Origin of the sequence: Limimaricola pyoseonensis, from assembly GCF_900102015.1 — a bacterium.
Taxonomy (GTDB): Bacteria; Pseudomonadota; Alphaproteobacteria; order Rhodobacterales; family Rhodobacteraceae; genus Limimaricola; species Limimaricola pyoseonensis.
Genome location: NZ_FNAT01000002.1, coordinates 551319 through 762880, shown reverse-complemented (window position 1 = coordinate 762880; position 211562 = coordinate 551319). Strand labels below are relative to the sequence as shown.

Annotated in this window: 198 protein-coding genes, 3 tRNA genes and 2 pseudogenes (1 of these 203 only partly in view); 89 read left to right on the top strand and 114 right to left on the bottom strand. The window is 70.3% G+C overall.

Going from position 1 to position 211562, the window contains the following annotated elements; all coding sequences use genetic code 11:
- The 4 genes from BLT43_RS07480 to BLT43_RS07465 form a co-directional block, all read right to left on the bottom strand.
- A partial coding sequence (locus BLT43_RS07480; protein WP_090111472.1) for an NAD(P)(+) transhydrogenase (Re/Si-specific) subunit beta occupies nucleotides 1–1400 on the bottom strand: 1400 nt, incomplete at its 3' end.
- Between the two features lie 12 nt (nucleotides 1401–1412).
- Entirely contained in the window at nucleotides 1413–2984 is a 1572-nt protein-coding gene (locus BLT43_RS07475; RefSeq protein WP_090111470.1) for a Re/Si-specific NAD(P)(+) transhydrogenase subunit alpha, read from the bottom strand.
- A gap of 117 nt (nucleotides 2985–3101) precedes the next feature.
- Nucleotides 3102–3596 carry a methyltransferase family protein gene (locus BLT43_RS07470; protein WP_423222119.1) on the bottom strand — a complete coding sequence of 165 codons (495 nt, stop codon included), beginning with the start codon at nucleotides 3594–3596 and terminating at the stop codon, nucleotides 3102–3104.
- Nucleotides 3597–3603: 7 nt separating this feature from the next.
- A complete protein-coding gene (locus tag BLT43_RS07465) occupies nucleotides 3604–4911 on the bottom strand; it encodes a cytochrome-c peroxidase (protein ID WP_090111466.1) in 1308 nt (435 codons plus the stop codon).
- Between the two features lie 131 nt (nucleotides 4912–5042).
- On the opposite strand from BLT43_RS07465, the gene BLT43_RS07460 reads away from it, so the two are divergent.
- The 3 genes from BLT43_RS07460 to BLT43_RS07450 all read left to right on the top strand — a co-directional run bounded on the left by BLT43_RS07460 (nucleotide 5043) and on the right by BLT43_RS07450 (nucleotide 11196).
- Complete coding sequence (locus tag BLT43_RS07460; RefSeq protein WP_423222118.1) at nucleotides 5043–5717, top strand: hypothetical protein; 675 nt, start codon at nucleotides 5043–5045, stop codon at nucleotides 5715–5717.
- 261 nt (nucleotides 5718–5978) lie between these two features.
- A complete protein-coding gene (locus tag BLT43_RS07455) occupies nucleotides 5979–7802 on the top strand; it encodes a Y-family DNA polymerase (RefSeq protein WP_090111462.1) in 1824 nt (607 codons plus the stop codon).
- Between the two features lie 70 nt (nucleotides 7803–7872).
- Nucleotides 7873–11196, top strand: a complete 3324-nt coding sequence (locus tag BLT43_RS07450; RefSeq protein ID WP_090111460.1) for an error-prone DNA polymerase — start codon at nucleotides 7873–7875, stop codon at nucleotides 11194–11196.
- A 55-nt stretch (nucleotides 11197–11251) separates the two neighbouring features.
- Here the strand turns inward: BLT43_RS07450 and BLT43_RS07445 are convergent, their stop codons facing one another.
- The 4 genes from BLT43_RS07445 to BLT43_RS07430 form a co-directional block, all read right to left on the bottom strand.
- Entirely contained in the window at nucleotides 11252–12034 is a 783-nt protein-coding gene (locus BLT43_RS07445; RefSeq protein ID WP_090111458.1) for a gamma-glutamyl-gamma-aminobutyrate hydrolase family protein, read from the bottom strand.
- 133 nt (nucleotides 12035–12167) lie between these two features.
- On the bottom strand, nucleotides 12168–12596 hold the full coding sequence (locus BLT43_RS07440) for a GlcG/HbpS family heme-binding protein (RefSeq protein ID WP_090111456.1): 429 nt from the start codon (nucleotides 12594–12596) through the stop codon (nucleotides 12168–12170).
- Nucleotides 12596–14764, bottom strand: a complete 2169-nt coding sequence (locus BLT43_RS07435; protein WP_090111454.1) for a malate synthase G — start codon at nucleotides 14762–14764, stop codon at nucleotides 12596–12598. The genes BLT43_RS07440 and BLT43_RS07435 overlap by 1 nt, the downstream gene beginning before the upstream one ends.
- 154 nt (nucleotides 14765–14918) lie before the next feature.
- Nucleotides 14919–15185: a DUF2273 domain-containing protein gene (locus BLT43_RS07430; RefSeq protein ID WP_090111452.1), complete on the bottom strand. Its 267-nt coding sequence runs from the start codon at nucleotides 15183–15185 to the stop codon at nucleotides 14919–14921.
- A gap of 127 nt (nucleotides 15186–15312) precedes the next feature.
- Between BLT43_RS07430 and pepN the strand changes: the two genes are divergently transcribed.
- The 3 genes from pepN (at nucleotide 15313) to BLT43_RS07415 (ending at nucleotide 19532) form a co-directional block, all read left to right on the top strand.
- A complete protein-coding gene (gene pepN, locus BLT43_RS07425) occupies nucleotides 15313–17865 on the top strand; it encodes an aminopeptidase N (protein WP_090111450.1) in 2553 nt (850 codons plus the stop codon).
- 84 nt (nucleotides 17866–17949) lie between these two features.
- Nucleotides 17950–18510, top strand: coding sequence for a type 1 glutamine amidotransferase domain-containing protein (locus BLT43_RS07420; protein ID WP_090111448.1), 561 nt, complete (start codon nucleotides 17950–17952; stop codon nucleotides 18508–18510).
- A gap of 152 nt (nucleotides 18511–18662) precedes the next feature.
- Nucleotides 18663–19532, top strand: a complete 870-nt coding sequence (locus tag BLT43_RS07415; RefSeq protein WP_090111446.1) for a lysophospholipid acyltransferase family protein — start codon at nucleotides 18663–18665, stop codon at nucleotides 19530–19532.
- Here the strand turns inward: BLT43_RS07415 and BLT43_RS07410 are convergent.
- Entirely contained in the window at nucleotides 19529–20134 is a 606-nt protein-coding gene (locus BLT43_RS07410; RefSeq protein ID WP_242652239.1) for a transglycosylase SLT domain-containing protein, read from the bottom strand. The two genes, BLT43_RS07415 and BLT43_RS07410, sit on opposite strands and share 4 nt — an antisense overlap.
- Before the next feature lie 276 nt (nucleotides 20135–20410).
- Nucleotides 20411–21046 (bottom strand): lytic transglycosylase domain-containing protein, encoded by a 636-nt coding sequence (locus BLT43_RS07405; RefSeq protein WP_090111443.1) that lies wholly within the window; start codon nucleotides 21044–21046, stop codon nucleotides 20411–20413.
- 232 nt (nucleotides 21047–21278) lie between these two features.
- Here BLT43_RS07405 and gatB point away from each other — a divergent pair, with 232 nt between their 5' ends.
- The 8 genes from gatB (at nucleotide 21279) to BLT43_RS07365 (ending at nucleotide 29932) form a co-directional block, all read left to right on the top strand.
- Nucleotides 21279–22799, top strand: coding sequence for an Asp-tRNA(Asn)/Glu-tRNA(Gln) amidotransferase subunit GatB (gatB, locus tag BLT43_RS07400; RefSeq protein ID WP_090111441.1), 1521 nt, complete (start codon nucleotides 21279–21281; stop codon nucleotides 22797–22799).
- 19 nt (nucleotides 22800–22818) lie between these two features.
- Nucleotides 22819–23217, top strand: coding sequence for a DUF4177 domain-containing protein (locus BLT43_RS07395; protein WP_090111439.1), 399 nt, complete (start codon nucleotides 22819–22821; stop codon nucleotides 23215–23217).
- Between the two features lie 114 nt (nucleotides 23218–23331).
- A complete protein-coding gene (locus BLT43_RS07390) occupies nucleotides 23332–23967 on the top strand; it encodes a J domain-containing protein (RefSeq protein ID WP_090111437.1) in 636 nt (211 codons plus the stop codon).
- A 135-nt stretch (nucleotides 23968–24102) separates the two neighbouring features.
- Complete coding sequence (gene cobS, locus BLT43_RS07385) at nucleotides 24103–25092, top strand: cobaltochelatase subunit CobS (protein ID WP_090111435.1); 990 nt, start codon at nucleotides 24103–24105, stop codon at nucleotides 25090–25092.
- A 4-nt stretch (nucleotides 25093–25096) separates the two neighbouring features.
- Nucleotides 25097–25792 carry an aspartate/glutamate racemase family protein gene (locus BLT43_RS07380; RefSeq protein ID WP_341349835.1) on the top strand — a complete coding sequence of 232 codons (696 nt, stop codon included), beginning with the start codon at nucleotides 25097–25099 and terminating at the stop codon, nucleotides 25790–25792.
- 83 nt (nucleotides 25793–25875) lie between these two features.
- Nucleotides 25876–27747, top strand: coding sequence for a cobaltochelatase subunit CobT (cobT, locus tag BLT43_RS07375; RefSeq protein ID WP_090111433.1), 1872 nt, complete (start codon nucleotides 25876–25878; stop codon nucleotides 27745–27747).
- Complete coding sequence (locus tag BLT43_RS07370; RefSeq protein WP_090111431.1) at nucleotides 27747–29567, top strand: aminopeptidase P family protein; 1821 nt, start codon at nucleotides 27747–27749, stop codon at nucleotides 29565–29567. Before cobT ends, BLT43_RS07370 begins: the two co-directional genes overlap by 1 nt.
- A gap of 23 nt (nucleotides 29568–29590) precedes the next feature.
- Nucleotides 29591–29932, top strand: a complete 342-nt coding sequence (locus BLT43_RS07365) for a DUF427 domain-containing protein (RefSeq protein WP_090111429.1) — start codon at nucleotides 29591–29593, stop codon at nucleotides 29930–29932.
- 26 nt (nucleotides 29933–29958) lie between these two features.
- Here the strand turns inward: BLT43_RS07365 and BLT43_RS07360 are convergent, their stop codons facing one another.
- Entirely contained in the window at nucleotides 29959–31668 is a 1710-nt protein-coding gene (locus BLT43_RS07360; RefSeq protein ID WP_423222117.1) for a chloride channel protein, read from the bottom strand.
- A gap of 136 nt (nucleotides 31669–31804) precedes the next feature.
- Here BLT43_RS07360 and BLT43_RS07355 point away from each other — a divergent pair, with 136 nt between their 5' ends.
- Together BLT43_RS07355 and BLT43_RS18885 are read left to right on the top strand one after the other, a co-directional pair.
- Nucleotides 31805–33556, top strand: coding sequence for a LuxR C-terminal-related transcriptional regulator (locus tag BLT43_RS07355; protein WP_110559011.1), 1752 nt, complete (start codon nucleotides 31805–31807; stop codon nucleotides 33554–33556).
- A gap of 132 nt (nucleotides 33557–33688) precedes the next feature.
- Entirely contained in the window at nucleotides 33689–33883 is a 195-nt protein-coding gene (locus tag BLT43_RS18885; protein ID WP_131802632.1) for a hypothetical protein, read from the top strand.
- 46 nt (nucleotides 33884–33929) lie between these two features.
- Here the strand turns inward: BLT43_RS18885 and recN are convergent, their stop codons facing one another.
- The 12 genes from recN to BLT43_RS07295 form a co-directional block, all read right to left on the bottom strand.
- Complete coding sequence (gene recN / locus BLT43_RS07350; RefSeq protein ID WP_090111427.1) at nucleotides 33930–35603, bottom strand: DNA repair protein RecN; 1674 nt, start codon at nucleotides 35601–35603, stop codon at nucleotides 33930–33932.
- 38 nt (nucleotides 35604–35641) lie between these two features.
- Entirely contained in the window at nucleotides 35642–36511 is an 870-nt protein-coding gene (locus BLT43_RS07345; protein ID WP_207497426.1) for an outer membrane protein assembly factor BamD, read from the bottom strand.
- Nucleotides 36512–36632: 121 nt separating this feature from the next.
- The gene (lpxC, locus tag BLT43_RS07340; RefSeq protein ID WP_090111422.1) at nucleotides 36633–37559 is read right to left on the bottom strand and encodes a UDP-3-O-acyl-N-acetylglucosamine deacetylase; all 927 of its coding nucleotides are present in this window, start codon (nucleotides 37557–37559) and stop codon (nucleotides 36633–36635) included.
- A 189-nt stretch (nucleotides 37560–37748) separates the two neighbouring features.
- The gene (gene ftsZ / locus BLT43_RS07335) at nucleotides 37749–39467 is read right to left on the bottom strand and encodes a cell division protein FtsZ (protein ID WP_090111420.1); all 1719 of its coding nucleotides are present in this window, start codon (nucleotides 39465–39467) and stop codon (nucleotides 37749–37751) included.
- A gap of 175 nt (nucleotides 39468–39642) precedes the next feature.
- Nucleotides 39643–40971 carry a cell division protein FtsA gene (gene ftsA, locus BLT43_RS07330; protein WP_090111418.1) on the bottom strand — a complete coding sequence of 443 codons (1329 nt, stop codon included), beginning with the start codon at nucleotides 40969–40971 and terminating at the stop codon, nucleotides 39643–39645.
- A 22-nt stretch (nucleotides 40972–40993) separates the two neighbouring features.
- Nucleotides 40994–41884, bottom strand: a complete 891-nt coding sequence (locus BLT43_RS07325) for a cell division protein FtsQ/DivIB (protein WP_090111416.1) — start codon at nucleotides 41882–41884, stop codon at nucleotides 40994–40996.
- Entirely contained in the window at nucleotides 41872–42792 is a 921-nt protein-coding gene (locus tag BLT43_RS07320; RefSeq protein ID WP_090111554.1) for a D-alanine--D-alanine ligase, read from the bottom strand. The genes BLT43_RS07325 and BLT43_RS07320 overlap by 13 nt, the downstream gene beginning before the upstream one ends.
- A gap of 90 nt (nucleotides 42793–42882) precedes the next feature.
- A complete protein-coding gene (murB, locus tag BLT43_RS07315) occupies nucleotides 42883–43815 on the bottom strand; it encodes a UDP-N-acetylmuramate dehydrogenase (protein ID WP_090111414.1) in 933 nt (310 codons plus the stop codon).
- 4 nt (nucleotides 43816–43819) lie between these two features.
- A complete protein-coding gene (locus tag BLT43_RS07310) occupies nucleotides 43820–44080 on the bottom strand; it encodes a DUF2484 family protein (RefSeq protein WP_090111412.1) in 261 nt (86 codons plus the stop codon).
- Nucleotides 44077–45480 (bottom strand): UDP-N-acetylmuramate--L-alanine ligase, encoded by a 1404-nt coding sequence (gene murC, locus BLT43_RS07305; RefSeq protein ID WP_090111553.1) that lies wholly within the window; start codon nucleotides 45478–45480, stop codon nucleotides 44077–44079. The genes BLT43_RS07310 and murC overlap by 4 nt, the downstream gene beginning before the upstream one ends.
- Nucleotides 45481–45497: 17 nt before the next feature.
- Nucleotides 45498–46607 (bottom strand): UDP-N-acetylglucosamine--N-acetylmuramyl-(pentapeptide) pyrophosphoryl-undecaprenol N-acetylglucosamine transferase, encoded by a 1110-nt coding sequence (locus BLT43_RS07300; RefSeq protein WP_090111410.1) that lies wholly within the window; start codon nucleotides 46605–46607, stop codon nucleotides 45498–45500.
- Nucleotides 46607–47773, bottom strand: a complete 1167-nt coding sequence (locus tag BLT43_RS07295; RefSeq protein WP_090111408.1) for a peptidoglycan glycosyltransferase FtsW — start codon at nucleotides 47771–47773, stop codon at nucleotides 46607–46609. The genes BLT43_RS07300 and BLT43_RS07295 overlap by 1 nt, the downstream gene beginning before the upstream one ends.
- 153 nt (nucleotides 47774–47926) lie before the next feature.
- On the opposite strand from BLT43_RS07295, the gene BLT43_RS07290 reads away from it, so the two are divergent.
- Nucleotides 47927–49117, top strand: coding sequence for a BaiN/RdsA family NAD(P)/FAD-dependent oxidoreductase (locus BLT43_RS07290; RefSeq protein ID WP_090111406.1), 1191 nt, complete (start codon nucleotides 47927–47929; stop codon nucleotides 49115–49117).
- Here BLT43_RS07290 and BLT43_RS07285 read toward each other — a convergent pair.
- From BLT43_RS07285 to BLT43_RS07240, 10 genes are all read right to left on the bottom strand, one after another.
- Nucleotides 49114–49491, bottom strand: coding sequence for a hypothetical protein (locus BLT43_RS07285; RefSeq protein WP_131802631.1), 378 nt, complete (start codon nucleotides 49489–49491; stop codon nucleotides 49114–49116). The two genes, BLT43_RS07290 and BLT43_RS07285, sit on opposite strands and share 4 nt — an antisense overlap.
- 81 nt (nucleotides 49492–49572) lie before the next feature.
- The gene (gene murD, locus BLT43_RS07280; protein WP_090111402.1) at nucleotides 49573–50970 is read right to left on the bottom strand and encodes a UDP-N-acetylmuramoyl-L-alanine--D-glutamate ligase; all 1398 of its coding nucleotides are present in this window, start codon (nucleotides 50968–50970) and stop codon (nucleotides 49573–49575) included.
- A 19-nt stretch (nucleotides 50971–50989) separates the two neighbouring features.
- A complete protein-coding gene (gene mraY / locus BLT43_RS07275; RefSeq protein WP_090111400.1) occupies nucleotides 50990–52072 on the bottom strand; it encodes a phospho-N-acetylmuramoyl-pentapeptide-transferase in 1083 nt (360 codons plus the stop codon).
- A 5-nt stretch (nucleotides 52073–52077) separates the two neighbouring features.
- On the bottom strand, nucleotides 52078–53520 hold the full coding sequence (locus BLT43_RS07270) for a UDP-N-acetylmuramoyl-tripeptide--D-alanyl-D-alanine ligase (protein ID WP_090111399.1): 1443 nt from the start codon (nucleotides 53518–53520) through the stop codon (nucleotides 52078–52080).
- Entirely contained in the window at nucleotides 53517–55019 is a 1503-nt protein-coding gene (locus BLT43_RS07265; RefSeq protein ID WP_090111396.1) for a UDP-N-acetylmuramoyl-L-alanyl-D-glutamate--2,6-diaminopimelate ligase, read from the bottom strand. The genes BLT43_RS07270 and BLT43_RS07265 overlap by 4 nt, the downstream gene beginning before the upstream one ends.
- A 14-nt stretch (nucleotides 55020–55033) precedes the next feature.
- A complete protein-coding gene (locus tag BLT43_RS07260) occupies nucleotides 55034–56818 on the bottom strand; it encodes a peptidoglycan D,D-transpeptidase FtsI family protein (protein WP_090111394.1) in 1785 nt (594 codons plus the stop codon).
- Nucleotides 56815–57174: a cell division protein FtsL gene (gene ftsL / locus BLT43_RS07255; protein ID WP_090111392.1), complete on the bottom strand. Its 360-nt coding sequence runs from the start codon at nucleotides 57172–57174 to the stop codon at nucleotides 56815–56817. Before ftsL ends, BLT43_RS07260 begins: the two co-directional genes overlap by 4 nt.
- Nucleotides 57171–58151, bottom strand: coding sequence for a 16S rRNA (cytosine(1402)-N(4))-methyltransferase RsmH (gene rsmH, locus BLT43_RS07250; protein ID WP_090111391.1), 981 nt, complete (start codon nucleotides 58149–58151; stop codon nucleotides 57171–57173). The genes ftsL and rsmH overlap by 4 nt, the downstream gene beginning before the upstream one ends.
- Nucleotides 58152–58154: 3 nt before the next feature.
- The gene (locus BLT43_RS07245; protein WP_207497425.1) at nucleotides 58155–58673 is read right to left on the bottom strand and encodes a division/cell wall cluster transcriptional repressor MraZ; all 519 of its coding nucleotides are present in this window, start codon (nucleotides 58671–58673) and stop codon (nucleotides 58155–58157) included.
- A 696-nt stretch (nucleotides 58674–59369) separates the two neighbouring features.
- Entirely contained in the window at nucleotides 59370–60473 is a 1104-nt protein-coding gene (locus tag BLT43_RS07240) for an Mrp/NBP35 family ATP-binding protein (protein ID WP_090111389.1), read from the bottom strand.
- Between the two features lie 318 nt (nucleotides 60474–60791).
- On the opposite strand from BLT43_RS07240, the gene BLT43_RS07235 reads away from it, so the two are divergent.
- Together BLT43_RS07235 and BLT43_RS07230 are read left to right on the top strand one after the other, a co-directional pair.
- Nucleotides 60792–61001 (top strand): DUF1127 domain-containing protein, encoded by a 210-nt coding sequence (locus tag BLT43_RS07235; RefSeq protein ID WP_090111387.1) that lies wholly within the window; start codon nucleotides 60792–60794, stop codon nucleotides 60999–61001.
- An 800-nt stretch (nucleotides 61002–61801) separates the two neighbouring features.
- Entirely contained in the window at nucleotides 61802–62407 is a 606-nt protein-coding gene (locus BLT43_RS07230) for a LysE family translocator (RefSeq protein ID WP_090111385.1), read from the top strand.
- Between the two features lie 58 nt (nucleotides 62408–62465).
- On the opposite strand, the gene BLT43_RS07225 is transcribed toward BLT43_RS07230, so the two are convergent.
- The 5 genes from BLT43_RS07225 to mgtE all read right to left on the bottom strand — a co-directional run bounded on the left by BLT43_RS07225 (nucleotide 62466) and on the right by mgtE (nucleotide 67985).
- Nucleotides 62466–63215, bottom strand: a complete 750-nt coding sequence (locus tag BLT43_RS07225; protein ID WP_090111383.1) for a YebC/PmpR family DNA-binding transcriptional regulator — start codon at nucleotides 63213–63215, stop codon at nucleotides 62466–62468.
- A gap of 72 nt (nucleotides 63216–63287) precedes the next feature.
- Nucleotides 63288–65066 carry an SLC13 family permease gene (locus BLT43_RS07220; protein WP_090111381.1) on the bottom strand — a complete coding sequence of 593 codons (1779 nt, stop codon included), beginning with the start codon at nucleotides 65064–65066 and terminating at the stop codon, nucleotides 63288–63290.
- 31 nt (nucleotides 65067–65097) lie between these two features.
- Nucleotides 65098–65913, bottom strand: coding sequence for a TIGR00282 family metallophosphoesterase (locus BLT43_RS07215; protein ID WP_090111380.1), 816 nt, complete (start codon nucleotides 65911–65913; stop codon nucleotides 65098–65100).
- 123 nt (nucleotides 65914–66036) lie between these two features.
- Complete coding sequence (locus tag BLT43_RS07210) at nucleotides 66037–66603, bottom strand: 5-formyltetrahydrofolate cyclo-ligase (protein WP_090111378.1); 567 nt, start codon at nucleotides 66601–66603, stop codon at nucleotides 66037–66039.
- Nucleotides 66600–67985, bottom strand: coding sequence for a magnesium transporter (gene mgtE, locus BLT43_RS07205; protein WP_090111376.1), 1386 nt, complete (start codon nucleotides 67983–67985; stop codon nucleotides 66600–66602). Before mgtE ends, BLT43_RS07210 begins: the two co-directional genes overlap by 4 nt.
- Before the next feature lie 113 nt (nucleotides 67986–68098).
- Here mgtE and guaD point away from each other — a divergent pair, with 113 nt between their 5' ends.
- Nucleotides 68099–69394 (top strand): guanine deaminase, encoded by a 1296-nt coding sequence (guaD, locus tag BLT43_RS07200; RefSeq protein ID WP_090111374.1) that lies wholly within the window; start codon nucleotides 68099–68101, stop codon nucleotides 69392–69394.
- A 22-nt stretch (nucleotides 69395–69416) separates the two neighbouring features.
- On the opposite strand, the gene hisN is transcribed toward guaD, so the two are convergent.
- The 3 genes from hisN to BLT43_RS07185 form a co-directional block, all read right to left on the bottom strand.
- Nucleotides 69417–70235 (bottom strand): histidinol-phosphatase, encoded by an 819-nt coding sequence (gene hisN, locus BLT43_RS07195; RefSeq protein ID WP_090111373.1) that lies wholly within the window; start codon nucleotides 70233–70235, stop codon nucleotides 69417–69419.
- A 95-nt stretch (nucleotides 70236–70330) separates the two neighbouring features.
- Entirely contained in the window at nucleotides 70331–70699 is a 369-nt protein-coding gene (locus tag BLT43_RS07190; protein ID WP_090111371.1) for a helix-turn-helix domain-containing protein, read from the bottom strand.
- 352 nt (nucleotides 70700–71051) lie between these two features.
- On the bottom strand, nucleotides 71052–71924 hold the full coding sequence (locus tag BLT43_RS07185) for a LysR family transcriptional regulator (RefSeq protein WP_090111369.1): 873 nt from the start codon (nucleotides 71922–71924) through the stop codon (nucleotides 71052–71054).
- Between the two features lie 161 nt (nucleotides 71925–72085).
- On the opposite strand from BLT43_RS07185, the gene BLT43_RS07180 reads away from it, so the two are divergent.
- Together BLT43_RS07180 and BLT43_RS07175 are read left to right on the top strand one after the other, a co-directional pair.
- The gene (locus BLT43_RS07180) at nucleotides 72086–72304 is read left to right on the top strand and encodes a DUF1127 domain-containing protein (RefSeq protein ID WP_090111367.1); all 219 of its coding nucleotides are present in this window, start codon (nucleotides 72086–72088) and stop codon (nucleotides 72302–72304) included.
- A gap of 108 nt (nucleotides 72305–72412) precedes the next feature.
- A complete protein-coding gene (locus BLT43_RS07175; RefSeq protein WP_090111365.1) occupies nucleotides 72413–73189 on the top strand; it encodes a Bax inhibitor-1/YccA family protein in 777 nt (258 codons plus the stop codon).
- A 57-nt stretch (nucleotides 73190–73246) separates the two neighbouring features.
- Here BLT43_RS07175 and BLT43_RS07170 read toward each other — a convergent pair whose 3' ends face one another.
- The 4 genes from BLT43_RS07170 to BLT43_RS07155 form a co-directional block, all read right to left on the bottom strand.
- Nucleotides 73247–74038, bottom strand: a complete 792-nt coding sequence (locus BLT43_RS07170) for a class I SAM-dependent methyltransferase (RefSeq protein WP_090111363.1) — start codon at nucleotides 74036–74038, stop codon at nucleotides 73247–73249.
- 93 nt (nucleotides 74039–74131) lie between these two features.
- On the bottom strand, nucleotides 74132–74668 hold the full coding sequence (gene phaR, locus BLT43_RS07165) for a polyhydroxyalkanoate synthesis repressor PhaR (RefSeq protein WP_090111361.1): 537 nt from the start codon (nucleotides 74666–74668) through the stop codon (nucleotides 74132–74134).
- A gap of 129 nt (nucleotides 74669–74797) precedes the next feature.
- Nucleotides 74798–75247, bottom strand: coding sequence for a phasin family protein (locus BLT43_RS07160; RefSeq protein ID WP_090111360.1), 450 nt, complete (start codon nucleotides 75245–75247; stop codon nucleotides 74798–74800).
- A 148-nt stretch (nucleotides 75248–75395) separates the two neighbouring features.
- Complete coding sequence (locus BLT43_RS07155) at nucleotides 75396–77240, bottom strand: PHA/PHB synthase family protein (RefSeq protein ID WP_090111358.1); 1845 nt, start codon at nucleotides 77238–77240, stop codon at nucleotides 75396–75398.
- A 117-nt stretch (nucleotides 77241–77357) separates the two neighbouring features.
- On the opposite strand from BLT43_RS07155, the pseudogene phaZ reads away from it, so the two are divergent.
- Nucleotides 77358–78629, top strand: a pseudogene (phaZ, locus tag BLT43_RS07150) (polyhydroxyalkanoate depolymerase); the annotation flags it as partial.
- 303 nt (nucleotides 78630–78932) lie between these two features.
- Here the strand turns inward: phaZ and BLT43_RS07145 are convergent.
- Both BLT43_RS07145 and BLT43_RS07140 read right to left on the bottom strand, forming a co-directional pair.
- On the bottom strand, nucleotides 78933–80111 hold the full coding sequence (locus tag BLT43_RS07145; RefSeq protein WP_090111356.1) for a pyridoxal-phosphate-dependent aminotransferase family protein: 1179 nt from the start codon (nucleotides 80109–80111) through the stop codon (nucleotides 78933–78935).
- Nucleotides 80112–80198: 87 nt separating this feature from the next.
- Entirely contained in the window at nucleotides 80199–80819 is a 621-nt protein-coding gene (locus BLT43_RS07140; protein WP_090111354.1) for a hypothetical protein, read from the bottom strand.
- A 112-nt stretch (nucleotides 80820–80931) separates the two neighbouring features.
- Between BLT43_RS07140 and BLT43_RS07135 the strand changes: the two genes are divergently transcribed.
- From BLT43_RS07135 to ygfZ, 3 genes are read left to right on the top strand one after another with little or no spacing between them, the layout of a single operon-like run.
- Complete coding sequence (locus tag BLT43_RS07135) at nucleotides 80932–81618, top strand: tyrosine-protein phosphatase (RefSeq protein WP_090111551.1); 687 nt, start codon at nucleotides 80932–80934, stop codon at nucleotides 81616–81618.
- Nucleotides 81615–83411, top strand: a complete 1797-nt coding sequence (locus BLT43_RS07130; RefSeq protein WP_090111352.1) for an ABC transporter ATP-binding protein — start codon at nucleotides 81615–81617, stop codon at nucleotides 83409–83411. The genes BLT43_RS07135 and BLT43_RS07130 overlap by 4 nt, the downstream gene beginning before the upstream one ends.
- A 45-nt stretch (nucleotides 83412–83456) precedes the next feature.
- On the top strand, nucleotides 83457–84197 hold the full coding sequence (gene ygfZ / locus BLT43_RS07125; protein WP_090111349.1) for a CAF17-like 4Fe-4S cluster assembly/insertion protein YgfZ: 741 nt from the start codon (nucleotides 83457–83459) through the stop codon (nucleotides 84195–84197).
- A gap of 61 nt (nucleotides 84198–84258) precedes the next feature.
- Here ygfZ and efp read toward each other — a convergent pair whose 3' ends face one another.
- Nucleotides 84259–84822, bottom strand: coding sequence for an elongation factor P (efp, locus tag BLT43_RS07120; RefSeq protein WP_090111348.1), 564 nt, complete (start codon nucleotides 84820–84822; stop codon nucleotides 84259–84261).
- A gap of 228 nt (nucleotides 84823–85050) precedes the next feature.
- On the opposite strand from efp, the gene BLT43_RS07115 reads away from it, so the two are divergent.
- Nucleotides 85051–85374: a DUF6280 family protein gene (locus tag BLT43_RS07115; RefSeq protein WP_090111345.1), complete on the top strand. Its 324-nt coding sequence runs from the start codon at nucleotides 85051–85053 to the stop codon at nucleotides 85372–85374.
- 64 nt (nucleotides 85375–85438) lie between these two features.
- Here the strand turns inward: BLT43_RS07115 and BLT43_RS07110 are convergent, their stop codons facing one another.
- Nucleotides 85439–86008: a cobalamin biosynthesis protein CobQ gene (locus BLT43_RS07110; RefSeq protein ID WP_090111344.1), complete on the bottom strand. Its 570-nt coding sequence runs from the start codon at nucleotides 86006–86008 to the stop codon at nucleotides 85439–85441.
- A gap of 90 nt (nucleotides 86009–86098) precedes the next feature.
- Between BLT43_RS07110 and BLT43_RS07105 the strand changes: the two genes are divergently transcribed.
- Complete coding sequence (locus BLT43_RS07105; protein ID WP_090111343.1) at nucleotides 86099–87550, top strand: cobyric acid synthase; 1452 nt, start codon at nucleotides 86099–86101, stop codon at nucleotides 87548–87550.
- 4 nt (nucleotides 87551–87554) lie between these two features.
- On the opposite strand, the gene BLT43_RS07100 is transcribed toward BLT43_RS07105, so the two are convergent.
- From BLT43_RS07100 to BLT43_RS07090, 3 genes are all read right to left on the bottom strand, one after another.
- A complete protein-coding gene (locus tag BLT43_RS07100) occupies nucleotides 87555–88547 on the bottom strand; it encodes a hypothetical protein (protein WP_090111342.1) in 993 nt (330 codons plus the stop codon).
- A gap of 71 nt (nucleotides 88548–88618) precedes the next feature.
- Nucleotides 88619–89986, bottom strand: coding sequence for a TolC family outer membrane protein (locus tag BLT43_RS07095; RefSeq protein WP_090111550.1), 1368 nt, complete (start codon nucleotides 89984–89986; stop codon nucleotides 88619–88621).
- 44 nt (nucleotides 89987–90030) lie between these two features.
- Entirely contained in the window at nucleotides 90031–90684 is a 654-nt protein-coding gene (locus BLT43_RS07090) for a protein-L-isoaspartate O-methyltransferase family protein (RefSeq protein WP_090111341.1), read from the bottom strand.
- Between the two features lie 196 nt (nucleotides 90685–90880).
- Here BLT43_RS07090 and BLT43_RS07085 point away from each other — a divergent pair, with 196 nt between their 5' ends.
- Together BLT43_RS07085 and BLT43_RS07080 are read left to right on the top strand one after the other, a co-directional pair.
- Nucleotides 90881–91507, top strand: coding sequence for a TetR/AcrR family transcriptional regulator (locus tag BLT43_RS07085; protein WP_090111340.1), 627 nt, complete (start codon nucleotides 90881–90883; stop codon nucleotides 91505–91507).
- Nucleotides 91489–92652 (top strand): isovaleryl-CoA dehydrogenase, encoded by a 1164-nt coding sequence (locus BLT43_RS07080; protein ID WP_090111339.1) that lies wholly within the window; start codon nucleotides 91489–91491, stop codon nucleotides 92650–92652. The genes BLT43_RS07085 and BLT43_RS07080 overlap by 19 nt, the downstream gene beginning before the upstream one ends.
- 107 nt (nucleotides 92653–92759) lie before the next feature.
- Here the strand turns inward: BLT43_RS07080 and BLT43_RS07075 are convergent, their stop codons facing one another.
- From BLT43_RS07075 to BLT43_RS07045, 7 genes are all read right to left on the bottom strand, one after another.
- Nucleotides 92760–93551 (bottom strand): ABC transporter ATP-binding protein, encoded by a 792-nt coding sequence (locus BLT43_RS07075; RefSeq protein WP_090111338.1) that lies wholly within the window; start codon nucleotides 93549–93551, stop codon nucleotides 92760–92762.
- 2 nt (nucleotides 93552–93553) lie between these two features.
- Nucleotides 93554–94804, bottom strand: a complete 1251-nt coding sequence (locus BLT43_RS07070; RefSeq protein ID WP_090111337.1) for an ABC transporter substrate-binding protein — start codon at nucleotides 94802–94804, stop codon at nucleotides 93554–93556.
- A gap of 36 nt (nucleotides 94805–94840) precedes the next feature.
- Entirely contained in the window at nucleotides 94841–95914 is a 1074-nt protein-coding gene (locus tag BLT43_RS07065; RefSeq protein WP_090111336.1) for a branched-chain amino acid ABC transporter permease, read from the bottom strand.
- Between the two features lie 3 nt (nucleotides 95915–95917).
- Nucleotides 95918–96796: a branched-chain amino acid ABC transporter permease gene (locus BLT43_RS07060; RefSeq protein WP_090111335.1), complete on the bottom strand. Its 879-nt coding sequence runs from the start codon at nucleotides 96794–96796 to the stop codon at nucleotides 95918–95920.
- 1 nt (nucleotide 96797) lies between these two features.
- Nucleotides 96798–98756 carry an AMP-dependent synthetase/ligase gene (locus BLT43_RS07055; RefSeq protein ID WP_090111334.1) on the bottom strand — a complete coding sequence of 653 codons (1959 nt, stop codon included), beginning with the start codon at nucleotides 98754–98756 and terminating at the stop codon, nucleotides 96798–96800.
- A complete protein-coding gene (locus BLT43_RS07050; RefSeq protein ID WP_090111333.1) occupies nucleotides 98746–99525 on the bottom strand; it encodes an ABC transporter ATP-binding protein in 780 nt (259 codons plus the stop codon). The genes BLT43_RS07055 and BLT43_RS07050 overlap by 11 nt, the downstream gene beginning before the upstream one ends.
- Nucleotides 99526–99643: 118 nt before the next feature.
- Nucleotides 99644–100879, bottom strand: coding sequence for a phenylacetate--CoA ligase family protein (locus tag BLT43_RS07045; RefSeq protein WP_090111331.1), 1236 nt, complete (start codon nucleotides 100877–100879; stop codon nucleotides 99644–99646).
- Between the two features lie 148 nt (nucleotides 100880–101027).
- Between BLT43_RS07045 and BLT43_RS07040 the strand changes: the two genes are divergently transcribed.
- The 4 genes from BLT43_RS07040 to BLT43_RS07025 all read left to right on the top strand — a co-directional run bounded on the left by BLT43_RS07040 (nucleotide 101028) and on the right by BLT43_RS07025 (nucleotide 105496).
- Nucleotides 101028–102929 carry a hybrid sensor histidine kinase/response regulator gene (locus BLT43_RS07040; RefSeq protein WP_090111328.1) on the top strand — a complete coding sequence of 634 codons (1902 nt, stop codon included), beginning with the start codon at nucleotides 101028–101030 and terminating at the stop codon, nucleotides 102927–102929.
- Nucleotides 102926–103651, top strand: a complete 726-nt coding sequence (locus BLT43_RS07035) for a response regulator transcription factor (protein ID WP_090111326.1) — start codon at nucleotides 102926–102928, stop codon at nucleotides 103649–103651. Before BLT43_RS07040 ends, BLT43_RS07035 begins: the two co-directional genes overlap by 4 nt.
- 59 nt (nucleotides 103652–103710) lie before the next feature.
- Nucleotides 103711–103784 (top strand) — tRNA-Cys (locus tag BLT43_RS07030).
- A 68-nt stretch (nucleotides 103785–103852) separates the two neighbouring features.
- Nucleotides 103853–105496: a glycoside hydrolase family 13 protein gene (locus BLT43_RS07025; protein ID WP_090111324.1), complete on the top strand. Its 1644-nt coding sequence runs from the start codon at nucleotides 103853–103855 to the stop codon at nucleotides 105494–105496.
- Nucleotides 105497–105502: 6 nt separating this feature from the next.
- Here the strand turns inward: BLT43_RS07025 and BLT43_RS07020 are convergent, their stop codons facing one another.
- Nucleotides 105503–106405 carry a LysR substrate-binding domain-containing protein gene (locus tag BLT43_RS07020; protein ID WP_090111549.1) on the bottom strand — a complete coding sequence of 301 codons (903 nt, stop codon included), beginning with the start codon at nucleotides 106403–106405 and terminating at the stop codon, nucleotides 105503–105505.
- Between the two features lie 116 nt (nucleotides 106406–106521).
- Between BLT43_RS07020 and BLT43_RS07015 the strand changes: the two genes are divergently transcribed.
- Entirely contained in the window at nucleotides 106522–107226 is a 705-nt protein-coding gene (locus BLT43_RS07015) for an SDR family oxidoreductase (RefSeq protein WP_090111322.1), read from the top strand.
- Nucleotides 107216–107470, top strand: a complete 255-nt coding sequence (locus BLT43_RS07010) for a DUF6552 family protein (protein WP_090111320.1) — start codon at nucleotides 107216–107218, stop codon at nucleotides 107468–107470. The genes BLT43_RS07015 and BLT43_RS07010 overlap by 11 nt, the downstream gene beginning before the upstream one ends.
- Before the next feature lie 53 nt (nucleotides 107471–107523).
- Here the strand turns inward: BLT43_RS07010 and yghU are convergent, their stop codons facing one another.
- Entirely contained in the window at nucleotides 107524–108393 is an 870-nt protein-coding gene (yghU, locus tag BLT43_RS07005) for a glutathione-dependent disulfide-bond oxidoreductase (protein ID WP_090111318.1), read from the bottom strand.
- A 259-nt stretch (nucleotides 108394–108652) separates the two neighbouring features.
- Between yghU and nhaC the strand changes: the two genes are divergently transcribed.
- Entirely contained in the window at nucleotides 108653–110164 is a 1512-nt protein-coding gene (gene nhaC / locus BLT43_RS07000; protein WP_090111316.1) for a Na+/H+ antiporter NhaC, read from the top strand.
- Nucleotides 110165–110290: 126 nt separating this feature from the next.
- Nucleotides 110291–110560, top strand: a complete 270-nt coding sequence (locus BLT43_RS06995) for a DksA/TraR family C4-type zinc finger protein (protein WP_090111314.1) — start codon at nucleotides 110291–110293, stop codon at nucleotides 110558–110560.
- A gap of 18 nt (nucleotides 110561–110578) precedes the next feature.
- Here the strand turns inward: BLT43_RS06995 and modC are convergent, their stop codons facing one another.
- The 4 genes from modC to BLT43_RS06975 all read right to left on the bottom strand — a co-directional run bounded on the left by modC (nucleotide 110579) and on the right by BLT43_RS06975 (nucleotide 114284).
- Nucleotides 110579–111643 carry a molybdenum ABC transporter ATP-binding protein gene (modC, locus tag BLT43_RS06990; RefSeq protein ID WP_090111547.1) on the bottom strand — a complete coding sequence of 355 codons (1065 nt, stop codon included), beginning with the start codon at nucleotides 111641–111643 and terminating at the stop codon, nucleotides 110579–110581.
- Nucleotides 111640–112332: a molybdate ABC transporter permease subunit gene (gene modB / locus BLT43_RS06985; RefSeq protein WP_090111312.1), complete on the bottom strand. Its 693-nt coding sequence runs from the start codon at nucleotides 112330–112332 to the stop codon at nucleotides 111640–111642. Before modB ends, modC begins: the two co-directional genes overlap by 4 nt.
- Nucleotides 112329–113075, bottom strand: coding sequence for a molybdate ABC transporter substrate-binding protein (gene modA / locus BLT43_RS06980; protein ID WP_090111310.1), 747 nt, complete (start codon nucleotides 113073–113075; stop codon nucleotides 112329–112331). Before modA ends, modB begins: the two co-directional genes overlap by 4 nt.
- Before the next feature lie 84 nt (nucleotides 113076–113159).
- Complete coding sequence (locus tag BLT43_RS06975; RefSeq protein WP_090111546.1) at nucleotides 113160–114284, bottom strand: acetoin utilization protein AcuC; 1125 nt, start codon at nucleotides 114282–114284, stop codon at nucleotides 113160–113162.
- 232 nt (nucleotides 114285–114516) lie between these two features.
- On the opposite strand from BLT43_RS06975, the gene BLT43_RS06970 reads away from it, so the two are divergent.
- From BLT43_RS06970 to arsH, 4 genes are all read left to right on the top strand, one after another.
- Nucleotides 114517–114942, top strand: coding sequence for a DUF1178 family protein (locus BLT43_RS06970; protein ID WP_090111308.1), 426 nt, complete (start codon nucleotides 114517–114519; stop codon nucleotides 114940–114942).
- 67 nt (nucleotides 114943–115009) lie between these two features.
- Nucleotides 115010–116248 carry an aspartate kinase gene (locus BLT43_RS06965; protein WP_090111306.1) on the top strand — a complete coding sequence of 413 codons (1239 nt, stop codon included), beginning with the start codon at nucleotides 115010–115012 and terminating at the stop codon, nucleotides 116246–116248.
- A gap of 44 nt (nucleotides 116249–116292) precedes the next feature.
- Nucleotides 116293–118548: a phosphoenolpyruvate--protein phosphotransferase gene (ptsP, locus tag BLT43_RS06960; protein WP_090111304.1), complete on the top strand. Its 2256-nt coding sequence runs from the start codon at nucleotides 116293–116295 to the stop codon at nucleotides 118546–118548.
- Nucleotides 118549–118613: 65 nt separating this feature from the next.
- The gene (gene arsH / locus BLT43_RS06955; RefSeq protein ID WP_090111302.1) at nucleotides 118614–119321 is read left to right on the top strand and encodes an arsenical resistance protein ArsH; all 708 of its coding nucleotides are present in this window, start codon (nucleotides 118614–118616) and stop codon (nucleotides 119319–119321) included.
- On the opposite strand, the gene BLT43_RS06950 is transcribed toward arsH, so the two are convergent.
- Together BLT43_RS06950 and BLT43_RS06945 are read right to left on the bottom strand one after the other, a co-directional pair.
- Nucleotides 119318–120133, bottom strand: coding sequence for an EcsC family protein (locus BLT43_RS06950; protein WP_090111300.1), 816 nt, complete (start codon nucleotides 120131–120133; stop codon nucleotides 119318–119320). The genes arsH and BLT43_RS06950 overlap by 4 nt on opposite strands.
- Nucleotides 120134–120165: 32 nt before the next feature.
- Entirely contained in the window at nucleotides 120166–120654 is a 489-nt protein-coding gene (locus tag BLT43_RS06945; RefSeq protein ID WP_090111298.1) for a GNAT family N-acetyltransferase, read from the bottom strand.
- Between the two features lie 143 nt (nucleotides 120655–120797).
- Here BLT43_RS06945 and BLT43_RS06940 point away from each other — a divergent pair, with 143 nt between their 5' ends.
- On the top strand, nucleotides 120798–121403 hold the full coding sequence (locus BLT43_RS06940; protein ID WP_090111296.1) for a flavin reductase family protein: 606 nt from the start codon (nucleotides 120798–120800) through the stop codon (nucleotides 121401–121403).
- A gap of 85 nt (nucleotides 121404–121488) precedes the next feature.
- Here BLT43_RS06940 and BLT43_RS06935 read toward each other — a convergent pair whose 3' ends face one another.
- Nucleotides 121489–123081 carry a SulP family inorganic anion transporter gene (locus BLT43_RS06935; protein ID WP_090111295.1) on the bottom strand — a complete coding sequence of 531 codons (1593 nt, stop codon included), beginning with the start codon at nucleotides 123079–123081 and terminating at the stop codon, nucleotides 121489–121491.
- Between the two features lie 244 nt (nucleotides 123082–123325).
- Between BLT43_RS06935 and BLT43_RS06930 the strand changes: the two genes are divergently transcribed.
- Nucleotides 123326–123856 carry an adenine phosphoribosyltransferase gene (locus BLT43_RS06930; RefSeq protein WP_090111293.1) on the top strand — a complete coding sequence of 177 codons (531 nt, stop codon included), beginning with the start codon at nucleotides 123326–123328 and terminating at the stop codon, nucleotides 123854–123856.
- Nucleotides 123857–123916: 60 nt separating this feature from the next.
- Here the strand turns inward: BLT43_RS06930 and BLT43_RS06925 are convergent, their stop codons facing one another.
- The 10 genes from BLT43_RS06925 to coxB all read right to left on the bottom strand — a co-directional run bounded on the left by BLT43_RS06925 (nucleotide 123917) and on the right by coxB (nucleotide 132984).
- Nucleotides 123917–125326: an FAD-binding oxidoreductase gene (locus BLT43_RS06925; RefSeq protein ID WP_090111291.1), complete on the bottom strand. Its 1410-nt coding sequence runs from the start codon at nucleotides 125324–125326 to the stop codon at nucleotides 123917–123919.
- A gap of 10 nt (nucleotides 125327–125336) precedes the next feature.
- The gene (locus tag BLT43_RS06920) at nucleotides 125337–125921 is read right to left on the bottom strand and encodes a GNAT family N-acetyltransferase (RefSeq protein WP_090111290.1); all 585 of its coding nucleotides are present in this window, start codon (nucleotides 125919–125921) and stop codon (nucleotides 125337–125339) included.
- Entirely contained in the window at nucleotides 125921–127186 is a 1266-nt protein-coding gene (locus BLT43_RS06915) for a M16 family metallopeptidase (protein ID WP_090111288.1), read from the bottom strand. Before BLT43_RS06915 ends, BLT43_RS06920 begins: the two co-directional genes overlap by 1 nt.
- The gene (gene thrC, locus BLT43_RS06910; protein ID WP_090111286.1) at nucleotides 127183–128571 is read right to left on the bottom strand and encodes a threonine synthase; all 1389 of its coding nucleotides are present in this window, start codon (nucleotides 128569–128571) and stop codon (nucleotides 127183–127185) included. The genes BLT43_RS06915 and thrC overlap by 4 nt, the downstream gene beginning before the upstream one ends.
- 3 nt (nucleotides 128572–128574) lie before the next feature.
- Nucleotides 128575–129252 (bottom strand): SURF1 family protein, encoded by a 678-nt coding sequence (locus BLT43_RS06905; RefSeq protein WP_090111284.1) that lies wholly within the window; start codon nucleotides 129250–129252, stop codon nucleotides 128575–128577.
- Nucleotides 129253–129343: 91 nt separating this feature from the next.
- Nucleotides 129344–130144: a cytochrome c oxidase subunit 3 gene (locus BLT43_RS06900; protein WP_090111282.1), complete on the bottom strand. Its 801-nt coding sequence runs from the start codon at nucleotides 130142–130144 to the stop codon at nucleotides 129344–129346.
- 25 nt (nucleotides 130145–130169) lie between these two features.
- Nucleotides 130170–130787, bottom strand: a complete 618-nt coding sequence (locus BLT43_RS06895) for a cytochrome c oxidase assembly protein (protein WP_090111280.1) — start codon at nucleotides 130785–130787, stop codon at nucleotides 130170–130172.
- Nucleotides 130784–130984, bottom strand: a complete 201-nt coding sequence (locus BLT43_RS06890; RefSeq protein ID WP_165612556.1) for a hypothetical protein — start codon at nucleotides 130982–130984, stop codon at nucleotides 130784–130786. The genes BLT43_RS06895 and BLT43_RS06890 overlap by 4 nt, the downstream gene beginning before the upstream one ends.
- A gap of 7 nt (nucleotides 130985–130991) precedes the next feature.
- Nucleotides 130992–131960, bottom strand: a complete 969-nt coding sequence (cyoE, locus tag BLT43_RS06885) for a heme o synthase (protein WP_090111278.1) — start codon at nucleotides 131958–131960, stop codon at nucleotides 130992–130994.
- Between the two features lie 172 nt (nucleotides 131961–132132).
- Nucleotides 132133–132984: a cytochrome c oxidase subunit II gene (gene coxB / locus BLT43_RS06880; RefSeq protein WP_090111276.1), complete on the bottom strand. Its 852-nt coding sequence runs from the start codon at nucleotides 132982–132984 to the stop codon at nucleotides 132133–132135.
- 169 nt (nucleotides 132985–133153) lie between these two features.
- Here coxB and tldD point away from each other — a divergent pair, with 169 nt between their 5' ends.
- The 6 genes from tldD (at nucleotide 133154) to BLT43_RS06850 (ending at nucleotide 140410) form a co-directional block, all read left to right on the top strand.
- Nucleotides 133154–134584 carry a metalloprotease TldD gene (tldD, locus tag BLT43_RS06875; RefSeq protein ID WP_090111275.1) on the top strand — a complete coding sequence of 477 codons (1431 nt, stop codon included), beginning with the start codon at nucleotides 133154–133156 and terminating at the stop codon, nucleotides 134582–134584.
- A 78-nt stretch (nucleotides 134585–134662) separates the two neighbouring features.
- Nucleotides 134663–135844, top strand: coding sequence for a DNA-processing protein DprA (gene dprA, locus BLT43_RS06870; protein ID WP_090111273.1), 1182 nt, complete (start codon nucleotides 134663–134665; stop codon nucleotides 135842–135844).
- Between the two features lie 153 nt (nucleotides 135845–135997).
- A complete protein-coding gene (topA, locus tag BLT43_RS06865) occupies nucleotides 135998–138685 on the top strand; it encodes a type I DNA topoisomerase (RefSeq protein ID WP_090111271.1) in 2688 nt (895 codons plus the stop codon).
- 96 nt (nucleotides 138686–138781) lie between these two features.
- Nucleotides 138782–139501, top strand: coding sequence for a CoA transferase subunit A (locus BLT43_RS06860; RefSeq protein ID WP_090111269.1), 720 nt, complete (start codon nucleotides 138782–138784; stop codon nucleotides 139499–139501).
- A 2-nt stretch (nucleotides 139502–139503) separates the two neighbouring features.
- Nucleotides 139504–140130, top strand: coding sequence for a 3-oxoacid CoA-transferase subunit B (locus BLT43_RS06855; protein WP_090111267.1), 627 nt, complete (start codon nucleotides 139504–139506; stop codon nucleotides 140128–140130).
- Nucleotides 140123–140410 carry a GNAT family N-acetyltransferase gene (locus BLT43_RS06850; RefSeq protein ID WP_090111265.1) on the top strand — a complete coding sequence of 96 codons (288 nt, stop codon included), beginning with the start codon at nucleotides 140123–140125 and terminating at the stop codon, nucleotides 140408–140410. The genes BLT43_RS06855 and BLT43_RS06850 overlap by 8 nt, the downstream gene beginning before the upstream one ends.
- 1 nt (nucleotide 140411) lies before the next feature.
- Here BLT43_RS06850 and BLT43_RS06845 read toward each other — a convergent pair whose 3' ends face one another.
- Entirely contained in the window at nucleotides 140412–141272 is an 861-nt protein-coding gene (locus tag BLT43_RS06845; RefSeq protein WP_090111263.1) for a lytic transglycosylase domain-containing protein, read from the bottom strand.
- Between the two features lie 263 nt (nucleotides 141273–141535).
- Here BLT43_RS06845 and BLT43_RS06840 point away from each other — a divergent pair, with 263 nt between their 5' ends.
- From BLT43_RS06840 to BLT43_RS06785, 12 genes are all read left to right on the top strand, one after another.
- Entirely contained in the window at nucleotides 141536–141715 is a 180-nt protein-coding gene (locus tag BLT43_RS06840) for a Flp family type IVb pilin (RefSeq protein ID WP_090111262.1), read from the top strand.
- 190 nt (nucleotides 141716–141905) lie between these two features.
- Nucleotides 141906–142094 (top strand): Flp family type IVb pilin, encoded by a 189-nt coding sequence (locus BLT43_RS06835; protein ID WP_090111260.1) that lies wholly within the window; start codon nucleotides 141906–141908, stop codon nucleotides 142092–142094.
- A 24-nt stretch (nucleotides 142095–142118) separates the two neighbouring features.
- On the top strand, nucleotides 142119–142988 hold the full coding sequence (gene cpaB / locus BLT43_RS06830; RefSeq protein WP_090111257.1) for a Flp pilus assembly protein CpaB: 870 nt from the start codon (nucleotides 142119–142121) through the stop codon (nucleotides 142986–142988).
- 143 nt (nucleotides 142989–143131) lie between these two features.
- Complete coding sequence (locus BLT43_RS06825; protein WP_090111542.1) at nucleotides 143132–144553, top strand: type II and III secretion system protein family protein; 1422 nt, start codon at nucleotides 143132–143134, stop codon at nucleotides 144551–144553.
- A gap of 11 nt (nucleotides 144554–144564) precedes the next feature.
- Nucleotides 144565–145254: an OmpA family protein gene (locus BLT43_RS06820; RefSeq protein WP_090111255.1), complete on the top strand. Its 690-nt coding sequence runs from the start codon at nucleotides 144565–144567 to the stop codon at nucleotides 145252–145254.
- 198 nt (nucleotides 145255–145452) lie between these two features.
- On the top strand, nucleotides 145453–146700 hold the full coding sequence (locus BLT43_RS06815) for a CpaE/TadZ family protein (protein ID WP_090111252.1): 1248 nt from the start codon (nucleotides 145453–145455) through the stop codon (nucleotides 146698–146700).
- 16 nt (nucleotides 146701–146716) lie between these two features.
- Nucleotides 146717–148156, top strand: coding sequence for a TadA family conjugal transfer-associated ATPase (locus BLT43_RS06810; RefSeq protein WP_090111250.1), 1440 nt, complete (start codon nucleotides 146717–146719; stop codon nucleotides 148154–148156).
- A gap of 4 nt (nucleotides 148157–148160) precedes the next feature.
- The gene (locus BLT43_RS06805) at nucleotides 148161–149129 is read left to right on the top strand and encodes a type II secretion system F family protein (RefSeq protein ID WP_090111248.1); all 969 of its coding nucleotides are present in this window, start codon (nucleotides 148161–148163) and stop codon (nucleotides 149127–149129) included.
- A 4-nt stretch (nucleotides 149130–149133) separates the two neighbouring features.
- Nucleotides 149134–150114 (top strand): type II secretion system F family protein, encoded by a 981-nt coding sequence (locus tag BLT43_RS06800; protein ID WP_090111246.1) that lies wholly within the window; start codon nucleotides 149134–149136, stop codon nucleotides 150112–150114.
- A 4-nt stretch (nucleotides 150115–150118) separates the two neighbouring features.
- Nucleotides 150119–150679: a tetratricopeptide repeat protein gene (locus BLT43_RS06795; RefSeq protein ID WP_090111244.1), complete on the top strand. Its 561-nt coding sequence runs from the start codon at nucleotides 150119–150121 to the stop codon at nucleotides 150677–150679.
- A gap of 122 nt (nucleotides 150680–150801) precedes the next feature.
- Nucleotides 150802–151566, top strand: coding sequence for a tetratricopeptide repeat protein (locus BLT43_RS06790; protein WP_423222120.1), 765 nt, complete (start codon nucleotides 150802–150804; stop codon nucleotides 151564–151566).
- A gap of 79 nt (nucleotides 151567–151645) precedes the next feature.
- Nucleotides 151646–152962, top strand: a complete 1317-nt coding sequence (locus BLT43_RS06785) for a P-loop NTPase family protein (RefSeq protein WP_090111240.1) — start codon at nucleotides 151646–151648, stop codon at nucleotides 152960–152962.
- Here the strand turns inward: BLT43_RS06785 and BLT43_RS06780 are convergent.
- Nucleotides 152959–154461, bottom strand: coding sequence for an MDR family MFS transporter (locus BLT43_RS06780; protein WP_090111239.1), 1503 nt, complete (start codon nucleotides 154459–154461; stop codon nucleotides 152959–152961). The genes BLT43_RS06785 and BLT43_RS06780 overlap by 4 nt on opposite strands.
- Nucleotides 154462–154600: 139 nt before the next feature.
- On the opposite strand from BLT43_RS06780, the gene BLT43_RS06775 reads away from it, so the two are divergent.
- From BLT43_RS06775 to pdeM, 3 genes are read left to right on the top strand one after another with little or no spacing between them, the layout of a single operon-like run.
- Nucleotides 154601–155206 (top strand): MarR family winged helix-turn-helix transcriptional regulator, encoded by a 606-nt coding sequence (locus BLT43_RS06775; RefSeq protein WP_090111237.1) that lies wholly within the window; start codon nucleotides 154601–154603, stop codon nucleotides 155204–155206.
- 31 nt (nucleotides 155207–155237) lie between these two features.
- On the top strand, nucleotides 155238–157670 hold the full coding sequence (locus BLT43_RS06770) for a ligase-associated DNA damage response DEXH box helicase (RefSeq protein WP_090111235.1): 2433 nt from the start codon (nucleotides 155238–155240) through the stop codon (nucleotides 157668–157670).
- A gap of 49 nt (nucleotides 157671–157719) precedes the next feature.
- The gene (gene pdeM / locus BLT43_RS06765) at nucleotides 157720–158406 is read left to right on the top strand and encodes a ligase-associated DNA damage response endonuclease PdeM (RefSeq protein WP_090111233.1); all 687 of its coding nucleotides are present in this window, start codon (nucleotides 157720–157722) and stop codon (nucleotides 158404–158406) included.
- A 19-nt stretch (nucleotides 158407–158425) separates the two neighbouring features.
- On the opposite strand, the gene folD is transcribed toward pdeM, so the two are convergent.
- From folD to BLT43_RS06670, 19 genes are all read right to left on the bottom strand, one after another.
- Entirely contained in the window at nucleotides 158426–159319 is an 894-nt protein-coding gene (gene folD, locus BLT43_RS06760) for a bifunctional methylenetetrahydrofolate dehydrogenase/methenyltetrahydrofolate cyclohydrolase FolD (RefSeq protein WP_090111232.1), read from the bottom strand.
- Nucleotides 159316–159621: a chorismate mutase gene (locus tag BLT43_RS06755; protein WP_090111230.1), complete on the bottom strand. Its 306-nt coding sequence runs from the start codon at nucleotides 159619–159621 to the stop codon at nucleotides 159316–159318. Before BLT43_RS06755 ends, folD begins: the two co-directional genes overlap by 4 nt.
- 51 nt (nucleotides 159622–159672) lie before the next feature.
- Nucleotides 159673–161349, bottom strand: a complete 1677-nt coding sequence (locus BLT43_RS06750) for a formate--tetrahydrofolate ligase (RefSeq protein ID WP_090111228.1) — start codon at nucleotides 161347–161349, stop codon at nucleotides 159673–159675.
- A gap of 79 nt (nucleotides 161350–161428) precedes the next feature.
- A complete protein-coding gene (locus tag BLT43_RS06745) occupies nucleotides 161429–162028 on the bottom strand; it encodes an MOSC domain-containing protein (protein ID WP_090111226.1) in 600 nt (199 codons plus the stop codon).
- Nucleotides 162029–162154: 126 nt separating this feature from the next.
- Nucleotides 162155–164074 carry an ATP-dependent zinc metalloprotease FtsH gene (gene ftsH, locus BLT43_RS06740; protein ID WP_090111224.1) on the bottom strand — a complete coding sequence of 640 codons (1920 nt, stop codon included), beginning with the start codon at nucleotides 164072–164074 and terminating at the stop codon, nucleotides 162155–162157.
- Nucleotides 164075–164152: 78 nt separating this feature from the next.
- Complete coding sequence (gene tilS, locus BLT43_RS06735) at nucleotides 164153–165391, bottom strand: tRNA lysidine(34) synthetase TilS (RefSeq protein ID WP_242652237.1); 1239 nt, start codon at nucleotides 165389–165391, stop codon at nucleotides 164153–164155.
- Complete coding sequence (gene ybgF / locus BLT43_RS06730) at nucleotides 165388–166224, bottom strand: tol-pal system protein YbgF (protein WP_090111222.1); 837 nt, start codon at nucleotides 166222–166224, stop codon at nucleotides 165388–165390. Before ybgF ends, tilS begins: the two co-directional genes overlap by 4 nt.
- Nucleotides 166224–166775, bottom strand: coding sequence for a peptidoglycan-associated lipoprotein Pal (pal, locus tag BLT43_RS06725; protein ID WP_090111220.1), 552 nt, complete (start codon nucleotides 166773–166775; stop codon nucleotides 166224–166226). Before pal ends, ybgF begins: the two co-directional genes overlap by 1 nt.
- A 70-nt stretch (nucleotides 166776–166845) precedes the next feature.
- A complete protein-coding gene (gene tolB / locus BLT43_RS06720; RefSeq protein ID WP_207497424.1) occupies nucleotides 166846–168177 on the bottom strand; it encodes a Tol-Pal system beta propeller repeat protein TolB in 1332 nt (443 codons plus the stop codon).
- Between the two features lie 131 nt (nucleotides 168178–168308).
- Nucleotides 168309–169529, bottom strand: coding sequence for a hypothetical protein (locus BLT43_RS06715; protein ID WP_090111537.1), 1221 nt, complete (start codon nucleotides 169527–169529; stop codon nucleotides 168309–168311).
- Nucleotides 169530–169541: 12 nt separating this feature from the next.
- Nucleotides 169542–170042: an ExbD/TolR family protein gene (locus BLT43_RS06710; RefSeq protein WP_090111219.1), complete on the bottom strand. Its 501-nt coding sequence runs from the start codon at nucleotides 170040–170042 to the stop codon at nucleotides 169542–169544.
- 1 nt (nucleotide 170043) lies between these two features.
- Nucleotides 170044–170718 carry a protein TolQ gene (gene tolQ, locus BLT43_RS06705; RefSeq protein ID WP_207497423.1) on the bottom strand — a complete coding sequence of 225 codons (675 nt, stop codon included), beginning with the start codon at nucleotides 170716–170718 and terminating at the stop codon, nucleotides 170044–170046.
- Nucleotides 170719–170940: 222 nt separating this feature from the next.
- Nucleotides 170941–171702 carry a meso-2,3-butanediol dehydrogenase gene (gene budC, locus BLT43_RS06700; protein ID WP_090111215.1) on the bottom strand — a complete coding sequence of 254 codons (762 nt, stop codon included), beginning with the start codon at nucleotides 171700–171702 and terminating at the stop codon, nucleotides 170941–170943.
- Nucleotides 171703–171786: 84 nt separating this feature from the next.
- Entirely contained in the window at nucleotides 171787–172185 is a 399-nt protein-coding gene (gene ybgC, locus BLT43_RS06695) for a tol-pal system-associated acyl-CoA thioesterase (RefSeq protein WP_090111213.1), read from the bottom strand.
- Entirely contained in the window at nucleotides 172182–172802 is a 621-nt protein-coding gene (locus BLT43_RS06690) for a hypothetical protein (RefSeq protein WP_090111211.1), read from the bottom strand. The genes ybgC and BLT43_RS06690 overlap by 4 nt, the downstream gene beginning before the upstream one ends.
- A gap of 68 nt (nucleotides 172803–172870) precedes the next feature.
- On the bottom strand, nucleotides 172871–173905 hold the full coding sequence (ruvB, locus tag BLT43_RS06685; protein ID WP_090111535.1) for a Holliday junction branch migration DNA helicase RuvB: 1035 nt from the start codon (nucleotides 173903–173905) through the stop codon (nucleotides 172871–172873).
- Between the two features lie 44 nt (nucleotides 173906–173949).
- A complete protein-coding gene (gene ruvA / locus BLT43_RS06680) occupies nucleotides 173950–174648 on the bottom strand; it encodes a Holliday junction branch migration protein RuvA (protein ID WP_090111209.1) in 699 nt (232 codons plus the stop codon).
- On the bottom strand, nucleotides 174645–175166 hold the full coding sequence (gene ruvC, locus BLT43_RS06675; protein WP_090111207.1) for a crossover junction endodeoxyribonuclease RuvC: 522 nt from the start codon (nucleotides 175164–175166) through the stop codon (nucleotides 174645–174647). Before ruvC ends, ruvA begins: the two co-directional genes overlap by 4 nt.
- A gap of 145 nt (nucleotides 175167–175311) precedes the next feature.
- A complete protein-coding gene (locus tag BLT43_RS06670) occupies nucleotides 175312–176898 on the bottom strand; it encodes an alpha-amylase family glycosyl hydrolase (protein ID WP_090111205.1) in 1587 nt (528 codons plus the stop codon).
- 98 nt (nucleotides 176899–176996) lie between these two features.
- Between BLT43_RS06670 and BLT43_RS06665 the strand changes: the two genes are divergently transcribed.
- Together BLT43_RS06665 and BLT43_RS06660 are read left to right on the top strand one after the other, a co-directional pair.
- Nucleotides 176997–178058: a substrate-binding domain-containing protein gene (locus tag BLT43_RS06665; protein WP_090111203.1), complete on the top strand. Its 1062-nt coding sequence runs from the start codon at nucleotides 176997–176999 to the stop codon at nucleotides 178056–178058.
- Between the two features lie 87 nt (nucleotides 178059–178145).
- On the top strand, nucleotides 178146–178451 hold the full coding sequence (locus BLT43_RS06660; protein WP_242652236.1) for a DUF1127 domain-containing protein: 306 nt from the start codon (nucleotides 178146–178148) through the stop codon (nucleotides 178449–178451).
- A gap of 145 nt (nucleotides 178452–178596) precedes the next feature.
- On the opposite strand, the gene BLT43_RS06655 is transcribed toward BLT43_RS06660, so the two are convergent.
- The 6 genes from BLT43_RS06655 to BLT43_RS06630 all read right to left on the bottom strand — a co-directional run bounded on the left by BLT43_RS06655 (nucleotide 178597) and on the right by BLT43_RS06630 (nucleotide 183623).
- Nucleotides 178597–179757 carry a sensor histidine kinase gene (locus tag BLT43_RS06655; protein ID WP_090111199.1) on the bottom strand — a complete coding sequence of 387 codons (1161 nt, stop codon included), beginning with the start codon at nucleotides 179755–179757 and terminating at the stop codon, nucleotides 178597–178599.
- Entirely contained in the window at nucleotides 179757–180758 is a 1002-nt protein-coding gene (locus BLT43_RS06650) for an ATP-binding protein (protein ID WP_090111198.1), read from the bottom strand. The genes BLT43_RS06655 and BLT43_RS06650 overlap by 1 nt, the downstream gene beginning before the upstream one ends.
- Entirely contained in the window at nucleotides 180755–181162 is a 408-nt protein-coding gene (locus BLT43_RS06645) for an ATP-binding protein (protein WP_090111196.1), read from the bottom strand. Before BLT43_RS06645 ends, BLT43_RS06650 begins: the two co-directional genes overlap by 4 nt.
- The gene (locus BLT43_RS06640; RefSeq protein ID WP_090111194.1) at nucleotides 181159–181521 is read right to left on the bottom strand and encodes an STAS domain-containing protein; all 363 of its coding nucleotides are present in this window, start codon (nucleotides 181519–181521) and stop codon (nucleotides 181159–181161) included. The genes BLT43_RS06645 and BLT43_RS06640 overlap by 4 nt, the downstream gene beginning before the upstream one ends.
- Nucleotides 181514–182395, bottom strand: coding sequence for an STAS domain-containing protein (locus BLT43_RS06635; RefSeq protein WP_090111192.1), 882 nt, complete (start codon nucleotides 182393–182395; stop codon nucleotides 181514–181516). The genes BLT43_RS06640 and BLT43_RS06635 overlap by 8 nt, the downstream gene beginning before the upstream one ends.
- A 112-nt stretch (nucleotides 182396–182507) precedes the next feature.
- Nucleotides 182508–183623, bottom strand: coding sequence for a helix-turn-helix domain-containing protein (locus tag BLT43_RS06630; protein ID WP_090111190.1), 1116 nt, complete (start codon nucleotides 183621–183623; stop codon nucleotides 182508–182510).
- A gap of 253 nt (nucleotides 183624–183876) precedes the next feature.
- On the opposite strand from BLT43_RS06630, the gene BLT43_RS06625 reads away from it, so the two are divergent.
- The 7 genes from BLT43_RS06625 (at nucleotide 183877) to BLT43_RS06600 (ending at nucleotide 188949) form a co-directional block, all read left to right on the top strand.
- Nucleotides 183877–185097 (top strand): tyrosine-type recombinase/integrase, encoded by a 1221-nt coding sequence (locus BLT43_RS06625; RefSeq protein ID WP_090111188.1) that lies wholly within the window; start codon nucleotides 183877–183879, stop codon nucleotides 185095–185097.
- Complete coding sequence (locus BLT43_RS18880; protein WP_131802630.1) at nucleotides 185097–185801, top strand: hypothetical protein; 705 nt, start codon at nucleotides 185097–185099, stop codon at nucleotides 185799–185801. The genes BLT43_RS06625 and BLT43_RS18880 overlap by 1 nt, the downstream gene beginning before the upstream one ends.
- Before the next feature lie 101 nt (nucleotides 185802–185902).
- Nucleotides 185903–186097, top strand: coding sequence for a helix-turn-helix transcriptional regulator (locus BLT43_RS06620; protein ID WP_090111186.1), 195 nt, complete (start codon nucleotides 185903–185905; stop codon nucleotides 186095–186097).
- A 97-nt stretch (nucleotides 186098–186194) separates the two neighbouring features.
- Nucleotides 186195–186485: a winged helix domain-containing protein gene (locus BLT43_RS19495; RefSeq protein ID WP_090111184.1), complete on the top strand. Its 291-nt coding sequence runs from the start codon at nucleotides 186195–186197 to the stop codon at nucleotides 186483–186485.
- A 126-nt stretch (nucleotides 186486–186611) separates the two neighbouring features.
- The gene (locus BLT43_RS06610) at nucleotides 186612–187127 is read left to right on the top strand and encodes a helix-turn-helix domain-containing protein (protein ID WP_090111182.1); all 516 of its coding nucleotides are present in this window, start codon (nucleotides 186612–186614) and stop codon (nucleotides 187125–187127) included.
- 30 nt (nucleotides 187128–187157) lie between these two features.
- The gene (locus BLT43_RS06605; protein WP_090111180.1) at nucleotides 187158–187682 is read left to right on the top strand and encodes a hypothetical protein; all 525 of its coding nucleotides are present in this window, start codon (nucleotides 187158–187160) and stop codon (nucleotides 187680–187682) included.
- Nucleotides 187683–188499: 817 nt separating this feature from the next.
- The gene (locus BLT43_RS06600; RefSeq protein ID WP_131802629.1) at nucleotides 188500–188949 is read left to right on the top strand and encodes a hypothetical protein; all 450 of its coding nucleotides are present in this window, start codon (nucleotides 188500–188502) and stop codon (nucleotides 188947–188949) included.
- Between the two features lie 811 nt (nucleotides 188950–189760).
- Here the strand turns inward: BLT43_RS06600 and BLT43_RS18875 are convergent.
- Nucleotides 189761–189940, bottom strand: a complete 180-nt coding sequence (locus BLT43_RS18875) for a hypothetical protein (RefSeq protein WP_131802628.1) — start codon at nucleotides 189938–189940, stop codon at nucleotides 189761–189763.
- Nucleotides 189941–190943: 1003 nt separating this feature from the next.
- Nucleotides 190944–191033, bottom strand: a tRNA-Ser gene (locus BLT43_RS06595).
- Nucleotides 191034–191254: 221 nt separating this feature from the next.
- On the opposite strand from BLT43_RS06595, the gene BLT43_RS06590 reads away from it, so the two are divergent.
- From BLT43_RS06590 to BLT43_RS06560, 7 genes are all read left to right on the top strand, one after another.
- On the top strand, nucleotides 191255–192094 hold the full coding sequence (locus BLT43_RS06590; protein WP_242652235.1) for an SPOR domain-containing protein: 840 nt from the start codon (nucleotides 191255–191257) through the stop codon (nucleotides 192092–192094).
- A gap of 76 nt (nucleotides 192095–192170) precedes the next feature.
- Entirely contained in the window at nucleotides 192171–193409 is a 1239-nt protein-coding gene (locus BLT43_RS06585) for a D-alanyl-D-alanine carboxypeptidase family protein (protein ID WP_090111174.1), read from the top strand.
- A gap of 4 nt (nucleotides 193410–193413) precedes the next feature.
- Nucleotides 193414–194046, top strand: coding sequence for a dTMP kinase (gene tmk, locus BLT43_RS06580; protein ID WP_090111173.1), 633 nt, complete (start codon nucleotides 193414–193416; stop codon nucleotides 194044–194046).
- A complete protein-coding gene (locus BLT43_RS06575; protein ID WP_090111171.1) occupies nucleotides 194043–195137 on the top strand; it encodes a DNA polymerase III subunit delta' in 1095 nt (364 codons plus the stop codon). The genes tmk and BLT43_RS06575 overlap by 4 nt, the downstream gene beginning before the upstream one ends.
- Before the next feature lie 7 nt (nucleotides 195138–195144).
- Nucleotides 195145–195963, top strand: a complete 819-nt coding sequence (locus BLT43_RS06570) for a TatD family hydrolase (RefSeq protein WP_090111168.1) — start codon at nucleotides 195145–195147, stop codon at nucleotides 195961–195963.
- Nucleotides 195960–196760: an MBL fold metallo-hydrolase gene (locus BLT43_RS06565; protein WP_090111166.1), complete on the top strand. Its 801-nt coding sequence runs from the start codon at nucleotides 195960–195962 to the stop codon at nucleotides 196758–196760. Before BLT43_RS06570 ends, BLT43_RS06565 begins: the two co-directional genes overlap by 4 nt.
- Before the next feature lie 78 nt (nucleotides 196761–196838).
- Nucleotides 196839–197768 (top strand): AEC family transporter, encoded by a 930-nt coding sequence (locus tag BLT43_RS06560; RefSeq protein WP_090111165.1) that lies wholly within the window; start codon nucleotides 196839–196841, stop codon nucleotides 197766–197768.
- 93 nt (nucleotides 197769–197861) lie between these two features.
- Here the strand turns inward: BLT43_RS06560 and BLT43_RS06555 are convergent.
- The 5 genes and pseudogenes from BLT43_RS06555 to BLT43_RS06535 form a co-directional block, all read right to left on the bottom strand.
- Nucleotides 197862–198707, bottom strand: a pseudogene (locus tag BLT43_RS06555) (ABC transporter permease); the annotation flags it as partial.
- Between the two features lie 13 nt (nucleotides 198708–198720).
- The gene (locus BLT43_RS06550) at nucleotides 198721–200295 is read right to left on the bottom strand and encodes an ABC transporter permease (protein WP_242652234.1); all 1575 of its coding nucleotides are present in this window, start codon (nucleotides 200293–200295) and stop codon (nucleotides 198721–198723) included.
- A gap of 86 nt (nucleotides 200296–200381) precedes the next feature.
- Complete coding sequence (locus BLT43_RS06545; RefSeq protein ID WP_090111161.1) at nucleotides 200382–201506, bottom strand: extracellular solute-binding protein; 1125 nt, start codon at nucleotides 201504–201506, stop codon at nucleotides 200382–200384.
- 115 nt (nucleotides 201507–201621) lie between these two features.
- On the bottom strand, nucleotides 201622–202722 hold the full coding sequence (locus BLT43_RS06540) for an ABC transporter ATP-binding protein (RefSeq protein WP_090111159.1): 1101 nt from the start codon (nucleotides 202720–202722) through the stop codon (nucleotides 201622–201624).
- Between the two features lie 439 nt (nucleotides 202723–203161).
- A tRNA-Leu gene (locus tag BLT43_RS06535) sits at nucleotides 203162–203248 on the bottom strand.
- 162 nt (nucleotides 203249–203410) lie between these two features.
- Between BLT43_RS06535 and lipB the strand changes: the two genes are divergently transcribed.
- From lipB to BLT43_RS19105, 6 genes are all read left to right on the top strand, one after another.
- Entirely contained in the window at nucleotides 203411–204085 is a 675-nt protein-coding gene (lipB, locus tag BLT43_RS06530; RefSeq protein ID WP_090111157.1) for a lipoyl(octanoyl) transferase LipB, read from the top strand.
- A gap of 98 nt (nucleotides 204086–204183) precedes the next feature.
- On the top strand, nucleotides 204184–205239 hold the full coding sequence (locus tag BLT43_RS06525) for a type III polyketide synthase (RefSeq protein ID WP_090111155.1): 1056 nt from the start codon (nucleotides 204184–204186) through the stop codon (nucleotides 205237–205239).
- Nucleotides 205236–205742, top strand: a complete 507-nt coding sequence (locus BLT43_RS06520; RefSeq protein WP_090111153.1) for an isoprenylcysteine carboxyl methyltransferase family protein — start codon at nucleotides 205236–205238, stop codon at nucleotides 205740–205742. Before BLT43_RS06525 ends, BLT43_RS06520 begins: the two co-directional genes overlap by 4 nt.
- Before the next feature lie 192 nt (nucleotides 205743–205934).
- Nucleotides 205935–207638, top strand: coding sequence for a cytochrome c oxidase subunit I (gene ctaD / locus BLT43_RS06515; RefSeq protein WP_090111151.1), 1704 nt, complete (start codon nucleotides 205935–205937; stop codon nucleotides 207636–207638).
- 81 nt (nucleotides 207639–207719) lie between these two features.
- A complete protein-coding gene (locus tag BLT43_RS06510) occupies nucleotides 207720–208223 on the top strand; it encodes a DUF2244 domain-containing protein (protein ID WP_090111149.1) in 504 nt (167 codons plus the stop codon).
- Nucleotides 208224–208318: 95 nt separating this feature from the next.
- Nucleotides 208319–208471, top strand: coding sequence for a hypothetical protein (locus tag BLT43_RS19105; RefSeq protein ID WP_165612555.1), 153 nt, complete (start codon nucleotides 208319–208321; stop codon nucleotides 208469–208471).
- A 147-nt stretch (nucleotides 208472–208618) separates the two neighbouring features.
- Here the strand turns inward: BLT43_RS19105 and BLT43_RS06505 are convergent, their stop codons facing one another.
- Both BLT43_RS06505 and BLT43_RS06500 read right to left on the bottom strand, forming a co-directional pair.
- Complete coding sequence (locus tag BLT43_RS06505; protein ID WP_090111532.1) at nucleotides 208619–208801, bottom strand: DUF3008 family protein; 183 nt, start codon at nucleotides 208799–208801, stop codon at nucleotides 208619–208621.
- An 82-nt stretch (nucleotides 208802–208883) separates the two neighbouring features.
- On the bottom strand, nucleotides 208884–209342 hold the full coding sequence (locus tag BLT43_RS06500; RefSeq protein ID WP_090111148.1) for a GatB/YqeY domain-containing protein: 459 nt from the start codon (nucleotides 209340–209342) through the stop codon (nucleotides 208884–208886).
- Between the two features lie 150 nt (nucleotides 209343–209492).
- On the opposite strand from BLT43_RS06500, the gene carA reads away from it, so the two are divergent.
- Nucleotides 209493–210668, top strand: coding sequence for a glutamine-hydrolyzing carbamoyl-phosphate synthase small subunit (gene carA, locus BLT43_RS06495; protein WP_165612554.1), 1176 nt, complete (start codon nucleotides 209493–209495; stop codon nucleotides 210666–210668).
- A 57-nt stretch (nucleotides 210669–210725) separates the two neighbouring features.
- On the top strand, nucleotides 210726–211562 hold the 5' end (the start) of the coding sequence (locus BLT43_RS06490) for a glycosyltransferase family 2 protein (RefSeq protein ID WP_090111146.1). 882 nt of this gene lie beyond the right edge of the window; 837 of the gene's 1719 nt are visible here — the first part of the coding sequence; it begins with the start codon at nucleotides 210726–210728; its stop codon lies beyond the right edge, outside the window.

The window sequence follows — 211562 nt, the reverse complement described above, 5'->3', positions numbered from 1 at the left end:
TAGCCGGTGCCCTGGCCGCGCTTGGAGACGAAGACCTGCTTGGCCTTCCAGACCTCGAGCACCGGCATGCCGGCGATGGGCGAGTTCGGGTCGTCCTGCGCGGCGGGGTTCACGATGTCGTTCGAGCCGATGACGATGGCGACGTCGGTGGTGGGGAAGTCGTCGTTGATCTCGTCCATCTCGAGCACGATGTCGTAGGGCACCCGCGCCTCCGCGAGCAGCACGTTCATGTGGCCGGGCAGCCGCCCCGCCACCGGGTGGATCGCGAAGCGCACGGTCTTGCCCTGCGCCCTGAGCCGGCGGGTCAGCTCGGAGACCGACTGCTGCGCCTGCGCCACGGCCATGCCGTAGCCCGGCACGATCACCACGCTCTCGGCCTCGTCGAGCGCCTGCGCCACGCCCTCGGCGTCGATCGCCACCTGCTCGCCCTCGACCTCCATCGCGGGTCCCGTGCTGCCGCCGAAGCCGCCGAGGATGACCGAGACGAACTTGCGGTTCATCGCCTTGCACATGATGTAGGACAGGATCGCGCCCGAGGCGCCCACCAGCGCGCCGGTGACGATCAGCAGGTCGTTGCCCAGCGTGAAGCCGATCGCGGCGGCGGCCCAGCCCGAGTAGGAGTTCAGCATCGAGACGACCACCGGCATGTCGGCGCCGCCGATGCCCATGATCAGGTGCCAGCCGATGAAGCCGGCGATGACAGTGACCAGCACCATGGTCCAGATGCCGGCCCCGGTGAGGTAGAGAAGCCCCAGCGCCACGCAGAGCGCCAGTGCCGCGGCGTTGAGCATGTGGCCGCCGGGCAGCTTCTTCGGCTTGCCGTCGACCCGGCCGGCGAGTTTGCCGAAGGCCACCACGGAGCCGGTGAAGGTGACCGCGCCGATGAAGATGCCCAGGGCCACCTCGGCCTTCAGGATCGCGATCTCGGCCGCGTCCTTCAGCGCCAGCTTCTTGCCGAAGCCGGTGAGCTCGCCGAAGAAGCCGCCGCCCGCGGCCTGAAGCTCGTCGGGGTCCAGGAGCGCCAGCGCCGCGCGGTCGAGCCCGAGCCCGGCCAGCGTCGCCTCGATGTCGGCGAGCATGATGTCGGCGTTGAGCCCGATGAACACCGCGGCCAAACCGACGAAGCTGTGCAGCGCCGCCACCAGCTGCGGCATCTCGGTCATCTGCACCCGGCCGGCGACGACCCAGCCGGCGAAGCCGCCGGCGATCACCGCGATCAGGATCAGGAAGAGGTTGTGCACGCCGGGGCCGAACACGGTGGCGGCGACCGCCACCGCCATGCCCGCGATGCCGTACCAGACCGCGCGCTTGGCGCTTTCCTGGTTCGACAAGCCGCCCAGCGACAGGATGAAGAGAATGGCCGCGACGATATAGGCGGCCGAGACGATGCCGATGCTCACGATCCGGCCCCCTTACGACTTGCGGAACATGGCGAGCATCCGGCGCGTGACCAGGAAGCCGCCGACGATGTTGATCGAGGCGATCAGCACCGCGATGAACGAAAGCAGCACCACGAGGAAACTGCCCGAGCCGATCTGCAGGAGCGCGCCGAGGATGACGATGCCCGAGATCGCGTTGGTGACCGCCATCAAGGGCGTGTGCAGCGAGTGGCTGACGTTCCAGATCACCTGGAAGCCGACGAAGCAGGCCAGCGCGAAGACGATGAAGTGGCTCATGAAGCTCGCCGGCGCCACCGCGCCCAAAAGCAGCATCACCGCGCCGCCGGCGGCCAAGAGCGTCACCTGGCTGCGGGTCTGGGCGCGGAAGGCCGCGACCTCCTGGCCGCGCTTTTCCTCGGCCGTCAGCTCGCGCGGCTTCTCCTTCTTCGGCGCCGCGGCGATGGCCGCGGTCCTGGGCTTGGGCGGCGGGTAGGTGATCTCGCCCGCATGGGTGGCAGTGGCGCCGCGGATCACGTCGTCGTCCATGTCGTGGTCGACGACGCCGTCCTTGCCCGGCGTGAGATCAGCCAGCATGTGGCGGATGTTGGTGGCGTAGAGCGTCGAGGACTGCGCCGCCATGCGCGAGGGGAAGTCGGTGTAGCCGACGATGGTGACGCCGCCCTCGGTGACGAACTTGTCGTCCGGCACGGTCAGCTCGCAATTGCCGCCGCGCTCGGCGGCGAGATCGACGATCACCGAGCCGGGCTTCATCGCCTCGACCATGTCCTTCGTCCACAGCACCGGCGCGTCGCGGCCCGGGATCAGCGCGGTGGTGATGACGATGTCGGTCTCGGGCGCGAGCTCGCGGAACTTGGCGAGCTGCTTTTCGCGGAACTCAGGCGAAGACGGCGCGGCGTAGCCGCCCGTCGCCGAGCTGTCCTGCGTGTCCTCGAAGTCGAGGAAGACGAACTCGGCGCCCATGCTCTCGATCTGCTCGGCCACCTCGGGGCGCACGTCGAAGGCCTGCACCTGCGCGCCGAGCGAGGTCGCGGTACCGATCGCGGCGAGGCCCGCCACGCCCGCGCCGATCACCAGCACGCGGGCGGGCGGCACCTTGCCCGCGGCCGTCACCTGCCCGGTGAAGAAGCGGCCGAAATTGTTGCCCGCCTCGATCACCGCGCGGTAGCCGGCGATGTTGGCCATCGACGACAGCGCGTCCATCTTCTGCGCCCGGGAGATGCGCGGCACCATGTCCATCGCGATCACCGTGGCGCCGGCGTCCCTGGCGCGGCCCAGCGCTTCGGCGTTCTGGCCCGGGTAGAAGAAGGAAATGAGCGTCTGGCCCTCGCGCAGGCGGCCCAGCTCGTCCTCCAGCGGCGGCCGCACCTTGGTGACGATCTCCGCCTCGGCCCAGAGCGTCGCGGCATCCGCCACGACGGTGACACCGGCCGCCTCGTAGGCCGCGTCGGTGAACCCCGCCGCCAGGCCCGCCCCCGCCTCGACCAGGCAGTCATGCCCCAGCTTCTGCAAGTCCCGTGCCGAGGCCGGCGTCATCGCCACGCGCGACTCGCCCTCATGGAGTTCCTTCGGTGCCCCGATCCTCACGCGTCATCTCCCTCTGGATCATTCTGCAGTCGCGAAAGGAGTATCGGGGGCCAGAATGTTGCACAAGGTCATCACCGGACGAAATTGACCATGCGTCCCATGCGTGGCGTGCAGGTCTCAAAGCCAGCGGCGGGTGCGGGCCGACCATTCGGCGAAGGCCTGCGGGAACCGCGCGCGCAGCGCCGCCTCCTCGCCACGGATGAAGCGCCGGGTCAGGATCCATGCGAAGAGCGGCACCAGCGGCAGCGCCAGCGGCGCGTCGAGCATCAGCGCGGCCCCGGCCAGCACCAGCGCGTCGCCGAGATAGATCGGGTTGCGCGAGAAGCGGAACGGCCCGTCCGTGACCAGCGCCTCGGGGGTCCGGCGCGGCATGACCGGCGTGCCGCGCGGCAGCATCCGCCGCACCGCCCAGAGCATCAGCCCGACCCCCGCCACGATCAGCGCGAGGCCCACCCACCAGGCAAGACCGGCGAGCGTGCCGAAGCCGAGCCCGGTCGGCTCCAGCCAGGCGACGATCCAGGCGGCGGCCAGGCACAGCGCCAGCCAGGCGGGGGGTATCTCGACCTTCGACATGGCGGCACCCTGCGCCGAAGCCGCGGGCTTGTCACGCAAGGATCGCTCAGGGCATCGGCACTGTCAGGCCGCTCGGCACCGTCTCGGGCACGCCCAGACGGCCCTCGCGCGCCACCGGGTCGGTCAGGCTGCGCAGGAAGGCCGCCAGCGCGGCGATCTCGCCTTCGCCCAGCGCCACGGCCTCGCGCGCGCCGGCCTCGACGATGGCCGCGCTCTCGGCCGGGTCGTCGAGGATGCGCCAGTCGGCGACCGGCAGATCGGGCAGCACCGCCTGCGCCCGGTCGTAGCCCGTGGCCGGGTCGGCGTGATGCGCGACGAACCCCTTGAGCGTCGCATGCGCCCCGGCATGGCCGTAGGGCGCGGTCAGCTCGACATTGCGCAGCGACGGCGTGCGGAAGGCGTGCAGGTCCGCCGGGTCGCCGGTCACCCGGAACCGGCCCTCGTCGCGGGCATGGGTCTCAAAGCGCGCGCCCTTGCCCGGCCCGATCTGCGGCGCGGCCATGGCGTGGAAGCCGTGATCGGTCTGGAACGGGCCGGAATGGCAGGCCGCGCAGCCCGCCTCGCCGTAGAACAGCGCCAGCCCCGCCTCGGCCTGCGCGTCAAGCGGCGTGCCGTCGCGCAGCCGCGCGTCGAAGGGGCTGGTGTCGGAGCGGAACTCGAACTCCATGAAGGCGGCGACGGCGTTGGAGATGTCGGGAAAGCCGATCTCGTCGGGGGCGAGCCCGTAGACCGCCGCGAAGCGTTCGGCATAGCCGGGCTCGGCCGCCACCCGCCGCGCGATCAGGTCCCATGCGCCGCCCGGGCCGGTCAGCATGCCCAGCCGCACCGCCTGCGCGACCTCGTTCTCGCTGTAATGCCCGGCCATCTCGTCGGGGCTGAGCACCGGGAACATGGTCTGCGCCGAGAGCATCGTGTCGAAGCCCGCGACCATGTCGGCGTCGAGCGGCGTGCGCATGCCGCCTGGTGCTGCGGGGTCGATCTCCACCCGGCCGTCATGGAACATCGAGACGTATTCGCGCGCGCCGAGGTTCCACAGCGCCTGGCTATTGCGGGGCACCCGCTGCTCGGGCGGGTTGGCGGGGTCGGCGACGCGCGCGGGCCCCAGCCCGATGCCGCCGTCGCCCAAGGGCAGCGACAACCCGTCCGACGTGCCGAAGGCCGGGTGGTGGCAGGTGGCGCAGGCGACCTCGCGGTTGCCCGAGAGGATCGGGTCGTAGAACAGCAGCTGGCCCAGCTCGGCCGCGGCGCGGTCCACCGGCCGGAAGGCCGCGTCGTCGAGCGGCGCGGGCAGCTCCTGCGCCAGCGCCGTTCCGGCGAGAGCCATGCCCAACATGGCGATCGCTGCCTTCCGCATTGCCGTCTCCCTCTTCCCGGCCGTCAGAATGCCGTGGCGGCCGACGCGTCGCAACGCCGCATACAGCATTTGACGCAACGCCGTTCGCGGACTAGAACAAAAGAAGAACACTGATTTGCAAGAGAGAACCCGTGACGTGGTCCCCGATGGCCTCAAGCCCTGCCCCGGAACCGGCCTCCGCCCTGCCGCGCCGCAGGCCGGAGCTGCGCCAGCCGACGCTGTCCGAGATCTTTCCCGAGACGGCGATGGACGCCGCCGCCCCGGCCTTCGCTCTGGCGCATCTCGATCCGGGCGACGGGCCGGTGCTCTGGGTGCAGGACCGGCTCTCGGCGCGCGAAAGCGGCCGGCCCTTCCCGCCGGGGCTGGGGCGCTGCGAGCTGCTGCATCTGCAGGTCTCGCGGCCGATCGACGTGCTCTGGGCGATGGAGCAGGGTCTGGGCTGCGCCGGGCTCGGCGCGGTGATCGGCGAGGTCTGGGGCAGCGCCCCGGCGCTCGACTTCACCGCGACCAAGCGGCTGGCGCTGCGCTCGGAGGCGCATGGCGTCCCGGCCTGGCTGATCCGCCGCGCCGCGCCGCCCGAACTCAGCGCCGCGCGCGAACGCTGGCGGCTGTCCTCGCTGCCCGCGCGTGCCGAGCCGGACGACGCGCGGGCGCCGGGCGCACCGCTCTGGAGCGCCGAGCTGTTCCGCGCCCGTTGGCGCGCGCCCGGGCGCTGGGTGGCCGGGCATGACCCCGAGAGCGGAGAGCTGGCCCTGGGCCACGCCGTCGGCATGGACGAGGCCGAGGCGCTGCGCGTCACGGCCTGAGCCGCGCGGACGGCCGATGCCGGGCCGGGCGCATCCGGGGCAAGGTGAAGGGAAAGAGGTGGGCGTTTTCCTTCCGTCCGGCGCGCCGGGCGCCGGCGCCTTGCCGTCCCTTCACGTTCCACATGTTTCGCTTTCCGCCGCCCCGCCGCTGCGCGCGCCCGGTCCCGTGGTCTCCTGGGGGGAGCCGCGGGCATCGGGCCGGGGCGTCATGGTGCGTGGCCTCACCGGGCATCGCGCCCCCGAACAGAGCGGACGACGACGATGAAGGGCGGGGACAAGCTGCCCGTCCTCGCCTTTCCCACGCCCCGAAAGACCGGACCCCGGCCCCGCGCCGCCGATCCGCGCCGCCTCGCCCGCGCGGCCGAGGCGCTGCGCGCGGCGACCGCAGCCGCGCCGGAGGCGCAGGCGGCGCCCGCCCGTCCGGCGGTCGAGGCGGAGGAGACCTTCACTCCCGTCGGGATCCCGCGCTGGCGCGCCGGGCCGGATGCGCCGCGCGACCCTGCGCGGCAGGGACGCATGGCCGACCTTGCCGGAGCGGAGGGGCGTGACGGCGCCACCGAACGGCCGCGCCGCCGCATCCTGTCGCTGCACCTGCCGCGCTTCGCCATCGAGCGCTGGCAGACCGCCGCCGCGCGGGCGGGCGAGCCCTGGCCCGAGGACGCGCCGCTGGCGCTGGCGCTGGAAGGCCCGCACGGGCCGGTGATCCACGCGGTGAACGCCGCCGCCGCCATGCAGGGCCTCGCCCCCGGCGCGCGGGTGGTCGACATGCGCGCGCTCTGCCCCGAACTGCGCACCCGCTTCGCCGATCCGCGCGGCGACGCGGCGGCGCGGCGGCGGCTGATGCTCTGGGCCCGGCGCTGGTGCCCCTGGACCGCGACGGACGGCACGGACGGGCTGATCATGGACATCACCGGCTCGGACCACCTCTGGGGCGGCGAGGCCGCGATGCGCGATGAGATCGAGACCCGCCTCGCCACGCTCGGCCTCACCGGCCGGGCCGCCATCGCGCCCACCCGCGGCGCGGCTTGGGCGCTGGCGCGGTTCGCCCCCGCCCATCCCGCCTGCGACGACCCGCTCGCGGCCTGCGGCCCCCTGCCCGTCGCGGCGCTGCGGCTCGAACCCGACACGGTGCTGGCGCTCGACCGGCTCGGCCTTTCGACCATCGGCGCGCTGGCCGAGGTGCCCCGGCTGTCGCTGGCGCGCCGCTTCCGCGCCGGGCCACCCGAGACCGACCCGCTCCTGCGGCTCGACCAGCTTTCGGGCCGCACGCCCGAGCCGGTCGACAGCCCCGACGACCCGCCGCGCTTCGCGGTGCAGGCCCGGCTGCCCGAGCCGGTGATCGACCCGGTGCCGCATATCCCGGCGTTGGCCGAGGAGCTTTGCGCCGGCCTCTCGGCGGCGGGCTTCGGCGCGCGGCGCGTGGTGCTCACGCTCTACCGCACCGATGGCGAGGTGGCGCAGGCACAGGCCGCGACCTCGCAGCCCTCGCGCGACCCCGCCCACCTCGTGCGGCTGTTCGGCGGGCGGCTCGACCGGCTCGACCCCGGCTTCGGCTTCGACCTCGTCACCCTCGCCGCGCTAGTGGCCGAGGCGCTGCCCACCCGCCAGCGCCGGCTCGACGGCGCGGCCGAGGCCGAGGGCGACCTCGCCCGGCTGATCGACCGGCTCGCCGCGCGCTTCGGCGCCCACGCCCTGACCCGGCCCTGGCCCGCGCCGAGCCACATCCCCGAGCGCCAGACCCTCTGGCGCCCCGCTCTGCATGTCCCGTCCCGCCCGTACCCGGCGCGGCCCGACCGGCCGCTGCGCCTCTTCGAGCCGCCCGAGGAGATCCGCGTGCTCTATGCCGTGCCCGAGGGCCCGCCGGCGCAGTTCGTCTGGCGCCGCCAGCGGCTGCGCGTCGCCCGCTTCGCCGGGCCCGAGCGCATCGCACCGGAATGGTGGCGCGACCGGCCCGGCACGCGGCTGCGCGACTACTACCGGATCGAGGATCACACCGGGCGGCGCTTCTGGCTCTATCGCGAGGGGCTTTTGCATGACGGCCGCGGGGCCGAGCCGCGCTGGTTCCTGCACGGGGCCTTCGCATGAACGGGCGCGCGAATGTCGGAGTTTTCCAAAGCTCCGACCCGGTCTTTTGCAAAAGACCGGGGACAAGCTGATGCCGGAGATCGAGAAACCGCCGCGCCGCGAGGTGCCATCGGACGGGGACTTCCCGCCGAACCCGCCCGCGCCTTACGTCGAGCTGGGCCTCGCCACCTGCTTTTCCTTCCTGCGCGGCGCCTCGGACGCGATCGACCTCGCCATGCGGGGATGGCAGCTCGGCTACGACGCGCTCGGCGTGGCCGATCTCGACACGCTGGCGGGCGTGGTGCGGATGCACGTGGCGGCGAAAAAGGTGAACGTCCGGCCGGTGATCGGCTGCCGCCTGACGCTGATCTCGGGCGAGGTTTTCCTCGCCTACCCGACCGACCGCGCCGCCTATGGCCGGCTGTCGCGGCTCCTGTCCAAGGGCAAGATGCGCGACCCGGACGGGGGCTGGCAGAGGAAAGGCGTCTGCCAGCTGACGCTCGACGATCTCGCCGCCCATGCCGAGGGGCTGCAGCTGGTGCTGGTCCCGCCCGAGGACATAGCCGGCCTCGCCGCCGCCCTGCCCTACCTGTCCCGCCGCCTGCCCGGCCTGCGCCACGTCGCGGCGGCCTTCCTGTATCGCGGCCACGACCGCGCCCGGATCAACGCGCTCGACCGCATGGCGCGCGCGGCCGGGCTCGGGCTGATGGCCACGGGCGACGTGCTCTACCACGCGCCCGAGCGCCGGCCACTGCAGGACGTGATGACCTGCATCCGTGAGGGGGTGACGCTGGCCGAGGCGGGCGACCTGCTGCTGCCCAATGCCGAGCGGCACCTGAAATCGCCCGCCGAGATGTGCCGCCTCTTCGCCGAGTGGCCGCAGGCGATCCGCGCCACGCGGGCGATCGCCGATACCTGCCACTTCGACCTCGAGGAGCTGGCCTACGAGTACCCGCGCGAGGTGGTGCCCGAGGGCCGCACCCCGCAGGAGCAACTGGAAAAACTGACATGGGCGGGCGCGGCGGCGCGCTGGCCCGAGGGCACGCCCCCGGCCACCCGCAAGGTGCTGGAAAGGGAGCTCGACCTGATCGGCCGGCTCGACATCGCGCGCTACTTTCTGACGATCCACGACATCATATGTTTCGCGCGCGAAACGGCCCGCCCGCCGATCCTGTGCCAGGGCCGCGGCTCGGCGGCGAACTCGGCGGTCTGCTTCGCGCTCGGCATCACCACCGTCGACCCGGCGCAGCACCAGCTGCTGTTCGAGCGCTTCATCTCGGAGGAGCGCCGCGAGCCGCCCGACATCGACGTCGATTTCGAGCATGAGCGGCGCGAGGAGGTAATCCAGCACATCTACGCCAAGTATGGCCGCGACCGCGCCGGGCTCTGCGCCACGGTGATCCACTACCGGCCCCGCAGCGCGATCCGCGAGGTCGGCAAGGTGATGGGGCTGTCAGAGGACGTCACCGGCGCGCTGGCCAAGACGGTCTGGGGCAGCTGGGGCAAGAGCATCGAGGAGCAGAACGTGCGCGAGGCCGGGCTCGACCCGCGCGACCCGCTCTTGCGCAAGGCGCTGCTGATCGCCGGGCAGATGGTCGGCATGCCCCGGCACCTGAGCCAGCATGTCGGCGGCTTCATCCTGACCGAGCGGCCCCTGACCGAGACCGTGCCCATCGGCAACGGCGCGATGGCCGATCGCAGCTTCATCGAGTGGGACAAGGACGACATCGACGCGCTCGGCATCCTCAAGGTCGACATCCTCGCGCTCGGCATGCTGACCTGCATCCGCAAGTGCCTCGACCTTGTCGCCGCGCATTGGGGGCGGCGCGAGGATCTCGCCTCGGTCCCGCGCGAGGACCCGCGCGTCTTCGACATGCTATGCCGCGCCGACAGCCTCGGCGTGTTCCAGGTCGAGAGCCGGGCGCAGATGAACATGCTGCCGCGGCTACGGCCGCGCTCGTTCTACGACCTCGTCATCCAGGTCGCCATCGTCCGCCCCGGCCCGATCCAGGGCGACATGGTCCACCCCTATCTCCGCCGTCGCGCGGGCGAGGAGGCGGTGGAGTATCCGAGCCCCGGCGCGCCGCACGACCCCGAGGAGCTGAAGTCGATCCTGGGCCGGACGCTGGGCGTGCCGATCTTTCAGGAGCAGGCGATGAAGATCGCGATCGACGCCGCCCGCTTCTCGCCCGCCGAGGCGAACGAGCTCAGGAAGGCCATGGCCACCTTCCGCTCGCGCGGCACGATCGAGCTGCTGCAGGAGAAGATGGTCGGCCGCATGGTGGCGCGCGGCTACGCCGAGGAGTTCGCGCGGCGCTGCTTCGAGCAGATCAAGGGCTTCGGCGAATACGGCTTCCCCGAAAGCCACGCCGCGAGCTTCGCGCATCTCGTCTACGTCTCGTCATGGCTGAAATGCCATTTTCCCGGCGCCTTCGGCGCGGCGCTCTTGAACAGCCAGCCGATGGGCTTCTACGCGCCGGCGCAGATCGTGCGCGACATGCGCGAGCACGGCGTCGAGGTGCGCCCCCCCGACGTGAACCTGTCGGAGTGGGACTGCACGCTCGAGCCCCTCTCCTCGGGCGGCTTCGCGGTGCGGCTGGGGCTGCGGATGGTGACCGGGCTTCAGGCCGAGACGGCGGCGCGGATCGCCGCGGCGCGCGACGCGCCCTTCGAGAGCCCCGAGGATCTCAAGGCCTGCGCCGGGGTGAGTGCCGCGACGGTGCGGCGGCTGGCGGCGGCGGATGCGATGCGCTCGATGTTCCTCGACCGGCGGCAGGCGCTGTGGGAGGCGCGCGCGCTGAAGGACGCGCCCGACCTGCCGCTGTTCCGCGAGGCGCGCGACGAAGGCGCGGAGGTGCCGGTGCCCCTGCCCGCCATGCCGGTCTGCGAGCAGGTGGTGGCCGACTACCAGACGCTGCGGCTGTCGCTGAAGGCGCACCCGATGGCCTTCCTGCGCCGCAGCCTCGAAGCGCAGGGCTATGCCAGCGCCGCCGATCTGAACCGCGCGCGCCCGCGCCAGCGGCTGAAGATCGCCGGGCTGGTGCTGATCCGCCAGCGGCCGGGCAGCGCCAAGGGGGTGTGCTTCGTGACGCTGGAGGACGAGACCGGCGTGGCCAACCTCGTGGTCTGGCCCAAGGTGATGGAGCACTACCGCCGCACGGTGATGCAGGCGCGGCTGCTGGTGGCCGAGGGCTACGTGCAGCGCGACGTGGAGATCGTGCATTTCGTGGCCGAGCGGCTGGAGGACCGCTCGGACGCGCTCAGCCGGCTGGCGCCGGGCGGGCTTGTGCCGCCGCTCAGTCCTGCCGACGCGGTGAAGAACCCGGTGCAGGGCTCGGCCCGTGGCACCGGCGCACCCGCGAACGGCCACCCACGCAACGCGGTGCTGCTGCCGAAGAGCCGGGATTTCCACTGAGGCGCGCCGCGCCATTCACCTGCCCCGGAACGCGCGAACGGCCGGGCGCGCGGCCTCAGGCGCTGCGCCGCGCCTGCGCCACGGGCTGTCTGCGCGCGGCCCAGTCGCGCGCAGCCGCGCCGAAGGCCTCAAACAGCGGCCGCGACACCGGGTCGGCGCCGGCGTTCCACTCGGGATGCCACTGCACCGACATGGTGAAGCCCGGCGCACCCTCGACATAGAGCGCCTCGGGCGTGCCGTCGGGGGCGTGGCCGTCGATCACGATGCGGCGGCCCGGCGTCTTTACCCCCTGCCCGTGCAGCGTGTTGGTCATCACCTCGCGCGCGCCGAACAGGCGGTGGAACGGCCCGTCCTCGGTCAGCGTCACGACATGGCGCAGCGCGAACTTCTCCTCGAGCGTGCCGTCGGGCGGCATGCGGTGGTTGGTCCGCCCCGGCAGGTCGCGGATCTCGGGGTAGAGCGAGCCACCCATCGCGACGTTCACCTCCTGGAACCCCCGGCAGATGCCGAAGAAGGGCTGGCCGCGCTCGACACAGGCGCGCACCAGCGGCAGGGTGATTGCATCGCGCGAGCGGTCGAAGGCGCCATGCGCGGGCGTCTCCTCCTCGCCGTATTCGTCGGGATGCACGTTGGGCCGGCCGCCGGTCAGCAGGAAGCCGTCGCAGGCCTCCAGAAGCTCCTTCACAGAGACCAGCTTGGGGTCGGCCGGGATCACCAGCGGCAGCCCGCCCGAGACCTGCGAGATGGCCGAGGAGTTCATCGCGCCGCCGCCATGGGTGACGTAGTGGCCGTCGATGACGTGGTTGTTGCCGATGATTCCGATGACGGGACGGGTCATGATCGCTCCGATTGCCTCCGACCAGAGATATACACCACCGCCCCGCCTGAAAAGCGTCGCGCGGCCCGGGGAGCCCGGGCCGCGCGCACAATCGCCGTCCATGACGGCACAGGCCCCCCGCAGGGGCCCGCGATCAGGCGTCGCCCTTGAGCCCCGCCGCCGCGATGCCGGCCAGCGCCGCCTCGGCGTCGTTGTCCGAGGTGTCGCCGGTCACGCCGACCGCGCCCAGAACCGTGCCGTCCTCGCCGCGCACGATCACGCCGCCGGGCACCGGGACGACCTTGCCGCCGAAGGCGCCGTTGGCGGCCGTCATGAAGTAGTGCTGCGCCTCGGCGCGCGCCATCTGCGCCGAGCCGGGCATCCCGAGCATCACCGCGCCGTAGGCCTTGCCCTCGGCGATGGCGTAACGGCCGGGGCTCGCCCCGTCCTCGCGCTCGAAGGCGAGCGGGTGTCCGCCCGCGTCGAGCACGATCACCGACATCGGCTTGAGGCCCATGTCATGCGCCTTGGCGAGCGTCTCGCGGATGATGGTGCGGGCGGCGTCGATGTTGAGCTTGGACATCAGGCGTTCTCCAGGTTCTTCAGTTCGAGGCGGCGCTGGTGCAGCACCGGTTCGGTGTAGCCCGAGGGCTGCTTGCGGCCCTCGAAGACGAGGTCGCAGGCGGCCTGGAAGGCGAGGCCGTCGAAATGCGGCGCCATCGGCTTGTAGGACGCATCGCCCTCGTTCTGGCGGTCGACCACCTCGGCCATCTTCTTCATGGCGGCCATCACCTGGTCTTCCGAGACGACGCCGTGATGCAGCCAGTTGGCCAGCGCCTGCGACGAGATCCGGCAGGTGGCGCGGTCCTCCATCAGCCCGACATCGTTGATGTCCGGCACCTTGGAGCAGCCGACGCCCTGGTCGATCCAGCGCACCACGTAGCCGAGGATGCCCTGCGCGTTGTTCTCGATCTCGCGCGTGACCTCGGCCGCGTCGAAGTTGCGGCCGGTGGCCAGCGGGATGGTCAGCAGGTCTTGAAGCGTGCCGCGGGCGCCGCCCTTGGCGATCTCGTCCTGACGGGCCATCACGTCCACGTGGTGGTAATGCGTGGCGTGCAGCGTCGCGGCGGTGGGCGACGGCACCCAGGCGCAGGTCGCGCCCGATTTCGGGTGGCCGATCTTGGCCTCCAGCATGTCGGCCATCCGGTCGGGCATGGCCCACATGCCCTTGCCGATCTGGGCGCGGCCCTTCAGGCCGCAGGCCAGGCCGATATCGACGTTGCGATCCTCGTAGGACTGGATCCAGGCCGAGGATTTCATCTCGCCCTTGGGGATCATCGGGCCGGCTTCCATCGAGGTGTGGATCTCGTCGCCGGTGCGGTCGAGGAAGCCGGTGTTGATGAAGGCCACCCGGTTCTTCGCGGCGCGGATGCATTCCTTGAGGTTGACCGAGGTGCGGCGCTCCTCGTCCATGATGCCGAGCTTGACGGTGTATTGCGGCAGGCCCAGCAGCTTCTCGACCGCCGAGAACATCTCGTCGGAGAGCTTCACCTCGTCGGGGCCGTGCATCTTCGGCTTCACGACATAGACCGAGCCGTGGGTCGAGTTGCGCGGGCCTTCGGTCTTCTTCAGGTCGTGCATGGCGATCAGAACGGTGATCGCCGCGTCCATCAGCCCTTCCGAGATCTCGTGCTCGTCATCCTTGCCGATGATCGCCGGGTTGGTCATCAGGTGGCCGACATTGCGCACCAGCATCAGCGAGCGGCCCTTGACGGTGAAGCTCGACCCGTCCGGCGCGGTGAACGTCTGGTCGTCGGCCATGCGGCGGGTCATCTCCTCGCCGCCCTTCTTGAAGGTCGCCTCGAGCGAGCCCTTCATCAGGCCGAGCCAGTTGCGATAGGCCAGAACCTTGTCCTCGGCGTCGACGCAGGCGACCGAGTCCTCGCAATCCATGATGGTCGAGACCGCGCTCTCGAGCCGGATATCGGAGATGCCGGCCTTGTCCGACTTGCCGATCTGGCTGGACGGGTCGACCACGATCTCGATCAGCAGGCCGTTCTGCTGCAGCAGCACCTGCAGGTCCGCCTTGCCGTCGGTCCTGGAGCCCGCGAACTGCTCGGGGTCCTGCAGCCCGTGCTCGGCGTCGCCCCGGCAGGCCACCAGCGTGCCGCCCTTGACCTCGAGACGCTCGATCTCGGCCCAGGAGATACCGTCGAGCGGCGCGATCTCGTCGAGATGCTTGCGGCCCCAGGCGATCACCTCGGCGCCGCGCGCGTCGTCATAGCCCTTGCCCTCGGGCAGGCTGCCCAGCGCATCGGTGCCGTAGAGCGCGTCGTAGAGGCTGCCCCAGCGGGCGTTGGCGGCGTTCAGCGCGAAGCGGGCATTGGTGATCGGCACCACCAGCTGCGGCCCGGGCGTCGTCGCGATCTCGGGGTCGGTGTTCTCGGTGCCGATCTCGAAATCGCCGCCCTCAGGCACGATGTAGCCGATGCTGTCGAGAAAGCCGCGATACTCGGCCGGGTCGATCTGCTGGCCCTTGCGCTCCAGGTGCCAGGCGTCGATCTCGGCCTGCATCTTGGCGCGCGCGCCCAGCGCCTCGCGGATCCGCGGGCCGAACTCCTGCTCGAGGGCGGCGAAGCCCTTCCAGAACGCCTCCGCGTCGAGGCCCGTGCCCGGAAGCGCCTCGTCCGTGACGAACTCCACCAGTTCGGGGGCCCAAAGCAGCCCGTGCTTGTCGATCCTCTCGGCCATGGCCGTTCCTCCTCGCATTCAGTCGCACATTGGCTAATCCATCGCGAGGGAGCCGGCAACTCGGTCGGGCAGAACGGTACAGGGGCGCGACCCCTCCGGACCGCGCCCCTGCACCGTTTCGCCGCGATGCGGGCCCGGAGGCCCGTGCGCTGTGTCAGTCGGGCGCCACGGCCGGCTGGCCGGGCGTCTCGTCGCCCAGCTGCTCGGGCGCGCCGACGATTTCCGGATCCTCGGTCTCGACCTCCTCGCCGGGCACGGCCTCCACGGTGGCCTCCGCCTCGGGCTCGTTGCCCTGGCCGAAGCCGATGAAGGTCAGCAGAACGATCAGCAGGACGCCGAAGACGGCCACCAGAGCGATGCCGACCAGCGGGCCCTTGTGGCGTTTTTCCTGTTTTTCGACATCGGTATGCGGGGCGGACATGGGCTATCTCCCTCGAATGGGTTGCCGCGCCGACATCTGCGGTCGCGGGCGGGGGCGCGCTTGAAGGCCCCCTGTCGAGGCCCTAACGTCCGGTCCGCCCGGAAGGTTCAGCGAAAGGCCCGCCAGCATGACCCAGCACGACCCCCGCACCGTCTACCTGAAGGACTACCAGCCGCCCGCCTACCTGGTGGACGAGGTGAAGCTGACCTTCCGCCTCGCGCCCGAGACGACGCGGGTGCTGTCGGAGATCCGCTTCCGTCCCAACCCCGACGCCGCCTCGCGCGACTTCTTCCTGCATGGCGAGCAGCTGAAGCTGATCTCGGCCAGCATCGACGGCACGCCGGTCGAGCCCGAGCTTGTCGAGGGCGGGCTGAAGCTCGACGCGCCCGACGCGGCCTTCACCTTCGCCGCCGAGGTCGAGATCGACCCCGAGCACAACACCGCGCTCGAGGGGCTCTACCGCTCGAACGGCATGTACTGCACCCAGTGCGAGGCCGAGGGCTTCCGCAAGATCACCTTCTACCCCGACCGGCCCGACGTGATGGCGCCGTTCCACGTGCGCGTCGAGAGCGACCTGCCGGTGCTTTTGTCGAACGGCAACCCGGGCGAGCGCGGCGACGGCTTCGCCGAGTGGCACGACCCCTGGCCCAAGCCCGCCTATCTCTTCGCGCTGGTGGCTGGCGAACTCGTCGCCCATTCCGACCGCTTCACCACCCGCTCGGGCCGCGAGGTCGAGCTGAACCTCTGGGTGCGCGAGGCCGACATCGACAAATGCGCATTCGGCATGGAGGCGCTGAAGAAGTCGATGCGCTGGGACGAGGAAGTCTATGGCCGCGAATACGATCTCGACGTGTTCAACATCGTCGCGGTCGACGACTTCAACATGGGCGCGATGGAGAACAAGGGGCTGAACATCTTCAACTCCTCCGCCGTGCTGGCCTCGCCCGAGACCGCCACCGACGCCGATTTCGAGCGGATCGAGGCGATCATCGCGCATGAGTACTTCCACAACTGGACCGGCAACCGCATCACCTGCCGCGACTGGTTCCAGCTTTGCCTCAAGGAAGGCCTCACGGTGTTCCGCGACCAGCAGTTCACCGGCGACATGCGCTCCCACGCGGTCAAGCGGATCGACGACGCGATGACCCTGCGCGCGATGCAGTTCCGCGAGGACAACGGCCCGCTCGCCCACCCGGTGCGGCCCGAGAGCTTCGTCGAGATCAACAACTTCTACACCGTCACCGTCTACGAGAAGGGCGCCGAGATCGTCGGCATGCTGCGCCGGCTGGTCGGCGAGGAGGGCTACCGCAAGGCGCTCGACCTCTATTTCGACCGGCATGACGGGCAGGCCGTGACCATCGAGGACTGGCTCAGGGCCTTCGAGGATGCCACCGGGCGCGACCTGTCGCAGTTCGGCCGCTGGTACAGCCAGGCCGGCACGCCGCGCGTGCACGTGACCGAGGACTGGGCCGACGGGCGCTACACGCTGACGCTGCGCCAGGAGACGCCCGCCACCCCCGGCCAGCCCGACAAGGCGCCGCAGGTGATCCCGGTCGCGGTCGGGCTGCTCAACCCCAATGGCGACGAGGTGGTGCCGACCACCGTGCTGGAGCTGACCGAGGCCGAGCAGAGCTTCCATTTCGAGACGCTCTCGGCCCGCCCCGTGCCCTCGCTGCTGCGCGGCTTCTCGGCGCCGGTGATCCTCAAGCGGCAGCAGTCGAAGGAGGAGCGCGCCTTCCTGCTCGCCCATGACACCGACCCGTTCAACAAGTGGGAGGCCGGCCGCGACCTCGCCCGCGACGGGCTGATGGCGATGGTGCTCGACGGCGCGGGGCCCGATGCCGACTACATCGACGCGCTGGGCCGCGGCATCGCCGACGAGGGGCTCGACCCGGCCTTCCGGGCGCAACTTCTCGCGCTGCCCGGCGAGGACGAGTTGGCGCAGGCGATCTTCGAGACCGGCCGCGCGCCCGACCCGACCGCGATCTTCGAGGCGCGCGAGGCGCTGCGCCGGGCGGTGGCCGAGCGGCTGGGCGACGTGCTGGGCCGGCTCTACGAGACGCATCAGATCGATGGCCCCTACAGCCCCGAGGCCGAGGATGCCGGACGCCGGGCGCTGACCAACGCCGCGCTGTCGCTGCTGTCGCTCACCGAGGGCGGCGACCGGGCGCGCGCGCAGTTCCGCGCAGCCGACAACATGACCCAGCAGATCGCCGCGCTCTCGGCGCTGCTGTCGATCGAGGAGGGCGCGGCCGAACTCAAGGCGTTCGAGGACCAGTGGAGCCACGAGCGGCTGGTGATGAACAAGTGGTTCGGCCTGCAGGTAGCGCGCGCCACGCCCGAGCGGGCGGCCGCGACCGCAGAGGCGCTGACCCGGCATTCGGCCTTCGAGTGGAAGAACCCCAACCGCTTCCGCGCGGTGTTCGGGGCGCTTGCGGGCAACGCGGCGGGCTTCCATCACCCGTCGGGTGCGGGCTACCGGCTGCTGGCGGACTGGCTTTTGAAGCTCGACCCGCTGAATCCGCAGACCACCGCCCGGATGACGCAGGCCTTCTCGACCTGGAAGCGCTACGACGAGACCCGGCAGGGCCTGATCCGCGCCGAGCTGGAGCGGATCGCCGGGACCGAGGGGCTGAGCCGCGACACCTCGGAGATGGTCGGGCGGATGCTGGCCGACTGACCGGCCCCGCGGCACTCCGCCGCGGAACGCCATCCCCCTCCTTGCGGTTTGGGCCTCGAACACCCGAACCGCAAGGAGACGGATATGACCGACATCACCGACGCCAAGATCCTGATCATCGCCACCGACGGTTTCGAGAAGTCCGAGCTCGAGGTGCCGCGCGACAAGCTGCGCGAGGCCGGCGCGACCGTGCATGTCGCAAGCCCCGACGGCGACGCGATCAAGAGCTGGGACGAGACCGACTGGGGCCCGAAGGCCGATGTCGACCTGAAGATCTCTGACGCCAAGCTCGACGACTACCACGCGCTGGTGCTGCCGGGCGGCCAGATCAACCCCGACATTCTGCGCACCAAGACCGAGGCGATCAGCCTCGTGAAGGAGTTCACCCGGGCCGGCAAGATCGTCGCCGCGATCTGCCATGGCCCGTGGATGCTGATCGAGGCCGACGTGGTGCGGGGGCGCGAGATGACCTCCTACCCCTCGATCCGCACCGACCTGAAGAACGCCGGCGCGAACGTCGTCGACAAGCAGGTCGCCATCGACAACGGCATCATCACCAGCCGCAATCCCGACGATCTCGACGCCTTCGTGTCGAAGATCATCGAGGAGGTGCGCGAGGGCAAGCATCCGCGCCAGGCCGCGTGACCGACAGGGGCGCGGCGGACCTGCGCCGCGCCCGCCCGGCACCCGGCGGGGTCTTGCCCTTGCCGGGCGCTTCGGGCCGCTACCATTGCCAAAACGGCGGCAATCGAGCAAACGTCACGGAACTGCCGCATGGGAATGGTTCTTAAGATCTCATGAAAGACCGCATAGACCCGCTGATTGCCGAGCGTGCGCCATGGATGTTCCGGCAGTCACCCCTGATCCGCCCTCTGCGCGGTCTTCTCCACCTCGCCCTCTCCTATGACCGCACGGTGTCGATCGGCACGCGCCTGCAGGACGAGCCGACCGCCCGCATCATGGGCGAGATGGGCGACATGCTGGCCAAGCATCTCACCGTGACCGGGCTCGACCACGTGCCGCGCCACGGCCCGGCGCTGATCGTGGCCAACCACCCGACCGGCATCGCCGACGGGATCATGCTCTACCACGTGCTCAAGTCGATCCGGCCGGATCTCTTCATCTATGCCAATGGCGACATCCTGCGGGTGCTGCCGCAGATGGAGGACCTGATCATCCCGGTCGAGTGGCGCAAGGAAAAGCGCAGCCACGCCAAGACCAAGATGACGATGGACCTGACCCGGCAGGCGGTGAAGGACGGGCGTCTCGGCGTCATCTTCCCCTCGGGCCGGCTGGCCAAGCGCCGCGGGCTGCGGCTGCACGAACGGCCCTGGATGCCCTCGGCCGCGATGCTGGCGCGCAAGTTCGACCTGCCGGTCATCCCGGTGAACATCCGCGCCCGCAACTCGGCGCTGTTCTACCTGTTCGACCTGATCCACCCGACGCTGCGCGACATCACCCTGTTCCACGAGATGCTGAACAAGGATCGCCAGCCCTACGTGGTCTCGATCGGCGAGGAGATCTCGCCCGCCTCGCTGCCCGCCTCGTCGGAGGGCGGGATCGAGATGCTGAAGAAGGCGACGCTGGCGCTGGGCGGGCGCGACGCGCCGACGGTGAGCCTCGTGCGCTCGACCCGCCGGCCGATGCTGCTGCGCAGTCGCGCCTAGAGCGCGGCGATCCGCTCCACCACCCGTTCGGGCCGCGCCTTGGGGCGCGGCGAGACCAGCACCGGGCCCAGCGCGCAGTAGCTCTGCTCGCGTGTCCATGCGGCCATCTCGGCCCGCATCGAGGATTTGGTCATCGGACCCCAATCGGCGGCGATCCCGGCGCGGCGGCCGTCCTTCAGCGCCACGGCGCCGTCGCGCGTCACCGTGCGGGCCATGATCCGCGCCGCGCAGGACAGGTTGCGGACCGGGTCGCGCAACGAAGCGCCGTCCTTGGCCATGCAGCCATAGCCGCGCGCGGTGCCGGGCAGGATCTGCAAGAGACCGTGATAGAGCCCGCCGCCGCCCACCGCCTCGGGGCGGTGCCGGCTTTCGTGCCGCGCCAGCGCCGACATCACGCCGACCCAGAAGGCGCGGCGCAGCTTCGGCGGGTTCTGGGCATAGGCCGGGCACCAGTCCGAGATGTCCTGCGGCAAGGTTTCGGCCAGCGGCGCGGCCGGGCCGTTCAGCGCGGCCAGCAGCCCCCGCGTCCACATGCCCGCGCCGGGTCGGTGGTCCCAGCGCGCCTCGGGCAGGAACGGGTCGCGCGCCGGCGGGCGCGGCACGCGCGTAGGCGCGGTGTCCCCGACCGTCCCGACCTTGATGGCCGACCGATCGGAAAAGTCAGAGCTTTCAGTGACTTGGACTGCAGCCGGGCCCGGCGGCTCGGCAGAGACCGCCAGACCCGGCATCACGGCGACGGAACCCCCCAGGAACCATGCCACGAGCATGGGCCGATACCTGCACCGTGCCCCGGACACGATGCAACGCCAAAAGACATGCCTGCCCCGTGGTCGTCGCATCCGGGCCACGGCCTGTGTCGCGCGCGTGACAGCCATGTCTCAGCTCTCGGCCGCGCCGGGCTGGCAGTAGGACTGGCTGCGGGTCCATTGCCGCATCTCCTCGCGCTTGCGCGAGCTGTGGAACGGGCCCCAATCGGCGGCGAGGCCGCGCATCCCGGCCGAAACCGCGTTGTCGCGCAGCACCGTGCGCGCCGCGATCCGCACCGCGCAGGAGAGGTTGGCGACGCCGTCCTGCAGCGCCGAGCCGCTGCCGGCCGCGCAGCCATAGCTGCGCGCGGTGGCCGGCGCGATCTGCACGAGGCCGAACCAGCGACCGCCGCCGCCCACCGCGGCGGGGTTCCAGGTGCTCTCGTGCTTGGCCAGCGCCGAGAACATCCCGGCCCAGAAGGCCGCGCGCTCTTCCTGGCTGGCTTCGGCGTAGCCCGGGCACCAGTCGCCGATGTCGACTGGCACCTCGGTCAGCAGCGGCGCGCCGTGCGAGCGCAGCGCCTTGAGCGTGGCGTCGGTCCATTCAGCGCTTTCGGGGCGGTGGTCCCAGGCCATGACCGGCAGCGGCGGCGGGGCGGTGACGGCGGCTTCGGGTTCGGGGATCTCGGCGCAGGCGGCGGCGAGACCGAGCACGACGAAGGGCAGCACTCGGCGGCGCAGACGCGCGGTCACGGTTTTGGGGAACATGTCTTGTCTCGGTTCGTTGTGGCAGCAACTGGCGCCGATCTGTGCGCCCGCGCGGGGGCCTGTCGAGTCCGCGATGGCCAAGCCCCTGATTTGGGCGGAACCCCGCCCAGCCGCCTGCGGGAAATCCGCCGGTCGAACCGCCCTCCGCCCGCTCATGCCCCTGCCCCGTCACCCTTGAAGGCCGGGCCGTCTGCGCCTAATCAGGCGCCGACAGTTGCAAGGAGAGGCTCAGATGCTGGACCTGACATTCGAGGCCCCCGCCCCCAAGGTGATCCAGGGCGCCAAGGAGGAGTGGGAGCTGGTGATCGGCCTCGAGGTGCATGCCCAGGTCTCGACCCGCGCCAAGCTCTTCTCCGGCGCCTCGACCGAGTTCGGCGCCGAGCCGAACTCAAACGTCGCCTTCGTCGACGCGGGCATGCCCGGCATGCTGCCGGTGATCAACGAGGGCTGCGTGGCGCAGGCGGTGCGCACCGGGCTCGGTCTCAAGGCCGAGATCAACCTGCGCTCGGCCTTCGACCGCAAGAACTACTTCTACCCCGACCTGCCGCAGGGCTACCAGATCAGCCAGCTCTACCACCCGATCGTCGGCGAGGGCGAAGTGATCGTCGAGATGGCGCCGGGCGTCGCCCGCCGCGTCCGGATCGAGCGCATCCATCTCGAGCAGGACGCCGGCAAGTCGATCCACGACATGGACCCGGCGATGTCCTTCGTCGATCTCAACCGCACCGGCGTGGCGCTGATGGAGATCGTCTCGCGCCCCGATATCCGCGGCCCCGAGGAAGCGGCCGCCTATGTCGGCAAGCTGCGCCAGATCATGCGCTATCTCGGCACCTGCGACGGCAACATGCAGAACGGCAACCTGCGCGCCGACGTCAACGTCTCGGTCTGCCGCCCCGGCGACTACGAGAAGTACCAGGAGACGCAGGATTTCGGCCATCTCGGCACGCGCTGCGAGATCAAGAACATGAACTCGATGCGCTTCATCCAACAGGCGATCGAGTTCGAGGCGCGCCGCCAGATCGCGATCCTCGAGGATGGCGGCAGCATCGTGCAGGAAACCCGCCTCTACGACCCCGACAAGGGCGAGACCCGGTCGATGCGCTCCAAGGAAGAGGCGCATGACTACCGCTACTTCCCCGATCCCGACCTGCTGCCCTTGGAGATCGAGCAGGCCTGGGTCGACGACATCAAGGCGCATCTGCCCGAGCTGCCGGACCAGAAGAAGGCCCGCTTCATGGCCGATTTCGGCCTGTCGGACTACGATGCGGGCGTGCTGACGGCCGAGCTCGCCAACGCGATCTACTTCGAGGCGGTGGTCAACCACGTCGAGGCCAAGGATGGCAAGCTCGCCGCGAACTGGGTGATCAACGAGCTGTTCGGCCGGCTCAAGAAGGACGACCTCGGCATCGAGGCGAGCCCGGTGAGCCCGGCGCAGCTGGGCGAGGTCGTGGCGCTGATCTCGAAGGGCGACATCTCGGGCAAGATCGCCAAGGAGCTGTTCGAGATCGTCTACACCGAGGGCGGCGAGCCGGCGAAGATCGTCGAGGAGCGCGGCATGAAGCAGGTCACCGACACCGGCGCCATCGAGGCCGCGGTGGACGAGATCATCGCCGCCAACCCCGCGCAGGTCGAGAAGGCCAAGCAGAACCCGAAGCTCGCGGGCTGGTTCGTGGGCCAGGTGATGAAGGCCACCGGCGGCAAGGCCAACCCGGCGGCGGTGAACCAGATCGTGACCGGCAAGCTCGGCCTCTGAACCGCGAGGGGAACGCGCCATGACCTCCTACGAATACAAGATCGTCCCCGCCCCGCGCCGCGGCCAGAAGGAACGCGGGCTGAAGACGCCCGAGGATCGCTTCGCCCGCACGCTCGAGGCCGCGCTCACCGAGCACGGCGCCAAGGGCTGGGAATACCTGCGCGCCGAGACCCTGCCCTGCGAGGAGCGGCGCGGCCTCGGCCGAAGCAGCACGGTCTATCACAGCGTGCTGGTGTTCCGCCGGCCCCTGCCCGGCGCGGCCGCGACGACGGTGCAGGAGGTGGGCGCCCCGGCGCCCGGCGGGCTCACCGCCAGCCGCGACGCCCGCCCCGCCGCGCCCTCCGGCCCCGGCCCTCGGGCGCGGCAGGACATCCCCGACCGCCCCGCCTCCCCCGCCGGCGGCGACGGCGACGCGTGATCCCGCGCCCCGGCGGTCGGCCGCCGGGGTGGTAAAAATTGCCCCGCAACCCTTCAATCTCTGGCGTCTTGGATTAAACTGCCGCGTCCGACTCGAAAGGATGAGGCAGAGCTCATGGCAAAGAACGACCCCTTCGGCTTCGACATCTCGGTGTCGGCCTCGAAGAAGAAGAACCCGCGCGGACGCCGCGGCATGTCGGGCGCCTTCGATACGTCGACGCGGGTCTGCGACCACCCCGGCTGCGAGGAAGCCGGCAAGTACCGCGCCCCGAAATCGCCTGACGTGCTCGATGATTTCTACTGGTTCTGCAAGGATCACGTGCGCGAGTACAACCTCAAGTGGAACTTCTTCGAAGGCACCACCGAGGCCGAGTACAGCGACCAGGTCGACAAGGACCGCGTCTGGGGCCGCTCCACCAAGCCCTTCGGCAAGCGCAGCGAAGAGCAGCGCGCCTGGGCCCGCCTCGGCGTCGACGACCCCCACCAGGTGCTGGGTGACAACGCGACCCGCAACCCGGGCCGCGAGAAGGCCGGCCGCAAGCTGCCCGCGACCGAGCGCCGCGCCCTCGACATCCTCGACGCCAAGGACAGCTGGTCCAAGGCCGAGATCCGCAAGTCCTACAAGGCGCTGATCAAGGTGCTGCATCCCGACATGAACGGCGGCGACCGCAGCCAGGAAGAGCAGCTCGCCGAGGTGGTCTGGGCCTGGGACCAGATCAAGGACAGCCGCTCCTTCCCCGACAAGAACTGACCGCCCGCGCCGGGGGGCGGGGTCGGCGCGCCCTTCGGCCCGCCCCGGCCCGCCCTTGAACCCCGCCGCCCGATGCTCCATCACTTGCGCGACCGCAAATGAGGGCCCGCGCCCGTCGCACGCGAAAGGATTTCCATGGCCGACGCCAGCACCGAGATGAACGCCCGCCCGACCGAGGAGATCGATGTCCGCGAGGTGTTCGGCATCGACAGCAACATGAAGGTCAAGGGCTTCGCCGAGCGTTCGGACCGGGTGCCGGAGATCGACCCGACCTACAAGTTCGACCCCGACACCACGCTCGCGATCCTCGCCGGCTTCGGCTACAACCGCCGCGTCATGATCCAGGGCTACCACGGCACCGGCAAGTCGACCCATATCGAGCAGGTCGCCGCCCGGCTGAACTGGCCCTGCGTGCGCGTCAACCTCGACAGCCACATCAGCCGCATCGACCTGATCGGCAAGGACGCGATCAAGCTCAAGGACGGCAAGCAGGTCACCGAGTTCGCCGAAGGCATCCTGCCCTGGGCGCTGCGCCACCCCTGCGCCATCGTCTTCGACGAGTACGACGCCGGCCGCGCCGACGTGATGTTCGTGATCCAGCGGGTGCTCGAGACCGACGGCAAGCTGACGCTGATGGACCAGAACCAGGTGCTGACGCCGAACCCCTATTTCCGGCTCTTCGCCACGGCGAACACGGTCGGCCTGGGCGACACCACCGGCCTCTACCACGGCACCCAGCAGATCAACCAGGCACAGATGGACCGCTGGTCGCTGGTCTCGACGCTGAACTATCTCAGCCACGACGCCGAGGCCGCGATCGTGCTGTCGAAGGCGCCGCACTACAACACCGCCGAGGGCCGCCAGACCGTGAGCCAGATGGTCACGGTGGCCGACCTCACCCGCACCGCCTTCATGGCGGGCGACCTCTCGACCGTGATGAGCCCGCGCACCGTGATCAACTGGGCCCAGAACGCCCAGATCTTCCGCGACGTGGGCTACGCCTTCCGGCTGAGCTTCCTCAACAAGTGCGACGAGCTCGAGCGCCAGACCGTGGCCGAGTTCTACCAGCGCTGCTTCGACGAAGAGCTGCCCGAGAGCGCGGTCAGCGCGGCGGCGGCCCGCTGAACCGATGGCCGGGCTGCATATCGGCCTGATCGGCGGCATCGGCCCGGCCGCCACCATCGTCTACTACCAGCGGCTCTGCGACGCCATGCGCGCCCGCGGGGCGCGGCTGGATCTGACGGTGGTGCAGGCCGACATCCACGAGTTGATCGCCAACAACCTCGCCGACCGGCGGCAGGACCAGGCCGAGATCTACGCCCGGCTGATCGAGCGGCTGCAGGCCGCCGGCGCCGACTGCGCCGCGATCACCTCGCTCGGCGGGCATTTCTGCTTTGAGGAAACACGCGCGATCTCCGCCCTGCCCCTCGTCTCGGCGGTCGAGCCGCTCGACGCGCATTTCGCGCGCGAGGGGCTGTCTCGCGTCGGGCTGCTCGGCACCCGCGTGGTGATGCGCACGAGGCTCTACGGCCAGCTCGCCCGCACCGAGGCGGTGGCGCTCGACGACGAGATCGAGGATCTGGGCCAGCTCTACCAGGATCTCGCCGTCGCCGGGGCCTGCGACGACGCGACGCGCGAACGCCTGATCGGCGCGGGGCGGCGCATGGTCGAGGAGATGGGCGCCGAGGCGATCGTCCTCGCCGGAACGGACCTCAACCTCGCCTTCGACGGCCAGGAGCCGGGCTACCGGGTGATCGACGCGCTCGACGTGCATGTGGCGCTGCTGGCCGACCTCGCCTCCGGCGCGCGACCGCTCGACGCCTGACGGGGCGCGGACGCCCGGCCCGGGCGTGCTATGCTCCGCCCCGACCCTTGCCGCCCCCGACCTCAGGTGAAATACCTCTGCCCATGAGCCCAACGTCAGACAACCCCGCCGATCCGTTCAAGAAGGCCCTGACCGAGGCCACCAAGGTCATGGCCGACGACCGCGAGCTGAATGTCAGCTTCAGCGTCGACCCGCCGGGGCTGAGCCACGACTCGGTGCGCCTGCCGCAGATCAGCCGCCGGATGACGCCGGACGAGGTGCTGCTGGCGCGCGGCACCGCCGACGCGCTGGCGCTGCGCCACCGCTACCACGACGCCGCCGTCAACAGCCGCTACCAGCCCGAGGCCGGGATCGCGCGCGACCTCTACGACGCGATGGAGACGGCCCGCGTCGAGGCGGTCGGCGCCAAGCACATGCCTGGCACCGCCAAGAACATCGACGCCAAGATCGGCTCTGAGGCGCGGCGCAAGGGCTACGAGCAGATCCGCGACAAGGCCGACGCGCCGCTCGCGGTGGCCGCGGGCTACCTGATCCGCCACCTCGCCACGGGGCGCGACCTGCCGCGCGGCGCCGACAACGTCATGGATCTGTGGCGCGGCTTCATCGAGGAGATGGGCGGCGACCGGCTCGAGGGGCTGACCGAGGCGCTGCACGACCAGAAGAGCTTCGCCCGCTTCGCGCGCGAGCTGATCCGCGATCTCGGCTACGGCGACCAGCTCGGCGACGACCCCGACATGGAGGACCCCGACCAGGAGGACGAGGCCGCCGAGGAGGAGGAACAGCAGGATCCGGATTCGACCGGCGAGGACGAGCAGGACGAGGACGACACCGACGCCGCGCCCGAGGAGAGCCAGGACCAGCAGCAGGACCAGTCGCAGGCGCAGGTCTCGACCGAGGAGCAGGAGCAGTCCGAGGAGGCCGAGGAACAGGAGATGCCCGAGGGCGAGGCCCCGCAGGACCCGCCGCCCCCGGCCCATTCCGACGCCGACCCGAACTACGCCGTGTTCGACACCCGCCACGACGAGGAGATCGGCGCCGAGGAGCTGGCCGACCCGGCCGAGCTGGAGCGGCTGCGCGCCTATCTCGACCAGCAGCTCGACCCGCTGAAGGGCGCGGTGTCGCGGCTGGCCAACAAGTTGCAGCGCCGCCTGCAGGCGCAGCAGAACCGGTCGTGGGAGTTCGACCGCGAGGAGGGCATCCTTGATGCCGGCCGCCTCGCCCGCGTCGTCGCCAACCCGACCACGCCGCTGAGCTTCAAAGTCGAGAAGGACACCGAGTTCCGCGACACGGTGGTGACGCTGCTTCTGGACAATTCCGGCTCGATGCGCGGCCGGCCGATCTCCATCGCCGCGATCTGCGCCGACGTGCTCGCCCGCACGCTGGAGCGCTGCCAGGTCAAGGTCGAGATCCTCGGCTTCACCACCCGCGCCTGGAAGGGCGGGCAGTCGCGCGAGGATTGGCTGGCGGCGGGCCGCCCGGCGATGCCGGGCCGCCTGAACGACCTGCGCCACATCGTCTACAAGCGCGCCGACGCGCCCTGGCGGCGCACCCGCGACAATCTCGGGCTGATGATGAAGGAGGGGCTGCTGAAGGAGAACATCGACGGCGAGGCGCTGGAATGGGCGCATCGCCGGCTGCTCGGGCGGCGCGAGGCGCGCAAGGTCCTGATGGTGATCTCCGACGGCGCGCCCGTGGATGACAGCACGCTCAGCGTGAACCCCGCCAACTACCTCGAGAAGCACCTGCGCGACGTCATCGCCATGGTCGAGAAGCGCAAGGCGGTCGAGCTGACCGCGATCGGCATCGGCCACGACGTGACGCGCTACTACGACCGCGCGGTGACGATCACCGACGTCGACCAGCTGGCCGGCGCGATGACCGAGCAACTCGCCTCCCTCTTCGACGCCGACCCGCGCAAGCGGGCCCGCGTCCTCGGAATGAACAAGGTCGCCTGATGTACCAGAACTTCGCCACCACCGCCCGCCCCGAACAGGGGCCGCCCCGCCTGGCCAAGCTGCGCGAGCGCATGGCCACGGAGCAGCTCGACGGCTGGATCGTGCCGCGCGGCGACACCTGGCGCGGCGAGAACGTCCGCGCCCGCGACGAGCGGCTCGCCTGGCTCACCGGCTTCACCGGCTCGGCCGGCTTCGCCGCGATCCTCGCCGACAAGGCGGGCGTCTTCATCGACGGCCGCTACAAGATCCAGATCAAGGCCCAGGTCGCGCCCGAGTTCACCGCGGTGGACTGGCCCGGCACCCGGCTCGCCGACTGGTTGGTGGCCAACCTGCCCGAGGGCGGCACGGTGGGCTACGACGCCTGGCTGCACACCCCCGAGGAGATCCGCGAGCTGCACGGCAAGCTGCACCCCAAGGGGATCGGCCTCAAGCCCTGCGACAACCTCGTGGACGCCATCTGGGAGGACCGCCCGGCCCCGCCGCCCGCGCCCTTCATCGCCTGGCCCGACGAGTTCGCCGGCAAGAGCCATGCCGAGAAGCGCGCCGAGATCGCCGCTAGGCTGCGCGAGGCCGGCCAGCGCTGCGCCGTGCTCACCCTGCCCGACTCGATCGCATGGCTTCTCAACATCCGCGGCGACGACGTGCCCTCGACCCCGGTGCCGCTGAGCTTCGCGATCATCGACGACGCCGGCCGCACCGAGCTGTTCTGCCCGAAGGGCAAGGCGGACGAGCTGCGCGAGTATCTCGGCGCGGAGGTCGACGTGCTCGACATCGACGCCTTCCTCGGCGCGCTGGGGCAGCTGCCCGGCCCGGTCCGGGTTGACCCGAACTCCGCGCCGGCGATCGTCGAGACGACGCTGAAGGACTGGGACATCGCCATCGCCGAGGCCGAGGACCCCTGCGTGCTGCCCAAGGCGCGCAAGAACGCGGCCGAGATCGCGGGCGCGCGCGCAGCCCATCTGCGCGACGCCACCGCCGTCTGCCGCTTCCTGCACTGGCTCGACGACGAGGCCGAGAAGCTGGCCTCGGGCGGCCACAAGCTGACCGAGATCGGCGTGGTGAAGGCGCTCGAAGGGTTTCGGCGCGAAACCGGCGAGCTGCGCGGCATCAGCTTCGAGACCATCGCCGGCGCCGGCCCCAACGGCGCGATCACCCATTACCGCGTGACCGAGGACAGCGACCGCGAAGTGAAGCCGGGCGAGCTGCTGCTGGTCGATTCGGGCGGCCAGTATCTCGACGGCACGACCGACATCACCCGCACGATGGCGATCGGCACGCCGCCCGCGGATGCGCGCGAATGCTACACCCGCGTGCTGCAGGGCATGATCGCGCTCAGCCGGGCGCGCTTTCCCAAGGGGCTCGCCGGGCGCGACCTCGACGCGCTGGCGCGCTACCCGCTCTGGCTGGCCGGGCTCGACTACGATCACGGCACCGGCCACGGCGTCGGCGCCTACCTGTCGGTGCATGAAGGCCCGCAGCGCATCTCCAAGGGCGCGGGCACGGTGATCGAGCCGGGCATGATCCTGTCGAACGAGCCGGGCTACTACCGCGAGGGCGCCTTCGGCATCCGCATCGAGAACCTGATCGTCACCCGCGAGGCCCCGGCCCTGCCCGGCGCCGACGACCGCGAGATGCTCGATTTCGAGACGCTGACCTGGGTGCCGATCGACCGCCGGCTTGTCGTCACGGAAATGCTGTCGCGCGCCGAGCTGGACTGGATCGACGCCTACCACGCCGCTACATTCGACAAGATCGGTCCGCGTCTCGACGGCGCGGCGCGGGACTGGCTCGAGGCCGCCTGCGCCCCGCTGCGCGCGTGACCATCCTAGGGAGCAACGAGAACATGAGCGATCACATCACGATCCGCCCCGCCGAGGGGACCTGGGTGGTGCGCGCCGGGGGCGCCGTCCTCGGCGAGAGCAGCCGCGCGCTGGAGCTGATCGAAGGAGACTACCCGCCGGTGATCTACTTCCCGCGCGAGGACATCGCGATGGCCTTCCTCGAGCCGTCGAGCACGCGCTCGCACTGCCCGTGGAAGGGGGATGCGAACTACTTCAACATCATCGCCAAGAGCGGTGCGATCGAGGACGCCGTCTGGTCCTACGAGGCGCCGAAGGCCGGGGTCGAGCAGATCAAGGACTGCCTCGCCTTCTACAAGAACAAGGTCGCGATCGAGCAGGTCTGAGCGCCTGCCCCATCCCGAACGGCGGCCTAGGAATGCTCCTCGGCCGCCATCCGCGACAGCGCCCGGTTCATCGCCCGCAGCGCGTCCACCTGGAACAGCGCCCCCCACAGCTCCGGCTCGGCATCGTCGCGCCCGAAGCGCACCACCGGGATGAAGCTGGCCCCGGTCGCCTCGAACAGCGGCATCGCGTCTTCCAGCGTCGCTCCGGACTGCAGGAACACCCCCTCCTTCATCATCTGCCGCAGCGCCTCTTCGGGCGCGGCCCGCGGCGCGCCGATCGCGCGCATCACCGTCTCGGCCCGGATCGTGCCGAGCAGCCAGGCCTGCGGCCCGGCGGCGAGATGCACGCCGCGCCGCTCGAGCTGGGTGAGGAAGAACGACCGGTGCACCAGCCGCGAGGCCAGCGCCGAGGCGAGCGACACCGCCACCATCACCGCGAGGCCGGTCTGCCAGTCCCCGGTCAGCTCGAACACGATCAGCGTGGTCGAGATCGGCGCGCCGAGCACGGCGGCGGCGACCGCGCCCATGCCCGCCAGCGCGTAGAGCGTGCCCTCGCCCGAGAACTCCGGGGCGAGGCCGGTGGCGATGGTGCCGAAGGCGAGCCCGGTCAGCGCGCCCACCATCAGAGAGGGCGAGAACACGCCGCCGCCCATCCGCCCGGCCATGGTGATCGCCACCGCCGCCACCTTGACCACGACGAAGATCACCGCGAGGTCGAAGGCGATCCGGCCCTGCAGCGCCGCCGAGGTCGTCTCGTAACCGACGCCGATGATGTGCGGGAACCAGATGGCGATCACGCCCAGCATCAGGCCCGTCACCGTCGGGCGCATCCAGCGCGGCCAGCCGAGGCGCGCCTGCACCCGGTTGGCCAGATCGTCGGACCAGAAGATGGCGCGCATCAGCACCACCGCCACGAGGCCGCACAGAAGCCCCAGGAGCAGGAAGGCCGGCAGCTCGACATAGAAGGCGAGGTTGCTCTTCTGCGGCAGCACGAACTCGGTCACGTCGCCCCAGATCAGCCGGCTGAGCACGGTGCCCGCGACCGAGGCGATGACGATCGGCGCGAAGGCGTGCACCGCGAAGTGCCGCAGCACCACCTCGAGCGCGAAGAGCGCCCCGGCGATCGGCGCGTTGAAGCTTGCCGAGACGGCCGCCGCGACGGCGCAGCCCAGCAGGTCGCGCCCGGTGATGCCGTCGGCGCGGATCCAGCCCGAGACATAGGTGGCAAAGACCGAGGCGAGATGCACCACCGGCCCTTCGCGGCCCGTCGAGCCGCCGGTCGAGAGGGTGATCATCGAGGCCAGCGCCGAGACGAGCCCGCGCTTGCGCTCGACCCGCCCCTCGCGCAGCGCCGCGCCCTCGATCACCTCGGCGACCGAACGCACCCGCGCATCCTCGGTGAAGCGGTCGAGCAGCAGCCCGACCGTGAGCCCGCCCAGCGCCGGCACCGCCACCAGCCAGTACCATGGCAGCGAGGCCGCGAAGCTGTGCAGCATCGCCACGTCGTCGGTGTCGTAGAGCATCGCCTGCAGCCATTCGATCCCGGCGCGGAAGGCGATCGCGGCCAGCCCGGCCGCCCCGCCCAGCATCAGGGCGATGAACCAGAACTGGATCTCGCTCGGGCCCTGCTTGCGGATCAGCGCCCAGGCGCTGCGACACTTCGCGCGCCAGCGTGCCGGTGCGGGGATCTTCTCCCGCGATGCAGGCTCCGCCGGGTCCGTCTCGCCTGACAGCATCCTTCTCCGCTCTCCGGTTCTCCGCGGCCTGTTTAGGACAGTTCGGCCGCCGGTTGAAGCGCCGCCGCCAAGCGGGCAGGATAAGGTCAGACCCGCAACCGGCGGGTCGTGCAAATGCGGGACAATGATGACGGAAATGGCGGCGCGTCGCCTGGCGCAGCATCGGGCACAAGAGCGGCACGGCTTTCCGGCATCCGACCCGCTGACCGTGATCGACCGCATCTACGAGGTCGCGATGGATCCCACGCGCTTCGAGGAGATGCTCGACCACTGGGAGGCGGTGATGGGCCCCCTGCGCCGGGCCGGCACCGGGCTGGGCCAGTTCGACGGCCATGTGCAGCGCGCCGACCAGGTGCTGGAACGCGCGCTGGCCGGCGAAGGCGCCGACACGCCCGAGGCGATGCTCGGCCGGCTGGGCCATGCCGCCGCCTTCGCCGTCACGCCCCGTCTCACGGTCAGCCATTGCAACCCGGCCGCGACGCGCGCCTTCGGCATCACGCCCGACGCCCGGATCGGCGACCTCGCGCTGGCCGAGGCCGACACCGTGTCGCTGTCGCGCTGCGTCGAACAGCTCATGGCGGGGCCGGCGGGCGATCCGGTGGTGCTGCGCAACCGCGCGCGGCACAGCGACCGGCTGATCATGTTCCACCTGCGGCTGATCCGGCCGCGCGACGGCGAGGCCTATGTGCTGGCGGTCACCTCCGAGCTGGGCTGGCCCGAGGGGTTCTCGGCGCTGCTGCGCGAGGCCTTCGGCCTGACCCATGCCGAAAGCCAGATCCTGCGGGGGCTCGCCGAGGGGCTCAGCCTGCCCGAGATCGCCGACGGGCGCGGCCGCAGCCTCGCCACCGTGCGCGCCCAGCTCAAGGCGATCCTGAGCAAGACCGAGACCCGCAGCCAGACCGAGCTGGTGCGGCTGACCCTGTCGAGCATGGAGATGGCGCAACCCGGCCTCGCCAAGCGGCCGGCGGAGCGCGATCCCGTCGCGCAGCCCTTCCAGACGCTGAAACTGCCCGACGGGCGGCGCCTCGACTACCTGATCCTCGGCGACCCGGCGGGGCGCGACTGCCTGTACCTGCCGCTCAATCTCGGGCTGGTGCTCTGGCCCGCGCCGGCGGAGGCCGAGGCGCGCCGCCGCGGCCTCAGGATCATCGTTCCGGTGCGCGCGGGCTACGGCCACTCGACCGTGCTGCCGGCCGGCGTGCCCTATCTCGACACCCTGTGCGACGATCTCGTGCGGCTGCTCGACCATCTGGGCTGCGGCCCGCTGCCGGTGCTCAGCATCGGCGACGACAGCCTGCTGGCCATGGCCTTCAACGCCCGGCACCCGGGCCGAATGACAGCGCTGATCGCCTGCGCGGGCGTGCTGCCGCTGCATCGGCCCGAGCAGTACGAGCGGATGCACAAATGGCATCGCTTCATCCTGGCCTCGGCGCGCTACACGCCGCAGCTTCTGCCCTTCATGGTCAAGGCCGGCTTCGCGATGGTCCGCCGGCTCGGCAAGCCCGGCTTCGTCCAGGCGGTCTACGGCCGCAGCGCCGCCGACATCCGCACCTTCGAGATCCCGGAAGTGCGGGAGGCGATGCTGCTCGGCTCGGAAGTCACGGTGAACGACCACCATGCCGCGCAGGACGCCTTCGCACGCGAAATCGTGGCGCATGAGAGCCATGACTGGGAGCCCGCCCTCGCCGCGCTGCGACGGGTGCCGGTGCAGATGCTCAACGGCCTTCAGGATCCGCAGGTGCCGATCGCGACCCTCGAGGAGTTCCGCGACGATCACCCGTGGATCGACTGGCGCATCTTCCCCGATGCCGGGCAGCTTCTGTTCTTCCTGAAATGGCGCGACGTGCTGCCCGAACTGGAGAAACACGCCCGCGCGATAAAATCGTAGACCTTACCTTAATTGGGGTATGACGCCCCCCGGCGATGGGGTTAGGTAAATGACATTGATACGACACATTGTCCCCGCCCTCGGGCGGCGGAGCGGAGAGATTGGCATCGGGCGGAGGTGAGTGGCCGCCTGGTGCAACACTATTTCGCCTACCGGAGGCTGATCCGGCATCTTGGCGACGCGTGCGACGAAGCGATGGCATTCGCTTGTTCTGCACTCGTCGCCATTTTTTTTGCCTCGGCTAATCGGGCCCTGCGCCGCGACGACGACCGTCACGGCGGCGAGCGGCGGCCAAAAGGCGCCGCGTTCTCCCTAGCAAACACATGACGTTACGGAAAGGTTCCGGCTTGAGATACGGCCGCGTGGCGGGCCGTCAGGCGGCGTCGGCCCCCTCGAGCAGCACCTTGGCGGCGCCGCGCGCCGCATCGGTCACGGTGTCGCCCGCCAGCATGCGCGCGATCTCGTCGATCCGCGCGGCCGTGTCGAGCGGCACGACGCGCGAAATGGTGACCTCGCCCTCGTCGCGCCGGCTCACCGCCTTCTCGACCCGCCAGTGATGGCCGCCCAGCGCCGCGACCTGCGGCGAATGGGTGACGACCAGCACCTGCGCACCGTCCGCCAGCCGCGCCAGCCGGCGACCGACGGCATTGGCGGTCGCCCCGCCGAGGCCGCGATCGATCTCGTCGAAGATCAGCGTCAGGCCGGCGCTGTCGCCGGTCAGGCAGACCTTGAGCGCCAGAAGGAAGCGCGACAGCTCACCGCCCGAAGCGATGCGCGACAGCGGGCCGGCCGGCGCGCCGGGGTTGGTCGCGACGCGGAAGGTGACCTCGTCATGCCCCTCCGGACCCGGCTCGGCCGCGGCGAGATCGACCTCGAACACCGCCCGCTCGAGCTTCAACGGCGCCAGTTCGCGCGCCATCGCCAGCGACAGCCGCTCGCCCGCCTCGATGCGCAGCGCGCGCAACGCGCCGGCCGCGGCATCGTAGTCGGCATCCGCCCGGGCCACCGCGGCCTCGAGATCGGCCATGTCGCCCTCGGAGGCATCGAGCGCCTTGAGCCGCTGCCGCAGCCCGTCGGCGAACTCCGCCAGCTCGTCGGGCATGACCTCGTGCTTGCGCGCCAGCCCGCGGATCGCGAAGAGCCGCTCCTCGGCCGCCTCGAGCGAGCGCGGGTCGAACTCCATGCCGTCGAGCGCGTCGCGGATTCCGGTCTCGGCCTCGCCCAGCGCATCGAGCGCGCGGGTGAGCGCCTCGATCGGGCCGTCGAGCCGGCCCTCGGCCGCCTCCACCGCGCCGTCGAGCCAGCGCATCGCGTCGGCCACCAGCCCCTCGGCGCCCTCGCCCGCGATCACCTGATGGGCGCGGGCGATGTCGCCGCGCACCCGCTCGGCGCCCTGCATCCGGCGGCGCAGCGCGTCGAGCTCGGCCTCCTCGCCGGGCTGCGGGTCGAGCGTGTCGAGCTCGGCCACGGCGTGGCGCAGGTATTCCTCCTCGGCCCTGAGGCCGGCGATCTGCTCCTGCGCGCGGGCCAGCATCTTGCGCGCCTCGCGCCGGCCGGCCCAGGCCTGCCGGGTCGCGGCGATGGCGGCCTCGGCCCCGGCGAAGGCGTCGAGCATCGTCCGGTGGCCCTTGGGGTCCAGAAGGCCGCGATCGTCGTGCTGGCCGTGCAGTTCGACCAGGACGTCCGATAGCGCGCGCAGCACCTCGCCCGACACCCGGCGGTCGTTGACCCATGCGGTCTTGCGGCCCGAGACGGTGTTGACGCGGCGCAGGATCAGCTCGTCGCCCGCCTCGATCCCGGCCTCGGCCAGGACGGTGCGCGCGGCGTGGTCCTTCGGCAGGTCGAACACCGCCGTCACCTCGCCCTGATCGGCGCCCTGGCGGACCAGCTCGGCCCGGCCGCGCCAGCCCAGCACGAAGCCGAGGCTGTCGAGCAGGATCGACTTGCCGGCCCCGGTCTCGCCGGTGAGCACGTTCAGCCCGGGCTGGAAGTCGAGCTCCAGCCGGTCGATGATCAGCATGTCCCGGATGTCGAGCGCGCGCAGCATATCAATCCCCCTCGTGGCGGAACGTCATGCCTCCGCGCTCAGATCCATTCGCCCCGCACCATCTGGCGGTAGATCGCGGCCAGCCAGTTGTCGCCGGTCTCGCGCGCCTCCAGCCCCTCGCCGGTCAAGAGCGCGTAGCTGTCCTGGTACCAGTCGGTGCCGCGGTAGTTGTAGCCCAGGATCGCGCCGGCGGTCTGCGCCTCGGCGGTCAGGCCGAGCGACAGGTAGGCCTCGACCAGCCGGTGCAGCGCCTCGGGCGTGTGTGTGGTGGTCTGGAATTCCTCGACCACGACCCGGAACCGGCGCGCCGCGGCGGCGTAATGGCCACGCTTGAGGTAGTAGCGCCCGATCTCCATCTCCTTGCCGGCGAGATGGTCGAAGGCGAGGTCGAACTTCAGCTTGGCCTGGCCGGCATATTCGCTCTCGGGGTAGCCCTCGATCACGCCGCGCAGCGCCTGCAGCGCCTGGAAGGTCAGCCCCTGGTCGCGGCCGACGTCGTCGATCTGGTCGTAATAGCTCAGCGCCAGCAGGTACTGGGCATAGGCCGCGTCCTCGTCGGCCGGGTAGAAGTCGAGATAGCGCTGCGCGCTGGCCCGGCTGTTGGGGTAGTCGCGGTCCTTGTGGTAGGCGAAGGCCTGCATGATCAGCCCGCGCTTGGCCCATTCGGAATAGGGGTAGAGCCGCTCGATCTCGCCGAAATAGAGCGCCGCGTCGTCGGGCTGGTCGTCGGCCAGGCGCTTTTCGCCCTGCTGGAAGATCTCGACCGCCGAGAGCCCCTCGAGCGCGCCGGGCTCGAGCCGGGTGGTGCCGCCGCCGCAGCCCGCCAGAAGACCCAAGGCAAGGACCAGCCCCAGCCCGACCCGTGTTCCGCTGCCTGCCATGCGCCCGCCCTGAATCCTGTCGGTCATCTGCCCATCCCGGGATCGCCGCCCCGTTATCCACCCCCCGTCAGGGGGACCGTCCGGCACCGGGTCTAGCACGAAAAAATCGGGGGCAAAACGGCTTTTCCCGTCCGGCCCGGGCGCGGCGTCAGGCCACCGCGGCGAGGTCGGCCGGCTTCAGCCGGCTGCCCGGCAGAGTGGTGGCGAGGTCGGCATCGACCTCGACCCAACGCCAGGCCTCCGGCGCGGCGAACAGCGCCCGGAGCAGGTGGTTGGTCATGGCATGGCCCGCGCGGCGCCCCTCGTAGCGGCCGATGATCGGCGCGCCGGCGGTGGCGAGGTCGCCCACCGCGTCGAGCATCTTGTGGCGCACCGCCTCGTCGGCATGGCGCAGCCCGCCCGGGCTGAGCACCTGCGCCCCGTCGACGACGACGGCGTTCTCGTAGGTGCCGCCCAGCGCCAGCCCCTGCGACTGCATCGCCTCGACGTCGGAAAGCCGGCAGAAGGTCCGGCTGTCGCACAGCTCGCGCAGGAAAGCGCCGTTGGCCATGTCGAGCACGCGGCGCTGATGGCCGATCGCGGCGTCGGGGAAGTCGATCTCGAAATCGATCTCGAGCCCGCCCGCCTCGCGCGGCAGCAGCCGCGCCGCGGCGGCGCCCTCGACCGCCTCGACCGGGCGCAGCACCTCGATCGCGTAGAGCGGCGCGTCGAGCCGGCGCAGCCCCGCCTCGAGCAGCGCCCGTGCGAAGCCGGCCGAGCTGCCGTCGAGGATCGGCACTTCGGGGCCGTCGATCTCGACCCGCGCGTTGTGGATGCCGCAGCCCGCCAGCGCCGCCATCAGATGCTCGATGGTCGAGACGGTGACGCCGTCGGCGTTGACGAGACGGGTGTTGAGCGGCGAGACGCGGACATGGTCCCACAGCGCCGGCACGACCGGGTCGAGGCCGATCACGTCGCCGCGGCGGAACACGACGCCATGCCCGGCCGGCGCCGGTTTCACGGTCATGCGCACCGGCCGCCCCGAATGGAGCCCTGTGCCGGTAAACCCGACCTGTCTGAGTAGCGTGGTCTGCACGTGCCCGAGTCCGTTATCCGTTCCGGATTTCTTGGAGCCTGACCTAAGCGCTTGGTCAGTCGGTCACAATTCACTCTTTGCGACAGCATGTAACATGTGGCGCGGGCTCCGCATGGGCGATTTTTCGCCGCCCCGAACGACGAGGGGCCGCCCCGAAGGGCGGCCCCGTCGCGTCCCGACGTCGCGGGATCAGTTCGCCTGGCGGCGCAGGAAGGCCGGGATCTCGATGCGCTCCTGCTCGGGATCGGTCTCGCCGTCATCCTGCCAGCTCGGCGCCTGGCGCTGCACGGGCTGCTGCTGCGGCTGCGGCCGCGGCGCCGGCTGTTGCGCCGGCTGCGGCGACTGGGCCCGCTGGCCGCCCTGCGGCGCCTCGCCCTGCCCGGTCATGCGGTTGATCAGCGAGTTGATGCCGAAGCGCGGCTGGCGCTCGGCCTCGGAGGCGGCCTGACCGCGGGCCGGGGCGGCCGGCGCGCGCGGCGCTTCCTGACGCTCGGCAGCGCGGTTCTGGGCCTGGGCCGCGGCGCGCAGGCGCGCCAGCGCCTCGGGGTTGCTGCTGCCCGACTGGCCCGACTGGCCGGCCTGGCCACGCGGGGCGACGAAGCTCTCGGGCGCGGCTTCCTCCTGCTGCGGCTCGCGGCGCGGGGTGTAGGCCGGCGGCGGCAGGTCGTCGCTGCGCTGCTGGACCGGCTCCTCGCGCGGGGTGCGGCGGGTGTCGAAGCCCTGGCGGAACTCGTCCTCTTCCTCGTAGGCCTGCGGCTCGGGCGCGCGCTGCGCCGGCTGCTGCTGGCGCGGCGCCTCGCGCGAGGGCGCGCGGGCGGCGGGCTGCTGGGTCGGCGCCGGGCGCTGCTGCTGCGGCGCGGGCTTGTGCTCCTCGATCGAGGTGCGCTCGCGCAGCGGCTCGCTCATCGAACGGCGCGGCAGCGGGGTGTCCTCCTGCTTGACCAGCGCGTCGATGCCGGTGGCGACGACGGAGACGCGCATCCGGCCTTCCATGCCGGTGTCGAGGGTCGAGCCGACGATGATGTTGGCTTCCGGGTCGACCTTCTCGCGGATCTTGTTCGCCGCCTCGTCCAGCTCGAACAGGGTGAGGTCGTAGCCGCCGGTGATGTTGATGAGCACGCCGCGCGCGCCCTCGAGGCTGATCTCGTCGAGAAGCGGGTTCGCTATCGCCTTCTCGGCCGCCTGCACGGCGCGATCCTCACCATCGGCCTCGCCGGTGCCCATCATCGCCTTGCCCATCTCGTCCATCACCGCGCGCACGTCGGCGAAGTCGAGGTTGATCAGGCCCGGCCGCACCATCAGGTCGGTCACGCCCTTGACGCCCTGGTAGAGCACGTCGTCGGCCAGCGCGAAGGCCTCGGTGAAGGTGGTGTTCTCGTTGGCCAGCCGGAACAGGTTCTGGTTGGGGATGATGATCAGCGTGTCGACCACCTTCTGCAGCGCCTCGACGCCGGCCTCGGCCTGCTTCATCCGCTTGGCGCCCTCGAACTGGAAGGGCTTGGTGACGACGCCGACGGTCAGCACGCCGAGCTCGCGCGCGGCCTGGGCGATGATCGGCGCGGCGCCGGTGCCGGTGCCGCCGCCCATGCCGGCGGTGATGAAGCACATGTGCGCGCCGGCGAGGTGATCGACGATCTCCTCGATCGATTCCTCGGCCGCGGCGGCGCCGACGGTGGCGCGGGCGCCCGCGCCGAGACCCTCGGTGACCTTCACCCCCATCTGGATCTTCGCCTGCGCGCGCGACTGCTGCAGCGCCTGCGCGTCGGTGTTGGCGACCACGAACTCGACCCCGTCGAGTTCCTTCTCGATCATGTTGTTGACCGCGTTTCCGCCAGCGCCGCCGACGCCGAAGACCGTGATCCGGGGCTTGAGGTCTTCATGCCCCGGCAGAGAGAGGTTGAGTGCCATGCTGTCCGCCTGTCCTGAATCTGGCCCGTCCCGCCGGGCTTGTCTGCCACTGTCCGGCCAAACTATCTGCGCGCCGGCGCATCGTCACGGGGAAACTCGGGGGTTTCTACTTATTTTCGCCGCGTTTTCGACCGAGAATCCGCGGCTGCCGTGGCGTTCGGCAGGTTCCCGCGTATCACCAGTTGTCCTTGAGCCATTTTATGGCCCGTTTGAGCGACCGCGCCGGGTAGCGTTCGGCCGGCACGTCGAAGTCCCACCACTCGTCCTGCGGATGGGCGGCGAAGAGGCACAGCCCCACGGCGCCGGCGAAGGCCGGCCCCGTCGCGGCCTGCGGCAGGCCCTGCACCCTGAGCGGGCGGCCCAGCCGCACCTGCTGGCCGAGGATGCGCGTGGCCAGACCGTCGAGGCCGGGGATCTGGCTGCCGCCGCCGGTCAGCACGATCTGCTGGCTCGGCAGGTGCTCGAAGCCGGCCGCGTCGAGCCGCTGGCGCACCTCCTCGAGGATCTCCTCGACCCGCGGGCGCATGATGCCGATCAGCTCGGCCCGGCTGACGGTGCGGCGGTCATGCTCCCAGTCGCCAGTGTCGCCGCCGATCTCGATCATCTCGCGGTCGTCCATGCCGGTGGCGACGACGCCGCCGTAGAAGGTCTTGATCCGCTCGGCGGTGGCCATCGGCACCTGCAGGCCCATCGAGATGTCGGAGGTGACGTGATCGCCGCCCATGCGCACCGAATCGGCATAGATCATGTGCTTGCGGATGAAGACCGAGATGCCGGTCGAGCCGCCGCCCATGTCGATGCAGGCGGCGCCCAGCTCCTGCTCGTCCTCGACCAGCGAGGAGATGCCCGAGACATAGGCCGAGGACGCCAGCCCCGCGACCTCGAGGTCGCAGCGCTTGATGCAGTAGAGCAGGTTCTCGATCGCCGTGGCATCGACCGTCAGCAGGTGCATGTCGGTGGTCAGCCGCTGGCCGATCTGGCCGCGCGGATCGGCGAGGCCGGAGCGATGGTCGAGCGCGAAGTTCACCGGCTGGGCGTGCAGCACCTCGCGGCCATCGCCGTAATCGGGCACCTCGCAGGCCGCGAGCACCCGACCGATGTCGCCGTCGGTCACCTGCCCGGCCTCGACCTCGACCTCGCCGTCGAGCCCGTAGCTGCGCGGCCGCGCGCCCGAGAGCGTGGCGATCACGTGGTCGACCCGGACCCCGGCCATCTTCTGCGCCGCCTGCACCGCGGTGCGGATCGCGCGCTCGGTCTCGGCCATGGCCGAGACCTCGCCGAAGGAGACCCCGCGCGAGCGGGTGGTGGCGGCGCCGATGATCCGGAAGGAGGACTGGCCGGCCATCGAGCCGATGCCCTCGGGCGCCGGCATGTCGCCGTCGAAGCGCAGCACCAGACAGGCGATCTTGGACGTGCCGACATCGAGGATCGCGATCACCCCGCGCTGCATGGCCGCCTTGCGCATGTTCCGCATCGCGCGCTGGGTCTGGTAGAGCTGCCCCATCTTCGTCCCCGCTACACTGTCCCTAGTTGTTGTTCTCGCTGACGCGCCGAAGACGCATCAGGGCCTGCTCGGTCAGCCTTATGGTCGGCCGATCCTCGTTCCTCACATCCACCGCGACGATGTCGCGGGCCAGCATGTCCTGCGCGGCGTCGAGCGCCATGACGCGCTCCAGCGCCGCCACCGGGTTCTCGGCCGGCAGCAGGATGCGCTGGCCGCGGTCGAGCACCAGGTCCCAGCGCCGCTCGCCCATCCGCACCAGCCCGCGCAGCCGGTCGGAGACCGGCTCGGCCGCGGCGAACAGCGCCAGCGCCTCGCCGATCTTCTCGCGCGCGCCGTCGCCGGCGATCAGCGGCAGCTCGGCCCGGGCCGAGCGCTGCGGGATCATCCCGGTCATCACCCCCTCGGCATCCACCAGCCGCAGCCCGTCGACATGACGCCAGACCGCCACCGGCACCCGCTGCGTGACGGCGATGTCGAGCACCCCGCCCGGCCGGACCCGCACCGTGGCATCGGCCACGGCGGTCAGCTCGCGGATGCGCGCCCGGATCTCGACCAGGTCGAGATCGAAGGAGGAGATCGGCATCCGCTCGGGCAGGAAGCGCTGGATCGCGGCGGCGAGCGCCGGGTCGGCGCCCTCGATCTCAACCGCGCCGACCATGAATTCGGGGCGCTGCTCGATCATGCCGCGCAGCCGCTCGTACTGCGCGGCGAAGGCCTTGCGGTTGTCCTCCTGCACGAACCACAGGCCGAGCCCGCCGGCCACCAGCAGCACCGGCAGGCCGAAGCGGACCCCGATGCGGAACAGCGGCGTGAGCATCAGGCGCTGGTAGCGATAGCCCCAGCGCGTCGGCGCGGGATCGCGGCGCATGCCGTATTGCGGCTCGCGCCGGAAGAGGCCGGTCAGCGATCGCATGACGCGTCCTCCACCAGCCAGCGGCACAGCGCCGGGAAGTCGATGCCGAGGCTCGCCGCCTGCTCGGGCGCGAGCGAGGTGGGCGTCATGCCGGGCTGGGTGTTGGTCTCGAGCAGCACCAGACCGGCCGCGCCCTTGTTCTCGTCCCAGCGGAAATCGGTGCGGCTGAGGCCGCGGCAGCCCAGCGCGCGGTGCGCGCGCAGCGCGTAGTCGAGGCAGGCCTCGAAGACCTCGGCCGGCAGGTCGGCGGGCACCACGTGGCGCGAGCCGCCCGCCTTGTACTTGGCGTCGTAGTCGTACCAGCCGTCGGTGACGATGTCGGTCACGGTCAGGGCGCGGTCGCCCATCACCGTGGTGGTGAGCTCGCGCCCCGGCAGGTAGCTTTCGACCATCACGGTCTCGGGCATGTCCTGAGACAGCTGCGGCGGCTGGTTCGCGCCCTCGGGCACGATGTAGATGCCGACGCTCGAGCCCTCGTTGTTGGGCTTCACCACATAGGGCGGCGCCATGACATGCGCGGCCATCACCTCGGCCTTCGAGGCCAGCCGGCTCTCGGCCACCGGCAGGCCGGCGGCGCGGAACACGGCCTTCGAGGCCTCCTTGTCCATGGCGAGCGCCGAGGCCAGCACGCCGGAATGGGTGTAGGGGATGCGCAGCCATTCGAGCAGGCCCTGCACGCAGCCATCCTCGCCGCGCCGGCCATGCAGGGCGTTGAAGACGACGTCGGGGGCATGGGCCTGGAGTTGCGCGGTCAGGTCGAGGCCGGCATCGACCTCGATCACTTCGTATCCCGCCTGCCGCAAGGCCGCCGCGCATTCGCGCCCGGAGGACAGCGAGACCTCGCGCTCCGCCGAGGGTCCGCCCATCAACACGACGACCTTGGGATGTGTCCCGCTCGACATTCCCAGACTGCCCCATTCGCGCGCCGCGTGTCGGCGCGTCATATTGCTTCGGCCCTTCGGGCCACCCCCGTTATCGGGGATCGTCTTGTTCGCTTGTCAGGCGGACGGCGCGCCGACCCGCATGATTTCCCACTCTAGCGTCAGCCCCGAATGCTCGTAAACCCTTTTCCGGACCCGCTCGCCCAGCTCTTCCAGCTCGGCGGCGGTGGCATTTCCGGAATTGGTGAGGAAATTCGGGTGCTTCTCGTTCATCACCGCGCCGCCGAAACGTGCACCGCGCAGGCCGGCATCCTCGATCACCTTCCACGCCTTCAACTCATGCGTGTCGTCCGACTGCCCGGTGGAGGAGAATCCCGCCGGGTTGCGGAAGGTGGAGCCGGCGGTGCGGTCCTTGGTCGGCTGGCTGTCGTCGCGCCGGGCGATCTGGTCGGCCATGCGCGCCTCGAGCGCTGCCGCCTCGCCTTCGGGCGCGTCGAACACCGCCTCGACGATCACCGCGCCCTCGGGCAGGCGGCTCGAGCGGTAGGCCAGCTCCAGCGCGGCGGCGGGCAGCGTCTCGGTGCGGCCGTCGCGATGGATCACGGTGATCTCGCGCAGCGCGTCGGCCACATATGTCCCGTAGCAGCCGGCGTTCATCCGCACCGCCCCGCCGATGGCGCCGGGAATGGTGCGCAGGAAAGTGAGGTCGCGCCCGGCCTGCGCCGCCTTGCGCGCGACATGCGCGTCGAGCGCCGCGGCGCCGGCCGTGACCGTGCCGTCAGCGCCGATCTCGATGCCGTTGAAGCCGCGGCCGAGCCGGATCACCACGCCGCGCACGCCGCCGTCGCGCACGATCAGGTTCGAGCCGACGCCCATCGGGAAGACCGGCACGGCCGGGTCGAGATCGCGCAGGAAGCTCGCGAGATCCTCGCGGTCGGCGGGCTGGAACAGCCAGTCGGCCGGCCCGCCGACCCTGAGCCAGGTCAGGTCTGCCAGCGGCTTGTCCCGCATCAGGCGGCCGCGCACCTCGGGCAAGGCCAGATCCGTCATCGCGTCACTCCGGGGACCGGTCGTCGAAGGGCTGCGCCGCCCGGACCAGCTGCTCGCGCAGCAAGGTGGCGCCCGCCGCCAGCAGCAGCACGCCGGCGACCGGGCCGAGCGAGAAGGTCGCCCACCCCAGCAGCGGCACGCCGGTGAACATCAGCGCCACGCAGCGCAGGCTGCAGCGGCCGCGCGCCGGCAGCATCGCGGCGAGGTTCGCCGCGATCAGCCAAAGGCAGGCCGCGGCCAGCGGCAGCACGTCGACGCCGCTCACGCCCCGGCCTCCAGGTTGGCCGGCAGCGCCTGCGCCCAGGTGCTGATCGTGCCGGCGCCGAGGCAGACCACGATGTCGCCGGGCCGGGCCTCTTCGCGCACCAGCCGGGCCAGTGCCTCCTCGGAGCCGATGGCATGGGCCTGGCGGTGGCCGTGCCGGATCAGCCCGGCGACGAGATCGTCGCGCGAGGCCCCCTCGATCGGCGCCTCGCCCGCGGCGTAGACATCGGCGATGCCGACCACGTCGGCGTCGTTGAAGCAGGTGCAGAAATCCTCGAACAGCGAGGACAGCCGCGAATAGCGGTGCGGCTGGTGCACCGCGATCACCCGCCCCTCGCTGGCCTGGCGCGCGGCGCGCAGCACGGCGGCGATCTCGACCGGGTGGTGGCCGTAATCGTCGATCACCGGGACGCCGTTCCATTCGCCCACCTTGGTGAAGCGGCGGTTCACGCCGCCGAAGGCGGCCAGCGCGGCGCGGATCTCGTCGCGCTTCATGCCCAGATGGCGGGCCACCGCCACCGCGGCGAGCGCGTTCGACACGTTGTGGTCGCCCGGCATCGGCAGGCTGCAGCCCTCGATCACCGCGTCCTCGGCCCTGAGCACGATGTCGAAATGCGCCACGCCCGCCTTGTAGTGCAGGTTCGCGGCCCGCACGTCGGCCTGGGCGTTGAAGCCGAAGGTCACGACCCGGCGGTCGGTGATCCGGCCGACCAGCGCCTGCACCTCCGGGTGGTCGGTGCAGCACACGGCGAGGCCGTAGAAGGGGATGTTCGACACGAAGTCGAGGAAGCCCTGCCGCAGCCCCTCGATCGAGCCCCAGTGATCCATGTGCTCGGGGTCGATGTTGGTGACGATGGCGATGGTCGCGGGCAGGCGGTTGAAGGTGCCGTCGCTCTCGTCGGCCTCGACCACCATCCACTCGCCCTGCCCCATCCGGGCGTTCGAGCCATAGGCGTGGATGATGCCGCCATTGACCACGGTCGGGTCGAAGCGGCCGGCGTCGAGCAGCGTCGCGACCATGGTGGTGGTGGTGGTCTTGCCGTGGGTGCCGCCGACGGCGACGTTGGAGCGCAGCCGCATCAGCTCGGCCAGCATCTCGGCCCGGCGCACCACCGGCAGGCCGCGCCTGCGCGCCTCGTCGAGCTCGGGGTTGCCCGGCTTGATCGCCGAGGAGATCACCACCACCGCGGCGCCGTCGAGGTTCTCGCCGCTCTGCCCGACGAACACCCGCGCGCCGAGCTGTTCGAGCCGCTTGGTGATCTTCGAGGCCTTCAGATCCGAACCCTGGACCGTGTAGCCCTGGTTCAGAAGCACCTCGGCGATCCCCGACATGCCGATACCGCCGATCCCCACGAAGTGGATCGGCCCGACATCGAGCGGCAGTTTGGTCGCTGCGTTCATGGCCCCGGTCCCGTCCATCAGCTTGGTTGTTCCTTTTGTCCGTCCGCCAGTTGCTCCACCAGGCCGGCCAGCCGCTCCGCCGCGTCGGGAATCCCGGTGCGGCGGGCCGCCTGCGCCATCTGCATCGCGCCCTGCCCGTTGCCCAGCACGAGGGCGATCTTCTCGGACAGCGCGTCGACGTGGAATCGTCTTTCAGGGAACATGATCGCCGCGCCGGCTTCGACAAGCCCCCGCGCGTTCGCGGTCTGCTCGTCGCGGATCGCGATCGCCAGCGGCACCAGGATCGAGGGCCGGCCGATCACGCTCAGATCGGCCACGGTCGAGGCGCCGGAGCGGGCGATCACCAGCTGCGCCTCGCTCATCCGCGTCGGCAGGTCGGTGAAGAAGGTCTGCACCTCGGCGTCGATGCCCTCGTCCGCGTAGTAGGTCGAGACCCGCTGCACGTCCTCCTCGCGCGCCTGATGGCTGACCCGCACCAGGCGGCGCAGCTCGGGCGGCAAGTTGGCGATGGCGGGCGGCACCACGTCCGACAGGATCCGCGCACCCTGGCTGCCGCCGATCACCAGCACCGACATCGGGTAGTCGCCGGGCGGGATGTAGGCGGCGCCGGCGCGGTCGAGCACGGCGCGGCGCACCGGGTTGCCGGTGTGCACCGCCTCGACGCCCGCGGGCAGCTCGGTCGGCCAGGTGCCGCAGGCCACGGCGTCGACGCGCTTGGCGAACAGCGCGTTGACCCGGCCCAGCACGCCGTTCTGTTCGTGCAGCATCCGCGGCAGGCCCAGCAGCGTCGCCGCCGCCAGCGCCGGGATCGAGGGGTAGCCGCCGAAGCCCACCACCGCCGCCGGCCGGTCGCGCAGCATCCGTGCCAGCGCCGCGGTCACGCCGCCGCCGATCCGCAGCGGCGCCAGCGCCTTGTCGGTGAGCCCGCCGCGGGCGAAAGTGCCGGCGCCGACCTGCTCGATCTCGACCTCGCGCGGGAAGCCCTGCGTGTAGCGCGCGCCGCGCGCATCGGTGGAGAGCTTGACCCGCCAGCCGCGGGTCAGCATCAGCTCGGCCAGCGCCTGCGCCGGGAACATGTGCCCGCCGGTGCCGCCGGCGGCGATGACGAGAAGGCGCCCCTCCGCCATCAGCGGCCCCGCCGCAGCAGGATGTCGCCGATGCCGCCCTGCGGGCGGGTGCGGGTAAAGGCCAGCAGCATGCCCAGCGCGATGCCGCTCGCGATCACCGAAGAGCCGCCATAGCTGACGAAGGGCAGCGTCATGCCCTTGGCCGGCAGGAGCCGCACCGCCACGCCCATGTTGATGATCGCCTGCACGCCGAAGGCACAGGCGAGGCCGGTGCCGGCGAGGCGGATGAAGATGTCGCGCTCCTTCATCAGCCGCATCAGCGAGCGCACGGTGATGGTGGCGTAGAGCATGATGATCACCAGCACGCAGACCAGCCCGTATTCCTCGGCCGCCACGGCGATGATGAAGTCGGTATGCGCGTCGGGCAGCGACCACTTCACCTGCCCCTCGCCGACGCCGACGCCGAAGAAACCGCCCTCGCGGATGGCGTTGGTGGCGTAGCCGAGCTGGGTGGTGGGGTCGACCTCGGCCGACAGGAAGCCGTCGATGCGGCGGGCGAAGTGCTCGGAGCTGTTGTAGGCCAGCGTGCCGGCCGCGGCGACCGCCCCGGCGAGGCCCAGCAGCAGGAACATCGGCGCGCCGCCGACGAAATACATCACCCCCCAGGAGAACAGCACCAGCGCCGCCTGCCCGAAATCGGGCTGCAGCGCGAGGAACAGCACGATGGTCACCGCCAGCGCGAAGGACCACAGCCGCCCCGGCGGGCCGGAGGGCTCGAGCCCCGCCGCCATGAACCAGGCCGCGACCACCACGAAGCCGGGCTTGAGGAACTCGGACGGCTGCACCGAGGCGAAGCCGAACGAGTACCAGCGCACCGCGCCCTTGCCGAAATCGGTGCCGAAGACCGGCAGCAGCGCCAGCGCCACGAAGGCGCCGAGGAAACCGAGCACAGCGAGCCGGCGCACCAGCTGCGGCGTCATCATCGAGACGCCGAACATCACGCCCAGCGACAGGATCCCGAAGAAGGCCTGCCGGCTGACATAGTAGAAGGGGTCGAGGCCGTTGCGGGCGGCCAGCGGCGGCGAGGCGGCCAGCCCCAGCAGCAGACCGATCGCGAACAGCAGGAGAATGCAGGACATGCTCCAGACGTCGATCGTGCGCCACCAGCGCGGAAGAATCGGGTCAACGGTCCGAACGGGGACCGCCCCATGCACCATTTCGGTCATGAAACTGCTGCCTGATTGCCTCTGCCTTGCCCGCTTGTGCGGGTCTCGTCGCGATACCCTAGCGCGAAAGGTGACGCTTTGCCACAGGAATGACGCGTTGGTCCGACGCCGGATCGGCTTGAGCCCGGGCCGAAAACGCGGCAGGTCGCGGGGATGGACAGGACCACGACCATCGAAACGCTGATCCTCGGCGCCGGCGCGGCGGGGCTCTTCGCCGCCGCCCATGCGGGCGGCGACACGGTGGTGATCGACCACGCCAAGGCCCCGGGCGAGAAGATCCGGATCTCGGGCGGCGGCCGGTGCAACTTCACCAACCTGCGGACCGCGCCGGGAAATTTCCTGGGCGCCAACCCGCATTTCCACAAATCCGCCCTCTCGCGCTACACGCCGTGGGACTTTCTCGACCTCGTCGGGCGGCACGGCATCGCCTGGCATGAGAAGACGCTGGGCCAGCTGTTCTGCGACGGCCGGGCGACGCAGATCGTCGCGATGCTGATGGCCGAGGCCGAGCGCGCCGGCGCCGAGGTCCGGCTGCGCACCGAGCTGGTCGAGATCGCGCGAGACGAATCGGGGTTCCGGGCGGTGATCGAGACCGAGGGCCGGCGGCAGGAGCTGCGGGCGCGGCGCGTCGTGGTCGCGACCGGCGGCAAGTCGATCCCGAAGATGGGCGCGACCGGCCTCGCCTACCGCATCGCGGCGCAGTTCGGCCTGCCGGTGACCGAGACGCGCCCGGGCCTCGTGCCCTTCACCTTCCCCGACCGCTTCGCGCCCCTTTCCGGGGTCTCGCTGCCTGTGCGCGCGACCGCCGGCGGCGCGAGCTTCGACGAGGCGATGCTGTTCACCCATCGCGGCCTGTCCGGCCCGGCGATGCTGCAGGTCTCTTCCTACTGGCACGAGGGCGAGGAGATCGCCGTCGATCTCGCCCCCTCGGGGACGCTGGCGCAGGCTCTGAAGGACGCCAAGCGCCGCGAGGGCCGCAAGGCGCTCAAGACCGTGCTGGCGCAGCAGCTGCCGGCGCGACTGGTCGATCACCTCGCCACCGAGCACGCGCTGTCCGGCAACATCGCCGACCAGTCCGACCGCGCCATCGACGCGCTCTGTGACAGCCTGCGGAACTGGCGGATGACGCCGGCGGGCACCGAGGGCTACCGCACGGCGGAGGTGACGCTGGGCGGGGTGTCGACCGACGCGCTGTCGTCGAAGACGATGGAGGCCAAGGCGGTGCCGGGTCTGCATTTCATCGGCGAATGCGTGGACGTGACCGGCTGGCTCGGCGGCTACAACTTCCAATGGGCCTGGGCTTCGGGTTTCGCCGCCGGGACCGCGATCGCCGGCGCGCGCTAGCCGTTGCCCGGGGCCTCGAAGCGGATCTCGAGCGTGAAGGGCGACATCGGCGCGCGCATCAGCGGCCCGACATGCAGGCGGAACGGCCGGACCCGGTCTTCGCCCCAGCCGACATACATCCGCTGATCGGTGGCGTCCCAGCCGCCGGGGGCGGCGGTGATCATGCCGCGTCCCTCGACCACCACGACCGAGAAGTTCTGCTGCACCGGGATGTCGAGCAGGTAGCAGGCCACCTCGTCGCCCGAGGCCTGCCCCTTCACGTGCCCCACCGTGTAGCCCGCGGGAAACCGCAGCATCTGGCACTGCTGCGCGGCCGCCGGCGCGGCCAGCGTCACCGCAGCCAGAGCGGCCGCCACCATCGATCTTCGAAACATCACTCACCTCCTGCACCGCAACGGAGGCCAGCCTAGCACGCGGCCGGGGTTCGCCCGATCAATCGAAGGGCGTGGTGACGCTCAGAGCCGGGCGCGCACCTCGGCCACGAAATCCTCGCCGCGCTTCTCGAAGTTGTCGTACTGGTCGAAGCTCGCCGCCGCAGGCGCGAGCAGCACCGTGTCGCCCGGCTCGGCCTCTTCCATGGCGCGCGCGACCGCGACGGCCATGGCGCCGCAGATCTCGGCCTCGACACCCGGCAGCTTGAGCGCGAAAGCCTCGGCCTCGCGGCCGATCACGTAGGCCTTGGCAACGTGGGAAAGCTGCGGTGCGAGGCTCGCGAGCCCGCCCTCCTTCTCCAGCCCGCCGCAGATCCAGCGGATGCGCGGGAAGGCGGCGAGCGCCTTGGCGGCGCTATCGACATTGGTGGCCTTGGAGTCGTTGACGAAGGCCACGCCATCCTTCTCGGCCACGCGCTGCGAGCGGTGCGGCAGGCCCGGATAGGAGCGCAGCGCCGCCTCGATGCCACGTGGGCCGAGGCCGAGGCTGCGCGCCACCGCCCATGCGGCGCAGGCGTTCTGGTGATTGTGCGCGCCCGGCAGGCCGGGCACGTCGCGCAGGTCAACCGAGGCGACCTGCCGGCCCTTGCGCCATTCGCTCAGGAAGCCCTTGCGGGCGAAGACGTTCCAGCCCGGCCCCTGCAGCTTGCGCCCCGAGGAGATCGCGATCACCCGGTCGTCCGCGGCGGCCGTGGCGAGCTGGTTGGCGAGGAAGCGGCCCTCGTTCTCGTCGACGCCGATCACCGCGCGGTCGGGCCCGCCCTCGGCGAAGAGCCTACGTTTCGCGGCGAAATAGCCGCCCGGCCCGGCATGGCGGTCGAGATGGTCGGGCGAGAGGTTGGTCAGCACCGCGACGTCGGGCGTGAGCGCGCGCGCAAGCTCGGTCTGGTAGCTCGACAGCTCGAGCACGACCACCTCGCCGTCCTGCGGCGGATCGAGGTCGAGCACGCCGCGGCCGATATTGCCGGCAAGCTGCGCCGGCCGACCGTTCTCGACGAGGATGTGGTGGATCAGCGCCGAGGTGGTCGACTTGCCGTTCGAGCCGGTCACGGCGACAACGCGCGGCAGCGTGTCGAACTCCTCGAAGCCCTCGGCCGCGAAGCTGCGGAAGAACAGGCCGATATCGTTGTCGACCGGCACCCCCGCCTCCCAGGCGGCCTGTATGGCGGCATGCGGCGCGGGGTAGAGATGCGCGATGCCCGGCGAGGTGACGAGCAGCGAGACGCCCTCGTAGGCCGAGGCGCGGGTCAGGTCGCGCAGCTCGATCCCCTCGGCCTCGGCGGCCTCGCGCCCCGAGGGGCCGTCATCCCAGGCGACGACATCCGCGCCGCCCGCCTTCAGCGCCGCCGCCGTGGCCCGGCCCGACCGGCCGAGGCCCAGAACGGCGATGGTCTGTCCCTCATGTCCACGCACCGGGATCATGGTCGTTCTCCGTGAAAACTCAGCGCAGCTTCAGCGTGGCGAGGCCGATCATCGCGAGGATCAGCGAGATGATCCAGAAGCGGATCACGATCTGCGGCTCCGACCAGCCCTTCTTTTCGTAATGGTGGTGCACCGGCGCCATCAGGAAGACCCGGCGCCCCGTGCGCTTGAAGTAGAACACCTGGATGATCACCGACAGCGCCTCGACCACGAAGAGGCCGCCGACTATCGACAGCACGATCTCATGCTTGGTGGCCACCGCGATGGCGCCGAGGCCACCGCCCAGCGCGAGGCTGCCGGTGTCGCCCATGAAGACCGCCGCCGGCGGCGCGTTGTACCACAGGAAGCCCAGCCCGCCGCCGATCAGCCCCATGGTGAAGACGAGGATCTCGCCGGTGTCGGGCACGTAGTGCACGCCCAGATACTCGGTGAAGTCGGTGCGGCCCACCGCGTAGGCGATCACGCCGAAGGCGCCGGCGGCGATCATCACCGGCATGATGGCGAGGCCGTCGAGGCCGTCGGTCAGGTTGACCGCGTTGGCGGCGCCGACGATCACGATCATCGCGAAGGGCACGAAGAGGATACCGAGATTGAGCAACAGCTCGTTGAAGACCGGGAAGGCGAGCTGGTTGGTCAGCGCCTCGGGATGGTGCATCGCCGCCCACCAGCTGGCGAGGCCGGCGATGGTGAAGCCGATCGCGAGGCGGACCTTGCCGGAGACGCCGGCCGTGTTCTGCTTGCGCACCTTGGCGTAGTCGTCGGCGAAGCCGATCAGCGCGAAGCCCAGCGTCACGAACAGCACCATCAGCACGTAGGCGTTGTCGAGCCGGGCCCAGAGCAGGGTCGAGGTCAGCACCGCGCCAACGATCAAAAGCCCGCCCATGGTTGGCGTGCCGGCCTTGGCCATGTGGCCCGCCGGCCCGTCGATCCGGATCGGCTGGCCCTTGCCCTGGGTGCGCCTGAGCACGTCGATCAGCGGCCGCCCGAAGGCGAAGGCGAAGAGCAGCGACGTCAGGAAGGCCCCGCCCGCACGGAACGTGATGTAGCGGAACAGGTTGAACAGGTCGCCGCCGTCGGACAGCAGCGTCAGCAGATAGAGCATGGGCCTCAGGCCTCCTTTTCGCCGGAGCGGGTCCGTTGCCCCAGTTTGCGGATCGCGTCAACGGCGCGGCTGACCCGGCTGCCCTTGGAGCCCTTGACCAGCACGATGTCGCCGGAATCGACCAGCCGGTCGATCTGCGGGACCAGCTCCTCGACGGTTTCGACCCAGCGCCCGCGCCGTTCGGGCGGCAGCGCCTCGTGCAGCGCCCGCATGCGCGGGCCGACGCAATGGACGGTGCGCAGCGCCGCCATCGCTGCGTCCTCGGCCAGCGCGGCGTGCAGCTCGTGCTCGCGCGGGCCCAGCTCCAGCATGTCGCCGAGGATGGCGATGCGGCGGCCGCGATGCACCCGGCCGACGCCGTCGCAGGGCTGCCCGGCGGCCAGCACGGCCAGCGCCGCCGACACCGAGGTCGGGTTGGCGTTGAAGGCGTCGTCGATCAGCTCGAGCGTCTCGCCCTCGCGGGCGGGGTCGATCACCACGGTCTCGCGGGTGCCGCGGCCGGAGGGCGGCGCCCAGCTGGCGAGGTTGCAGATCACCCGGGCGCGGTCGGCGCCCATGGCCTGCGCCGCGGCGATCACGCCGAGCGCGTTGAGCAGGAAATGCCGGCCCTCCGTCGCGATCTTCAGCGCGATCTCGGTGCGCCACAGCCGGGCCTTGCCGACCGTCGCGCCCTCGCGTACATGCGCCTCGCGCAGCCGGTGGTGGTTGCTGACCCCGGCGCCGAAGCCGATGATCCGCGCCTCGCGGGCGCGCGCGGCGGCGCGCAGGATCGGGCTGACCGCCAGATCGCCGTTGATCACCGCGCAGCCGCCGGGCTCGAGCCCCTCGAAGATCGAGGCCTTCTCACGCGCGATGCCCTCGACGTTCTCGAAGGCCTCGAGATGCACCGCCGCGACGGTCGTGATCATCGCCACATGCGGGCGCGCCATGCGCGCCAGCGGCGCGATCTCGCCGGGGTGGTTCATGCCGATCTCGATCACCGCGAACTCGGTGTCGGCCGGCATCCGCGCCAGCGTCAGCGGCACGCCCCAGTGGTTGTTGTAGCTGGCCTCGGCGGCGTGAACGCGGCCCTGCCCCTCGAGCGCGGCGCGCATCATCTCCTTGGTCGAGGTCTTGCCGACCGAGCCGGTGATCGCAACAACCCGCGCCTCGGTGCGCGCGCGCCCGGCGATGCCGAGCCGCTCCAGCGCCGGCAGCACCTCGTCGACGAGCAGAAGCGGCGCGTCTTCGGGAACGTCTTCGGGAATGCGGCTGACAAGTGCTGCAGCCGCGCCCTTCTCCAGCGCCTGCGCGACGAAGTTGTGGCCGTCGCGCGCCGCCTGCAGCGCCACGAAGAGATCGCCGGGCCTGAGCGTGCGGGTGTCGATCGAGACGCCGTCGGCCTGCCAGTCGCGGGTGGCGCGGCCGCCGGTCGCGGAGGCAGCGTCAGAGGCGGTCCAGAGGCTCATGCCCGACCCTCCAGCGCTGCGACGGCGACCGAGGCCTGCTCGGCGTCGTCGAAGGGCAGCACCGCGTCGCGGACGATCTGCCCGGTCTCGTGGCCCTTGCCGCAGATCAGCAGCGCGTCGCCCGGCCCCAGCGCATCGACGCCGCGCAGGATCGCCTCGGCGCGATCGCCGGTCTCGGTGACGCTCTCGGCGCCGCCGACCACGCCGCGCGCGCCGTCCATCACCGCGGCGCGGATGGCGGCGGGGTCCTCGCTGCGCGGGTTGTCGTCGGTGACGATCACCGCGTCGGCGTGATGCGCGGCGGCCGCGCCCATCAGCGGCCGCTTGGTGCGATCACGGTCGCCGCCGGCGCCGACGATGGCGACGATGCGCCCCATCACATGCGGGCGCAGTGCCTTGAGCGCGGTCTCGACCGCGTCGGGGGTGTGGGCGTAGTCGACGAAGACGGTCGCGCCGTTCTCGCGCTGCGCGGCGAGCTGCATCCGGCCGCGGACGGTGGTGAGCTCCGGCAATGCCCGGAACACCATGTCCGGATCCTCGCCCGCCGCGATCACCATGGCCGCCGCGAGAAGCACGTTCTCGGCCTGGAAGCCGCCGACGAGGTCGAGCCGGGTCATCCGCGCCGCGCCCTGCCAGGAAAAGCGCAGCTCCTGGCCGGTGGCATCGAAGCGCTGGTTCAGCAGCCGCAGACGCGCGTCCTCGTGCCGGCCGACGCCGATCACCTCCTGGCCACGCCGGGCGCAGCGCGCCGCGACCTCGCGGCCCTTGGCATCGTCGAGATTGACGGCCGCCGCGCGCTCGTCGGGCAGCACCCGGTCGAACAGCGCCATCTTGGCCTCGAAATAGGCCTCGAAGCTGCCGTGGTAGTCGAGATGGTCCTGGGTGAAGTTGGTGAAGCCCGCCGCCGCCAGAAGCACCCCGTCGAGCCGGTGCTGGTCGAGCCCGTGGCTCGACGCCTCCATCGCGACATGGGTGACGCCGGCGCGCGTGGCCTCGGCCAGCGCCCGGTGCAGCGTGATCGGCTCGGGCGTGGTGTGCTTGAGCGGGTGGGTCCAGGCGCCCTCGATGCCGGTGGTGCCGAGATTGACGGCGCGGCGACCCAGCGCCACCCAGATCTGGCGCGCGAAGGTCGAGACCGAGGTCTTGCCGTTGGTGCCGGTCACGGCGATCACCGTCTCGGGCTGCGGCCCGAACCACAGCGCGGCCGCGCGGGCCAGCGCCTGCCGTGGCTCCTCGGAGAGCACCAGCGCGACCGATGCGCCGTCGAGCGCCGTGGCGGCGATGCGCGCGCCCTCGGCATCGGTCAGGATCGCCGCCGCGCCCTTCTCGATCGCCATGGCGACGAATCCCGCGCCATGCGCCGTGCTGCCGGGCAGCGCCGCGAAGAGATGGCCCTCGCGCACCTCGCGGCTGTCGACCGACAGCCCGCTCAGCCGCGCCTCGCGGCCGCCTTGCGCCGTCAGCCCCAGATCGGCCAGTGAGGCCCTCTTGCCGTTCATGTCGTCCCCGCGGATCAGTTCGCAGCGAGCGATATACCCTGCTCGGGCGCGCCTTCAACCTGCGGCCTGAGACCCAGCAGCGGCGCGGTGCGCCGGATCATCTCGGCCGCGACCGGCACGGCGGTCCAGCCGGCGGTGCGGCGCGGGATCGAGCCGGTGGTCTCGACCGGTTCGTCGAAGGTCACGACGAAGACGTATTTCGGGTCGAGCGCCGGGAACATGCCTGCGAACGTGGCGATCACCTTGTCGTCGTAATAGCCGCCGCCGTTTTCCCTCGGCTTGTCGGCGGTGCCGGTCTTGCCGCCCACCTCGTAGCCCTCGACATCGCCGAGGCTGGCGGTGCCGCGGCTGACCACGGCGCGCAGCATGGCGCGGCTGGCGGCGGCGGTCTCCTCGCTGACCACGCGCTCGCCGGGGCCGCGCGCCGCGTCGTGCAGCAGCGTCGGCGTCACCTTCAGCCCGCCATTGGCGAGCGTGGCGTAGCCGGCGGCCAGATGCAGCGGCGAGACCGAGAGACCGTGGCCGTAGGAGATGGTCATGGTCGAGATCTCGGACCATTGCGCCGGCAGCAGCGGCTTGCCGGTCGGGGCCTCGACCATCTCGACCTCGGTCGGCTCGAGCATGCCGAGCTTGTCGAGGAATTCGCGCTGCTTCTCGGCGCCGAACATCAGCGCGATGCGCGAGGTGCCGATGTTGGAGCTTTCGACGATCACGTCGGTGACCGACAGCTCGGGCCCGTAATCGTGGAAGTCGCGGATCCGGAACCGGCCCCAGGTCATCGGGCCCTTGGTGTCGATCATGGTCGAGGGCTTGACGAGACCCATCTCGAGCCCCTGCGCCACGGTGAAGATCTTGAACACCGAGCCCAGCTCGTAGACGCCCTGCACCATGCGGTTGAAGAGCGGGCTGTCGGCGGGCGAGCCCTGCGTCAGCGGGCGCGGGCGGTTGTTGGGGTCGAAGTCGGGCAGGCTCGCCATGGCGACGATCTCGCCGCTGTCGGCCTCCATCAGCACGGCGGCCGCTCCGCGCGCGTTGAGCAGGTTCATGCCGCCCGCCAGCACCTCCTCGACCGCCGCCTGCACGCTGAGATCGAGCGACAGCTGCAGCGGCGCGCCCTCGTTGGCCGGGTCGCGCAGATAGGCGTCGAATCGCCGCTCGACCCCGGCCACGCCGATCACCTCGGCCGAGGACACGCCTTCGCGGCCGTAGCTCGCGCCGCCGAGGATATGCGCCGCGACCGGGCCGTTGGGGTAGATCCGCATCTCGCGCGGGCCGAACAAGAGGCCCGGATCGCCGATGTCATGCACCGCCTGGCGCTGCTCGGGGCTGATCTGCTTGCGGATCCACAGGAACTTGCGCGGGCCGGTGAAGTCCTCGAGCAGCTCCTCCTCGTCGAGCTCGGGGAAGATCGCCGCGAGCTCGCGCGCCGAGCGCACCGGGTCGACCATCTGCGGCGGCTGGGCGTAGAGCGCGTAGGTGTCGAGATTGGTGGCCAGCACCCGCCCCTTGCGGTCGGTGATGTCGGCCCGCTGGGCGATGATCGGGTTGCCGCCGGCCGTGGCGCGCGGCTCCTCGGCCGGGGCGCCCGCCATCGCGGCCATGCGCAGACCGACCGTGCCGAAGACCAGCGCGAAGGCCGCGCCGAGCACCAGCAGACGCCCCTCGGCGCGCGAACGCGAGCGGTCCCGCGCCTCCTCGTGGCGCAGGCGCAGGTTCTCGCGCTCGATCGCGTCGGGGTTCTCGCCGCGTTCACGGGCCTTGAGGATGCGCGCCAGCGGGCGCAGAGGGCGGCGGATCACAGCGGCTCCTCGTCGGTGTTCATCATCGCGGTCGAGACCTCGACCGGGTTCATGATCGGCGGCAGCATCTCGGGCGGGAAGCCGACCTGCCCGACATGGCCGAAGGCCTCGGGGGTCATCGGCAGGAGCGCGAGCCGGTCGAAGTTCAGGTCGGCGAGGTCGCGCAGGCGGTCGGGACGGTTGAGATAGGCCCATTCGGCGTTGAGCATGCCGAGCCGGGCATGCGCGGCGCCGATCTGGGAGTAGAGCTTGCGCACGTCGCGCAGGCTTTGCTGGGTGCGGTAGTTCTCTTGGTAGGCCCAGAAGCCGAGCCCGACGACGCCGAGCGCCACCAGCACGTAGATCACGCCCCTCATCCGCGTTTCTCCCTCTTGTCCAGTACCGGCATCCCGAGCGCCGCCGGGTCGGCCCGCCCGGCCGGAGCATCGGTGCGCCGCGCCAGCCTGAGCCGGGCCGACCGCGCCCGCGGGTTGGCCGCAAGCTCGGCCTCGTCGGCGGCGACGGCCTTGCGGCCGACCAGCTCGAAGGCCGGCGGCGGCCCCTCGATCTCGGGTGCGAAGCGGTTGGCGCCGCCGGTCGCGCCGGCGCGCAGCTGCATGAAGCGCTTGACCATCCGGTCCTCGACCGAGTGGAAGGTCACGACGCCCAGGAGCCCGCCGGGCTTCAGCGCCCGCTCGGCGGCGGCGAGCCCCTCGTAGAGCTCGTCGTATTCCTCGTTCACCGCGATGCGCAGCGCCTGGAAGCTGCGGGTGGCGGGGTGGCTCTGGCCGGGCTTTTGGCGCGGCAGGCAGGATTTCACGATCTCGGCCAGCTGCAGCGTGGTGGTGACGGGGCGCGCCGCGACGATGGCGCGGGCGATGCGGCGGCTCTGCCGCTCCTCGCCGTAGAGGAACAGGATGCGCGCGAGATGCGCCTCGTCGGCCTCGTTCACCAGATCGGCGGCCGAGGGGCCGGTCTTGCCCATCCGCATGTCGAGCGGCCCGTCCTTCTGGAAGGAAAAGCCCCGCTCGGGCTGGTCGATCTGCATCGAGGAGACGCCGAGGTCGAGCACCACGCCGTCGAGCGGCTCTCCGGCCAGCTCGTCGAGGCGGGAGAACCGGCCCTCGCGCAGGACCAGCCGCGCCCCGTAGTCGGGCGCCCAGGGCTTGGCCATCTCGAACACGCTGGGGTCGCGATCGACGCCGATCACCTTGTCGGCCCCGGCCTCGAGCAGCGCGCGGCTGTAGCCGCCGGCGCCGAAGGTGCCGTCGAGCCAGGTGCCGCGCACCGGCGCCAGCGCCGCGATCAGCGGGCGCAGCAGGACGGAGACATGCGGCTCTTCGGAATTGGACATGGATCAGAGGCCTTCCACGAGGCTGAGCGGGTCGAAGCCCTCGGGCTGGTCGTCGAGCCAGTCGCTGACTTCCTGGCCGACGGTGCTTTCGAAGGTATCGGCCTTCCAGATCTCGAAATAGTCGCCGACGCCGAGGAACAGCACCTCGCCCTGCTCGAGGCCGAGCTTGCGACGCTGGCGGATCGGCATGACGATCCGGCCATCGCGGTCCACCTCGAGCTTCATCGACTGGCCGAGATAGAGCCGGCTGACCATCAGCTTCTGCTTGGAGCCGGCGGGCATGGCCCGGATCTGGGCGGCGATGCGGTCGAATTCCTCGACCGAATAGACCCTGAGATTGTCTTTAAGATGGTCGCCGAACTGCAGGTAAAGCCTGGGAGAAAGCCCTTCGGTCCAGTCCGGGTCGCCGGCCTCGAGCACACGGCGGAAATCGGCCGGGATGGACATGCGCCCTTTCCCGTCGATCTTCTGCGGATACTCTCCGGTGAAGCCCAGCACGAGGTTCCCGAGACCCTTTCCCATGCCCTCCCAGGTCGAAGACCCCATGAACCGAAAACGGCGGACCGAGCTGCTGCCACTGCTCGATCCGCCGCATCGTCCCGTTGCCGGGAAGTCCGATCGCGCGCGCCACCTGGGGGGATGTCTGCTCGCTCGCGCGCCGGATCTCTTGTTAGAAAACAGCGGGTTGCCTGTATGAACCTGCTCTAGTTCTGCCGATGGGGTCTTTGGCGCCCCTGTCCGTCATTACCGCCGCTTCCTTGGCCAAAGGGATGCCATGGGAATTCATGGGAGGCAACATGTTTCATGCCTGAAGCAGCGACGGCGCTTGCGCGCGGGGCGACTCCAGATGCCTGAATCGGCAACCCCAGGAGGATCAGATACAAGGTGATGTGGAGAAGCGCCCAGCACGACCCATATATTGGGCTGCCATGGCTGTGGCCGAAATACTGCGCTTCCAAGTCCGTGTTTCGCGGGCCCTGTGACGCTCTGCCACTTTCTTGCCGCAATTAACCCACGGATGCACGAAAAGATCCACAGATTGTGGATAAAACTGAAGATATCCACAGACAGGCCGACGAATCGTGATCGGGGATTCGCCTTTCCGGCGAAACGACCCGCCGGAAAAGGCGCTCACACGCGACCGCGGCGAGGCGGTCCCATGCAATCCCATGACCGCTCCCATGCGGTCCCAAAGATGGTGGTGGGGCCGTGCCCCGATCAGGCCATGCCGCCGGCGACGAGGCCCTTCGCGATCCGGCGATAGGCGTCCGACATCGGGCCCTCGCCGGCCGCGACCGGGGTGCCGGCATCGCCCGCGAGCCGGGTCTCGAGGTCGATCGGCAGGCTGCCCAGCAGCGGCGCGCCGAGCTTCTCGGCCTCCTTTGCAACGCCGCCATGACCGAAGATGTGCGATTCGTGCCCGCATTCGGGGCAGACGAAGACGGACATGTTCTCGATCAGCCCCAGCACCGGGGTCTTCAGGGTCTTGAACATGTCGATCGCCTTGCGCGCGTCGAGCAGCGCCACGTCCTGCGGCGTCGAGACCACGAGGGCGCCGGTCATATGCGTGCGCTGGCACAATGTCAGCTGCACGTCGCCGGTGCCCGGCGGCAGGTCGATGATCAGCACGTCGAGTTCGCCCCAGGCGACCTGGCCGACGAGCTGCTGCATCGCCCCCATCAGCATCGGCCCGCGCCAGACCACCGCCTTGTCGGGATCGACCATCAGGCCGATCGACATCATGGTGACGCCATGCGCGTGCAGCGGCTCGATGATCTTGCCGTCTGGGGATCCGGGGCGCTTGGACACGCCCATCATCCGCGGCTGGCTGGGGCCATAGATGTCGGCGTCGAGCAGGCCGACCCTGCGGCCTTCGCGCGCGAGCGCCACCGCGAGGTTCGAGGCCACGGTCGACTTGCCGACCCCGCCCTTGCCGGAAGCCACGGCGAGGATGCGGTCGATGCCGGCCACGCGCTGCGGCCCGGTCTGCCCCGGTGCCTGCGGCGTCGGATGCCGGCCGATCTTGAGCGAGGGCGCGTCTCCCTTGGCGCCGGCCGGTGCCGCGGGGGCGGCGGGGCCATGCGCGGTCAGCACGGCGCTGACGCGTTCCACGCCCGGCCGGGCGGCGATCGCGGCCTCGGCCGCGCGGCGCACCGGCTCGAGACCACGCGCCATCTCGGTCGAGGGTGCCTCGATGACGAAGCGGACAGTGCCGCCATCGACCGCGAGCGCCCGGACCATGTCGCGCGAAACCAGATCGCCGCCGTCGGGCAGGCCGATGCGGCGCAGTTCGTCGAGGATGTCGTCGCGGGTCAGGCTCATGGAAACTCCGTCTCACCGGGCGCGTCATGCGTGCGCCGCTCGATTTGCGCGCAAGCCTCTACCTTTGCCGCACAAAGCGCAAGCAGCCGGCATACGCGCGAAATCACCCTAGGTAAGCTCCCGTATTCACAGAACTTTCACCATGCGTTTGCTGCATAGCAGCATTGCCGACGGACGGGATTGTGCATCCGCAGCACGAGCCTATTTTGGATCTCGAAGACGCAATACGGCGCTTCGTGACGACCGGTCCCGCGATCTGGGGACCCAGAGCAAGAGACCGGCCCCCCGACGGGGCCCCGAATGAAAGAGGTATGCATCATGGCATACACGACCGACACCCGCGCCACCGGCTTCGGCCAGCGCATCGCCGAGTTCCGCGCCAGCCTGGCTGACCGGATCGCCCGCCAGAAGATCTATCGCAGCACCTACAACGAGCTGCAGAGCCTGACCGACCGCGATCTCGCCGATCTCGGCATCAGCCGCTCGGCGATCAAGGGCATCGCGATCGAGGCCGCCCAGGCCCGCTGAGTTTTCCGCTTCCCGGCCGGTTCCTCCTCCTCCCTGAACCGGTCGCGAGCCGCGGTCCCGCTCCCTCCTCCTCCCTGGAGCGGTCCGCACCAAGGCGACGGCATCTCCTCCTCCCTGATGCCGTCGCTTTGCCAGATACCGAGATACGGGTCGTCCATCCTCCTCCCTTGGGCGACGCGTAGATCAGACCGGCAGGGTCCTCCTCCTCCCTGACGCTGCCGGTCGCACGAGACGCCGAGGCCCCCTCCTCCTCCCTGGGGCCCGAGCGGATCGATAGCGGCGGGGCTCTCCTCCTCCCTGCCCCGCCGCTCACAGTTTCACGGGATACGGGCCGCCCCTCCTCCTCCCTGGGCGGCGCGTAGATCGGACCGGCAAGGCTCTCCTCCTCCTTGGGCCTGCCGGTCGACCGAGACTCGGGCCGCCCTCCTCCTCCCTGGCGGGCCGGGAATCGCAGCGGCGGGACCACCTCCTCCCCGGTCCCGCCGCTTACAGTTTCAAGGTCGCGCGCCTCTCCTCCTCCCTTGGGGCGCACGGACCAGACCGGCGGGGCCCTCCTCCTCCCTGGCCCCGCCGGTCGATCCAGACACGGATGTCCCTCCTCCTCCCTCGGGGCATTCGTTGCATAGAGCGGCCGGGCTTCCTCCTCCCTGCCCGGTCGCTCGTCCGAGACGGATGCGGTCCTTCCTCCTCCCTTGGGGCCGCAGACCGGACAGACGGCGGCGCCCTCCTCCTCCCCGGGCGTCGCCGTTTCTCGTCTCAGGGGTCTTCCCTTCGCCACCGATCGGTGCAGAGTGCGGCCCATGACCACGCTCGCCATCCTTCCCGCGCTCATGGGCTTTGCCCTCGTCACCCTGTTCACGCCGGGGCCGAACAACCTGATGCTGATGGCCTCGGGCGCCAATTTCGGCCTGCGCCGCAGCGTGCCGCACATGGCCGGCGTGGCGCTGGGCTTCGCCGGCATGGCGGGCCTGGTGGGTCTGGGCCTCGCGCGGGTGTTCGAGATCTGGCCGCTGCTGACGCAGGTGCTGCGATTCGCCAGCGTCGCCTTCCTGCTCTGGCTCGCCTACAAGATCGCGACCGCCGCGCCGAAGGCGGCCGACGCCCCCGAGACCGAGGGCCGGCCGCTCACCTTCCTGCAGGCGGCGGCGTTCCAGTGGGTGAACCCCAAGGCCTGGGCGATGGCGGTGACCGCGACCAGCGCCTACGCGGCGCATCAGGGGCTGTGGGGCGTGGCGCTGGTGGTGACGGTCTTCGCGGTGATGGGCACGCTCTCGGCCGGGCTCTGGACGGTGCTGGGCCAGGGGCTGCGGCGGCTGCTTTCGGCGCCGTGGCGGCTCAGGGCCTTCAACTGGACGATGGCGGCGCTGCTGGTGGCCACGCTCTGGCCGATCCTGAACGCGCTCTGAAACGCGAAACGCCGGGGCGATGCCCCGGCGCTCCAGTTTCCCCATCCGATCGGCAGGATCAGCTTTCGGCGAAGGCCTGCATGACCTCGTCGGAGGCGTCGACATTGGTAGTGACGTTCTGCACGTCGTCGTCGTCCTCGAGCGTCTCCACCAGCTTCATCAGCTTCTGGAACTCCTCGAGCTCGAGCGGCGTGCGGGTCTGCGGCTTCCAGATCAGCTTGGCGGTCTCGCTTTCGCCGAGCGCTTCCTCGAGCGCGGTCGACACCTCGTTGAGATCGGTGTCGGCGCAGTAGATCCAGTGGCCGTCCTCGTCGCTCTCGACATCCTCGGCCCCGGCCTCGATCGCCGCCATCATGACGGTGTCGGCGTCGCCCGCGCTCGCCGGGTAGAAGATCTCGCCCTTGCGATCGAACATGAACGACACCGAGCCGGTCTCGCCGAGATTGCCGCCATGCTTGCCGAAGGTCGAGCGCACGTTCGAGGCGGTGCGGTTGCGGTTGTCGGTCATCGCCTCGACGATCACCGCCACGCCGTTCGGGCCGTAGCCCTCGTAGCGGATCTCGTCATAGCTCTCGGCGTCGCCGCCCTGGCTCTTCTTGATGGCGCGCTCGATCACGTCCTTGGGGACGGATTGCGACTTGGCCTCCTTCACGGCCATGCGCAGGCGCGGGTTCTTCTCGGGGTCGGGGTCGCCCATCTTGGCGGCCACGGTGATCTCCTTGGAGAGCTTGGAGAACAGCTTGGAGCGCGCGGCGTCCTGGCGCCCCTTGCGGTGCTGAATATTCGCCCATTTGGAATGGCCGGCCATGGCGGGGCTCCTGTCGTGAAAAGCGTCGATCCGCGCATCTATATGCCAGCCCCCGTGAGGGGAGCAAGCCGGTCAGAGCGGGAAGAACACCGGGATGACCAGCGCCGCAGTCAGGGCGGTGAGCGCGTTGAGCGGCACGCCGATCTTGAGGAAGTCCGAGAAGCGGTAGCCGCCGGGGCCGTAGACCAGCGTGTTGGTCTGGTAGCCGATCGGCGTGGCGAAGGCCGCCGAGGCGCCGAACATCACCGCCACCACCAAGGGCCGCGGATCGACGCCGAGCGACTGCGCGAGACCGATCGCCACCGGCGTCAGGATCACCGCCACGGCGTTGTTCGAGACGATCTCGGTCAGCGTCGAGGCCAGCGCGTAGACCACCAGCACCAGCGCCCAGGAGGGCAGATCCATCAGGAACGGCGTGAGCCAGCCCACCAGCAGCTCGACCGCGCCGGAGCGGTCGAGCCCCGCCCCGACCGCGAGCATCCCGAAGATCAGCGCCAGCAGCCGCCCGTCGATGAAGGCGAAGGCCTCGTCGGCGTCGATGCAGCGCGTGAGCAGCACGACGCCGACCCCGAGGAAGCTCATCACCGCGATGTTGGCGACGCCCAGCGCCGAGAGCCCGACGATCGCCAGGAGCACGCCGATCACGATCGGCGCGTGGCCGCGGCGATAGGCCCGCTCGGAGGGCTGTGCGACGTTGACGAGGTTCATGTCGGCCGCGAGGCGCTGGATGTCGGCCATCGCGCCCTCGAGCAGCAGCGTGTCGCCGATCCGGACGACCAACTCGTCGATCTGCCGGCCGATGTTGCGGTCGCGGCGGTGCACGGCAAGGGTATAGACCCCGTAGCGGCGGCGCAGGCGCAGATCGCCGAGACGGCGGCCGATCATCTTGCAGTCCGGCGTGATCAGCACCTCGACGGTGGTGGTCTCGACCGCCGAGACCTGATCGACGCGGCGCAGGCTCTTGTTGGCCTGCAGCGACAGAAGCTCGGTCATCGCGGTGCGCAGCACCACGCGATCGCCGACCTGCAGCTGCACGCCCTGCAGGTTGCGCCGCAGCGAGGCGTCGCCGCGGATCACGTCGACCAGACGCACGCCGTCGCGCTTGAACAGCTGCACGTCGGTCACGTCCCGGCCGACGAGGTTGCTCTCGGGCGGGATCACCGCCTCGGTGAAGAAGCGCATCTTCGACTTCTGGTTCAGCAGCCCGGCCATCGAATCGCGGTCGGGCAGCAGGTGCCGGCCGATCAGCCCGAGATAGGTCACCGCCACGGCGGCGAGCACGAGGCCGGCGCCGGTGATCTCGAAGATGCCGAAGGGCTGCATGCCCGAGGCCTGCACCACGCCGTCCACCAGCAGGTTGGTCGAGGTACCGATCAGCGTCAGCATGCCGCCGAAGATCGCGAAGTAGCTCAGCGGGATCAGCAGCTTCGAGGGCTGGTGGCCCATCTGCGCCGAGAGCTTCACGAAGATCGGGATCATCACCACGACGATCGGCGTGTTGTTGATCACCGCCGACATGGCGAGCACGGTGAAGGTGAGCGTGATCAGCGTCGTGCGCGGCCGCTTCTCGACATGCCGCGCCGCCTGCGCCGAGAGCCAGTCCAGACCGCCGGTGCGCACCAGCGCGCCGACCACCACGAACAGCGCCGCGATGGTCCAGGGCGCGGGGTTGGCGAAGATCGAGATGGCGTCCTGCTCGGGCAGGATGCCGAGGATCAGCATCACCAGCGCGCCGGTGATCGCCACCACCTCGACCGGGTAGACCTCGCGCAGGAAGGCCAGGAACATGCCGGCCACGATCACCATGGCGGCGATCGCCTGGTAGTCGGGAGTCAGCGTCAGACCGAACATCGCACGCCCACTCCTTTTCCGGCAGCGCCGCTCAGACCGGCCCGGCGGACGACAGGCGTCCGCCCTGGCGGACCATCTCGACCCGTTTGGCAAGGCCCGTGCGGTCGTCGGTCTCGACATAGAGACCGCACAGCGTGATCTCCTGCATCGCCGGCGTGAAACGCCCGCCCGGCAGGCCGGTGATGAAGCGCCGCATCGGCTCTTCCTTCTGCATGCCGATGACGCTGTCATAGTCGCCGCACATGCCGGCATCGGACTGGAACGCCGTGCCGCGCGGCAGGATCGTCGCGTCGGCGGTGGGCACATGGGTGTGCGTGCCAACCGCCACGCTGGCGCGGCCGTCGCAGAAATGGCCGAGCCCCATCTTCTCGGAGGTGGCCTCACAATGGATGTCGACGAGGCTCGCGGAGACCAGCCCGCCCGGCGGATGCGACTTGAGCACCGGCTCGAGCGCAGAGAACGGGTCGTCATAGGGCCGGCTCATGAAGACCTGGCCCAGCACCTGCGTCACCAGCACCTTGCGACCCTGCGTCGCCTCGAACACCCGCGCGCCGCTGCCGGGCGCGGATTTCGAGTAGTTCAGCGGCCGGATGATGCGCGGCTCGGCCTCGCAATACTGCATCATGTCCTTTTGGTCGAAGGCATGGTCGCCCAGCGTGATGACATCCGCCCCGGCCTCGAGGATCCCCTTGGCGTGCTCGGTCGACAGCCCCCGCCCGCCGGTCGCGTTCTCGGCATTGACCACCACGAAATCGAGCCGCCAGTCGCGGCGCAGGCCCGGCAGCCGTTCGGCCACCGCCTGCCGGCCGCCGCGGCCCATCACGTCACCAAGGAACAGTATTCTCATGCCACCGGGGATAGGGCCCACGTCCCGCGAGGGCAAGCGATGCGTTGCGGCACGTGGGCCACCGGCCCCCGCGAGACACCGGTCCGCATCGGAATCGGGCAGTCGGGCCGCCCGATGCCGTCCTCAGTCCGGCCGGATGATCCCGGCCTCGGTGACGATCAGGTCGAGCCGCTGGTCGGTGCCCTCGACCGGGATCTCCTCGGCCTCCTGCGCGGCGAAGGCGAAGCCCACCGCGATCACCGGCCCGGCGGCGCGCAGCCCTTCCAGCGTGCGGTCGTAGAACCCGCCGCCATAGCCCAGCCTGTGGCCCCGACGGTCGAAGGCCACGAGCGGCACGACCACGATCTCGGGCACCATCCAGTCGCCGTCCACCGGCACATGCGCGCCGAAATGGCCGCGCTCGGTGGTGCAGCCAGGCCGCCATTCGCGGAACCGCAGCGGCTGGCCCGCCCCGTCGATCACCGGCACGCCAACCCGGGAATGCCGGGCCGCGGCCTCCATGGCGGGCAGCGGGTCGATCTCGGTGCGCATCGGCATGTAGCCTGCCACCGGCACGCCCGGCCGTTCGGCCAGCCAGCGGGTCAGGTGGATCGCCTGCGCGCCCGCAGAGCGATGCGCCAGCTCGCGGCGCAGGAAGGCCGCCTCGCGCGCCGCCTTCTTGCGCGCCGCGAGCCCCGTCGCGAGGCTCACAGCAGCACCACGGAGGCAAGGCCGAGGAAGGCGAAGAAGCCCACCACGTCGGTCACCGTCGTCACGAAGGTGCCCGAGGCCAGCGCCGGATCGATGCCGAAGCGGTCGAGCACCACCGGGATCACCACGCCCGAGAGCCCGGCGATCACGAGGTTGATGATCATCGCCGCGGCGATCACCACGCCCAGCATGGGCGAGCCGAACCATATGAGCCCGACGACGCCCATGACGACGGCGAAGGCGATGCCGTTGATCAGCCCCACCGCCGCCTCGCGCCGGATCACCCGCCAGACGTTGGCGGTGGTCAGGTCGCGCGTGGCGATGGCGCGCACCGCGACGGTGAGCGACTGGGTGCCGGCATTGCCGCCCATCGAGGCGACGATCGGCATCAGCACCGCCAGCGCCACCAGCCCGGCGATGGTCTCCTCGAAGATCGAGATCACCAGCGAGGCGATGATCGCGGTGCCGAGGTTCACGGCCAGCCAGGGCAGCCGCTGCTTGGTGGTCTCGCGCACCGAGTCCGACAGCTCGGATTCGACGCCGACGCCGGCGAGGCGCAGGATGTCCTCCTCGTGCTCCTCGTCGAGCACGTTCATCGCGTCGTCGATGGTGATCACGCCGACCAGCCGGTCGTCGTCATCCACCACCGGGGCCGAGATCAGGTGGTACTGGTTGAAGGCATAGGCCACCGCGCCCTCGTCGTCCTCGACGTGGAAGGTCCGGAAGCTGTCCTCGGTGATGTCGCGCAGCTTGGTGGCGCGCGGCTTCGACAGCAGCCGCCCGATCTGCACGTAGCCCACCGGCTTCATCCGCGGGTCGACCAGCACCACGTGGTAGAACTGGTCTGGCAGCCGGTCGGAGCGGCGCAGGAAGTCGATCGCCTCGCCGACGCTCCAATGCTCGGGGACGCGCACCACCTCGACCTGCATCAAGCGGCCCGCGGATTCCTCCGGATAGGCCAGCGCCTTCTCGACCGCGATCCGGTCGGTCGCGGCCAGCGCGTCGAGCACCGCGGCCTGCTGGTCCTCGTCGAGATACTCGACGAGATCGACCACGTCGTCGGATTCGAGCTCGCGCACCGCGTCGGCCAGCTCGGTCGGCGCGAGGCTCTGGATCACCTCCTCGCGCAGGTTGTCGTCGAGCTCGGACAGGATCTCGCCGTCCATCCCGCCCTTCCACAGCGCCAGCAGCGCGCGGCGGTCGCGGGCGTCGATCTGTTCGAGCAGGTCGGCGATGTCGCCCGGGTGCAGTGGGTCGAGAAGCGCGTCGAGCCGCTCGGCGTCGCCCGCCTCGACCGCGTCGAGCACCTCGTCGAACAGCCGCGCCGGCAGGCCGAAATCGTCCTCGTCCTCGGGCGTGTCGATCTCGGTCTGGTCGTCCATGGCGGCCCTCTTCTTCTGTCGCGGACCATAGTGGATGCGCGGCGAACGGCAACCGGAGCGCGGCCGCGCGCGGGCGATTTACCTCTTCCCCCGCCCCTCATATTGTCGCGGCCATGACGAAGACGCTGCATCTGGGCCAGACCCTGCATTTCACCGGCGACCCCTTCCGCGAGGGGCCGTCCGCCGCCACCCATTCGAGCCGCGGCGCGGTGCTGGTCGAGGACGGCCGCGTCGCCGCCACCGGCGAGGCCGACGCGCTGCGCGCCGCGAATCCGCAGGCGGAGGTCGTCGATCACGGCGACGGGCTGATCCTGCCCGGCTTCGTCGACGCCCACATGCACTACCCGCAGACCGCGATGATCGCGAGCTGGGGCAAGCGGCTGATCGACTGGCTGAACAGCTACACCTTCCCCGAGGAAGGCAAGTTCGCCGACCGCGCCTATGCCGACGAGATCGCGGGCCGCACGCTCGACCTGGCGCTGGCGAACGGCACCACGACGCTGACGAGCTTCTGCACGATCCATCCGGGCAGCGTCGACGCCTTCTTCGAGGCCGCCGAGACGCGCGGCATGGCGGCCTTCGCCGGCAAGACCTGCATGGACCGCAACGCGCCCGACTATCTCAGCGACACCGCGCAAAGCGCGCATGACGACAGCGCCGCGCTGATCGGGCGCTGGCACGACAAGGGCCGCGCGCGCTACGTCATCACGCCGCGCTTCTCGCCCACCTCGACGCCCGAACAGCTCGAGGCGCTGGGCGCGCTCTGGGCCGCAAACCCCTCCTGCCTGATGCAGACGCACCTGTCGGAGCAGGTCGACGAGATCGAATGGGTCAAGGGGCTCTACCCGCAGGCGCGCGACTATCTCGACACCTACGAGGCGCATGGCCTGCTGGGCGAGCGCGGGCTCTACGGCCACGCGATCCATCTCGAGCCGCGCGAGGCCGACCGACTGCGCGAGGTCGGCGCGGGCCTCGTGCACTGCCCGACCTCGAACACCTTCATCGGCTCGGGCCTGTTCGACATGGCCGCACGCGTGGCCCAGGGGCAGCGGATCGGGCTCGCCTCCGACACCGGCGGCGGCTCGTCCTTCTCGATGCTGCGGGTGATGGGCGCGGCCTACGAGATCGGCCAGCTGAAGCGCAACCCGATCCACCCGGCCGAGCTTCTGTGGCTCGCGACCGAAGGCTCGGCCAAGGTGCTGCATTCCGAGGGCGAGATCGGGCGGCTGGCGCCGGGCGCGATGGCCGACATGATTGTGCTCGACCTCGCCTCGACCCCCGGCATCGCCCAGCGCTCGGCGCTGGCATCCGACATCTGGGAGGCGCTCTTCCCGACGATCATGATGGGCGACGACCGCGCCATCAGCCGCGTCTACGTGGCCGGCCGCGAGATGACCGCCGGTCGCTGACCGCCTCGCGCGAGGCGGTCCGTCAGGCCACCTCGCGCAGAAGGGCGAGCGCCTCGGCATGGATGGCGCGGTTCGCCGCCGCGAGCACGCGGCCGCCGGCATAGGCCGGGCCGCCCTGCCAGTCGGTGACCACGCCGCCCGCCGCCTCGATCACCGCGATCGGGGCGCAGATGTCGTAGGCATTGAGACCGGCCTCGATCACGAGGTCGATCTGCCCGGCGGCGAGCAGGGCATAGGCGTAGCAATCCATGCCGAACCGGGTGAGGCGCGCCCGCGCCGCGACCGCCTCGAACCCGGCGCGTTCGGCCGGGCTGCCGACCTCGGGGAAGGTGCTCATCAGCACCGCCTCGTCGAGGCCGCGGGGCGCGCGCGTGGTCAGGGCCCGCTCGCCCCGCGGGCCCGACAGCCGGGCCTGGCCCAGGCCGCCCTCGAAGCGTTCCTCGATATAGGGTTGGTCGATCAGGCCGTAGAACGGGCCGTCCTCGTCGCACAGCGCGATCAGCACGCCCCAGGTCGGGGTGCCGCTGATATAGCCGCGCGTGCCATCGATCGGGTCGAGCACCCAGGTCAGGCCGCTGCGGCCGGCCTGCGCGCCGTATTCCTCGCCGACCACGCCGTCATCGGGGCGGCGTTCGGCCAGCACGGCCCGCATCGCCCGCTCGGCGGCCCGGTCGGCCTCCGTCACCGGGTCGAAGCCGGCCTCGTCGGGCGCGGTCTTGTCCTCGGCGGCGAGATCGGCCCTGAAATGCCGCAGCGTTTCGGGGCGCGCGGCGTCGGCCATCGCGTGGGCCGTCGCCACCAGGTCGTGGAGATCGGTTGTCGAAGGAAATTGCCGCGCCATTCCGCCCCTGCCATTCTGGCGGGCCAGCCCCGCCTTCTGCGGGGGGGCGGTAGCGCGCCGGCCGCGGGCCGGTCAAGGCCCCCGCCCTGCCGCGCTCAGGCGGCGTCGCTCAGCACGCGCGCGAGGTCGAACAGGCGGCGGCGCTGCTGCTCGGGGATCGCGTAGTAGCTGCGCAGCAGCTCCAGCGCCTCGCGGTCGGCCATGACGTCGCCGGGCATGTCGCCGGTCTTGGCGGTCGGCTCGGCGGCTTCCATGCCCTCGAAGAAGAACGACACGGGCACGCCCAGCGCGTGGGCGATGTCCCACAGGCGGGAGGCGCTGACGCGGTTCATGCCGGTTTCGTACTTCTGGATCTGCTGGAACTTGATGCCGACCTTCTCCGCCAGCTGCTGCTGCGTGGTGCCGTTCATCCACCGCCGGTGGCGGATGCGTTTGCCGACATGGACGTCAACGGGATGCTTCATCTCCGGTCCTCTTCTTGTTGCTGGCGGATGATGGCCCCATCACCCGCGCTGACGCTGCCCTCACGTGTCTGCCAACCCCGTCCGGCCATGGCGCATGGTCCCGCGCATAGTCCAAACGGATCTTGACCTGCCTACACAGTCAATAAGACACGTTTTGGTTGCACGGGTCATCATACCTTTTAGGCCAAAGATCGGCTGCAAACTCCCATCAACCTGACCAGAAGACCAGAATTCCTGTTCTGGATCAGATATCTGTGAACGGCCGAAATGATCTTGCGCCCCCGATATCGATCACGACCGCGCGACGACGCCCGGTACCCCACTCGCGCACAACTCGCCATGTTCCGCAAGGTCAAGCCGCTTCGCGCGCCGCGATTTCCGCCACCGCACGCCTGATTTCCGCGACGAGAGCCTGCACCAGCTCCGCCTTGCCGGGGTCGCTGTGGTAGAGGTTGATCCGCACCGTGCCGAGATCGGGGAGCGCCCCGCCATGGGCGATGCGCTCGAAGATCTCCGGCTCGGTGCCCTCGATCATGGAATGCACCGCGAGATCGGCGCTGACCGTCGCCTCGACCGTGCGGCTCGAGCTGCTCTCGACCACGTCCTCCCAGCGGATCCCGGCCGCGTCGAGCCGGCGCTGCACGGCCTGCCGAAAGATGCAGCCCGTCTCATGCGCCAGCCGCAGCGGCCTCTGGCGCCAGGCCTGCCCGCCCGGCGCGCCGACCCAGACCAGCCGACGCCGGGCCAGTGTCTCGCCGCCCGGGTCGAGATCGGCCTCGGTGGTCAGGATCACGTCCAGCTCGCCGCGCGCGAACTGGGCCTTGAGCACGCTGGTGAACTCGGAGACCAGCTGCAGCTTTACCTGCGGCCAGCAGGCGGCGAACCGGCGCAGCACCTGCGGGATCGCGGGGTAGACCACGTCATGCGGCACCCCGAGCGTGATCTGGCCCGCATAGGCATGCGTCGACAGCCGCGACAGCGCCTCGTCGTTGAGCGCCAGCATCTCCTGCGCGTAGCCCAGAAGCTGCTCGCCCGAGCGGGTCAGCGTCACGCCGCGCCCGCTCCGGTCCAGCAGAGACAGCCCGAGCGACTCCTCCAGCCGCTTGAGCTGCATCGACACCGCGGACTGGGTCAGGTTCAGCAGGCCGGCGGCGCGGGTGACGCCCCCGGTCTCGGCCACCGTGACGAAGGCCCGCAGCGCCGTCATGTCGAGATTTCTGGCCATAACGAACCTTGATGTTTCATCTCAAGATCATTCGTTATCATGATCGCTCCGTTAGGCGCATGATGCAAGTCGCAAGGGGCCATCCCGGCCCAAGCAGCAAGGGGCCATCCCGGCCCGAGCGGCAAGGGACCCTCCCGCCCCACGCCGCGAAGGAGTGCATCATGACCCAGTTCACCGCGACCGGACCGCACCATGCCGCCGCCCCCCGCCGGGGCCGCTGGCCGCGCCTGCGCGACCTGCTGGCCCTGCGCCGGCAGCGCAATCATCTCGCCCGGCTCGACGACCACCTGCTGAACGATATCGGGCTGACCCGCCATCAGGCGATGATGGAGGCCGAACGCCCCGCATGGGACGTTCCAAGCCATTGGCGGCGCGGCTGAACCACCGCGCACGCGACCTGCCGCCGCACCGCGGCGGCAGGCTTGAAAACGCCCCTCCGATCGCCAATATCGGAACCGACCAGTTCTTATTCCGATCGGGAGGTCTCAATGGCTGAATTCAACACGATCCGCGCAACGGCCGGAGCCCGTTCCGCTCGGATCGACGAAGGGCTGCGCGCCCATATGAACAAGGTCTACGGCACGATGTCCGTGGGCATGCTGATCACCGCTGCCGCCGCCTGGGCGATCTCGGGTCTCGCGACCACGACCGACCCGGCGCTCGCCGCGGCGCAGATCGGCACCGGCAAGTACCTGACCAATTTCGGCGCCGCGATCTACACCTCGCCGCTGCGCTGGCTGATCATGTTCGCGCCGCTGATCTTCGTGTTCGGCTTCTCGGCCGGGATCAACCGCATGTCGGCGGCGACCGCGCAGACCGTGTTCTACGCCTTCGCGGCGGTGATGGGCCTGTCGATCAGCTCGATCTTCCTGGTGTTCACCGGCATGTCGATCGTGCAGGTCTTCCTGATCACGGCGATCGCCTTCGCGGGCCTGTCGCTTTACGGCTACACCACCAAGAAGGATCTGTCGGGCTTCGGCACCTTCCTGATCATGGGCGTGATCGGCCTGATCGTGGCGTCGATCGTGAACATCTTCCTCGCCTCCTCCGCGGTCGCCTTCGCGATCTCGGTGCTGGGCGTGCTGATCTTCGCGGGCCTGACCGCCTACGACACGCAGCAGATCAAGACCGAGTACGTCGCCCATGCCCAGCACGGCGACAGCGAGTGGCTCGGCAAGTCGGCGATCATGGGCGCGCTGCGCCTCTACCTCGACTTCATCAACATGTTCATGTTCCTGCTGCAGCTGTTCGGCAACCGCGAATAAGCGGCGCCGAAAGCGGAAGACAGGCAAGGCCGGCGGCGACGCCGGCCTTTTTCGTGCTCAATCGGGGATCTGGGCCTTCACGCACCAGGCCCGGGCCGGCAGCCGGATCGGCCCGCCATGGTCGAGCCGCTGCGCCAGAGCGCCCCTGAGCCGGGCCCGCGCCTCGTCGTCGAGCCCGTCGAGATAGCGCCGCGCCGTGCTCTGCGCCAGCGTGAAGGGGCGCCAGTACTCCTCGAAATCCTCGTGTTCGCTGATCGTGTCGATGGTCGAGATCGCCGGCTCGATCCCGACAGCCTGGCACAGCCGGGTCAGCCCGGCATGGCTGCAATCGGGGAAGCGCGCCCGCTCGGACAGCGCCGCGGCCGCCGGGTCCAGCTGCGCCGCCGCGCTCCAGAAGACGTCGAGCATGCCCATGCCGCCATCCGGGTAGTCCCAGACGTAGAAGCCCAGGATGCCGCCGGGCCGCAGCACGCGGCGCATCTCGCGCAGGCCCTCTTCCATCGAGGGCAGGAAGTTCAGGAACAGGCCGGCCACCGCCACGTCGCGGCTGCCATCGGCCACCGGCAGCGAGGTCGCGTCGACGGTGTCGATGCACAGGCGGCGATCGTCGAAGCGGTGGCGCGCGTAATCGGTGAAGGTCTCGGAGCTGTCGACCGCCACCACCGAGGCCGGGGCGCAGCGCTCGAGGATCGAGGCGGTCAGGACACCGGTGCCCGAGCCGACATCGATCCAGTCCGCGCCGGCCGGGGCGTGCAGCCAATCGAGGAACCGGTCGGCGACGGGGCGGCTCCAGCGCCCCATGAAGATCTCGTAGGCCTCGCCGCCCTGGCGTGCCGCGCTTGCATCCATGGCCCCACACTCCCCCGCACTCGTTCCGAAGACCAGTCTAGCACGGAACGCGCGACTTCGGACCGGCGGAATCGGGGCGCGTGCCCGGCGGCGCTACTTGCCCATCTTGGCGAGCTTCGACTGCAGCTCGGCGAGCTGGCGCTTGATCTCGTCGAGATCCTCGCCGCCCTCCCGCTCGGGGCCGGAGCTGCCCATCATGCCGCCGGTCATCGCCTTGAAGAAGGCCTGCTGCTGGGCGCGCATCGCCTCGAAGCCGGGCATCTGGCCCATCGGCGAGACCTTGGTCATGTTCTCCATCATCTTCGACTGCCCGTCGCGCAGCATCTCGAAGGAGGCGGCCAGGAACTGCGGCACCACCGAGCTGGCCTGGCTGGTGTAGCTGCGCACGAGGTCGGTCAGCACGTCCACGGGCAGCACGCTCTCGCCGCGGCTCTCATGCTCGGCGATGATCTGCAGCAGGTATTGCCGGGTCAGGTCGTCGCCGGATTTCAGATCGACGATCTGTACCTCGCGGCCCTGCCGGATGAAGGTGGCGATGTCCTCGAGCGTGACGTAGTCGCTGGTCTCGGTGTTGTAGAGCCGGCGGCTGGCATAGCGCTTGATCAGAAGCGGTTTCGCGGTCTCGGCCATGTCAGTTCCCCCTCGGCATGATGCGGCGCAGAAAAAGCCTAGGCCCGCGTTTCGCAAAAAGAAAGGGCGGGCTGCGCGTGGCAGCCCGCCCTTGGGGAACCGGTCGCGAACGACCGGTGGGGAGGACCCTTACTTCGCCGCGGCGGTCGCCTTGCGGGTGGCGGCCTGGGCGTCGGCGCCGGCCTTCTTGGCAGCGGCGGTCATGTCGTCGCTCATCGACTTGCCGGCCGAGAGCATCAGCTCGAGCGTCTCGGTCTGCAGCTTCTTGGCGATCTCGGCGAAGGCGGCCATGTGCTCGGCGGCGCTCTCGGCCGAGGCGGAGGCGAAATCGCCCATCGACTTGGCGTAGTCGGCCGGCTCGGACTTGGCACGGGTCACTTCGCCGAACTTGGCGAGCGTGTCCTGGGTCCATTTCGCCGACAGTTCGGTCGACTTCTGGGCCGCCTCGAGATTGGCGGCGGAGAGCTTCTCGGCCAGCGTCGACTGGGTCTTGAAGACCTCTTCCATGTTCTTGGTGTCGACCGGGAACGCGCCCATCATGTCCTTGAAGATCGCGGTGAAGTCCTGGGAGTTGGCCATCGGATTACCTCTTGCATTGCGCGGTAGCTCGCGGCCCCGCTGATCATCTGATGACCGGAATATGCTCGCTGCACCGCAGCATTTCAAGGATTTTTTCTGCGGTGCAGCAAAAAAACTTCCCTAGGGTAATTTGCCTTGGAAGATCAATCTATTCGGCTGCATCCGCCTGCAGCCGGCCGCCGGTGACGTAGCGCCCCGGGGCGGGACCGAGCGGCGGATGCGCCTTGCTGCCGGGCTGCCGCGCGGGCACCAGCTCGCCCGAGCGGCTCGACAGCCAGTCGATCCAGTGCGGCCACCACGAGCCCTCGTGCTTCTCGGCTCCCGCCTTCCAGTCCTCGGGCGTCGACGCCGCCGCGCCGTTGGTCCAGTAGCCGTATTTCTTCTTCGCCGGCGGGTTCACGATCCCGGCGATATGGCCCGAGCCCGACAGCACGAAGGTCTTGTCCTTCGAGCCCATCTTGTCGATGCCGCGCCAGCTCGCGTCCCAGGCGGCGATGTGGTCGCTCTCGCAGGCGACGGCGAAGATCGGCAGGTCGACGTCGCCCAGCCGCGCCGTGGCCCCGGCCACCTCGAAGCCGTCGCGGGCGAAGCGGTCCTCCTGGCACAGGCCGCGCAGGTACTCGACCGCCATCTTCGCCGGCAGGTTGGTGCCGTCGCCGTTCCAGTAGAGCAGGTCGAAGGCCGGCGGCGTCTGGCCCATCATGTAGCTGCGGATCGCCGGCTGCCAGATCAGGTCGTTGGCGCGCAGGAAAGAGAAGGTCCGCGCCATGTAGAACTTGTCGAGGATGCCGGCGCGGCGCGCCTCGGCCTCGATGCCATCGACGAAATCGTCGTCGAGGAACACGCCGACCTCGCCCTGGTCCGAGAAGTCGGTGAGCGTGGTGAAGAAGGTGGCAGCGTTGACGCTGCGGTCCTTGCGCGACTTCAGCACCGACAGCGTCAGCGCCAGCGTCGTGCCGGCGATGCAGTAGCCCACCGCGTTCACCTTCTTGACGCCGCAGATCTCCTTGGCGGTCTCGATGGCGCGGATGTAGCCGTCCTCGACGTAGTCGGTCATGCCGATCTCGGAATAGGACGGGTCGGGATCGATCCAGCTCACCACGAAGAGCGTGTGGCCCTGCTCGACCACGTGGTTGATCAGGCTGTTCTGCGTCTTCAGGTCGAGGATGTAGAACTTGTTGATCCAGGGCGGGAACAGCACGATCGGCGTCTCGCGCACGTCATCGGTCTGCGGCGCGTACTGGATCAGCTCGAACAGGTGGTTGCGAAACACCACCTCGCCCGGCGTGGTGGCGAGGTTCTCGCCCACGGTGAAGGCATCCTTGTCGGCCAGCGTCACCACGAGGTCGCCCTCGTTCGTCTCGAGATCGCGCACGAGGTTCTCGAGCCCGTCGATCAGGCTCTGCCCCTCGGTCTCGAGCGCGCGCTCCAGCGCGTCGGGATTGGTGGCGAGGAAGTTGGTCGGGCTGAACATGTCGACGATCTGCGTCGCGAAGTAGTCGAGGCGCCGCTTCTCGCGCGGGTCGAGCCCCTCGATCGCGTTCACCGCCTGCCGCACCGCCTCGGCATTGGTCTGGTACTGCTGCTTGATGAAGTTGAACCAGGGATGGCTGTCCCAGAGCGGATTGGAAAAGCGCCGGTCCGCCGGCTTGTCGCTTTCGGCCGCGGCCGGGCGGGCCTGCATCATCTGCTGCTGGGCCTCGACGTAATGCTTCAGCGTCCGGCTCCAGTAGCCGACCTGGTGCTCCATCAGCTTGCCCGGGTCGCGCATCATCTCGACCCAGTAGGCCCCGGCGGCCTTGGCGTAGAGCTCCTGGCTCGGACCTTGCAGCGCCGGCGGCACCTGCCGGCCCTGGCCCATCGCCGCGACCAGGCGCTGCGTCAGCGCCTCGATCCGCGCCAGATTGGCCTCCAGCCGGGCCTTCGCTTGCGTGGCCGTGGCGTCACCACCCGACGGCTCATCGCCCCCCTGCCTCGCGTCTCGAGTTGCCATGAATGCCTCCCCGTCCTAGTTTGCAGCCGCAGCAAGAGGCCTGCCGGATCGTCTTCCCGCCGGCACGCGGGACCGAACCGCCCCGCTGGATCCCGCCCCCTGCCCGGAGCAGATGACATGAAGTATATTCCGACCTACGACCTGATGGAAAGCGCGCGGAACACGAACCAGTGGCTCGGTGCGACCGCGCGGGCGATGGGCGCCTACCCGGCGATGGCCATGCTGGCCAATCCGGGCATGGAACTGCTGAAGGCCTGGGGCGAGGTCACCGAGCGCAGCTTCGCGCGCATGGTGGCCAAGCCGGACTGGGGCATCCCCACGGTCAGCGGGCCGGATGGCAAGGACCATCTCGTCAAGGTCGAGACGCTGGTGCGCCGGCCCTTCGGGGACCTGATCCGCTTCACCACCCCCGGCCGGGCCTCGCCGGGGCGCCGGGTGCTTCTGGTCGCTCCGATGTCCGGCCACTACGCCACCCTCCTGCGCAAGACGGTGATCAGCCTGCTGCCCGATTGCGACGTGCATGTGACCGACTGGCACAACGCCCGCGACATCCCGGTCAGCGCCGGCAAGTTCGACGTCGAGGACTACACGAAATACGTGGTCGAGTTCATGCGCCATCTCGGGCCGGACCTGCACGTGATCGCGGTCTGCCAGCCGGTGCCGCTGACGCTGGCGGCCACGGCCATGCTGGCCGAGGACGACCCCGAGGCGCAGCCGCGCTCGCTGACGCTGATCGGCGGGCCGGTCGACCCGGACGCGGCGGCGACCGACGTCACCGATTTCGGCAGCCGGGTGACGATGGGCCAGCTCGAGCACTCGATGATCCAGCGCGTCGGCTTCAAGTACAAGGGCGTCGGCCGCGAGGTCTATCCCGGCCTGCTGCAGCTGGCCTCCTTCATCGCGATGAACGCCGCGACCCACGCGCAGGCCTTCACCGACCAGATCTTCCGCGCCGCCAACGGCCTCTCGGCCGATCACGACAAGCACAACCAGTTCTACGACGAGTACCTCGCGGTCATGGACATGACGGCCGAGTTCTACCTCTCGACCGTGGAGCGGGTCTTCAAGGCCCGCGAGATTGGGCGCAACGCCTTCACCGTCGACGGCCGCGCCATCGACATCGGCAAGATCACCTCGGTCGCGGTGAAGGTGGTCGAGGGCGAGAAGGACGACATCTCGGCGCCGGGCCAGTGCCTCGCCGCGCTCGGGCTGCTGACCGGCCTGCCCGAGAGCAAGAAGGCCGCGCATCTCGAGCCGGGCGCCGGCCATTACGGCATCTTCGCCGGTTCGAGCTGGCGCAACAACATCCGGCCGCTGGTGCTCGAGTTCATCGACGCCAATTCCGCCCCGGCCCAGACGGCCACCGACGCCGCGCCCGAATCGGCCGCCAAGCCCGAAGCGGCCAAATCCGAGGTCGCCAAGCCCGAGGTTGCTGAATCCGAGGTCGCAAAGCCCGAGGCTGCCAAAGCCGAAGCTACCAAGTCCGAGGCCACCAAGCCCGAGGTTGCCGAATCCAAGGCTGCCAGGCCCGAGGCTGCCAAACCTGAGACTTCCAAACCCGAGGCCGCCAAGACCGAAACCGCCAAGCCCGAAGTCGCCCGGCCCGCGGCCGTCCGCGCCCGCGGGCGCGGCGGCCGGGCCACGCGCCGCACCAAGGGCTGACCGCCCGGCCCGCGGCCCGGGCGCCCGGCCCTACCCGGCCAGCGCCCGCGCCGCGGCCGCCGCGCCCCCGGCGCCGTGCGGGATGGACAGCGCGGCCAGCCCCGCCTCGATCACGCCCAGCGCGCCCAAAACCATGTGCGCGTTGACGTGGCCCATGTGGCCGATCCGGAACCAGCCCTCCATCGGCATCCGCCCCAAGCCGATGCCGAGCGTCAGCCCGGCCTCCTGCTCGCACCAGGCCCTGAGCCGGTCGGCATCGGGCGCCTCCAGCGCGATCGAGGTCACGGCGTGGCTGCGCGCCTCCGGTGCGGCGACGTTCAGCCGCATCGTGCCGTCGCGCCCCCAGCATTCGACCGCCGCCCAGACCGCCGCCGCCAGCCGGGCGTGCCGCGTCCAGACCTGCTCGAGCCCCTCCTCGGCGATCATGTCGAGCGCGGCGCGCAGCCCGTAGAGGTGGTGGGTCGGCGCGGTGCCGCCGAAATACTGGTAGTACTGCTCGGGCGCCGCCCGCGGCCGCCAGTCCCAGTAGGGCGTGACCATGTCGGCGCGCGCCCGCGCCGCCCCGGCGCGCTCTGAGAAGAACACGAAGCCGAGGCCGGGCGGGGTCATCAGCCCCTTCTGACTGGCGGTGATCGCGACATCCACGCCCCAGCGGTCCATCTCGAAGCGGTCGCAGCCCATCGAGGCGATGCAATCGGCCAGCAGAAGCGCCGGGTGGCCTGCGGCATCCATCGCCGCGCGGATCGCCGCGACGTCGCTGCGCACCCCGGTCGCGGTGTCGGCATGCACCACCATCACCGCCTTGATCGCGGCCTCGCGGTCCTCGCGCAGCCGCGCCTCGATGCGGGCCGGGTCGGCCGGGCGGTCGAGGCCGAACTCCATCACCTCGACCTCGGCGCCCAGCGCGCGCGCCACCTCGGCCCAGCCCTCGCCGAACCGGCCGCTGACCAGCGCCAGCACCCGGTCGCCGCGCGACAGCACGTTCAGCAGCGACGCCTCCCATGTGCCGTGCCCGTTGGCGATGTAGATCGCGACGTCGTGCCGCGTGCCGGCCACCGCCTTGAGGTCGGGCACCAGCGTCTCGGTCATCTCGTGCAGCGCGCCGGTGTAGATGTTGGGCGCCGGCCGGTGCATCGCCGCCAGCACCCGGTCGGGCATCACGGAGGGGCCGGGAATGGCAAGGTAGGGGCGGCCGTGGGAGAGGGACATGGGGCGCGGGCCTCGTCTGGGTTGTACGGGCCCGAACCCTACGCCACCCCGCCGTCCCGTCAATGCGGCCCCGTCAGCGCCGCGCTGTCATCCGGCTTGCTCGAGCGCGCGCCGCAGCTTCGCCTCGACCTGCTCCACCTCGGCCTCTCCGTCCAGCGGCATCGCCCCGTAGAGGTTGTTGAGGTCGCTCACATAGCCGCGGATCTGCTCGCGGATCGAGGCGAGCGTGCGGTCCGGCACGATCCCGGCGGCGCGCAGCTCGGCCTCGGTGGCGGGGGTCTTCTCGGGATAGGTGTTCAGGTCCGCCACCCGCAGCCCCGCCGCCGGCCCCACCCCGCGCGAGAAGAAGCTGCGATAGTCGCGCACCACCACGAGCCCGAGCGGCTCGGGGCCGAGCCCGGCCCGGTGAAGCCGGTCGAACATCACCCAGTTCTCGGCCACCCGCCGCACCACAGGCCGGCGGAAGGCCGCGGCCCAGGCCTCCGCGTTCGGACCCGTTTCGCGGCCCTCGAGCACGGCCTCGCGCTTCGGCCCGCGCGGCGAGATGCAGTGCTGGCACCCGCCCACCGCGTGCAGGAGCTTCAGCTGCCGCGCCGGGACATAGACGGCCCAGGCACCCCATTTCACCCGCATCAGGCGGCCGTCCAGCGCCGCATGGGTGGGCCAGAGCCGCACCCGCTCGATCACCTCGACCGCAAGATCGTCCATCGCACTGCCCCTTCGCCGCCCTGCCTTGCCCTAAGCGCGGACCGGCCATGCGTAAACCCCGCCCGGCTTGCGGGGCCGGACCGCGATGCTTATGCAAGGCCGGATGCACGACATGGGCAAGACGATGCGGCTTCTCGACAGGATCAGGGCTTGGGAGCGCGGAATGCGCACGCGGCGGCACGACATCGGCACCGCGCGCGGCCGCAGGCAGGCCTTCGCGAGCTACCTGATCCTCGACCACGCGATCCTGCGCTACTGGTGGACCAACTTCCACCTCGTCGCGCCGGGCGTGTTCCGCTCGAACCAGCCGACCCATGGCCGCTTCGGCAAGATGGCCAAGCTCGGCATCCGCACCGTGATCAACCTGCGCGGCGAGGGCGGCCATCCGCGCTACCTGTTCGAGGCCGAAAGCTGCCGCGCGCTGGGGCTGCGGCTGGTCTCGACCCAGCTGTCCGCCCGCAAGGCGGCGCCGCGCGACCAGATCCTGCGGCTGTTCCAGCTTTTGCGCGAGGCCGAGCGCCCGGTGGTGATGCATTGCAAGTCCGGCGCCGACCGGGCCGGCTTCGCCTCGGCGCTGCACCTGCTGGCCGAGGGGCATTCCGTCGCCGAGGCGCGCCGCCAGCTGCATCCGCGCTTCCTGCACTTCAAGAACTCGCGCACCGGCATCCTCGACCACATCCTCGATCTTTACGAGGCGCGGCTGCAAGAGGGCCCGATCGGCATCGAGGAGTGGATCGCCACCGAATACGACCCCGAGGCCGCCACCGCGAGCTACGCCGCACGAAAGGCGGACCGATGACCGCCACCACCGACCCTGCCGCCACCCCCGCGACCGGCCCCGTCGCCGCCGAGGACCGGCGCGGCCTGTTCCTGTGGCTGTGGCGCGGCTACCTGTCGCGGCACTGGCGCCTGCTGGCCGTCGCCATGGTGCTGATGGCGATCGAGGGCGGCTCGCTCGGGCTCTTCGCCTCGATGATGAAGCCGATGTTCGACGAGATCTTCGTCGCCGGCCGCACCGACGCGCTGTGGATCGTCGGCGTCGTGGTCATGGGCATCTTCATCGTGCGCGCCGTCACCTCGATGTCGCAGCGCGTGCTGATGACCACGATCCGCGAACGCACCGCCGCGCGCATCCGCGCCGACCTGCTGTCGCATCTGATGCGGCTCGACGGCGGCTGGCACCAGTCGCACCCGCCGGGCTACCTGATCGAGCGGGTGCAGGGCGACGTCAACGCCATCAACCAGATCTGGTCGACCATCGTCACCGGCGCGGGGCGCGACCTGACCTCGGTTGTCGCGCTCTTCGCGGTCGCGCTCTCGGTCGACTGGAAATGGACGCTGGTGGCGCTGATCGGCATCCCGGTTCTGGTGCTGCCCTCCTTCCTCGCGCAGAAATACGTGCGCCGCCGGGCGCGTGCCTCGCGCGAGATCGCGGCGCGCATGTCGACCCGGCTCGACGAGGTGTTCCACGGCCTCGCCCCGATCAAGCTCAACGGGCTCGAAGGCTACCAGTCCGACCGCTACGGCCAGCTGATCCGGCAGCGGGTGCGCGCCGAGACCCGCGCCGCCACCGGCCAGGCCGCGATCCCCTCGATGATCGACATCATGACCGGGCTCGGTTTCCTGGGCGTGCTGTTCTACGGCGGCGCCGAGATCATCGCCGGCGACAAGACGGTGGGCCAGTTCATGGCCTTCTTCACCGCCATGTCGCTCGCCTTCGAGCCGCTGCGCCGGCTGGGCAACATCTCTGGCCAGTGGCAGGCCGCCGCCGCCTCGATCGAACGGATGCGGATGATCTTCGCCGCCCGCCCGACCCTGACCTCGCCCGCGCGTCCGCGCCCCGCGCCGCAAGGCGCGCCCGAGATCGCGCTCGACGACGTCCGCCTCGCCTATGGCGACCTGCCGGTGCTGCGCGGCGCGTCCTTCACCGCCGCCGCCGGCAAGACCACGGCGCTGGTCGGCGCGTCCGGCGCGGGCAAGAGCACGGTCTTCAACCTGCTCACCCGGCTGGTCGATCCGCAATCGGGCGAGATCACCATCGGCGGCGTGCCGACCCGGGCGATGTCGCTCGAGGAGTTGCGCGGCATGATCTCGGTGGTGACGCAGGACGCGCTGCTGTTCGACGAATCGATCCGCGACAACATCCTGCTCGGGCGCACCGACGTCTCGGACGCGCAGCTGCGCGAGGTGCTCGACGCCGCCCATGTCAGCGACTTCCTGCCCCGGCTCGCCAACGGGCTCGACAGCCCCGCCGGCCCGCGCGGCTCGGCGCTCTCGGGCGGCCAGCGCCAGCGCGTGGCGATCGCCCGGGCGCTTCTGCGCGACACGCCGGTGCTCCTGCTCGACGAGGCCACCAGCGCGCTCGACACCCGCTCCGAGGCGGTGGTGCAGGAGGCGCTGGAGCGGCTCTCAGAGGGCCGCACCACGCTGGTCATCGCGCACCGCCTCTCGACCGTGCAGGGCGCCGACAGCATCGTGGTGATGGACCAGGGCCAGGCCGTCGACCAGGGCAGCCATGCCGAGCTTCTGGCGCGCGGCGGGCTCTATGCCGATCTGCACGCGCTGCAGTTCCGCGACGCCGAGAAGGAATGAGCCCACGGGCTGACGTCGCCGCGATGGCCGCCTATATCTGCCGCCATGACCCATGACCGCACCATCATCGCGCTGACCGGCGCCGACCGCGAGGAGTTCCTGCAGGGGCTCGTCACCACCGACATCGCGCGGGCCCGCGACGGCCTCGTCTACACCGCGCTGCTCACCCCGCAGGGCAAGCTGATCGCCGACTTCTTCGTGAAGGGCGAGGCCGAGCGGCTGCTGATCGACGCGCCCTCGGGCATCGCGCCGCAGCTGGCGCAGCGGCTGTCGATGTACAAGCTGCGTGCCGACGTGGCGCTTGAGGAGACCGGGCTGCGGGTGCGCCGCGGCACCGGCCCGGCCCCCGAGGGCGCCTTGCCCGACCCGCGCCACGCGGCGCTGGGCTGGCGGCTCTACGGCGACGAGTCCGGCGACGACGGCAGCGACTGGACCGCGATCCGGGTCGAACACCTGATCCCCGAATGGGGCAGCGAACTGGGCCCCGAGACCTACATCCTCGAGGCCGGCTTCGAGCGCATGGGCGGCGTCGACTTCCGCAAGGGCTGCTATGTCGGCCAGGAAGTGACCGCGCGGATGAAGCACAAGACCGAGCTGCGCAAGGGCTTCGCGCGGGTGGCGGTGGACGGCCCCGCCGAGCCGGGCAGCGAGATCCTGTCGGCCGACGGCCGGCCGGCTGGCACGCTGCACAGCCGCGCCGGCGACGAGGCCATCGCCTGGCTGCGCTTCGACCGCGCGGGCGACGGCATGACGGCGGGCGACGCGACGCTGCGGCGGATCGACTGAGCCCCGAGACGCGAAAAGGGCGGCCGAATGGCCGCCCTCTCCTCAACTCTTCCGGCCGCGATCAGGCGCGCTCGGAATATTCCATGCTCTCGGTGTTGACGACGATGTCCTCGTCCTGCGCGACAAAGGGCGGCACCATCACCCGCACGCCGTTGTCCAGAACCGCCGGCTTGAAGCTGTTGGCCGCGGTCTGGCCCTTCACCACCGGCTCGGTCTCGACCACCTTGCAGGTCACCTTCTGCGGCAGCGAGACGTTCAGCGCCTCTTCGCCGTAATATTCGATCTGCACGGTCATGCCGTCCTGCAGGAAGGGGCGACGCTCGCCCAAGAGGTCGGCCGGCAGCGCGATCTGGTCGTAGGTCTCGCTGTCCATGAAGGTCAGCATGCCGTCGGTCTCGAACAGGAACTGCTGGTCGCGCTGCTCGAGGCGGACGCGCTCGACCTTGTCGGCGGAGCGGAAGCGCTCGTTCAGCTTGGAGCCGTTGCGCAGGTTCTTCATCTCGACCTGCGCGAAGGCGCCGCCCTTGCCGGGCTTGACGTGGTCGACCTTGACCGCCGCCCAGAGGCCGCCATTGTGCTCGAGAATGTTGCCGGGGCGGATCTCGTTACCGTTGATCTTGGGCATATCGGTCCATGTGACGAAATTGTGGCAGATGCTTGATCGCGACTTTGGCCCGCCTATATCTCGCGGGTCGCGGCAAGGCAAGCTGACCGGATACTTGCGTTCTTCCCGTGCCGTCATGCACCGGACGCATGGCTGGCATTCCGAAATCGACCACCCGAATCGGGACGAAATCGCGATAGTCACTCGAACGCCAAGGCGACAAGAGCAAAAAGAACGTAAGGAAGCATCATGAAGGAATTTGTTGACGGCACCGCCTACAACAATGAGCAGGGCAACCGGGCCCGCAAGCTCTTCGCGGCCGTCGTTCTCGCCGCTCTGGACGACGCCATTGCCGATGACAAGAAATACGGCAACGGCCCCGAGCAGATCGCCCGCTGGGCCCGCTCCCGCGATGGCCGCGAAGTGCTGTCCTGCGCGGGGATCGACCCGAACGAGCGCGTCGTGCAGGGCCTGATGGAGTTCGTCGGCAAGGGCGTCCGGACCTCGGTCGCGCTGTCGCGCGAGGAAAGCGAGCGCCGTCACGCCGCCGAGCTGGAAACGCGCGCCGCCTGAGCGTGCCGCACAGCCTGCGCGAAAGGCGCGGCTCCCCGACCGGGAGCCGCGCCTTTCGTTTGCGCTAGAACACGAAGCGCCAGATCCCGGACGAGCCCAGCTCGGCCAGCAGAAGCAGGAGCAGCACCGCCCGCATGGCGAGGCTGCGGAACCGCCATAGCATCCAGCCCGTCAGCGCCACCGACAGCCCGGCCTCGAGCGGGCCGACGAGGCCGGCATGGCGGGCGCTGTCCCAGTAGCTGAACGGCGAGACGAAGCGCCACTCCGTGAACGGCCACAGCATCGGGCGCGCATCCTCGGCGTGCAGCGCCAGGTCGAGACCCAGATGCAGCAGCCCGGCCCCCGCGAAGGCCACGAGGACCGGCCAACGCCCGTAGAGCGCCAGCGCCAGCCCGGCCGCCCAGAGCGGGATCGAGTTGTCGATGGCGAACACCGCCATCCACGCATCGGAGAAATAGTAGTCGCGGAAGATCACCGCCGCCGGCACGCCCTCGACCAGAAGGCTCCAGCCGACCAGCAGGTAGAGCGACAGGTCGGGCGTCAGCCCGCCCAGAAGCGCCGCCGCCGTGACTGCCGGCCGGCCCGGCCGCCCGAAGGCCGCCGCGCCGAAGATCAGATGTGCCGGTGTGTTCATCCCTTTTCCCCGTCGTCCGCGCCGCCTAGACAGCTAGGGCAAACCGGCCGCGGCCGGAAGATGCGGTCAAAGGACGCGGGCGGGGGTGCGATGACGCGGGCCATCATGATCCAGGGCGCGGGCTCGAATGTCGGCAAGTCGCTGATCGTCGCGGGGCTGGCGCGCGCGGCCCGCAATCGCGGCCTCGCGGTCGCGCCGTTCAAGCCGCAGAACATGTCGAACAACGCCGCCGTCACCGCCGATGGCGGCGAGATCGGCCGGGCGCAGGCGCTGCAGGCGCGCGCCGCGGGGCTCGAGCCGCTGATCGACATGAACCCCGTCCTGCTCAAGCCCGAGACCGACACCGGCGCGCAGGTCGTCGTGCAGGGCCGCCGGCTGACCACCGCGCGGGCGCGCGACTACGCCCGGCTCAAGCCGACGCTGCTGCCGCGCGTGATCGAAAGCTTCCGCAGGCTGGCCACGGGGCGCGACCTGATCGTGGTCGAGGGCGCGGGCAGCCCGGCGGAGGTCAATCTCAGGGCGGGCGACATCGCCAACATGGGCTTCGCGCGCGCCGCCGGCGTGCCGGTTGTGCTGCTGGGCGACATCGACCGGGGCGGCGTGATCGCGCAGCTCGTGGGCAGCCATGCCGTGCTCGACCCAGAGGACGCGGCGCTGATCCGCGGTTTCGCGGTCAACAAGTTCCGCGGCGACGCGACGCTCTTCGCCGAGGGCATGGAGATCATCGCCCGCCGCACCGGCTGGGCACCGCTCGGGATCATCCCGCATTTCGCCGAGGCCTGGCGCCTGCCGGCCGAGGACGCGGCCGAGATCACCGCCCGCCCCGGCGGCGCGCTGAAGATCGCCGTGCCGCGGCTGGGCCGGATCGCGAATTTCGACGATCTCGACCCGCTCTCGGCCGAGCCCGGCGTCAGCGTCGTCATGGTCGAGCCGGGCCGCCCCCTGCCCGGCGACGCCGACCTGGTGCTGATTCCCGGCTCTAAATCCACCATCGCGGATCTCGCCGCCTTTCGCGCCGAGGGCTGGGACATCGACCTGCGCGCGCATCTGCGCCGCGGCGGCCGGGTGCTGGGCATCTGCGGCGGCTACCAGATGCTCGGCCGCGGAATTGCCGACCCGGAGGGGATCGAGGGCGCGCCGGGCCGGGTCGAGGGGCTCGGCCTGCTCGACGTGGAGACGGTGATGCGGCCCGAGAAGCGGCTGGGCCGCAGCACCGGCCACGCCCGCGACAGCGGCGCGCCGGTCACCGGCTACGAGATCCATATCGGTGCGACCGAGGGCCCCGACACGGCGCGGGCCTGGCTCGAGATCGAGGGGCGACCCGAGGGCGCGGCCAGCCGCGACGGGCGGGTGCGGGGCTGCTACCTGCACGGGCTGTTCGCCAGCGACGCGTTTCGCGGCGCCTTCCTGCAGGAGCTGGGCGGCACGCCCGGCGGGACGGCCTACGAGGACGGCGTGGAGCAGACGCTCGACGCGCTCGCGGCCCATCTCGAGGCGCATCTCGATGTCGATGCGCTCCTGGAGATGGCGGCGCCGGTCTGAAGGCTCAGTCGAACTCGCCCGTCGACAGCGCCCGGAAGATCTCGCGCCGCACCAGCTTGCGGACGTTGCGGGTGATCCGCTCGCCCAGCTCGCCGTCGAGCTCCTCGCGCAGCACCTCGCGCACGATGTCCTTCAGCATGTCGGGGTCGAGCGCGGCCTCGGCCGTCTCGGCCAGCGACGCGCCCCGGCTTTCCGCCGGTGCGGGCGCGGCCGGCCCGGGCAGGACATCCCGCTCGGGCTCCGCCGCGGGCTCGTCCCAGCTTTCGTCGAACGGCGCCTCGGCCTGCGGCGGCATGGCCAGATGCGGCTCGGGCATGGGCTCCTCGTCTGGCACCGGCTGCAGCCGGGCCGCCCCGGCCTGCCCCTCGGGGGCGGGCTGCTGCGGCTCGGGCCGCGATGCCATGGACGGCTCCTCGTCCGGCTCGGACGGTGCCTCGACCGGCGCGGGCCGGGCGGCGCCATCGGCCTGGAACGGCGGATGGCGACGGCTGAGGAACGCGGCCTCGTCGCCGCGCACGGCCTCCCAGTCCATGACCGGCGCGGCCTCGCTGCCGTCGGGCTCCCATTCCTCGCTGCGATGGGTGATCGCGGCCTCGAGCTCGGCGATCGTGCTCTGCAGCCGCGAGCGGATCGCGGCGCCGCGTTCCCGGTGGGCCTGCCCCGCCTCGCCCTCTGCCGTCTCGGCGCGGGCCGCCTCGGCGGCGATGGCCGAGATCGCGGCGCCGATCACCTCGTCCGGCGTCGGCTCGGCGCCCTCGGCGTGATCGTCGCGGCCGTGTTCGGAGGTCTGCGCCGGGGCGTCCCCGCTTCCGACCCGCAGCGCCGGGGTCAGCACCAGTGGCGCGGCCCCGCGCTTGGACGTCACCCGGTTGGGGGCGACGGCGCGCTCGGACGCGGCCGGGCGCGCCTCGGTGGCGGCGTTCTCCCCGTCCGACAAAAGACGGCGGATGGAGGACAGCACGTCCTCGATTTCGACGGATTTCACCGGATCGGACATGGACTACCCTGCTTGCCTCGACCCGCAGTCTAGCGGGTCGAGGATCGTCTCACAACAGCGGCGCGAGCGCGTTACCGGCCGATCGCCTCGAGCACCCGGTCGAGCGCGCGCCCCTGCTCCGACTTGGCCGCCGGCGCGTTGCGCACGAGGTTGTAATAGGCCGCCGGGTCGTAGACCTGCACCGCGAGGCCCAGCTGCTGGGCGGTGAGCTGGCCGGTCGCGGCGAGCACCGAGTAGGTCGCGAGCGTCTCGTCGATCTGCGCGGAGACGAGGTTGGTGCGCGCGTCGAGCAGGTCCTGCTCGGCATCGAGCACATCGAGCGTGGTGCGGGCGCCGAGCGCCGCCTCCTCGCGCAGGCCGTCGAAGGCCAGTTGCGCGGCCGTGACCTCGCGGCCCGACGCCTCGATCCCGGCCCGCGCCACGGCGAGGAAGGAGTAGGCGTTGGCCACGTTGCGCTCGATCGTGCGCGCGGTGTTGAGCAGGTCGCCCCGCGCCGCGTCGCGGCGGGCCTGGGCCTGGCGCACCTGGCTGGCGATGCGGCCGCCCGCATAGATCGGCGCGCCGACATCGATGCCGATCCGCTCGTTGTCGTCGAAGTCGTCATTGACGGTGATGCCGCCCGAGAGCGTCATCTCGGGCCGCGTCGCGGCCTCGGCGCGGGCGATGTTCAGCTCGGCCACGGTGACGCGCTGCTGCGCCTCGCGCAGCGCCGGATGGGTGCGCCGCGCGATGTTCTGCGCCTCGGCGAGGCTCGACGGGATGCGGGCATCGGGGGCCGGGGACAGGTTGCCCGGCGCGCGGCCGACCGCGGCGCGGAACTCGGCCCGGGCCTGGGTCAGCGCGCCTTCGTCGGCGGCAAGCTGGCTGCGGGCGGCGGCAAGCCGCGCCTCGGCCAGCGACACGTCGGTGCGGGTCACCTCGCCGACCTCGAAGCGGTCGCGCGCGGCGCGCAGTTCCTGGGTGATCAGGCGCAGGTTGTTCTGGCGCAGATCGACGAAGGCGATGGCGCGCTGGATCTCGAGATAGGCCTCGACGATGCGCTGCAGCACCTGCTGCTCGATGCCGCGCAGGCTTTCGCGCGTGGCCAGAACCAGCGCCTTCTGCGCGTCGATCGCGTAGCGGCTGGCGCCGCCGTCGTAGAGCAGCAGCGACGCGGTCAGCGAGGCGCTCGCCGCCGTGTCGGTCGCGGTGCCGCCCGCCGGGTCGGGGCCGCGCGTCGCGCGGGCATCGGCCGACCAGTTCAGGACCGGGCGGAGCGCCGAAAGCGCCTGCGCCACGTCCTCGTCGGCGGCGCGCAGCAGCGCGCGGTTCTGCTCCAGCAGGCCGCTGTGCTCGTAGCCGAAGGCCAGCGCGTCGGCGAGCGTTTCGGCCCGCAAGGCCGGGGCGGTGGCCGCGGCCAGCCCGATCCCCATCACCAGTGATCCCAGAATTCGCCGCATACCGCCCTCGCCCATTCCCTCGTTATCGGTGGTGTCACCGTCGTTCAGAGCACGAAGTCGCGCTCCCCTTCGAAGCCCGCAAGCACCGGCGCGCCGGCATTGAAAGCGTAGCGCCACGAAATCCGTCCGTCGATCTTGTGACCGATCCGCACCACGCCGACCGCCCCTTCCGCGAAGATCGCCGCGACGCGGCCGCCTTCGCGCAGCTGCTCCTCGAGCGACTCGGGAAAACGCTCGATCGCGCCTTGCAGGATGATCGCGTCGTAGGGCGCGCTCTTCGCCGCCCCCTCGGCCAGCGGGCCGCAGAGCACCGCGGCGTTGTCGACGCCGTTCTCGGTCAGGATCGACTGCGCCTCGGCGGCGCGCGCCTCGTCATCCTCGACCGCGGCCACGAATCCCGCGAGCCGGGCCAGCACGGCCGTCGAGTAGCCGAGCCCGCAGCCCAGATCGAGCACCGCGTCCTCGGCATCGAGCATCAGCCCGTCCAGCATCTTGGCCAGGGTGCGCGGCTCGAGAACGACGCGGTCGCCGCCCAGCGGCAGGTTCTCGCCCACATAGGCGGCCTCGCGCAGATGGGCGGGCACGTACTGCTCGCGCGGCACCTCGAGCATCGCGTTGATGATCGGGAATTTCGTCACGTCCGACGGCCGCACCTGGGTGTCGACCATGAAGACGCGGCGGGTCGCATAATCAACCACGGGCCGGGACTCTCTCGTTCAGTTTCGCCATGGCCGTGATGCCACAGGCGGAGGGAGGCGGCAACTGCGCAAGCCCGCTTCGCAACCTGCGCCCCGCCGCGACCGGGCAGCCCCGCCACACCCGGCGGCATCTCCGGGCTTGCCCGAAGGCCGCGGTCGTGGCATGAATGAACGATCGTTCACCACGGGACTCACGATGCTCGACACCCGCCGCGACACCAAGGCCGAGATCGGCGCCGCCGCGCTGCGGCTATTTGCCGAGCGCGGCTACGCGGCGGTCTCCGTGCGCGACATCGCCGAGCGGGTCGGCATCCGGCCCAGCGCGATCTACAACCATTTCCCCGGCAAGCAGGACATCCTCGTGGGCCTGCTCGAAAGCCACATGGAGCGGCTGCTGGCGGCGCTCGCGCGCGGCGTGCCCGGCACGGGCGACCCGGCGGCGCGGCTCGACGCCTTCGTGCGGCTGCATGTGGGCTACCACATCCGCCGGCCCGACGAGGTGTTCATCGCCTACATGGAACTGCGCAGCCTCGAGCCGGAGAATCTCGCCCGCATCAAGACGCTGCGCCGCCGCTACGAGGCGGCGCTGCGGGCGATCCTCGAGGACGGCCGCGCCACGGGCCGCTTCGCGATCGACGAGCCCTTCGTCGCGACGATGGGCCTGATCGCGCAGATCACCGGCGTGACCAATTGGTACCGCGAAGGCGGCCGGCTCGGCGAGGCCGAGGTGGTCGAGCTTTACGTCACGCAGGCGCGCCGCGCGGTCGGCGCCGCCATGCCCCAAACACAGGACAGGGAGGACACATGTTCGACAGATCGATGAATTTCGCGCTCGGCGACGAGATCGAGGCGCTGCGCGACATGGTGCACCGCTTCGCGCAGGAGCGGATCGCGCCGCAGGCCGAGGAGATCGACCGCTCCAACCAGTTCCCCGAAGGGCTCTGGCAGGAGATGGGCGAGCTGGGCCTTCTGGGCATCACCGTCGAGGAGGAGTTCGGCGGCGCCGGCATGGGCTACCTCGCCCATTGCGTCGCGGTCGAGGAGATCAGCCGGGCCTCGGCCTCGGTCGGCCTCTCCTACGGCGCGCATTCCAACCTCTGCGTCAACCAGCTGCGCCGCAACGGCACCGAGGAGCAGAAGCGCAAATACCTGCCCAAGCTCATGTCGGGCGAGCATGTCGGCTCGCTCGCCATGTCCGAGGCGGGCGCGGGCTCGGACGTCGTCGGCATGAAGCTGAAGGCCGAGAAGCGCAACGACCGCTTCGTGCTGAACGGCACCAAGATGTGGATCACCAACGGTCCCGACGCCTCGACCCTGATCGTCTACGCCAAGACCGACCCCGAGGCCGGCCCCAAGGGCATCACCGCCTTCATCATCGAGAAGGGCATGGCCGGCTTCTCGACCGCGCAGAAGCTCGACAAGCTCGGGATGCGCGGCTCGAACACCTGCGAGCTGGTGTTCGAGGATTGCGAGGTGCCCTACGAGAACGTGCTGGGCGAGGTCGGCGGCGGCGTGAAGGTGCTGATGAGCGGGCTCGACTACGAGCGGGTCGTTCTGGCCGCCGGCCCGGTCGGCATCATGCATGCCTGCCTCGACGTGGTCGTTCCCTACGTCCACGAGCGCAAGCAGTTCGGCCAGGCGATCGGTGAGTTCCAGCTGATGCAGGCCAAGATCGCCGACATGTATGTCGCGATGAACGCCTGCCGCAGCTACGTCTACGCCGTGGCCGGCGCCTGCGACCGGGGCGAGACCAGCCGCAAGGACGCCGCCGGCTGCATCCTCTACTCGGCCGAGGCCGCGACCCAGCAGGCGCTGCAGGCGATCCAGGCGCTGGGCGGCAACGGCTACATCAACGAGTACCCGACCGGCCGGCTCCTGCGCGACGCCAAGCTCTACGAGATCGGCGCCGGCACCTCCGAGATCCGCCGCATGCTGATCGGCCGCGAGCTGTTCAAGGAAACCGCCTGACCGCGGGGGCCGTCGGCCCCTGCCCGCTCACGAAGCGCTTGCGAAAAAGGCCGCCGGTTCGCCCGGCGGCCTTCTCTTTTGCCTCGGAATGCAGCCCCGCGGCGCGGTCAGGCCAGCCAGCGCTTGCGCCGCCGGTAATGCTTGATCGCGTGGTAGTCGACCTTGCCGCCGCTGCCGAGATAGAACTCCTGCACGTCGGGGTTCCGCTTCAGCGTCTCGGCCTCGCCGGACATCACGATCTGACCGTTCTCGATCAGATAGGCCCGGTTGACGATTTCCAAGGTCGCCGCGGCGTTCTGCTCGACCAGCAGCACGGTCAGCCCGTGCTTCTGGTTGATCTCGCGGATGATCGCGAAGATCTCCGCCACCAGCACCGGCGCGAGGCCGAGGCTGGGCTCGTCGAGCATGATCAGCTTCGGCTCGGTCACCAGCGCCCGGCCGATCGCCAGCATCTGCTGCTCGCCGCCCGAGAGATACCCCGCCTTGGAGCGCGCGCGCTCCTTCAGCCGCGGGAAGTAGCGGTAGACCTCGTCGCGCAGCTCCTCGAAGGAGCGTTCCGCCTTGCCGCCGCGATAGGCGGCGACGAGGTTCTCGTCGGGGGTCAGATGCCCGAAGACCCTGCGGCCCTCGAGCACGTGGACGAGGCCCCGGTCGACCCGCGCCGGCGCGCCCAAGGGCCGCAGGTCGGTGTCCCCGAAGCGGATCTCGCCGCGCGTGATCTCGCCCCGCTCGGGGCCGAGAAGCCCGCTGATCGCCTTCAGCGTGGTGCTCTTGCCGGCGCCGTTGGAGCCGAGGAGAGCGACCATCTCGCCCTCCCCCACCTCCAGCGACACGCCCTTGATGGCGAGGAACACCTTGTCGTAGACGACCTCGACGTTCGAGAGGGCGAGTCCCGTCATGCTCAGTTGCCTCCCGCGTACTCGGCCGCGTTCATCTCGATCTCTTCCTGCACGATCTCCGGGTAGGCGGTGGTCCAGTCGCTGACCGGCTCCCACGCGCTGCCGTTCCACTGCGCGACCCGGCCGTAGCCGCCGCCCTGGTGATCCTCGGGGGTGATGGTGATCGGCGGCATCATGCCCTCGGCGTCGAAGTTCTCGATCATCTCGAAGCCGGCCTTCAGCTTCGGCCCGTCGAGCGGCGCGCCTTCGCTTTCCAGCGCGAGGCGGGCGGCCTCGACCGCCACCGCCATCGTGGCGACGCCGATGTTGTAGTAGCTCGAGCCGACATTGGCCGCGTCACCCGCGCTCTTGCCGGGCTCGACCACCTTCTCGACGATACGCGACACGATCGGCGTCTCGGTGCCGGTGGCCACCGCCTCGAAGCGCTTCACGCCGGTCATCGCGTCGGCGCCGACATTGCGGGCGTCGGTCTCGGCCATCCAGACCACCGAGTGGATCGAGGCCGGGTCGATGCCGTTGCGGATCGCCTGCTGGACCGAGACCGACTGGCCGCCGCCCGCGCCCCAGATGAACACAACGTCGGGGCGGTAGCGGCGCACCTCGGACCAGGTGGCCGACTGCTCGTTGCCCGGGCTCGGATAGGGGAAGCCGCGCACCTCGAAGTTCTCGGCCTCGGCGATGCCCTCGAGCACCGGCATCGGCTCGCGCCCGAAGGGGCTGTCGATGTGCACGAGCGCCACCTTCTTGCCCTCGAGCCCGCCCGTGGACTTGATGTGGTCGGCCAGCACCGCGGCCTGCGACCAGTAGGTCGCCATCACCGGGAAGACGAAGGGGAAGGTCTCGCCCGCCGCCGCGTCGCCGCGGCCGTGCAGCGGCGTGATCAGCACCACCTCGTCCTTCATCACCTGGTCGACGAGGCCGCGCGACACCGGGGTCGAGAGGAAGTCGAACAGGATCGCGCCCTCCTCGCGCGCCCGGTTGTAGGCCTCGATGCCGCGCTGCGGCTCGTTGCCGGTGTCGCGGACGATGGCCTCGAACATGTGGCCGTCGATGCCGCCCTCCTCGTTGACCAGCGTCAGGTAGTCCTGCTGGCCCTGGTTATATTCGCCGGTCACGAAGGTGTAGACGGCGGTGAAGTCCTGCAGCAGGCCGAACTTGATCGGCTCCTTGTCCTGCGCCGCGACGCCGCCGGCGGCGCCCGCGAGGCCGAGCGCCAGCGCCGCCGGCCGCCCGATCCGCTTCAAAATCGTCATTGGGGTCCTCCTCCCTAGATTGCCCTGTTCAGGGTCTCAGCTTCCCGAATGGCGGAACGGCCAGACCAGGAAGTATTTCCGGATGTTGTCGTAGATCTTGGCGAGGCCGAGCGGCTCGAACAGCAGGAAGCCGATGATCATGCCGCCGTAGAAGATCAGCGGCAGATGCGCCGCGAGGTTCTGCGACACCGAGATCCAGCCCGCGCCGGCGAGCCCGGCGATCAGGTTGGTCAGCACGATCGGCACCAGAAGCACGAAGCCCGCGCCGAAATAGCCGCCGATGACGCTGCCGAGGCCGCCCACCAGCACCATCGCCACGAGCTGGATCGAGACGTTGAAGCCGAACTGCTCGGGCGTCACCGCGCCGTAGTAGCAGAACGCCAGGATCGCGCCCGAGACGCCGCCCGCGAAGGAGGCGGTCATGAAGGCCATCAGCTTGGTGCGGAACGGGTCGACCCCGATCACGGCGGCCGCGAAGTCCTTGTCGCGGATCGCCGCCAGCGCCCGGCCGAAGCTGGTGCGCTTCACGTTCAGGAAGAACAGTGTCATCAGCACGGTCCACAAGAGCGCCACGTAGTAGCGCGCGTCGAGGCTTTCGAGCGGCAAGAGCAGGAAGCTCACCTCAGGGGTTCGCAGCGTCGCCTGCGCGCCGCCCGAGATGGCGGGCACGTTGGTGATGACCCAGTCCACCAGGTACTGCATGGCGAGCGTCGCCATCACCAGGTAGAGGCCCTTCACCCGAAGCGCCGCCGCGCCGAAGGCGGTGCCGATCACGGCCGCCGCGACGCCGCCGCCCAGAAGCGCGAACTCGAAGGGCACGCCGGCCCGCGTCAGGTGGATCGAGCTGTAGGCGCCGATCGCCATCACCGCCGCGAAGCCGAAATGCAGCTGCCCGCCGAGGCCCATCAAGAGCGACAGCGACAGCGCCGCGGCGGTCCAGATCAGCCAGGGCAGCACGTAGCTGCCGAGATAGAGGTCCGAGACCAGCACCGGGGCGGCCAGCGCCAGCGCCGTGACCAGCCCGACCTGCCAGCGGTCGGCGGCGATCGGCCAGAGCTGGCGCGCGGCCGGGTAGCTGGTGTGGCGGATGCCGGAGAGACGGTAGAACATGGATCAGATCCTCTCGATGTCTTCGCGCCCGAAGATGCCGTGCGGCCGGACGAGGATGGTCAGCAGGATGATGACCGAGGTGACGACGTCGCGGGTGCTGCCGCCGACCATCGCGTCGAGATAGCCGGGGATGACGCTGCCGAGGATGCCGACGGCGAGGCCGCCGACCAGCACGCCCTTGATCGAGTCGACGCCGCCGAGGATCACCACGGCGATCGCCGGGAAGAGCAGCGTCGAGAGCGTCCAGTCCACGCCCTGCACCGAGCCCCAGAGCACGCCCGCGCCCACCGCCGCGATGCCGGCGATGCCCCAGGACAGGCCGATCGCGCGCTCGACCGAAAGGCCCACGGCCCAGCTCGCCACGTGGTCGTCCGAGACGGCGCGCAGCTTGGTGCCGAGGCGGGTGCGGAAGAACAGCATCGAGGCCGCGATCAAGAGCACCGCCACCAGCCCGCCGATCAGGTAGGCGCGGTTCATGAAGACGTCGGCGACGATCACCGGCGCGAGGCCGATGCCGAGGTCGAGGGGCTTCGGCGCCGCGCCGAACACGCCGGGAATGAGCCCGCGCAGCAAAATTTCCATGCCGAGCGTCAGCATCACCACCATGATCACCGGCTGGCCGACCATGCGCCGCAGAAGCAGCCGCTCCACCAGCAGGCCGAAGCCGAACATCAGCGCCGCCCCGACCGCGATGGCGATCCAGATCGGCAGGCCGAGCGAGCCGAGATACCACACGAGATAGGCCGCCATCATCACCAGCGCGCCCTGCGCGAGGTTGGGCACGCCGGCCGACTTGTAGATCAGCACGAAGCCCAGCGCGGCCAGCGCGTACATCAGCCCCACGAGGGCGCCGTTGACGAGAAGTTCGATGAAATAGGCCATGTCAGTGCTGCCCTCCCTTGAGGTCGCCGATCTTCAGGGTCCGGGTCAGCACCCCGGTCTCGCCGGTCTCGTAGGTGATCTGCGCCTCGTACTCGATCTCGTCGCGGGCCTCGTAGACCGCCTCGATGATCTGTCCGTAGCGCGCGTCGATGACCCCGCGCTTGAGCTTGCGGGTGCGGGTCACCTCGCCGTCGTCGGGGTCGAACTCCTTGTGCAGGTTGACGAAGCGGTCGATCGACAGCTCGGCCGGCACGGCGGCGTTGAGCCGCGCGATCTCGCCGCGCACCAGATCGACCACCTCGGGCCGCTGTGACAGCTCGGCATAGGAGGTGTAGGGGATGCCGCGCTCCTGCGCCCACTGCCCCACCGCCGAGAAATCGATGCAGACGATGGCCGAGAGGAAGCCGCGCTCCTTGCCGATGACGCAGACGTCGCGGATCGCCGGGGCGAATTTCAACCGGTTCTCGAGATAGGTCGGGATGAAGCGGGTGCCGTCGGCCTTGTGCATCACCTCCGACAGGCGGCCGAGCACCACGAGCTGGCCGTCCGCGTCGAACTGGCCCGCATCGCCGGTGCAGAGCCAGCCGTCGCGCAGGGATTCGGCGGTGGCCTTCTCGTTCTCGAAATAGCCGTCGAAGATGTTGCCGCCCTTCAGCAGGATCTCACCGCTCTCGTCGATCTTCGCCTCGACCCCCGGGAAGGGCCGGCCGACGGTGGTGAGGCTGATGTCCTCGCTCGACTGCGCCACGGCGAGCGCGCAGTTCTCGGTCTGGCCGTAGAACTGCCGCAGGTTCAGGCCCAGCGCCCGGAAATAGAGGAACACGTCCTCGCCGATCGCCTCGCCGGCGGTGTAGGGCCGCGCCACGCGGCGCAGGCCGAGCTGGTCACGCAGAGGCCCGTAGATCACCGCGTCGCCCACGCCGCGCCACAGCTTCTGCAGCGCCGACGGGCTGCGGCCCTCCAGCTTTTCGCGTTCGAGCTTCAGCGCGAAGGGCATGAAATGGTCGTAGAGCTTGCGCTTCAGCCCCGAGGTCTCGGCGATGCCCACCTGCACGCGGGTCAGCATGGCCGACCAGGCGCGCGGCGAGGCGAAGTAGAGCGTGGGCGCGATCTCGCGCAGGTCGTGCAGCGCGGTTTCCTGGTTCTCGGGCACGTTGACGGTGAACTTCAGCTCGATCGCCGCGGCGATCGAGAAGCTGAAATCGCCGACCCAGGCCATCGGCAGGTAGGCCATGTGCTCCTCGCCCTCGCGGAAATAGCCCGCGGCGGCGGCGTTGCGCACGCCCGACAGCACGTGGCCGTGGCGCAGCGGGATGCCCTTGGGCGCGCCGGTGGTGCCGGAGGAGTGCAGCAGCACCGCGATGTCGAAGACGCTGGCGCGCGAGACGAGGTCGTCGCGCAGGCCCGGCTCGGCCTTCAGCCGCGCGCGGCCCCGCGCCAGCAGGTCGGACAGCGCGCTCGCGCCCGCGGGCGCCTTGTCGCCCAGGCCGCGCGGGTCGTCGTAGAGGATGCGGGCCAGCTCCGGGCGCCGGTCGCGGACGCTCTCGAGCTTGTCGACCTGCTCCTGGTCCTCGACCACCGCAGCGCGGATGCCCTCGCGGGTCATCTGGTCGAGCAGTTCCTCGGGCCTTGCGTCGGAATAGGCGGGCGAGGGCACGGCGCGCAGCGCGATCAGACCCAGCGTCGCGGCGTAGAGCCGGGCGCGGTTGTCGCCGGTCACCAGCACGATGTCGCCCGGCCCGATCCCCTCGGCCTCGAAGCCGGCGGCGAGCGAGAGCACCTCGTCGAGATACTCGGCCCAGGTGGTCTGCTGCCAGATGCCGTGGTCGCGCTCGCGCAGGGCGACGCGGTCGGGATGCTCGCGGGCATTGCGCGCCAGAAGCGCGATCAACGTGTCCTCGGGTTTCCAGTCGGGGTGCAGCATCCGCGGGTCGCGGGCGGTCACGGGATCATGCTGCATGGGCCTGCCCCCCGATATAGGCCTTGACCACCTCCGGGTCCGACATCGCCTCGCGCGCCGGACCCTCGGCGATCTTGTTGCCGTCGTTGAGCACCAGCACGCGGTCGCAGATCGAGGTCACCACGTCGAGATGATGCTCGATGATCAGCACGCTCAGGCCCAGCTCCTCCTGCGCGTCGAGGATGAAGCGGACCATGTATTCCTTCTCTTCCTGGTTCATGCCGGCCATCGGCTCGTCGAGGATCAGCATCCGCGGCTCGGCGCAGAGCGCGCGCGCCAGCTCGACCCGTTTCTGCAGGCCCAGAGGGATCACCTCGACATGCTCGTCGCGCACGCTCTCGAGCTGCAGCAGGTCGATGATCTGCTCGACCTTGCGGCGGTGGGCGACCTCTTCCTTGGCGGCCCAGACCGGGTAGAACAGCGCCGCGAGCGGGTTCGGGTTCATGAAGATGTGCCGGCCCATCAGGATGTTCTCGAGCACGGTCATGCCCTTGAACAGCGCGACGTTCTGGAAGGTCCGGGCGATGCCGTTCGAGGCGATCCTGTGCGGCCGCTGGCCGCTGATCTGCCTGCCTTCGAACAGGATGCGGCCCTTCTGCGGCGGGTAGAAGCCCGTGACGCAGTTCACCAGCGTGGTCTTGCCCGACCCGTTCGGCCCGACGAGGCCGAAGATCTCGCCCTGCCGGACCTCGGCCGAGATGCCCTTGAGCGCGTGGATGCCGCCGAAGAAGCGGCTGACATTCTCGCAGCGCAGTACCGCCTCGCTCACGCCGCCCTCCCCCGGCGCAGCCGCGCCTGACTGATCTGGTCCATTCTTCTCCTCCCTTGCCGGGACCGCGCCGGCTCTCCCCCGCCCGCGCGCCCGGTCCTGTCCTGACGCGCCGGGCCTAGATGCCCACGTCGCGCTGGTCGTCGATCACCTTGCCGTCATTGGGCAGGCTGCCCGGGGCGCGGAACACCACCTCGCCGCGCAGCCGGCACTCGGCGCGCAGCGCCTCGCCCAGCCGCTGCGCCAGCCCGTCGCCCTGCTGGTCGCTCTCGACCTCGAGGACGAGCGTGTCGCGCCCCTCGCTTTCGCGCACCACGAGCCGGGCCCGCGCCACCTCCGGGTAGGGTTTGACCGCGCGGGCCACCTGCCCCGGATGCACGAACATGCCGCGCACCTTGGTGGTCTGATCGGCCCGGCCCATCCAGCCCTTCAGCCGCGGCGCGGTGCGGCCGCAGGGGCTCTCGCCCGGCATCAGCGCCGAAAGATCGCCCGTGGCGAAGCGGATCAGCGGGTAGTCGGGGTTGAAGGTGGTCACGACAACCTCGCCCACCTCGCCCTCGGCCACCGGGTCGCCGGTGCCGGGGCGGACGATCTCGACGATCGCCTGCTCGTCGCAGACCATGCCCTCGCCCGGCACCGTCTCGTAGGAGATCAGCCCCAGCTCGGCGGTGCCGTAGCACTGCCGCACGGCGATGCCGCGCCCCTCGTACCAGTTCCGCAGGTCCGGAAAGAGCGGCCCGCCGGTGACCAGCGCCTTGGTGACGCCGCGCGCATCGACGCCCCTGGCCTCGGCCTTCTCGAGGATCGCGCGCAGGAAGTCGGGCGTGCCGACATAGGCGCTGATCCCGAGCTTGGCGATCGCCTCGACCTGCTGGTCGGTGTTGCCGACGCCGGCCGGGAACACCGTCGCGCCGACGCCGGCGCAGGCATGGTCGAACATGATGCCGGCCGGGGTCATGTGGTAGGCGAAGCAGTTCGCCACGACGTCCTCAGCGCCGATGCCGGCGGCGTGCAGCGCCCGTTCGAAGCGCCAGTGCGGCGCGTCCGATTCGGGCTCCACGATCGGGCCGGGCGACAGGTAGAGACGGCGGAAAGCCTTCGCCTCCCGCGTCGCCAGCCCGCCGAAGGGCGGCACGCGCTCCTGCCGCTCGGGCAGGTCGGACTTGCGCAGCACCGGCAGCCGCGCCAGCGCGGCCCGGTCGGTCACGGTGTCCGCATCGACCCCATCGAGCGCCTCGCGCCAGTAGGGCGCGCCCGCCTGCGCCGCCGCGATCACCTCGCGCAGCGCGCCGAACTGCGCCGCCTCGCGCGCCTCGCCCCGTCTCGTCTCCAGCGCGTCGTAGTACTTCGCCATGCCTCCCCCTCGGACTCGGACCTCCCTGATCCTCGGCCTGCAGGCTCGGCCCCGATTGTTGCGAGAGTGTTGCCGGTTGCAGGAATTGTGACGAGCGGCCAGTCTGCGCGCGCCGCCGGGGGGATGCGGGCGGCGCGGAGGGGGAGCGATGCAGACCGACATTCTCGGCACGCTGATGACCGGGCTGAACCGGATCGACCAGGCGATCACGCTGTTCGACGCCGATCTGAAGCTGATCTTCGCCAATGACCGCTTCCTCGAGCTGATGGAGATGCCGAGCCGCCTCGGCCGCCCCGGCACGCCCTTCGAGGCGATGGTGCGCTGGAACGCCGAGCACGGCGAATACGGCGCGGGCGATCTCGACCTTCTGGTGGCCGAGCGGGTCGCCGCCGCGCGCCGCTTCGAGGCGCACACGCTCGAGCGCACCCGCCCCAACGGCGTCGTGCTCAAGGTCTCGGGCTGGCCGCTGCCCGATGGCGGCGGCTTCGCGACGCTCTACACCGACATCACCCTGCAGCGCCGCCGCGAGCTGGAGCTCGAGCGCCGCATCCTGCGCCGCACCGAGCAGCTCAGGCGCAGCGACGAGCGGGTGCGCGTGATCGCCAACGAGGTGCCGGCCGGCATCTCCTATCTCGACCGCGGCGGCGTGTTCCGCTTCGCCAACCGCCGCTTCGCCGCCGCCTACGGGCTCGACCCCGAACAGGTGGTGGGCCGCCGCGACGCCGAGGTGCTGACGCCCGACACCATGGCCCGCGTGGCCGAGTATTTCGAGCGCGGCGCGCGCGGCGAGGCGCTGGCCTTCGACATCCCGATCACCTTTCCCGGCGGGCGGCGGCTCGAGACCCGCACGCTCTTGCGCCCCGACCAGGCGCATGACGGCACGGTGCTGGGCTTCTACCTGCTCACCGTCAACGTCACCCGCGAGAAGGAGGCCGCGGCGGCGCTGATGCAGGCGCAGAAGATGGAGATGCTGGGCCAGCTGTCCTCGGGCATCGCGCATGACTTCAACAACCTGCTGACCATCATCCTCGGCAATCTCGCGCCGCTGCGCGAGCGGCTCGACGACGAGGACATGGCCGCCGAGATGCTCGACCCCGCGATCCGCGCCGGCCGGCGCGGCGCCGAGCTGATGCGCCGGCTTCTCGCCGTGGCGCGCCGCCAGCCGCTCTCGCCCGAGGCCGTCGCCCTGCCCGAGACCTTCGCCGGGGTCGCCACGCTGGTCCGCCCGGGGCTCGGCGAGGATGTCCGCCTCCTTTGTGAGCCCGGCCCGACCCCGCCCGTCCATGCCGACCCGGCGCTGCTCGAGACCAGCCTGATCAACCTCGTGATCAACGCCGCCGACGCCTGCGCCGGCGGCGGCACGATTCGCCTCTCCAGCGCGCCGGCCGGCGACGGAGCGGTCGAGATCCGGGTCGCGGATGACGGGGCCGGCATGGATGCCGCGACCCGGGCGCGGCTGTTCGAGCCGTTCTACTCGACCAAGGCCGGGCGCGGCGGCACCGGCCTGGGCCTGACCATGGTGCGAGGCTTCGCCGCCGATTCGGGCGGGCATGTCGAGGTCGAGAGCGCGCCGGGCCGCGGCACGCGCGTCACCCTCACCCTGCCGGCGGCGCCGGAGGGCACCGCCCCGGCGCCCGGCCCCGCCCGGGTGGCGCCGGCCCGGCTCGACGGACGGCTGGTGCTGCTGGTCGACGACGATGCCGAGGTGCGCACCACGCTGAGCCGCAACCTCGTGGCGATCGGCGCGCAGGTGCTCGAGGCCGAGAGCGGGGCCGAGGCGCTCGACCTTCTGGCCGCGGTGCCGGGCATCGGCGCGCTGGTCTCGGACGTGTCGATGCCGGGCATGGACGGGGTCGCGCTGGCCCGCCGGGTCCGCACCCGCGATGCCGGCCTGCCGGTCGTGCTGATCACCGGCTACGGCCGCGACCGGATCGAGGGCCGGCTCGGCGAAAGCCTGCGGCTGCTGCGCAAGCCGGTCGAGGCGGCGCAGATCGCGGCGGCCATCGCCAGCTGGGGGGACGCGCCGGTCGTCGCGCGGGGGGAGACATGAGCGAGACCATCTTCATCCTCGAGGACGACAGCGATCTGGCCGCGCTCTTCGCGCGCGAGATCGAGCGCGCCGGCATGACCGCCCGCCCCTTCCGCGCGATCAAGGCGGTGCGCGCCGCGCTGGCCACCGGCCGGCCGGATCTCTGCGTGCTCGATCTCGGCCTGCCCGACGGCGACGGGCTGGACTTCCTGCGCGACGACCTGGCCGCGCGCGGCGTGCCGGTGGTGGTGGTCAGCGGCCGCGGCAGCCTCGACGACCGGGTCGAGGGGCTGTCGCTGGGCGCCGACGACTACCTCGCCAAGCCCGCCGACCCGGCGGAGCTCGTGGCCCGGATCCGCAGCGTCCTGCGCCGCATGGCCCGCGCCGCGCCGGTGCCGCCGCCGGCCGAGACCGATGCCGCGCCGCGCCGCGCCCGCTTCGCCGGCCATTGCTTCGACGCCGACCGGCTGGAGCTGACCGGCCCCGATGGCGACACCCAGAGGCTGTCGCGGGCCGATGCCGACCTGCTGACCCTGTTCCTGCACACCCGCGGCCGGGTGGTCAGCCGCGACTGGCTGGTCGAGCAGCTGTTCGAGGATGCCGGCGGCCAGTTCGACCGCAGCGTCGACGTGCGGGTCTCGCGGCTGCGCAAGAAGCTCGGCGACCCGCCGCGCAGCCCGAAGCTGATCCGCACCGTCTACGGCGCGGGCTACGTCTTCGCCGCCGGCGTCGAATGGGACTGAACCCGGCGCCGATACCGCTTGACGCCCCCCGCCCGAAACCCTAGTGAACGCCACACAGAGGCGGGTTGGCGGAGTGGTTACGCAGCGGATTGCAAATCCGTGCACACCGGTTCGATTCCGGTACCCGCCTCCATTCCCATACAGCATTGACGCCGCCGCTCCGCGCCGCATGTCCCGACACAGGACGACAGGGAGCGCGACATGACCGACACCGCCCCGTGGTGGCAGGCGGCCACCGGCTACCAGATCTATCCCCGCAGCTTCTGCGACAGCGACGGCGACGGGATCGGCGACATCCCCGGCATCATATCGAAGCTCGACCACCTCGCCGATCTGGGCGTCGGCTTCGTCTGGCTGTCGCCGGTCTATCGCAGCCCGATGGTCGACAACGGTTACGACATCTCGGACTACCGCGACATCGCGCCCGAGTTCGGGACGCTCCACGACATGGACCGGCTGATCGCCGAGGCCCGCGCCCGCGGCATCGGCATCGTCATGGACCTCGTGGTCAACCACTCTTCCGACGAACACCACTGGTTCCAGTCCGCCCGGCGCGACCGCCAGAGCCCCTACCGCGACTTCTACGTCTGGCGCGACCCGGCCGCCGGCGGCGGCCCGCCCAACGAGCTGCAGTCCAATTTCGGCGGCCCCGCCTGGAGCTTCGACGAGGTCGCCGGGCAGTATTACCTTCACCTCTTCGACCGCAAGCAGCCCGACCTGAACTGGCAGAACCCGGCGCTGCGCCGCGAGATCTACGAGATGATGAACTGGTGGCTCGACCGCGGCGTGGCGGGGTTCCGCATGGACGTGATCGACCTGATCGGCAAGCAGCCCGACCGGGGCATCACCGCCGACGGGCCGGACCTGCACCCCTTCCTGCGCGAGATGCACGCGCAGACGCTGGCCGGGCGCGACGTGGTCACGGTGGGCGAGGCCTGGAGCGCCACGCCCGCGGGCGCGCGGCTCTATTCCGGCCGCGAGGCGCGCGAGCTGTCGATGGTGTTCCAGTTCGAGCACGTCACGCAGGGCTGGCACGAGGTGCATGGCAAGTGGCGCCCCAAGCCCTTCGACCTCGTGGCGCTGAAGGCGGTGCTCGACAAGTGGCAGATAGCGCTGGCCGAGGATGGTTGGAACTCGCTCTTCTGGGGCAATCACGACCTGCCGCGCGCGGTGTCGCGCTACGGCGATGACGGGCGCTTCCGGGTCCGCTCGGCCAAGCTTCTGGCGACGGCGCTGCACCTGATGAAGGGCACGCCCTACATCTACCAGGGCGAGGAGATCGGCATGACCAACGCGGCCTTCTCCGACATCTCGCAGTTCCGCGACGTGGAGACGCTGAACTTTCACGCGATCCAGACCGCGGCCGGGGTGGCGGCGGCCGAGTTCATGGCCGGGGCCAACGCCAATGGCCGCGACAACGCCCGCACGCCGATGCAGTGGACGGACGGGCCGCAGGCGGGCTTCACCGACGGCCGGCCCTGGATCGAGGTCAACCCAAACCACGCCGAGATCAACGTCGCGCGCGACCGCGCCGACCCGGACGGCGTCTTCGCGCATTACCGGGCGCTGGCGGCGCTGCGGCGCGAGCTGGCGGTGGTGCGCCACGGCACCTACCGCCCGCATCTACAGGATCACCCGCAGGTCATGGCCTATGAGCGGTGGCTGGACGACGAGCGCATCGTGATGGTCGCGAACTTCTCGGGCCGCCCGGCCGAGTTCGACCTGCCCGCCGCGCTGCAGGTCGCGGGGCGCTGCGTCTCGGCCAGCCTCGCGCCGCGCACATCCCTGTCGGGGCGCGTGACGCTCGAGCCATGGGAGGCGGTGGCGATCCATGCCACGGGCTGAGCGGCCTCAGCCGTCGCTCTCGGAATGGCCGAGGATCCAGTCGCGCGCCGCCTCGGCCGCGCGCGACATGGTGCGGCGCGGGGCGAGGATGTAGTAGTCCGGCCCCGTGGCCAGCCGGTGATCGACCGGCTGCACGAGCCGCCCCGCGGCGAGGTCGCGGTTGACCAGCACCCGCGCCGCCAGCGCCACCCCCTGCCCCGCCAGCGCCGCGTCGAGCGCCAGGGTGGTCTGGCTGAAGCGGATCCCCTTGCCCGATGCCGGCCCCGATGCCGGCCCCGAGGGGCCGAAGGCATCGGCCATGTAGCGCGGCCAGAGGTCATGCGTGTCGTGCAGCAGCGTCAGCCCCGCGAGTTCCTCGGCCGAAAGCGCCGCCCGTCCCTCGGGCAGCAGCTCGGGCGCGCAGACCGCGACCACCTCCTGCCGAAACAGCAGGTCGGCGCGCAGGCTCGCCCCGAAGGGCGGGTTGCCGAGCCGCACCGCGAGGTCGATCCCATCCGAGCGGAAGCTCGCGACCCGCTCGGTCGCCATCACCCTGAGATCGACGCCCGGATAGGCCGCCGCGAAGCGCGGCAGGCGCGGGATCAGCCATTTCGAGGCGAAGGTCGGCGTCACGCTGATCGTCACCTGGTCGGGCGCGGGCCGCAGCCGCGCCGTCGCCTCGCCCAGCTGCCTGAAGGCCTGCGACACCGCCGCGTGGTAGACGCGGCCGATCTCGGTGAAGCCGAGGCCCCGGGATTCACGCAGGAACAGCTGCAGGCCGAGCTGCTGCTCGAGCCCGCGCACCTGCTGGGCCACCGCGCCCTGGGTGACGCCAAGCTCCTCCGACGCGCCCCGGAAGCTCAGATGGCGCCCCGCCACCTCGAAGGCGCGCAACCCGTTCAGCGGCGGCAGGGACAGCCGTAACACGATAGATTTCCTACAGTCTCGAAACAGGCGATCTGGCTCGTCGTGCCAGCCTATCGGGTTTAGCTGGATGCGCAACGGGCCGCGTCCGGCCCGGATCGCATGTTCCGATGGAGTTGGTGATGACGACAGAAAAAGTGGCGCTCGTGGTCGCGGGCGGCAGCGGGATGGGTGCGGATGCGGCACGGCGGCTGGCGTCCGACGGCTACCGGCTGGGCGTGCTGTCCTCCTCCGGCCGGGGCGAGACTCTGGCGCAGGAGCTGGGCGGCTTCGGCGTGACCGGCTCGAACCGCTCGGTCGCGGATCTCACGGCGCTGGTCGAAGGCGCGATGGCGCGCTGGGGCCGGATCGACGCGCTGGTGAACTCGGCCGGCCACGGGCCCAAGGGCGACATCATGGAGATCGACGACGCCGGCTGGCATGACGGGCTCGAGGTCTACCTGCTCAACGTGATCCGCGCCGCACGGCTGGTGACGCCGGTCATGGCCGCGCAGGGCGGCGGCGCGATCGTCAACATCTCGACCTTCGCCGCCTTCGAGCCGGATCCGCTGTTTCCGACCTCGGGCGTGTTCCGCGCCGGTCTCGCGAGCTTCACCAAGCTCTTCGCCGACCGGCACGCGGCGCAAAACATCCGCATGAACAACGTGCTTCCGGGCTTCATCGACAGCCTGCCCGAAACCGAGGATCGCCGCGCCCGCATCCCGATGGGGCGCTACGGCCGCGCCGACGAGGTCTCCTCGCTGATCGCATGGCTGGTCTCGGACGAGGCCGGCTACGTGACCGGTCAGAACTGGCGCGTGGACGGAGGGCTGACCCATGGCGTTTGACGTCGCACCCGGGCCCGCGCTTCGGCGCGACCGCATCGCCTTTGCCGTCAAATGGGTGGCCTCGGTGGTGCAGATCGCGGGCTACGCCGCCACCGCCTTCGGGGTGACGCCGCTGAACCTCTACCTGTTCATCGGCGGCGTGATCGGCTGGTTCGCCGTGGGCGCGATGTGGCAGGACCGGGCGATCATGCTGATCCACGTCGTGGCGCTGGGCTCGATGCTGGCGGGCCTCGCCAGCGGCTGAGCCGCACCGAAAAAGAAAGCGGCCGGCGGTTTGCCCGCCGGCCGCGTCGCAGGTCAGGCCTCGACCTTGTCCTGCGTCTTCGTCTCGAAGTCCTCGGCCGAGTGCCGCTCGCGCAGCTGCGTCTCGGGCTCGCCGAAGCTGCGGTTCACCATGCGACCGCGCTGCACCGCCGGGCGGGCGTCGATCGCCTTCGCCCAGCGCATGACGTTCGCGTAGCTTTTCACGTCGAGGAACTCGGCCGCGTCGTAAAGACGCCCCAGAACCAGCTGCCCGTACCAGGACCAGATCGCGATATCGGCGATCGAATACTCCGCCCCGGCCATGAACTCGTTCTCCGCCAGGTGCCGGTCGAGCACGTCGAGCTGGCGCTTGGCCTCCATCGAGAAGCGGTTGATCGGGTATTCCATCTTGCTCGGCGCATAGGCGTAGAAATGCCCGAAGCCGCCGCCGAGATAGGGCGCGCTGCCCATCTGCCAGAACAGCCAGCTCATCGCCTCGGTGCGCGCGGCCGGGTCCTTGGGCAGGAAGGCCCCGAACTTCTCGGCGAGGTGCAGAAGGATCGCGCCGGATTCGAACACCCGCTGCGGGGCCTTGCCCGAGCGGTCCATTAGCGCCGGGATCTTCGAGTTCGGGTTGACCTCGACGAAGCCCGAGGAGAACTGGTCGCCCTCGCCGATGTCGATCAGCCAGGCATCGTATTCCGCGCCCGAATGGCCGGCGGCGAGCAGCTCCTCCAACAGCACCGTCACCTTCACGCCGTTCGGCGTCGCCAGCGAGTAGAGCTGGAACGGATGCTCGCCCACCGGCAGCTCGCGGTCATGCGTCGGCCCGGCGACGGGGCGGTTGATGCTGGCGAACTTGCCGCCGCTCTCGGCGTCCCAGTGCCAGACCTTCGGGGGCGTGTATTCGGTGCTCTCGGTCATCTCGCATCCTGTGTTTGGCGGCCTTTGGCCATCGGCGCAAACATGGAGATGGCTGCGCGAATGTCGAGACCGGCGGCCCGCACAGGCCCTTGCGGCCCGCCGCACGGGCGAGCCGAAAGGCCTGCACTCGCGCGGGTTTCGGTTCCATTCGGCCTGCGAAATGAGAAAAAACCAGCCAAATTTCCTCTAGCCCGGTGGCATTTCACCGCTAGTTCCCTCATATAGCCGACTTCGGAAACAGACAGGAGACCCCTCACTCGTGACGGAGAAAAACCTGCCCTCACTTCCGCTGGCGCTGTTGCCGGTGGTTCTCACACTGGGACTGCTGGCGCTGCAGCTGTTCTATTTCGGCGACTTCACGCCGCATATCCCGCTGGTGCTCGGCCTCGCCATCACCGGCCTTCTGGGCGTCATGCGCGGCCAGAAATGGACTGACATCCGCGAAGGCGTGTTCCACGTGATCCACGTCTCGCTGCCCTCGCTTTCGGTGCTGATCGTGGTGGGCATGATCATCGGCGTCTGGATCGCCTCGGGCACCGTGCCGACGCTGATCTACTACGGCCTGACGCTTCTCAACCCCTCGATCTTCCTTGCCGCAGCGATGATCCTCTGTGCGGTCGTCTCGCTGTCGCTGGGCACCTCCTGGGGCACCGTCGGCACCATCGGCGTGGCGCTGATGGGCATCGGTGCGGGCTTCGGCATCCCGGTCTACTGGACCGCGGGCGCGATCGTCTCTGGCGCCTTCTTCGGCGACAAGATCTCGCCGCTGTCGGACACCACCAACCTCGCCCCCGCCGTGACCGGCGTGAACATCTTCGACCACATCCAGAACATGCTGCCGACCACCGTGCCGGCGATGCTGATCGCCCTGGGTGTCTACATCGTCGCGGGTTTCGCGCTGATCGAGCCGGCCGACACCTCGCTCGCCGCGATCACCCAGATCACCGAGCGTCTCCAGCAGGACTTCAACCTGGGCCTGATCCCGCTCCTGCCGGCGCTTCTGGTCGTCGGGCTCGCGCTGATGCGCCAGCCGCCGCTGCCCTCGCTCTTCGCGGGCGTGCTGCTGGGTGGCCTCGTCGCGATCTTCTACCAGAACGGCATCGGCGTGCATGACGTGTTCACCTATGCCCAGTCGGGCTACTCGGTCGACACCGGCATCGCCGACATCGACTCGCTGCTGAACTCCGGCGGCATCCAGTCGATGATGTGGACGATCTCGCTCATGCTCATCGCGCTGGGCTTCGGCGGCGCTCTGGAGCGCACCGGCTGCCTCGAGGCGATCATCCTCGCCATCGTCAGCCGGGTGAAGAGCTTCACCGCGGTGCAGTCCTCGGCGATCGTCACCTCGTTTGCCACCAACGTGGTCGCGGGCGACCCCTACATCTCGATCGCCCTGCCGGGCCGGATGTATGCCCCGCTCTATCGCGGCATGGGCTACTCGACGCTCAACCTCAGCCGCGCCACCGAGGAAGGCGGCACGCTGATGAGCCCGCTGATCCCGTGGAACGCCGGCGGCGCCTTCGTGATCACCACGCTGGGCCTCGGCATCATGGACGGCAACCTCGAGAACCTGCTCTACATCCCGCTGGCCTTCGCCTGCTGGACGGCGCCGGTGATCGGCATCTTCTACGCCATCACCGGGTTCTTCTCGCCCAAGGCCTCCGAGAAGGACCGGGCGAACTGGGCGCGCGACAACGAGGACGTGATGGACCTGTCCGATCACGACCACCTCGGCGATCCGGGCCCCTCGAAGGAAGCCCAGCCGATCTGATCCGGACACCCGGACGCGACACGACCGAAAGCCCCGCCCCCGGCGGGGCTTTCTCTTTGGCTGCACCGGTTCACATCGCCGCCGCGGTGCCTACCTTGGATGTATCGCAGCGAAACGGAGGAGCGCATGGCCGGTGGCTGGTCCCGCGACGGCGCGGTGGAGGAACAGATCGAGGCGTCCCTGCAGGACGAGCTGGCGCGGATGCGCGCCCGGCGCGGCCCGATGGGCGAGAGCGCGACCCATTGCGTCGAATGCGACGAGCCGATCCCCGAGCGCCGGCGCGAGGCGATCCCGGGCGTCAAGCTCTGCGTCGAATGCCAGTCGGGGCGCGACAGCCGCAGCCAGGCGCGCGGCGGCATCAACCGGCGCGGCTCGAAGGACAGCCAGCTGAAGTGATCGGCTTCTAGCGCGGCCTCAGACCGCGCCGCCCACGTCCTGCGGCGCCACGGCGCTGGCCTTTACGATGGCCCAGACCGGCAGCCCCGGCTCGAGCCTGAGCGCCCGCGCCGAGCGACGCGTGACCCGCGCCAGCAGCCGGTCGCGCCCGCAGGCCAGCCCCACCGCCACGCCCTCGGGACCCTCGTCCACCGCCGTCACCTCGGCTTGCAGCACGTTGAGCGCGCTCAGCCCCTGCGGCTTGTCGCGGCTCAGGATCACGTCCTGCGCCGAGATCCGCAGCCGCAGATGCGTGCCGATCCGGCCGAGCTTGCCCGGCAGCACGATCCGCCCGCCCGACAGCGCCAGCTCGGTCAGCCCGTCGATCCGGTCGAGCCCGGCGATCCGCGCCGTGACCACCGCGCCCGCCTCCTGCGCGCCGATCGTGCCGACGGCGGCCGGGTCCGACAGCACCTCGGCCACCGCGCCCGCGCGCGTCACCCGGCCCTTCTCCATCACCACCACCGTGGTCGCCAGCCGCGCCACCTCGGAGGCGGCGTGGCTCACGTAGAAGATCGGCAGCCCGGCCTCGTCGCGCAGCCGCTCGAGCCAGGGCAGGATCTCGGCCTTGCGCTCGGCGTCGAGCGCCGAGAGCGGCTCGTCGAGGAGCAGAAGCCGCGGATCGGCCATCAGCGCCCGGCCGATCGCCACGCGCTGCCGCTCGCCGCCCGAAAGTGCGGCGGGCCGGCGGTCGAGCAGGTCGCCGATACCCAGCATCTCGATCACCCGTTCGCGGTCGTGGCGGCCGCCATAGGCGAGGTTCTTGGCCACCGACATGTGCGGAAAGAGCCGCGCATCCTGGAACACGTAGCCGACCCGGCGGCGATGGGTCGGCAGGTCGACCCGCCTTTCGGCGTCGAACAGCACGGTGCCGTCGATCTCGATATGCCCGGCATCGGGGCGCAGGAGCCCCGCGACGGCGTTGATCAGGCTGGTCTTGCCCGAGCCCGACTTGCCGAACAGCGCCGTCACCCCCGGCGGCGCGTCGAAGGCGGCGTCGAGCGCGAACTCGCCCAGCCGCTTGCGGATCTCGACCCGGATCATGCCGCCACCCGCCGCGCGATCCGCCGCGACAGCCATTCCGAGGCCAGAAGCGCCGCCATCGCCAGCGCCACCGAGACCGCCACCAGCCGCAGCGCCGCCGGCTCGCCGCCCGGCATCTGCAAAAAGGCGTAGATCGCGGTCGGGATGGTGCGGGTCTCGCCGGGGATGTTCGACACGAAGGTGATGGTCGCGCCGAATTCGCCCATCGCCTTGGCGAAGGCGAGGATCGCGCCCGCCACCACGCCGGGCAGCGCCAGCGGCAGCGTCACCGTGGCGAAGACCCTGAGCTTCGAGGCGCCCAGCGTCGCCGCCGCCTGCTCCAGCCCCGGATCGACCGCCTCGAAAGCGAGCCGCATCGGCCGCACCATCAGCGGAAAGGCCATGATCGCCGCCGCCAGCGCCGCGCCGGTCCAGCGGAAGGCGACCGACAGGCCCCAGGGCTCCAGTAGCGCCCCCACCGGCCCCTGCCGCGAGAACGCGAGCAGCAGCAGGTAGCCCGTCACCACCGGCGGCAGGATCAGCGGCAGATGCACCAGCCCGTTGAGCAGATGCCGCCCCGGAAAGCGCCCGCGCGCCAGAGCGAAGGCGCAGAGCAGGCCGAGCGGCAGGCTCGCCGCCACGGCGGTGGCGGAGACCTTGAGAGACAGCCGCACCGCCTGCCATTCCTCGGGGCCGAGCCACTCGGTCATTCGGGCACCGCGAAGCCGGCCTCGGCGAAGATCGCCCCCGCCTCGGGGCCGGAGAGGAAGTCGAGCAGACCTGCCGCCTCGTCCTCCGCCCCTTCGATCAGCGCGGCCGGGTAGCGGATCGGCGGGTGACTGTCGGCGGGAAAACGGCCGATCACGGTGACGCGCGGCTCGGCGACGGCGTCGGTGGCATAGACCACGCCCAGCGGCGCGGCGCCGCTCGCCACCAGAGCCAGCGCGGCGCGCACGTTCTCGGACTGCGCCACGCGGGGCGCGACCCCGTCCCACAGGCCGAGGTTCTCCAGCGCGGCGCGGCCGTACTGCCCGGCCGGCACCGCCTCGACCAGCGCCATGGCGAGGCGACCACCTTTAAGCATCGCGGCGAGGTCGAGATCCGGGCCGATCTCCACCGGTTCGGCCGCGCTCTCGCCCGAAACCAGCACCAGCGCGTTGCCGAGCAGGTCGCGGCGGCTGCCCGTGACGACCAGCCCCTCGGCCTCGACCGCGTCCATCCATTCGGGGCTGGCCGAGACGAAGAGATCTGCAGGCGCCCCCGCCGCGATCTGGCGTGCCAGCGCCGAGCTGCCCGCGTAGGACACCGTCACCGGCGCGCCGCCCTGCGCTTCCCAGGCCGCGACCGCGCGGTCGAGAGGGCCGCCGAGGCTCGCGGCCGCGAAGACCAGCGTCTCGGCCAAGGCCGCGCCGGGCCATGCGGCGAGGCAGAGGGCAAGAAGTTTCACGTGCATCGGGCTTCCCGTCTTGAGCCCCGCCATGTCGCATCGCCGGGGGGCCGGGGGCAAGAGCGGCCCGCGCCCGTGTCAGACCAGGACTCAGACCCAGGCCAGCAGCCGCGATTGCAACCGCTCGACCCGCTCGCGCAACAGGTCGGGCAAATCGCCCGGCCGCGGCGCGTCGAGCAGGGTGGACAGCCACGCCTCGGGCGGCGCCTTGACCCGCCTCTGTCCCGGCCAGTCGAGCCCGGCCAGAACCGCGCGCGCCCGCATGGGCAGCGGCACGTCCAGGTCCCGCCCCGACAGCTCGCCCCAGACCGCGGTCCAGAGCCGCCCGACGCTCCACGGGTTGTAGCCGCCGCCACCGAGCACGAGGAAGCGCGGCGAAAGCGGCCGCAGCCCGCGCAGCACGCCCAGATGCGCGTGGCCCGACATGGCGAGCCGCGATTGCGGGTCTTCCAGAAGCGCGTCGGCCCCGCATTGCAGCACCACCGCGTCGGGGCGGAAGGCGGCGACTGCGGGCAGGATCACCGCGTCGCGCGCCAGCGCCATCGCGTCGTCGCCGAGCCCCGATGGGATCGGCAGGTTGAACACCTGCCCCGCGCCCTTGTCGCCCAGCGCGCCGGTGCGCGGCCAGCGGTTCTCCTCATGCGTCGAGACCAGCAGCGTGTCGGGGTCGTTCGCGAAGGCCGCCTCGACGCCGTCGCAGTGATGCGCGTCGATGTCGACATAGGCCACGCGTTTCGCGCCATGTGCCTTCAGCGACAGGATCGCGAAGACCGGGTCGTTGAGATAGCAGAAACCGTTGGCCCGGTCGGGCAGGCCGTGATGCGTGCCGCCGCCCGGCAGGTGGATCACGCCGCCCTCGCGCAGCAATTCGCCCGCCAAGAGCGCGCCGCCGACGCCGGTGGCGGGGCGGCGATACATCTCGGGAAAGACCGGGTTGGAATGGCTGCCGAGGTGGTGGCGTTCGCGCACCTCCTCGCTCACCTCCTGCGTGGTTTCGGCCGCGACCAGCGCGGCGATATATTCGGGGGTGTGGAAGCCGTGCAGAGCGGCCGGCTTGGCGCGCGGGCTGGGCAGGTAGAGGTCGTCGGGCAGCCAGCCCAGCGCCCGGGCGAGGTCCATCACCGTCGAGACCCGCGGCACCCGCAGCGGGTGCCGCGAGCCGTAGCTCGACCCGCGGTAGATGTTGGCCCCGATGAACCGCGCCCTGCCCGCCATGCCGTCTCCCATGCCCGTCGTCCCGCGTCCCGTCCCGAGATAGCACGGCACGCGGCGCGGCCAGCCCGGCAGCCTGCCGCAGCCGCGCCGTTTCGCCGCGAAACGCCGCGCCGCGGCCGAACCACCCACCGGATGCGGCCTTCGTGCCACCGCGCCGGGCCGCGTGATCGGGCGTGCTTTGCATCCGGCGCGGCGGCGACCTATCTGAAGTTCATCCATCGGGGCTTTCGACATGATCCGCTACGACCTCACCTGCAAGAACGGCCACGCCTTCGACAGCTGGTTCGCCTCCGCGAGCGCCTATGACGCGCTGGAGAAGGCCGGGCAGCTGTCCTGCGCCGTCTGCGGCGACGCGCGGGTCACCAAGGCGCTGATGGCCCCGTCGGTGAAGGAAAGCGAGGCGCCGCGCCAGCCGCGCCGGCTGTCAGAGCCCGGCACGCCGCTCGAGCGCGCGATGGCCGAACTGAGGCGCAAGGTGGAGGCGAACTCCGACTATGTCGGCGACGCCTTCGCCCGCGAGGCCCGCGACATGCACGAGGGCCGCAGCCCCGAACGCGCGATCCACGGCGAGGCCAAGCCCGAGGAGGCGCGCCGCCTGATCGAGGACGGAATCCCGGTCGCCCCCCTGCCCTTCGCGCCGCGCCGTCGCACGAACTGAGCCGCCGGACATTGCCCTCGCGTCCCCCCCTCGCTATGAGGACGCCGGAATCTGCGCGGGGGAAAGCATGTCGGTCCTGGTGATGAAATTCGGTGGCACCTCGGTCGCCACGCTCGACCGGATCCACCGGGCCGCGAAACGCGTGGCCGTCGAGGTGGCCAAGGGCCACGACGTGATAGTCATCGTCTCGGCCATGGCCGGCAAGACTAACGAGCTGGTCGGCTGGGTCAACGAGACCTCGCCGATGTACGATGCGCGCGAATACGACGCCGTCACCTCATCGGGCGAGAACGTCACCGCCGGGCTGATGGCGCTGCGCCTGCAGGAAATGGACGTGCCGGCGCGCAGCTGGCAGGGCTGGCAGGTGCCGGTGCGCACCACCAGCGCGCATGGCGCGGCGCGGATCGAGGAGATCCCGACCGACAACATCACCGCCAAGTTCGGCGAGGGCATGCGCGTGGCCGTGGTCGCGGGCTTCCAGGGCGTGAGCCCGGAGGGCCGGATCACCACGCTGGGGCGCGGCGGCTCCGACACCACCGCGGTCGCCTTCGCCGCCGCCTTCGGCGCGGTGCGCTGCGACATCTACACCGACGTGGACGGGGTCTACACCACCGACCCGCGGATCTGCGACAAGGCGCGCAAGCTCGACCGCATCGCCTTCGAGGAGATGCTGGAACTGGCCTCTCTCGGGGCCAAGGTGCTGCAGACCCGCTCGGTCGAGCTGGCGATGCGCTACAAGGTGAAGCTGCGCGTGCTGTCGAGCTTCGAGGAACAGTCCGACGAGGCCGGAACGCTCGTCTGCGACGAGGAGGATATCATGGAAAGCAACGTGGTCGCCGGGGTCGCCTATTCGCGCGACGAGGCCAAGATGACGCTCATCTCCGTGGCCGACCGGCCCGGCATCGCCTCGGCGATCTTCGGGGCGCTGGCCGATGCCGGCGTCAACGTCGACATGATCGTGCAGAACATCTCGGAGGAGGGGCGCACCGACATGACCTTCTCCTGCCCCAACGACCAGGTGCTGCGCGCCGAGAAGGCGGTGGCCGCCGCCAAGGAGCGCGGCGAGCTGCGCTTCCACGACCTCGTCACCGACACCGACGTGGCCAAGGTCTCGGTGGTGGGCATCGGCATGCGCAGCCACACCGGCGTCGCCGCCGACATGTTCAAGGCGCTCGCCGCCGAGGGGATCAACATCAAGGTCATCACCACCTCAGAGATCAAGATTTCCGTGCTGATCGACCGGAAATACATGGAACTCGCGGTGCAGGCCCTGCATGATGCCTTCGGGCTGGACAAGGCCGCCTGACCGGGACCACTCCCCCCGGCACGGGCGGCGGGAAGAGGGCGGCGATGGCCGATCGACTGGTGGAATCCGAAAGCCGCAAGCTTCTGGGTCGGCTCTCGGCCGTGATGGCCGAGGGCGGCGCCGGCCAGGCGCGGCTCGACCGCATCGTCGGGCTGATCGCCTCGTCGATGAAGACCGAGGTCTGCTCGATCTACCTGTTCCGTGACGCCGACACGCTCGAGCTCTGCGCCACCGAGGGCCTCAAGCCCGAGGCCGTGCACCAGACCCGGATGCGGCTGGGCGAGGGTCTCGTGGGGCGCACCGCCCGCACGCGACAGGTGGTCAACACCGCCGACGCCCCGGCCGAGCCGGGCTTTCGCTACATGCCCGAGACCGGCGAAGAGCGCTATTCGAGCTTCTGCGGCGTGCCGATCCAGCGGCTGGGCGAGCCGATGGGCGTGCTCGTGGTGCAGTCGAAATCGGCGCGCCAGTTCACCACCGACGAGGTTTACGCGCTCGAGGTGGTGGCGATGGTGCTCGCGGAGATGACCGAGCTCGGCGCCTTCGTCGACACCGGCGCGGCGCTCTCGGCCCGCCACCAGCAGGCGGTGATGTTCCGCGGCACCACCGGGCAGGAGGGCGCGGCCGAGGGCCGGGTCTGGCTGCACGAGCCGCGCGTCGTCGTCACCAACCCGATCGCCGAGGACCCGGCGGTGGAGGTGCAGCGCCTGCGCGACGCGGTGGACGAGCTGCGCGTCACGGTCGACGACCTGCTCTCGGGCGCGGCCACCGCCAACCCCGACCAGGTGCAGGTGCTCGAGACCTACCGCATGTTCGCCAATTCGCGCAGCTGGATGCGGCGCATGGAGGAGGACATCGAGAGCGGCCTCTCGGCCGAGGCCGCGGTCGAGAAGGAGCAGTCGCTGGCGCGCTCGCGCATGAACCGCTCGGGCGACCACTACATGCGCGAGCGGCTGTCGGATCTCGACGACCTGTCGAACCGGCTCTTGCGCATCCTCACCGGCCAGGGCCGCGACACCGGCGCCGAGATGCCGGAGAACCCGGTGCTGGTCGCGCGCAACATCGGGCCCGGCGAGCTCCTGGAATACGGCAAGAAGCTCAAGGGCATCGTGCTCGAGGACGGATCGGTCGGCAGCCATGCCGCGATCGTGGCGCGGGCCTGGGCGATCCCGCTAGTGATCCATGCCAAGAACATCACCTCCGAGGCGCTGAACGGCGACGTGATCCTGGTCGACGGCGACCAGGGCGCGGTGCATCTGCGCCCCGAGGAGACGGTGAAGACCGCCTTCCGCGACAAGATCGCGATGCAGGCGCGCGCGCTCGAGCGCTACGCCTCGATCCGCGACCTGAAGGCCGAGGCGCTGTGCGGCACCACCGTGTCGCTGCACATGAATGCCGGGCTGATGGCCGACCTGCCCTCGCTCAAGGGGTCGGGCGCCGAGGGGGTCGGGCTGTTCCGCACCGAGCTGCAGTTCCTGATCCGCAACAAGATGCCCAAGCGCGCCGAGCTGTCGGCGCTCTATGCGCGGGTGATGGATTCGGCCGACGGCAAGCGCGTCGCCTTCCGCACGCTCGACATCGGCTCGGACAAGGTGCTGAGCTACATGAAGCCCAATGACGAGCCGAACCCGGCGATGGGCTGGCGCGCGATCCGGGTCGGGCTCGACAAGCCGGGCGTGCTCCGGATGCAGCTGCAGGCGCTGATCCGCGCCGCCAATGGCCGGCCGCTATCGGTGATGTTTCCCTTCATCGCCCAGCCCTCGGAGTTCCGCACCGCGCGGGCCGAGTTCGACAAGGCGATGGAGCGCGAGCGGATCCTCGGCCACCCGCTGCCCGAGACGGTCGAGGTCGGCGCGATGCTCGAGACGCCCAGCCTCGCCTGGGCGCCCGACAGCTTCTTCCACGAGGTCGACTTCCTCTCGGTCGGCGGCAACGATCTCAAGCAGTTCTACTTCGCCGCCGACCGCGAGAACGAGCGGGTGCGCCGGCGCTACGACACGCTCGACGTGAGCTTCATGTCCTTCCTCGACCACATCCTCGCCCGGGCCCGCTCGGCCGGGACGCCGGTGTCGTTCTGCGGCGAGGATGCCGGCCGGCCGATGGAGGCGCTCTGCCTCGCGGCGCTGGGCTTCCGCACGCTGTCGATGCGGCCGGCCTCGGTCGGGCCGGTCAAGCACCTGATCCGGCACTGCAACCTCGAGACGCTGCGCTCGGTGATCGACGAATCCCGCGCCGCCGGCGACGAATCGGTCCGCCCCGCCGTCACCAAGTGGCTGACCTCGCAGGGCTGGCTGATGTGACGCGGGCCGCTTGACACGGCGCTTTATATCCATAAATCCGGAAATATGGATATGAGGAACGCGCCGTGACCGACCTGCCCCATCTCGACCACGACCGGATGCCGCCGATCGACCCGGCGCTCTATGCCGCGCCCGGCGATCCCGGCCATGCGCCGCGCATCCTGATCCTCTACGGTAGCCTGCGCGAACGCTCCTATTCGCGCTTCGTCGCCGAAGAGGCGGCGCGGCTGCTGCGGCACTTCGGGGCCGAGGTGCGGATCTTCGACCCCGCCGGCCTGCCCCTGCCCGACGCCGCCCCCGAGGATCACCCCAAGGTGGCCGAGCTGCGCGAGCTGGCCGGCTGGTCCGAGGGCATGGTCTGGTCGAGCCCCGAGCGGCACGGCGCGATGACCGGCATCCTCAAGGCGCAGATCGATTGGATCCCGCTCTCGGTCGGCAGCGTGCGGCCGACGCAGGGCAAGACGCTGGCGCTGTGCCAGGTCAGCGGCGGCTCGCAGAGCTTCAACGCGCTCAACCAGATGCGGGTGCTCGGGCGCTGGATGCGGATGGTGACGATCCCGAACCAGTCCTCGGTCGCCAAGGCCTGGAGCGAGTTCGACGAGGCGGGGCGGATGAAGCCCTCGCCCTATTACAACCGGATCGTCGACGTCATGGAGGAGCTGGTGAAGTTCACCTACATGACCCGCGGCCGCCCCGCCCTGACCGACCGCTATTCCGAGCGGGTCGAGACGGCGGCGGAGCTGTCGAAGCGGGTGAACACCGCAGGCATCTAGAACCGGCGGCGCGGCATGCGGCGGCGTGCCAGCGCGTCGTGGAAGGCGTCGAGCACCTGCTCGTCGCCATGCGCGCGCGCCAGCCGTCGCAGCCCGAAATGCACGTGCGCCACCTCGACGTAGTAGTCGATGAAGGCGTAGTTCGTGCCCGCCCCCGCGGCCGCGCCGAGGATCGGCACCGCCTGGCCCGCGAGCTTCTGGCCCAGCACGGCCGCGAAGCGCGGCGCGACCTTGGCGATCAGCCGGTTGACGGCGACGCCAGAGAGCCCCAGCCGCGCGCCGAGAAAGGCGGTGTCGATGCCCTCGTCGCCTTCGCCCGGCCCGCCGGCGCCGAAGACGCGCAGGCATTCGGCGCGGGTCTCGGGGCTTGCCGGGTCCTCGCCGTATTGCGCGGCCACGCCCTGCACGGCGCGGAAGATCATCGTCGTGGCCACCGGCAGCTCGGCCAGCGCCGTGGTCATGCCGCCGATCCCGCCCAGCGCGCCCGACAGCGTCGCCATCGCCCGGTGCGCCCGGTCCGAGCCGAAGCGCGCCTCGAGCGCGGCGGCGCCGGGGCCGCGCGACCGGCTGGCGAGGTCGTAGCTGCGCGCCAGCGCGCCGCGCGCGGCCGCCTCGACCCGCTTGCGGGCGGGCGGCGGCATCAGCTTCAGCCCGTGCTCGACCCGGTCGCCCGCGAGGTTGATGATCCGCATCAGCGCGCCGCCGGCCCGCGCCTGCCGCGCGGCCAGCGCGCCGATCTGCTCGCGCGCCTCGGCGCTGAGCGGCGCGGGCGGGTGTTCGGGATTGATTTCCTTGATGCGGTGCGGGCTCATGCCCGGAAAAATGGTGCGCTCCGCGCGGCTTTTCAATCTCCGGCGCGCAGGACTTCGCCGCTCACCCCGCCCCAGGCGCCGTCCTCGAGCGCGATGCCCAGCACCCGCTCGGGGTTGGTCGGCGGCGGCATGGTCACGCCTTCGAGCCGCGAGAAGCCGAAGCGCCCGTAATAGGGCGCGTCGCCCACCAGCAGCATCCGGGGGTGGCCGTCGGCGCGGGCGCGCTCGATCACGTCGAGGATCAGCAGCCCGCCCAGGCCCTCGCCCTGCCGGGTCGGGTGGACGGCCACGGGGCCGAGCAGCAGGGCCGGAACGCTGCCGACCCGGACCGGCCATGTGCGGATCGCGCCGGCCACCTCGCCGGCGCGGCCCCGCGCGACGAGGCAGAGCCGCGCGACCTTGGCCACGCCGTCGCGCAGCCGGTAGGAGGACAGCGCCTCGCGCCCGGGCGCGAAGCACAGGTCGTAGAGCGCCTCGACCTCCCAGTGATCCTCTGCCCGCTCCTGCGCGATCTCGGCCATCCGCCCCTCCCTGCCCGGGTCCTTCCCGGCGGCGCACGCGCCGCGCGCGCGGCCTAGCATGGCGGATCGGCGGTGCAAACCGCCGCTCTGGACCCGGCCGCCCCGCCTCGCTACCCATGCGGCGACCAAGGAGGAGTTCCCGCATGTTCTACCGCCCCGAGGATGGCCACGGCCTGCCGCACAACCCGTTCAACGCCATCGTCTCGCCGCGTCCCATCGCCTGGGTCTCGACCCGCGGCAGCGACGGCAGCGAGAACCTCGCCCCCTACTCCTTCTTCAACGCCGTGGCCTACGTGCCGCCGCAGGTGATGTTCGCCTCGACCTCGGCCAAGTCCGACCGCGACTGGTCGAAGGACACCATGTTCAACATCCGCGAGACGGAGCAGTTCTGCGTCAACATCGTCGAATACGCGGCGCGCGACGTGATGAACGTGAGCTCCGGCCCCTGGCCCAAGGAAGAGGACGAGTTCGCCAAGGCCGGGATCGAGCGCGCGGAGTGCCAGACCATCGCCTGTTCGCGCGTGGCGAATGCACCGGCCTCGCTCGAATGCCGGCTGGTGAAGATCGTCGAGCTGGAGGGCGAGCACAACTTCATGGCCATCGGCGAGGTGACCGGCGTGCACATGCGCGACGACTGCATCGTCGAGGGCCGCTTCGACGTGACCACCTTCCAGCCGCTCGCCCGCCTCGGCTACCGCGACTATGCCCGCGTGACCGAGCTCTTCAGCCTGACCCGCCCCGGCCAGTAAGCGCGAAGGGGCGGCCCGACCGGACCGCCCCTCGCGACATCACCCCCGAAGACGCGCATGGCCCCGCGGCCATGCGGGCGGGCCTTCAGTGCCCGCCGCCCAGCGCGCCGGGCTGCACGTCGTAATCCACCGCGACGCCGTAGGCCGGGTCGTCGTCGCTCTCGACCACGAGCTGGCCCGCGCGGCGCAGGAGCGCGTGGCAGTCGGGCGAGAGGTGGCGCAGCACCAGCCGCTTGCCGGCATTGGTGTAGCGCTCGGACATGGTCTCGATCGCGGCCAGCGCCGACTGGTCGGCGACGCGGCTGTTCTCGAAATCGACGATCACGTGGTCGGGGTCGTTCTCGACCTGGAACAGCTCGGAGAAGCCGTCGGCCGAGCCGAAGAACAGCGGCCCCTGCACCTGGTAGACCTTGGCGCCGTCATCGGTGCGGTAGGTGCGCGCGCCGATCCGGGTGGCGTTCTGCCAGGCATAGGCCAGCGCCGAGACGATCACGCCCGCGACCACCGCGGTGGCGAGGTCGGTGAAGACGGTGATCACCGTTACCAGCACGATCACCACGCTGTCGACGCGCGGCACGCGGCGCATCACCCGGAAGGTGTTCCAGGCGAAGGTGCCGATCACCACCATGAACATCACGCCGACCAGCGCGGCGAGCGGGATCTGCTCGATCACCGGGGCGGCGAAGAGGATGAAGCACAGCAGGAAGATCGCGGCCGAGGCGGCGGCGAGGCGGGTGCGCCCGCCCGAGGAGACGTTGATCATCGACTGGCCGATCATCGCGCAGCCGCCCATGCCGCCGAAGAAGCCGGTCACCACGTTGGCCACGCCCTGCGCCACGCATTCCTGGCTGGCGCCGCCCCGCTTGCCGGTGATCTCGGAGACGAGGTTCAGCGTCAGCAGGCTCTCGATCAGGCCGATCGCGGCGAGGATCGCGGCGTAGGGGAAGATGATGCCCAGCGTCTCGAGGTTGAGCGGCACCATCGGGATCGAGAACTCGGGCAGCCCGCCGGAAATCTGCGCGAGGTCGCCCACCCGCGGCACCGGCAGGCCGAGGCCGATCACCAGCGCGGCGACGATGCCGATCGCGGCGAGCGGCGCCGGGATCGCCTTGGTGAAGCGCGGCATGATCCAGATGATGAACATCGTCACCCCGACCAGCGCCAGCATCAGCACCAGCGGGATGCCCGACAGGTAGCCGCCGGTGGCCGGGTCGTGGAACTGCTCGAGCTGCGACAGGCCGATGACGATGGCCAGGCCGTTGACGAAGCCCAGCATCACCGGGTGCGGCACCAGCCGCATGAACTTGCCGAGCTTGAACACCCCGGCGAGAACCTGCAGCACCCCCATCAGCACCACGGTGGCGAAGAGATACTCGACCCCGTGCTCGGCCACGAGGCTGACCATGACCACCGCGAGCGCGCCGGTCGCGCCCGAGATCATGCCCGGCCGGCCGCCGATCAGCGCGGTGATCAGGCCGACGAGGAAGGCCGCGTAGAGCCCGACCAGCGGGTTGACCCCGGCGACGAAGGCGAAGGCCACCGCCTCGGGCACCAGCGCCAGCGCCACCGTGAGACCGGAGAGGATCTCGGTCTTGTAGGCCGGTGCGCTCTTGGGCAGCGCCGGGGCGTTGTCGGAAGAGACGGCATTGGCCAGCACGGCCAGAGGTGATCGGCTCATCGGCTCACTTTCGCTGATGCGGGGTCGGGATGCGGTAGGGGGCATAGCCCGTCGCGGCCCGTGACGAAACCCGCAATCGGCGCATGCGGGCCGCAGCGGGGCTTTTCGTCGTCCCGCGGCGCGCATAGCGGTTTTGCAATCCGGCCGAAGGCGCCTATTAGGACGGGTTCTCGGCCAAGCCGGGGATTCGATCCATGCCGGGCGGCGCCCCTGCCCGGGACCGAAAAGACCGAGGAGCCCTCGAATGGCCCATGTGACCGACTACATCCGCACCATCCCCGACTTCCCGCATGAGGGCATCCTGTTCCGGGACGTGACCACGCTCTTCGCCGACCGCGACGGGCTGCGGCTCGCGATCGAGGGGCTGGTCGAGGCCTGCGAGGGGCTGCAGATCGACACGGTCGCCGGGCTCGAGGCGCGCGGCTTCATCCTGGGCGGCGCGCTGGCCGACCGGCTGGGCACCGGCTTCGTGCCGATCCGCAAGAAGGGCAAGCTGCCCGGCCGCACCATCGGCCAGAGCTACAAGCTCGAATACGGCGAGGCCGAGGTCGAGCTGCATGACGACGCGCTGCATCAGGGCCAGAAGGTGCTGCTGGTCGACGACCTGCTGGCCACGGGCGGCACTGCCGAGGCCGGGATCAAGCTGATCGAGCGGCTCGGCGCCGAGGTGGTGGCCTGCGCCTTCATCATCGACCTGAAGGACCTCGGCGGCCGCAAGCTGCTGGAAGGCCTCGGCCACCGGGTCGAGGCGCTCTGCGCCTATGAGGGCGCCTGACGCCCCTCCAACCCGAGAAGGACGAGAGGGCGCCCTGCCCTCTCGACCGGAAGCCCGCTCTCAGCCCCGCAGCACCGCGCCGGGGTTGAGGATGCCATGCGGGTCGAGCGCGGCCTTGATCGCGCGCATCATCGAAAGCTTGGCCGGGTCGCCGTAACGCTCGAGGTCGCCGACCTTGAGCCGGCCGATCCCGTGCTCGGCGCTGACCGAGCCGCCGAAGCCATGCGCGAGGTCGTGCACCAGTTCCTTCACCTTCGCGCGGATATGCTCGTAGTCCTCGCGCGAGCGGCCCTTGGGCGGAAAGACGTTGTAGTGCAGGTTGCCGTCGCCCAGATGGCCGAAGCAGTTGATCCGCACGTCGCCCAGCGCCCGCAGCGCAGGGCCGCCCTCGGCGATGAAGTCGGGCACGCTGGAGAGCGGCACCGAGATGTCGTGCGAGGAGATCGAGCCGATCCGGCGGTTGGCCTCGGGGATCGTCTCGCGCACCGCCCAGAGCGCCGCGGCCTGGCTCTCGGACGAGGCGATCACGCCGTCCTCCGACAGCCCCGCCTCGACCGCGGCCTCGAAGATCGCGGTCAGGCTGTCTTCCGGCGACAGCCCCTCGGGCAGGCCCAGCTCGACCAACACCATCCAGTCGGGCAGCGGGTCGAGCGGCACGCGCGGCTCGAGCCCGGTCTCGGCCAGGAACTCCGGCCCCTGCCGGTGGATCAGCTCGAAGGCGGTAACGTTGTCGCCCACCCGGTCGCGCGCCAGCGCCAGAAGGTCGAGCGCGGCGCGCGGCGAGGCCACCTGGAACAGCGCCGTGCCCGACGCCGCCGGAACCGGCGCCATGCGCAGCGCCGCGGCGGTGATGATGCCAAGCGTGCCCTCGGCGCCGATCATCAGGTCGCGCAGGTCGTAGCCGGTGTTGTCCTTGTAGAGACGCGTCAGCCCGTGCCAGACCTCGCCCTGCGCCGTCACCACTTCGAGCCCGAGGCACTGGGCGCGGGCGTTGCCGTAGCGCAGCACGTTCAGCCCGCCGGCATTGGTCGCGAGCAGCCCGCCGATCCGGGCCGACCCCTCGGAGGCCAGAGACAGCGGGAACATCCGCCCCGCCTCGCGCGCCGCCGACTGGATGTTGGCGAGGATCGCGCCGCCCTCGGCCACCAGCACGTTCTCGGACGGGTAGACGTCGCGGATGCGGTCCATCCGCGCGAGCGACAGGATCACCGGCGTCGCGCCCTCCTGCATCACCTGCCCGCCCACCAGCCCGGTGCCGCCGCCATGCGGCACCACGCCGACGCGCGCCTCGTGGCAGGCCCTGAGGATGGTCGCGACCTCCTCGGTCGAGCCCGGGGCGAGCAGCAGACCCGTCCCGGTGTAGCGGCCGCGCGGCTCCTGCAGGTGCTCGGGGCCGGCCTCGCGGAACGCAGCCTCGGGCAGCCGGTCGCGCAGAGTGTCGATGAATTCGGTGGTGGCGGGGTTCAGCATGGTCCTCCTCTCACCCGGCTTCGGCCCGGCCGCGCCGGTCGCGTCTCAGATTGGCGTAGAGCACGTGGTTGCGCCAGCGCCCGGCGATCTGCAGGTAGCTTTGCGCGACACCCTCGTACTTGTAGCCGCAACTTTCCAGCAGTCGACGCGACGGCGTGTTCTCGGGCAGGCAGCCGGCCTCGATGCGGCTGAGATCCATCACCGTGAAGGCATGATGCACCAGCGCCTGGACGGCCTCGCGCATGTAGCCGTGCCGGGCGAAGGGCGCGCCGATCCAGTAGCCGGTGGTGCCGGCCTGCGCCGGCCCGCGGCGGATGTTGTCGAGCGTGATCGCGCCCAAGAGCATCTGGTCGGCGCGGCGGACCAGGAACAGCGGCAGCGCCGTGCCCTGGGCCACCGACCGCTGCGCCCAGTAGACCCGGTTGGTGAAGGCGCGCCGGGTCAGGTGGTCGGGCGCCCATGTGGGCTCCCACGGGGTCAGGAAGGCCGCGGAATCCTCGCGCAGCGCGGCCCAGGCCCGGAAATCGGCATGCACCGGCGGGCGCAGGGTCAGGCGCTCGGTCTCGAGCTGCACCCGCCGCCGCTGGCCGAGCATCAGGCGGCGAGCCTTTCCTTCAGCTCCGCGAGATGCGGCGCCTTCTCGGCCGGGCCGTAGAGCGCGACGGCGCTGGCCGCCTCCGCCGTCGCCCGGCCGGCGAAGTCGCGGACCTGCTCGGGCGTCACGGCATCGATCTTCTCGACCGTCTCGTCGACGTCGGGCACCCGCCCCCAGATCGCCAGCATCCGGGCCAGGCGTTCGCAGCGGTTCGACGGGCTCTCGAGCCCCATCAGCATCCCCGCCTTGAGCTGGGCACGGGCGCGGTCCACCTCGGCGGCCGACATGTCGTCGGCGGCGCGGCGCATCTCGTCCATGGTCAGCCGGGCGAGGTCGCCGATCTCCTCGGCCGAGGTGCCGGCATAGATGGTGGTCATGCCGGTGTCCTCATAGGCGCCGGCCTGCGCAAAGATGGTGTAGCACAGGCCGCGATCCTCGCGGATCTTCTGGAACAGCCGCGAGGACATGCCGCCGCCGAGCGCGATCGCGTAGAGCTGCGCGGCGTAGATCGAGGGGTCGCGGTAATGCGGACCCTCGAGCGCCATCGCGAAATGCACCTGCTCGAGCGGCTTGATCACACGGCGCTCGCCGCCGAGGAAGCGGGCCGGCGGCTGCACCGGCGCGGTGACCCGCGGCGCGAGCCCGCCGAAGAGCCGCTCCGCCGCCGCGACGATGGCGTCGTGATCGACGTCGCCCGCCGCCGAGAGGATCAGCTGGCCGGGGCCGTAATGCGCCTGCGTGAAGGCGGCGAGGTCGGCGCGGCTGAAGCGCTGCACCCGCTCGGCGGGGCCGAGGATGGTGCGCCCGAGCGGCTGGCCCGGATAGGCCTCTTCCTGCAGCCAGTCGAAGATGATGTCGTCCGGCGTGTCGAGCGCCTGGCCGATCTCCTGCAGGATCACGCCGCGCTCGACCTCGATCTCCTCCTCGGAGAAGACCGGGTTCAAGAGGATGTCCGAGATCACGTCGAGCGCGAGGTCGACGTCCTGCCCCAGCACGCGGGCGTAGTAGGCGGTCATCTCGCGCGAGGTGTAGGCGTTGATGTAGCCGCCGACATCCTCGATCGCCTCGGCGATCTGCAGCGCCGAGCGCCGCGCCGTGCCCTTGAACGCCATGTGCTCGAGGAAATGCGCGATGCCGTTCTGCTCCTCGGTCTCGTGCCGGCCGCCGGCAAGCACCCAGATGCCGATCGAGGCCGATTGCAGGCCGGGCATCCGTTCGGTGGCGATGCGGAAGCCGTTGGGCAGGGTATGGAGACGGACACTCACCGCGCGATCTTCTCCCGGATGACGGATTGCAGGGCGGCGAGGTCGGCCTCGACCCGCGTCACCCGCTCCTCGCGCTCATACAGCCCCGCCATGCGCGGGGGAAGGGGCGGGCGGATGGTGGTGGCGGCCTCGACCGCGTCGGGGAACTTGGCGGGGTGCGCGGTGGCGAGCGTCACCATCGGGTTGGCGCCGAGATGCGCCTCGGCCACGTGCACGCCCACCGCCGAATGCGGGCAGAGCAGCTCGCCGGTCTGGTCGTGGACGCGGCGGATCGTGGCGCGGGTCTCCTCTTCCGAGGCGCGGCCCGAGGCGAAGCTCTCGCGCAGGCGGCCGATCGCGCCCTGGCTCACCGCGAAGCCGCCCTGCCCCTTCAGCTCCTCCATGAGCTGCGCCACCGCCGCGCCGTCGCGGCCATAGGCATCCCACAGCGCCCGCTCGAAGTTCGACGACACCTGGATGTCCATCGAGGGGCTGATCGTCGGCGTCACGCCGGACTTGCGATGCTCGCCGCTCTCCATGGTGCGGTGCAGGATGTCGTTGCGGTTGGTGGCGATCACCAGCCTGCCGATCGGCAGGCCCATGCGGCGTGCGATGTCGCCCGCGTAGATGTCGCCGAAATTGCCGGTGGGCACCGTGAAGTCGATCTCGCGATGCGGCGCGCCGAGGCTCGTGGCGGCGGAGAAGTAGTAGACCACCTGCGCCAGCACCCGGCCCCAGTTGATCGAGTTCACCCCCGCGAGACGCACCTCGTCGCGGAAGGCGAAGTCGTTGAACATGTCCTTCAGCGCGGCCTGGCAGTCGTCGAAATCGCCGGTCACGGCGAGGGTGTGGACGTTCTCCTCCGACGGCGTCGTCATCTGCCGGCGCTGCACCTCGGAGATGCGCTCATGCGGGTAGAGGATCACCACGTCGACATTGGCGAGGCCGCGGAACGCCTCGATCGCCGCCGAGCCGGTGTCGCCGCTGGTCGCGCCAACGATGGTGATCCGCTCGCCCGAACGCTCGAGCGAGGCCTGGAACAGCTGGCCGATCAGCTGCATGGCGAAGTCCTTGAAGGCCAGGGTCGGCCCGTGGAACAGCTCCATGAGGTGATGGTTCGGGCCGAGCTGAACGAGCGGCGCGCGCGCCGGATGCGCGAAGGCGGCGTAGGCCCTGGCGATAAGCTCGCGGAACTCGACATCGGTGAAGGCGTCGCCGATGAAGGGCCGCATCACGGCGAAGGCCACCTCCTCGTAGTCGCGCCCGGCCAGCGCCGCGATCTCGTCGCGGGACATCTGCGGGATGGTCTCGGGCACGTAGAGCCCGCCGTCGCGCGCGAGGCCGGTCAGCATCGCCTCCTCGAAGGAAAGGCTCGGGGCCTGGCCGCGGGTCGAGACGTAGCGCATGGGTCAGTCCTTCGGGCTCGGGGCGCGGGCGGCGCGCCACAGGAAGATGCCGGTCATCGCGGTCCAGACGGCGGCCAGCGAGAACCAGGTGATGGCGTAGCCGAGGTGGTCGTTCGGCACGGCGGCGCTGTCAAGCGGGATGGGCCGCGTGCCGACAGGCGGCGCGATCCGCCGCGCCACCAGCAGCATCGGCTCGGTGCCGAGCGCGACCGCCATCTGCCCGACCTCTCGGGCGTACCAGATGTTCTCGGCGGTGTCGGCCGGCGGGGTCCATTCGTCGGCTTCCTGCGGCCAGTGCAGGTTGCCGGTGATCATCACCTCGTCGGTGGCGCGCGGCGCCGTCTTCTCGGCCAGCGGCACGAAGCCGAGATCGGCCATGACGCGGCGCCGGCCGGTGTCGAGCACGGCGATCACCCGGTAGCCCGGCCCGTCGGCCGAGCTCAGCACGTGCACCTCCTCGCCGGTGAGCCGCCCCTCGGCCACGACCGGCAGGTAGCGCTGCGCCAGCGGATCCGGCGCGGCGACGCCCGAAAGCGGCACCGGCGCGGCGCCGATCCGGGCGTCGATCTCCTCGAGGATCGCGGTCTTCCACTCCAGCCGCTGCATCTGCCAGACCCCGAGGGACAGCAGAACCAGGCAGCCCAGCAGGCCCATGATCGCGAATGGCAGCAAGCGGCGCATGTCAGGTCCCGTCAAAACGAAAGGACGCGCGAGAGGGCCCGCGCGTCCTTGATCCGTGGGGCGTCGGTCGCGGCCCGAAGGCCGCGCGGGCTCAGCTGCCCCAGACGTAGATCGCGAAGAACAGGAACAGCCAGACCACGTCGACGAAGTGCCAGTACCAGGCCGCCGCCTCGAAGCCGACATGCTTGTTCTGGGTGAAGTGGCCGCTCTGCAGCCGCAGCAGGCAGACCGCGAGGAAGATCGTGCCGATGATCACATGCGCGCCGTGGAAGCCGGTCGCCATGAAGAAGATGCCGCCATAGACGTTGCCGCCGAAGGTGAACGGGGCCTCGAAGTATTCCAGCGCCTGGAAGAAGGTGAAGATCACGCCGAGGCCGATCGCCAGCAGCAGGCCGTTGCGCATGTCCTTGCGGTTGTTCTCGTGCACCAGCGCGTGGTGCGCCCAGGTGGCGGCCGCGCCCGAGCACAGCAGGATCAGCGTGTTGATCAGCGGCAGGTGCCACGGGTCGAAGGTGGTGATGCCCTCGGGCGGCCAGACGCCGTCGACCGCGGGGCTCTGCGGGCCCATCGGGTAGAGCGCGTTCTTGAAGAAGGCCCAGAACCAGGCGACGAAGAACATCACCTCGGACATGATGAAGAAGATGAAGCCGTAGCGCAGGCCGATGCGCACCACCGGGGTGTGGTCGCCGGCGCGGCTTTCGCCGACCACGTCGGCCCACCAGGCGTACATCGAGTAGAGCACCGCGGCGAGACCGATCAGGAACAGCCAGGGGCCCGAGCCGTGCATCCAGGTGACGGCACCGAACAGCATCGCGAAGGCGCCGACGGCCGAGGTCAGCGGCCAGATGGACGGGGGCAGGATATGGTAGTCGTGGTTCTTCTCGTGCGCCATAGCGTCGGTCCCTCGGGCCTCTCGTTCAGTTCGTCTCTATCGCCTGCGTGGCGGGTGCTGTCAAAGACTCCGTGCCCGGCGACAGCGCGGCCGTCTCGGTGTCTTCGGGAAGGTCGATCTCGTAGAAGGTATAGCCCAGAGTGATCTCGTGGACATACTTGGCCTCGCGATCCTCGACGATCTCGGGATCGATGTAGAAGCTGACGGGCATCATCACCGTCTCGCCCGGCTGCAGCACCTGCTCGGTGAAGCAGAAGCATTCGATCTTCTGGAAATAGCCGCCCGCCGCATAGGGCGCGACGTTGTAGCTCGCCTGGCCGGCCACGGGCCGGTCGGTCGGGTTGTGCGCCTCGTAGAAGGCGAGGCCGGTCTCGCCGATCCTCACCTCCATCTCGCGCTCGACCGGCTTGAACTCCCACGGCATGTCGCGCTCGAGCGAGGCGTCGAAGCGCACGGTGATGGTCTGGTCGAGCACCGTGTCCGAGCCCGCCTCGGCCACCGCCGTGGCGCCGCCGAAGCCGGTGACGCGGCAGAACCAGCTGTAGAAGGGCACCGCCGCCCAGGCCAGGGCGCCCATCACCACCACCACGCCGACCGCCTGCAGGGCGGTGCGGCGCAGGTTGGCGTCGCGCCCGCCGCTCATTGGTCCGCCCCGGTGCCGGTCTCGGCCGGCTGGAAGGCCCGGTCGGCGCGCTCCAGGTCGACGATGTCGCCCAGGTTCAGCGTCTTGACCACGGTCAGGCCGAAGATCAGCCCGACGAAGGCCACCAGAAGCAGGCCGACGCCGAAGTTGCGGCCTTTGCGGCGGTGATGCAGTTCGTGTTCGACTTGCATGGTCATGTCTCCCTCAGGCCCCGAACAGCGCCGACAGGATCTGCCAGGAGCCGCCCCAGGGGCGCAGCGCCGCCTCGATCAGAAGCGCGCCGAAATGCAGGAACAGGTAGCCGAGCGAGATCTTGAAGACCTTCTTCTCGGCGGCGTAGCCATCGGCCTCGGCCGCGGTCTCGTCGCGGCGGAAGAGCTGCCAGGCCCCGGCGAGGAACTGCAGGTTCAGCACCGCGGCGACGGCAAGGTAGATCGGCCCGCCGATCGAGGTGAAGCCGAGCCCCAGCGCCACCGGAACGAGCAGCACGGTGTAGGCCAGGATGTGGCGGCGGGTCGAGCGGCGGCCATGGGTCTCGGTCAGCATCGGCACGCCGGCATCGCCGTAATCGGACTTCACGAACAGCGCCAGCGCCCAGAAATGCGGCGGCGTCCACATGAAGGTCAGCGCGAACATCAGCACGCTTTCGATCGCGATATCGCCGGTCGCGGCGGCCCAGCCGATCATCGGCGGGAAGGCCCCCGCTGCGCCGCCGATCACGATGTTCTGCGGCGTCGAGCGCTTGAGCCACATCGTGTAGATCACGGCGTAGAAGAAGATGGTGAAGGCCAGGAGCCCCGCGGCGAGCGGACCGGCGGCCAGGAACAGCACCACCACCGAGAAGCCCGACAGCGCGAGGCCCAGCGCCAGCGCGTCGCCCGGCGTGGTCTTGCCCGACGGGATCGGCCGGTTGCGGGTGCGGCGCATGATCGCGTCGATGTCGGCGTCCCACCACATGTTGAGCGCGCCCGAGGCGCCGCCGCCCACCGCGATGCACAGCACCACGACGAAGCCGAGGAAGGGGTGCACCGGCACCGGCGCCACGACCAGCCCCACGAGGGCGGTGAAGACCACGAGCGTCATGACGCGCGGCTTGAGCAGGGCGAAGTAGTCGCCGATCCCCGCCTCGGGGCGGCCCGCGAAGGGGGCGTCGGTCATGCTGGCATCGGTCATGCGGGCTCCCATCCGGCGGGCAGGTTCCGCCGTCGCTGGTGGCGCGGAGGCGGGGCGCTCCCCCGCCGGTGCGGCCGGGCGGTCCCGGCCGGTCGTCATGTCGGATCGCGGCGCGCAGGGCGCCGCCCCGGGCGGGCGCCTGCGCGCGCCGCCCCGCTATCGCGGTCCCGGATCAGGCCGGGAACTCTTCCTTGGCCTCGGCCAGCCAGGCCTCGTAGGCCTCGGGGCTGACCACCTTGACGGTGATCGGCATGTAGGCGTGGTCCTTGCCGCACAGCTCGGAGCACTGGCCGAAATAGACGCCTTCCTGGTCGGCCTCGAACCACAGCTGGGCGATCCGGCCCGGCACCGCGTCCTGCTTCACGCCGAAGGCGGGGATGGTCCAGGAGTGGATCACGTCGGCGGCGGTGACGGACATCACCACGGTCGCGCCGGTCGGCACCACCACGGCGGTGTCGGTGGCCAGCTTGAACTCGTCGGCGGAGTAGCCCGCCTCGACCAGCTCGGCCTCGATCTCCTCGTTGAGGTTGCCCATGCCCGCGCCGATCATGAAGCTCTCGAAGGCGACTTCCTCGTCGGTGTACTCGTAGCCCCAGTACCACTGGTAGCCGGTCACCTTGATGTGGACGTCGCCCTCCGGGATCTCCTGCTGGTCGAACAGCACCGGGAGCGAGAAGGCCCCGATGAAGATCAGGATCACGATCGGCACCACGGTCCAGGCGATCTCGAGCGGCGAGTTGTGGGTGAAGGTCGCCGGGTTCGGGTTGGCGCGGCGGTTGTAGCGCAGGATCACGAAGGCCAGAAGGCCCACCACGAACAGCGTGATCGCGGTGATGATCACCAGCAGCATGCCGTCGAGCCAGTGGATGTCGCGCGCCAGCTTGGTCGCGGCCGGCTGCCAGCCCACCGCGCCGTCGGTCGGCGCGCCGATGATCGGCAGCGACTCCTGCGCGGCGGCAGCGCCCGCGGCAAGCGTGGCGGCGGCAGCGGAAGCGAGCACGGAAAGGGGCTTCGTCAGGTGCATGTCTCTACTTTCGTGTCTGGCGTAAGTCGGCGCCCCGAGGCCCCCGCTTGCGCGGAATCCCCTGTCGTCCGCGGGTCTATTCCCATAAACTCTCCGGCAGAACAAGCTGTCCGGTTGCGGCAAACGGCCGCTCGCTCCCCCGGACCGCACGGCATCCAGAGGACATCGCATGGCTTCCACGCAGGCGCAGCCCGCATTCGATCCCTTCGCCACGCATCTCGACCGCCCGGCCGCGCTGCGGCTTCTGCGCGAGGCCGTGGCCGGCGCCGATGACGGCGAGTTGTTCCTCGAGCGCCGCCGCTCGGAGGTGCTGAGCTTCGATGACGGGCGGCTGCGCCACGCCAATTTCGACGCCGCCGAGGGCTTCGGCCTGCGCGCGGTGCGCGGCGAGACCTCGGGCTACGCGCATTCGACCCAGATCGACGAAGCAGCGCTGAAGCGCGCCGTCGCCACCGCCCGCCTCGCCGTGGGCGATGGCGGCGGCACGCTGGCCGAGGCGCCGGCCCGCACCAACCGCCACCTCTACACCGATGCCGACCCGATCGCCGGCGCGGCCTTCGGCGTGAAGGTGGAGCTTCTGCGCGAGATCGACGCCTTCGCACGGGCGCTCGACCCGAAGGTGGTGCAGGTCACCGCGAGCCTCGCCGCCTCGCACCAGGAGGTGGCGATCCTGCGGCCCGAGGACGCCTTATATACGGACACCCGCCCGATGGCGCGGCTCTCGATCGGCGTGATCGTCGAGAAGGACGGCCGCCGCGAGAGCGGCCACATGGGCGGCGGCGGCCGCTTCGGGCTCGACGGGCTGATGGTTCGCGACCACTGGGAGCCGGTGGTGCGCGAGGCGCTCAGGATCGCGCTCGTGAACCTCGACGCCGAGCCCGCACCCGCGGGCGTGATGGACGTGGTGCTCGGCCCCGGCTGGCCCGGCATCCTTCTGCACGAGGCGGTGGGCCACGGGCTCGAGGGCGACTTCAACCGCAAGGGCTCCTCGGCCTTCTCGGGGCTGATGGGCCAGCAGGTGGCCGCGAAGGGCGTGACCGTGCTCGACGACGGCACGATCCCCGACCGGCGCGGCTCGATCACCTTCGACGACGAGGGCACGCCCTCGGGGCGCACCACGCTGATCGAGGACGGCAAGCTCGTGGGCTACATGCAGGACCGCCAGAACGCCCGTCTGATGGGGGTCGAGGCCACCGGCAACGGCAGGCGCGAAAGCTACGCCCACACGCCGATGCCGCGCATGACCAACACCTACATGCTGGCGGGCCAGGACGACCCGGAGGCCATGGTGGCCGACCTCAAGGACGGGATCTGGGCCGTGGGCTTCGGCGGCGGGCAGGTCGACATCACGAGCGGAAAGTTCGTCTTCTCCTGCACCGAGGCCTACCGGGTGAAGGACGGCAAGGTCGGCGCGCCGGTGAAGGGCGCGACGCTGATCGGCGACGGCGCCACCGCGCTGCAGAAGATCCGCGCCATCGGCAACGATCTCGCGCTCGACCCGGGCATCGGCAATTGCGGCAAGGCGGGCCAATGGGTCCCGGTGGGCGTGGGCCAGCCCTCGCTGATGATCGGCGGGCTGACGGTGGGCGGCTCGGGCTGAGCGCGCGGATCTCCCTCTGGTTTACATCCTGTTAACCTAGTCGCCTTAAATCTGGGCCCGCAACAGGCGAGGCTCGGGATGGCTCACCAACCCACTTCTTCCGCTCACCCCCCACTCCCACCCACCTCGGAAGAAGATCTGCTGTCCCGGCTTCGTCTGTTGCGCTCTCGCCGGGTCGGGGTGGCGACCTACTGGCGCCTGCTGGCCCAGCACGGCACGGCCGAGGCGGCGCTGGACGTCCTGCCCGACATCGCCCGCGCCGCGGGCGTGGCCGGCTACCAAGCCTGCAGCCGCGAGGCGGCGCAGGCGGAGCTCGAGGCCGGGCACGAGCGCGGCGCCCGGCTGCTGGCGCATGGCGACCCGCTCTACCCCGCCCTGCTGGCCGCCCTGCCCGACGCGCCGCCGCTCTTGTGGATGCGCGGCCGCGGCGCGCTGCTGCGCCGGCCGATGCTGGCGCTGGTCGGCGCGCGCAACGCCTCCTCGCTCGGCCGCCGCATGGCGCATCGGCTCTCCGGCGCACTGGCGGAGGCCGGATGGGTCGTCGTGTCGGGCCTGGCGCGCGGCATCGACGCCGAGGCGCACGCGGCCGCGCTGCCCTCCGGCACCATCGCCGTGCTCGCCGGCGGCATCGACGTGACCTACCCCACAGAGAACGCCGACCTGGCGCGCCGCATTTCCACCGACGGGCTCGCGCTCTCCGAGCAGGCGGTCGGGCTGACGCCGCAGGGGCGGCACTTCCCCGCGCGCAACCGGATCGTCGCCGGTCTGGCGCGGGCGGTGATCGTGGTCGAGGCGGCCGCGCGCTCGGGCAGCCTGATCACCGCGCGCTGCGCGCTGGAGGCCGGGCGCGAGGTGCTGGCCGTGCCGGGCCACCCCTTCGACGCGCGGGCGGCGGGCTGCAACATGCTGATCCGGGACGGTGCCGCGCTGGTGCGCGGGGCCGATGACGTGATCGACCTGCTCGAATCCGCGCCCTGCCCCGCGCCCCCTGTCGCGCCCCCCGCCGCGCCGGAGCCGGCGGCCCGCGCCGCGGCGCCGCGCCGCGACCGGGCCGACTCACCCGCGCCCCCGGCCCTGAGCGACAGGATCCTCGGGCAGCTCGGGGCGGCGCCGCTGGCCGAGGACCAGCTCACCCGCGATCTCGGCCTGCCCGCGCCCATGGTGGCCTGCGCGCTCACCGAACTCGAACTCGAGGGCCGGGTGGAGCGGCGGGCCGGCGGCCTGCTGTCGCGGCGCGATCTGAGCCCGGCGCAGGGCTGACCCCCCTCCATCGCGCGGCGCGCCCCTGCCCCCTTCGACGGCGACGCGATACCGCACGGACCGGAAACCCGCGCATCGGGTGCATTGACAATGCCGCGAGGGCCGCCACATGTTGCCCGCCCAAATCGCTCCCCCCCGATCCGAGGATTCTCCATGCCCGTCGTCGTCGTCGAATCTCCGGCCAAGGCCAAGACGATCAACACCTATCTCGGCTCGGACTACACCGTGCTCGCCTCCTACGGCCATGTCCGCGACCTGCCGCCCAAGGACGGCTCGGTCGACACCGAGAACGATTTCGACATGAGCTGGGAGGTCGGCGCCGACAGCCGCAAGCACGTCAAGGCGATCGCCGACGCGCTGAAGGACGACCCGAACCTGATCCTCGCCACCGACCCCGATCGCGAGGGCGAGGCGATCTCTTGGCACCTGCAGGAGGCGCTGACCAAGCGCCGGGCGCTGAAGAAGGACACGCCGGTGTCGCGCGTGGTCTTCAACGCCATCACCAAGGCGGCCGTGACCGAGGCGATGCAGAACCCGCGCGAGATCGACGCGCCGCTGGTGCATGCCTACCTCGCGCGCCGCGCGCTCGACTACCTCGTGGGCTTCAACCTGAGCCCGGTGCTCTGGCGCAAGCTGCCCGGCGCCAAGTCGGCGGGCCGCGTGCAGTCGGTCTGCCTGCGGCTCATCGTCGAGCGCGAGATGGAGATCGAGGCGTTCAAACCCCGCGAATACTGGAGCGTGAAGGCGCAGCTGCAGACCCCGCGCGGGCAGGAATACGAGGCGCGGCTGACCGTTCTAGGCGGCCAGAAGCTCGACCGCTTCGACCTCGCCGACCGCACCCAGGCCGAGATGGCGGTGCAGGCCGTGGCCTCGCGCGACCTCACCGTGGCCTCGGTCGAGGCCAAGCCGGGCTCGCGCAACCCCTCTGCCCCGTTCATGACCTCGACCCTGCAGCAGGAAGCCAGCCGCAAGTTCGGCATGGGCGCGCGCGCCACCATGTCGGCGGCGCAGCGGCTCTACGAGGCGGGCTACATCACCTACATGCGGACCGACGGCATCGACATGGCGCCCGAGGCGGTGATGGCCGCGCGCGACGAGATCAAGTCGCGCTACGGCGACGCCTACGTCCCGAAATCGCCGCGCATGTACAAGAACAAGGCCAAGAACGCGCAGGAAGCGCACGAGTGCATCCGGCCCACCGACATGTCGCGCGACGCCGGCAAGCTCGCCCGGCTCGAGGCCGATCAGCGCAAGCTCTACGACCTGATCTGGAAACGCACCCTCGCCTGCCAGATGGAGGCCGCCCGGCTCGAGCGCACCACGGTCGACATCGAGAGCCGCGACCGCGAGGTGGTGCTGCGCGCCACCGGCCAGGTCGTGCTGTTCGACGGCTTCCTCAAGGTCTACGAGGAAGGCCGCGACGACGTCGAGAGCGACGACGACCGCCGCCTGCCGCAGATCCACCAGGGCGAGGCCGCGAAGTTCGCCTCGGGCGCGCTCAAGGCCGCCTTCGGCAAGGCGACCGAGGAGAGCAAGGATGCCGCGGTGCTGGGCGGCGATGCCGCCGTGCTAGCGCTGCAGCACCACACCCAGCCGCCGCCGCGCTACACCGAGGCGACGCTGGTCAAGCGCATGGAAGAGCTCGGGATCGGCCGGCCCTCGACCTATGCCAGCGTCATCGGCACGATCCAGGACCGCGACTACGTCTCGAAGGACAAGAACCGGCTGATCCCGCAGGACAAGGGCCGGATCGTCACGATCTTCCTGCTGAACTTCTTCAAGCGCTACGTCGAATACGACTTCACCGCCGAGCTCGAGGAACAGCTCGACGACGTCTCGGCCGGCAAGGCCGACTACAAGGAACTGCTGGCGCGGTTCTGGTGCGACTTCTCCGCCGCCATCGCCGAAACCTCGGAGCTGCGGATCACCGAGGTGCTCGACGTGCTCGACGAGGCGCTGGCGCCGCAGCTCTACCCGCCGCGCGAGGACGGCACCGACCCGCGCCTCTGCCCGCAATGCGGCACCGGCAAGCTGCATCTCAAGACCTCGCGCACCGGCGGTTTCGTCGGCTGCGGCAACTACCCCGAATGCCGCTATACCCGGCCGATCGGCGGTGACGGTGCCGACACCGGCGCCGACCGGGTGCTGGGCGAGGACCAGGGCGACGAGATCTGGCTGAAGACCGGCCGCTTCGGGCCCTACGTCCAGCGCGGCGAGGCGACGGCCGAGCAGCCCAAGCCGCCGCGCGCCTCGCTGCCCAAGGGCTGGCAGATGGACGCGATGGACCTGCAGAAGGCGCTGACGCTGCTGTCGCTGCCGCGCTTCGTGGGCAACCACCCCGAGGATGGCGAGCCGGTCGAGGCCGGGATCGGCCGCTTCGGGCCCTTCGTGAAGCACGGTCGACTCTACGCCAACCTCAAGGAAGTGGACGAGGTCTTCGAGATCGGCATGAACCGCGCCGTCGAGGTACTGGCGCAGAAGGCCGCCGGGCGCGGCGGCCGCGGTGCGGCGGCCAAGGCGCTGAAGGAGCTGGGCGAGCACCCCTCGGGCGGCGCGATCTCGGTCATGCCGGGCCGCTACGGGCCTTACGTGAAATGGGAGAAGGTCAACGCCACCCTGCCCAAGGAGGTGGAGCCCGAGACGGTGACGCTCGAACAGGCGATCGCTCTGGTGGACGAGAAGGCCGCCAAGGGCGGAAAGAAGAAGGCCCCGGCCAAGAAGGCGGCGGCGAAGAAGCCCGCCGCCAAGAAGGCCACGACCACGAAGGCCAAGAGCACCACCAAGAAGGCGCCCGCCAAGAAGACGGCGTCCAAGAAGTCCGCCGACGAGGCGGCCGAGTGAGACCGCGCGCCGCGCCGCCTTCTGCGGCGCGGCACCCGCGTTGACTTCGGCCCCGCCCGGCGCAAAGGTTCCCCCCGACGCAACAGGGGGAGACAGATGCAAAAGACCTATCCGGACGCCGCGTCGGCGCTCGACGGGCTGCTGAAGGACGGGATGCTGATCGCGGCGGGCGGCTTCGGCCTGTGCGGCATCCCCGAGCTTCTGATCAACGCGATCCGCGAGGCGGGCGTGAAGGATCTGACCTTCGCCTCGAACAACGCGGGCGTCGATGATTTCGGTCTCGGGCTGCTGCTGCAGACCCGGCAGATCCGCAAGATGATCTCGTCCTATGTGGGCGAGAACGCCGAGTTCATGCGCCAGTACCTCTCGGGCGAGCTGGAGCTGGAATTCACCCCGCAGGGCACCCTGGCCGAACGGATGCGCGCCGGCGGCTCGGGCATTCCGGGCTTCTACACCAAGACCGGCGTCGGCACGAAGGTGGCCGAGGGCAAGGAGGAGAAGGTCTTCGACGGCGAGACCTACATCCTCGAGCGCGGCATCGTCGCCGACCTGTCGATCGTCAAGGCGTGGAAGGCCGACGAGACCGGCAACCTCGTCTTCCGCAAGACCGCCCGCAACTTCAACCCGCCCGCCGCGATGTGCGGCCGCGTCTGCGTCGCCGAGGTCGAGGAGATCGTGCCGGCCGGCTCGCTCGACCCCGACCACATCCACCTGCCGGGGATCTACGTGCACCGGCTGATCCAAGGCGAGCACGAGAAGCGCATCGAACAGCGCACGTTGAGAGAGCCCGCCTCCGGCGGGACGAGGGAGGCGTAAGCATGGCCTGGGACCGCAAGCAGATGGCGGCACGCGCCGCGCAGGAGCTCGAGGACGGCACCTACGTGAACCTCGGCATCGGCATTCCGACGCTGGTGCCGAACTACATCCCCGAGGGCGTGCACGTGACGCTCCAGTCCGAGAACGGCATGCTCGGCATGGGCCCCTTCCCGACCGAGGAGGAGATCGACCCCGATCTCATCAACGCCGGCAAGCAGACCATCACCGAGCTGCCGCACACCGCCTATTTCGACAGCGCGACCTCCTTCGGCATGATCCGCGGCGGCAAGATCGCCATGGCGATCCTCGGCGCGATGGAGGTGGCCGAGAACGGCGATCTCGCGAACTGGATGATCCCGGGCAAGCTCGTGAAGGGCATGGGCGGCGCGATGGACCTCGTCGCCGGCGTCGGCCGCGTGGTGGTGGTGATGGACCACACCAACAAGGCCGGCGAATCGAAGCTGCTGAAGGAATGCACGCTGCCGCTCACCGGCACCGGCGTGGTCGACCGGATCATCACCGGCCTCGGCGTGCTCGACGTGGTCGAGGGCGGCCTGAAGATCGTGGAGACGGCGCCGGGCGTGACCGAAGCCGAGATCCGCGAAGCCACCGAGGCGACCATTGTCTGATCGCGAGATCCGTCGCGAGGGCGGCCCCGAAAGGGGCCGCTACGCGCTCGATCTCGGCGGTGGCGCCGAGGCCGAGCTGACATGGGTGGCGCGCGGCGACGCGCGCGTCGCCACCCATACCGGCGTGCCGCGCGCACACGAGGGGCGCGGCCATGCCGCGGCCCTCGTGTGCGCGATGGTCGAGGATGCCGAGGCGCAGGGCTTCCGCATCGTGCCGGCCTGCTCCTACGTCGCGCTCTGGGCGCGGCGGCATCCGGAGAAGGCCGCGCTCTTCGCCTGACCTAGAGGCTGTTGACCGAGAACACGCAGCCGTCGCCGATCAGCACCGGCGGCGTCACGCAAAGCCCGCGCGCCACGCCCCAGGCGGTGAGCACCTTGGGCACGTAGCCCCGCGTCTCGGCATAGGGCGGCACGCCGCCATTGTCGCGCACCGCCCCCTCGCCCGCGTTGTAGCCCGCCAGCGCCAGGATCGGGTCGCCGCCGAAATGGCCGAGCAGCCAGTCGAGATAGGCGACGCCGCCGCGGATGTTCTCGGCCGAGACCCGCCAGTCGGCGACGCCGAACCGCGCCGCGGTGGCCGGCATCAACTGCATCAGCCCCTGCGCGCCGGCCCCGCTCTGCGCATCGACCCGGCCCGCGCTCTCGACCGAAATGACGGCCAGCGCCAGCGCGGGCGAGACGCGGGTGCCGATGGTGGCGCGCATGATCTCGGTGCCGTAGCTGCGCGCGATGTCCTGCAGGTGCTGCACCCGCGGCGCCGCGACGGCCCGGCCCGCCGGCGCCAGGCCCAGCGCCAGCATCGCCGGCTCGAGCCGGCCGGGGCCGGCATCGGCGAGGCGCGGCGAGACCGCCGCCCAGAACCAGTCGGACCCCGCGGCCCGGTCGGCGCCGGCCGGCGCCGCGGGGTCCTGCGCCTCGGGCACCGGCGCGGCGCGGACCGGCGCGACCGTGGGGTCGATCTGCACGGTGATCCGGCGGCCCGCGCCGGGTTCGGGCACCGCGATTCGCCTGAAGGTGAAATCCGCCCCCTGGCCGGTTTCGGCCCGGCCGGGCGCCGCCGCGAGGATGCCGAGCGTCAGCGCGAGGCCGAGCGCCAGGTTGAACAGCCTGCCCGGGGGACCGCCTGTCAGCGCCGCGCGCATGTCCACTCCCTCATCGCAACCGAGTCGCCGGGACTTTCGCAAAACCGGGCCGGCCTGACGATCCGGCCGGCACGAGACGCCGCCCGGGTGGGGCGGCTGGGCCACGCAAAGTTGCGACCGGCGCCGGACAAAGGGTGAAAAATCGCACCAATGGCGTCCAAATCCCGCCCCAATCCGCCGGCTATATGTAACCACCAGCGGGGAACGCGCATCGTCGATCCGCTGGGGGAATGACAGCAACAACCCCCCAGGAGGGACATGAAATGATCAACTTCATCAAGAAGTTCCATAATGACGAATCCGGCGCCGTGACCGTTGACTGGGTCGTCCTGACCGCCGCCATCGTCGGCATCGGCATCGCCGTGATGACCACGCTCGACACCAAGGTCGACTCGGTCGCCGCAACGATCTCGGCCGACCTGGACACCGCTGCCGGCCTCTGAAGCCGCGACAGCAGACCATCGTGAACCGGCCGCGCCGCTGCGGCCGTTCCACGACACGGAAAGGGCCGCTCGCGCGGCCCTTTCGGTGTTCGGGCGGGTTCTCGGAGTGGCCCCGCCGCGATCACAACCTCACCACAATCGCCGATCAAGGTGGCCTCCGGGGCGGGGGCCGTCGGTGGCAGGAGGGATGATGAAGTGCCATTTCGCTAGGCTGAAGAACTGCGAGGACGGGGCCGTCTCGGTCGACTGGGTCGTCCTGGCCGCCGGCATCGTCGCCGTCTCGCTCGCCATCGGCATCGCCGTCAGCCAGAGCACGCTGCGCGCCAACGGGCAGATCGCGCAGAAGCTCGAGCAATACGCCGACCAGACCCCTCAGTAGAAGAACAAGAAAGAGGATCCTTCCATGCGCGCAGTGTTCGCCTTCGTCTTCCTGATCGGCCTCGGCCTCGCCGGCTTCGCCGTCTACATGGTGCAGGGCCATTTCGAGCAGCAGCAGGCCGCGCTGGCGCGCGAGCGCGCCGTCGCCAAGCAGCAGGTCCCGACCGTCGAGGTCCTGGCGGTGAGCCGCGCGCTCTCCTATGGCGAGGAGCTGACGCCCGAGGACGTCGCGCCGATCCGCTACGTCGAGAAGCACCTGCCCGAGGGCACGGTCAGCAGCCTTGAGGAGCTGTTTCCCGCCGACCGCAAGGGCGCCCGCCTCGTGCTGCGCCCGATGGAGGCGAACGAGCCGGTGCTTCTGGCCAAGATCACCGCGCCCGGCGGCAATGCCGGCATCAGCACCCGGCTCGACCAGGGCATGCGCGCCTTCGCGATCAGCGTGACCGCCGCCAGCGGCGTGTCGGGCTTCCTGCGCCCCGGCGACCGGGTCGACGTCTACTGGACCGGCTCCCTGAACGTCGGCCCCGAGACCGGCCAGGAGGTCACCAAACTGATCGAGACCGGCCTCGAGCTGGTCGGCGTCGACCAGACCTCGGACCAGAGCCGCGCCGAGGCGATGGTGGCGCGGACCGTGACCGTGCAGGCCAGCCCCCAGCAGGTCGCCAACCTCGCGCAGGCGCAGTCGACCGGCACGCTGGCGCTGTCGCTGGTGGGCATGGGCGACCAGAGCGTCGCAGGTGCGGTCGAGGTCGACCAGCGCAGTCTGCTCGGCATCGTCGAGGAGGAGAAGGTGGCCGAGGTGGCGCCCGCCCCCGCCCCCGAGCCGCAGGTCTGCACGATCCGCACCCGCCGCGGCGCCGAGGTGGTCGAGATCCCGATTCCCTGCACCAACTGAGCCGCGCGCGCTGTTGCGCGCCGGCCCCACCGGCGGCCCGTGCGCCGCCGGTGCGTTGCGCGCCGACCACGACATGGGGCAGGCTCGCCGCAACCATGGGGCGCAGCGCCGCACCCGGGATTCGAATGACGAAGGCGGGCAACATGAGCATCCGACGCAGCATCAAGGCCGGCCTGACCGGCCTCGCCCTGGCCCTCGCGGCCGCGCCCGCGGCGCAGGCCGAGGCGCTGCGCGTCACCGGCGGCTCGCCCTCCTCGGCGCTGCAGGTGCCGATGAACCGCGCCGTGGTGGTCGAAAGCGACGTGCCCTTCGCCGAGCTGTCGATCGCCAATCCCGGCATCGCCGACATCTCATCGCTCACCGACCGCTCGATCTACGTGCTGGGCAAGGCGCCGGGCCGGACCACGCTGACCGTGCTGGGCACCAATGGCCGGCTGATCACCAATGTCGAGGTGCACGTCACCCCCGACATCGCCGAGTTCAAGGAACGGCTGGGCCAGATCCTGCCCGGCGAGCCGATCGAGGTGCGCACCGCCAATGACGGCATCGTGCTGTCGGGCACCGTCAGCTCGATCTCCAAGCTCGACCGCGCGCTGGAACTGGCGCAGCGCTACGCGCCCGAGCGGGTCTCGAACCTGATGTCCGTGGGCGGCACGCAGCAGGTGATGCTGAAGGTGCGCTTCGCCGAGATGCAGCGCTCGGTCAGCAAGTCGCTCTCGGCCTCGCTCGGCGCCCGCGGCACCGTGCTGGGCGACGATCTGGGCCTGTCGGTCGGCACCAACCGGCTCAGCAACGCCGGCGGCCTCGGCAGCGCCCTGACCGGCTCGCTGCCCTCCGCCACCTCCGCCAACGCCGCCACGCTGTTCGGCTTCAACGCCGGCGGCGTCGAGGTCGGGCTGCTGCTCGAGGCGCTGGAAAGCCGCGGCGTCGTGCGCACGCTGGCCGAGCCCAACCTCACCGCCCTGTCGGGCCAGGAGGCGAGCTTCCTCGCCGGCGGCGAATACCCGGTCCCGGTGAGCCAGGAAGGCGGCGCCATCACGGTCGAGTTCAAGCCCTTCGGCGTCGAGCTCGACTTCGTGCCGAGGGTGGTCGAGGGCGATCTCATCAACCTCGAACTGAAGGCGGCGGTCAGCTCGCTCGATTCCGCCAACGGCTTCACCGCCAACGGCTTCACCGTCGACGCCTTCCGCCGGCGCGAGACCTCGACCACGGTCGAGATGCGCGACGGCGAGAGCTTCGCCATCGCCGGGCTCCTGTCGGACGATTTCCGCGACCTGAACGGCCAGGTGCCGTGGCTGGGCGACATCCCGGTGCTCGGCGCGCTGTTCCGCAGCGCCGAATACGAACGCATGCAGACCGAGCTGGTGATCATCATCACGCCGCACCTCGTCACGCCGACGCGCGGCGAGGTGCTGGCCCTGCCGACCGACCGGGTGCGGCTGCCGACTGAGCGCGAGCTGTTCCTGTTCGGCCGGGTCTCGGCCGACCGCGCGCCGCAGACCGGCGGCGCGGGCGAGGTCGCGCGCCAGGACTTCGGCGGCTCCTACGGCTACGTGCTGGACTGAGAGGACACGCCATGCCCCTTGCCCGCCCCGCCGTCTGCGCCACCGCCCTGCTCTTCTCGCTCGCGCTGGGCGCCTGCACGGCGCCGCCCGCCTTCGACCAGGAGGCCGGCTTCGGCGCCTCCGGCTTCGGGGCCGCCACAGCCCGCAACACCGCCGTCCAGACCGGTCAGGCCGGCGCGCTGCGGCTCGACCTCGCCCGCCGCTTCGAGGCCGAGGTCGACACGGTGATCAACTTCGCCTTCGATTCGGCCGCGCTCGGCCCCGAGGCGCAGGCGACGCTGCGCGCGCAGGCGCACTGGATCCGTCAGTTCCCCGAGGTCCGCTTCCGGGTCTACGGCCACACCGACCTCGTCGGCAGCGCAGCCTACAACAAGGCGCTCGGCCTGCGCCGCGCGCAGGCGGCGGTGGCCTACCTGATCGCGCAGGGGATCGAACGCTCTCGGCTCGAGGCCGTGGCCTCCTTCGGCGAGACGCAGCCGCTGATCGTCACCGAGGGCCGCGCCCGCGCCAACCGCCGCACCGTGACCGAGGTCTCGGGTTTCGTGGCGAACCACCCCAGCGTGCTGAACGGCAAATACGCCGCGGTCATCTTCCGCGACTACGTCGCCAGCGCGGTGCCGCCGAGCGAGGTCGGCTCCGAAAGCACGGGTGCGACCGGCAACGGGAACGGCGGCGGCGAGGGCGGCGCAACCCCGCAATAAGTGGTGGGCCGGCACGTGGCAACAAAGCCAAATCCCGGCCCCAATCGTTGCAGCGGTTCCAACAATTTCAGATTTTCAGCCCCATTGCAGCCATCATTGCCGGCGACAACCTGATCAAGAAACGACCCCTTCATATCCCTGTCTCACACAGGGGGGGCGGCACGCCGCGGGGGATCGCCGGACAAGGATGTGACGCCCATGAGCAGCACCGCCCAACTGCAACCCGACCCGCAGCCGATCGTCGCCTGCACGGTCAGCCGCGACGTGCAGCAGTTCGATCTCCTGATCGAGGACATGGAAGCGGCGCTGGGCGAGACCTGGGGCGATCTGGGCTTCGAGGACGCGCTGGCCTTCCTCGGCCAGGCCGAGGCCGAGGAGCTGCAGTTCATCGCGATCGCCCTGACCAAGGAGGACGAGGCGGCGCTGCCGCTGATCGCCGACGTGATCGCGGCCGCCAAGACCCGGGCGATCAAGGTCATCCTGATCGCCGACGAGGTGAGCCCGACCGCGCTGCACCAGCTGCTGCGCGAGGGCGGCGACGAGTTCGTGCCCTACCCGCTGCCCGAGGGCGAGCTGGCCCGCGCCATCGAGCGGCTGCGCAGCGGCGCCGAGCCGGTGCTGCCGCCGCAGCCCGAGACCTCCCCCACCCCGAGCCAGGGCGGTGATCGCGACGGCGTGGTGATCCCGGTGCAGGGCATGTCCGGCGGCAGCGGCGCGACGACGCTCGCCGTCAACCTCGCCAGCGAGCTGGCGCAGGCCGACAAGAAGAACCCGCCGCGGGTCTGCCTGATCGATCTCGACCTGCAGTTCGGCGCCGTCGCCACCGCGCTCGACCTGCCGCGCCGCGAGGCGGTGCTCGAGATCCTCAGCGACACCGCCAGCGCCGACAACGAAAGCTTCCTGCAGGCGATGCTGACCTACCAGGACCGGCTCAGCGTGCTGACCTCGCCCTCAGAGCTGGTGCCGCTCGACCTGATCGGGCCGGCCGATGTCGAGCGGCTGATCGCGATGGCGCGCGCCGAGTTCGACTACGTGGTGATCGACATGCCGCCGAGCCTGGTCGAATGGTCCGAGACGGTGCTGAACGCCGCGCACCTGTATTTCGCGACGCTCGAGCTCGACATGCGCTCGGCCCAGAACACGATGCGGATGAAGCGGGCGCTGCAGGGCGAGGATCTGCCCTTCGACAAGCTGCGCTTCGTACTGAACCGCGCGCCGGGCTTTGCCGACCTGTCGGGCAAGAGCCGGGCCCGGCGGCTGGCGGATTCGCTCGGCATCTCGATCGAGATCATGCTGCCCGATGGCGGCAAGCCCGTGACCCAATGCGCCGACCAGGGCACCGCCCTGTCCGAGGGCGCCCCGAAGAACGCGCTGCGCCGCGAGATCGCCAAGCTCGCGCGCCAGATGCACAAGGTCAACAGGGCCGACGCCGCCGCGTCGCGCTGAGCCCGGAGTCTCCGCCATGTTCTCCAAGTTCAAGAAGACCGATGCCGCCAGCGCCGGGCGCACGCCCGCCCGGACGGCCGGCCCAGCCCCCGCCCCGGCCAAGGCGGAGCCTGCGCGCACCACGCCCGCGGCCACGCCGCGCCGCGCCGCGGAGGCCGCCCCGGCCGACAAGGAACGCCGCCGCAAGGAGCGGCTCTCGGAGATCAAGCTCGAGCTGCACAAGGCGCTGCTCGACAATCTCAACCTTGCCGCGCTCGACAAGGCCAGCGAGCAGGACCTGCGCAACGAGATCAACGCCATCGCCAGCGAGTCGCTGGAGGAGATGGGCGTGGTGCTGAACCGCGATGAGCGCCAGACCCTCAACCAGGATCTCTACTTCGAGGTGACCGGCCTCGGCCCGCTCGAGACGCTGCTCAAGGACGACACGGTCAACGACATCCTCGTCAACGGCCCGCAGCAGATCTTCGTGGAGCGCAACGGCCGGCTCGAGCTGACCGACATCACCTTCAAGGACGAGCGCCACCTGCTGCGGATCATCGACAAGATCGTCTCGGCGGTGGGCCGCCGGGTCGACGAATCGAACCCCTATGTCGACGCCCGCCTCGCCGACGGCTCGCGCTTCAACGCGATGATCGGCCCGATCGCGGTGGACGGCTCGCTGGTCTCGATCCGCAAGTTCAAGAAGGACAAGCTCGGCATCGACGACCTCGTGCGCTTCGGCGCCTTCACCGAGGAGATGGCCGCCTATCTCGAGGCCGCCGTCGCCACCCGGCTGAACGTCATCGTTTCGGGCGGCACCGGCTCGGGCAAGACCACCACGCTCAACGCGCTGTCGAGTTTCATCGGCGACAGCGAGCGCATCCTGACCATCGAAGACACCGCCGAGCTGCAGCTGCAGCAGACCCATGTCGGCCGCATGGAAAGCCGCCCCGCCAATGTCGAGGGCCGCGGCGCCGTCACCCAGCGCGACTGCCTGCGCAACGCGCTTCGGATGCGGCCCGACCGCATCATCGTCGGCGAGACCCGCGGCGAGGAGGTGATCGACATGCTGCAGGCCATGAACACCGGCCATGACGGCTCGATGACCACGATCCACGCCAACTCCGCCCGCGACGCCGTCTCGCGGCTCGAGAACATGGTGGCGATGGCCGGGATCGAGATGCCTATCAAGGCGCTGCGCAGCCAGATCGCCAGCGCCGTGCATCTCGTGGTGCAGGCCAGCCGCCTGCAGGACGGCACGCGGCGCATGACCTCGATCACCGAGATCACCGGCATGGAGGGCGAGGTGATCTCAATGCAGGAGGTGTTCCGCTTCCAGCGGGTCGGGCTCACCCCCGACAACCGGATCATCGGCCACTACACCGCGACCGGCGTGCGCAGCCACTTCTCGGAACGCTTCCGCCTGTGGGGCTACGACCTGCCGGCGCAGATCTTCGAACCGATGGCGGCGGAGTGAGGCCATGAGCATCGGCATGGAACCGATCATCTACGGGCTGGTCTTCCTGTCCGTTCTGGCCGTGGTCGAGGGGCTCTACCTGCTGGCCTTCGGCCGCTCGATCAGCCTCAACCGCCGGGTCAACCGCCGGCTCACCCTGCTCGAGAAGGGCGGCAAGCGCGAGGAGGTGCTCGAACAGCTCCGCAAGGAAATGTCGCAGCACGTGAAGTCGCGCCGCGTGCCGCTCTACTCGCTGCTCGCGGTGCAGGCGCAGAAGGCCAACATCGCCTTCACGCCGATGCAGCTGACGATGCTGATGGCCGGCCTGGCGGGGCTGGCCTTCGCAGGCCTGTCGGCCGGCACCGATGCCGGGCTGCCGATCCGGATCGGCGTCGCCGCGCTGATGGGCGTGGGCGGGGTCTATCTCTGGGTCTCGAACAAGGCCAAGACGCGCATGGCGCTGATCGAGGAGCAGCTGCCCGACGCGGTCGAGCTGATGGTACGCAGCCTGCGCGTCGGCCATCCCTTCGCCTCCGCCGTGGCGATCGTGGCGCGCGAGGTGCCCGACCCGCTCGGCACCGAGATGGGCGTGATCTCGGACGAGGCCGCCTATGGCCGCGAGATGAGCGAATGCCTCAAGGGGCTGGCCGAGCGCTGCGACATGCAGGACCTGCGCTTCCTCGCCGTCGCCGTGGCGATCCAGAGCCAGTCGGGCGGCAACCTCGCCGAGATCCTGGCCGGTCTCGGTAAGGTGATCCGCGCCCGCTTCAAGCTGTTCCGCCGCGTCAAGGCGATCACCGCCGAGGCCAAGTGGTCCGGCATGTTCCTGTCGGGCTTTCCGCTGGCGGCGCTGGTCGGGATCAACGTGATCGAGCCGAACTACTATGACGGCGTCAAGGAAACCGCGATCTTCATCCCCGCCTGCTTCGCGGTGGGCGCGCTGCTGACGCTCAACGTCATCGTCATGCGCGCCCTGGTCAACATCAAGGTCTGAACCGATGCCGGTCCAAGTCGCACAACTCCAGGCCATGCTGATCGAGCGCTTCGGCCCGTTCGGGCCGCTGCTCGCGGTCGGGCTGCTGGGCGTGGCGCTGATCCTGATCACGCTGCCGGCGCTGCTGCGCAAGAAGAACGACCCGCTCGACCGGCTGAAGGCCGAGAACCGCTCGGCCGAGCCGGCCCGCGCCGACAAGCTGCGCAGCGGCAACGGCAAGGACGCGCTGCAGCGCTTCGCCACCTTCCTCGAGCCGCAGGACGCCGAGGAGTTCTCGGCGGTGCGGCTGCGGCTGATGCAGGCCGGCTACATCCAGAAGAACGCGGTCCGCATCTACCACTTCGCCCAGTTCGCGCTGGGCCTCGGCGCGCTGGGGCTGGGGCTGGTCTACGCGCTCAGCCGCCCCGACGCGGCCGACGCCACGACGCAGGACATGATCATGTCGACGATCCTGCCCGGCGCGATCGGCTACATGCTGCCCAAATACTGGGTGACGCGCCGCCGCGCCGCCCGCCAGGAGGCGATCACCCACGGCTTTCCCGACAGCCTCGACATGATGCTGGTCTGCGTCGAGGCCGGCCAGTCGATCGACCAGGCGATCATCCGGGTCAGCCAGGAGCTGCGCGCCGGCTTTCCCGACCTCGCCTTCGAGTTCCAGCAGGTCGCCTACGAGATGAAGGCCGGCAAGGACAAGAGCCAGGTGCTGCGCGACATGGCCGAGCGCTGCGGCGTGACCGACATCAACAGCTTCGTCACCGTGCTGGTGCAGAGCCAGCAATTCGGCACCTCAATCGCCGAGGCGCTGCGGGTCTTCTCGGCCGAGATGCGCGACAAGCGGGTGCTCCGGGCCGAGGAGAAGGCCAACACCCTGCCCACCAAGCTCACGCTCGCGACGATGCTGCTCACCGTGCCGCCGCTGCTGCTGATCCTGATCGGCCCCTCGATCCATGATATCGCGGTGAACATCGGCACCCTGACCAAGTGACGCCATGAAAGCCGCCCTCGCCCTGCTCCTGCTGCTCGGCCTCGCCGCCTGCTCCGGCCTGAACGGCCTCGGCGGCTCGGCCGGCGGCGTCTACGCCCCCGGCCCGAGCCGCGAGCGCGCCGATGTCGACGGGCTGATCGTCGGCCACCGGCTGATGGCGGCCGGCGAGTTCGAGCTGGCGCTCAGGGCCTACAGTCGCGCCGCGGTCGAGCGCGGCCTGAACGTCGACACGCTGTCGGCCATGGGTTCGGCCAACCTCAGGCTCGGGCGGCTGGGCCAGGCCGAGACGCTGCTGCGCCGCGCCGTGGCCGAGGATGCAGGCTTCGCCCCGGCCTGGAACAATCTCGGCGTCGTGCTGATGGAGACCGGCCGCACCGGCGAGGCGGCCGAATCCTTCCGCCGCGCCTTCGCGCTGGTCGATGGCGGCGACGAGCGGATCGCCGACAACCTGCGGCGGGCCCTCGCCAAGCGCGATGCCGCCGCCTATGATGCGCCCGAGGGGACCGAAGAGTTCCTGTTGGTGCGGCGGGGGTCGAGCGAGTACCGGATCCTGTCCGCGCTCTGAGGATCACGAGCAGAAGGACGCCGCCCTTGATGCGCCATTCCGGCCACGCCCGCCTCGCCCTGCTGTCGCTCATGCTGCTCGCCGCCTGCGGCGCGGGTCCCGACCGCGAGGTCGCCGCCGCGATGGAGGAGGCCGGGCTGTCGGGCGACGCCGATCTCGACCAGATCATGCTCACCGTGGCCGACCCGGCCGAGAGCGTCGCCTATTTCCAGCGGCTCTCCACCGCCTCGCCCGACGCGATCGCGCCGATGCGCGGGCTCGCCACCTCACTGGTCCGGGCCAAGCGCGGCAACGAGGCGGTCACCGCATGGAAGAAGGTCGCGGCCCACCCGCAGGCGCGCGACGCCGACCGGGTCGAGCTGGCCGACGCGCTGATCCGGGTCAATGACTGGGACGCGGCCGAGGCCGTGCTCGACGCCATCCCGCCGACCTTCGAGACCTTCCAGCGCTACCGGCTCGAGGCGATGGTCGCCGACAGCAACGAGGAGTGGAGCCGCGCCGACAGCTTCTACGAGACCGCCGCCGGGCTCACCACCACGCCGGCGGGCGTGCTCAACAACTGGGGCTATTCCAAGCTGACGCGGGGCGACTACCCCGGCGCCGAGCGGCTGTTCACGGATGCGCTGCGACAGGAGCCGGGGCTGTTCACCGCCAAGAACAACCTCGTGCTCGCGCGCGGCGCCCAGCGCAACTACCGGCTGCCGGTGATGCCGATGACCCAGACCGAGCGGGCGCAGCTGCTGCACACCCTCGCGCTGGCCGCGATCAAGCAGAACGACGTCACCATCGGCCGCGGCCTCCTGCGCGAGGCGGTCGACACCCATCCGCAGTATTTCGACGCCGCCGCGCGGGCGCTGGCCGCGCTCGAGGGCAACGTGACCAACTAGGGCCGGCCCCGCTTCATCCTTTCGCCGCAATGGCCGCGCAACCTGACCGCGTCGAAGCGATCGAGCAAAGGGTGCGCAGATGAACATGCAGGCCGGCAACGTCTTGGCACCGCCCAGCCCGAAGACGCTCGACGCGGTGCGCCTGCCGCCGGTGATGATGCGCGACATCCTTCTCAAGACGATGTTCCGCACCAACACGACGCTGGCCAGCGACATCGCGGCGCTGATCTGCCTGCCGGTGAACGTCACGCAGGAGCTGATCGACCTCGCCCGCGGCCAGAAGCTGATCGAGGCGATGGGCACGCTGCACGCCAACTCGGCCGGCAACGAGATGCCCTACCAGCTCACCGACGCGGGCAAGGCCCGCGCGCTCGACGGCCTCGCGCAGTCCGAATATTTCGGCGCCATGCCGGTGCCGCTCGAGGTCTACCGCGAACAGGTGGCGCGGCAGTCGATCCGCAATGCCGCGATGACCCGCGACCGGCTCACCGCGGCGATGGGCCATCTCGTGCTGCCGCCGGCGCTGATCGACCAGCTCGGCCCGGCGGTGGGCGCCGGCCGCTCGATCCTGATGTACGGCCCGCCGGGCAACGGCAAATCCTCGATCTCGAACGGCATCCGCGACGCGCTGGGCGACCGGGTCTACGTGCCCCGCGCGATCGAGTATGGCGGGCAGGTCATCACCGTCTACGACCCGATCATCCATGCCGCCGCCGAAACCGAGGTCGAGGACCCCAACGCCCTGCGCCGGAGCGCCACCCGCCACGACATGCGCTACGTGCGCTGCGAACGGCCCACCGTCGTCACCGGGGGCGAGCTGTCTCTCGACATGCTCGATCTCGTCTACAACCCGGTCGCGCGCACCTACCAGGCGCCGCTGCAGCTCAAGGCCACGGGCGGCATCTTCATCGTCGACGATCTCGGCCGGCAGGCCGAGCCGCCGCAGAAGCTGGTCAACCGCTGGATCGTACCGCTCGAGGAAAGCCGCGACATCCTCGCGCTGCAGTCGGGCGAGAAGTTCGAGGTGCCCTTCGACACGCTGGTGATCTTCTCGACCAACTTCCACCCCAACGAGATCTTCGACAAGGCGGCGCTGAGGCGGATCTTCTACAAGATCCGCATCGACGGACCGAGCCAGGAGGATTTCCTGAAGATCTTCGCCCTGATAGCGCGCAAGAAGAAGATGCCGCTGAACCAGCAGGCGCTGATCCACCTGCTGAAGGTCAAGTACCCCTCGATCGGCAACGTCTTCGCCAACTACCAGCCGGTCTTCCTGATCGACCAGATCATCTCGATCTGCCAGTTCGAGGGCATCCCCTACCAGATGACGCCCGAGCTGATCGACCGGGCCTGGGCCAACATGTTTGTCGACATGGGCGAGCGGGTCGCGCACTAGCCCTCGGCCAGCGGCACCTCGCGCAGCCGCAGCGTCACCGCGCAGGCCAGCGCCGCGATCGCGGCGGCGGTCAAGAAGACCGGGCCGAGCGCCTCGGAAAACCCCGCCAGCACCGGCGCGCGCTGCGCCTCGGGCAGCGCCATCACCGCCGAGCGCCCGATCGTGCCGAGCCCCGCCCCCTCGACCAGCCCGGCGAGGTTGCGCGCGAGACCGGCGGCGAAGAGCGCGCCGAAGACCGAGGTGCCGACCGAGCCGCCGATCAGCCGGAACATGTTGGCGCTGGCCGTGCCGACCCCGAGAAAGCGCTGCGGCACCGCGTTCTGGATCGCCGCGACGCCGACGCTCATCATCGGGCCGATGCCGAGCCCGGTCGCCACCATCAGCGCCACCACCTGCCACAGCGGCATCTCGGGCCCGATCCGCGACAGGCCGAGCATCGCCACCGCCAAGAGCGCCGTCGAGGCCACCGGCAGCGCCTTGTAGCGCCCGGTGCGCGCCATCACCCGCCCGGCCAGCATCGAGGCCCCGATCAGCCCCGCCATCATCGGCAGCAGGTAGAGCCCCGAGCCCATCGGCGAGACGCCCCGCACCACCTGAAGATAAAGCGGCAGGAAGGTCAGCGTGCCGAACATCGCCATGCCGACCAGCAGCCCCGCCCCGTTCACCACCGCCACCGCGTTCAGCCGGAACAGCGACAGCGGCAGGATCGGCTCCGCGGCACGGCGCTCGACCGCGACGAAGCCCGCCGTCGCGGCCAGCGTCGCAGCGATCAGGCTCCAGAGCGCCGGGTCGTCCCAGCCCAGCTCGATGCCGCCGAGACTCGCGATCAGCACCAGCCCCGACAGCGCGGCCGCCAGAAGCGCCGCGCCCGCGACGTCGATCCGCGGCCGGTCGCGCGGGCCCTGCGCGTCGAGCGCGACCTGCAGCACCGCGAAGGAGAGCGCCACGACGGGCAGGTTGGCGAAGAACACCCAGTGCCAGCTCGCGGCATCGACGATCAGCCCGCCGACCAGCGGGCCGACCACCGTGGACAGGCCGAACACCCCGCCCAGCGCGCCCTGCACGCGGCTGCGCTCGCGCGCCGGATAGAGATCGGCCACCACCGCCATCGACACCACGATCAGCCCGCCGCCGCCCAGGCCCTGCACCGCGCGGCCGGCGATCAGCACCTCCATCGAGGGCGCCGCGCCGCAGATCAGCGCGCCCAGCGTGAACACGCCCAGCCCCGATTGCAGCACCGCCTTGCGGCCGAAGAGATCGCCCAGCTTGCCGAAGACCGGCGCGCCGACGGTCGAGGCCAGGAGATAGGCCGTCACCACCCAGCTGATCCGGTTCAGCCCGCCGAGATCGGCGGTGATCACCGGCAGCGCGGTCGAGACGATGGTCTGCCCGGTCGAGGCCACGAACAGCGTCACGCAGACCGCCCAGACCGCCAGCCGCCGCCGCGCCCCGAAGGACCGGTCATCCAGGGCATCGCTGGCGTCGGGCGTGGCGGTCATGCGTCTCTCCGGGTTTCGGGCGCGCAGGCGGGCTCGGCCCGCTGGCATGGGGCGGGGGCTTGTGCGACACAGGGAATAGGGATGGATATGTGCCGATGGCATATGCATGTCAACGGCACGCAATCCGGAAAGGCGGGGAATGGCCGAACGCGACGACCGACTGATCGAGGACATGGAGACGGCGGGCATCCCCGCCGAGACCACGCGCGCCGCGCTGGCCTTCGACGCGGTGCTGCAGCGCTGGCGGCGACGGGTGCGCAAGCGCGAGCTGGGCCACCGGGCGCTGTCGGAACTGGGCCTGCCGCTCGACCTCGCGCAGCTCGACGTGATGATCGCGATCTGGGCGCCGTCGAACGAGTTCGGCGACGAGCCCGAGGACGAGACCATGGTCTCGACCGTCGCGGCGCGGCTCAACATCGACCCCTCGCGCGCCAGCCGGATCGTCTCCGACCTGATCACCCGCGGCTTCGCGGCCCGTGCCGCCAGCCAGACCGACGCGCGGCGCACCGTGGTCGCGCTGACCCCGCGCGGCCTCGCCATCGTCGAGGCGGTGCGGCGCTACAAGTTCCTGCTTCTGGGCGGGTTCCTGTCGGACTGGTCGGCCGAGGAGATCGACACGCTGCTGCCGCTGCTCGACCGTTTCTCGCACTGGGCCGAGACCGGCGCCGACGAGACCGAAGCCGGGATGCGCGCCCGCATCGGCAGCTTGCGCGACGATCTGGCGCGGCGGCTGTCCGAGCTTTGAAAGCCGCCGCTCCGCGCCCTAGATGCTGCGGATGACCGCGCTGCCCCCCCAATTCGAAGACTGGTTCGCCCGCCGCGGCTGGAGCATCCACCCGCACCAGCGCGAGATGCTGGCCCGCGCCGACGCGCCGTCGCTGATGCTCATCGCCCCCACCGGCGGCGGCAAGACCCTCGCGGGCTTCCTGCCGACGCTGGCGGAGCTCGCGGACGGGGCGCACAAGGGGCTGCATACGCTCTACGTCTCGCCCTTGAAGGCGCTCGCCACCGACATCCGGCGCAACCTGACGATCCCGGTCGAGGAGATGGGGCTGCCGGTCCGGATCGAGGACCGCACCGGCGATACCAAGCAGACCGCCAAGAAGCGCCAGCGCGCCGACCCGCCGCACATCCTGCTGACCACGCCCGAGAGCCTCGCGCTGATGGTCTCATACGAAGACGCGCCGCGCATCTTCGCCGGGCTGAAGCGGGTGGTCGTCGACGAGATTCACGCTCTGGCCGAGGGCAAGCGCGGCGACCAGCTGATGCTGACGCTGGGCCGGCTGGAGACGCTGGCGCCCGGGCTGCGCCGGGTCGGTCTCTCGGCCACGGTGGACGACCCCGAGGCACTGGCCGCGCAGCTCGCGCGGGCCCCCAAGCCTTGCGAGATCATCGAGGCCGATCCCGGCCCCGACCCCGACATCTCGATGCTGCACACCGAGGCCCCGCCGCCCTGGGCCGGCGCGGGCGGCGGCTACGCGGTGCGCGAGGTGCTGGAGCAGGTCCGGAAGCACAAGACGACACTCATCTTCCACAACACCCGCGCGCAGGCCGAGATCTTCTTTCACAAGCTCTGGCTCGCCAACGAGGACGACCTGCCGATCGGCATCCACCACGGCAGCCTCAGCCGGCAGGTGCGCGAGAACGTCGAGGCGGCAATGGTGGCGGGCGAGCTGCGCGCCATCGTCTGCACCGGCAGCCTCGATCTCGGCATCGACTGGGGCGACGTCGACCTCGTGATCCAGATCGGCGCGCCCAAGAACGTCAAGCGCCTGGTCCAGCGCATCGGGCGGGCCAACCACCGCTACAACGCGCCCTCAAAGGCGATCCTCGTGCCGGCCAACCGCTTCGAGGTGGTCGAATGCATGGCCGCGCTCGAGGCGGTGAAGGCGCACGAACTCGACGGCGCGCCGAAGGGCCCCGGCCCGCTCGACGTGCTGTGCCAGCACATCATGATCACCGCCTGCGCCGGGCCGTTCGACGAGGACGTGCTGTTCGCGGAGGTGAAGGGCGTCGGCGCCTATGCGGGGCTCAGCCGCGCGCAGTTCGACGACTGCCTCGATTTCGTGGCCACCGGCGGCTACGCGCTGCGCGCCTACGACAAGTGGAAGCGGCTGCTCCGCCGCCCCGACGGGCTGTGGCAGCTGCGCGACCCGCGCGCCGCCCTGCGCATCCGCATGAACATCGGCACCATCCAAGACGCCGACCTGCTGAAGGTGCGGATGCGCGGCGCCGGCGGGCGCCCCTTGGGCGAGGTCGAGGAAGGCTTCGCCGCGACGCTGACCAAGGGCGACACGTTCCTCATCGGCGGGCAGGTGGTGCGCTACGAATCCCTGCGCGAGATGACCGTCGAGGTCAGCCGCCGTGCCGACCGCGAGCCACGCATCGCCACCTATGCCGGCGCCAAGATGCCGACCTCGGCGCAGCTCGCGCACCGCATCCTCGACGATCTGCAGCGCGACGACTGGCCCGAGCTGCCGCGCCACACCCGCGACTGGCTGCATCTGCAGCGCCGCGTGTCGAAGATGCCCGAGCGCGGCCGCATCCTCGTCGAGACCTTTCCGCATGAGGGGCGGCACCATGCCTGCTTCCACACCTTCGCGGGGCGCAACGCGCAGCAGACCCTGGGCCTGCTGCTCACCCGGCGGATGGAGACGCTGGGCCTGCACCCGCTGGGCTTCGTCGCCACCGACTACGCGACGCTGGTCTGGGGGCTGGACGAGCTGACCGACCCCGAGCCACTCTTCGCGGCGCGCGAGCTGCGCGAGGGTCTGGAGACATGGCTCACCGGCAACGCGGTGATGAAGCGCACCTTCCGGGGCGTCGCCACCATCGCCGGGCTGATCGAGAAGAACCTGCCGCAGATCCGCAAGACCGGGCGGCAGGCGACCTTCAGCTCGGACATCCTTTACGACACGCTGACCAAGTACGACCCCGAGCACCTGATCCTGCGCGTGACGCGCGAGCAGGCAATGCGCGGGCTCGTGGATTTCGCCCGGGTCGAGGAGATGCTGGAGCGCACGCGCGGCCGGGTCGACCTCGTGCGCGCCGACCGCCCCACCCCGCTCGCCGCCGCGATGCTGCTCGAACGCGACCGGGTGCCGGTGGCGGGCGCGGGCCGCGAGCGGCTGGCCGAGGAGGAGGCGGCGCGGCTCCTGAAGGAATCCGGCCTTGCCCAGTTCGGCGCGCCCACCGTCGCGGGGGTGTGAGGCGGGCCCGGCTTGCGCGCGGCGGCGCGCGCGGGCATGGGACCGGACCATGACCGGACTCGAGATCCCATTTCGCGGCGAAACCCTGCGCGCGCTCGGCTCGGGCGCGCTGCATTGGGCGGCGCGCGACCTGCTGATCGTCTCGGACCTGCACCTCGGCAAGTCCGAGCGCACCGCGCGACGGCGCGGCACCATGCTGCCGCCCTACGAGACCCGCGCCACGCTGGAGCGCCTCGCCGCCGATCTCGACGCCAGCGGCGCGGGCGCGGTGCTCTGCCTCGGCGACAGCTTCGACGATCTGGATGCGGCGCGGGGCCTCGACGGGCAGGACCGCGACCACCTCCTGTCGCTGATCGAAGGCCGCGGCTGGCACTGGGTCGAGGGCAACCACGACCCCGGCCCGGCCGATCTGCCAGGCGAGCACCATGCCGAGCTGACGCTCGGCCCCCTCACCTTCCGCCACATCGCAGAACAGGGTGCCGTGGGCGAGCTGTCGGGGCATTACCACCCCAAGCTCGGCCTGCCGGGCTGCGGCGGCACCAGGCCCTGCCTGCTGTTCGACACCGATCGGATGATCCTGCCCGCCTACGGCGCATATACCGGCGGCATGCCCGCCACCGCGCCCGAACTGCGCGCGCTGATCGGCCAGCCCGCCTTCGCGGTGCTGACCGGAACCAAGCCGCTGCTGGTCCCCTACCCGGCCCGCGCGGCGGGCCGGGGGCGGCGGCGGTTCTAGACCGCCACCGGCGTCCCGCTCAGGCGGTCAGCCCTTCGGGCTCCGGCAGGCCGTTGGCGCGGCAGCAGGCGGTGAGCGTGTTGGCCAAGAGGCAGGCGATGGTCATCGGGCCGACGCCGCCCGGCACCGGGGTGATCGCGCCCGCGACCTCGCTGGCGCTGTCGAACTCGACATCGCCCACCAGCCGCGTCTTGCCCTCGCCCGCGTCGATGCGGTTGATGCCGACGTCGATCACCGTCGCGCCGGGCTTGATCCAGTCGCCCGTGACCATGCCGGGCCGGCCCACGGCGGCGACCACGATGTCGGCGCGGCGCACCACGTTCGCGAGGTCGCGGGTGCGGCTGTGCGCGATGCTGACCGTGCAGCTGTCGCCCAGCAGCAGATGCGCCATCGGCTTGCCGACGATGTTCGAGCGGCCGATCACCACCGCCTCCTTGCCCGACAGGTCGCCCAGCTGCGCGCGCAGCATCATCAGGCAGCCCAGCGGCGTGCAGGGCACCATCGCCTTCTGCCCGGTGCCCAGAAGACCGACATTCGAGACGTGGAAGCCGTCCACGTCCTTGGCCGGGTCGATCGCGTTGATTACCGCGTCGGAGTTCATGTGCTTCGGCAGCGGCAGTTGCACGAGGATGCCGTGCACGGCCGGGTCGGCGTTGAGCTTGGCGACCAGCGCCAGCAGGTCGGCCTCGGTGGTCTCCTCGGGCAGGCGGTGCTCGAAGCTCTCCATGCCGACCTCGACCGTCTTGCGGCCCTTGGACTTCACGTAGACCTGGCTCGCCGGGTCTTCGCCCACCAGCACCACGGCGAGGCCGGGGGTGATGCCGTGCCCGGCCTTCAGCTGTGCCACCTGCTCGGCCACGCGGGCGCGGATATCGGCCGCGAAGGCCTTGCCATCGATGATCTCGGCCGTCACTCGGCGCCCTCCTTGCCCAGAACCTCTTCCTCGCGCGCGATGAAATGCTCCATCATCTCGCGCCACAGCCGCTCGGCGAGATCGGGGTCGAGCCCCTCCTCGCGCGCCCGCCCCAGCACCTTGTCGAGCACGTCCTGCACGCGGCTCTCGATCCGCGCGGGCATGCGCTCGGCCGGCTTCAGCTCGATCGCCCGCTCGATCATCGTCGAGCGCCGCGCCAGGAGCGCCACCAGATCCGCGTCGATCGCGTCGATCTCGCGCCTCAGCTCCGCCATGTCACCGATCTCGGCCGCTGCCTTCATCCGCCGTCCTCCGAAAGCTCGTTCGGCGGCCTTTTCCCACGTCTCGCGGCGCTAGAACAGCCCCTCGACATGGCCGGCCTCCGACAGCCGGATGCGCTCGGCCGCGGGTTCGCGCGGCAGGCCGGGCATGGTCATGATGTCGCCGCAGACCGCGACCACGAAGCCCGCCCCGGCCGAAAGCCGCACCTCGCGCACCGGCACGTCGTGGCCCACCGGCGCGCCGCGCAAGGTGGGATCGGTGGTGAAGGAATACTGCGTCTTGGCCATGCAGACCGGCAGGTGGCCGTAGCCCTGCGCCTCCCAGGCGTGCAGCTGCTGGCGCACCGTGGCGTCGGCGATCGCCTGGTCGGCGTGGTAGATGCGCCGGGCGACGGTGTCGATCTTGTCGAACAGGCCCATCCCGTCCTCATAAAGTGGCGCGAAGCTCGCCGCGCCGCTCTCGGCCAGCCGCACCACCTTCTCGGCCAGCGCCTCGACGCCGCGGCCGCCCTCGGCCCAGTGGCGGCAGACCACCGCCTCGGCGCCATGCTCGCGCACGTAGTCCTGCACGGCCGTGATCTCGGCCGGGGTGTCGCCCGAGAAATGGTTGATCGCCACCACCACCGGCACGCCGAAGCCCTTCAGATTCGACAGGTGCCGCCCGAGATTGGCGCAGCCGCGGCGCACCGCCTCGGCATCCGCGCCGCCGAGATCCGCCTTGGCGACGCCGCCATTCATCTTCAGCGCCCGGATCGTCGCCACCAGCACCGCCGCGTCCGGGCGCAGCCCGGCCTTGCGGCACTTGATGTCGAAGAACTTCTCGGCCCCGAGATCGGCACCGAAGCCGGCCTCGGTCACCACGTAATCGGAGAGCTTCAGCGCCGTCTTCGTGGCGATCACCGAGTTGCAGCCATGCGCGATGTTGGCGAAGGGGCCGCCATGCACGAAGGCGGGGTTGTTCTCGAGCGTCTGCACGAGGTTGGGCTGCATCGCGTCCCTGAGCAGGACCGTCATCGCGCCGTCGGCCTTGAGGTCGCGCGCGAAGACCGGGGTCTTGTCGCGGCGGTAGGCGACGATCATGTCGCCCAGCCGGCGCTGCAGGTCGTCGAGATCGGTGGCGAGGCAGAGGATCGCCATGACCTCGGAAGCCACCGTGATGTCGAAGCCCGCCTCGCGCGGAAAGCCGTTGGTGACGCCGCCCAGGCTCGCCGTGATCTGCCTGAGCGCCCGGTCGTTCATGTCGACCACCCGCCGCCAGACGATGCGGCGGGTGTCGATCTCCAGATCGTTGCCCCAGTAGACGTGGTTGTCGATCATCGCCGAAAGCAGGTTGTGGGCGCTGGTGATCGCGTGGAAGTCGCCGGTGAAATGGAGGTTCATGTCCTCCATCGGCACGACCTGCGCGTAGCCGCCGCCCGCGGCGCCGCCCTTCATGCCGAAATTCGGCCCCAGAGAGGCCTCGCGGATGCAGATGGCGGCGTTCTTGCCGATCCGGTTCAGCGCGTCGCCCAGGCCCACCGTGGTGGTGGTCTTGCCCTCGCCCGCCGGCGTCGGATTGATCGCGGTGACGAGGATCAGCCGGCCGTCGGGCCGGTCCTTCAGCCCGTCGATGAAGCGCTGACCCACCTTGGCCTTGTCGTGGCCGTAGGGAAGAAGGTCGGCGGCCGGTATGCCCAGCCGCGCGCCGATCTCCTGGATCGGCAGCTTGTCCGCCGCGCGGGCGATCTCGATGTCGCTGAACTGGCTCATGGCGTGCCCCCTCGCTGGTTCCTTCAGGATGGCGCCGCCCCGCCGGCCGGGGCCGTGCGCGGACGACGTTTCAGAGCCCTCAAGCGTCCTGCGCCGCCTCGGGCCGCCAGGCGCGCTGGTCGGGCACGTGCAGCCGCACCCGGTCGCCGAGCCGGAGCGTGCCGGGCCGCTCGACCCAGGCGGTGACGCCGCGCAGCCCCTCGGAGGCGCGCTTGAAGGCCTTGCCGTGGCCGGGCCTCGCCGCCTCGATGGTCATCGCCGGGAACTGGCAGGGCCGGTTCTGCATGTCGACCACCAGCGTGCAGCCCTCCTCGGACTGGATCCGCGCCGAGGGCGGCAGGTGGCTGAAATCCGGCAGCCCCTCGATCACCACCGAGGCGCCGAGCCAAGCCGGATCGAGCGCGTCGAGATCGAGCGTCCGCGCGATCCTGGCCAGCTCCTCCGCGCCCAGCAGGCTGAGCTGGCGGGTGTTGGCGATCTCGGTGCCCTTGGGGTGCTGCGAGGTGACGCGCGAGCAGGACGGCCGGGTCAGCCCGGCATGGACCTCGCCCGCGAGCCCCTCGAAGCCGAGCGGCATCGCCTCGAGCGGGTCGGTGACGATCGGCGCCGCGTCGCGATGCGGCACCCGGCCGAGCCAGGTGATGCGGCCGTAATGATCGGTGGGAACAAGCGCGGGCATGGCGTCTCCTCGGTCTGCGCCGCTTCCATGCCAGCGCCGGACCGGGCGCTCAAGCTCGGGTTGCGCCGCGCAACGAAAAAGCCCCGGCGCGGGTGGCCGGGGCTTCAGGGTCGACGTCGTGCCGGGTCAGGCGCTGGGCTCGGGCTCCATGCCGCCCTCGCTCGACTTCGGCTTGCGGGTCTTCGGGATCGCCGTGACCGAGGCCCCGCCGCCCTGCTCGGGCTTCTGGTGGTCGTCGTCGTCACCGCGGTTCAGCGGCTCGCCGGCGATCACGCGGGTGATCTCGTTGCCTGTCAGCGTCTCGTATTCCAGCAGGCCCTGCGCCAGCCGCTCGAGATCCTCGCGCTTCTCGGTGAGGATGCGCTTGGCGGTCTCGTAGCCCTCGTCGATGATCCGGCGGACCTCCTCGTCGATCACCTTCTGGGTGTCGGCCGAGTGGCTCGCCCCGCCCGAGTAGGAGCCGAGATAGCTCTGCTGCTCGTTGGCGTAGTCGATATGGCCGATCTTGTCGGAGAAGCCGAACTGCGTGACCATCGCGCGGGCGATCTTCGACACCTGCTGGATGTCCGAGGTCGCGCCCGAGGTCACGTTCTCCTTCCCGAAGATCAGCTCCTCGGCCACCTTGCCGCCCATCGCCATGGCGATCTTCGACTTGTACTTGGTGTAGGTCACCGAGAGCTGGTCACGCTCGGGCAGGCTGAGCACGAGGCCCAGCGCCCGGCCGCGCGGGATGATCGTCGCCTTGTGGATCGGGTCGTGCTGCGGGACGTTGAGGCCGACGATGGCGTGACCGGCCTCGTGATAGGCGGTCAGCTTCTTCTCGTCCTCGGTCATGACCATGGAGCGGCGCTCGCTGCCCATCATGACCTTGTCCTTGGCGTTCTCGAAATCGATCATCGTGACGAAGCGCCGGCCGACGCGCGCGGCCATCAGCGCCGCCTCGTTGACGAGGTTGGCGAGATCGGCGCCCGAGAAGCCGGGCGTGCCGCGGGCGATGATGCGCAGGTCGACGTCCGGGCCCAGCGGCACCTTGCGGGCATGCACGCCGAGGATCTTCTCGCGGCCCTTGATGTCCGGGTTCGGCACCTGCACCTGCCGGTCGAAGCGACCGGGACGCAGCAGCGCGGGGTCGAGCACGTCGGGGCGGTTGGTCGCGGCGACGATGATGATGCCCTCGTTGGCCTCGAAGCCGTCCATCTCCACCAGAAGCTGGTTCAGCGTCTGCTCGCGCTCGTCGTTGCCGCCGCCATAGCCCACGCCACGCGAGCGGCCGACCGCGTCGATCTCGTCGATGAAGACGATGCAGGGCGCGTTCTTCTTGGCCTGCTCGAACATGTCGCGCACGCGGGAGGCACCCACGCCCACGAACATCTCGACGAAGTCGGAGCCCGAGATGGTGAAGAACGGCACGCCCGCCTCGCCCGCGATGGCACGCGCCAGAAGCGTCTTACCGGTGCCCGGAGGGCCCACGAGCAGCGCGCCCTTGGGGATCTTGCCGCCCAGGCGCGAGAACTTCTGCGGGTTGCGCAGGAACTCGACGATCTCCTCGAGCTCGTCCTTGGCCTCGTCGATGCCAGCGACGTCGTCGAAGGTGACGCGGCCGTGCTTCTCGGTCAGCAGCTTGGCGCGGCTCTTGCCGAAGCCCATGGCACCGCCACGGCCGCCGCCCTGCATCCGGTTCATGAAGTAGATCCAGACGCCGATCAGCAGCAGGAAGGGCAGCAGCGACAGCAGGAAGGTGGTGAAGCCCGACTGCTCCTGGCTGCGCGCGGTGATCGGGATGTCGCGGTCGATCAGCAGCTGCGTGACCTCGGCGTCCTCGGGCTTGATGGTGACGTAGTCGCGGCCGTCGGTGCCGCGATAGCGCACTTCCTCGCCGTCCAGCGTGACCTGCGACACGTTGCCGGTCTCGACCGCCTCGACGAAGTCGGAATAGTTGCGGGAGTTCGACTGAAGCGTGGACTGACCGCCGCTGAACAGGTTGAACAGCGCCAGGATCAGCAGGAACAGCACGACCCAGAAGGCGATGTTGCGCGCGTTGCCCAAGGGGATTTCCTCCGAAAATTGGTGTGGCGGGGCACGAACCCCGACCATGGATCTAAAATAGAGATCGGGGCGGCATCTTCAATGCGGAAGCGTCGGGTAAGGGAAATCCGCGACAATCCGCGCCCTCCAGCCTTCGGCACGGCCCGCGCAGGGCGCGGCGACCAGCCGCGCGCCGTCCCACAGCGCGGGCGTGGGCAGAAGCGCGTCGCGCGGCAGGCCGAGATCGCGCCATCCGGGGCATTGCCGCAGCCCTTCGGCACCGAGCGCGGCGAGCCTGACCGCCCCGCCCGGCCCCGAGACCTGCCAGCGCCCGTCCCACGGCGTATCCGGCGCGACCGGCCCCTCGACCGCCTTCGGCTCGCGACAAAGCCAGAGCGTGCCGCGCGCGGCACGCAGCGTCACCCCCGCCAGCGTGCGCCGTCGCCCCTCGGCCGCCCCCTCCAGCGCGGCGCGCAGCGGCACGAGGCGCGGCCGGTAGGCCCCGCCGCCGATCCAGCGCAGCGCCGCCGCGGCGAGGCGCAGGCGGGTCTCCTCGGGGGCGGCCCGATACGCGGCGAGATCGACCGCCACCGCGCCCGCGACCAGCCGCAGGGCGCGGGACGACAGCTCCGCCGCCAGCGCATCCAGCGCCGCGCGCGCCATCGCCATGCGTTCGGCGGTGGCGACCAGACCATCCACCTCGAGGCCGAGCGGGGCGAGCGCCGCCAGCGCATCGCGCGCCCGCACCCGCTGAAAGCCGCGATCCTCGTTCGAGGGGTCCTCGTCCCAGCCGATCCCCTGACCGGTGAGCCAGTCGCGCAGCTCGGCGCGGCCGATCCCGAGCAAGGGCCGCAGCCAGCGCAGCCCGGCCTCGCGGCGCTCAATGGCCATCGCCGCCAGCCCGTCGACGCCGGAACCGCGCGCCAGCCGCATCAGCACGGTCTCGGCTTGGTCGTCGCGAGTGTGGCCCAGCGCCACGGCGTCGAGGCCGCGCTTGGCGGCCCAGTCTGTCAGAAGAGCCCGCCGCGCGCGGCGGGCGGCGTCCTGCAGGTTGCCGCGCCCGTCCCAGCCGGTCCATTCGAGGATATCGTGCGGCACGCCGAGGGCGGCGCAGGCGCGGGCCACGCGGCGCGCCTCGTCGCGCGCCTCGGGCCTCAGCCCGTGATCGACGGTGGCCGCATGGAGCCCGATGCCGCGCGCCCGCGCCGCGGGCGCCAGCAGGTGCAGCATGGCGACGGAATCGCCGCCGCCCGAGACCGCGAGGCCAAGGGCCCGCGGCGGGTCGCGGTCGAGGATGGCCGTGGCGCGAAGGGCCGGGCCCTCCGCCCCGCCGGTCACTGGCAGTTCAGCGCCCGCATCGCGGTCTGCGCCTGGGCCGCCGCCGGGTCGCCCGGGAAGCGGCCGCCGACCTCGCCCAGCGTGACGCAGGCATCGGGCACCTGCCCCAGCGCCGCCAGCGCCTGGCCCAGCTCGTAGAGCGCCTGCGCCGCCACCTTGCCGTCGGGATCGCCCGAGAAGCTGTCGAGATAGGCCCGCGCCGCGGCGGCGTTGTCGCCCAGCCCGGCCAGGGCCTGGCCGCGCTTGTAGAGCGCCTCGGAGCTCAGCGCACCGCCCGGGTAGGTCTGGAGATAGGCCGCAAACTTGTCAGCGGCGCCTTGAAAGTCACCCTGTGCGAGCGCCTCCGACGCCCGCTCGAAATCCGCCTTCTCGCCGATGGCGAGGGCGGGGCCGCCGGCTTCGGCGCTGGGCGCCGGGGCGGGGGTGGGCACGGCGGCGGCGCTGTCGACGCCGCCCAGGCTCGGCGTGTCGCCGAGCTGGGAGATGTCGCAGCCCTCCTCCAGCTCGCAGAGCCGGAATTCGAGGTCGCCGATGCGGTTGGTGCCGTCGGTGGTGATCCGGTTGATCCGGAACTCCAGCTCCTCTGTCTTCGAGGTCAGGCCCTGGAGCTGCGACTCGATGGCGTTCAGCCGCTCGAGCGCGGAATTGCCGCCCACCGCCGCGGAGGGCGCGCCGGTGGTGTTCAGCTCGGATTTGAGCTTCTGGATGTCGCCGTAGAGCACCGAGAGCTGCTGGCGGATATCGGCCAGCGTGGTGTCCTGCCCCTGCGCCAGCCCCGCGGCCGGGGCCGCGAGGGCGCACAGGAGCGCGAGGCTGCGCAGGGGTTTCAGCATCAGCTCAGCGCCCCCGCGGCGATCACGGTGACGGCGCGGCGGTTCTGGGCGTAGCAGCTCGGGTCGGAGCAGGTCGCGACCGGGCGCTCCTTGCCGTAGGAGATGGTGCGCAGGCGGCTGGCCGGCACGCCGCGCGAGATCAGGTACTCGCGCGCGGCATTGGCGCGGCGCGCGCCCAGCGCAACGTTGTACTCGCGGGTGCCCTGCTCATCGGCATGGCCCTCGACCACCGCGAGGTAATCGGTGTTGGTCATCAGCCACTGGGCCTGGCCGTCCAGCGTCGCCATCGCCTCGGGGCTCAGGGTCGACTGGTCGACGGCGAAGAGCACGCGGTCGCCGATGCTCTGCTGGAAGTACTCGGGGCTGCGCGGGTCGCCGGCGCCGCCGAGCCCCGCCTGCCCGATCGCGCCGGACTGGCCGAGACCGGCGCCCGCGCCCATCCCCATGCCGTCGGCGCCCGCGCCCGCACCGGCGCCGAAGCGGTCGGGACGGGTGCAGGCGGAGACCGCCAGAGCGCCGCAGAGAAGGCTCGCCACGAGAAACTTGTTCATATCCACTGTCCTGCCCATGCCTTGATGGTTTGGTTGATGCCTAGCACGCGGCCGCGCGCCGGGGAAAGTCTCACTGCTGCAGCGGGCCCCAGGACGGGTCCGAGGCGAAGCCGCCGGTCGGCACCTGCTTGAGGTTGCGGCCCGAGATGTCGACCGAGTAGAGCTGCGGACCGCCCTCGGAGCCCTGGCTCTCGCGGGTGAACATCAGCACCCGGCCGTTCGGCGCCCAGCTCGGGCTCTCGTCGAGGAAGGAGGAGGTGAGCAGCCGCTCCTCGGAGCCGTCGGTGCGCATCACACCGATGTGGAAGCGGCCCGCATTCTGCTTGGTGAAGGCGATCAGGTCGCCGCGCGGCGACCACACGGGCGAGCCGTAGCGGCCCTCGCCGAAGGAGATGCGCTGCGGCTCGCCGCCGCCCACCGGCATGACGTAGAGCTGCTGGGTGCCCGAGCGGTCGCTCTCGAACACGATCCGGCCGCCATCGGGCGACAGCGAGGGCGAGGTCTCGATCGAGGGCGCCGAGGTGAGCCGCGTATGCGCGCCGGAGCCGAGATCGGTGCGGTAGATGTCGGTGTTGCCCCCGGTGGAGACCGAGTAGATCACCGACTGCCCGTCCTTTGTGAAGCGCGGGCTGAAGGCCATCTCGCCCTCGACCGTGGTCACCTGGCGGCGGCCGACGCTGGCCACGTCGAGAAGGCTGATCCGGGGAAAGCCGCTCTCGTAGCTGGTGTAGAGAACCCGGTCGCCGCTGGGCGAGAAGCGCGGCGCCAGCACGAGGGAGTTGCTGTCGGTCAGGAACTGCCGGTTCTCGCCGTCGTAATCCATGATGCCGAGCCGGCGGGCGCGGTTGTCCTTGGGGCCGCTCTCGGAGACGAAGACGACGCGGCTGTCGAAATAGCCGCTCTCGCCGGTGATGCGCGAGTAGACCGCGTCGGCCACCTTGTGGCCCATCCGCCGCCAGCCGCCCCTGGTGCCGGCGAATTGCAGCCCCTCGCCCAGCTCGGCGCCGGTGAAGACGTCGTAGAGCCGGAACTTGACGGTGAGCTGGTCGCCATTGACCGCCACCGCGCCGGTGATCAGCGCCTGCGCGTTGATCGCGCGCCAGTCGGGATAGGCGACCGGGCTCGAGAAGCTCGCAGGCGTCGAGATGAAGGAGGCCGCCGGGATCTCGCGGAACAGCCCGGTGCCGGTCAGGTCCTGCGCGGCCACGCGGGTGATGTCGGCGGCCAGCTGCTCGGCGCCAGCGGTCTCGGCCTGGAAGGTCGGGATCGCGAAGGGCAAGGGCTCGATCACGCCCTCGGAGATGGTGATCCGGAGCGGCCCGTCCTGCGCGAGCGCAGGCGCGGGGATGGCCGTGGCCGCGACGAGCGGCAGCAGCAGAAGCGCGATGGTTCTGGTCAGCATTCTTGTCCTCGTTCCGTCAGGCCGCAGGCGGGTCCGTTGCCCCCTGTTCTGCGCGATGACCGGGTTCTGGGCAACGCCCGAGGGGGCGCGCCGGTTGAAGGTTGCGTGATCGGGGCGGACCGCAGCGTGCATCAGCGCATCCGCATTCCCGAGGGGTCGAAGGTCATCTCGACCTCCTTCCACTGCTCGTACTTGTCCGAGGGCAGCACGTAGCCGCCGCCCTGGCAGCGCAGGATGGCGCGGCGCGCCGCCTGGAAGGCCGCCTCCATCGCGCCCTCCGTGCCGCCCTCGGCCGAGACGCGGCGCACGTCGCCCTCGACCTGCCCCTGCGGGTTGAGGTCGAAGGCCACGGTCAGCGTCACCCGCGCGGCTTCAGAGCCCACGTCGACGTTCCAGCAGCTCTGCACCGCGATGCGGAAGGCGTCGCGTTCGCCGCCGGTCATCGGCGGACCGGGATTGGCGGCGGGCGCGGCCGGGCTTTCGCCGCCCGCCAGCGCGGCGGCCAGCGCATCGGCCACCGCGTCGCTGGTGTCGGAAACGGGTGGCGTCTCGACCTCCTGCGAGGAGGCGGTCTGCGTCTCGGGCTCGGTCGCCGGGGCCGGTTCGGGTGTGGGCTCGGGCTCCGCGGCGGGCGCTGGACGCGACGGCCGCGAGGCGGGGCGCGACACGCGCGACGGCGCGAGCGCGGCGGTCTGCGGCGGCGCCGGCGTCTCGGCGGTCTCGGGCGTCGAGGCCGGCTCCTCGGCCTCGGTCACGATTTCGGTGGTGGCCTCCTCGGGGGCGGTGGCCTCCTCCTCGACCTCGGCCAGCTCCGCGCTCTCGGCGTCGGGGGTCGCGGCCTCGCGCACCGTGTCGGCCACCTGCGCGTCGGGCGGCGGCGGCGCGACGGCCTCGGGGGCGACGCGCGGCGCCGGGCGCGGCACCGGGCGCTCGGCGATGTTGGGCACCGGGCTCGGCGGCGGCGGGGCGGCGGGCGGCGGTGCCGGCGGCGCGACCTCTTCGGCAAGCTCGGCGGGCGGGGTCGGCAGCGGCTCGGGCGCGGGCGGCGGCGGCGTCTCCTCCACCGGCGTCGCGGGCGGCGGCGGCGGTGGCGGCGTCTGCTCGGCCGGCGGCGTCTCGGCCGCGGGCGCGGGCGGCGTGTCCTCGACCGCCGGGGCCTCCGGCGCGGGCGGGGTCTCGGTCTCGGGCTGCGGCGAGGTCGCGGCGACCAGCGCCGCGTATTCCTCGCCCGAGACGACCGAGACCTCGGCCACCTCGAAATCCAGCGGTTCGGAATCGAAGCCCCAGCCCAGAACGAGCCAGAGCAGCAGCCCGGCATGGCCGCCGGCCGAGATGTATCCGCCTACGCTCATCGCCATAGGGCCTCAGCCGCCCGAGGGCAGCGCCTGCGGCGCGCCCGCGCCGAAATCGGGGCCGCCGACATCGGTGACGAGACCGATGTTGGAAAAGCCCCCGGCATTGAGCGCGCCCATCACCTCGGCGACGCGGTTCCAGGCGTTGGCGCCGTCGGCGCGCAGGTAGATGCGGTTGCCCGAACGCTCGGCGGCGATCGCCTGCAGACGGGTGATCAGCTCGCCCTCGGCCACCTCGGTGGTCTGGATCATCAGCCCGCCCTCGGCGGTGACGGTGACGGTGAGCGGCTCTTCCTCGTCGGCGGGCAGCGCGCTGGCGGCGGTCTGCGGCAGCTCGACCGGGATGCCCACGGTCATCAGCGGCGCGGCCACCATGAAGATGATCAGGAGCACCAGCATCACGTCGACGAAGGGCGTGATGTTGATGTCGGCCATCGGCTGCGCCCGGCTGCGCCGGCGACCGCGGCGGCTGCCGCCGCCGCCCCCGCCCGACTTGATGACGTTCGCGCCCATCTCAGCTGTCCAGCTGGCGCGACAGGATGGTCGAGAACTCGTCGGCGAAGGCCTCATAGCTGCCGATAAGCCGGTCGGAATCGGCCGAGAGCTTGTTGTAGAAGATCACCGCCGGGATCGCGGCCAGAAGGCCGAGGCCGGTGGCGAGCAGCGCCTCGGCGATGCCCGGCGCGACCACGGCGAGGTTGGTGTTCTGCGCCTCGGCGATCTCGATGAAGGCGTTCATGATGCCGAAGACGGTGCCGAACAGCCCGATGAAGGGCGCGGTCGAGCCGGTCGTGGCCAGCACCGGCAGGCCGCGCTGCAGCCGCGAGGCCTCCTTGGCGATCGCCACGTCCATGCCGCGGTCGATCCGCGCCTGCGCGCCGGCGATCAGCGCGCCGTCCTGGCGGTGGCTGCGCCGCCACTCGGTCATGCCGGCGGCGAAGATGCGCTCGGAGGCGCCGCGCGGCGCCGGCCCGATCTCGTCGAACAGCTGGTCGAGCGGCTCGCCCGACCAGAAGGCGCGGTCGAAGCGCGCCGCCTCGGCGCGGCCCGCGCGGTACTGGATCAGCTTGTCCACGATCACCGCCCAGCACCAGACCGAGGCGAGAATCAGGCCGATCATCACCAGCTTGACGGTGATCGTCGCGCGGGCGAACAGCCCCCACATGGTGAAATCTGCAACCTGTTCCATCTGCCTGCCCATCGTGACGCCCGCGCGGCCTCTCGCGGGCCGCTGTCGGGCCCCGCAATAGCCGATCCGCCGGGCGGAATCCATCTTGCGCTTCGCATGGCGGCCCGGCGTTTGGCAGGGCCGGGATCACCAAGGCCTTGGCTTCGGCGGAGTTCCGCGCAAGCCGGGGGGCGCGGTCCGGCGGCCGCCCGCGCCCCCTTCGGCCCCCGCAGGGTCGCCGGGTCAGGCCAGCGGCGGCTGGCCGTTCGAGGCGGTCAGGCCGCCATCGACAGGCATGATCACGCCGTTGACGAAGCTCGCATCGTCGCTGGCGAGAAAGGCGATCACGGCGGCGATCTCCTCGGGCTGGCCGTCCCGGCCCATCGGGATGCGGGCATGCATCCGCTCGAGGAACTTCTCGTCCTTCATCATGTCCTCGGTGAGCCCCGTCTCGGTGAAGCCCGGCGCGACCGCGTTGACGCGGATGCCGTGGCGCTGGAAGTCGAGCGCGAGCGAGCGGACCATGTTGGAGATGCCCGCCTTCGAGGTGGCATAGGCGAAGGCGCCGAAATCGCCGCGCATCCCCGAGACCGAGGAGGTGGCGATGATGGCGCCGCGGGCCTTCTTCAGCGGTTCCCAGGCCGCCTTGATGGTGCGGTAGGTGCCGGTGAGGTTGTTCTCGATCACCCCGGCGAAGTTCTCGTCCGAGACGTCCTCCATCGGCCCGACCACGGCGAAGCCGGCATTGGGCACGAGGATGTCGAGGCCACCGAAGTTCTCGACCGCGCAGGCCACCATGGCCTCGCAGTCGCCGGGCTTGGCGATGTCGCCCGCGAAGGTGCGGGTATGGGCGGAGGGCAGGTCGCGTGCGACTCGTTCGAGATCCTTCGATTCGGTATCCGAGAGCACGACATTCGCGCCCTCCTGCGAGAAGCGCCGCGCCGTGGCGGCGCCGATCCCCGAAGCCGCGCCGGTGACGAGTACGGTCTTGCCCTTGTAACGCATGGTTTTTCCCTTTCACTCATTGGCGCTGCCGGGCCGCAACGGCGGTGAAAGGGATGGGGTTCCGGCTTCGTACGGGTTGCGACGCTATGCCCCGGCGGCAAGCCTCTCGCGCAGATCGGCGGGCAGCCGGGCCGGCGCGCCGGAGCCGGTCAGCGCCGCCAACGTGACGCGGGCCGAGAAGCAGTCGGCACCTGCGCGGCGCACCGACTGGTCGAGCACGATCCGCGCGCCGCCGATCCGGGCGACGGCGGTCTCGACCTCGAGCTCGTCGTCGAAGCGGGCCGGCGCCAGGTAGTCGGCCTCGAGCCGGCGCACCGCGAAGACGATGCCGGTCTCGTCCTTCAGCCGCGCTTGGTCGATGCCGAGGCCGCGCACCCATTCGGTGCGCGCCCGCTCGATGAACTTCAGGTAGTTGGCGTAGTAGACGATGCCGGCGAGGTCGGTGTCCTCGTAATAGACCCGGCAGAGGAATAGGTGGCTCATTGCGCCATCCGCGCCGCGATCCTGAGCGCGGTGGCCGGGTCGTCGGAGGCCGCGGGCAGAACCGGGTCGTAGGCCGCGCGGATCAGCTGCGCGATCTCGGGCTTCAGCACCACCGTGCCGTCGGGGGCCGAGGCCAGCGGCGACTCGGCGTCGAAGGCGGTCTCGGACCAGGTCAGCATCGCCAGCACCGCCTGGCTCAGCGCCAGCACGTCGGCGGGCACGTCCGCCGCCTCGCCCTTCATCCGCAAAAACACGATGCCCGCCCGGATCGCGCCGTCGGGCTCGAAGCGGAAGGCACGGTACTGGCTGGCGTCGCCGGCCTCGAGCTTCGACAGAAGGTCGGGCAGGCCCGGTACCAGCTTGTCGAGGTCCGGCACGGCGGTGAGCTCGTCCCACTCGCGGCAGAAGAAGACCAGCAGGTTCACGCCCAACTCGGGGTCGGTCTCGGCCATGTCGTGATCGGCGAGCTGGCACAGCGCCTGGATCGCCGACTTCATCACCGAGAGCGTCTCGTCCTCGACGCCGAACACCACCGGGGCGATCGGGCGGCCCCAGCGGGCGCACATGTAGCCGCCATCGGGCCGGGTGAACATCTCCTGCACGCGCGCCGCATCCATGCCGCCATCCTCCTGTTGCCGCTTCGGGGGATACGCGCCCTGCCCGTCTGGGGCAAGCAAGCCGGGCCTCAGCCGAAGAGCGTGCCCTGCCCGGTCTCGGGCGGCGGCGGCGCGACGAGGCCGAGATGCCGCCACGCGGCATGGGCCAGCATCCGCCCGCGCGGCGTGCGCTGGATCAGCCCCTGCTGCAGCAGGAAGGGCTCGATCACCTCCTCGAGCGCGTCGCGGCTTTCCGACAGCGCCGCCGAGAGCGTCTCGATCCCGACCGGGCCGCCGCCATAGGCCTCGGCGATCAGCCGCAGGTAGCGCCGGTCGGCCCCGTCGAGGCCGAGATCGTCGACGCCGAGCCGAGTGAGCGCATTGTCCGCCAGTTCCTGCGTCACCCGCCCGTCGCCCTCGACCACCGCGAAATCGACGACGCGGCGCAGGAGCCGGCCGGCGATGCGCGGCGTGCCGCGCGCCCGGCGCGCGATCTCGCGCGCGCCCTCCGGATCGGCGGGCGTGCCGAGCAGACGGGCGTTGCGGGTGACGATCTCGTGCAGCTCGTCGACGGTGTAGAACTGCAACCTTGTCGGGATGCCGAAGCGGTCGCGCAGCGGCGTGGTCAGCAGGCCGAGCCGGGTCGTGGCCCCCACCAGCGTGAAGGGCTGCAGCTCGATCCGCACGGTGCGGGCCGCCGGCCCCTCGCCGATGACGAGGTCGAGCGCGTAATCCTCGAGCGCCGGGTAGAGCACCTCCTCCACCGCCGGGTTCAGGCGGTGGATCTCGTCGATGAAGAGCACGTCGCGCGGCTCGAGATTGGTGAGGATCGCGGCGAGATCGCCGGCCTTGGCGAGCACCGGGCCCGAGGTCATGCGAAAGCCAACGCCCAGCTCGCGCGAGATAATCTGCGCCAGCGTCGTCTTGCCCAAGCCCGGCGGCCCGTGGAACAACGTGTGGTCCATCGCCTCGCCGCGCTTGCGGGCGCTTTCGATGAAGATGCGCAGGTTGGCGCGCGCCTCGGCCTGGCCGATGAACTCCGACAGACCCTGCGGCCGCAGGGCGCGGTCGTGGTCCTCGGGCAGCCGCTCGGGGCGCAGCGCGGGATCGGGGGCGTCGGTCATCATTCGGTCCTATGCATGCGGGCCCTGCAAGACAAGGCGGCGCCTCACCGCTCCTTGGGGGCGAGCCGGCGCAGCGCGGCGCGGATCAGCTCGGGCGTGCCGGCCTCGGGGTCCTCGTGCGCCGCCTCGGCCACCGCGGCCGCCGCGTCCGACAGCCCGTAGCCGAGATTACCCAGCGCCGAGAGCGCGTCGGCCTGCGCCTCGGCGTTGCCACGGGCCTTCGGCTGCGCCTTGGGCTTCGTCGCCGGGGCCGTCTCGGCCGGTGCCGCGTCCTCGATCACCGCCGCGTCGTCGGCCTCGCTCTCGCGCATCGCGGCGGGCTGCGCGCCCATCGCCATGACCGAGGGCGCCTTGTCCTTCAGCTCGTTGACCACGCGCTGCGCCGTCTTGGGGCCGACCCCCTTGGCCCGCGCCACCGCCGACCAGTCGGCCAGCGCGATCGCCCGGCTGAGGCCATCGGCGCCCAGCGCGCCGAGAATGGCGAGCGAGGCCTTGGCGCCGATCCCCTGCACGGTCAGCAGCAGCCGGTGCCATTCCTTCTCGACCAGCGTCGGGAATCCGAAGAGCTGCAGGATGTCCTCGCGCACCAGAAGCTCGGTGTAGAGCGCCACCGCCTCGCCCGGCCCGGGCAGCTGCGCCAGCACCCGGTCGGAGACGTAGACCACGTAGCCCACGCCGCGCACGTCGATCAGCACGTGGTCGGTGGCGCGGTATTCCAGCCGCCCGGCGATCCGGCCGATCATGCGCGCGCCCTGCCCGCCTCGGCCCGCGCCACCGCCCGGGCGAGATGCCCCGCCGATTGCAGGTGATGCGCGTGGCAGATGGCGATGGCCAGCGCGTCGGCCGCATCCGGCCCGTCGAGCACGACGCCCGGCAGCTGCAGCTTAACCATGTGCTGCACCTGCGCCTTGGCCGCGGCGCCGTTGCCGACCACGGCCTTCTTGATGGTGGAGGGCATGTATTCACCGACCCGCAGCCCCGCCTCGGCCGGGATCAGCAGCGCGATGCCGCGCGCCTGGCCGAGCTTCAGCGTGCCGGCGCCGTCGGAGTTCACGAAGACATGCTCGACCGCCGCCGCGTCGGGGGCGTGGTCCTTCAGCACACGGCGGAGCTGTTCGGCCAGCGACATCAGCCGGTCGGCGAGGTCGTCGCCCTCCGAACGGCAGGTGCCGTTGGCGACGTGGCGCAGCTTTGCGCCGCTGACCTCGATCACCCCCCAGCCGAGATTGCGCAGGCCGGGATCGATTCCGATGACTCGCATGTGCCCCCATCCGCCGGTCGCCTGCCCGCGCGCCGGCCTTGTTGTGCTTGGTTTTCACCGCTCTAGCACAAAAGGCGAACGCGCGCCATGCCCTGCGGCATGGCGCGCGTCAAAGCCCCGGCCCGGCCGGGACGGGCGGGGCGGATCAGGCCAGGCGGCCGATCAGCGCGCCGTTCGGCCCGAGCCAGACCTTGTCCTCGCCGGCCTCGGAGTCGATCGCGAACAGCGTCTCGTCGATGCCGGAGATCCCGATCTCCTGCGGCTTGTCCGAGAGGTTGAAGGCGCAGATCGTCTTCTCGCCGCGATGGAAGGCCAGCACCGGCTCCTCGCTCTCGACGAACATGGTGCGGCCGGTCTTCAGGTCGGGCGTGGCGTGGCGCAGCTTCAGAAGCGTGCGGTAGGTCTCGAGCACCGAGTCCTCGACGCCCTTCTGCTGGTCGACGGCGCGCGCCGCCTGCTCGGGTTTGACCGGCAGCCACGGGGTTTCGGAGCCGAAGCCCGCGGCCGGGGCGTCCTTTTCCCAGACCATCGGGGTGCGGCAACCGTCGCGGCCCTTGTCGGCCGGCCAGAAGTTGATGCCCTGCGGGTCGGTCAGCTCGTGGAACTCGAGCTCCGACTCGGTCTGGCCCAGCTCCTCGCCCTGGTAGACGCAGATCGAGCCTTCCATCGACAGCAGCATCGCCGCGGCGAGCTTCGACACCGCGTCCTGCTCGCCATGCTTGGCCCAGCGCGTCGCGTGGCGCGGCACGTCGTGGTTCGAGAAGGCCCAGCAGGGCCAGCCATGCGGCGCCAGCTTGAAGAAACGGTCGATCTGGTCGCGGAAATGCGCGGCGGTGAAGTTCGGCCCGAGCATCTCGAAGCTGTAGGCCATGTGCAGCCGGTCGGCCGAGGTGTACTCGCCCATGATCTCGATCGGGTGGTGGCTCTCGCCGACCTCGCCGACCAGCGCCCGACCCTCGTACTCGTTCATCAGCTTGCGCATCTTCTCGAGGAAGCCGATGTTCTCGGGCTGGTTCTTCGAGAAGATGTGGTACTGCATGTCGTAGGGCTTGATCGCGGCCTCGCCGTCGAGGCGGAAATCGGCCGGATCGTCGCGCAGATGCTTGTCGTGGAAGTAGAAGTTCACCGTGTCGAGGCGGAAGCCGTCGACGCCGCGGTCGAGCCAGAACCGCATGGTGGAGAGCAGCCAGTCCTGCACTTCCGGGTTGTGGAAGTTGAAGTCGGGCTGCTCCTTCAGGAAGTTGTGGAAGTAGTACTGCTTGCGGCGCGGCTCCCACTCCCAGGCGATGCCGCCGAAGATGGCCTGCCAGTTGTTGGGCGCCGAGCCGTCATGCTTGGGGTCGGCCCAGACGTACCAGTCGGCCTTCGGGTTGTCGCGGCTCTGGCGGCTTTCCTCGAAGAAGGGGTGCTGGTTCGAGCTGTGCGACAGCACCTGGTCGATCATCACCTTGAGGCCGAGCTCGTGGGCGCGCGCGACCATGGCGTCGAAATCGTCGAGCGTGCCGAAGGTCGGGTCGATGTCGGTGTAGTTCGACACGTCGTAGCCCATGTCGGCCATGGGCGAGGTGAAGATCGGCGACAGCCAGACCGCGTCCGCGCCCAGCTCGGCGATGTGCGGCAGCCGCTCGGTGATGCCCTTGAGGTCACCGATGCCGTCGCCGTTTCCGTCCTGATAGGAGCGCGGGTAGATCTGGTAGATCACCGCACCCTTCCACCAATTCGCCTGGCTCATATCCGAATCCTTTCCGTCCCTGGGTCCGAGGGTCGCCTTCAGGCTTGCCCGAAGCGTTTCGGATTGGCAAGGTGCGACCGCAATCCAGAGGAAGATTCATGTCGGCCACGCTGAAGGACATCGCCGCCACGACGGGCCTGTCGGTCACGCAGGTGAGCCGGGCGCTGAACGACCACGACGACGTCAGCGCCGAGACCAAGGCCCGGGTGCGCGACGCGGCGCGGGCGCTCGACTACCGGCCGAACCTCTCGGCCCGCCGGCTGGCCTCGGGCCGCTCGGGCATCGTCGGGCTGGTGCTGCCGCCGGAGGGGCGCACGCCGCGCGATTCGATGGTGGTGCAGATGGTGCGCGGCCTCTCGGCCGAGTTCTCGCGCATGGGGCGGCTCTTCGTGCTGCACGCCGCCGAGCCCGAGGAGGACGTGGTGGCGGTGCATGGCCGGCTGATCGATGGCGGCTCGCTCGACGGTTTCGTGCTGATCGAGCCGGTGCCCGACGATCCGCGCATTGCCTATCTCAGGTCGCGCGGCGTGCCGCTGGTGCTGCATGGCCGCACCGAGGACCGCCCCAATTACCCCTTCTTCGACCTCGACAACCGCGAGGTCGGGCGGCGGCTCACCCGGATGCTGCTGGAGCGCGGCCATCGCCGCATCGGCTTCGTCAACGGCCTGCCCGAGATGTGCTACGTGATGCGGCGCAGCGAAGGCTGGCAGGAGGCGCTGCGTGAGGCGGGCGTCGCACCCGCGCCGGAGCTGCAGGAGTTCGGCGCGATGAGCGAAAGCCACGGCGCGCTGGCCACGCTGCGGATGATGTCCGAAAGCGGCCCCCGCCCGACCGGGCTGATCGCCGGCAACATGCTGATCGCCAAGGGAATCTACGGGGCGCTCTCGATGCTCGGGTTGCGCGTGCCCGAAGACGTCTCGGTGGTGGTGCATGACGACCAGCTGCCCGGAGAGGACCTGATGGCCATGCCCGCCACCAGCGGCACCCGGTCGCCGCTGGCGGAAAGCTGGGCGCCGCTGGCGCGGGCGCTGATCGGGGCGATCGAGAACCGGCCGCTGGCCGAACTGCAGGAGACCGGGCAGTTCGAGGTGGTCGAGCGCGGCTCCGTCGCCGCGCCCGGGCCAGAATTCCGAACCGCTTCGGAACCGTTTCGGGCCTGACATGGAAGCCGGTGCCACGCCGGGCCCGAACGCGCGTCCGAACCCGCGGCCCGAGCCATGTCGCGGACGCATGACGGGGCTGAAGAGGTGGCGCTGGTCGGCGCGCGATTTGACCACCAGATAGGCGTCACAACGGGCCACGCGGCCCGGCCCGACATTCAGCCTATCGAGGATCGCCAAATGGCCTTCGCCACCGACATCACCCCCCGCCCCGGTTTCTTCGGCCGCCTGGCCGCCCTGCGTGACGGCATGGCCCGCCGCCGCGCCCGCGCGCAGGCCTATGCCCGCACCTATGACGAGTTGCAGTCCCTGAGCGAGCGCGAGCTCGCCGATCTCGGCATCAGCCGCGCGATGATTCGCGACATCGCCGAGCGGGCCGCGCGCGAGGCCTGAGCCAGAACGAATTGCCTAACCTTTCGGCCAGTCCGCGGACCTTTCGCGGGCAACGGCCGTTGGGCGGATAACCCGGGCGTCCTCCCCGCCCGGGCGGTTCCAGATGGCGGCGGCGCCCTCCCTCCTCCCGGGGCGCCGCCGTTTTTCATGCCTTGAGCTCTGTCTCGAGGCCGAGATGCGCCTCGCCGAAGCCCAGCTCGACCGTCAGGCCCTCCGTGCTCGAGGTCCGCACGAAGCCGCCATGCTTCTGCACCATGGTCCGGATCATCCGCCAACCCAGCGAATCCGAGCGCTCGGGCCGCTCCATCCCCTCGGTCAGGCCGCGGCCGTCATCCGACACGACCAGCTTCAGCATGCCGTCCTCGCGGCGCACCGAAAGGTGGATGCGGCCCTGCGAGCGGCCCTCGAAGGCGTGCTTGCAGGCATTGGTCAGAAGCTCGCCCGCCGCCAGCGCGATGTCGGTGGCGGCGTTGCCCTTGATCGGCGGCGCCTCGCCCGTGACCACCACGCTCACCTCAAGATCCGCGGTCGAGAAGGCGGCGCGCGCCTGTTCGGCCACGTCGCGCAAGAGCGGCACCAGCGGCGTGCGATCGGCGGTCGAGGCGCGCTGCAGCCGGTCGTGCAGCGCGGTGATCGCCTTCACCCGCAGCTCGAGATCGCGCAGCACGTCGCGCGTCTCCTCCGACCGGGCGCCGCTGCGCGACAGCCGCATCAGCCCGCTGACCAGCGCCAGGTTGTTCTTGGTGCGGTGATGCACCTCGGCCATCAGCAGGTCGCGCTCCTCGAGCGCATCGAGCAGCTCGCGGTTCTGCTGGGCCAGCATCGCGGCCGGATCGGCGCGGCGCATCCCGGCCAGCGCCTCGCCCACCGCCCGCGCCGTCTCGGCCAGCGCGCCGGGGGTGAGCGGTGTGCAGAAGCCGACCGCGACGCGCGTGCCCTCGGGCCCGGTCTCGATGTCGAAGCGGTCGGCCATGCGGTGCACGCCGCGCAGGCCCAGCCCGAGGCCGGGCCGGTCGCCCGCGACCGGCGCGCTGCCGTTCAGCCAGGCCTCGACATCGGGGATGCCCGGGCCCTGGTCCGCCGCCTCGGCCGACAGCAGCACCCGCGGCCCGTCGGCGTCGAGCGACAGGGTCAGCCGGCCGCCGCCGCCATGCTGGACGAGGTTGCGCCCCAACTCGAGCAGCGCCGTCACGATCCGCGTCTCTGCGAACTTGGCAAAGCCGCAGATCCGCGCCGTCTCCTGCCCGGTCATCCGCAGCCGGACGATGTCGTCGTCGCCCTCGATCTTCAGCGTCGTGAGCCGCATCACGCCCCTTCCGTCATCGCCAGCCGCGCCACCAGGGCGCAGGCATCGTCGCGGCCGCGGTTGCGCCCCTGCATCAGCTGCGCGGCGATCATGGCGCAGCTCGCCCCGGCCATCTGCGGCAGCTCGCCGATGCTGCGGATCGAGGCCAGCCCGTCGCTATGCAATATCAACGTGTCGCCGGGGGTGAAGTCCACCTGCTCGACCGGCGGCGTGCGGGTCTGGCCGCCGATCCGGCCCTCGCGGCAGATCAGCCGCCGCAGCCGGCCGTCGCCGCCGAACACCATCGCCGAGATGTTGCCGATCCCGGCGAAGCGCAGCCGCCGCTCCGCCGCCTCGATCTGCGCCAGCCCGATCACCGAGCCGCGGCTGCCGGCGAGGCCCTTGGACAGCGCCGTCAGGCTCTGCGCCGGATCGTCGCCGCGCTGCGCCCCGAGCCCCGCCACCGCCTCCTCGGCCGCGTCCTGCGCGCGCGGCCCGTGGCCCAGGCCGTCGATCACCGCAAGATCGACCCGGCCGCCGACATCGCGCGCGGCGAAGGCGTCGCCGCAGGCGCGGTCGCCGGGGTAGTTCATCAGGAAGGCCCCGGCCTCGACCCCGCCCAGCACCGGCCGGGCGCGGCCGAAGCGGCACAGCACCACCGTGCCCGCCCCGGGGGTCGAGCGCATCTCGAAGCCGTCGGCCAGCCGCCGCATCGCGCCCAGGCCGCCACCGGCGGAGCCTGCGGTCGAATAGCCGTCGGCCAGCGCCGCGTCCGGATCGGCGATGCCCGGGCCGCGGTCGATCGCGGCCAGCGCCAGCGTCGCCGGGCGGCCCGGCTGGACCTGCAGCAGGATCTGGCCGCCTCCCGCGTGGCGCAGCAGGTTGGTGGCCATCTCCGTCGCCACGATCGCCGCGGCCTCGCCGCGTTCCTCGGAGAGCCCGGCGCCTTCCGTCAGCTGCCGCGCCATGCGGCGCGCCTCGGCCACGGCGCTCGGCTCCGCGATATCGACCACATGCCTCATAGCTTCGAGACCATCTCCACTGTCGTGCCGCCGCCGGGGCGGCTTTCGATCCGGAACTCGTCGACCAGCCGGCGCGCGCCGCCCAGCCCCTTGCCCATGCTGCGCGCGGTCGAGAAGCCGTCGGTCAGGGCCAGCTCGAGATCGGCGATGCCCGGCCCGGCGTCGCGGCACAGCACCCGGATCCGCGCCGGCCGCGCCAGCTGCCAGACCTCGAGCGTGCCGCCGCCACCATGATCGAGCGCGTTGCGGGCGATCTCGCTCACCGCCGTGACGAAGCGGGTCTTGCGCAGCGCCCGCGCGCCCATCGCGTCGAGCAGCTTCGAGACCGCGAGCCGCGCCGCGGCGAGATCGCGTTCGCGGCACAGCTCCACCCGCGCCGCCGGCTCGCCCGGCGGCCGGTTCACGCCAGGCCCTTGGCCTTCAGCGCCCTGAGCGCGTGGCTCAGTGACAATGCCGTGCGACTGCCGGCCAGATCCATGTCGAGCTCCACCAAGGTCATCGCCACCGCCGGGCGCATGCCGACGATGTAGGTCTCGGCGGCCAGAAGGCGCGAAATCGCCGAGAGCTGGGCGAGGATCCGGCCGACGAAGGTGTCGACGATCTCCAGCGCGGCGATGTCGATCACCACGCCGCGGGCCTTCTGGCTCACGATCCGCTCGGACAGCTCTTCCTGCAGGTTGATGATGTCGGTGTCGGTGATGTTGTCACGGATCGCGACCAGCAGCACCTTGTCGACCGAGTAGATCGAGGCCGCTTCAGACACGGGTGTCCTCGATCCGGGCGATCGAGAAGCCGACGCGGCGGAACGCCTCGGCCAGCGCGGCGCGGATCGTCGGCCGGGTGGTCACCTCGCCGACGTCGACGCCGAGCTCGACCATGGTCTGGGCGATCTTGGGTGAGATGCCCGAGATGATCGCCTCGGCCCCCATCAGCCGCACGGCGGCCGCGGTGCGCAGCAGGTGCTGCGCGACCTGGGTGTCGACCACCCGCACGCCGGTGATGTCGACGATCACCACCTCGGCCTGGTGCTCGACGATGGCGTTGAGCAGGTTCTCCATCACCTCCTGCGCGCGCATCGAGTCGAGCGTGCCGATCAGCGGGATGGTCAGCACCCGCTCCCACAGCTGCACCACCGGGGTCGACAGCTCCATCATCTCGGCGCGCTGGCGGTCGATGATCTCGTCGCGCTCGGCGATGAAATGCTCGTTGATGTGCATCGCGAAGGCGTCGACCACCCGGCCGAAATCGGAGACCTCCTGCAGCAGCCGGCCGGTGTCGTCCGACAGCCGCTCCTGCAGCAGCGAGGCGACCGGCTGCTTCAGCGCCAGCACGAAGGCGGTCATCTCCCACGGCGCGACGCCGCGCTCGGTGCGCACCAGCGTCACTTCCGACAGCGCCAGCCGCAGGTCGGACCAGGCCTCGGCCTCTATGTCGACCGCGGTCGAGAGATCGGCCTGCTGCAGCGCCGCGGCGAAGGCACGCAGCAGCTCAGACAGCTGGCGGCGGCTTTCGGCATCGCTGAACAGGTCGGGGCGGCGCACGCCCTCGCGCTTCTGGGTCGCGAACCAGGCCTCGAGCACCGCCTCGAACTCTTCGGCGAGAATGGTCTGGACCTCGGACATCTGGGCGGCGGTCATGGCGGCTCCTGCAATTGCGGCGTTATCGGGATAAGGACTGGCGGCGGCAATGAAAAGCCACCTTCGCCCCCGAAGGCCGGTTCCCGCGCAGGCAGCACCCCGCCCGTCCGGCTCAGCCGCCGCGGTGCCGCCCGAGCACGGAGGCCGCCCGACCCAGCGCCGCGTCGAGATCGGCGAAGGCCCGGCTCATCGCCGCGGGATCCTCGCGGCGCGGCGGCTGCGGGGGCCGCGCCCCCGGCTTGGGGCGCGCCGCCAGCCGCTCGGCCAGCCCCGGCACGGCCCAGATCCGGGCCGAGCGGCGCCGGGTGATCTCGCGCAGCAGGCCCTGCTCGCTCAGCGCCCCGATCAGGTTGATCGCGCCGCGCGGCGTGATCGCCAGCCGTTCGGCCAGTAGCGGCGCGCTGAGGCAGGGCGCCTCGGCGAAGACCTGCGCCGCGTCGCCCAGCCGCGACCGGCCATGCCGCCCTTCCCCGACCTGCCGCGCCCGGCGCAGCCAGTCGCGCGCCCGCCCGATCCGGCCGATCTCGGCCGCCAGCACGCGCTCGAGCCCGAAAAACAGGTCGGCCAGCCCCGCCGCGCTGCCCGGCGACCAGGGCCGGAACCCGCCATCGGTGAGCGCCAGCGCCGGCAGCGCCACCCAGTCCGCATCGACCCGGCCAGACAGGCCGCGCAGCGGGTCGTCCTCGATCCGCGCCGCCCCGCTGCGCCGGGCCGAGGCGCCGCGCAGCGCGCCCTCCACCCCCATGAACAAGAGCCGCTCGGCGATCGGCGCGCGGCGCTCGGTCGCCTGCGCGAAGCGCGCCGCCACCCGCGCCGCCGACAGGATCGGCGGGTCGTCGTCCCGCAGGTCGTCGAAGAGGCCCGACATGCCCTCTGCCGGCAGGCCGGCCATCCCGGCGGCGGCGGCATAGCGCAGGAGGGCGGGCCCCGTGTCGGCGATCGGATCGCCCGGCGCCTTCATCGCCCGGATCACCGCCAGCGCCAGCTCGCCGGCCACCGGGTCGGCCCCGGCGCGTCCCGCGCCCGCCACGCGCGGCAGAAGATCCGTCTCCGACAGGCGCAGATCCTCCATGGCGGCCGAGGCCACGGCTTCGGCGACGGCCAGTTCGGAGCGCCAGAGATTGCCGGCATCGGGATCGGCGCGGGCGAAGGCCTCGATCCGCGCGGCGAGCACCTCGACCCGCAGCATGTCGAGCGCGCCGATGCCGCGCTCCGCCTTCCGGGCCATGATCCGCCTCCCTGCCTGCCGCCCCGCCAGACTGCCCGGCCGGGCCGGGCCTGTCCATCGGGACGCGCGGCGCGTCTCCGGCGGTGTGGGGAATGGGCACATGCGTCGCGGTCGGTGATTGGCGGAGGAGGTGTCCGCCCGCGCGCATTCCAACCTGTTCCAGTAATGCATAAAATACAGTTCCTTATGCCCCGCGCAATGCTTGCAACGTCCATAGCCGTCCCCCATATTCCAGCTATAAATGGGGGACGCGATGGCGGACGGTCAGAACAGGCGGAGTGGCACGAAATCTGGCAGACACCCGGAGAAGGCGCTTTCCGCCGCATTCGTGCGAACCGTGAAGAAGCCCGGCAAATACACCGACGGGCACGGCCTGTTTCTCAAGGTCGATGCAAACGGCGCGCGACGCTGGGTGCAGCGCATTGTCATTCGCGGCAAGCGGACGGAAATCGGCCTTGGGTCGGCTTCGCTGGTCAGCCTCGCCCAGGCGCGTGAGACGGCGCAGGAGAGCCGCAGGCAGGCACGGCAGGGGGGCGACCCACTCAGGGCCAAGCGCGAGGCACAGGCCACGCTCAGTTTCGAGGAGGCGGCGCGCAAGGTCCACGCCATCCACGCTCCGGCATGGCGTAACGCCAAGCACGCTGCGCAATTCATCTCGACGCTCGAAACCTATGCCTTCCCCGTCATCGGCGCGCAGCGCGTGTCCGACATCACCACCGCCGACCTTCTGGCAGTGCTGCAACCCATCTGGCTGGAGAAGCCCGAGACGGCGCGCCGAGTCCGGCAGCGCATCGGCACCGTGATGAAATGGGCCATTGCGCAAGGATGGCGGCAGGACAACCCCGCCGAAGCCATCTCCAGCGCCCTGCCCCGCCAGAGCCGCGCCCAGCGCCACCGAAAGGCCATGCCCTATGGCGAGGTCGCCGGTTGCCTCAAGACCGTCCGCGCCTCCAAGGCTAACCCGTTCACCAAGCTGGCGTTCGAACTGCTGGTGCTGACGGCCTGCCGCTCGGGTGAGGTGCGGCTGGCAGTCTGGTCCGAAATGGATCTGGATCGCGCCGAGTGGACGATACCAGGCGAACGCATGAAGGCGGGCCGCGAACATCGCGTGCCGCTCAGCGACCATGCCATTGCGGCGCTACGTCAGGCGCAAGCGCTGGGCACCGGGTCCGGCCTCGTTTTTCCCGGCGCGAAGGCGGGACGACCCCTCTCGGACATGACGCTCGCCAAGCTGGTCAAGGAACTCGGCTTTGACGTCGACGTGCATGGTTTTCGCACCTCATTCAAGACGTGGGCGCAGGAACAGACTAGCATACCACGCGAAGTGTCCGAAGCAGCACTAGCGCATACTATACGTGACAAGGCTGAAGCTGCTTACGCGCGGTCGGACTTGCTCGAAAAAAGGCGGCGCTTGATGGAAGATTGGTCAGCATATCTGCTATCAGTACCGGCCACACAATCGAAAGCACCCTGATGTTCTACAAAGATGACTGGATGCCACTATCTGACTCTTTCAGGGTGCTGCACGCGGCAGAAACATGGGTCAGCACGGCCAATGGCTTTGACATCGATTCGACCGTCAGAACCACATCCAAACACCTCTGGACACACTTAAACGAAGTCGATCAAATTGGCGTCCTCCTCTCAAATGGAGAAATAGTTTTTGCCTCTAAGCGCCTAGTCGATGATGACTTTTTTGGAGAACGATCAAATGCACATGTCGACCTACTCATAGGGACCGTTGGCTCAACTACAGCTGAGGAAATAGAGCATTTCAGATCAAATGATGACTTAATAAAGCGATATGGGCCCTTTCTTGGCTGCCCAATCCTCCTAAAGCAAAAAGAATTTATTGGGTATATGGCGAAGTCCTATCCAGAATTCGAGCACAAAAGCGCGTCTCAATCCGTGCGGGCTAGTGAACACCAGCTTCGTGAAGTCTCCAAACGGAGAGGCCCCCGCAAGTATGGGGACGGGTGGGTTGAAAAAGTCGTAAAGAACGAGTTCTTAAGGCGCTTGAGGAAAGGCCTATTACCCTCAGACCAAAGAGACGCCACGACAATGGAGGCGATAGAGTGGGTAAAGATTGTGTTTGAGGAGGACGTATCGCGGTCCACCATGCAGCGATATCTGGCACCCGCGTTCCGCGAGATGGACGCCCATATTCCCGACAGATAACTTGGGCACGGTAGTCGAATTATGGGCAGCTTCTGCTGTTCCCAAACCTCAGCCTACTCGCCATTTTCCGAGCATACCAACGTGTTCGGAGAAGTTCCAAAATGTCTATCCGTCATTTGCGTCGCAACGACGTTGAACACCTGACCGGCCTTAGCCGGTCGAGCCTCTATGCAATGATGCAGAAGGGGCAGTTTCCCCGCCCCGTCCGGTTGGGCGAGCGTGCAGTCGCTTGGCCGGAAAGTGCCGTGCAGGACTGGCTCGCCAGTCGCCCCACCGCCCAGTCCGACATCGGGTAAGACAACACCCGCGTCTCAATGAGAGCGCGGGCGCTGGGTAGTCCGTCCAACACTATCCATACCAAAGCCCGCCTCTCACCGACAAGAGGCTATCGCGATGATAGTGAACGTTCTTCTGCGGGAGGGCGAACGCCCCCGCACGCTTACGCTCAAGGGCCGGCTCGGCTGGACTATGCATCAGCTGGCACAAGCCGGGTCGCGCGGGCTCACGCCCCTTGAGCGGCCCGCGCCTCGCTGGTCAGGCTACGTCCACGACCTGCGCAAACTGGGCGTCTCCATCGAAACCGAAATGGAGCCGCACGAGGGAGCCTACAGGGGTCACCACGCGCGTTACCGGCTGGCCTGCGCGGTCGAAGTCACGCCGGTAAGCAGGGAGGCTCAGCGATGACCCTGCCGCTTCCGAAGACTCCGCCCCGCATCGTCCCGCCCAGCGCACGGCGCGTCATGCTCAAGCACGGCCTGCCCGAGCCTACGGCCCGGCTCATTGCAGCCCTGGCCTATGGAGGCCCGAACAATGGCTAGAGGCCGCAAAGGCAAGCGACCGGAGGAGGGGCAATACGCCCCCCTCCCCTACGCGCTACTTAAATCGCGTGCGTGGCGCGCGCTGTCAGGTCCGGCCATCAAGGTCCTGCTCGAACTGCACACCCGCTACAACGGCGGGAACAACGGAAAGCTGTTCCTGTCGCTGAACGAAGCGGCGGAAACGCTGGGCATAGGAAAGGCAACCGCTCAGCGCGCGTTCGACGAGTTGCAGGACAAGGGCTTCTTGGTCCTGACCAAGCAGGGCAATTGGTATGGGCGTCAGGCGAACGAATGGCGCATTACCACCAAGCCCGAAAACGGCAGGCCGCAGAGCACGGCCTCGAACGATTGGCAATCGTGGCGGCCGAAAACAGAACGCGGTTCTGTAACGGACCCGTCGGCCTGCCCCATGGGTCCGCCTCGAAACCACCTCAATCGCCATGGGTCCGCTCGGAAACCCGTCAGGCCGGTTTCGCCGGTCACGCCGGGTTCTGAGATGGGCCGCTAATACATACCACTCCCCTGTAAGGAACGGACCATGACGCAGCCACCCACGGCACCACGGAGCACCCGAACCGCCCCCCGCTTCCGCACCTCCGCCAATGGTGTCGTCTCCATCGTGACGGACGGACCCGAGCAGCTACGCGAGCTGTTCGGGACCAAGACAGGCGAGGCCGCATCCGGCCTCATGCGAACCGCCATGAATGCGCTGGGCAGGAGCGGCGAGGACTACCGCGACCTGCTCGCCGCCATGGCTGTTGAAATCGAACCCCGCGATGGCATCGAGGCCATGCTGGTCGTGCAGATGGCCGCGACGCATACGGCGATGGCCGAAATGGCGCGGCGCATGATGGATACGACCGGCGGCTATCAGGTCCGCGAGAGCCTAGAGCGCTCGATGACCCGGCTAAGCCGCACCTACCTCGCGCAGATAGAGGCACTGAAAAAGCACCGCGCAAAGGCGCAGCAGACGGTGCGGGTCGAACGCGTCACCGTCGAGAACGGCGGACAGGCCGTCGTCGGCAATATCCAGCACGGAGGGCGGCCTCATGTCGAAGAATGACGACAACCCTATAAGCAAGGCGCGCGCGGCCTCTAGATGCATTCGCTGCGTAGAAGCAGGCAGGCGTGAGGTCCGAGAAGGGAAAAACGATATTCTCCGACCTCATGGGCGCCACAAGGCGCCAAAGATACAAGACGCGAATCCCCGTCCGTCGAAAAGCTCACCCTCGAACCAATGGAATTTCGTAATACCAACCGCCCGCAACGGAAAGGCATCGCCAGAAATTCCTCCAGATCAATATTGAACCGATCTGCCCTCCAAGTTTTTCTTAGAGGGCAGAAGAATAGTTAAAAGGCCAATGCACGGCACGTTCCCACATGCATGGTCCACATGCTGAAAAAACCGGCAGCATGTCCAAACCACAAATTGAATTCAGCCCTTTTCAGGGAGCTCCCGGGAGGTTTTCGGCGCAGCCCGATTGGGCTTGCACCTCCGCTCTTGCCTAGCAAGGTACTCCCGCTCACGCTGTGCACGATTCATATCGGCCATTTCGTCAAACGGGTCATCTATCCTTTTTGGAGTTTTATTTTCCATGATTCGCCCTCCTGGCCCCACCCTCTACCCCTCCCCAGCACAAAGATAGTGATTCGCTGCACACATTTTCCGCGAATCACCCGAACCACCCTTAAGGCAATGAATACGCTCAAGGCTTTGAATAATAAAAATGGCGGCACAGGCAGTGCCAGCCGAACAAAAATCTGAGCGAATCGAGGTCGATGACCTTGGCTCTGGGACCCGTGCTGGAGCCAGAGCTAACCCTACAAACACCCCGGTCCCGCCCTACTGCCTTCACCAAGAACATGACGGATGGAAAACCATGAACATAGCCGGATCATCTTCCGAGCTGGAAACTGCCCTCTTGGCCTCGGGGGTCGCCACACCATGCCCGGGCCAGTTGCAAGAATTGGTGGTCGGGAGGCGCCAAGAGGAGGATTGCTGCCAGTTCGCAACAGCTATGATGGCCGAGCAGGGACTCCACGACGGCATCAAGGCCGTGCTGGTCATTCAGATGACCGTGACGCACGCCGCAATGACAGAGCTGGCTCGGCGCGAGTTGAATACGACCGGCTGCTACCACGTGCGCGAGAGCTTCGAGCGATCGATGATCCGCCTGAGCCGCACCTACCTCGCGCAGATGGAAGCGCTGAAGAAGCACCGGGCTAAGGCACAGCAGACGGTGCGGGTCGAACGCGTTACTGTCGAGAATGGCGGACAGGCCGTCGTCGGCAACGTCCAGCACGGGGGGAGGCATCACGGTGAAAGGTGACGACAACCCCATGAGCAGGGCCCATGCAGCCCCCAGATGCACCGCCACGTCCAAACGTACGGGCGTGAGATGCAAGGGCCCCGCTGTCAAAGGCTGGAACGTGTGCCGCTTCCATGGCGCGGGCGGGGGGCACTCAGCAGGCAGCGCCCACCCCTCCTACCGGCATGGCAGGCGGTCACGGGAATGGGCTCGAACCCGGCGCGACATTAACGGGTTGCTAGGAGCGGTCCGGCCGTACCGGCAGACAGGCGAACACAGCTCATGACACCCGGCCCACCAGAAACGCAGTCGCGACTAAGCAGCGGGAGCGGGCTCGCCCAGGCCGACCTCAAGGCGGCAAGTAGAGAATGAACGGGCTGCAAACCAAACCGGTTGCCGCCTTCGCGCGCCATCAGTTTTGCAACCACTATCATGCGCGCGCGGATGGGTCCTTACTCGACCAAGCTATGAAGGATTGTTCCTGAATGGCACGGATCCAAGCCTTAACCGACGCACTCAAGACCAAGCGCTTTGCCCGCCGAAAACTACAGCGATGCGAAGTGCACCTAGCGAGTGTTCGGCACCATCGGGGGTTGACGGCTTTTCATGGAGAGCGACGAGACGGACGGGCTGCGCATCTGCATGTGGTCGAGGCGGAGAAAATATGGGCAGAGCATGGCGAGCCAAGGCTTACCCTGCCCCCCGGAGGCCGTTCGGGGGGCAGAACACTCGTAAATGAAGCTCGGCCATGGCTTCCACCTAGCAGGCACTCAAGCTCCTCATGCGCCACAAATGGTCCGGCGACATGCTCAATCTCTTGGATGGCGCAGTATCAGCTCTTGATTGGATCGGGGTGCGGCTTGTCGCCGGGTTGCGGCTGCGCCGGGTCCGATTCCTGATCGAGTGTCGCTGCCTTGTCTCGCGCGTATTGGGCGCGCTTCTTGTCGTCTTCATCCCTCGCGAGATTGCGACTGGCGGGGTTGCGGTTTGGCTGAGAAGTGTCGGCACCCATTATTGGGCCCTCCATAAAGCCAGAGAGGGAATACCCCTCGGCCACTACACAGATGGGGCACCTGAGCGCCAATACGACCCCGCGGGAGCCACATCGCTAGCAAGCCACGGATAAGGCTCAAATGAATCATCTCCTGCGACGATGATCGAAGGTCAGGACGGAGGAGTGAGTTGCCCGCACTCCGAAACACTTTGATTTGCAGACGTCAGCACAACGGCGCGAACAAAACGGCACGCTGTTCCTCTCCCTTAACGAGACGGCGGAAACGCTGAGCATCGGCAAGACCACAGCCCAGCGCGCGTTCGGCAAACAGCAGGGCAACCTCACGTAGATGGAAGCGCTGAAGAAGCACCGCGCTAAGGCCAATAAACCGTCTGAATAGCGCGCGTCACAGTCAAACGCGGTAGACAGGCGGTCGTGGGTAACATCCACCATGGTGGGCAGCATCATATCAAAGAATGACGATAACCCCATGAGCGGGGCTCAAGCGGCCCCTAGATGCGTCGCCACGCCTAAGCGAACGGGTGCAAGGTGTAGAGGCTCAGCTCTCAGAGGATAACGCGTATGCCGGTTTCGTGGCGCAGGCGGTGGGCGCTACGCTGATGAGAGGCATCCGTCCTACCTGCATGACAGGCGAGCACGGGAATGGGTTGACGCTGAACGCAACATCAACGAACTGACGAGACGTGTCAGGCCTCTGATAACAAGTAATCTCTTACAGCGGCAGCCTGCCCCCCCGGAAAAGTAAGTAGGGCGGCGGAGTCGAAGACCCGTGCCTCACCTTCGTGTGCATCGAGCTTAGGCAGGAAACGGGGTGGGGGTGCGCGAAGTCTCATCGCTGCCGAGCTGGGGACGGACAGCATTCTGAAAACACCCGCATCCGCAATTTGGAGAATGATCCCCCCTGCCCTCAATGCGGATTATGAATGGGGGTTTAAATGGGGGACGGTCCAGCGTCACGCGCCCCTAAATCACTGTTATACTTAAACATTCTAAAGAAACTTGGCGGAGGAGGTGGGATTCGAACCCACGGTACGCTTCCACGCACGACGGTTTTCAAGACCGTTGCATTAGACCGCTCTGCCACTCCTCCGGCGCGACCGCACTACGCAAGCCGGCGCGATTCGGGAAGGCCCGGGCGGCGCGGGAAAAATCCCGCCCATATCCGCGCCGGGCGCTTTCCATGCCGGCGGGGCACGGATATGCTGCCCGGCGCGGCGGCCCGTCCGACGGGACCGGCGGCCGCAAGCAGCAATCACGGCCGGCCAACGGCCGGATCCGCCAGGGCGGATCGCGCAAGCGAGGGGCAGGATGATGTCTGGCTATGGTTTCGCACGCCGTGCCGCGGCTCTGGCGGCGCTCGCGCTGCTCGCCGCCTGCGGCGACGCGCAGGGCCCCGGTGGCGGCGAGGCACCGGCCAAAAGCACGGAGATCGTCTCCCGCGACGTCGAGGCGCCCAATATCTTCCAGGTCACCGAGGCCGGCCTGTGGGACGGGCGGCCGTCGCTGGGCGGCGTCTGGGTCGCCTATCCCGGCGTCGACGTCGAGCAGATCGGCCAGGTGGTGATCCGCAACACCGCCAATGGCCGCTTCGTGATCGGCGCGCTGTTCCGGCGCGAGCGCGAGGCGCCCGGACCGGCGCTGCAGGTCAGCTCCGAGGCGGCCGAGGCGCTGGGCCTCCTGGCCGGCGCGCCGGCCGAACTCAACGTCACCGCGCTGCGCCGGGCCGAGCAGCCGGCCCCTGAGGCGCCCGGCGCCACCACCGATTTCGACGACCCCCAGCCGATCGAGGCGGTGCCGCTCGAGCCCGCCGCCGCGGCCGGAGCGATCGAGACCGCCGCCCTGCCCGCGGCCGAGGCCTCGACCACCGGCGCCGTAACGGAAGTTCCCGCCCGCCCCGAGCCCGCCGCCGCCTCGGCGCTCGAACGCGCCTTCATCCAGATCGGCATCTTCTCGGTCGAGGCCAACGCCCGCGACACCGCCACCGCGATGGAGGTCGAGGGGCTCACGGCGCGGGTGCTGTCCTCGCAGATCCAGGACAAGCCCTATTGGCGCGTGGTGGTGGGCCCGGCCGCGACCGAGGCGGCCCGCGCCGACGCTCTCGCCCGTGTGAAGGCGCTGGGCTTCACCGACGCCTATTTCGTGCGAGACTGACACACCCGGCCCGCCCCTGGCGGGCCGCCCGATGCGATCGCGGGCCGCGCGCCCGCCCGACAGACCGGAGCCAGTGATGATCCGAGCCTTCCTAGCCGCCGCGCTGCTTGCCATGGGCGCCCTGCCCCTGCAGGCCCAGTCCTTCGAGACCCCGGCGCGCGCGGCCTTCGTCTACGACCAGACCACCGACACGGTGCTTCTGGAAAAGAACGCCGACCAGCCGCTGCCGCCGGCCTCGATGTCGAAGCTGATGACCCTCTACATGGCCTTCGAGGCCATTGCGGAGGGCCGGCTCAGCCCCGACCAGCTGCTGCCGGTCTCCGAGCACGCCGCCTCCTATGGCGGCTCGTCGATGTTTCTCGACACCACCGACCGGGTCTCGGTCGAGGATCTGCTGCGCGGCGTGATCGTGCTGTCGGGCAACGACGCCTCCGCCGTGCTGGCCGAGGCGCTCTCGCCCGACGGGACGGAGACCGGCTTCGCCCGGCTGATGACCGAGAAGGCGCGCGAGATCGGCATGATGAACTCGACCTTCAAGAACTCGAACGGCTGGCCCGCCCCGAACCACGAGATGTCGGTGCGCGATCTCGGCATCCTCGCCGAGCGGCTGATCGAGGAGTTCCCGACCTACTACCCGATGTTCGCCGAGCAGGAGTTCGAATTCGACGGCCGGGTGCCCTCGAACAGCCAGAACCGCAACCCGATCCTCGGGCTCGGCATCGGCGCCGACGGGCTGAAGACCGGCCACACCTCCGAGGCCGGCTACGGCCTCGTCGGTTCGGCCAAGCAGGGCGACCGCCGGGTGATCTTCGTCATCACCGGTCTCGACAGCACCCAGTCGCGCCGGGTCGAGAGCGAGCGCATCGTCAACTGGGCCTTCCGCCAGTTCGCCCAGCGCGACATCGGCGAGGAAGGCACCCGCATCTCCGAGGCCGAGGTCTGGATGGGCGAGCGCAACCGCGTGGGCCTCGTGCTCGGCGCGGACCTGTCGCTGCTGATGCCGGCCATGGGCTCGGAGGATCTGGCCGCCGAGGTGGTCTATGAAGGCCCGATCGAGGCGCCGATCGAGGCCGGCCAGGAGCTGGCCGAGCTGGTGATCTCGCGCGAGGGGCTGCCCGAGACCCGCGTGCCACTGGTGGCCGAGGCCGCCGTGGCGCGCGGCGGCTTCCTGCCGCGCGTGAAAGTGGCCGCGAGCGTGCTGTTCGACCGCTTCGGCCCCGAGGGGCTGGCGCTGCCCGGCCTCGACCCGCTGGCCGAGCCGGCCCCCGCCGAAGCCGAGCCCGCGGCCGAACCGGCCACGGCCGACGAATCCTGATCCGGTGGCGAACGGGCTCTTCATCAGCTTCGAGGGCATCGACGGCTCCGGCAAGTCGACCCAGGCCCGGCTGCTGGCCGAGCGGCTGCGCGAGGCGGGCCGCGAAACGGTCCTGACCCGCGAGCCCGGCGGCAGCCCCGGCGCCGAGGAGATCCGCCAGCTCCTGCTCACCGGCGACCCGGCCCGCTGGTCGGCCGAGACGGAGCTTCTGCTTTTCACCGCCGCGCGGCGCGACCATCTGGAGCGCACCATCCGCCCGGCGCTTAAGGCCGGCCACGCGGTGATTACCGACCGCTTCGCCGACAGCACCCGCGTCTACCAGGGCGCGACGCGCGGCGAACTGCGCGACACGGTCGACCGGCTGCACGCGCTGATGATCGGCGCCGAGCCCGACCTCACCTTCATCATCGACATGGCTCCCGAAACCGCGCTCGCGCGCGGGTTGGCGCGCCGCTCCGGCGAGGACCGCTTCGAGGAGATGGGGCTCGGGTTCCAGCAGACCCTGCGCGCGGGCTTCCACGCGCTGGCCGAGCAGTTCCCCGACCGTTGCGTGCGGATCGACGGCGACCGTGCCCCCGAGGCCGTGGCCGCCGACATCGCCGCCATCGCCCTGCCGCGCGCGGGCCTCGCGCCATGAGCGCGGACGACCTCCCCGACCCGACCGGCCTGCCCGGCCTGCCGCATCCGCGCGAGACCACGCGCCTGATCGGGCAGGAGGCGGCCGAGGCCGAGTTCCTCGCCGCGCGCGCCGGCGGGCGGCTGCATTCCGGCTGGCTGATCACCGGGCCGATGGGGGTGGGCAAGGCGACGCTGGCCTACCGCATCGCCGCGCATCTGCTCTCGGGCCGTGGCGGGGCGGAGAGCCTCGACCTGCCCGAGGGCGACCCCGACCTGCGGCTGATCCGGAACGGTTCGCATCCACGGCTCTTCGTCCTCAAGCGCGGCCCGAACGACAAGGGCGACAGGCTCTCGGCGCAGATCCGGGTCGACGAGGTGCGCAAGCTCAAATCCTTCTTCCATCTCAGCAGCACCGATGGCGGCCACCGGGTGGTGATCGTCGATGCCGCCGACGAGATGAACCCGTCGGCCGCCAACGCCGTGCTGAAGGAGCTGGAGGAGCCGCCCGCCGACACCACGCTGCTCCTGATCTCGCACCAGCCCTCGGGGCTGCTGCCGACGATCCGCTCGCGCTGCCGGGTGCTTCGGCTGCGCCCGCTCGAACCCGCGCCGCTGGCCGAGGCGCTGGCGCAGTCGGGCGTCGCGAGCGACGCGCCAGAGGCGCTGGCCGTGCTCGCTGCGGGCTCGGTCGGCGGCGCGGCGCGGATCGCGCAGCTGGACGGCCGCGCGCTCTACGCCGAGCTGGTGGGCCTTCTCTCGGGCCTGCCGCGCATGGACCGGCCGCGCGCCATCGCGCTGGCCGAGAGCTGCGGCGGCAAGGCGGCCGAGACCCGCTTTCCGCTGCTTCTCGACCTGATCGACCTGCTGCTGACCCGCGCCGCGCGCGCGGGGCTTGCCGGCGAGCCCGACCTGCAGGGCGCCTCGGGCGAGGCCCGGCTGCTCGTGGCGCTCGCCCCCGACGCCCGCGCCGCGCGTCGCATCGCCGAGCTGCAGCAGGAGCTGTCGGCCCGCGCCCGGCACGGGCGGGCGGTGAACCTTGACCCTTCGGCGCTGCTTCTAGATATGCTGCTGAGGATCGAAGCGACGGCGGCGGAGACCGCCGCAGCCTAGAGGCCAGATGACTTCCCAAGACTTCCAACTCGTCGACGCGCATTGCCATCTCGACTTTCCCGACTTCGCCGAGGAGCGCGCCGCGGTGATCGACCGCGCGCTTGCTGCCGGCGTGACGCGGATGGTCACGATCTGCACCAAGCTGAAGAACGCGGACAGCGTCCGCGCCATCGCCGAGGCGCATGACCCGGTCTTCTGGGCCGCCGGCACCCACCCGATGAGCGCCGCCGACGAGCCGCTCGCCTCCGTGGAGGATCTGGTGGCGCTGGCCGCGCACCCGAAGATGGTCGGCATCGGCGAGACCGGGCTCGACTACCACTACACCGCCGAGAGCAAGGCGGTACAGCAGGAAAGCCTGCGCATCCATATCGAGGCCGCGCGCCGCACCGGCCTGCCGCTGATCATCCATGCGCGCGACGCCGACAAGGACATGGCGCGCATCCTGTCCGAAGAGCACGCCGCCGGCGAATACCGGTGCATGATGCACTGCTTCTCCTCGGGCGCGGGGCTCGCGCGCGCGGCGCTCGATCTCGGCTTCTACCTGTCGATGTCCGGCATCGCCGCCTTCCCGCGCTCGGGTGAGCTGCGCGAGATCTTCGAGGCCGCGCCGCTCGACCGCATCCTGGTCGAGACCGACAGCCCCTATCTCGCGCCGCCGCCGCATCGCGGCAAGCGCAACGAGCCCGCCTACACCGCCCACACGGCCAAGGTCGGCGCCGAGCTGTTCGGCCTGTCCCTGCCCGATTTCGCGGCGAAGACCAGCGGCAATTTCGACCGTCTCTTCGCCAAGGCCGCGGCCTGGGCCCCGGAACGGAGCGAAGCATGAGCGACCGGCTCGAGGCGCGCATACTCGGTTGCGGCTCCTCGGGCGGCGTGCCGCGGCTGGGCAATCGCTGGGGCGATTGCGACCCGGCCGAGCCGCGCAACGCGCGCACGCGCTGCTCGCTCCTGCTGACGCGGCACGGGCCGAACGGCGTCACCCGCGTGCTGGTCGACACCTCGCCCGACCTGCGCCAGCAGATGCTCGACGCCGGGGTGGGCGAGCTTGACGCGGTGGTCTGGACCCATGCCCATGCCGACCACGTGCACGGCATCGACGACCTGCGGATGATCGCCTTCAACATGCGGTCGCGGCTGCAATGCTGGGCCGACGCGCCGACCTCCGAGGCGCTGCTCGACCGCTTCGGTTATGCCTTCGAGACGCCGCCGGGCTCGGACTACCCGCCGATCTGCGACCTGCACCGGATCGCGGGCGAGGTGGTGGTGGACGGCGCGGGCGGCGAGATCCGTCTCACGCCCTTCGACCTCGTGCATGGCAACATCACCGCGCTGGGGCTGCGCTGCGGCGGCATGGCCTACCTGCCGGACGTCAACGAGATCCCCGAGGCCGCCTGGCGCCATCTCGACGGGCTCGACTGTCTGATCGTCGACGCGCTGCGCCGCAAGCCGCATCCGAGCCACGCGCATCTGGAGCTGACGCTCGACTGGATCGCCCGCGCCGCTCCGGCCCGCGCGGTGCTGACCAACATGCATTTCGACCTCGACTACGCCACCGTCGCGGCGGAGACGCCGGACCACGTCACCCCGGCCCATGACGGGATGACGCTCCACTTCGACATCTGAGCGCCGGGGACGCGCCGCGCCCCCGGCCCTTCCCGATCCACGCATCACCGCGGCCCCGGTCCGCGCGGAGCCGTCCGAATGCTGCTGCTGCTTTCCGTCACCCTGCCCGTCTTCCTCGTGCTGGGCTTCGGCTACCTCTCCGCATGGCGGGGCTGGATCACCGAAAGCGCCGTCGACGGTCTGATGACCTTCGCGCAGAGCTTCGCCATCCCCTGCCTGCTGTTCCTCGCCATCGCGCGGCTCGACCTCGCGCAGGAGTTCGAGTTCGCGCTGCTGGGCAGCTTCTATGCCGGCGCGCTGGCCGGCTTCGCGGCGGGGCTTCTGGGGGCGTATTACATCTTCGGCCGCACGCTCGAGGATTCGGTCGCGATCGGCTTCGTCGGGCTGTTCTCGAACTCGCTGCTTCTGGGCCTGCCGATCACCGAGCGCGCCTATGGCGCCGACGCGCTGCAGGCCAACTTCGCGATCATCGCGATCCACTCGCCGATCTGCTACGCCATCGGCATCACCGCGATGGAGCTGGCGCGCGCCCGCGGCGGCGCGCTGCGCCAGCTGCCGGGCAAGGTGCTCAAGGCGATGAGCCGCAACTCGCTGATCCTCGGCATCGGGCTGGGCGCGGTGGTGAACCTGTCGGGCCTGCCGATGCCCGAGGTCCTGGTGCAGGCGCTGGAGCTGATGGCGCGCGCGGCGCTGCCGGCGGCGCTGTTCGGTCTGGGCGGCATCCTCTACCGCTACAAGCCCGAGGGCGACATGCGGGTGATCCTCTACGTGGTGGCGGTGTCGCTGGTGCTGCACCCGGTCGTGGTCTGGGTGCTGGGCAGCATGGCCGGCCTCCGGGTCGAGGCGTTCCGCTCGGCGATCATCACCGCGGCGATGGCGCCGGGGGTGAACGCCTATCTCTTCGCCTCGATCTACGGCACGGCCAAGCGGGTGGCGGCCTCGGCGGTGCTGATCGGAACGGGAGTCTCGATCCTCACCGCGACGATCTGGCTGTCGCTGCTGCCCTGAGCGCGGAACCCTTCGAAGGACCCCTGTCAAACGTGAAACGCCCCGCGCGGATGGCGGGGCGTCTCGAAGATCGTGGTCCTGCGTGGCGCGGGATCAGCCCGGGCTCATGCCCCGAAGCCGTTCGGAGCGGCGGCGCAGCACCTCGAGCGTCACCAGCAGCACCACCGAGATCGAGATCAGCACCGTCGCGGCGGCGAGGATGGTGGGCGAGATCTGCTCGCGCAGGCCGGTGAACATCTGCCAGGGCAGCGTCTTCTGGCCGGCGGAGCCGACGAAGAGCACCACCACCACCTCGTCGAAGGAGGTGATGAAGGCGAAGAGGCCGCCCGAGACCACGCCGGGCAGGATCAGCGGCATCTGCACCTTGAAGAAGGTGCGCACCGGCCCCGCCCCGAGATTGGCCGCCGCCCGGGTCAGCGAGCGGTCGAAGCCCACCAGCGTCGCGGTCACGGTGATGATCACGAAGGGGATGCCCAGCGCCGCATGGGCGAGGACCACGCCCCAGTAAGTCCCCTGCAGGCCGATCCGGCTGTAGAAGAAATACATGCCGGCGGCCGAGATGATCAGCGGCACGATCATCGGCGAGATCAGCGTCGCCATGATCGCCCGGCGGAACGGCACATGCGGCTGGCTCAGGCCGATCGCGGCGAGCGTGCCCAGCGCCACCGACAGGAAGGTGGCCACGGGGGCGATCTTCAGCGAATTCCACAGCGGCACCTGCCAGTCCGGGTTGCCGAAGAAGTCGCGGTAGTGCTTGAGCGAGTAGCCCTCCGGGTCCAGCCGCAGCATCTCGGGCGTGAAGGTGAAGAAGTTCTCCGCGTTGAACGACAGCGGAATGATCACCAGGATCGGCGCGATCAGGAAGAAGAAGATCGCCGCGCAGATCGCCCTGTAGGCATAGTGCCAGATCTTCTGGCCGGTCGAGGCATAGGGGGGAAGTGCAGCCATTCTCTCAGCCTCCCAGCTTGACGTTGTCGATGCCGACGATGCGGTCGTAGAGCCAGTAGAGCACCAGCACGAGCGCCAGCAGGATCGAGCCGAGCGCGGCCGCCAGACCCCAGTTCAGCGAGGACGAGATGTGGTAGGCGATCCGGTTCGAGATGAACACGCCCTCGGTGCCGCCGACGATCTCGGGGGTGATGTAGTAGCCGATCGACAGGATGAAGGCGAGGATCGAGCCGGCACCGATGCCCGGGATCGAGAGCGGGAACCACACGCGCCAGAAGGCGGTCCAGTCGTTCGCGCCCATCGATTTCGCGGCCCGCACGTAGGAGGGCGGGATCGTCTTCATCACCGAGTAGAGCGGCAGGATCATGAAGGGCAGCAGGATGTGCGTCATGGCGATGATCGTGCCGGTGGCGTTGTTGATCAGCGCCAGGCGGTTGGCGTCCGACACGATGCCGATCCAGACCAGCGTGTCGTTGATCACGCCCTGCTGCTGCAGCAGCACCTTCCATGCGCTGGTCCGCACCAGCAGCGAGGTCCAGAACGGCAGCAGCACCAGGATCATCAGCACGTTGGCCGAGCGCAGCGGCAGCGTCGAGAGCAGGTAGGCGATCGGGTAGCCCAGCAGGATGCAGGAGAAGGTGATCGCCATCGACATCCACATGGTGCGCCAGAACAGCTTGAGATAGATCTGCTCGTCGTCCGGGCGCCACTGGGCATCGCCGCCCGGGCCGTTCATCATGTCGACCGAGTTCAGGAAGTAGCCGTCGGTATAGGCCGGGCTGTAGGTCTGGATGACCTGCCAGACCTCGGGGTCGAGCCAGTCCTCGTCGCTGTCCTCGAACAGCGCCCTGATCGAGACGGTCTCGAAGCTCGAGACGTCGACATCGGGGAAGTTCGCGGGCGCGGCACCGTTGGCGAGGTCGCGGTAGAGCGCGGTGTAGACGAAGTCGGCCACGTCCTCCTCGAGCGGGTCGTCCTCGTTCGCCTCGACGGTGAGCGTGGTCCAGGCGTCCCAGGCGTCGGCGGTCAGCGGCAGCGCGTCGCGGATCTCCTCCTCGGACATCCAGTTCGACCAGTTGACCGGATCCTCGAGCGCCGGTTCGGCCTCGACGAACTGGTCGGTGTAGATGTCGGTGTCGAAGCGGCCGACATCGCGGCCGGTGCCGCGGAACAGCGACGACAGGCCCGTCATCTCGTAGTTCAGCCGGCTGCCGAGCCGGGTGTGGACCTTGTATTCCTCGGCGATCACCAGGTCGGTGTAGAGCGCGTGGAACACCTCCTCGCCGGGCGCCTCCTCTGGCAGGGCCTCGTCGGCCTCGAGCGCGGCGACGGTGCGCGGCAGGGTCTCGGACACGATCTGGTTCTCGACCGAGCGGAACAGCATGTCGGCGATCGGGGCCACGAAGGCCACCAGGATGAAGATCAGCAGCGGCGAGATCAGCAGCAGGGCACGCAGCTTCTCGCGCCTGAGCGCGCGCTTCAGGCTGGCCTTGAGCGGCGTGCCGTCGGCCGCGAGCATCGGGCCTTCCGTCACCTCGCCGCCCGGCAGCGCCGCCATCGGCTGCTTCGGGGGTGTCATCGCGCTGTCGGTCATCATGCCTCCGTCAAAGGGGGTCGGGAGGGGGCCCGTTCGGCCCCCTCCCCTGTCGGGTCACGCGCGCGGCGTCACTGCGCGAGCCAGGCCTGGAACTTGCTGTCCAGGTCGTCGCGGTAGTCGGCCCACCATTCGTAGTTCTGCACGAAGGCGTTCTGCGCGTTGTCCGGGTTGGTCGGCATGTGCGGCGCCATGTCGATGCCCAGCTCGGCATGCTCGCCCACCAGCGGCGCGGAGGATTTCCGGGCCGGACCGTAGGAGATGTACTTGGCCTGGTCGGCGAGACGCTGGGTGTCGGTCGCGAAGTACAGGAAGTCCTGCACGCGGGCGAGCTGCGCCTCGTCGAGACCCTCGGGGATGATCCAGCCGTCGAGGTCGTAGGACTGGGTGTCCCACATCATGTTGACCGGCTGGTCCTGCTCGACGATGAGGCTGAACAGGCGACCGTTGTAGGTCGAGCCGAACACCACCTCGCCATCGGCGAGCAGCTGCGGCGTGTCGGCGCCCGAGGACCACCAGATGGTGTCGTCCTTGATGGTGTCGAGCTTGGCGAAGGCGCGGTCCTGGCCTTCCTCGGTCTCGAGCACGTCGTAGACGTCCTCATAGGCCACGCCGTCGCAGATCAGCGCCCATTCGAGGTTGTTGTGCGGCCGCTTCTCGAGCGAGCGGGTGCCCGGGAAGTTCTCGAGGTCGAAGACGTCGCAGATGTCGTCGGGCTCGTTGCCGTTCCACTCGGCCACGTCGTTGCGGTAGCCGAAGGTATAGGAGTAGGCGATCTGCGGGATGAAGCAGTCGGAGACCAGCATCTCCTCGCCGAAATCCTCCGATGCCGGGGTGCCGTCGGGCGCCGCGGCGAGGATCTCGTCGTGATCGACCTCCATCGCGAGGCCTTCGTCGCACAGGCGCATCGCGTCGGCGGCGGTGGCGTCGACGAGGTCCCAGGTGACGTTGCCGGCCTCGTTCTGGGCGCGCAGCTTGGCCACGGCCTCGGCCGAGCTTTCGTCCCAGGTGACGGTCACGCCCGGGTTCTGCTCGAGATAGGGCTCGACATAGGCCTTGAGCTGGCTTTCCTGATAGGCGCCGCCCCAGCTGACGATGGTCATCTCGTCGGCCATTTCGACATGGCTTTCCGCCCCGGCGATGGTGGCGGTGGCCACGAGCGCGGTGGTGGCGGTCAGAAGTCGAGTGATCTTCATGAAGTTCTCCCGTGTTGTACCCGGTTCTTGGTCTGACAGGGGGCGGCGTCCGGGCGGCCGTGCCCCGCATTCGGCGCGCCCCCTCGCGGGGCGCGCGCGCTGGCGCGCGTGACGCTCAGGCGTCGAGCGCGCGGCAATCCTCGGCGAGCCAGCCGATCCGGATCTCCTGGCCCGGTTTCAGGCGCGGCTGGTCGGGGGCGTTGCGCGTCTTCATGATGAAGTCGTCGCGCCCGGCGACCTTGAGCCGCGTGCGGAAGGTGTCGCCCATGTAGATGAACTCCTGCACCACGGCGGGCAGCGTGTGCGCCTCGGGATGCAGGCGTTCGAGGTTGGATTCGACCCGCTCGGGGCGGATCGAGACGCGGGTGCGCTGGCCGACCTCCTGCACGTTGACCGGCAGGGCGTCGATCACCTCGCCGCCGTCGAGACGAACCAAGGCGAAGCCGCCCTCGATCTTCTCGACCACGCCCTCGAGCGTGTTGTTCTCGCCGATGAACTGGGCGACGAAGCTGTTCTGCGGCTTCTCGTAGAGCTCGTCGGGCGGCGCCAGCTGCTGGATCCGGCCGTCGTCGAACACCGCGACGCGGTCGGACATGGTCAGCGCCTCGGTCTGGTCGTGGGTCACGTAGACCACGGTGATGCCGAGACGGTGCGCCAGCTCGGTGATCTCGAACTGCAGGCTTTCGCGCAGCTGCTTGTCGAGCGCGCCGAGCGGCTCGTCCATCAGCACCAGCTCGGGCTCGAACACCAGCGCGCGGGCCAGAGCGATCCGCTGCTGCTGACCGCCCGAGAGCTGGGTCGGTCGGCGGTTCTTGAAGTCGCCCATCTGCACCATGTCGAGGGCGCGGGCGATCTTCTGCTCGCGCTCGGAGCGGCCCATCTTGCGCACCTCGAGCGGGAAGGCGAGATTCTCGCCCACCGTCATGTGCGGGAACAGCGCGTAGTTCTGGAACACCATGCCGATGCCGCGCTTGTGCGGCGGGATGTTGTTGATCGACTTGCCGTCGAGGCGGATCTCGCCATGGGTGGCGGTCTCGAAGCCCGCGAGCATCATCAGGCAGGTGGTCTTGCCCGATCCCGACGGTCCCAGCATGGTCAGGAACTCGCCCTTCGGCAGCGAGAGGTTCAGATCCTTCACGACGAGGTTCTCGCCGTCATAGCTTTTCTGGACGCGTTCGAATTCGACGAACGCGTCGGTACTCGAGCCCTGGGCCAAGCCTTGCTCCCCGTTGTTGTGCCGGCGGATTGTATTCCGCACTTGTCGAGCAAGACTAAAACAAGCGTCCCCCCGGTTTGCAACCGATTAGGAAAGCGGCGCGAATAACCTAAGGTCACTCGCGCTGCGGCGCGGCGCGATCGCCCTGCCCCGCTTGGATATCCGCAGGTGCTAGGCGGCACGCGGCCGCGGCCGGAACGGCGGTCTTGCGGCGCAACCCTGAGATGTATTTTTTCGAGGGACTGCCCGAAATGCGATTCCCGAGGTCGCTTTCATCCAATCTGAAGTCGGAAACGACCCGCGACAAGCCGGCAGGCACTGCGCGGCCCGAAACGGCCAAACCCCGCCGATGCGCAGGGGGCGCGGCGGGTCGGGACGATCATGTCGGGGATGGTGCCTTCCAGTCCCGGCGGCCTGCCCTTCGGCAGGTCCGCCTGATTGGTGCGGTCGAGAAGACTCGAACTTCCACGGGAGTTACCCCACAGCGACCTCAACGCTGCGCGTCTACCAATTCCGCCACGACCGCACGTGATCAGGTAGGCTGGGGGGCCTATAGACCGCCCGTTCGGGGGAGCGCAAGAGACAATTTCGGAGGACCCGGCGTCAACGTCGCAATCGCGCGTTTTGACTTTCGGCGCGGCGCGCGCCATGCCCGCCCGGAGGACAACGGCAGGGCAAGGGCGCGGCCATGGTGGACTGGATCGTGAGTGACGATCTCGTGGAATACGAGGCGGCGGTGGCCGCGATGGAGGCGCGCGCCCGCGCGATCGCGGCCGGCGAGGCCGAGGAGGCGATCTGGCTGCTCGAGCATCCGCCGCTCTACACCGCCGGCACCAGCGCCAAGGCCTCGGACCTCACCGACCCGGACCGCTTTCCGGTGTTCGAGACGCGGCGCGGCGGGCAGTACACCTATCACGGCCCCGGCCAGCGGGTGATCTACGTCATGCTCGATGTCGGCCGGCGCGGCCGCGACGTGCGCGCCTTCGTCAAGGCGCTGGAGGGCTGGGTGATCGCGACGCTGGCCGAGTTCAACGTCGCGGGCGAGCTGCGCGAGGGCCGGGTCGGGGTCTGGGTGCGCCGCCCCGAGCGGCCGCGCGGGCCCGCCGGCGCGGTGGCCGAGGACAAGATCGCCGCGCTCGGCATCCGGCTGCACCGCTGGGTGAGCTACCACGGCATCTCGATCAACGTGGAGCCGGAGCTGTCGCATTTCGACGGCATTGTGCCCTGCGGCATCGCCGAACACGGCGTGACCAGCCTCGTCGATCTCGGCCTGCCGGTGACGATGGCCGATCTCGACGCGGCGCTGGAGCGCAGCTTCGGCGCCTGCGTCGGCGGCGAATTGCGGCGCGCCACGTCACTGTGAGCCCCCGACCCCCTGCCCCGGTGCTACGGTTGGCCGGCCAGGGCGACGCGCGGATCGGATAACGGCGCGGTCGCCCCCGAAAAGAAGGGGGGACATCCATGAGCGTGACGCTGCACGGTCTCGCGACCGCACTGCCTGCGCATGAGCTGCCGCAGGACCTGGTCCGGCGCAATGCCGAGCGCATCCTCGGCCCCCGCTACCCGCAGTTCGAACGCCTCGCCGCGAGCTTCGCGCAGTCGGGCATCGCGCGGCGCTGGTCGGTCGCGCCGTTCGAGTGGTTCGACGAGCCGCATGGCTGGGCCGACCGCAACGCCGTCTATCTCGAGGGCGGCGAGAAGATGTTCCGCGACGCCGCCACCGGCGCGCTCGACCGCGCGGGCTGGCGCGCCGACGAGGTCGACACCATCGTCACCGTCTCCACCACCGGCATCGCCACGCCGAGCTTCGAGGCGCGCGCCGCGGCCGCGATGGGGTTTCGCGGCGACGTCACGCGGGTGCCGATCTTCGGGCTGGGCTGCGCCGGCGGCACCGCCGGGCTCGGCATCGCCGCCGATCTCGCCCGCGCCCGCCCCGGCAGCAAGGTGCTGCTGGTGGTGGTCGAGGCCTGCACGCCCTCCTTCCGCGCCGACCGGCTGCAGAAGGCCGACATCATCGCCACGGTGCTGTTCGGCGACGGCGCGGCGGCGGCCTGCCTGAGCTGCGACGCCGAGGGCGGCAGCGGGCCGGTGGCGATCGGGCCTGCGCATCAGCACATGTGGCCCGACACGCTGCGGATCATGGGCTGGGAGGTCGACGACGAGGGCCTGGGCGTTGTGTTCGACCGCGCCATCCCCGGCTTCGCCACCGAGCATTTCGCCGAGGCCGTCGACGGCGCGCTGGCGGCGGCCGGCCTCAGGCGCGCCGACATCGACCGCTTCGTCTGCCATCCGGGCGGCGCCAAGGTGGTGACGGCCATCGAATCGGCTCTGTCGCTTGCGGAGGGCACGCTCGACGCCGAGCGTGCCGTGCTGCGCGATTGCGGCAACATGAGCGCGCCGACCGCGCTCTTCGTGCTCGAGCGGGTGCTGGCCTCGGGCGCCACGGGGCGGATGCTGGCCTGCGCGCTGGGGCCGGGCTTCACCGCCGCCTTCGTCGTGCTGGACGTCGCGGCATGAGCGCGGGCGCGCTGCTCTTTCTCGGCTTTCTGGGGCTGCAGCGGCTGGCCGAGCTGGCGCTGGCGCGGCGCAACACCGCGCGGCTGATGGCGCGCGGCGCGGTCGAGCATGGCGCGGGGCACTACCCGCTGATCGTGGCGCTGCACGCCGGATGGCTCGCGGCGATGGCGGTGATGGGCCATGACGCGGCGCTGCATTTCGGCTGGCTCGGGCTCTTCGCGCTCCTGCAACTGCTGCGGGTCTGGATCCTCGCGAGCCTCGGGCCGCGCTGGACCACCCGGATCATCGTGATCGACGCGCCGCTGGTGGCGACGGGGCCGTTCCGCTGGCTGCGGCACCCGAACTACCTTCTGGTGGCGGTCGAGATCCCGGTCGCGCCGATGGTGCTCGGGCTGTGGGAGGTGGCGCTGGTCTTCGGGCTGCTGAACGCCGCGATGCTGGCGTGGCGCATCCGGGTCGAGGCGCGCGCGCTCGCCCCCTACCGCTCCGCGACGAGGGCCTGAAACCGGCCCGAGGCGGGGGCCACGGCCGGGCGCGGCGGGGGCGTGGCAAGGCGGTGACCCGAACCGCGTTTCACGGCCCGCCTGCGGCGTCCTGACCGTTGTGCTGCGCGCGATCCCTCTCTAGAAGGGCGGCAATTGCCTGCGCGAGTCCTCGTGCGGGCCCGACAGGCAACCAGAAACCGGGAGAGCCACATGGCAGACGCCGCCATTCACGGCCACGGGCATGACGACCAGAGGGGGTTCTTCACCCGCTGGTTCATGTCCACCAACCACAAGGACATCGGGATCCTCTACCTCTTCGTCGCGGGCTTCCTGGGCCTGTTGTCGGTGATCCTGACGATCCACATGCGCCTCGAGCTGATGCAGCCGGGCGTGCAGTTCATGTGCGCCGAGCACGTCTCGGGCAACGCGCTGGCCACGACGCTGAAGAGCTGGATCCCCAGCCCCGAGAGCGAGTGCACCCCGAACGGGCACATGTGGAACGTCGCGATCACCTATCACGGCGTGCTGATGATGTTCTTCGTCGTCATCCCCGCGCTGTTCGGCGGCTTCGGCAACTACTTCATGCCGCTGCAGATCGGCGCGCCGGACATGGCCTTCCCGCGTCTCAACAACCTGTCCTTCTGGATGTTCGTCGCCGGCGGCGCGCTCGGCGTGGCGTCGCTCTTCGCGCCCGGCGGCAACGGCCAGCACGGCTCGGGCGTGGGCTGGGTGCTCTACCCGCCGCTCTCGACCTCCGAGCCCGGCATGTCGATGGATCTCGCGATTTTCGCGGTGCACGTCTCGGGCGCCTCGTCGATCCTCGGCGCGATCAACATCATCACCACCTTCCTCAACATGCGCGCGCCCGGCATGACGCTGCACAAGGTGCCGCTCTTCGCCTGGTCGATCTTCGTCACCGCCTGGCTGATCCTGCTGGCCCTGCCGGTGCTGGCCGGCGCCATCACCATGCTGCTGACCGACCGCAACTTCGGCACCAGCTTCTTCCAGCCCGCGGGCGGCGGTGACCCGGTGCTCTACCAGCACATCCTGTGGTTCTTCGGCCACCCGGAAGTGTACATCATCATCATCCCCGCCTTCGGCATCATCAGCCACGTGATCGCGACCTTCTCCAAGAAGCCGATCTTCGGCTACCTGCCGATGGTCTACGCGATGGTGGCGATCGGCGTGCTCGGCTTCGTGGTCTGGGCGCACCACATGTACACCGTGGGCATGTCGCTGACGCAGCAGTCCTACTTCATGATGGCCACCATGGTCATCGCGGTGCCGACCGGCGTGAAGATCTTCTCGTGGATCGCGACGATGTGGGGCGGCTCGGTCGAGTTCAAGACGCCGATGCTCTGGGCCTTCGGCTTCCTGTTCCTGTTCACCGTGGGCGGCGTCACCGGCATCGTGCTGAGCCAGGCCGGCATCGACCGCGCCTATCACGACACCTACTACGTGGTGGCCCACTTCCACTACGTGATGTCGCTCGGTGCCGTGTTCGGCATCTTCGCGGGGATCTACTTCTACTTCCCCAAGATGTCGGGCAAGATGTTCCCCGAATGGGCCGGCAAGCTGCACTTCTGGACGATGTTCATCGGTGCGAACATCACCTTCTTCCCGCAGCACTTCCTGGGCCGCCAGGGCATGCCGCGCCGTTACATCGACTACCCGGAGGCCTTCGCCACCTGGAACATGGTCTCCTCGATCGGCGCCTTCATCGCCTTCGCGAGCTTCGTGTTCTTCATCGTGATGCTGTTCTACGTCCTGCTCGCCGGCAAGCGCGTCAACGTCGCGAACCCGTGGAACGAGTATGCCGACACGCTCGAATGGACCCTGCCCTCGCCGCCGCCGGAGCACACCTTCGAGACGCTCCCCAAGCAGAGCGACTGGGACCGCAGCCACGCCCACTGAGGCCGGCCCGCGACGCGACAGACAGGAAGGGCCCGGCCGCAACGCCGGGCCCTTCTTCATTTCCCCGCGAAGATCCCCCACATGCCCTATCAATGGACCCGGCGCCCGGCCGAGACCGGCCCGCTCGTGGCCGAGATCGACCTCTGGCCCTACCGCTCGCTGCCCAAGCGCGACTTCGTGCGCTTCATCGCCGCCACCGCCGCGCTGGTGACGCTGCCGCTTCTGGCGGTGCTCGGATCGCCCGTCCTGTGGGGGCTCCTGCCCTTCCTCGTGGCGGCCGTGGCGGCGATCTGGTGGGCCTTGATGCGCAGCTACCGCGACGGCAGCGTGCTGGAGCGGCTCGAGATCGGCCCGGGGCGGCTGCGGCTGGTGCGCCACAACCCCCGCGGCCCGGACCAGAGCTGGGAGGCCGATCCCTACTGGGTGCGGCTGACGCTGCACGAGACGGGCGGCCCGGTCCCGGCCTATCTGACGCTGCACGGCGCCGGCCGCGAGGTCGAGCTCGGCGCCTTCCTGAGCGAGGAGGAGCGGCGCGCGCTGGCCGCGGAGCTGCAGCCCCTGCTCGACCGGCTGCGCGCGGCCTGACACCGGCGGGAAGCCGCGACCGGACGCCGCGTCGCGACGTCGTCATGGAACCCGGGCCGATAAGCGGGCATTTTCATGACAACGGAGGATTCGATATGTCCAAGCGCAACGACCCGATCGAGACGATCCGCAAGCTGGCCGAGCGGGGCCGCTCGATCCTCGCCGGTCTCGCCGACGCGGTGCTGCCGCAGCCGCAGCCCGACTACCGGCCGATCCCGATCCCCGCCGACGACCGCCGACGCCGCTGAGGCCGGCCCCGTCGGAGCGTTCCCGGTACACAGTGTTCCATGACACGGCCCGCCACCCGGAAGAGGGGGCGGGCCGTTTCGGTCTCGTCCCCCGCGCCCGTCAGCGGGCGCCGGGGGGCACGGAAGGCGAGGCGGGCGGCGGCGCCCTCAGCCCTTCTTGTCGGGCAGGTCTTCGCGGCTGGTCTGCGCGAGATCCTCGAGCTGGCTCTCGCTCATCTCGTCATACATTTCCTTAGACGCGCCCTGCAGGTCGCCGACCTTGGCCTCGCCCCGCTTCGCCGCGAGCGCCGCCCCGGCCGCCTTCTGCTGCGCCTTGGATTGTGCCGGCATGCTCATCCTCCATCGTTGAGACGTGGAGAGAACCCTCGCATGCCGCATCGCGTTCCGGCCCGGGTCCGCGCTTGGCCCGGCCTCAGCCCAGCCGCTCGCGCACCATCGGCCCGATCCGGGCGAAATCCATCCGCCCCGCATAGCGCGCCTTCAGCGCCGCCATGACCTTGCCCATGTCGCGGATCGAGTCGGCGCCGGTCTCGGCGATCGCCTCGTCGACGGCGGCCTTAGTCTCGGCCTCGCTCAGCGGGCGAGGCAGGAACTCCTCGATCACCGCGATCTCGGCGCGCTCCTTCTCGGCCAGCTCGATCCGCCCGGCCTCGTCATAGGCCCGCGCGCTGTCCTGGCGCTGCTTGACCATCTTGGCGAGGATCGCGAGCACGACGTCATCGGGCACCAGCCCGTCCTCGCCTTCGCCCCGGGCGGCGATGTCGCGGTCCTTGATCGCGGCGTTGATGAGACGCAGCGTCGAGAGCCGCTCGGTCTCCTTGGCTTTCATCGCGCCCCTGAGGGCCGCGTTGATCTTGTCGCGCAGGGTCATCGGATCGGTTCCGGGTTGTTGCAGACACAAGCGCACAAACTACCGGTTCGGACCGGGGCTGACAACTCGGCCGGCGGGCGACGCTGCGTCTTGATTCTCGCCCGACTGACGCCTAGGAAGCGTCGAATTTCGGAACAGGAGTACGCCGCCATGCCGATGACCGATACCGGCAAGCCGACCGCCTGCCTCGCCCTGGCAGACGGCACCGTGTTCTACGGCGAAGGCTTCGGGGCACCGGGCCGCACCACCGCGGAGCTGTGCTTCAACACCGCCATGACCGGCTATCAGGAAATCATGACCGACCCCTCCTATGCGGGCCAGGTCGTGACCTTCACCTTCCCGCATGTCGGCAACACCGGCACCACCGAGGAGGACGAGGAGGCCGCCGATCCGGTCGCCGCCGCGATGATCGTGCGCTGGTCGCCGACCGAGCCGTCGAACTGGCGCGCCACCGACACGCTGTCGAACTGGCTCGCCCGGCGCGGCCGGATCGGCATGGGCGGCATCGACACCCGCCGCCTGACCCGGGCGATCCGCCAGCAGGGCGCGCCGCATGTCGCGATCGAGCACAACCCCGACGGCGAGTTCGACATTGAGGCGCTGGTGGCGCAGGCGCGCGCCTTCGAAGGCCTCGTCGGCCTCGACCTCGCCAAGGAGGTGAGCTGCGTCCAGTCCTACCGCTGGGACGAGATGCGCTGGGCCTGGCCGGACGGCTTCAAGAAGCTCGACAAGCCGCGCCACAAGGTCGTCGCCGTGGATTACGGCGCCAAGCGCAACATCCTGCGCAGCCTCGCCTCGGCCGGCTGCGAGGTGACGGTGCTGCCGGCGACCGCCACCACCGACGAGATCCTCGCGCTCGAGCCCGACGGGCTGTTCCTGTCGAACGGTCCGGGCGACCCGGCCGCGACCGGCGCCTATGCCGTGCCGGCGATCAAGGGCGTGCTCGACCGCTCGGACATCCCGGTCTTCGGGATCTGCCTCGGCCACCAGATGCTGGCCCGGGCGCTGGGCGCGCAGACCGTGAAGATGAACCACGGCCATCACGGCGCGAACCACCCGGTGAAGGACCGCGAGACCGGCAAGGTCGAGATCACCTCGATGAACCACGGCTTCACCGTCGACAGCCAGTCGCTGCCCAAGAACGTGGTCGAGACCCATGTTTCGCTGTTCGACGGCTCGAACTGCGGCATCCGCATGACCGACCGCCCGGTCTTCTCGGTGCAGTACCACCCCGAAGCCAGCCCCGGCCCGCAGGACAGCTACTACCTGTTCGAGCGCTTCGCCGAGGCGATGGCGCAGCGCAAATCGGCCTCCGCCGAGGCTTAACCGCGCGTTAACCGAACGCCTCGCAGCATGGCGGCGACCCCCGGGAGGGCGAGCCCCATGCGCGCAGGCAACCGATCAGAATCGTCCGGCCGGCCCGACCCGCTGGTCTGCCCGCTGACCTGCCCACCCGATCCGCGGCTGGTGCGGCGCCTGGGCGCGCGCGCCTGCCTCGCGGCGGGCCTGCTGCCATGGCGCCGCGCCGGCGGCACCACCGTGATCCTGTGCGCCGGCCCGCCGGATGCGGCGGCACGGGCGCTGGTGGCGCCGCTGCGGCCCTGCCACTGGGCGCCATGCGATGCCGCGACGATCGAGACCGCCCTGCGCCCCTATCTCGACCCGGCCCGCATCCTGCGCGCCGAGACCCGCACCGCCTGGGGGCATAGCGCCCGGGCGTTGGACCCGCGGCTCGCCCGCGGCGTCGCGGCGGCGCTCGCCTTGGTCGGCACGCTCACGGTCATCCTCGCGCCCGGCCCGGCGCTGACGCTGCTGGCCGCGCTCTGCGCGCTGTGCCTGCTCATGAATGCCGGCCTCAAGGCCGCGGCCGCGCTCGCCACCCTGCGCGGCGGCCCGGCCCGGACCGAGCTGCCGGCGGTGCCGCCCGAGCAGCTGCCGCTGGTCACGCTGCTGGTGCCGCTGCACCGCGAGGAGCGGGTGGCCGAACGCCTTCTGGTCCGGCTCGGCCGGCTCGACTACCCGCGCGACCGGCTGGAGCTGCGGCTTGCCGTCGAGGCCCGCGACACGACCACGCTCGAGGCGCTCGCGCAGATCGCGCTGCCGCACTGGGCGCGGGTCGTGGAGGTGCCCGAAGGCCGGATCCGCACCAAGCCGCGCGCGCTGAACTTCGCGCTCGAAGGGGCGCGCGGCACCATCGTCGCCGTCTACGACGCCGAGGAT

Excerpts from the sequence above, each read along its gene's own strand:
- BLT43_RS07465 (WP_090111466.1), bottom strand. The coding sequence starts at position 4,911 with ATGCGGAAGGCAGCGATCGCCATGTTGGGCATGGCTCTCGCCGGAACG.
- BLT43_RS07455 (WP_090111462.1), top strand. The coding sequence starts at position 5,979 with ATGAAGGGCGGGGACAAGCTGCCCGTCCTCGCCTTTCCCACGCCCCGA.
- BLT43_RS07450 (WP_090111460.1), top strand. The coding sequence starts at position 7,873 with ATGCCGGAGATCGAGAAACCGCCGCGCCGCGAGGTGCCATCGGACGGG.
- BLT43_RS07445 (WP_090111458.1), bottom strand. The coding sequence starts at position 12,034 with ATGACCCGTCCCGTCATCGGAATCATCGGCAACAACCACGTCATCGAC.
- BLT43_RS07440 (WP_090111456.1), bottom strand. The coding sequence starts at position 12,596 with ATGTCCAAGCTCAACATCGACGCCGCCCGCACCATCATCCGCGAGACG.
- BLT43_RS07435 (WP_090111454.1), bottom strand. The coding sequence starts at position 14,764 with ATGGCCGAGAGGATCGACAAGCACGGGCTGCTTTGGGCCCCCGAACTG.
- BLT43_RS07430 (WP_090111452.1), bottom strand. The coding sequence starts at position 15,185 with ATGTCCGCCCCGCATACCGATGTCGAAAAACAGGAAAAACGCCACAAG.
- pepN (WP_090111450.1), top strand. The coding sequence starts at position 15,313 with ATGACCCAGCACGACCCCCGCACCGTCTACCTGAAGGACTACCAGCCG.
- BLT43_RS07420 (WP_090111448.1), top strand. The coding sequence starts at position 17,950 with ATGACCGACATCACCGACGCCAAGATCCTGATCATCGCCACCGACGGT.
- BLT43_RS07415 (WP_090111446.1), top strand. The coding sequence starts at position 18,663 with ATGAAAGACCGCATAGACCCGCTGATTGCCGAGCGTGCGCCATGGATG.
- BLT43_RS07405 (WP_090111443.1), bottom strand. The coding sequence starts at position 21,046 with ATGTTCCCCAAAACCGTGACCGCGCGTCTGCGCCGCCGAGTGCTGCCC.
- gatB (WP_090111441.1), top strand. The coding sequence starts at position 21,279 with ATGCTGGACCTGACATTCGAGGCCCCCGCCCCCAAGGTGATCCAGGGC.
- BLT43_RS07395 (WP_090111439.1), top strand. The coding sequence starts at position 22,819 with ATGACCTCCTACGAATACAAGATCGTCCCCGCCCCGCGCCGCGGCCAG.
- BLT43_RS07390 (WP_090111437.1), top strand. The coding sequence starts at position 23,332 with ATGGCAAAGAACGACCCCTTCGGCTTCGACATCTCGGTGTCGGCCTCG.
- cobS (WP_090111435.1), top strand. The coding sequence starts at position 24,103 with ATGGCCGACGCCAGCACCGAGATGAACGCCCGCCCGACCGAGGAGATC.
- BLT43_RS07380 (WP_341349835.1), top strand. The coding sequence starts at position 25,097 with ATGGCCGGGCTGCATATCGGCCTGATCGGCGGCATCGGCCCGGCCGCC.
- cobT (WP_090111433.1), top strand. The coding sequence starts at position 25,876 with ATGAGCCCAACGTCAGACAACCCCGCCGATCCGTTCAAGAAGGCCCTG.
- BLT43_RS07370 (WP_090111431.1), top strand. The coding sequence starts at position 27,747 with ATGTACCAGAACTTCGCCACCACCGCCCGCCCCGAACAGGGGCCGCCC.
- BLT43_RS07365 (WP_090111429.1), top strand. The coding sequence starts at position 29,591 with ATGAGCGATCACATCACGATCCGCCCCGCCGAGGGGACCTGGGTGGTG.
- BLT43_RS07360 (WP_423222117.1), bottom strand. The coding sequence starts at position 31,668 with ATGCTGTCAGGCGAGACGGACCCGGCGGAGCCTGCATCGCGGGAGAAG.
- BLT43_RS07355 (WP_110559011.1), top strand. The coding sequence starts at position 31,805 with ATGGCGGCGCGTCGCCTGGCGCAGCATCGGGCACAAGAGCGGCACGGC.
- recN (WP_090111427.1), bottom strand. The coding sequence starts at position 35,603 with ATGCTGCGCGCGCTCGACATCCGGGACATGCTGATCATCGACCGGCTG.
- BLT43_RS07345 (WP_207497426.1), bottom strand. The coding sequence starts at position 36,511 with ATGACCGACAGGATTCAGGGCGGGCGCATGGCAGGCAGCGGAACACGG.
- ftsZ (WP_090111420.1), bottom strand. The coding sequence starts at position 39,467 with ATGGCACTCAACCTCTCTCTGCCGGGGCATGAAGACCTCAAGCCCCGG.
- ftsA (WP_090111418.1), bottom strand. The coding sequence starts at position 40,971 with ATGGGGCAGCTCTACCAGACCCAGCGCGCGATGCGGAACATGCGCAAG.
- BLT43_RS07325 (WP_090111416.1), bottom strand. The coding sequence starts at position 41,884 with ATGCGATCGCTGACCGGCCTCTTCCGGCGCGAGCCGCAATACGGCATG.
- murB (WP_090111414.1), bottom strand. The coding sequence starts at position 43,815 with ATGACGGATCTGGCCTTGCCCGAGGTGCGCGGCCGCCTGATGCGGGAC.
- murC (WP_090111553.1), bottom strand. The coding sequence starts at position 45,480 with ATGAACGCAGCGACCAAACTGCCGCTCGATGTCGGGCCGATCCACTTC.
- BLT43_RS07300 (WP_090111410.1), bottom strand. The coding sequence starts at position 46,607 with ATGGCGGAGGGGCGCCTTCTCGTCATCGCCGCCGGCGGCACCGGCGGG.
- BLT43_RS07295 (WP_090111408.1), bottom strand. The coding sequence starts at position 47,773 with ATGACCGAAATGGTGCATGGGGCGGTCCCCGTTCGGACCGTTGACCCG.
- BLT43_RS07290 (WP_090111406.1), top strand. The coding sequence starts at position 47,927 with ATGGACAGGACCACGACCATCGAAACGCTGATCCTCGGCGCCGGCGCG.
- BLT43_RS07285 (WP_131802631.1), bottom strand. The coding sequence starts at position 49,491 with ATGTTTCGAAGATCGATGGTGGCGGCCGCTCTGGCTGCGGTGACGCTG.
- murD (WP_090111402.1), bottom strand. The coding sequence starts at position 50,970 with ATGATCCCGGTGCGTGGACATGAGGGACAGACCATCGCCGTTCTGGGC.
- mraY (WP_090111400.1), bottom strand. The coding sequence starts at position 52,072 with ATGCTCTATCTGCTGACGCTGCTGTCCGACGGCGGCGACCTGTTCAAC.
- BLT43_RS07270 (WP_090111399.1), bottom strand. The coding sequence starts at position 53,520 with ATGAGCCTCTGGACCGCCTCTGACGCTGCCTCCGCGACCGGCGGCCGC.
- BLT43_RS07265 (WP_090111396.1), bottom strand. The coding sequence starts at position 55,019 with ATGAACGGCAAGAGGGCCTCACTGGCCGATCTGGGGCTGACGGCGCAA.
- ftsL (WP_090111392.1), bottom strand. The coding sequence starts at position 57,174 with ATGAGGGGCGTGATCTACGTGCTGGTGGCGCTCGGCGTCGTCGGGCTC.
- rsmH (WP_090111391.1), bottom strand. The coding sequence starts at position 58,151 with ATGTCCAATTCCGAAGAGCCGCATGTCTCCGTCCTGCTGCGCCCGCTG.
- BLT43_RS07245 (WP_207497425.1), bottom strand. The coding sequence starts at position 58,673 with ATGGGAAAGGGTCTCGGGAACCTCGTGCTGGGCTTCACCGGAGAGTAT.
- BLT43_RS07240 (WP_090111389.1), bottom strand. The coding sequence starts at position 60,473 with ATGAGCCTGACCCGCGACGACATCCTCGACGAACTGCGCCGCATCGGC.
- BLT43_RS07235 (WP_090111387.1), top strand. The coding sequence starts at position 60,792 with ATGGCATACACGACCGACACCCGCGCCACCGGCTTCGGCCAGCGCATC.
- BLT43_RS07230 (WP_090111385.1), top strand. The coding sequence starts at position 61,802 with ATGACCACGCTCGCCATCCTTCCCGCGCTCATGGGCTTTGCCCTCGTC.
- BLT43_RS07225 (WP_090111383.1), bottom strand. The coding sequence starts at position 63,215 with ATGGCCGGCCATTCCAAATGGGCGAATATTCAGCACCGCAAGGGGCGC.
- BLT43_RS07220 (WP_090111381.1), bottom strand. The coding sequence starts at position 65,066 with ATGTTCGGTCTGACGCTGACTCCCGACTACCAGGCGATCGCCGCCATG.
- BLT43_RS07215 (WP_090111380.1), bottom strand. The coding sequence starts at position 65,913 with ATGAGAATACTGTTCCTTGGTGACGTGATGGGCCGCGGCGGCCGGCAG.
- mgtE (WP_090111376.1), bottom strand. The coding sequence starts at position 67,985 with ATGGACGACCAGACCGAGATCGACACGCCCGAGGACGAGGACGATTTC.
- guaD (WP_090111374.1), top strand. The coding sequence starts at position 68,099 with ATGACGAAGACGCTGCATCTGGGCCAGACCCTGCATTTCACCGGCGAC.
- hisN (WP_090111373.1), bottom strand. The coding sequence starts at position 70,235 with ATGGCGCGGCAATTTCCTTCGACAACCGATCTCCACGACCTGGTGGCG.
- BLT43_RS07190 (WP_090111371.1), bottom strand. The coding sequence starts at position 70,699 with ATGAAGCATCCCGTTGACGTCCATGTCGGCAAACGCATCCGCCACCGG.
- BLT43_RS07185 (WP_090111369.1), bottom strand. The coding sequence starts at position 71,924 with ATGGCCAGAAATCTCGACATGACGGCGCTGCGGGCCTTCGTCACGGTG.
- BLT43_RS07180 (WP_090111367.1), top strand. The coding sequence starts at position 72,086 with ATGACCCAGTTCACCGCGACCGGACCGCACCATGCCGCCGCCCCCCGC.
- BLT43_RS07175 (WP_090111365.1), top strand. The coding sequence starts at position 72,413 with ATGGCTGAATTCAACACGATCCGCGCAACGGCCGGAGCCCGTTCCGCT.
- BLT43_RS07170 (WP_090111363.1), bottom strand. The coding sequence starts at position 74,038 with ATGGATGCAAGCGCGGCACGCCAGGGCGGCGAGGCCTACGAGATCTTC.
- phaR (WP_090111361.1), bottom strand. The coding sequence starts at position 74,668 with ATGGCCGAGACCGCGAAACCGCTTCTGATCAAGCGCTATGCCAGCCGC.
- BLT43_RS07160 (WP_090111360.1), bottom strand. The coding sequence starts at position 75,247 with ATGGCCAACTCCCAGGACTTCACCGCGATCTTCAAGGACATGATGGGC.
- BLT43_RS07155 (WP_090111358.1), bottom strand. The coding sequence starts at position 77,240 with ATGGCAACTCGAGACGCGAGGCAGGGGGGCGATGAGCCGTCGGGTGGT.
- BLT43_RS07145 (WP_090111356.1), bottom strand. The coding sequence starts at position 80,111 with ATGTCCCTCTCCCACGGCCGCCCCTACCTTGCCATTCCCGGCCCCTCC.
- BLT43_RS07140 (WP_090111354.1), bottom strand. The coding sequence starts at position 80,819 with ATGGACGATCTTGCGGTCGAGGTGATCGAGCGGGTGCGGCTCTGGCCC.
- BLT43_RS07135 (WP_090111551.1), top strand. The coding sequence starts at position 80,932 with ATGGGCAAGACGATGCGGCTTCTCGACAGGATCAGGGCTTGGGAGCGC.
- BLT43_RS07130 (WP_090111352.1), top strand. The coding sequence starts at position 81,615 with ATGACCGCCACCACCGACCCTGCCGCCACCCCCGCGACCGGCCCCGTC.
- ygfZ (WP_090111349.1), top strand. The coding sequence starts at position 83,457 with ATGACCCATGACCGCACCATCATCGCGCTGACCGGCGCCGACCGCGAG.
- efp (WP_090111348.1), bottom strand. The coding sequence starts at position 84,822 with ATGCCCAAGATCAACGGTAACGAGATCCGCCCCGGCAACATTCTCGAG.
- BLT43_RS07115 (WP_090111345.1), top strand. The coding sequence starts at position 85,051 with ATGAAGGAATTTGTTGACGGCACCGCCTACAACAATGAGCAGGGCAAC.
- BLT43_RS07110 (WP_090111344.1), bottom strand. The coding sequence starts at position 86,008 with ATGAACACACCGGCACATCTGATCTTCGGCGCGGCGGCCTTCGGGCGG.
- BLT43_RS07105 (WP_090111343.1), top strand. The coding sequence starts at position 86,099 with ATGACGCGGGCCATCATGATCCAGGGCGCGGGCTCGAATGTCGGCAAG.
- BLT43_RS07100 (WP_090111342.1), bottom strand. The coding sequence starts at position 88,547 with ATGTCCGATCCGGTGAAATCCGTCGAAATCGAGGACGTGCTGTCCTCC.
- BLT43_RS07095 (WP_090111550.1), bottom strand. The coding sequence starts at position 89,986 with ATGCGGCGAATTCTGGGATCACTGGTGATGGGGATCGGGCTGGCCGCG.
- BLT43_RS07085 (WP_090111340.1), top strand. The coding sequence starts at position 90,881 with ATGCTCGACACCCGCCGCGACACCAAGGCCGAGATCGGCGCCGCCGCG.
- BLT43_RS07080 (WP_090111339.1), top strand. The coding sequence starts at position 91,489 with ATGTTCGACAGATCGATGAATTTCGCGCTCGGCGACGAGATCGAGGCG.
- BLT43_RS07075 (WP_090111338.1), bottom strand. The coding sequence starts at position 93,551 with ATGACGGGACTCGCCCTCTCGAACGTCGAGGTCGTCTACGACAAGGTG.
- BLT43_RS07070 (WP_090111337.1), bottom strand. The coding sequence starts at position 94,804 with ATGACGATTTTGAAGCGGATCGGGCGGCCGGCGGCGCTGGCGCTCGGC.
- BLT43_RS07065 (WP_090111336.1), bottom strand. The coding sequence starts at position 95,914 with ATGTTCTACCGTCTCTCCGGCATCCGCCACACCAGCTACCCGGCCGCG.
- BLT43_RS07060 (WP_090111335.1), bottom strand. The coding sequence starts at position 96,796 with ATGGCCTATTTCATCGAACTTCTCGTCAACGGCGCCCTCGTGGGGCTG.
- BLT43_RS07055 (WP_090111334.1), bottom strand. The coding sequence starts at position 98,756 with ATGCAGCATGATCCCGTGACCGCCCGCGACCCGCGGATGCTGCACCCC.
- BLT43_RS07045 (WP_090111331.1), bottom strand. The coding sequence starts at position 100,879 with ATGGCGAAGTACTACGACGCGCTGGAGACGAGACGGGGCGAGGCGCGC.
- BLT43_RS07040 (WP_090111328.1), top strand. The coding sequence starts at position 101,028 with ATGCAGACCGACATTCTCGGCACGCTGATGACCGGGCTGAACCGGATC.
- BLT43_RS07035 (WP_090111326.1), top strand. The coding sequence starts at position 102,926 with ATGAGCGAGACCATCTTCATCCTCGAGGACGACAGCGATCTGGCCGCG.
- BLT43_RS07025 (WP_090111324.1), top strand. The coding sequence starts at position 103,853 with ATGACCGACACCGCCCCGTGGTGGCAGGCGGCCACCGGCTACCAGATC.
- BLT43_RS07015 (WP_090111322.1), top strand. The coding sequence starts at position 106,522 with ATGACGACAGAAAAAGTGGCGCTCGTGGTCGCGGGCGGCAGCGGGATG.
- BLT43_RS07010 (WP_090111320.1), top strand. The coding sequence starts at position 107,216 with ATGGCGTTTGACGTCGCACCCGGGCCCGCGCTTCGGCGCGACCGCATC.
- yghU (WP_090111318.1), bottom strand. The coding sequence starts at position 108,393 with ATGACCGAGAGCACCGAATACACGCCCCCGAAGGTCTGGCACTGGGAC.
- BLT43_RS06995 (WP_090111314.1), top strand. The coding sequence starts at position 110,291 with ATGGCCGGTGGCTGGTCCCGCGACGGCGCGGTGGAGGAACAGATCGAG.
- modC (WP_090111547.1), bottom strand. The coding sequence starts at position 111,643 with ATGATCCGGGTCGAGATCCGCAAGCGGCTGGGCGAGTTCGCGCTCGAC.
- modB (WP_090111312.1), bottom strand. The coding sequence starts at position 112,332 with ATGACCGAGTGGCTCGGCCCCGAGGAATGGCAGGCGGTGCGGCTGTCT.
- modA (WP_090111310.1), bottom strand. The coding sequence starts at position 113,075 with ATGCACGTGAAACTTCTTGCCCTCTGCCTCGCCGCATGGCCCGGCGCG.
- BLT43_RS06975 (WP_090111546.1), bottom strand. The coding sequence starts at position 114,284 with ATGGCGGGCAGGGCGCGGTTCATCGGGGCCAACATCTACCGCGGGTCG.
- BLT43_RS06970 (WP_090111308.1), top strand. The coding sequence starts at position 114,517 with ATGATCCGCTACGACCTCACCTGCAAGAACGGCCACGCCTTCGACAGC.
- BLT43_RS06965 (WP_090111306.1), top strand. The coding sequence starts at position 115,010 with ATGTCGGTCCTGGTGATGAAATTCGGTGGCACCTCGGTCGCCACGCTC.
- ptsP (WP_090111304.1), top strand. The coding sequence starts at position 116,293 with ATGGCCGATCGACTGGTGGAATCCGAAAGCCGCAAGCTTCTGGGTCGG.
- BLT43_RS06950 (WP_090111300.1), bottom strand. The coding sequence starts at position 120,133 with ATGAGCCCGCACCGCATCAAGGAAATCAATCCCGAACACCCGCCCGCG.
- BLT43_RS06945 (WP_090111298.1), bottom strand. The coding sequence starts at position 120,654 with ATGGCCGAGATCGCGCAGGAGCGGGCAGAGGATCACTGGGAGGTCGAG.
- BLT43_RS06940 (WP_090111296.1), top strand. The coding sequence starts at position 120,798 with ATGTTCTACCGCCCCGAGGATGGCCACGGCCTGCCGCACAACCCGTTC.
- BLT43_RS06935 (WP_090111295.1), bottom strand. The coding sequence starts at position 123,081 with ATGAGCCGATCACCTCTGGCCGTGCTGGCCAATGCCGTCTCTTCCGAC.
- BLT43_RS06930 (WP_090111293.1), top strand. The coding sequence starts at position 123,326 with ATGGCCCATGTGACCGACTACATCCGCACCATCCCCGACTTCCCGCAT.
- BLT43_RS06925 (WP_090111291.1), bottom strand. The coding sequence starts at position 125,326 with ATGCTGAACCCCGCCACCACCGAATTCATCGACACTCTGCGCGACCGG.
- BLT43_RS06920 (WP_090111290.1), bottom strand. The coding sequence starts at position 125,921 with ATGCTCGGCCAGCGGCGGCGGGTGCAGCTCGAGACCGAGCGCCTGACC.
- thrC (WP_090111286.1), bottom strand. The coding sequence starts at position 128,571 with ATGCGCTACGTCTCGACCCGCGGCCAGGCCCCGAGCCTTTCCTTCGAG.
- BLT43_RS06905 (WP_090111284.1), bottom strand. The coding sequence starts at position 129,252 with ATGCGCCGCTTGCTGCCATTCGCGATCATGGGCCTGCTGGGCTGCCTG.
- BLT43_RS06900 (WP_090111282.1), bottom strand. The coding sequence starts at position 130,144 with ATGGCGCACGAGAAGAACCACGACTACCATATCCTGCCCCCGTCCATC.
- BLT43_RS06895 (WP_090111280.1), bottom strand. The coding sequence starts at position 130,787 with ATGAGCGGCGGGCGCGACGCCAACCTGCGCCGCACCGCCCTGCAGGCG.
- BLT43_RS06890 (WP_165612556.1), bottom strand. The coding sequence starts at position 130,984 with ATGACCATGCAAGTCGAACACGAACTGCATCACCGCCGCAAAGGCCGC.
- cyoE (WP_090111278.1), bottom strand. The coding sequence starts at position 131,960 with ATGACCGATGCCAGCATGACCGACGCCCCCTTCGCGGGCCGCCCCGAG.
- coxB (WP_090111276.1), bottom strand. The coding sequence starts at position 132,984 with ATGCACCTGACGAAGCCCCTTTCCGTGCTCGCTTCCGCTGCCGCCGCC.
- tldD (WP_090111275.1), top strand. The coding sequence starts at position 133,154 with ATGGCTTCCACGCAGGCGCAGCCCGCATTCGATCCCTTCGCCACGCAT.
- dprA (WP_090111273.1), top strand. The coding sequence starts at position 134,663 with ATGGCTCACCAACCCACTTCTTCCGCTCACCCCCCACTCCCACCCACC.
- topA (WP_090111271.1), top strand. The coding sequence starts at position 135,998 with ATGCCCGTCGTCGTCGTCGAATCTCCGGCCAAGGCCAAGACGATCAAC.
- BLT43_RS06860 (WP_090111269.1), top strand. The coding sequence starts at position 138,782 with ATGCAAAAGACCTATCCGGACGCCGCGTCGGCGCTCGACGGGCTGCTG.
- BLT43_RS06855 (WP_090111267.1), top strand. The coding sequence starts at position 139,504 with ATGGCCTGGGACCGCAAGCAGATGGCGGCACGCGCCGCGCAGGAGCTC.
- BLT43_RS06845 (WP_090111263.1), bottom strand. The coding sequence starts at position 141,272 with ATGCGCGCGGCGCTGACAGGCGGTCCCCCGGGCAGGCTGTTCAACCTG.
- BLT43_RS06840 (WP_090111262.1), top strand. The coding sequence starts at position 141,536 with ATGATCAACTTCATCAAGAAGTTCCATAATGACGAATCCGGCGCCGTG.
- BLT43_RS06835 (WP_090111260.1), top strand. The coding sequence starts at position 141,906 with ATGAAGTGCCATTTCGCTAGGCTGAAGAACTGCGAGGACGGGGCCGTC.
- cpaB (WP_090111257.1), top strand. The coding sequence starts at position 142,119 with ATGCGCGCAGTGTTCGCCTTCGTCTTCCTGATCGGCCTCGGCCTCGCC.
- BLT43_RS06825 (WP_090111542.1), top strand. The coding sequence starts at position 143,132 with ATGAGCATCCGACGCAGCATCAAGGCCGGCCTGACCGGCCTCGCCCTG.
- BLT43_RS06820 (WP_090111255.1), top strand. The coding sequence starts at position 144,565 with ATGCCCCTTGCCCGCCCCGCCGTCTGCGCCACCGCCCTGCTCTTCTCG.
- BLT43_RS06815 (WP_090111252.1), top strand. The coding sequence starts at position 145,453 with ATGAGCAGCACCGCCCAACTGCAACCCGACCCGCAGCCGATCGTCGCC.
- BLT43_RS06810 (WP_090111250.1), top strand. The coding sequence starts at position 146,717 with ATGTTCTCCAAGTTCAAGAAGACCGATGCCGCCAGCGCCGGGCGCACG.
- BLT43_RS06805 (WP_090111248.1), top strand. The coding sequence starts at position 148,161 with ATGAGCATCGGCATGGAACCGATCATCTACGGGCTGGTCTTCCTGTCC.
- BLT43_RS06800 (WP_090111246.1), top strand. The coding sequence starts at position 149,134 with ATGCCGGTCCAAGTCGCACAACTCCAGGCCATGCTGATCGAGCGCTTC.
- BLT43_RS06795 (WP_090111244.1), top strand. The coding sequence starts at position 150,119 with ATGAAAGCCGCCCTCGCCCTGCTCCTGCTGCTCGGCCTCGCCGCCTGC.
- BLT43_RS06790 (WP_423222120.1), top strand. The coding sequence starts at position 150,802 with ATGGAGGAGGCCGGGCTGTCGGGCGACGCCGATCTCGACCAGATCATG.
- BLT43_RS06785 (WP_090111240.1), top strand. The coding sequence starts at position 151,646 with ATGAACATGCAGGCCGGCAACGTCTTGGCACCGCCCAGCCCGAAGACG.
- BLT43_RS06780 (WP_090111239.1), bottom strand. The coding sequence starts at position 154,461 with ATGACCGCCACGCCCGACGCCAGCGATGCCCTGGATGACCGGTCCTTC.
- BLT43_RS06775 (WP_090111237.1), top strand. The coding sequence starts at position 154,601 with ATGGCCGAACGCGACGACCGACTGATCGAGGACATGGAGACGGCGGGC.
- BLT43_RS06770 (WP_090111235.1), top strand. The coding sequence starts at position 155,238 with ATGACCGCGCTGCCCCCCCAATTCGAAGACTGGTTCGCCCGCCGCGGC.
- pdeM (WP_090111233.1), top strand. The coding sequence starts at position 157,720 with ATGACCGGACTCGAGATCCCATTTCGCGGCGAAACCCTGCGCGCGCTC.
- BLT43_RS06755 (WP_090111230.1), bottom strand. The coding sequence starts at position 159,621 with ATGAAGGCAGCGGCCGAGATCGGTGACATGGCGGAGCTGAGGCGCGAG.
- BLT43_RS06750 (WP_090111228.1), bottom strand. The coding sequence starts at position 161,349 with ATGAGCCAGTTCAGCGACATCGAGATCGCCCGCGCGGCGGACAAGCTG.
- BLT43_RS06745 (WP_090111226.1), bottom strand. The coding sequence starts at position 162,028 with ATGCCCGCGCTTGTTCCCACCGATCATTACGGCCGCATCACCTGGCTC.
- ybgF (WP_090111222.1), bottom strand. The coding sequence starts at position 166,224 with ATGCTGAAACCCCTGCGCAGCCTCGCGCTCCTGTGCGCCCTCGCGGCC.
- pal (WP_090111220.1), bottom strand. The coding sequence starts at position 166,775 with ATGAACAAGTTTCTCGTGGCGAGCCTTCTCTGCGGCGCTCTGGCGGTC.
- tolB (WP_207497424.1), bottom strand. The coding sequence starts at position 168,177 with ATGCTGACCAGAACCATCGCGCTTCTGCTGCTGCCGCTCGTCGCGGCC.
- BLT43_RS06715 (WP_090111537.1), bottom strand. The coding sequence starts at position 169,529 with ATGAGCGTAGGCGGATACATCTCGGCCGGCGGCCATGCCGGGCTGCTG.
- BLT43_RS06710 (WP_090111219.1), bottom strand. The coding sequence starts at position 170,042 with ATGGGCGCGAACGTCATCAAGTCGGGCGGGGGCGGCGGCGGCAGCCGC.
- tolQ (WP_207497423.1), bottom strand. The coding sequence starts at position 170,718 with ATGGAACAGGTTGCAGATTTCACCATGTGGGGGCTGTTCGCCCGCGCG.
- budC (WP_090111215.1), bottom strand. The coding sequence starts at position 171,702 with ATGCGTTACAAGGGCAAGACCGTACTCGTCACCGGCGCGGCTTCGGGG.
- ybgC (WP_090111213.1), bottom strand. The coding sequence starts at position 172,185 with ATGAGCCACCTATTCCTCTGCCGGGTCTATTACGAGGACACCGACCTC.
- BLT43_RS06690 (WP_090111211.1), bottom strand. The coding sequence starts at position 172,802 with ATGGATGCGGCGCGCGTGCAGGAGATGTTCACCCGGCCCGATGGCGGC.
- ruvB (WP_090111535.1), bottom strand. The coding sequence starts at position 173,905 with ATGACCGACGCCCCCGATCCCGCGCTGCGCCCCGAGCGGCTGCCCGAG.
- ruvA (WP_090111209.1), bottom strand. The coding sequence starts at position 174,648 with ATGATCGGCCGGATCGCCGGGCGGCTGGAATACCGCGCCACCGACCAC.
- ruvC (WP_090111207.1), bottom strand. The coding sequence starts at position 175,166 with ATGCGAGTCATCGGAATCGATCCCGGCCTGCGCAATCTCGGCTGGGGG.
- BLT43_RS06670 (WP_090111205.1), bottom strand. The coding sequence starts at position 176,898 with ATGAGCCAGGCGAATTGGTGGAAGGGTGCGGTGATCTACCAGATCTAC.
- BLT43_RS06665 (WP_090111203.1), top strand. The coding sequence starts at position 176,997 with ATGTCGGCCACGCTGAAGGACATCGCCGCCACGACGGGCCTGTCGGTC.
- BLT43_RS06655 (WP_090111199.1), bottom strand. The coding sequence starts at position 179,757 with ATGCGGCTCACGACGCTGAAGATCGAGGGCGACGACGACATCGTCCGG.
- BLT43_RS06650 (WP_090111198.1), bottom strand. The coding sequence starts at position 180,758 with ATGAGGCATGTGGTCGATATCGCGGAGCCGAGCGCCGTGGCCGAGGCG.
- BLT43_RS06635 (WP_090111192.1), bottom strand. The coding sequence starts at position 182,395 with ATGACCGCCGCCCAGATGTCCGAGGTCCAGACCATTCTCGCCGAAGAG.
- BLT43_RS06630 (WP_090111190.1), bottom strand. The coding sequence starts at position 183,623 with ATGGCCCGGAAGGCGGAGCGCGGCATCGGCGCGCTCGACATGCTGCGG.
- BLT43_RS06625 (WP_090111188.1), top strand. The coding sequence starts at position 183,877 with ATGGCGGACGGTCAGAACAGGCGGAGTGGCACGAAATCTGGCAGACAC.
- BLT43_RS18880 (WP_131802630.1), top strand. The coding sequence starts at position 185,097 with ATGTTCTACAAAGATGACTGGATGCCACTATCTGACTCTTTCAGGGTG.
- BLT43_RS06620 (WP_090111186.1), top strand. The coding sequence starts at position 185,903 with ATGTCTATCCGTCATTTGCGTCGCAACGACGTTGAACACCTGACCGGC.
- BLT43_RS19495 (WP_090111184.1), top strand. The coding sequence starts at position 186,195 with ATGATAGTGAACGTTCTTCTGCGGGAGGGCGAACGCCCCCGCACGCTT.
- BLT43_RS06610 (WP_090111182.1), top strand. The coding sequence starts at position 186,612 with ATGGCTAGAGGCCGCAAAGGCAAGCGACCGGAGGAGGGGCAATACGCC.
- BLT43_RS06605 (WP_090111180.1), top strand. The coding sequence starts at position 187,158 with ATGACGCAGCCACCCACGGCACCACGGAGCACCCGAACCGCCCCCCGC.
- BLT43_RS06600 (WP_131802629.1), top strand. The coding sequence starts at position 188,500 with ATGAACATAGCCGGATCATCTTCCGAGCTGGAAACTGCCCTCTTGGCC.
- BLT43_RS18875 (WP_131802628.1), bottom strand. The coding sequence starts at position 189,940 with ATGGGTGCCGACACTTCTCAGCCAAACCGCAACCCCGCCAGTCGCAAT.
- BLT43_RS06590 (WP_242652235.1), top strand. The coding sequence starts at position 191,255 with ATGTCTGGCTATGGTTTCGCACGCCGTGCCGCGGCTCTGGCGGCGCTC.
- BLT43_RS06585 (WP_090111174.1), top strand. The coding sequence starts at position 192,171 with ATGATCCGAGCCTTCCTAGCCGCCGCGCTGCTTGCCATGGGCGCCCTG.
- BLT43_RS06575 (WP_090111171.1), top strand. The coding sequence starts at position 194,043 with ATGAGCGCGGACGACCTCCCCGACCCGACCGGCCTGCCCGGCCTGCCG.
- BLT43_RS06570 (WP_090111168.1), top strand. The coding sequence starts at position 195,145 with ATGACTTCCCAAGACTTCCAACTCGTCGACGCGCATTGCCATCTCGAC.
- BLT43_RS06565 (WP_090111166.1), top strand. The coding sequence starts at position 195,960 with ATGAGCGACCGGCTCGAGGCGCGCATACTCGGTTGCGGCTCCTCGGGC.
- BLT43_RS06560 (WP_090111165.1), top strand. The coding sequence starts at position 196,839 with ATGCTGCTGCTGCTTTCCGTCACCCTGCCCGTCTTCCTCGTGCTGGGC.
- BLT43_RS06550 (WP_242652234.1), bottom strand. The coding sequence starts at position 200,295 with ATGACACCCCCGAAGCAGCCGATGGCGGCGCTGCCGGGCGGCGAGGTG.
- BLT43_RS06545 (WP_090111161.1), bottom strand. The coding sequence starts at position 201,506 with ATGAAGATCACTCGACTTCTGACCGCCACCACCGCGCTCGTGGCCACC.
- lipB (WP_090111157.1), top strand. The coding sequence starts at position 203,411 with ATGGTGGACTGGATCGTGAGTGACGATCTCGTGGAATACGAGGCGGCG.
- BLT43_RS06525 (WP_090111155.1), top strand. The coding sequence starts at position 204,184 with ATGAGCGTGACGCTGCACGGTCTCGCGACCGCACTGCCTGCGCATGAG.
- BLT43_RS06520 (WP_090111153.1), top strand. The coding sequence starts at position 205,236 with ATGAGCGCGGGCGCGCTGCTCTTTCTCGGCTTTCTGGGGCTGCAGCGG.
- ctaD (WP_090111151.1), top strand. The coding sequence starts at position 205,935 with ATGGCAGACGCCGCCATTCACGGCCACGGGCATGACGACCAGAGGGGG.
- BLT43_RS06510 (WP_090111149.1), top strand. The coding sequence starts at position 207,720 with ATGCCCTATCAATGGACCCGGCGCCCGGCCGAGACCGGCCCGCTCGTG.
- BLT43_RS19105 (WP_165612555.1), top strand. The coding sequence starts at position 208,319 with ATGTCCAAGCGCAACGACCCGATCGAGACGATCCGCAAGCTGGCCGAG.
- BLT43_RS06505 (WP_090111532.1), bottom strand. The coding sequence starts at position 208,801 with ATGCCGGCACAATCCAAGGCGCAGCAGAAGGCGGCCGGGGCGGCGCTC.
- BLT43_RS06500 (WP_090111148.1), bottom strand. The coding sequence starts at position 209,342 with ATGACCCTGCGCGACAAGATCAACGCGGCCCTCAGGGGCGCGATGAAA.
- carA (WP_165612554.1), top strand. The coding sequence starts at position 209,493 with ATGCCGATGACCGATACCGGCAAGCCGACCGCCTGCCTCGCCCTGGCA.